The sequence below is a fragment of the Sorangiineae bacterium MSr11954 genome (assembly GCA_037157815.1).
GTDB lineage: Bacteria > Myxococcota_A > Polyangia > Polyangiales > Polyangiaceae > Pendulispora > Pendulispora albinea.
Map to the genome: position 1 here is coordinate 3,342,680 of CP089984.1, position 230,686 is coordinate 3,573,365.

General features: G+C 65.4%; 200 protein-coding genes, 11 tRNA genes and 2 pseudogenes (1 of these 213 only partly in view). 109 read left to right on the forward strand and 104 right to left on the reverse strand.

Annotation, left to right across the window (positions count from 1 at the left end; all coding sequences use genetic code 11):
• Positions 1-82: 82 nt before the first annotated feature.
• Positions 83-388: an antibiotic biosynthesis monooxygenase gene (locus LZC94_13115; protein WXB18189.1), complete on the forward strand. Its 306-nt coding sequence runs from the start codon at positions 83-85 to the stop codon at positions 386-388.
• Positions 389-447: 59 nt separating this feature from the next.
• On the opposite strand, the gene LZC94_13120 is transcribed toward LZC94_13115, so the two are convergent.
• Positions 448-1,413 carry a LysR substrate-binding domain-containing protein gene (locus LZC94_13120; GenBank protein ID WXB18190.1) on the reverse strand — a complete coding sequence of 322 codons (966 nt, stop codon included), beginning with the start codon at positions 1,411-1,413 and terminating at the stop codon, positions 448-450.
• Between the two features lie 114 nt (positions 1,414-1,527).
• Between LZC94_13120 and LZC94_13125 the strand changes: the two genes are divergently transcribed.
• Positions 1,528-2,619, forward strand: a complete 1,092-nt coding sequence (locus LZC94_13125; GenBank protein WXB18191.1) for a cyclase family protein — start codon at positions 1,528-1,530, stop codon at positions 2,617-2,619.
• Positions 2,620-2,711: 92 nt separating this feature from the next.
• Here LZC94_13125 and LZC94_13130 read toward each other — a convergent pair whose 3' ends face one another.
• Positions 2,712-3,878, reverse strand: a complete 1,167-nt coding sequence (locus tag LZC94_13130) for a hypothetical protein (GenBank protein WXB18192.1) — start codon at positions 3,876-3,878, stop codon at positions 2,712-2,714.
• On the reverse strand, positions 3,875-4,408 hold the full coding sequence (gene tsaA / locus LZC94_13135) for a tRNA (N6-threonylcarbamoyladenosine(37)-N6)-methyltransferase TrmO (protein WXB18193.1): 534 nt from the start codon (positions 4,406-4,408) through the stop codon (positions 3,875-3,877). Before tsaA ends, LZC94_13130 begins: the two co-directional genes overlap by 4 nt.
• A 253-nt stretch (positions 4,409-4,661) precedes the next feature.
• Here tsaA and LZC94_13140 point away from each other — a divergent pair, with 253 nt between their 5' ends.
• Positions 4,662-5,573: an NAD(P)-binding domain-containing protein gene (locus LZC94_13140; protein WXB18194.1), complete on the forward strand. Its 912-nt coding sequence runs from the start codon at positions 4,662-4,664 to the stop codon at positions 5,571-5,573.
• 13 nt (positions 5,574-5,586) lie between these two features.
• Positions 5,587-7,824 (forward strand): excinuclease ABC subunit UvrA, encoded by a 2,238-nt coding sequence (locus LZC94_13145; GenBank protein ID WXB18195.1) that lies wholly within the window; start codon positions 5,587-5,589, stop codon positions 7,822-7,824.
• Here LZC94_13145 and LZC94_13150 read toward each other — a convergent pair.
• Positions 7,805-11,227: a hypothetical protein gene (locus LZC94_13150; protein WXB18196.1), complete on the reverse strand. Its 3,423-nt coding sequence runs from the start codon at positions 11,225-11,227 to the stop codon at positions 7,805-7,807. The two genes, LZC94_13145 and LZC94_13150, sit on opposite strands and share 20 nt — an antisense overlap.
• A 99-nt stretch (positions 11,228-11,326) precedes the next feature.
• On the opposite strand from LZC94_13150, the gene LZC94_13155 reads away from it, so the two are divergent.
• A complete protein-coding gene (locus tag LZC94_13155; GenBank protein ID WXB18197.1) occupies positions 11,327-12,556 on the forward strand; it encodes a DinB family protein in 1,230 nt (409 codons plus the stop codon).
• A gap of 112 nt (positions 12,557-12,668) precedes the next feature.
• Positions 12,669-13,319 (forward strand): glutathione S-transferase domain-containing protein, encoded by a 651-nt coding sequence (locus LZC94_13160; protein ID WXB18198.1) that lies wholly within the window; start codon positions 12,669-12,671, stop codon positions 13,317-13,319.
• A gap of 295 nt (positions 13,320-13,614) precedes the next feature.
• Here LZC94_13160 and LZC94_13165 read toward each other — a convergent pair whose 3' ends face one another.
• Genes LZC94_13165 through LZC94_13175 form a run of 3 tightly spaced genes read right to left on the reverse strand, consistent with a single transcriptional unit; the run spans position 13,615 to position 15,117 of the window.
• Positions 13,615-14,124 carry an SRPBCC family protein gene (locus tag LZC94_13165; GenBank protein WXB18199.1) on the reverse strand — a complete coding sequence of 170 codons (510 nt, stop codon included), beginning with the start codon at positions 14,122-14,124 and terminating at the stop codon, positions 13,615-13,617.
• Complete coding sequence (locus LZC94_13170; GenBank protein ID WXB18200.1) at positions 14,121-14,462, reverse strand: metalloregulator ArsR/SmtB family transcription factor; 342 nt, start codon at positions 14,460-14,462, stop codon at positions 14,121-14,123. The genes LZC94_13165 and LZC94_13170 overlap by 4 nt, the downstream gene beginning before the upstream one ends.
• Before the next feature lie 13 nt (positions 14,463-14,475).
• On the reverse strand, positions 14,476-15,117 hold the full coding sequence (locus tag LZC94_13175) for a LysE family translocator (GenBank protein ID WXB18201.1): 642 nt from the start codon (positions 15,115-15,117) through the stop codon (positions 14,476-14,478).
• A gap of 108 nt (positions 15,118-15,225) precedes the next feature.
• On the opposite strand from LZC94_13175, the gene LZC94_13180 reads away from it, so the two are divergent.
• A complete protein-coding gene (locus LZC94_13180; GenBank protein WXB18202.1) occupies positions 15,226-16,023 on the forward strand; it encodes an AraC family transcriptional regulator in 798 nt (265 codons plus the stop codon).
• A 121-nt stretch (positions 16,024-16,144) separates the two neighbouring features.
• On the opposite strand, the gene LZC94_13185 is transcribed toward LZC94_13180, so the two are convergent.
• Together LZC94_13185 and LZC94_13190 are read right to left on the reverse strand one after the other, a co-directional pair.
• The gene (locus LZC94_13185; protein WXB18203.1) at positions 16,145-17,089 is read right to left on the reverse strand and encodes a hypothetical protein; all 945 of its coding nucleotides are present in this window, start codon (positions 17,087-17,089) and stop codon (positions 16,145-16,147) included.
• Between the two features lie 473 nt (positions 17,090-17,562).
• Positions 17,563-18,777: an MxcI gene (locus LZC94_13190; protein WXB18204.1), complete on the reverse strand. Its 1,215-nt coding sequence runs from the start codon at positions 18,775-18,777 to the stop codon at positions 17,563-17,565.
• Positions 18,778-18,828: 51 nt separating this feature from the next.
• On the opposite strand from LZC94_13190, the gene LZC94_13195 reads away from it, so the two are divergent.
• Positions 18,829-20,946, forward strand: a complete 2,118-nt coding sequence (locus LZC94_13195; protein WXB18205.1) for a TonB-dependent receptor plug domain-containing protein — start codon at positions 18,829-18,831, stop codon at positions 20,944-20,946.
• A 34-nt stretch (positions 20,947-20,980) separates the two neighbouring features.
• Here the strand turns inward: LZC94_13195 and LZC94_13200 are convergent, their stop codons facing one another.
• Positions 20,981-21,895 (reverse strand): LysR family transcriptional regulator, encoded by a 915-nt coding sequence (locus LZC94_13200; protein ID WXB18206.1) that lies wholly within the window; start codon positions 21,893-21,895, stop codon positions 20,981-20,983.
• Positions 21,896-21,996: 101 nt separating this feature from the next.
• Between LZC94_13200 and LZC94_13205 the strand changes: the two genes are divergently transcribed.
• Positions 21,997-22,599, forward strand: coding sequence for an NAD(P)H-dependent oxidoreductase (locus tag LZC94_13205; protein WXB18207.1), 603 nt, complete (start codon positions 21,997-21,999; stop codon positions 22,597-22,599).
• Between the two features lie 252 nt (positions 22,600-22,851).
• Here the strand turns inward: LZC94_13205 and LZC94_13210 are convergent, their stop codons facing one another.
• On the reverse strand, positions 22,852-23,481 hold the full coding sequence (locus LZC94_13210; protein ID WXB18208.1) for a hypothetical protein: 630 nt from the start codon (positions 23,479-23,481) through the stop codon (positions 22,852-22,854).
• Positions 23,482-23,570: 89 nt separating this feature from the next.
• Here LZC94_13210 and LZC94_13215 point away from each other — a divergent pair, with 89 nt between their 5' ends.
• The gene (locus LZC94_13215) at positions 23,571-24,836 is read left to right on the forward strand and encodes a DUF418 domain-containing protein (protein WXB18209.1); all 1,266 of its coding nucleotides are present in this window, start codon (positions 23,571-23,573) and stop codon (positions 24,834-24,836) included.
• A gap of 37 nt (positions 24,837-24,873) precedes the next feature.
• On the opposite strand, the gene LZC94_13220 is transcribed toward LZC94_13215, so the two are convergent.
• Entirely contained in the window at positions 24,874-25,821 is a 948-nt protein-coding gene (locus LZC94_13220) for a LysR family transcriptional regulator (protein ID WXB18210.1), read from the reverse strand.
• Positions 25,822-25,911: 90 nt separating this feature from the next.
• Here LZC94_13220 and LZC94_13225 point away from each other — a divergent pair, with 90 nt between their 5' ends.
• The gene (locus LZC94_13225; GenBank protein WXB18211.1) at positions 25,912-26,625 is read left to right on the forward strand and encodes an SDR family oxidoreductase; all 714 of its coding nucleotides are present in this window, start codon (positions 25,912-25,914) and stop codon (positions 26,623-26,625) included.
• 344 nt (positions 26,626-26,969) lie between these two features.
• Complete coding sequence (fusA, locus tag LZC94_13230; GenBank protein WXB18212.1) at positions 26,970-29,099, forward strand: elongation factor G; 2,130 nt, start codon at positions 26,970-26,972, stop codon at positions 29,097-29,099.
• Between the two features lie 511 nt (positions 29,100-29,610).
• On the opposite strand, the gene LZC94_13235 is transcribed toward fusA, so the two are convergent.
• Positions 29,611-30,540, reverse strand: coding sequence for a hypothetical protein (locus LZC94_13235; GenBank protein WXB18213.1), 930 nt, complete (start codon positions 30,538-30,540; stop codon positions 29,611-29,613).
• Between the two features lie 623 nt (positions 30,541-31,163).
• Here LZC94_13235 and LZC94_13240 point away from each other — a divergent pair.
• The 3 genes from LZC94_13240 to LZC94_13250 all read left to right on the forward strand — a co-directional run bounded on the left by LZC94_13240 (position 31,164) and on the right by LZC94_13250 (position 35,808).
• On the forward strand, positions 31,164-32,060 hold the full coding sequence (locus tag LZC94_13240) for a hypothetical protein (protein ID WXB18214.1): 897 nt from the start codon (positions 31,164-31,166) through the stop codon (positions 32,058-32,060).
• A gap of 17 nt (positions 32,061-32,077) precedes the next feature.
• Positions 32,078-32,518 carry an SUKH-3 domain-containing protein gene (locus LZC94_13245; protein WXB18215.1) on the forward strand — a complete coding sequence of 147 codons (441 nt, stop codon included), beginning with the start codon at positions 32,078-32,080 and terminating at the stop codon, positions 32,516-32,518.
• 509 nt (positions 32,519-33,027) lie between these two features.
• Complete coding sequence (locus LZC94_13250) at positions 33,028-35,808, forward strand: tetratricopeptide repeat protein (GenBank protein ID WXB18216.1); 2,781 nt, start codon at positions 33,028-33,030, stop codon at positions 35,806-35,808.
• Positions 35,809-35,872: 64 nt separating this feature from the next.
• Here LZC94_13250 and LZC94_13255 read toward each other — a convergent pair whose 3' ends face one another.
• Complete coding sequence (locus tag LZC94_13255; protein ID WXB18217.1) at positions 35,873-36,343, reverse strand: cupin domain-containing protein; 471 nt, start codon at positions 36,341-36,343, stop codon at positions 35,873-35,875.
• 72 nt (positions 36,344-36,415) lie between these two features.
• Entirely contained in the window at positions 36,416-37,600 is a 1,185-nt protein-coding gene (locus tag LZC94_13260) for a beta-lactamase family protein (GenBank protein ID WXB18218.1), read from the reverse strand.
• A 519-nt stretch (positions 37,601-38,119) separates the two neighbouring features.
• Between LZC94_13260 and LZC94_13265 the strand changes: the two genes are divergently transcribed.
• From LZC94_13265 to LZC94_13290, 6 genes are all read left to right on the forward strand, one after another.
• On the forward strand, positions 38,120-39,466 hold the full coding sequence (locus LZC94_13265) for a protein kinase (protein WXB18219.1): 1,347 nt from the start codon (positions 38,120-38,122) through the stop codon (positions 39,464-39,466).
• A gap of 737 nt (positions 39,467-40,203) precedes the next feature.
• Positions 40,204-40,377: a hypothetical protein gene (locus tag LZC94_13270; protein WXB18220.1), complete on the forward strand. Its 174-nt coding sequence runs from the start codon at positions 40,204-40,206 to the stop codon at positions 40,375-40,377.
• Between the two features lie 830 nt (positions 40,378-41,207).
• Entirely contained in the window at positions 41,208-41,507 is a 300-nt protein-coding gene (locus LZC94_13275) for a hypothetical protein (GenBank protein ID WXB18221.1), read from the forward strand.
• Between the two features lie 20 nt (positions 41,508-41,527).
• Positions 41,528-42,370, forward strand: a complete 843-nt coding sequence (locus tag LZC94_13280; protein ID WXB18222.1) for a hypothetical protein — start codon at positions 41,528-41,530, stop codon at positions 42,368-42,370.
• Entirely contained in the window at positions 42,367-43,242 is an 876-nt protein-coding gene (locus LZC94_13285; protein ID WXB18223.1) for a hypothetical protein, read from the forward strand. Before LZC94_13280 ends, LZC94_13285 begins: the two co-directional genes overlap by 4 nt.
• 200 nt (positions 43,243-43,442) lie before the next feature.
• Positions 43,443-43,952 carry a GNAT family N-acetyltransferase gene (locus LZC94_13290; GenBank protein ID WXB18224.1) on the forward strand — a complete coding sequence of 170 codons (510 nt, stop codon included), beginning with the start codon at positions 43,443-43,445 and terminating at the stop codon, positions 43,950-43,952.
• A 315-nt stretch (positions 43,953-44,267) separates the two neighbouring features.
• Here LZC94_13290 and LZC94_13295 read toward each other — a convergent pair whose 3' ends face one another.
• Together LZC94_13295 and LZC94_13300 are read right to left on the reverse strand one after the other, a co-directional pair.
• Positions 44,268-44,807, reverse strand: coding sequence for a GNAT family N-acetyltransferase (locus LZC94_13295; GenBank protein ID WXB18225.1), 540 nt, complete (start codon positions 44,805-44,807; stop codon positions 44,268-44,270).
• Positions 44,804-46,147: a hypothetical protein gene (locus LZC94_13300; protein WXB18226.1), complete on the reverse strand. Its 1,344-nt coding sequence runs from the start codon at positions 46,145-46,147 to the stop codon at positions 44,804-44,806. The genes LZC94_13295 and LZC94_13300 overlap by 4 nt, the downstream gene beginning before the upstream one ends.
• Before the next feature lie 70 nt (positions 46,148-46,217).
• Between LZC94_13300 and LZC94_13305 the strand changes: the two genes are divergently transcribed.
• The 3 genes from LZC94_13305 (at position 46,218) to LZC94_13315 (ending at position 49,865) form a co-directional block, all read left to right on the forward strand.
• Complete coding sequence (locus LZC94_13305; GenBank protein WXB18227.1) at positions 46,218-47,708, forward strand: PLP-dependent aminotransferase family protein; 1,491 nt, start codon at positions 46,218-46,220, stop codon at positions 47,706-47,708.
• 62 nt (positions 47,709-47,770) lie between these two features.
• Positions 47,771-48,490, forward strand: a complete 720-nt coding sequence (locus LZC94_13310) for a siderophore-interacting protein (GenBank protein ID WXB18228.1) — start codon at positions 47,771-47,773, stop codon at positions 48,488-48,490.
• A gap of 229 nt (positions 48,491-48,719) precedes the next feature.
• Positions 48,720-49,865, forward strand: a complete 1,146-nt coding sequence (locus tag LZC94_13315) for a hypothetical protein (protein WXB18229.1) — start codon at positions 48,720-48,722, stop codon at positions 49,863-49,865.
• Positions 49,866-49,913: 48 nt separating this feature from the next.
• Here LZC94_13315 and LZC94_13320 read toward each other — a convergent pair whose 3' ends face one another.
• The 3 genes from LZC94_13320 to LZC94_13330 all read right to left on the reverse strand — a co-directional run bounded on the left by LZC94_13320 (position 49,914) and on the right by LZC94_13330 (position 52,027).
• Positions 49,914-51,086 carry a chromate transporter gene (locus tag LZC94_13320; GenBank protein ID WXB18230.1) on the reverse strand — a complete coding sequence of 391 codons (1,173 nt, stop codon included), beginning with the start codon at positions 51,084-51,086 and terminating at the stop codon, positions 49,914-49,916.
• 12 nt (positions 51,087-51,098) lie between these two features.
• Positions 51,099-51,758 (reverse strand): hypothetical protein, encoded by a 660-nt coding sequence (locus LZC94_13325; GenBank protein ID WXB18231.1) that lies wholly within the window; start codon positions 51,756-51,758, stop codon positions 51,099-51,101.
• A 125-nt stretch (positions 51,759-51,883) separates the two neighbouring features.
• On the reverse strand, positions 51,884-52,027 hold the full coding sequence (locus LZC94_13330) for a hypothetical protein (protein WXB18232.1): 144 nt from the start codon (positions 52,025-52,027) through the stop codon (positions 51,884-51,886).
• A gap of 464 nt (positions 52,028-52,491) precedes the next feature.
• Here LZC94_13330 and LZC94_13335 point away from each other — a divergent pair, with 464 nt between their 5' ends.
• The 3 genes from LZC94_13335 to LZC94_13345 all read left to right on the forward strand — a co-directional run bounded on the left by LZC94_13335 (position 52,492) and on the right by LZC94_13345 (position 58,801).
• Positions 52,492-52,875, forward strand: a complete 384-nt coding sequence (locus tag LZC94_13335) for a hypothetical protein (GenBank protein ID WXB18233.1) — start codon at positions 52,492-52,494, stop codon at positions 52,873-52,875.
• Positions 52,876-53,013: 138 nt separating this feature from the next.
• Positions 53,014-58,206: a C39 family peptidase gene (locus tag LZC94_13340; GenBank protein WXB18234.1), complete on the forward strand. Its 5,193-nt coding sequence runs from the start codon at positions 53,014-53,016 to the stop codon at positions 58,204-58,206.
• 1 nt (position 58,207) lies between these two features.
• On the forward strand, positions 58,208-58,801 hold the full coding sequence (locus tag LZC94_13345) for a hypothetical protein (GenBank protein ID WXB18235.1): 594 nt from the start codon (positions 58,208-58,210) through the stop codon (positions 58,799-58,801).
• Positions 58,802-59,099: 298 nt separating this feature from the next.
• On the opposite strand, the gene LZC94_13350 is transcribed toward LZC94_13345, so the two are convergent.
• Complete coding sequence (locus tag LZC94_13350; GenBank protein WXB18236.1) at positions 59,100-59,519, reverse strand: hypothetical protein; 420 nt, start codon at positions 59,517-59,519, stop codon at positions 59,100-59,102.
• A gap of 475 nt (positions 59,520-59,994) precedes the next feature.
• Between LZC94_13350 and LZC94_13355 the strand changes: the two genes are divergently transcribed.
• Complete coding sequence (locus LZC94_13355) at positions 59,995-60,807, forward strand: DUF1963 domain-containing protein (protein ID WXB18237.1); 813 nt, start codon at positions 59,995-59,997, stop codon at positions 60,805-60,807.
• Between the two features lie 74 nt (positions 60,808-60,881).
• Here the strand turns inward: LZC94_13355 and LZC94_13360 are convergent, their stop codons facing one another.
• Complete coding sequence (locus LZC94_13360) at positions 60,882-61,547, reverse strand: TetR family transcriptional regulator (protein WXB18238.1); 666 nt, start codon at positions 61,545-61,547, stop codon at positions 60,882-60,884.
• Between the two features lie 121 nt (positions 61,548-61,668).
• On the opposite strand from LZC94_13360, the gene LZC94_13365 reads away from it, so the two are divergent.
• Both LZC94_13365 and LZC94_13370 read left to right on the forward strand, forming a co-directional pair.
• Positions 61,669-63,333 carry a GMC family oxidoreductase N-terminal domain-containing protein gene (locus tag LZC94_13365; GenBank protein ID WXB18239.1) on the forward strand — a complete coding sequence of 555 codons (1,665 nt, stop codon included), beginning with the start codon at positions 61,669-61,671 and terminating at the stop codon, positions 63,331-63,333.
• Positions 63,330-64,793, forward strand: a complete 1,464-nt coding sequence (locus LZC94_13370; protein WXB18240.1) for an aldehyde dehydrogenase family protein — start codon at positions 63,330-63,332, stop codon at positions 64,791-64,793. The genes LZC94_13365 and LZC94_13370 overlap by 4 nt, the downstream gene beginning before the upstream one ends.
• Positions 64,794-64,842: 49 nt before the next feature.
• Here LZC94_13370 and LZC94_13375 read toward each other — a convergent pair whose 3' ends face one another.
• From LZC94_13375 to LZC94_13395, 5 genes are all read right to left on the reverse strand, one after another.
• On the reverse strand, positions 64,843-65,817 hold the full coding sequence (locus LZC94_13375) for a hypothetical protein (protein WXB18241.1): 975 nt from the start codon (positions 65,815-65,817) through the stop codon (positions 64,843-64,845).
• Between the two features lie 25 nt (positions 65,818-65,842).
• Positions 65,843-67,153 (reverse strand): selenium-binding family protein, encoded by a 1,311-nt coding sequence (locus LZC94_13380; protein WXB18242.1) that lies wholly within the window; start codon positions 67,151-67,153, stop codon positions 65,843-65,845.
• A 166-nt stretch (positions 67,154-67,319) separates the two neighbouring features.
• Positions 67,320-67,754: a hypothetical protein gene (locus LZC94_13385; GenBank protein ID WXB18243.1), complete on the reverse strand. Its 435-nt coding sequence runs from the start codon at positions 67,752-67,754 to the stop codon at positions 67,320-67,322.
• Between the two features lie 212 nt (positions 67,755-67,966).
• Positions 67,967-69,091: a PEGA domain-containing protein gene (locus LZC94_13390; protein WXB18244.1), complete on the reverse strand. Its 1,125-nt coding sequence runs from the start codon at positions 69,089-69,091 to the stop codon at positions 67,967-67,969.
• 23 nt (positions 69,092-69,114) lie between these two features.
• Positions 69,115-70,719 (reverse strand): serine/threonine protein kinase, encoded by a 1,605-nt coding sequence (locus LZC94_13395; protein WXB18245.1) that lies wholly within the window; start codon positions 70,717-70,719, stop codon positions 69,115-69,117.
• A gap of 37 nt (positions 70,720-70,756) precedes the next feature.
• Between LZC94_13395 and LZC94_13400 the strand changes: the two genes are divergently transcribed.
• Complete coding sequence (locus tag LZC94_13400) at positions 70,757-71,653, forward strand: hypothetical protein (GenBank protein ID WXB18246.1); 897 nt, start codon at positions 70,757-70,759, stop codon at positions 71,651-71,653.
• 67 nt (positions 71,654-71,720) lie between these two features.
• On the opposite strand, the gene LZC94_13405 is transcribed toward LZC94_13400, so the two are convergent.
• The 9 genes from LZC94_13405 to LZC94_13445 form a co-directional block, all read right to left on the reverse strand.
• Positions 71,721-72,083 (reverse strand): hypothetical protein, encoded by a 363-nt coding sequence (locus LZC94_13405; GenBank protein WXB18247.1) that lies wholly within the window; start codon positions 72,081-72,083, stop codon positions 71,721-71,723.
• Between the two features lie 59 nt (positions 72,084-72,142).
• Entirely contained in the window at positions 72,143-72,889 is a 747-nt protein-coding gene (locus LZC94_13410) for a hypothetical protein (GenBank protein ID WXB18248.1), read from the reverse strand.
• 55 nt (positions 72,890-72,944) lie between these two features.
• Complete coding sequence (locus tag LZC94_13415) at positions 72,945-73,937, reverse strand: sugar ABC transporter substrate-binding protein (GenBank protein WXB20184.1); 993 nt, start codon at positions 73,935-73,937, stop codon at positions 72,945-72,947.
• Complete coding sequence (locus LZC94_13420) at positions 73,937-74,938, reverse strand: Gfo/Idh/MocA family oxidoreductase (GenBank protein WXB18249.1); 1,002 nt, start codon at positions 74,936-74,938, stop codon at positions 73,937-73,939. The genes LZC94_13415 and LZC94_13420 overlap by 1 nt, the downstream gene beginning before the upstream one ends.
• Before the next feature lie 95 nt (positions 74,939-75,033).
• Positions 75,034-76,302: a VWA-like domain-containing protein gene (locus tag LZC94_13425; GenBank protein WXB18250.1), complete on the reverse strand. Its 1,269-nt coding sequence runs from the start codon at positions 76,300-76,302 to the stop codon at positions 75,034-75,036.
• Entirely contained in the window at positions 76,299-77,546 is a 1,248-nt protein-coding gene (locus LZC94_13430) for a MoxR family ATPase (GenBank protein ID WXB18251.1), read from the reverse strand. The genes LZC94_13425 and LZC94_13430 overlap by 4 nt, the downstream gene beginning before the upstream one ends.
• A gap of 205 nt (positions 77,547-77,751) precedes the next feature.
• Complete coding sequence (locus tag LZC94_13435; protein ID WXB18252.1) at positions 77,752-78,672, reverse strand: hypothetical protein; 921 nt, start codon at positions 78,670-78,672, stop codon at positions 77,752-77,754.
• 57 nt (positions 78,673-78,729) lie between these two features.
• Positions 78,730-79,704: a hypothetical protein gene (locus LZC94_13440; protein ID WXB18253.1), complete on the reverse strand. Its 975-nt coding sequence runs from the start codon at positions 79,702-79,704 to the stop codon at positions 78,730-78,732.
• Positions 79,705-79,777: 73 nt separating this feature from the next.
• Complete coding sequence (locus LZC94_13445; protein ID WXB18254.1) at positions 79,778-80,419, reverse strand: class I SAM-dependent methyltransferase; 642 nt, start codon at positions 80,417-80,419, stop codon at positions 79,778-79,780.
• Positions 80,420-80,551: 132 nt separating this feature from the next.
• Between LZC94_13445 and LZC94_13450 the strand changes: the two genes are divergently transcribed.
• Positions 80,552-81,694, forward strand: a complete 1,143-nt coding sequence (locus LZC94_13450; protein ID WXB18255.1) for a nitroreductase family protein — start codon at positions 80,552-80,554, stop codon at positions 81,692-81,694.
• Between the two features lie 52 nt (positions 81,695-81,746).
• On the opposite strand, the gene LZC94_13455 is transcribed toward LZC94_13450, so the two are convergent.
• From LZC94_13455 to LZC94_13480, 6 genes are all read right to left on the reverse strand, one after another.
• Positions 81,747-82,952 carry a hypothetical protein gene (locus tag LZC94_13455; GenBank protein ID WXB18256.1) on the reverse strand — a complete coding sequence of 402 codons (1,206 nt, stop codon included), beginning with the start codon at positions 82,950-82,952 and terminating at the stop codon, positions 81,747-81,749.
• A gap of 18 nt (positions 82,953-82,970) precedes the next feature.
• Positions 82,971-84,323, reverse strand: a complete 1,353-nt coding sequence (locus LZC94_13460; protein WXB18257.1) for a hypothetical protein — start codon at positions 84,321-84,323, stop codon at positions 82,971-82,973.
• Between the two features lie 33 nt (positions 84,324-84,356).
• Positions 84,357-85,487 carry a hypothetical protein gene (locus LZC94_13465; GenBank protein ID WXB18258.1) on the reverse strand — a complete coding sequence of 377 codons (1,131 nt, stop codon included), beginning with the start codon at positions 85,485-85,487 and terminating at the stop codon, positions 84,357-84,359.
• 13 nt (positions 85,488-85,500) lie between these two features.
• Positions 85,501-86,553, reverse strand: coding sequence for a hypothetical protein (locus LZC94_13470; protein ID WXB18259.1), 1,053 nt, complete (start codon positions 86,551-86,553; stop codon positions 85,501-85,503).
• Positions 86,550-87,962: a serine/threonine protein kinase gene (locus tag LZC94_13475; protein ID WXB18260.1), complete on the reverse strand. Its 1,413-nt coding sequence runs from the start codon at positions 87,960-87,962 to the stop codon at positions 86,550-86,552. Before LZC94_13475 ends, LZC94_13470 begins: the two co-directional genes overlap by 4 nt.
• A gap of 168 nt (positions 87,963-88,130) precedes the next feature.
• Positions 88,131-89,189, reverse strand: a complete 1,059-nt coding sequence (locus LZC94_13480) for an AraC family transcriptional regulator (GenBank protein WXB18261.1) — start codon at positions 89,187-89,189, stop codon at positions 88,131-88,133.
• A 58-nt stretch (positions 89,190-89,247) separates the two neighbouring features.
• Here LZC94_13480 and LZC94_13485 point away from each other — a divergent pair, with 58 nt between their 5' ends.
• Positions 89,248-90,171, forward strand: coding sequence for a sterol desaturase family protein (locus LZC94_13485; GenBank protein WXB18262.1), 924 nt, complete (start codon positions 89,248-89,250; stop codon positions 90,169-90,171).
• Here LZC94_13485 and LZC94_13490 read toward each other — a convergent pair.
• The 10 genes from LZC94_13490 to LZC94_13535 are packed head-to-tail and all read right to left on the reverse strand — an operon-like array spanning position 90,092 to position 103,010.
• Complete coding sequence (locus LZC94_13490) at positions 90,092-92,836, reverse strand: aminotransferase class III-fold pyridoxal phosphate-dependent enzyme (GenBank protein WXB18263.1); 2,745 nt, start codon at positions 92,834-92,836, stop codon at positions 90,092-90,094. The two genes, LZC94_13485 and LZC94_13490, sit on opposite strands and share 80 nt — an antisense overlap.
• Before the next feature lie 19 nt (positions 92,837-92,855).
• Positions 92,856-93,551 (reverse strand): hypothetical protein, encoded by a 696-nt coding sequence (locus tag LZC94_13495; protein ID WXB18264.1) that lies wholly within the window; start codon positions 93,549-93,551, stop codon positions 92,856-92,858.
• Between the two features lie 10 nt (positions 93,552-93,561).
• Positions 93,562-94,686: an acyltransferase gene (locus LZC94_13500; protein WXB18265.1), complete on the reverse strand. Its 1,125-nt coding sequence runs from the start codon at positions 94,684-94,686 to the stop codon at positions 93,562-93,564.
• An 8-nt stretch (positions 94,687-94,694) separates the two neighbouring features.
• Entirely contained in the window at positions 94,695-96,590 is a 1,896-nt protein-coding gene (locus LZC94_13505; protein WXB18266.1) for an alpha/beta hydrolase, read from the reverse strand.
• Positions 96,587-99,247 (reverse strand): hypothetical protein, encoded by a 2,661-nt coding sequence (locus LZC94_13510; GenBank protein ID WXB18267.1) that lies wholly within the window; start codon positions 99,245-99,247, stop codon positions 96,587-96,589. The genes LZC94_13505 and LZC94_13510 overlap by 4 nt, the downstream gene beginning before the upstream one ends.
• Positions 99,244-99,480: an acyl carrier protein gene (locus tag LZC94_13515; protein ID WXB18268.1), complete on the reverse strand. Its 237-nt coding sequence runs from the start codon at positions 99,478-99,480 to the stop codon at positions 99,244-99,246. The genes LZC94_13510 and LZC94_13515 overlap by 4 nt, the downstream gene beginning before the upstream one ends.
• A complete protein-coding gene (acpS, locus tag LZC94_13520; GenBank protein WXB18269.1) occupies positions 99,477-99,869 on the reverse strand; it encodes a holo-ACP synthase in 393 nt (130 codons plus the stop codon). The genes LZC94_13515 and acpS overlap by 4 nt, the downstream gene beginning before the upstream one ends.
• A complete protein-coding gene (locus tag LZC94_13525; protein WXB18270.1) occupies positions 99,866-100,909 on the reverse strand; it encodes a DUF1839 family protein in 1,044 nt (347 codons plus the stop codon). The genes acpS and LZC94_13525 overlap by 4 nt, the downstream gene beginning before the upstream one ends.
• The gene (locus LZC94_13530; protein WXB18271.1) at positions 100,906-101,829 is read right to left on the reverse strand and encodes an amino acid--[acyl-carrier-protein] ligase; all 924 of its coding nucleotides are present in this window, start codon (positions 101,827-101,829) and stop codon (positions 100,906-100,908) included. Before LZC94_13530 ends, LZC94_13525 begins: the two co-directional genes overlap by 4 nt.
• 2 nt (positions 101,830-101,831) lie before the next feature.
• A complete protein-coding gene (locus tag LZC94_13535) occupies positions 101,832-103,010 on the reverse strand; it encodes an acyl-CoA/acyl-ACP dehydrogenase (GenBank protein ID WXB18272.1) in 1,179 nt (392 codons plus the stop codon).
• Between the two features lie 524 nt (positions 103,011-103,534).
• Here LZC94_13535 and LZC94_13540 point away from each other — a divergent pair.
• From LZC94_13540 to LZC94_13550, 3 genes are all read left to right on the forward strand, one after another.
• Positions 103,535-105,121: an Ig-like domain-containing protein gene (locus LZC94_13540; GenBank protein ID WXB18273.1), complete on the forward strand. Its 1,587-nt coding sequence runs from the start codon at positions 103,535-103,537 to the stop codon at positions 105,119-105,121.
• Positions 105,122-105,256: 135 nt separating this feature from the next.
• The gene (locus LZC94_13545) at positions 105,257-107,032 is read left to right on the forward strand and encodes a hypothetical protein (GenBank protein WXB18274.1); all 1,776 of its coding nucleotides are present in this window, start codon (positions 105,257-105,259) and stop codon (positions 107,030-107,032) included.
• A gap of 87 nt (positions 107,033-107,119) precedes the next feature.
• Positions 107,120-107,554: a VOC family protein gene (locus LZC94_13550; GenBank protein ID WXB18275.1), complete on the forward strand. Its 435-nt coding sequence runs from the start codon at positions 107,120-107,122 to the stop codon at positions 107,552-107,554.
• Between the two features lie 94 nt (positions 107,555-107,648).
• On the opposite strand, the gene LZC94_13555 is transcribed toward LZC94_13550, so the two are convergent.
• Together LZC94_13555 and LZC94_13560 are read right to left on the reverse strand one after the other, a co-directional pair.
• A complete protein-coding gene (locus tag LZC94_13555) occupies positions 107,649-110,528 on the reverse strand; it encodes an AbfB domain-containing protein (protein ID WXB18276.1) in 2,880 nt (959 codons plus the stop codon).
• Between the two features lie 102 nt (positions 110,529-110,630).
• Entirely contained in the window at positions 110,631-111,377 is a 747-nt protein-coding gene (locus LZC94_13560) for a YciI family protein (protein ID WXB18277.1), read from the reverse strand.
• A 224-nt stretch (positions 111,378-111,601) separates the two neighbouring features.
• On the opposite strand from LZC94_13560, the gene LZC94_13565 reads away from it, so the two are divergent.
• On the forward strand, positions 111,602-112,018 hold the full coding sequence (locus LZC94_13565; GenBank protein ID WXB18278.1) for a hypothetical protein: 417 nt from the start codon (positions 111,602-111,604) through the stop codon (positions 112,016-112,018).
• Positions 112,019-112,112: 94 nt separating this feature from the next.
• On the opposite strand, the gene LZC94_13570 is transcribed toward LZC94_13565, so the two are convergent.
• Positions 112,113-112,736, reverse strand: a complete 624-nt coding sequence (locus LZC94_13570) for a hypothetical protein (protein WXB18279.1) — start codon at positions 112,734-112,736, stop codon at positions 112,113-112,115.
• Between the two features lie 1,140 nt (positions 112,737-113,876).
• Here LZC94_13570 and LZC94_13575 point away from each other — a divergent pair.
• Positions 113,877-114,563, forward strand: a pseudogene (locus LZC94_13575) (zinc-dependent metalloprotease).
• Between the two features lie 37 nt (positions 114,564-114,600).
• Entirely contained in the window at positions 114,601-115,389 is a 789-nt protein-coding gene (locus tag LZC94_13580; GenBank protein WXB18280.1) for a serine protease, read from the forward strand.
• Positions 115,390-115,450: 61 nt separating this feature from the next.
• On the opposite strand, the gene LZC94_13585 is transcribed toward LZC94_13580, so the two are convergent.
• From LZC94_13585 to LZC94_13605, 5 genes are all read right to left on the reverse strand, one after another.
• Positions 115,451-116,620, reverse strand: coding sequence for a DUF4185 domain-containing protein (locus LZC94_13585; GenBank protein WXB18281.1), 1,170 nt, complete (start codon positions 116,618-116,620; stop codon positions 115,451-115,453).
• Positions 116,621-116,795: 175 nt separating this feature from the next.
• On the reverse strand, positions 116,796-118,019 hold the full coding sequence (locus LZC94_13590) for a hypothetical protein (GenBank protein WXB18282.1): 1,224 nt from the start codon (positions 118,017-118,019) through the stop codon (positions 116,796-116,798).
• A gap of 174 nt (positions 118,020-118,193) precedes the next feature.
• Positions 118,194-120,311 (reverse strand): GNAT family N-acetyltransferase, encoded by a 2,118-nt coding sequence (locus LZC94_13595; GenBank protein WXB18283.1) that lies wholly within the window; start codon positions 120,309-120,311, stop codon positions 118,194-118,196.
• Complete coding sequence (locus tag LZC94_13600; protein ID WXB18284.1) at positions 120,296-121,120, reverse strand: hypothetical protein; 825 nt, start codon at positions 121,118-121,120, stop codon at positions 120,296-120,298. Before LZC94_13600 ends, LZC94_13595 begins: the two co-directional genes overlap by 16 nt.
• Before the next feature lie 732 nt (positions 121,121-121,852).
• Positions 121,853-122,185: a hypothetical protein gene (locus LZC94_13605; GenBank protein WXB18285.1), complete on the reverse strand. Its 333-nt coding sequence runs from the start codon at positions 122,183-122,185 to the stop codon at positions 121,853-121,855.
• Positions 122,186-122,557: 372 nt separating this feature from the next.
• Between LZC94_13605 and LZC94_13610 the strand changes: the two genes are divergently transcribed.
• The 9 genes from LZC94_13610 to LZC94_13650 all read left to right on the forward strand — a co-directional run bounded on the left by LZC94_13610 (position 122,558) and on the right by LZC94_13650 (position 139,283).
• A complete protein-coding gene (locus LZC94_13610) occupies positions 122,558-124,114 on the forward strand; it encodes an iron-containing redox enzyme family protein (protein WXB18286.1) in 1,557 nt (518 codons plus the stop codon).
• Complete coding sequence (locus tag LZC94_13615) at positions 124,092-124,904, forward strand: iron-containing redox enzyme family protein (protein ID WXB18287.1); 813 nt, start codon at positions 124,092-124,094, stop codon at positions 124,902-124,904. Before LZC94_13610 ends, LZC94_13615 begins: the two co-directional genes overlap by 23 nt.
• A complete protein-coding gene (locus tag LZC94_13620) occupies positions 124,891-126,147 on the forward strand; it encodes a pyridoxal-phosphate dependent enzyme (protein ID WXB18288.1) in 1,257 nt (418 codons plus the stop codon). The genes LZC94_13615 and LZC94_13620 overlap by 14 nt, the downstream gene beginning before the upstream one ends.
• Entirely contained in the window at positions 126,128-127,246 is a 1,119-nt protein-coding gene (locus LZC94_13625; GenBank protein WXB18289.1) for a tryptophan 2,3-dioxygenase family protein, read from the forward strand. Before LZC94_13620 ends, LZC94_13625 begins: the two co-directional genes overlap by 20 nt.
• Positions 127,233-127,601: a cupin domain-containing protein gene (locus LZC94_13630; protein WXB18290.1), complete on the forward strand. Its 369-nt coding sequence runs from the start codon at positions 127,233-127,235 to the stop codon at positions 127,599-127,601. The genes LZC94_13625 and LZC94_13630 overlap by 14 nt, the downstream gene beginning before the upstream one ends.
• Before the next feature lie 69 nt (positions 127,602-127,670).
• Positions 127,671-135,533, forward strand: a complete 7,863-nt coding sequence (locus LZC94_13635) for an SDR family NAD(P)-dependent oxidoreductase (protein WXB18291.1) — start codon at positions 127,671-127,673, stop codon at positions 135,531-135,533.
• On the forward strand, positions 135,530-136,546 hold the full coding sequence (locus LZC94_13640) for a TauD/TfdA family dioxygenase (GenBank protein WXB18292.1): 1,017 nt from the start codon (positions 135,530-135,532) through the stop codon (positions 136,544-136,546). The genes LZC94_13635 and LZC94_13640 overlap by 4 nt, the downstream gene beginning before the upstream one ends.
• The gene (locus tag LZC94_13645; protein WXB18293.1) at positions 136,543-138,135 is read left to right on the forward strand and encodes a long-chain-fatty-acid--CoA ligase; all 1,593 of its coding nucleotides are present in this window, start codon (positions 136,543-136,545) and stop codon (positions 138,133-138,135) included. The genes LZC94_13640 and LZC94_13645 overlap by 4 nt, the downstream gene beginning before the upstream one ends.
• 188 nt (positions 138,136-138,323) lie before the next feature.
• On the forward strand, positions 138,324-139,283 hold the full coding sequence (locus LZC94_13650; protein WXB18294.1) for a hypothetical protein: 960 nt from the start codon (positions 138,324-138,326) through the stop codon (positions 139,281-139,283).
• Here LZC94_13650 and LZC94_13655 read toward each other — a convergent pair.
• The gene (locus LZC94_13655; GenBank protein ID WXB18295.1) at positions 139,273-140,199 is read right to left on the reverse strand and encodes a LysR family transcriptional regulator; all 927 of its coding nucleotides are present in this window, start codon (positions 140,197-140,199) and stop codon (positions 139,273-139,275) included. The genes LZC94_13650 and LZC94_13655 overlap by 11 nt on opposite strands.
• Positions 140,200-140,273: 74 nt before the next feature.
• Here LZC94_13655 and LZC94_13660 point away from each other — a divergent pair, with 74 nt between their 5' ends.
• Positions 140,274-140,738 (forward strand): hemerythrin domain-containing protein, encoded by a 465-nt coding sequence (locus LZC94_13660; protein WXB18296.1) that lies wholly within the window; start codon positions 140,274-140,276, stop codon positions 140,736-140,738.
• 22 nt (positions 140,739-140,760) lie between these two features.
• On the opposite strand, the gene LZC94_13665 is transcribed toward LZC94_13660, so the two are convergent.
• Together LZC94_13665 and LZC94_13670 are read right to left on the reverse strand one after the other, a co-directional pair.
• A complete protein-coding gene (locus LZC94_13665; protein WXB18297.1) occupies positions 140,761-141,849 on the reverse strand; it encodes a hypothetical protein in 1,089 nt (362 codons plus the stop codon).
• A complete protein-coding gene (locus LZC94_13670; GenBank protein WXB18298.1) occupies positions 141,839-142,792 on the reverse strand; it encodes a hypothetical protein in 954 nt (317 codons plus the stop codon). The genes LZC94_13665 and LZC94_13670 overlap by 11 nt, the downstream gene beginning before the upstream one ends.
• 693 nt (positions 142,793-143,485) lie before the next feature.
• Between LZC94_13670 and LZC94_13675 the strand changes: the two genes are divergently transcribed.
• From LZC94_13675 to LZC94_13685, 3 genes are all read left to right on the forward strand, one after another.
• The gene (locus tag LZC94_13675) at positions 143,486-144,007 is read left to right on the forward strand and encodes a MarR family winged helix-turn-helix transcriptional regulator (GenBank protein WXB18299.1); all 522 of its coding nucleotides are present in this window, start codon (positions 143,486-143,488) and stop codon (positions 144,005-144,007) included.
• On the forward strand, positions 144,004-145,020 hold the full coding sequence (gene gap / locus LZC94_13680; protein ID WXB18300.1) for a type I glyceraldehyde-3-phosphate dehydrogenase: 1,017 nt from the start codon (positions 144,004-144,006) through the stop codon (positions 145,018-145,020). The genes LZC94_13675 and gap overlap by 4 nt, the downstream gene beginning before the upstream one ends.
• Before the next feature lie 297 nt (positions 145,021-145,317).
• Positions 145,318-145,390, forward strand: a tRNA-Asn gene (locus LZC94_13685).
• A 388-nt stretch (positions 145,391-145,778) separates the two neighbouring features.
• On the opposite strand, the gene LZC94_13690 is transcribed toward LZC94_13685, so the two are convergent.
• The 3 genes and pseudogenes from LZC94_13690 to LZC94_13700 form a co-directional block, all read right to left on the reverse strand.
• Complete coding sequence (locus tag LZC94_13690; GenBank protein WXB18301.1) at positions 145,779-147,662, reverse strand: hypothetical protein; 1,884 nt, start codon at positions 147,660-147,662, stop codon at positions 145,779-145,781.
• Between the two features lie 42 nt (positions 147,663-147,704).
• Positions 147,705-148,727 (reverse strand): hypothetical protein, encoded by a 1,023-nt coding sequence (locus tag LZC94_13695; protein WXB18302.1) that lies wholly within the window; start codon positions 148,725-148,727, stop codon positions 147,705-147,707.
• Positions 148,728-149,470: 743 nt separating this feature from the next.
• A pseudogene (locus LZC94_13700) lies at positions 149,471-149,949 on the reverse strand (integrase core domain-containing protein).
• A 991-nt stretch (positions 149,950-150,940) separates the two neighbouring features.
• Between LZC94_13700 and LZC94_13705 the strand changes: the two are divergent.
• A complete protein-coding gene (locus LZC94_13705; GenBank protein WXB18303.1) occupies positions 150,941-151,828 on the forward strand; it encodes a hypothetical protein in 888 nt (295 codons plus the stop codon).
• 326 nt (positions 151,829-152,154) lie between these two features.
• On the opposite strand, the gene LZC94_13710 is transcribed toward LZC94_13705, so the two are convergent.
• On the reverse strand, positions 152,155-153,348 hold the full coding sequence (locus tag LZC94_13710; protein ID WXB18304.1) for an IS66 family transposase: 1,194 nt from the start codon (positions 153,346-153,348) through the stop codon (positions 152,155-152,157).
• Here LZC94_13710 and LZC94_13715 point away from each other — a divergent pair.
• From LZC94_13715 to LZC94_13725, 3 genes are all read left to right on the forward strand, one after another.
• Positions 153,286-153,621: a hypothetical protein gene (locus LZC94_13715; GenBank protein ID WXB20391.1), complete on the forward strand. Its 336-nt coding sequence runs from the start codon at positions 153,286-153,288 to the stop codon at positions 153,619-153,621. The two genes, LZC94_13710 and LZC94_13715, sit on opposite strands and share 63 nt — an antisense overlap.
• The gene (gene tnpB, locus LZC94_13720) at positions 153,621-153,959 is read left to right on the forward strand and encodes an IS66 family insertion sequence element accessory protein TnpB (protein WXB18305.1); all 339 of its coding nucleotides are present in this window, start codon (positions 153,621-153,623) and stop codon (positions 153,957-153,959) included. Before LZC94_13715 ends, tnpB (LZC94_13720) begins: the two co-directional genes overlap by 1 nt.
• 216 nt (positions 153,960-154,175) lie before the next feature.
• Positions 154,176-155,705: an IS66 family transposase gene (locus tag LZC94_13725; GenBank protein WXB18306.1), complete on the forward strand. Its 1,530-nt coding sequence runs from the start codon at positions 154,176-154,178 to the stop codon at positions 155,703-155,705.
• Between the two features lie 41 nt (positions 155,706-155,746).
• On the opposite strand, the gene LZC94_13730 is transcribed toward LZC94_13725, so the two are convergent.
• The 3 genes from LZC94_13730 to LZC94_13740 all read right to left on the reverse strand — a co-directional run bounded on the left by LZC94_13730 (position 155,747) and on the right by LZC94_13740 (position 156,973).
• A complete protein-coding gene (locus tag LZC94_13730; protein ID WXB18307.1) occupies positions 155,747-156,133 on the reverse strand; it encodes an IS66 family transposase zinc-finger binding domain-containing protein in 387 nt (128 codons plus the stop codon).
• Positions 156,134-156,251: 118 nt separating this feature from the next.
• Positions 156,252-156,650 (reverse strand): IS66 family insertion sequence element accessory protein TnpB, encoded by a 399-nt coding sequence (tnpB, locus tag LZC94_13735; protein WXB18308.1) that lies wholly within the window; start codon positions 156,648-156,650, stop codon positions 156,252-156,254.
• Entirely contained in the window at positions 156,644-156,973 is a 330-nt protein-coding gene (locus LZC94_13740) for a hypothetical protein (protein WXB18309.1), read from the reverse strand. The genes tnpB (LZC94_13735) and LZC94_13740 overlap by 7 nt, the downstream gene beginning before the upstream one ends.
• Positions 156,974-157,087: 114 nt before the next feature.
• On the opposite strand from LZC94_13740, the gene LZC94_13745 reads away from it, so the two are divergent.
• The 4 genes from LZC94_13745 to LZC94_13760 all read left to right on the forward strand — a co-directional run bounded on the left by LZC94_13745 (position 157,088) and on the right by LZC94_13760 (position 160,731).
• Positions 157,088-157,558 (forward strand): hypothetical protein, encoded by a 471-nt coding sequence (locus tag LZC94_13745; protein ID WXB18310.1) that lies wholly within the window; start codon positions 157,088-157,090, stop codon positions 157,556-157,558.
• A gap of 192 nt (positions 157,559-157,750) precedes the next feature.
• A complete protein-coding gene (istA, locus tag LZC94_13750; GenBank protein ID WXB18311.1) occupies positions 157,751-159,424 on the forward strand; it encodes an IS21 family transposase in 1,674 nt (557 codons plus the stop codon).
• Complete coding sequence (gene istB, locus LZC94_13755) at positions 159,387-160,073, forward strand: IS21-like element helper ATPase IstB (GenBank protein WXB20185.1); 687 nt, start codon at positions 159,387-159,389, stop codon at positions 160,071-160,073. The genes istA (LZC94_13750) and istB (LZC94_13755) overlap by 38 nt, the downstream gene beginning before the upstream one ends.
• 88 nt (positions 160,074-160,161) lie before the next feature.
• Positions 160,162-160,731 (forward strand): hypothetical protein, encoded by a 570-nt coding sequence (locus tag LZC94_13760; protein ID WXB18312.1) that lies wholly within the window; start codon positions 160,162-160,164, stop codon positions 160,729-160,731.
• Between the two features lie 926 nt (positions 160,732-161,657).
• Here LZC94_13760 and LZC94_13765 read toward each other — a convergent pair.
• Positions 161,658-161,840 carry a hypothetical protein gene (locus LZC94_13765; protein ID WXB18313.1) on the reverse strand — a complete coding sequence of 61 codons (183 nt, stop codon included), beginning with the start codon at positions 161,838-161,840 and terminating at the stop codon, positions 161,658-161,660.
• A 262-nt stretch (positions 161,841-162,102) separates the two neighbouring features.
• Between LZC94_13765 and LZC94_13770 the strand changes: the two genes are divergently transcribed.
• Positions 162,103-162,300 carry a hypothetical protein gene (locus tag LZC94_13770; GenBank protein ID WXB18314.1) on the forward strand — a complete coding sequence of 66 codons (198 nt, stop codon included), beginning with the start codon at positions 162,103-162,105 and terminating at the stop codon, positions 162,298-162,300.
• 116 nt (positions 162,301-162,416) lie between these two features.
• Positions 162,417-162,761, forward strand: a complete 345-nt coding sequence (locus LZC94_13775; GenBank protein WXB18315.1) for a hypothetical protein — start codon at positions 162,417-162,419, stop codon at positions 162,759-162,761.
• A gap of 28 nt (positions 162,762-162,789) precedes the next feature.
• On the opposite strand, the gene istB (LZC94_13780) is transcribed toward LZC94_13775, so the two are convergent.
• Genes istB (LZC94_13780) through LZC94_13790 form a run of 3 tightly spaced genes read right to left on the reverse strand, consistent with a single transcriptional unit; the run spans position 162,790 to position 165,448 of the window.
• Entirely contained in the window at positions 162,790-163,575 is a 786-nt protein-coding gene (istB, locus tag LZC94_13780; protein ID WXB18316.1) for an IS21-like element helper ATPase IstB, read from the reverse strand.
• Complete coding sequence (istA, locus tag LZC94_13785) at positions 163,572-165,077, reverse strand: IS21 family transposase (protein WXB18317.1); 1,506 nt, start codon at positions 165,075-165,077, stop codon at positions 163,572-163,574. Before istA (LZC94_13785) ends, istB (LZC94_13780) begins: the two co-directional genes overlap by 4 nt.
• Complete coding sequence (locus LZC94_13790) at positions 165,074-165,448, reverse strand: hypothetical protein (GenBank protein ID WXB18318.1); 375 nt, start codon at positions 165,446-165,448, stop codon at positions 165,074-165,076. The genes istA (LZC94_13785) and LZC94_13790 overlap by 4 nt, the downstream gene beginning before the upstream one ends.
• Positions 165,449-165,944: 496 nt before the next feature.
• Between LZC94_13790 and LZC94_13795 the strand changes: the two genes are divergently transcribed.
• Positions 165,945-166,460 (forward strand): terpene synthase family protein, encoded by a 516-nt coding sequence (locus tag LZC94_13795; GenBank protein ID WXB18319.1) that lies wholly within the window; start codon positions 165,945-165,947, stop codon positions 166,458-166,460.
• Between the two features lie 49 nt (positions 166,461-166,509).
• Here LZC94_13795 and istB (LZC94_13800) read toward each other — a convergent pair whose 3' ends face one another.
• Both istB (LZC94_13800) and istA (LZC94_13805) read right to left on the reverse strand, forming a co-directional pair.
• Positions 166,510-167,328, reverse strand: coding sequence for an IS21-like element helper ATPase IstB (gene istB / locus LZC94_13800; GenBank protein ID WXB18320.1), 819 nt, complete (start codon positions 167,326-167,328; stop codon positions 166,510-166,512).
• The gene (istA, locus tag LZC94_13805) at positions 167,325-168,791 is read right to left on the reverse strand and encodes an IS21 family transposase (GenBank protein ID WXB18321.1); all 1,467 of its coding nucleotides are present in this window, start codon (positions 168,789-168,791) and stop codon (positions 167,325-167,327) included. The genes istB (LZC94_13800) and istA (LZC94_13805) overlap by 4 nt, the downstream gene beginning before the upstream one ends.
• 189 nt (positions 168,792-168,980) lie before the next feature.
• Here istA (LZC94_13805) and LZC94_13810 point away from each other — a divergent pair, with 189 nt between their 5' ends.
• On the forward strand, positions 168,981-169,307 hold the full coding sequence (locus LZC94_13810) for a hypothetical protein (GenBank protein WXB18322.1): 327 nt from the start codon (positions 168,981-168,983) through the stop codon (positions 169,305-169,307).
• 439 nt (positions 169,308-169,746) lie between these two features.
• On the opposite strand, the gene LZC94_13815 is transcribed toward LZC94_13810, so the two are convergent.
• From LZC94_13815 to LZC94_13825, 3 genes are all read right to left on the reverse strand, one after another.
• Entirely contained in the window at positions 169,747-171,744 is a 1,998-nt protein-coding gene (locus tag LZC94_13815) for a hypothetical protein (protein ID WXB18323.1), read from the reverse strand.
• Positions 171,745-172,324: 580 nt separating this feature from the next.
• Positions 172,325-172,513, reverse strand: coding sequence for a hypothetical protein (locus tag LZC94_13820; protein WXB20186.1), 189 nt, complete (start codon positions 172,511-172,513; stop codon positions 172,325-172,327).
• A 159-nt stretch (positions 172,514-172,672) separates the two neighbouring features.
• The gene (locus LZC94_13825; protein WXB18324.1) at positions 172,673-172,813 is read right to left on the reverse strand and encodes a hypothetical protein; all 141 of its coding nucleotides are present in this window, start codon (positions 172,811-172,813) and stop codon (positions 172,673-172,675) included.
• Positions 172,814-172,946: 133 nt separating this feature from the next.
• Here LZC94_13825 and LZC94_13830 point away from each other — a divergent pair, with 133 nt between their 5' ends.
• The 8 genes from LZC94_13830 (at position 172,947) to LZC94_13865 (ending at position 176,867) form a co-directional block, all read left to right on the forward strand.
• Positions 172,947-173,585 (forward strand): alpha/beta hydrolase, encoded by a 639-nt coding sequence (locus LZC94_13830; GenBank protein WXB18325.1) that lies wholly within the window; start codon positions 172,947-172,949, stop codon positions 173,583-173,585.
• 430 nt (positions 173,586-174,015) lie between these two features.
• Positions 174,016-174,501, forward strand: a complete 486-nt coding sequence (locus tag LZC94_13835) for a hypothetical protein (GenBank protein ID WXB18326.1) — start codon at positions 174,016-174,018, stop codon at positions 174,499-174,501.
• 641 nt (positions 174,502-175,142) lie between these two features.
• A complete protein-coding gene (locus LZC94_13840; GenBank protein WXB18327.1) occupies positions 175,143-175,307 on the forward strand; it encodes a hypothetical protein in 165 nt (54 codons plus the stop codon).
• A gap of 532 nt (positions 175,308-175,839) precedes the next feature.
• Positions 175,840-175,945, forward strand: a tRNA-Glu gene (locus LZC94_13845).
• Positions 175,946-176,237: 292 nt separating this feature from the next.
• A tRNA-Gln gene (locus tag LZC94_13850) sits at positions 176,238-176,311 on the forward strand.
• Between the two features lie 195 nt (positions 176,312-176,506).
• A tRNA-Asn gene (locus LZC94_13855) sits at positions 176,507-176,581 on the forward strand.
• A 110-nt stretch (positions 176,582-176,691) separates the two neighbouring features.
• A tRNA-Ala gene (locus LZC94_13860) sits at positions 176,692-176,765 on the forward strand.
• Positions 176,766-176,796: 31 nt separating this feature from the next.
• Positions 176,797-176,867: transfer RNA gene (locus LZC94_13865), tRNA-Gly, on the forward strand.
• 102 nt (positions 176,868-176,969) lie between these two features.
• Here the strand turns inward: LZC94_13865 and LZC94_13870 are convergent.
• Entirely contained in the window at positions 176,970-177,275 is a 306-nt protein-coding gene (locus LZC94_13870) for an EthD family reductase (protein ID WXB18328.1), read from the reverse strand.
• Positions 177,276-177,443: 168 nt separating this feature from the next.
• Between LZC94_13870 and LZC94_13875 the strand changes: the two genes are divergently transcribed.
• The 7 genes from LZC94_13875 (at position 177,444) to LZC94_13905 (ending at position 179,103) form a co-directional block, all read left to right on the forward strand.
• Complete coding sequence (locus LZC94_13875) at positions 177,444-177,602, forward strand: hypothetical protein (GenBank protein WXB18329.1); 159 nt, start codon at positions 177,444-177,446, stop codon at positions 177,600-177,602.
• Between the two features lie 187 nt (positions 177,603-177,789).
• Positions 177,790-178,329 (forward strand): HNH endonuclease, encoded by a 540-nt coding sequence (locus tag LZC94_13880; protein WXB18330.1) that lies wholly within the window; start codon positions 177,790-177,792, stop codon positions 178,327-178,329.
• Positions 178,330-178,461: 132 nt separating this feature from the next.
• Positions 178,462-178,539 (forward strand) — tRNA-Pro (locus tag LZC94_13885).
• 4 nt (positions 178,540-178,543) lie between these two features.
• Positions 178,544-178,619 (forward strand) — tRNA-Val (locus LZC94_13890).
• 1 nt (position 178,620) lies between these two features.
• Positions 178,621-178,729 (forward strand) — tRNA-Leu (locus tag LZC94_13895).
• A 4-nt stretch (positions 178,730-178,733) separates the two neighbouring features.
• Positions 178,734-178,809, forward strand: a tRNA-Leu gene (locus LZC94_13900).
• A gap of 221 nt (positions 178,810-179,030) precedes the next feature.
• Positions 179,031-179,103, forward strand: a tRNA-Pro gene (locus LZC94_13905).
• A 421-nt stretch (positions 179,104-179,524) separates the two neighbouring features.
• On the opposite strand, the gene LZC94_13910 is transcribed toward LZC94_13905, so the two are convergent.
• The gene (locus LZC94_13910; protein ID WXB18331.1) at positions 179,525-180,034 is read right to left on the reverse strand and encodes an SRPBCC family protein; all 510 of its coding nucleotides are present in this window, start codon (positions 180,032-180,034) and stop codon (positions 179,525-179,527) included.
• Positions 180,031-180,378 carry a helix-turn-helix domain-containing protein gene (locus LZC94_13915; protein WXB18332.1) on the reverse strand — a complete coding sequence of 116 codons (348 nt, stop codon included), beginning with the start codon at positions 180,376-180,378 and terminating at the stop codon, positions 180,031-180,033. The genes LZC94_13910 and LZC94_13915 overlap by 4 nt, the downstream gene beginning before the upstream one ends.
• Positions 180,379-180,616: 238 nt before the next feature.
• On the opposite strand from LZC94_13915, the gene LZC94_13920 reads away from it, so the two are divergent.
• Both LZC94_13920 and LZC94_13925 read left to right on the forward strand, forming a co-directional pair.
• Positions 180,617-180,808 (forward strand): hypothetical protein, encoded by a 192-nt coding sequence (locus LZC94_13920; protein ID WXB18333.1) that lies wholly within the window; start codon positions 180,617-180,619, stop codon positions 180,806-180,808.
• 162 nt (positions 180,809-180,970) lie between these two features.
• A complete protein-coding gene (locus LZC94_13925; protein WXB18334.1) occupies positions 180,971-181,147 on the forward strand; it encodes a hypothetical protein in 177 nt (58 codons plus the stop codon).
• A 242-nt stretch (positions 181,148-181,389) separates the two neighbouring features.
• Here LZC94_13925 and LZC94_13930 read toward each other — a convergent pair whose 3' ends face one another.
• Positions 181,390-181,773, reverse strand: a complete 384-nt coding sequence (locus tag LZC94_13930; GenBank protein ID WXB18335.1) for a hypothetical protein — start codon at positions 181,771-181,773, stop codon at positions 181,390-181,392.
• 942 nt (positions 181,774-182,715) lie between these two features.
• On the opposite strand from LZC94_13930, the gene LZC94_13935 reads away from it, so the two are divergent.
• The 7 genes from LZC94_13935 to LZC94_13965 all read left to right on the forward strand — a co-directional run bounded on the left by LZC94_13935 (position 182,716) and on the right by LZC94_13965 (position 193,367).
• Positions 182,716-184,038: a hypothetical protein gene (locus LZC94_13935; protein WXB18336.1), complete on the forward strand. Its 1,323-nt coding sequence runs from the start codon at positions 182,716-182,718 to the stop codon at positions 184,036-184,038.
• A 732-nt stretch (positions 184,039-184,770) separates the two neighbouring features.
• The gene (locus tag LZC94_13940; GenBank protein ID WXB18337.1) at positions 184,771-185,622 is read left to right on the forward strand and encodes a hypothetical protein; all 852 of its coding nucleotides are present in this window, start codon (positions 184,771-184,773) and stop codon (positions 185,620-185,622) included.
• Between the two features lie 338 nt (positions 185,623-185,960).
• On the forward strand, positions 185,961-186,926 hold the full coding sequence (locus LZC94_13945) for an IS630 family transposase (protein WXB18338.1): 966 nt from the start codon (positions 185,961-185,963) through the stop codon (positions 186,924-186,926).
• A 144-nt stretch (positions 186,927-187,070) separates the two neighbouring features.
• The gene (locus LZC94_13950) at positions 187,071-188,627 is read left to right on the forward strand and encodes a M1 family metallopeptidase (GenBank protein WXB18339.1); all 1,557 of its coding nucleotides are present in this window, start codon (positions 187,071-187,073) and stop codon (positions 188,625-188,627) included.
• Positions 188,628-188,766: 139 nt separating this feature from the next.
• The gene (locus tag LZC94_13955) at positions 188,767-189,063 is read left to right on the forward strand and encodes a hypothetical protein (protein WXB18340.1); all 297 of its coding nucleotides are present in this window, start codon (positions 188,767-188,769) and stop codon (positions 189,061-189,063) included.
• A gap of 267 nt (positions 189,064-189,330) precedes the next feature.
• Complete coding sequence (locus LZC94_13960) at positions 189,331-189,816, forward strand: hypothetical protein (GenBank protein WXB18341.1); 486 nt, start codon at positions 189,331-189,333, stop codon at positions 189,814-189,816.
• 797 nt (positions 189,817-190,613) lie between these two features.
• Positions 190,614-193,367, forward strand: coding sequence for a tetratricopeptide repeat protein (locus LZC94_13965; protein ID WXB18342.1), 2,754 nt, complete (start codon positions 190,614-190,616; stop codon positions 193,365-193,367).
• A gap of 149 nt (positions 193,368-193,516) precedes the next feature.
• On the opposite strand, the gene LZC94_13970 is transcribed toward LZC94_13965, so the two are convergent.
• Positions 193,517-193,813, reverse strand: coding sequence for an SDR family oxidoreductase (locus tag LZC94_13970; protein WXB18343.1), 297 nt, complete (start codon positions 193,811-193,813; stop codon positions 193,517-193,519).
• A gap of 78 nt (positions 193,814-193,891) precedes the next feature.
• On the opposite strand from LZC94_13970, the gene LZC94_13975 reads away from it, so the two are divergent.
• The 5 genes from LZC94_13975 (at position 193,892) to LZC94_13995 (ending at position 197,666) form a co-directional block, all read left to right on the forward strand.
• Entirely contained in the window at positions 193,892-194,407 is a 516-nt protein-coding gene (locus tag LZC94_13975; GenBank protein WXB18344.1) for a hypothetical protein, read from the forward strand.
• 31 nt (positions 194,408-194,438) lie between these two features.
• A complete protein-coding gene (locus LZC94_13980; GenBank protein WXB18345.1) occupies positions 194,439-195,212 on the forward strand; it encodes an AraC family transcriptional regulator in 774 nt (257 codons plus the stop codon).
• 62 nt (positions 195,213-195,274) lie between these two features.
• Positions 195,275-196,114, forward strand: coding sequence for a peptidyl-prolyl cis-trans isomerase (locus LZC94_13985; protein WXB18346.1), 840 nt, complete (start codon positions 195,275-195,277; stop codon positions 196,112-196,114).
• Positions 196,090-197,070 carry a HupE/UreJ family protein gene (locus tag LZC94_13990; GenBank protein ID WXB18347.1) on the forward strand — a complete coding sequence of 327 codons (981 nt, stop codon included), beginning with the start codon at positions 196,090-196,092 and terminating at the stop codon, positions 197,068-197,070. Before LZC94_13985 ends, LZC94_13990 begins: the two co-directional genes overlap by 25 nt.
• 86 nt (positions 197,071-197,156) lie before the next feature.
• Positions 197,157-197,666 (forward strand): lipocalin-like domain-containing protein, encoded by a 510-nt coding sequence (locus tag LZC94_13995; protein WXB18348.1) that lies wholly within the window; start codon positions 197,157-197,159, stop codon positions 197,664-197,666.
• A gap of 182 nt (positions 197,667-197,848) precedes the next feature.
• Here LZC94_13995 and istB (LZC94_14000) read toward each other — a convergent pair whose 3' ends face one another.
• The 3 genes from istB (LZC94_14000) to LZC94_14010 are packed head-to-tail and all read right to left on the reverse strand — an operon-like array spanning position 197,849 to position 201,116.
• Positions 197,849-198,667 carry an IS21-like element helper ATPase IstB gene (istB, locus tag LZC94_14000; protein ID WXB18349.1) on the reverse strand — a complete coding sequence of 273 codons (819 nt, stop codon included), beginning with the start codon at positions 198,665-198,667 and terminating at the stop codon, positions 197,849-197,851.
• A complete protein-coding gene (gene istA / locus LZC94_14005) occupies positions 198,664-200,130 on the reverse strand; it encodes an IS21 family transposase (protein WXB18350.1) in 1,467 nt (488 codons plus the stop codon). Before istA (LZC94_14005) ends, istB (LZC94_14000) begins: the two co-directional genes overlap by 4 nt.
• Positions 200,103-201,116 (reverse strand): LysR substrate-binding domain-containing protein, encoded by a 1,014-nt coding sequence (locus tag LZC94_14010; protein WXB18351.1) that lies wholly within the window; start codon positions 201,114-201,116, stop codon positions 200,103-200,105. Before LZC94_14010 ends, istA (LZC94_14005) begins: the two co-directional genes overlap by 28 nt.
• A gap of 8 nt (positions 201,117-201,124) precedes the next feature.
• Between LZC94_14010 and LZC94_14015 the strand changes: the two genes are divergently transcribed.
• On the forward strand, positions 201,125-201,340 hold the full coding sequence (locus tag LZC94_14015) for a hypothetical protein (GenBank protein WXB18352.1): 216 nt from the start codon (positions 201,125-201,127) through the stop codon (positions 201,338-201,340).
• Positions 201,341-201,346: 6 nt separating this feature from the next.
• Here LZC94_14015 and LZC94_14020 read toward each other — a convergent pair whose 3' ends face one another.
• Positions 201,347-201,484 (reverse strand): hypothetical protein, encoded by a 138-nt coding sequence (locus LZC94_14020; GenBank protein ID WXB18353.1) that lies wholly within the window; start codon positions 201,482-201,484, stop codon positions 201,347-201,349.
• A gap of 196 nt (positions 201,485-201,680) precedes the next feature.
• Between LZC94_14020 and LZC94_14025 the strand changes: the two genes are divergently transcribed.
• The gene (locus LZC94_14025) at positions 201,681-202,325 is read left to right on the forward strand and encodes a dihydrofolate reductase family protein (GenBank protein WXB18354.1); all 645 of its coding nucleotides are present in this window, start codon (positions 201,681-201,683) and stop codon (positions 202,323-202,325) included.
• 33 nt (positions 202,326-202,358) lie between these two features.
• On the opposite strand, the gene LZC94_14030 is transcribed toward LZC94_14025, so the two are convergent.
• Both LZC94_14030 and LZC94_14035 read right to left on the reverse strand, forming a co-directional pair.
• Positions 202,359-202,703, reverse strand: coding sequence for a hypothetical protein (locus LZC94_14030; protein WXB18355.1), 345 nt, complete (start codon positions 202,701-202,703; stop codon positions 202,359-202,361).
• A gap of 85 nt (positions 202,704-202,788) precedes the next feature.
• Positions 202,789-203,739, reverse strand: a complete 951-nt coding sequence (locus LZC94_14035) for a LysR family transcriptional regulator (protein ID WXB18356.1) — start codon at positions 203,737-203,739, stop codon at positions 202,789-202,791.
• A 77-nt stretch (positions 203,740-203,816) separates the two neighbouring features.
• Here LZC94_14035 and LZC94_14040 point away from each other — a divergent pair, with 77 nt between their 5' ends.
• Complete coding sequence (locus tag LZC94_14040) at positions 203,817-204,029, forward strand: hypothetical protein (protein WXB18357.1); 213 nt, start codon at positions 203,817-203,819, stop codon at positions 204,027-204,029.
• Positions 204,017-204,544, forward strand: coding sequence for a hypothetical protein (locus LZC94_14045; GenBank protein WXB18358.1), 528 nt, complete (start codon positions 204,017-204,019; stop codon positions 204,542-204,544). The genes LZC94_14040 and LZC94_14045 overlap by 13 nt, the downstream gene beginning before the upstream one ends.
• Positions 204,545-204,622: 78 nt before the next feature.
• On the opposite strand, the gene LZC94_14050 is transcribed toward LZC94_14045, so the two are convergent.
• Positions 204,623-205,264 (reverse strand): glutathione S-transferase family protein, encoded by a 642-nt coding sequence (locus tag LZC94_14050; GenBank protein WXB18359.1) that lies wholly within the window; start codon positions 205,262-205,264, stop codon positions 204,623-204,625.
• Between the two features lie 536 nt (positions 205,265-205,800).
• Here LZC94_14050 and LZC94_14055 point away from each other — a divergent pair.
• Positions 205,801-206,301 (forward strand): hypothetical protein, encoded by a 501-nt coding sequence (locus tag LZC94_14055; GenBank protein ID WXB18360.1) that lies wholly within the window; start codon positions 205,801-205,803, stop codon positions 206,299-206,301.
• 180 nt (positions 206,302-206,481) lie between these two features.
• Here the strand turns inward: LZC94_14055 and LZC94_14060 are convergent, their stop codons facing one another.
• The 5 genes from LZC94_14060 to LZC94_14080 form a co-directional block, all read right to left on the reverse strand.
• Positions 206,482-208,005 (reverse strand): FAD-dependent monooxygenase, encoded by a 1,524-nt coding sequence (locus LZC94_14060; GenBank protein ID WXB18361.1) that lies wholly within the window; start codon positions 208,003-208,005, stop codon positions 206,482-206,484.
• Between the two features lie 994 nt (positions 208,006-208,999).
• Positions 209,000-209,413 (reverse strand): hypothetical protein, encoded by a 414-nt coding sequence (locus LZC94_14065; GenBank protein WXB18362.1) that lies wholly within the window; start codon positions 209,411-209,413, stop codon positions 209,000-209,002.
• Positions 209,414-210,095: 682 nt separating this feature from the next.
• Positions 210,096-210,602 (reverse strand): SRPBCC family protein, encoded by a 507-nt coding sequence (locus tag LZC94_14070; protein WXB18363.1) that lies wholly within the window; start codon positions 210,600-210,602, stop codon positions 210,096-210,098.
• On the reverse strand, positions 210,599-210,967 hold the full coding sequence (locus LZC94_14075) for a metalloregulator ArsR/SmtB family transcription factor (protein WXB18364.1): 369 nt from the start codon (positions 210,965-210,967) through the stop codon (positions 210,599-210,601). The genes LZC94_14070 and LZC94_14075 overlap by 4 nt, the downstream gene beginning before the upstream one ends.
• Before the next feature lie 702 nt (positions 210,968-211,669).
• On the reverse strand, positions 211,670-212,473 hold the full coding sequence (locus tag LZC94_14080; GenBank protein ID WXB18365.1) for a lytic polysaccharide monooxygenase: 804 nt from the start codon (positions 212,471-212,473) through the stop codon (positions 211,670-211,672).
• Positions 212,474-212,566: 93 nt separating this feature from the next.
• On the opposite strand from LZC94_14080, the gene LZC94_14085 reads away from it, so the two are divergent.
• Positions 212,567-212,986: a hypothetical protein gene (locus LZC94_14085; protein ID WXB18366.1), complete on the forward strand. Its 420-nt coding sequence runs from the start codon at positions 212,567-212,569 to the stop codon at positions 212,984-212,986.
• Between the two features lie 423 nt (positions 212,987-213,409).
• Here the strand turns inward: LZC94_14085 and LZC94_14090 are convergent, their stop codons facing one another.
• On the reverse strand, positions 213,410-214,375 hold the full coding sequence (locus LZC94_14090; GenBank protein WXB18367.1) for a DJ-1/PfpI family protein: 966 nt from the start codon (positions 214,373-214,375) through the stop codon (positions 213,410-213,412).
• Between the two features lie 110 nt (positions 214,376-214,485).
• On the opposite strand from LZC94_14090, the gene LZC94_14095 reads away from it, so the two are divergent.
• The 3 genes from LZC94_14095 (at position 214,486) to LZC94_14105 (ending at position 217,270) form a co-directional block, all read left to right on the forward strand.
• Positions 214,486-215,127 (forward strand): HD domain-containing protein, encoded by a 642-nt coding sequence (locus LZC94_14095; GenBank protein ID WXB18368.1) that lies wholly within the window; start codon positions 214,486-214,488, stop codon positions 215,125-215,127.
• A gap of 138 nt (positions 215,128-215,265) precedes the next feature.
• The gene (locus LZC94_14100) at positions 215,266-216,531 is read left to right on the forward strand and encodes a histidine kinase (protein WXB20187.1); all 1,266 of its coding nucleotides are present in this window, start codon (positions 215,266-215,268) and stop codon (positions 216,529-216,531) included.
• Position 216,532: 1 nt separating this feature from the next.
• Positions 216,533-217,270: a LytTR family DNA-binding domain-containing protein gene (locus LZC94_14105; GenBank protein ID WXB18369.1), complete on the forward strand. Its 738-nt coding sequence runs from the start codon at positions 216,533-216,535 to the stop codon at positions 217,268-217,270.
• Between the two features lie 107 nt (positions 217,271-217,377).
• On the opposite strand, the gene LZC94_14110 is transcribed toward LZC94_14105, so the two are convergent.
• Together LZC94_14110 and LZC94_14115 are read right to left on the reverse strand one after the other, a co-directional pair.
• On the reverse strand, positions 217,378-217,719 hold the full coding sequence (locus LZC94_14110; protein WXB18370.1) for a hypothetical protein: 342 nt from the start codon (positions 217,717-217,719) through the stop codon (positions 217,378-217,380).
• Positions 217,720-217,891: 172 nt separating this feature from the next.
• The gene (locus LZC94_14115; protein WXB18371.1) at positions 217,892-218,557 is read right to left on the reverse strand and encodes a CGNR zinc finger domain-containing protein; all 666 of its coding nucleotides are present in this window, start codon (positions 218,555-218,557) and stop codon (positions 217,892-217,894) included.
• 87 nt (positions 218,558-218,644) lie between these two features.
• On the opposite strand from LZC94_14115, the gene LZC94_14120 reads away from it, so the two are divergent.
• The 4 genes from LZC94_14120 (at position 218,645) to LZC94_14135 (ending at position 221,679) form a co-directional block, all read left to right on the forward strand.
• On the forward strand, positions 218,645-219,931 hold the full coding sequence (locus LZC94_14120; GenBank protein WXB18372.1) for a hypothetical protein: 1,287 nt from the start codon (positions 218,645-218,647) through the stop codon (positions 219,929-219,931).
• Positions 219,932-219,989: 58 nt separating this feature from the next.
• Positions 219,990-220,382: a hypothetical protein gene (locus LZC94_14125; GenBank protein WXB18373.1), complete on the forward strand. Its 393-nt coding sequence runs from the start codon at positions 219,990-219,992 to the stop codon at positions 220,380-220,382.
• 102 nt (positions 220,383-220,484) lie between these two features.
• On the forward strand, positions 220,485-221,198 hold the full coding sequence (locus LZC94_14130; GenBank protein ID WXB18374.1) for an AraC family transcriptional regulator: 714 nt from the start codon (positions 220,485-220,487) through the stop codon (positions 221,196-221,198).
• Between the two features lie 34 nt (positions 221,199-221,232).
• Positions 221,233-221,679, forward strand: coding sequence for a DMT family transporter (locus LZC94_14135; protein WXB18375.1), 447 nt, complete (start codon positions 221,233-221,235; stop codon positions 221,677-221,679).
• Between the two features lie 694 nt (positions 221,680-222,373).
• Here LZC94_14135 and LZC94_14140 read toward each other — a convergent pair.
• Positions 222,374-223,150, reverse strand: coding sequence for a methyltransferase domain-containing protein (locus LZC94_14140; GenBank protein WXB18376.1), 777 nt, complete (start codon positions 223,148-223,150; stop codon positions 222,374-222,376).
• Positions 223,151-223,495: 345 nt separating this feature from the next.
• Between LZC94_14140 and LZC94_14145 the strand changes: the two genes are divergently transcribed.
• Together LZC94_14145 and LZC94_14150 are read left to right on the forward strand one after the other, a co-directional pair.
• Positions 223,496-224,785: a formylglycine-generating enzyme family protein gene (locus tag LZC94_14145; GenBank protein WXB18377.1), complete on the forward strand. Its 1,290-nt coding sequence runs from the start codon at positions 223,496-223,498 to the stop codon at positions 224,783-224,785.
• 166 nt (positions 224,786-224,951) lie between these two features.
• Complete coding sequence (locus tag LZC94_14150; protein ID WXB18378.1) at positions 224,952-225,437, forward strand: VOC family protein; 486 nt, start codon at positions 224,952-224,954, stop codon at positions 225,435-225,437.
• A 100-nt stretch (positions 225,438-225,537) separates the two neighbouring features.
• Here the strand turns inward: LZC94_14150 and LZC94_14155 are convergent, their stop codons facing one another.
• Positions 225,538-227,046: an amidohydrolase family protein gene (locus tag LZC94_14155; protein ID WXB18379.1), complete on the reverse strand. Its 1,509-nt coding sequence runs from the start codon at positions 227,044-227,046 to the stop codon at positions 225,538-225,540.
• A gap of 16 nt (positions 227,047-227,062) precedes the next feature.
• Between LZC94_14155 and LZC94_14160 the strand changes: the two genes are divergently transcribed.
• Positions 227,063-227,230 (forward strand): hypothetical protein, encoded by a 168-nt coding sequence (locus LZC94_14160; GenBank protein WXB18380.1) that lies wholly within the window; start codon positions 227,063-227,065, stop codon positions 227,228-227,230.
• A 6-nt stretch (positions 227,231-227,236) separates the two neighbouring features.
• Here LZC94_14160 and LZC94_14165 read toward each other — a convergent pair whose 3' ends face one another.
• From LZC94_14165 to LZC94_14175, 3 genes are all read right to left on the reverse strand, one after another.
• Positions 227,237-228,508, reverse strand: coding sequence for a glycosyl hydrolase (locus LZC94_14165; protein WXB18381.1), 1,272 nt, complete (start codon positions 228,506-228,508; stop codon positions 227,237-227,239).
• A gap of 366 nt (positions 228,509-228,874) precedes the next feature.
• On the reverse strand, positions 228,875-229,378 hold the full coding sequence (locus tag LZC94_14170; GenBank protein ID WXB18382.1) for a hypothetical protein: 504 nt from the start codon (positions 229,376-229,378) through the stop codon (positions 228,875-228,877).
• A 132-nt stretch (positions 229,379-229,510) separates the two neighbouring features.
• Positions 229,511-230,686, reverse strand: the 3' portion of a protein-coding gene (locus tag LZC94_14175) for a hypothetical protein (protein WXB18383.1). 108 nt of this gene lie beyond the right edge of the window; the window shows 1,176 of its 1,284 coding nt (coding positions 109-1,284); its start codon lies off the right edge, out of view — the gene reads right to left on this strand; it ends in the stop codon at positions 229,511-229,513.

Sequence of the window (230,686 nt, forward strand, 5' to 3'; positions counted from 1 at the left end):
GCTCGATGGATGGTATGGCGACTATCCATGGGTCGCGCGGGTGGATGGACCTATCGTGAGTGCGTCAACCGAGAGAGGATCCATGATCGTCGAATACATTCGCTACACCATCGATGCGGGAAGGGCGACCGACTTCCTGATCGCCTACGAAACCGCCGCGAAGAGCCTCCGCGACTCGTCGCACTGCCTCGGCTACGAGCTCACCCGCTGCACCGAGGCCAGCGAGAGCTTCATCCTCCGCATCGAGTGGGACTCGGAGGAGGGGCACCTCAAGGGGTTTCGCACCAGCCCCGAGTTCAAGCCGTTCTTGCAGGCCATTCGGCCTTACGTGCAAGACATCGCGGAGATGCGGCATTACGAGCTGACCCCCATCCGGTGGACGCGCTGATTGGGGATCCGTAGGTTCGCGAGGTGCCGAGGTATCGGCGCGCCGACGAACGAAACGGATCACCTTTCGACGAAGAGCTTCGTCACGTGATCGGCGAAGGCCCGGACCTTGGGGACGTGCCGACGATCGGGCGGCCAGACCAGCCAGATATCGTCTTTGGGCTCGTCCGCGCGGGCGCCCTCGAGCACGACCGTCAAGCGGCGCTCGGCCACGAGGGACGCGACCATGGGCTGCGGAAGGAGGCCCACGCCCATTCCGGCTTGCACGGCGAAGAGAACGGCGCGCAGATCGTTGAAGAGGTGGGTCGTCGGAAGGAGCGCCGGCGCCGCGTCGGATGGGGCGGCGGAGAAGCCCCACGGCTCGATGCGCCCGTTGGTCGAGGTGCGGTGGCGGATGCAATCGTGCTTCGAAAGGTCGGAGATCGACTGGGGGGTGCCTCGCCGGGTGAGGTAGCTCGGCGCGGCGCAGAGGAGCGAGCCGGATCGGCCGATGCGCTTGGTCATGAGCGCGCTGTCGGCAAGGGGACCGCTGCGAAGGGCGATGTCGTAGCCTCCGCCGACGACATCGATGGGGCGATCGTCGAAGGTCATTTCCAAGTTGATCTCGGGATAGGACGCGGTGAAGGAAGGGAGGCTCGGGAGCACGACGGCGTCGCCCAGGCCGGGCGGAACGCTCACCCTCAAGCGGCCGTGCAGTCCGCCCCGCAAGGTGGTGATGGCGGATTCGGCGTCGGAGAGCGCGCCGAGCACATTTTTCGCTTGCTCTAGCACCAGCTCGCCGCAGTGGGTGAGGCTCAATGCGCGCGTGGTGCGCGCAAAGAGGGTGATGCCGAGGCGCTCCTCCAGGCGGCCCACCGCCTTGGCGATGCCCGATGGAGTTCGTCCGAGGGCGACGGCGGCGCGGGCGAAGCTGCCACTTTCGGCCGTGCGCACGAACGCCACCAGGTTGCCCACGCCCGCCGCGGTGCCTGCGCCGCCAGGAGAGGAGTCGAGGAGAAGGTTCAGCGGGGGGCTTGCTTCCTTCATTGAGGACATTCTGTCGTGAGTGTTCGGACGGCGGCACGCATTCTCGGCAAGACGGTAAGGGCCCTAGAAGATGCGGGCAAGCAACGGGGGTTCGAACTCGACATGGAGATCCGTATGAATATCAACGATGTAGGCCGCACATTCCTTCCGGCGTTCCTGGCGATCGCAGCCATGGGCGGTTGCTCGCCCGCCCAGGCGCAGCCGCCGGCGTCACCCTCGGCCACATCGGGCGCCACGGCGCCTGCCGCCGCCTCCGCCGCCAGCTCGGGTGGCGCAGCAGGCGCGGATGCCGCCGGTACCAGCCCGTGGGGCGCGAGCGACGAAATTGGGATGCTCAACATGATGACGGCGCCGTCGCGGCTGGCCATCCTGGCGCGCATCGACGGGAGCAAAGTGTACGATCTCGCGGTCGACTATTTTCAAGGGATGCCGAGCTTCGATGCGCTCGGCGATCCGCGCTATCAAATTTGGCTTACGCACACCCCGCGCGGCACGGGCGTGGATGATCCCGTCAAGGTCGGTCGCCCGCAGAACGACAAAGTCTCCTATACGGGTGATGCGATTTCCATGTACACGCATACGGGGACGCATATCGACTCACTCAATCACTTTGGATTGCACGGCCGCATCTACAATGGCTTCCGCGCCGACGAGCACCTCGGCGACCATGGGTGGCAGCGCAATGGCCCGGACAAGATGCCGCCCATCATCGCCCGCGGGGTGCTCCTGGACATCGCGGCCCTCAAAGGCGTCGCGATGCTCCCCAATGCGTATGCCATTACCTCGGCGGACTTGAAAGACGCGCTCGCGCGCCAGCATACGAACCTCGAGCCGGGCGATGTGGCGCTCATTCGCACGGGGCGCATGAGCGTATGGCCCGACCGCGACCGCTTCGTCGCCGACACCCCCGGATTGACCTTGGAGTCCGCGCGCTGGTTGGCCGAGGAGAAGCGCGTGATGGTCATCGGCAGCGATGCCCTGGCGCCGGATCAGCTGCCCTCGGGGCAAAAGGACAATTGGATCCCCGTGCACACGTATTTGCTCGCGCAGCGTGGCATTCCCCTCATCGAGGTCATCGACTTGGAGGCGCTCGCCCGCGATCGCGTTTACGAGTTTGCGTTCCTCGGTGCCCCGCTCCGCCTGCGCGGCGCATCGGGCGCGCCGTTTCGGCCGATCGCATTTCCGCTGCGCGCCGTGAAGCGCTGACCGCTGCGCGCCGTGAAGCGATGAGCCGCGCGGCGCGAAGCGCTGACCGCTGCGCGCTGCGAAGCGATGAGCCGCGCGGCGCGCGGGCGCGGTCATCGGTGGACGCATCGCAAATGGAATTGACCTCCGCCGATGTCGCGCGGGCGGCACACGAGATCGCCGCCGCAGTCGGGGTCGATGCAGCACGCATCGCTGCAGTATTTGGCGCCGGCCGGCGAGTCTTGAATGCACCGGTTGCCCGCGCACTCGGTCGCCTTTTCGCATGGCGCGCCGTTGGCTTTCGGGCCGCGCGGGCTCGCCACGTCGGTGCACGCGGTGACGATCTCGGAGTGGTCGCGCGCCCGCGTGTTGTCGCAGTAGGAGGTGCACGCCGCCGAGCCGCAGCAGGGCATCTCGCATCGGGTGGTGGTGGTGTCGCAGAGGCCTTCCTTGCAGCGGGGGCCGAAGATACCACCGCAAAGGGCTCCCGGGTCCGCGGTGCCATCGGACACGCCGCAGCCGAGCACGAACTTCTTCGCGTCGGCCTTGCCGCGCACGTCCATGGCGCGGCACACCGTGCCGTTCGTGCACTGCGTGGAGTTGCAGCACGTGTCCGCGCACTTGTTGGTGGCGGGGTCGCAGATGCCCGATCGGCAATCGGCTTGCACGGTGCACGCCTCGCCGCCTTTGCGCGCGCCGAGCGCGGGGCGCTGCAGGATCCCTTTGCTGACGCAGTAATTGCCGCCGGTGCCGGCGCCGTAGCAGACGAAATCGGCAGGACAGTCGTCCGACCTGCAACAAGGCTTGGTGCACAATCCATCGACCGTGACGACATCGGCCGTGAGGACCGGCGTGTAGCCGCAAAAGGCACCGCCGCTGCACTCCAAATCGCCTTTGCACGACTCACCGAGGCCCTTTTTGGCCGGCTCCAGACACTTCAAGGTGCCAAAGTCGCACGCCGTGCCCGCGGGGCAGTTGTCGCTGGTGCAGGCGGTGGCCGCGTCGACGCACTCGTTGTTCTTCGGCGCGCACCGCTGACCGGCCGCGCACTTGCGATCGCCGCAGTCGATGAGCGCGGGACCCGGGCCCGTGCCCTCCGGCACACAGGTCGAGCCCAGACAGTATTGTCCGGCGGGGCACACACCGGCCTCCAAGGTGGCGTCGCAACGGAAGGAGGGGACGTTGCCGTCGACGATGGCCTCGCACCCGCCCGCCGCGACCAGCACCATGCCCGCGAGCCCAAAGGCCACCGCCGCCACACCCTTTCGCCAGGACGTCATCGCGCCGTCACCCTCGCGGGGCGCCGCGCGATCTGCGGTGCGTCGTAGGGAATTGCGTCGATCCACCCCGCCTTGGAGTGGGGAAACGCGTCGGCGTAGGGGACATAGGGCTTGACGTCGAGGACGGGGGTGCCGTCGATGAGATCGACTCCGCGGATATGCAGGTTGCGATCCTCGATGCGAATCAAGGTGACCGCCGAGAGACCGATCGGATTGGGTCGATCGGGGGATCGTGTGGCGAAGAGTCCCCGCGGCGCCCCCGGGCTCCGAGGCGTTCGCACCATGGGCCCCCAACCCCCTCCGCGGTGCAGCCAGCTCAGGATCCAGATGCGCTCGATGCCCTCCAGGTCCGTGAGCGCCGAGGTGGGGATGCGCGAGCCGTCGAGCTCGAGAATGGCCTCGGCCTCCGAGCCTGCGGCCGCCGCCTGTTGCGGCGTTCCAAAGCGCCGTTGGTAGGGCGAACGCACCCATCCAATGGGTTCGATCGGAAAGGGGCCGCGCGGCCTCGGGGCATCTTCGGGGGTCGACATGGGTGGGCATTCTACCGGCGACCCTCGCCCTCGTCCTGGTGCGCGAAACCAAAACCGAAGCACGGAATCGCGCAGGCCGGTTGCATCCGATCGTGCTCGCGAATCGTCCGAACGTGTGCGACCGCCCCACACGCTGGTCGTACTCATGGGGCATGCCCGGCGCCGCTACCGCGTCGGGCGACACCTTCATCGTGCATGAATCGCGCGTGAACGGCGCCCAATCGCGCAGGGATCGCGCATCGCGGAGGATCTCGTGAGCAAAAACGAAAAGAGCAACCACGAAGCAGCACGCGCGGCCACCGAGGGCGGGCAAGCCCCCGTCACCGTGCTTGGCTTGGGCCTCATGGGCTCGGCCTTGGCGGCTGCATTTTTGAATCAAGGTCACCCGACCACCGTGTGGAATCGCTCGGCCCAAAAGGCCGACGCCCTGGTCGCGCGAGGCGCCCGGCGCGCCGATAGCGCCCGCGAGGCGGTGGCCGCGAGCCAGGTCATCGTCCTCTGCGTGCTGGATTACGAGGCGGCGCGTGACATCGTGGAGCCGTTGGGCGACGCGCTCGCGGGCCGGGTTTTGGTGAACCTCACCTCCGGCACCCCCGATCAAGTCCGACGAATGGCCGCATGGGCCGATGAACGCGGCGTTGGCTACCTCGATGGCGGCATCCTGTCGACCCCGTCCGGCATCGGCCGGCCCGAGACCCTGCTGCTCTACAGCGGCGCGCAGGCGCTGTTCGATGCGCACCGGCCGCTCTTGGCGAAGCTGGGCGGCGCCACCCTTCACGTGGGCGCCGATCCCGGGCTCGCGGTGCTCTACGACATGTCGCTGCTCGGCATCATGTATTCGACCATGATTGGCTTTCTCCATGCGCTCGCCGTCACCGGGAGGGAAAACGTCGATCCCGTGGTCTTCGCATCGTACGCCACCAAGTGGCTCACGGCCGTGACCGGTTTCCTGCCCGACATGGCACGCCAGGTGCGCGATCGCGACTACACGGGCCATGAGGCCACCTTGGACATGCAAGCCGCGGGGATCCCGCATTTCATTCGCTCCAGCGAAGACCGCGGTGTCGATCCGGCGCCCATGAAGTACGTCCTGACCCTCATGCATCGCGCCATCGCCAAAGGTCATGGCGGGCACGATGTTGCGAGCTTGATCGAGGTGATCTGATAGTAAAGCGGGGATGACGGATCGTCAGCTCATCGAAGTTCACGGTGCACGCGAGAACAATCTGAAGAACGTCTCGCTGAACATCCCCAAGCGAAAGATCACGGTGTTCACGGGGGTGTCGGGCTCCGGCAAATCCTCGCTGGTCTTCGACACCATCGCCGCCGAGGCCCAACGCCAATTGAACGAGACGTTCACGGCCTTCGTCCAGGGCTTCTTACCCCGCTACGGCCAGCCGGACGTCGATCACATCGAGCACTTGAACGCGCCGATCATCATCGATCAAAAGCGGGTCGGCGGCGGCTCGCGCTCCACCGTGGGCACCTATACGGATATCGCGGCCCTGTTGCGATTGCTCTTTTCGCGGGTGGGCCAGCCCTATGTCGGGCCGGCCTATGCCTTTTCGTTCAACACGCCGCAAGGCATGTGTCCGGAGTGCGAAGGTATCGGCAAGACCGTCCAAGTCGACTTGAGCAAGCTCCTCGATCGCAGCAAATCCCTGAATGGCGGCGCCATTTTGCATCCGGAGTTCAAGGTCGGTAAGTGGATGTGGAAGATGTACCCGCTATCGGGCCTCTTCGACAACGACAAGCCGATCGCGGACTATTCGAAGAAGGAGCTCGACGCCCTGCTTCATGGCGCCGAGGACGTCAAAGTGTCGTGGGGGGAGTTCGGCTCCAAGTACGAGGGCCTGGTCGAGCGCTTTACGCGCATGTACATCAAAAAGGACGCGGCCGCGATGTCCGAGCGCAATCGCGCCGTGTTCGAGCAGTTCACCACCTCGCAGACGTGCCCGAGCTGCAAAGGCGCGCGGCTGAATCCATCGGTCCTGGCGTGCACCATCCGCGGGCGCAACATCGCGCAATTTTCGGAGCTGGAGGCCACGGAGCTCCTGGCATTCCTGCAGGGCTTCACCGATCCGGTGGCCGCCCGGGTGGCCGCCAAGTTCACCGAGCGGCTCCGGCACCTGGTCGATATCGGCCTTGGTTATCTCAGCCTCGGACGGGAGACCGCCACCTTGTCGGGCGGCGAGTCGCAGCGGATCAAGATGGTTCGCCACCTCGGCAACAGCTTGACCGAGATGCTGTACATCCTCGACGAGCCCAGCGTGGGGCTGCACGCTCGCGACGTCGCCCGTTTGAACCAGCTCTTGAGAGAGCTTCGCGACAAGGGAAACACGGTGTTGGTGGTGGAGCACGATCCCGATGTGATCGCGGTGGCCGATCACGTGGTGGACATCGGCCCCAAGGCCGGCACCCACGGCGGGGAGGTGGTGTTCGAGGGCACCGTCGACGGGTTGAAACGGGCCGGCACATTGACGGGGACGTTCTTGAGCCATAGCCTGCCCGTCAAGACGAAGGTGCGCGCGCCGGCGGGGAAGCTCCGCATCCGAAACGCGGCTCTGCACAACCTCAAGGACGTGACGGTGGATATCCCCACTGGGGTGCTGACGGTGGTCACCGGGGTGGCCGGATCGGGCAAGAGCACCTTGATCAACGACGTCTTTCTCGAGCAGCACCCGGACGCGGTGGTCATCGACCAATCGCGGGTCACCGCCAACATCCGCTCCACGCCGAGCACGTACACCGGCATCATGGATGACGTGCGGCAGGCGTTCGCCAAGGCCAATGGGGTGAGCGCGTCGCTCTTCAGCTTCAACTCGGCGGGGAGCTGTCCAAATTGCAATGGATTGGGTGTGGTTTACACGGATTTGGCGTTCATGGAGGGCATCGCTTCGCCCTGCGAGGTGTGCGAGGGAAAGCGCTTCAAGGACGAGGTGCTGGCCTATTCGCTGCGCGGCAAGACCATCAGCGACGTCTTGAACCTGACGGTCGAGGACGCGCTGGCCTTCTTCACGGAGAAGAAGATCAAAGCGGTGCTGGCGGCCATGAACGACGTGGGGCTCGGCTACATGCGGCTCGGGCAGCCGCTCAGCACCATGTCGGGCGGGGAAGGGCAGCGCCTCAAGCTCGCCACGGAGCTTCACAAACAGGGCAGCGTTTACGTGATGGACGAGCCCACCACCGGGCTTCACCTCTCGGACATCGGGCGCTTGATGGCCATCATCGATCGTTTGGTGGACGCCAAGAACACGGTCATCCTGATCGAGCACCACCTGGACGTCATCCGGCAGGCGGATTGGATCATCGATCTCGGTCCGGAGGGGGGAAGCGGCGGCGGCGAGGTGTTGTTCGAAGGGCCGCCGGCGGAGTTGAAGGCGTGCAAACGGAGCATCACGGCGAGCTTCGTGTGACGCACTCGTCGGGCAAAAAGGTGAACTGCGCGGCCTCTGCGACCATCGGCGCCTCGTCGGCCCGATAGCGCAGGAGCCGCGCGCGGCGTTCGTCGGTCCAGCCGCGGCCGGGGCCCGCGTCCGTGCGGAGCGCTTCGAGGGCGATCCGGCGCAGGTCGGCGCTGGCCTCGCGCGCGAGCAGCGCCTCCAAGAGGTCCGGATCGCGGCACGCGCGCGCGGCCGATTGCGCGAGCACCAGGGCGTCGGCGTGCAATCCATCGCGCGCGCCGAGCGCGATCAGCGCCGCGGCGAGCTCCTGGTAGCCCAAGAGCGGCGTGGCCAGCCGTAGGTAAAGGCGCACGGCGCGGCCGTCGCGCGCGAGGTGCTCGAGCACGCCCTCGGCGACCTCTCGCGTCCGGGCCGGCGTGTGCGGATGGATCGCGTTGGCGATGGACTCGACCAGCGCGGACAGGATCGGGCGCCGCCCCGACTGCGCGGCCACGGCGGAGATCACCGCGTCGACTTCGTCCGGCAGCATGCGGACGAGCGCCGCGCGGCACGCGGCCGCGCCCTCGTCGGGGTGCGCGGCCGCGAAATGGCGAAGGCACTGGTGAAAGAGCACGCGATCGGGATCGCGCAAGGGCAAGCTGGTCATCCGCCGCAGAAGATCGAGGCGCGCCTCCGGCTCCGGGCGCCCGAGCACCAAGGCGAGCAGCGCGCAGATGCGCATCTCCGACGAGGCCGACAAGCGATCGAGCGGGATGTCGGCCAAGCGGGACGCGATGATCCAATCGGGATCGGTCGCCGCGGCCTCGAACAGGCGCCAGGTGTCGGGTCGCTCGAGGTGATCCCAGAGCGCGCGCAGGAGCGCGATGCGCACATCGCGGTGAACGCCCGGCCGGTCCATGGCGAGCAAGGCCCGATACGCGGGCTCGCCGCCCAGCTCGCCGAGCAGGCGCATGACCTCTTTGGCCACCGTGACCTTCGTCATCGGCGCATCGCGCAAGATGGCGAGGACGCGCTCCTCCGGCATGTCGCGAAGCGCCACGCGGAGCGCGTAGATGGCCCAGCGCGCCCGATCGTCGGCGAGGCACGCGAGCAGCTCCGGCACGCCTTGACCGCTATCGAGCCACGGCAGCCTGCGAACGGCGATTTCGCGCATGGGCGGGCTGGGATCGGACGCCAAGGCGATGAGGTGGTGCGCCGGCGCATAGGCCAGGCGCGCCAGCGCGTGCAGCGCGAAATATTGGGTGGAGACGTCTTGCTTGGGGACCTTGGCGAGCGCCGAGAGGGCCTCGGCGTAGCGCGCCTGCTGGCGCGAGGTCCACCTGCGGTGGGTGTTGCCAAAGTCGATCACCCAGTGCGTGCGGCCGCTGGCGAAGCGGCCCTTCATGCGCTCGTTCGAGAGAAATCGACCGAGCAAATCCTGCCGATGCCACCCCAGCCAATGCGCCACCGCCGGCACGGTCACGAAGCTCGGATCGCGCACGATCAACCGATCCATGAGCTCCCCGAAGTGCCGCGGCGCATGTTTGCGAAGGAGCTGGAGGGCGGTGGCCGCCACGTGGACGAAGGGGAGCTCGCGCGTCAAGCGAACCAGCGCCCCGATGAGCGGCCCGACGGATGACAGCTTGCGGCCGAAGCTCGAGGCCAGCCAGATGAGCGCCCCCGCGCGCTCTTGGGTCGCCCAGGCGGAGGCGAGCTCCCCGAGGGGCTCGACCATGGCCGCGATCTGCGCCTTGGTGAGCTGGTCGCCCAGCCCCGATCCCGACACGGAGCCGCGCGCCTCGAGGAGCTTCGTCAGCCATGCGCCGCCCCAGCGCGCGTCGAGGGGAAAGAGGCGCACCACCAATGTCTGCACGGCGGCGGCGGTGGCATACGACAGATCCGCGGCGTCGAGCGCATCTTGGAGGATGGCGCCGAGCATGGCGAGGTGCTCCGATCTCCACCTGGACACCGGTAGCTCCGCCAGGGCGCCCATCATCGCGCGCCGGACCGGATCCTGTTCGAACTTGCGCGCGTGGACGAGCTCCAGCGCGAGCGGCATCGCGTCCGGCTCGTGGCGCACGCACGCGATCAGCGCCGCCAGGGCGATCCCGCGCTCGTCGCCCTCGGGGTGCCCGAGCCAGGGGGCGAGCGCCGTCTTCGCGTCGGCGAAGGGAAGAAAGCGCGCGTAGCCGATGCGCTCGCGCGGCGCGGTCGCCAGCGCCGGCACGTCGGCCAGGTGCCTTTGCGCTTCGCGAACGCGAAGGTCCGTCGGAAGCGCGTCGATGCGCTCGCGGTCGATGACGCCGCGCGCATCGCGCGCCGCGTGCGACCAGCGGGTGAACGCGCGCTCGCGGAGCTCTCCTCGGGGGCCCGCCGCATCGATGCCGCGAAGCAAAAAGGCGCCCCACGCGCCGCGGCCCCGCTCGAGCCACGCATCCTGCACCGCCCGCCGCTCCTCGGGATTCAGCCGAAGGAACCAGCGCCGCGCGCGCGTGCCATCGGCGAGCGATGTCCACGCATGCTCGACCACGTACGCGAGGCGCTCGGCGCCGAGGCGATGGGCGCACGCGGTCAGCGAAAAGGGCGCGAGCTCGACATCGGGCGACCGCGGGCGCGCGCGTTCGTGCCGCGCGCGGAGCAAATCGAACGTCTCGGTGGGCCGTTCGATCGACAGCGCGCGCAAGGTGCTCCCCCCCAGGAGATAGTTCGCTTGCCCTTCGGGGATGTCGCCGGCGGCCAAGATGGCATTTGCGAGCCGCAGCGCCGCGTCGGGCGCGTACCGGGCGATTCGTTCGAGGGTGCCTCCAATCCTCCATTGAAGGCGCGGATCGACCGATCCTTGCGCGTGCAGCCGGGACGTGAGCTCGTCGGCCGTCAACGCGGGGTGCCAGCGGGCCATCCGCGACCAACCCAAGTACCCGGCCGCCTCCTGCAGGCGCGGGAGCTGCTCCCGAACGACGCGCTCCGAGGCGAAGGGGATCACGTCGATCAGGAGCTTGCCCGGCGCGCTGTCCTTGGCCAAGAGCCGCTCCATGCCGCCATCGATCGCCGCGTCCCGCCGTTTCTGTCGCAGCTTCGTGCAAAGGGAGACGAGCGCCCCGCGCGGGCCGACGAGCACCATGGCCTCCGCCACTTGCTCGTCGCTGCACGCGTAGGGGACGAGGTGCCGCGCGGCCCCGCGCACCGAGCGCGATGCATCCTGCAGCGCCAGGAGCACCGCCTGGCCATCGCGGCTGCCGAACGCGCTCTGCACGGCCAAGAACCGCGCATACGCATCGGTGCTTTGCTGGAGCTCCGCGATGGCGCGCTCGGCATCCGCCCGTCCCTCGGCGGCGAGGCGTCCAATCGCCACCATGCGCTGCATGCGCTCGTGGTGCGTCTTCGTTTCGAGCTCGGCGAGCAGCCCTTCGGCGGAGAGGGGCAGAGAGGGGATCATGCCGCAATGTTAGCGAAAATGTCCCTCCAAGCCCAATCCCGCGCCTCGGGGTGGGCCCGCCAAAGGCGGCTTTGGTCGGATTGTGCTATCCAACTTCGAATGAGCATGATCCGGCCGAGCGATCTCGAGCCCATTCTCGCAGGCGACGCGCGCGCGCGCCGCGCCTTCGTCCTGGAGTTGAGCCCCCTCGTTCGCGCGCACGTCACACGCGCGCTCCTGCGCCGCCGCGCGCGTGCCCGGCGCCATGACGTACGGCAGGAGGTGGCGGACATGGTGCAAGAGGTGTTCGCGGCGCTCTTCGAGGACGATGCCAAGAGCCTTCGCGCCTGGTCGCCCGAGCGCGGTCTCTCGTTTTCCAGCTTCGTGGGGCTGCTTTGCGAGCGCCAGGTGCACGCGATCCTGCGCAGCGGGCGACGAAGCCCGTGGAGAAACGAGGCCACCGAGCCGGCCCAGCTCGATGCGCACATGCAGCCAGGGCCAAACCTCGATCGGCGGATCGAGCAGGAGGACATGGCGCGCGCGGTGGTCCTGCGCACGGCGGGCGAGCTCTCGCCGCGGGGGCAGGAGTTCCTTCGCGTGCTTTTTCTCGAGGGGAAGGCGGTCGATGACGCGACCGCACAGCTGCAGGTATCGGCCGATGTCGTCTATGCGTGGCGGACGCGCATCATCAAGCGTGCTCGGCGCATCGGCGCGGGGCTCGAAACGAATTTCGTCCGCGCCGTCAGGTTTCGCGAGGTCGCGCACAAGAAAGGAAGAGCAGGAAAGGAAACCGCGATGATCGGACTCTCCCCGGAGCTCGAAGCCCAGCTTCGAACCTTGCCCGCGCTCTTGCGCGAGATGGCCTACAGCATCACCTCGGCACAATCGCGCTTATCAGGACCAGGACCAGCACCAAGCGACGGATTTTCCCTGCTGGAGCACGCGTGGCACCTGGCGGATCTGGAGCGCGAAGCCTTTGCCGTGCGCATTGCACGGGTGCTCGCGGAGGACACGCCCGAGCTGCCCGACTTCGACGGCGACCACGAGGCCAAGGTCCGCCGGTACCGCGAGCGCGATCTGGGCACCGCCATCGCCACCTTTGCCACCGTGCGCACGGCGAACCTCGAGCGCCTCGCCAAGGTGGCGCCCGACGCGTGGGCGCGCACGGCCATCCAAGCGGGGGTCGGTCCCATCACCCTCGCCGATTTGGTCTGCCGCATGCTCGATCACGATCGCGCGCACGCGGCCGAGCTTCTGGAGCTGCTCGTTGCCATCGGAGCATCGCACGCAAGGATCCCCGCCCTCGAGGAAATGGCGCACGCGGCCAAGCCGACCCCCTGCGCGGCCTAGCGACCGCGCATCGAGGACGCGACGGGCCGTGCGCGTCAAGCCTTGCCGTGCGGCAAGACGGGCCCAACACTCCACCGAGGCGGATATCCGCTTTCCGCATCGGAGGAACATCATGTCGGCCGCGCTCGAACCCCGTACGCCACCTACTCGACCGATTCTCTTTGGCCGTTCGAGCTCGCACTTTTCGCGGGTCGCGCGCATGCTCGCCGCGGAGCTGCAGGTCGCGTACGACTTTCGCGTGGTGCCGGATCTCCTATCGTCGAACGTCGACGACTACGGCGGCAACCCTGGGCTTCGGATGCCGACGCTCCAAACGCATCGAGGGCTCTTGTTTGGAGCCCTCAACATCGGCCGTGAGCTCGCGCGTCAATCGAGCCTGCGGCCGCGCGTCGTCTGGCCCGAAGATCTGCACGAGCCCGTGCTCGCCAATGCGCAAGAGCTCACCGTGCAGTCCATGGCGACCGAGGTCGCGCTCATCCTGGGCAAGATCTCGGGCATCGATCAGAGCAAGCACCACGCAAAAATGCGCACGAGCCTGTTGGGATCGATGGCCTGGCTGGAGGGCCATGCCCGCGATTTTTTGCGCGCGCTCCCCTCGGATCGCGATTTCAGCTTTCTCGAGATCACGCTCTTTTGCCTGATCACGCACCTGGAGTTTCGCGACGTTCTACCGCTTGGCCCCTATCCGGAGTTATCCAAGTTCAGCCGCGACTTTGCCGAGCGCCCCTCGGCGCGCGAGACCGTCTATCGTTTCGACGCGTAAAACGGAAATACGTACCTCGCGCGGCGCGCGCACCTAGATTATGTGCGCGCGCCTGCGCACCCCCAAGTTCAGCCGCGACTTTGCCGAGCGCCCCTCGGCGCGCGAGACCGTCTATCGTTTCGACGCGTAAAACGGAAATACGTACCTCGCGCGGCGCGCGCACCTAGATTATGTGCGCGCGCCTGCGCACCCCCAAGTTCAGCCGCGACTTTGCCGAGCGCCCTCGGCGCGCGAGACCGTCTATCGTATCGACGCGTAAAACGGAAATACGTACCTCGCGCGGCGCGCCTCTCGACTATGTGCGCGCGCGTGCGCGCTCGGCAAATTGGGCGAGCACGCCCTTCCATCCGTTCTCGCTCTCGAAGATGGCTCGGAGCTCGGCTTGCCGTGCGCCGTAGGCGTCGAAGTTGCGATGCTCGAGCTCGACCCTCGTGCGATCCGCCCCTTCGGCGATGAAGTGAACTTCCACCTCGGTGAGCACGTTGGGATCGGGCTGCCAGTCGGCGCTGACTTGCCACGTCAGCACCAGGCGCGCGTGCGGCTCCCAAGCGAGCACCTTGCCCCAGGTGCATGTGCTGCCATCGTCTCCGCGCTCGTACCAGCGGCCGCCTTGGCGGGGCTCGATCACGGCGTCCACCGCCTTGGTTTTCCCGATTTTGTGCGAGCCGAGCGGCCACCATGTCCCCAGTTTTTCGGTGAACACGCGGAAGGCGATCTCCTGCGGCGCTTGGACCATGACGGTCTTTCGCACGCTGTTCGCGCTCGCGTCGTCGTTCCCCTGGAGAATGGCTTGATTCGTCATCATGTTCGACCTCGTCGTTTGGTTTCTTGGTTATCCATGGCTTCACGCTCGGCCGCGCGTTTGAACGCGTCGAGCGCCTCGTCCCAGAACCCGTCCAGCCATTTGCGCAGCGCCTCGAGCCCCCGCGTATCCACCGCGTAGAGCCGCCGCGTGCCCTCGGCGCGATCCACCACGAGCTGCGCTTCCTTCAGCACCTTCAAATGCTGGGATACCGCCGGGCGGCTCACATCCATCCCCGCGGCAATTTCGCCGACCGAGCGCGCTCGCCCGCGAAGCCGTTGGAAGATCATGCGCCGGGTCGGATCGCCCAGCGCGTCGAGGGTTCGCTCTGCGTAAGTCATAGCTTACCGTTAGTTATAACTTACGGAAACTTCGTGTCAAGGCCAAGACAGTGGTCCCCACCAGGACCGCCGCCAGCGACAGATTGATGATGCGCGAGCTCACCGGATGCCGTAGCCACCGCGACAGCGAAGCCCCCAAGAGCAGCCAGCCCATGTGAATGAGCACGATCATCCCGGTCAGAAACGCCATTTTGACGATCGCGTCGAGCGCGGGATGCCCCGGCGCCACGGTGGTGCCCGCGAACACGGCGGCGATGGCCAAATACGCTTTGGGGTTGGCCACGGCCAATAAAAAACCGCCAGCCAAGCTGGGTGCGCTCGTGCGCGCAGTCTGCGCTTCGAGCGGCGGCGCCTTGGCGATGCTGTATGCCAAATAAAAGATGTATGCGGCGGAGAGGCCGCCGAGCACGCGCGGCGCGTAGGGGATCGAGGTCACCACCGCCACCACGCCAATCGCCACCATGAGCAGCACCGCCGTGGTGCCGGCGATGAGCCCGCCCGCATAGGGGAGCGATCGCCGCACGCCAAAGGACGCGCCCACGGCGGTGAGGCTGACGGTGGAGGGCCCCGGGCTCCCCATGAGGGCCGCGGACGCGAACATCAGCGCCACGAGCGGACGCGCGATCGTTTGAAAAAAAGCGAGCTGGCTTTCCATCGGACCTCCCGTAGATTTCGTCGGATGGGAAGGACCGTACGCGAGAGCGCGAGGGGCCATCTTGAACGATTGTGCAACCGGCCCACGGAAGCCCGCGGGAAGAGCCGCATGCGCATCGAGGGCGACGCGGAGGGGATCGAGCGCGCGGAGGCCTACTTTCCAGGCCAAGGGTTCTCACCACACCGCCACGACACCTACGCGATTGGCATCACCCGAAAGGGCGTGCAGACCTTCCGCTACCGCGGCGTGCAATGGCATTGCGTGCCCGGCCAGTGCCACATCCTCTATCCCGATGAAACGCACGATGGCAATCCGGCCACCGACGAGGGCTTCGGATACACCATCCTCCACATCGAGCCGCGCCTCGTCCAAGAGGCGCTCGAGGGAAAGCCGCTTCCTCGGGTTCGAAGCCCCGTGGTGGACGCGCGCGCCCTCCCCGAATCGTTCTCGTCCGAAATATGGGATCTCGACACGGAGCTCGACGATGTATCGCGCACCGAAATGGCCGTCGCCGTGGCCCATGGTTTGATGGCGGCATCGTCCCCTGCCGCCCTCTGCCTCACCTCACGGCGCGCGCCGCTCGATTTCGTCGCGCTGTCGCGCGTTCGCGAGGCCATCGCCGCGTGCCCGGCGGAGCGTCATGCGATGCGCGAGCTCGAACGGATCGCGGGGCTCGATCGTTGGACGATCGCCCGCCAATTCCGCGCGCTGTTCGGGACGAGCCCGAGTCGGTTTCGCACCTTGCGAAGGCTCGATCGGGTGCGTCGGCTCCTCGAGGGTGGCCTATCGCTCGCGGACGCCTCCATCGAGGCCGGCTTCGCCGATCAGAGTCATATGTCGCGGTGCTTCAAGAGCGCCTACGGCCTGACGCCGGCGCGGTGGGTCGCGGCGCGAGAGCTCCAGTGAACGCGGATCCTCCGCGGCGCCCGGGTGAAGCTCGAAAAGGGCGCGGAGCCATCGCAATCGCGCATGATCGAAAACACCTTTGCCAACGACACGGAGGCCCATCACGTTCTCGAGCGGATCATCATCGGCAGGGGCCGTCCGTGATCTCGCAGCCCATCTCCTCGTGGAACGGCAGCCACTGATCCTGGGGCCCTCCGCCGTTGGCCCACGCGGCCCACGTCCAAGGCCAGTGGCTCACGGCGATCTCCGCGTCGCACGCGCGGAGGGCGGCAAACATGGATACGCTCTCATGGTCGTTGAGGACCATCTTGTCGCGAATGCAATTGTCGTGTTGGAGACAGGCCGCGTGCGAGCCGCACTCCACGTGCCGAAACCGGCAACGTTTGCATTTGATGGCGTTCGACCCACACTGCGAAAAGATCTTTTGCTCGGTCGTCTCCGCCGGGGAGGCATCGCGGCAATTGGCTTGCTCCGATTTCCCGCACGCGCCAAACTCGCACCAGCGGCCGCGCGGATCGTCCTGGAGGACCTGCCCATTGACGCGAACGGGGTAATTCCGGCATCGGGGCGGATCGCGCGCCAGCAGCGCGGAGCTCGGCCCCGAGAGCAACTCCGTGCACCGGCCATCGAACGGCTGCCCGTCCACGGTGAACCGCGCGATGAGCGGCCCGCTGCCCCGCGTGAGCGATTCGCCGTCGCCGCCCACGAGCTGCGAGGGGTCGAGCGATTGCGGCGCGATTCGATTTGCGCGATCGGACACGTGAAAGGGGAGCGATGTAACGGCACCCGTCGTCGCTCGGGTCAAGGTGAGGGTCGTCAGCGCATCATCGAGCTTGTACGAGCCTTGCTCCCGGCATATCTCCTCCGCGCCACAGGGACTGCGCCATAAGAAATAGCGCCCTTCGTCGAAGGCGAGGGTGCGAATGGCGCCGGGGCCGGCTGCCTCGTAGACACCTTGAAACTTGGGATTCTCGGGAACGGCACCCTCGGGGCTGCTCGATGAACATCCGATCCCCACGGAGCCAAAGGCCGCAATCCCGGCGAAGCACGTACGCCAGAATGCCATGTGAACAACTCCTTTCACACGGCAACTTTGCAATGGCTGCACCACGTTGTGTGCGGGCGCGACCGTCCTGATCTCGGTCACCTACGGCGCAAGCGCAGCAATCTATGGCGGAAGGGATCGTTCCATCGATGGAAAGGATGCTTCCACGTGCTGGACCGCGCGTGGCGATGGCACAACGAGCCTGTTGTCGGAGCCTTCCGTTCTCAACCCATGGCGATGGACCCTCGTGGACGAATGGGATGCACGCATCTTTGTCCTGCAGCCCTCATGCCGAGGAAACGCGGTGTGGAATGGGGAAGCTGCAGGCGAATTGCGACGTAGGACGCGATCCGTGGACGCGAATGAACGGACACGCCCAGCCCAATGACTCGAAGAGGCGCTTGGCGGTGAGATCGTAGGACCAGAAGCGCCAAACGTCGCCGTACCGAACGTCCGCCTTTCGGGGCAAGACGGCGCCCGCGCCGGAACGCGGATCAGCGCACGCGAATGAACTGATACGCCCAGCCCAACGACTCGAAGAGCCGCTTGGCGGTGCCATCGGGCAGGAGCTCGTACGTCACGCTGGACGCATAGTCGGAGCGCGGAAGCAGAAGAAAGGTGCGTCCGTTGACGACGGTGGCGCGGTACCCACCGGCGAAGGTGTCGATGCCCTCGATGGGCTTGGCCTCCTTGGTCACGAGGTTGAAGGACCAGAAGCGCCAAACATTGCCATAAATGGCCGACTTCGGATCGGGGGCAGACGCCTTGTCGATCTTCTCGTCGTGGAGCACGGCAAAGAAGGCCTGCCCGCGGCCAATGACCTGAAAGGCCGCGGCCTGGCGTCCTTGCGTCACATCGGCAAAGTTGAATGTAAAGCTGGGATCGACGGTGTCCGTCCCGGCCTTGACCTTGACCACGCACGTCTTGGGCGCGCCCGCCGCGAACACGGGGGCGGCCGTGGCAAAGACCCAATTGCTGAAATAAAGATTCCCCTCGTCGTCCTTGCTCGCATAGTCGAGCCCGGGGCAGGGGGCGTCGATCAAGCGGCGGATCTGGTCGGTGCCGGTGTCGTAAACGGCAATCTGCGAGCCGCCGTCGAAGTGGTAGTAGTCACCGTCGGACCAATAGTAGGGCCAGTAGAGGCGGTCGCCCTGGGCGATCAACGCGCGGTCGTAGGACGCGCGCACCAACAGACCGTTGCGATCGCGCACCAAGTCCGCGCTGGCCGTGGTCCGGCCGTGGATGGTCAACGTGGCCGGATCCCACACCACGCGGTCGACGTTGTTGAAGGTCATGTAGCCCTTCGCGCTGCCGAACCCATTGCCCCACAGCCCCGCGCTGGAGCCGTAGTTGGCGAAGTTGACGTTCCCCTCGTCCTTCCACTTTTTGTCCTCGGTGATACCGAATCGCATGATCAACGGCGCCTCGCCGCTGGAGACGAAGAGCTTGCCGCCGACGGCGTCGATGCCGCTCGACCCCGGAAACTCGCGCGCGCCGTTGAAATTCACCGCCGTGATGTCCGGTGAATCGTAGAAGTTGACATAGGAGTGGCTGCTCTTTGTCGTGGAAACCAGGCTCAGGAACGCATAGAGCGGCTTGGTTCCATCGGGCTCCGTGGATACGGGATCGCCCGCGCCGCTGTTGCTGCTGCATGCGCCAAGCAACGCAAGGGATGACAGGACGGATGCGCGAAGAAAAGAACGGACCATGCGCCTAGTGTATTGAAAATGAGAGTCATTTGCTATAGCGAGGAACACCTCGTGAAGCCGATCCTCTTTGCACTTACATCGGTTCTTGGCTTGGCGTGGGCGGGGGGCGCGCTTGCGCAGGAAAAAACATCGGACGTCGTCGAGGTCAAGGTAAAGGGGGCGCCGACCACCGCGCAAAAAATGCAGCAATCGGCGCAGGCCGTGACCGTGGTCGATATGCGGCGTGCGCAACAGCAGAGCGCCGACTTGGGCGAGGTGCTGGCGCGCACGCAAGGCGTGGCCGTGCAGCGCCTGGGAGGGCTGGGCGCGAACACCGATGTCTCGCTCAATGGCTGCATCCAGGAGCAGCTGCGCTACTTCCTCGATGGCGTGCCCTTGGAATACGCCGGCTTCCCGTTCGGCATCGCCAATGTTCCCATCAACTTCGTCCGGCACCTGGAGATTTACCGCGGCGTGCTGCCCGCGCGCTTCGGCGCCGACGCGCTCTGCGGCGGGATCAACGCGGTCACCGACGAGCGGCGCGATACGCGCTTGCGCGCCTCTTACCAGGTCGGCTCGTTCGGCACCCAGCGCATCACCTTGGACGGGCGCTACCGCGACCGCGAATCGGGCTTCATCGCGGGCGCGTCCGTCTACTTCGATTACGCGAAGAACAATTACCCGGTGGACGTGACGGTGGCCGATCCCCGCGGGCGCACCCAAGACGTGAGCGTGCGCCGTTTTCACGATCGGTACCACTCCGTCGGCGGGTTCGCCGAGGTGGGGGTGATCGATCGGCCCTGGGCGCGCCTGCTTCTTTTGAAAGCCTTTGCGTCGACATACGACAAGGAGCTGCAGAACAACATCGTCATGACGGTGCCGTATGGCGAGACCCGCTACGGCGAGACGCTCTACGGCGCCACCGTGCGCTACGAGCAGCCGCTCGCGCGCAATCTGGAGCTAAAGGCCACGGCGAACGTCTCCCGCCGCACCATCGATTTCGTCGACGACTCGGGGTGGGTCTACGATTGGTATGGCCGCCGCACCACCCGGCGCTTCCCCGCCGGCGAGATCGAGAACGTCCCGCACGATCAGACGTTCTGGCAGAACAACGTCTACGGCAACGCCGTTCTCTCCTGGAAGGTCCATCCCTCCCATATCCTTCACCTCGCCGTCACGCCGCAGGCCACGTTCCGCACGGGCGAGGAGCGGGAACGCGACAAGGGATTGCCCATCGATCCCCAATCGGGCGATCAGCGCCTCGTTCGGATCGTCACCGGCGCGGAGTACGAGAGCCACTGGTTCGGCGATCGCGTCGAGAACATCGTGCTGGCGAAGGACTACGTCATGCAGGTCGACGGCGAGGTCGCTGCGACCACGGTCTTTCGCGACTTTTCGAAGGGCTACCACACCTTCGGCGCCGGAGACGCGCTCCGCGTTCGCTTTGCACCATGGCTCATCGCCAAGGCTTCGTACGAGTACGCGACCCGGCTGCCGAGCGCCTTCGAGGTGTTCGGCAATGGTGTGCTCGTTCGCCCGAACATGGAGCTCGAGCCCGAGCGAAGCCACAACTTCAACCTGGGCCCTCGGCTCGAGCTGCGGCGCACCCCCATCGGCGACATCACGACCGACGTGAATTTCTTCTTCCGCGAAGGCGAGAACCTCATCGCGCGGCTCATCACCGACAAATACATCACCTATCAAAACATCTACCGCGCGCGCACGATTGGCATCGAGAACGCGGCCTACTGGGAGCTCCCCGGTCGATGGCTGCGCCTCGACGGCAGCTTCACCCTCCAAGACAAACGAAACGTCTCCGACGACGGACCGTTCCGCGCGTTCAACGGCGATCGCATCCCCGATCTGCAGTGGATGTTCGGGAGCTGGGGCGCCGAGCTTCGATTTCGCAACATCGTGACCAACACGGACCGCATCGAGCCTTTTTATACCGGTCGGTACGTTCACGAGTTCTACCGCGGCTGGGAGAGCCAGGGCAATCCGGCGTACAAGCAATCGGTCCCCAAGCAGATCACGCACAACGTCGGCATCTCGTACATTCTCCGCGGCGGTCCCGCCACCGTCACCACGACCTTCGAAGTGCAGAACGTCGCCGACGAGCGCGTCTACGATGTGTTCGGGTTGCAGCGCCCCGGGCGCTCCTTCTACCTGAAGATGACGGGCGAGATTTGAGCCCCGCACGCGCGCATCACCGATCGCGCGCGCTCTACACGTGCGCGCGGCGCGACCACGGCGGATCGTCGGCAAACGCAGAGACGAGCCGGTCGATGAGCGCGCGCACGCTCGGGCTCGCGTGGCGTCCGCCGGGGTAGACGAGCTGCACGGCCCCGCGCCCGAGGCTCCACCCGGGCAGGATCCGCACCAAGCGGCCCGCGAGCAGATCGTCGGCCACGATGAATTCCGGGACGCTGGCGACGCCGAGCCCCGCCACCGCGGCGCGGCGCACGAGCGCCGCCGAGGAGACGCTGTAGCGGCCGCGCACGGGCACCGCGATCTTCTCGCCGTCGCGCTCGAACGTCCATGTGCGCTGCCCGCCCTTGCTCGAGAACGAAATGCAATCGTGCTCGCGCAGATCCAAGGGCTTCGTCACCGGGGGATGGCGCGCCAGGTAATCGGGGGCCGCGCTCACGCAGTGGGCGACGTCGCCGAGCCTGCGGGCGATCATCGAGCTGTCGGGCAGCACCCCCGGGCGGATGGCCAGATCGACGCCCTCCTCCACCAGATCGACGCGCCGGTTGGTGATCAACAGGTCCAGCGACACATGGACGTTCTCCGCCAAAAACCGCGTCATCACCGGCTCCACGATGGCCTCGAGTAGGCGCGGCGCGGTGACCCGCACGAGCCCGCGCAGCGCCCCGCTGCCCTCGGCGGCGATGCGGTCGGCCGCCTGCGCGTCCCCCACGATCTTCCGGCACTGCGCGTAGTAGGCGGCGCCGGCGGCGGTGGGCTTCACCCTTCGCGTGGTGCGGTTCAAGAGCCGCGTGCCCAGCCGGTCCTCGAGCTCCGCCACCCGCTTCGACACCGTCGATTTCGGGATGCCGAGCGCCTTGGCCGCCGCCGTGAAGCTGCCCGTGTCCAGTACGGCGGCGAAGATGACCATCTGATTCAAATCCGGGAGCATGTCCGTTTTTCCGTGTGATCTCCACGATTGTCCACCACTACGAACAGTGTGTCCATGGGCAAGCCGTTGTGGGCGAGCAGCGGGGAGCCCACCGTCGGCACATGGACAAGAAATTCGAGTTGGCGATCATCATCGGTAGCGTGAGGCAAAACCGTTTCGGCCCCGTGGTCGCGCGGTGGTTCCTCCAGCAGGTGGAAGCGTACGGCGGCTTCCATGCTTCGGTGATCGATCTGGCGGAGACACCGTTGCCGCTCGTGCTCCCGCCGGAGCCTCCGGCCATGGCTACCACCGACGCGCGCCCCGCCGAAATGGCAAGCGTGAGCAAGACCTTGGCCGCGGCCGACGCGTTCGTCATCGTGACACCGGAATACAACCGCAGCTTTCCAGCATCGCTCAAGAGCCTGATCGACTGGCACTATTCAGAGTGGAGGGCCAAGCCCATTGGTTTCGTATCGTATTCCGGCGGCTCGAGCGGTGGCCTGCGCGCCGTCGAGCAACTTCGGTTGATCTTCGCGGAGCTGCACGCGGTCACCGTACGCGACTCGGTGAGCTTCGCGCGCTATTGGAAGGAGTTCGACGAAGAAGGGCGCCTGATGGACCCCGACGATGCAAAGGAGACGGCGAGCGCGATGCTCGTGCAGCTCGGTTGGTGGGGCGACGCGCTCCGGGAGGCGCGCACCCACTGGGCGTACCCTTCACCGTAGTCCCCCGCGGGGCGCGCGCGCCGATTGGTCTCTTCGGCGGCACCAAGGGCGCCCGCTGGCACACGTTCCTGGAGTGTGCCGGCGGGCCTATGCCGTATTCGCGCGAAGACGTCGGGAGCGTGTGCCGCTTGCCTGTTCGTGCCATTCCTCGCCCGGCGAGGAACGGAGCGTTGATTCGTCGAGATTGCCGACATTCTCTCGTTCGTGCACCAAAAGAAGATCACGGGCTCGTATGGTTTTGGCGCGAGCGCCTCAGGGTTTGCAATAGCGATAAATTTTGTGGACCGTGTCGAGCCCCGTGCAGGCGGAGCCAGGGCCGCAGTCCGCGTCGCTCTGGCAGAGGTGAAACTGGCCCGTCGGGCATCGATTGAGCGCATCGCACGTGATCCGCGTAAAGCGATCTCCGTCGAGGGTGCCGCAGCAGCGTTGCGCGCCCGAGCAATCGCGATCCTCGTCGCACGCAACGCGAACATCGGTGCTCGAGCCCGGGCACTCGGTGGTCGCCGCGCACCGGTAGGTTCGAGGCCCGAGAAAGGGCGTGGTGATGCAACACACTTGCGCTCGGGGGGAGCACGATACGCCCGGCGGCGGGCCGTTGCCGTTGTCGCAACGAATGCCGGGGTTCACCCCGCTGTCGCCCGCGGAGGAGCCATCGGTCTGGGCCGCATCGGTCGGGCTTGCGTCGGTGAGCGTACCGACATCCGCTCCGACATCGAAGCCGGCGTCGTTTCCTCCATCGCCGGCAGGTGTATCGCCGCGGACATCACCGCCGACACCGCACGCGGCGCCCGAGCAAAGATCGTCGAAGGCCGGCGGACATCCGCCTACCAAAAGCAGGACCAACCCCAAACAAAAGACGGTGCTCACGCTGGCGGTGCGCATGGCTTTGCGATTCTATCACACCCTCGGGCGAGACCCGCGGGCTGGATGGGGCCCGCAGGAATCGCGAGAATCCCATTTTCGAGGAGCGCATGCGGCAGAAGGCCGACATTCTCAGCACCATGGCCGATCTCGCCCCCACCCCCGGAGATGAGCGCGAGCCCCTGCTCGATGTGCTGCGCGCGCTGGCGCTATGCGTCGTGTTGGTCGACAACACCATGGTGTCGTTCAGCGGCTCATCGTACTTGCCCGATGACTCGCCCGATTACTTCTTGAACGAATCGCTCACCGGCATGCTGTTTCGCCTTTTGGTGAACCTCCGCTCGATGACGGTCATGTCCATCTTGTTCGGCCTCGGCTTCTCCATGCAGCTGGCGCGAGCGCGCGCCCGCACCCACGAGCGCGGCGCGACGGCGACCTACCTGCGAAGGCTCGTCGTGATGTTCGGGTTTGGCATTGGCCATGTCGTTTTGCTGTGGTGGGGCGATATTCTTTGGCTCTATGCGCTCGCCGGGCTTTTGCTCCTTCCGTGCCGCAAGGCCGGCACGCGCACGCTCCTGGTCCTGGGGCTCTTGTTGGCCATTCTGCCGCGCGTGGTGGTGGCCATTCCCAGCATCGAAGCGGCGGTCCTGGCGAGCAAGGCCACGGTGCACCAAGCCAAGGCGGGCATGCTCGCCGCCATCTACGGCCAGGATTATGGCCGCGTCGTCGCGGCGCATCTGCGCATGGTCATCGCCGTTCATGTCGGCAGCGCCGCGTGGTTTCTGCCGTGGCTGGGCGGACGGTTCATCCTCGGCTTCGTGGCCGGGCGGCATCGCATCTTCGAGCGCCACGGTGAAGGGCATCTGCCGTTGTTTCGCAGGCTGGCCCTCGCCGGTCTGGCGGTCGCCGCGGTGGGCGCCGCCGTTCGCATGGCGGTCATGGGGCGCACGTTGGGGCTGCCGCTGATGGTGGCGGTGCGCTTCTTCGATCAAGCGGCGGTGTTGGCCTCGGTGGTCATGGGCATGTCGCTGGTGGTGCTGGTGATGCAACATGCCCGGTGTCGGCGCGGGCTGTCCGTGCTCGTTCCCATCGGGCGGATGCCGCTCACCACGTACCTGTCGCAAACGGTGATTTCGACGTTTCTCTTTTACGGCTGGGGGCTCGGCCTCGCGCATCATGTGCAAGGCGCCAAGACGGCGCTGATCGGGCTTTTGGTGTTCGCGTTTCAGCTGGCGATGGCCACGGCCTGGATTCGGCGGTATCGGCTGGGCCCCATGGAGTGGGTATGGCGCACCCTCACGTATGGCCGGCGGCAGCCGATGCGGCGGGATGCGGCTCCCTTTCGGAAGGAGCCGGATCCGGGGTTGAGCGCGTAGCCCGCGTCTGGGGGCCGTAAAGGCAGGGCGCCCGTCGTCACGCGCGTCGCCCTGCGATTTGGGCCAAGCTCACCACCCAGTCGACGAAGGCGCGCACGCGCGCCGGCGGCAGGTGGCGTGAGGGGTAATAGACGTACAACGGGAATCGCTCCTCGGCCCACTCGGGGAGCAGCTGCTCGACGGCGCCCTCGCGCACGAGCTTGCGCGCGCCAATTTCGAGCATTTGCGCGACGCCGTAACCAGCGATGCACGCGGCGATGGCGGTCGAGGGATGGCTGACCACGAGGCGCCCTTTGGCGTCGACGGGGACGATCTCCCGGCCGCGTTGAAAGACCCACTCGAAGGGCCGGCGCGTCGCGGGATCGCGAAAGAGGATGCACTCGTGCTCTCCGCCGCCGAGATCGCGCGGATGTTTGGGACGGCCGCGCCGCTCGATGTACGAGCGCGCCGCGCACGTGAGGACGCGGGTCTCGAGGAGACGCCGGTGCACCAGGGCCGAGGGGGCGGGCTCGCCGAAGAGGATGGCCGCGTCGAAGCCTCCGCCGACGAGATCTCCCATCTCGGCGTCCTCCACGATCTCCACGGCGAGCAGCGGGTGCATGCTCATGAAGCGATCGATGTGCGGGGCGAGCACGAGGTGCGCGGCGAGCGGGGCCACCTGCACGCGCAATCGGCCCGATACCCGCCCGCCGGCGCCGGCCGCATCGCTCGCCGCCTCCTCGATGCCCGCGAGCAAGGGGGCCACGCGCTCGTGAAACGTGCGCCCTTCGTCGGTCAAGGCGATGGTGCGCGACGTTCGATCGAAGAGCCGCACACCGAGGCGCTCCTCGAGCCGGGCGATGGCGCGGCTCACCCCCGATTGCGTCATCGCCAAGGGCTCGGCGGCCGCCATGAAGCTGCCGCACCGAACCACCGCGAGGAACGCGTCGATGCCGCTCAAGAGGCGGCCGTCCGCGGGCGACGACGAATGTTGATATTTCGTCATGGGTACTATGATTAATATGCGTTCGCGTCATATCCGATCAAGCGCCATCTTCTGCGCCGGGGAGGACACACGATGTCGAGAGGTGATGCGATGTTGAACGGAAAACGCGTGGTTCTTTTGGGCGGCACATCGGGCATTGGCTTTGCGGCGGCAGAGGCCGTGCAGCGGAGAGGCGCGCAGGTGGTGGTGGTCTCGCGCCGGAGGGAGAAGGTGGACGCGGCCGTGGCGCGACTCGGCCCTGGCGCCGAAGGGCATGCGGCGGATCTGGCGGTGGAGGATGACGTTCGCGACACCTTCGAGCGCATCGGCGCGTTCGATCACCTGGTGTACACGGCGGGCGAGCCGCTCCAGATCGGGCCGCTCGAAGCGCTGCGCTTGGCGGACGCGCGCCGCTTCTTCGAGATCCGCTTCTGGGGCGCGTACGCCGCGGCCAAGTATGGCGCGCGCGGCGTTCGCCCCGGCGGATCCATCGTCTTCACCAGCGGGATCGCGAGCCGCCGTCCTTGGCCGGGGTGGTCGACGGCCGCGAGCATCTGCGGGGCCATGGAGTCGCTGACGCGCGCCCTGGCCGTGGAGCTCGCCCCCGTTCGGGTCAACGCCATTTGCGCGGGGGTGGTGAACACGGAGCTTTGGAGCGGCGCGACCTCCGAGGCGCGCGCAGGGCTCGTGCGCATGGCGGCGTCGCTCCCCGCGCGTCGCATCGGGCAGCCCGCGGACCTGGGCGAGGCGTACGCGCATTTGATGGCGAACGGCTATGTCACGGGAGCGATCGTAACGATCGACGGCGGCGCCATGCTGGTGTGAGCGAGGTCCACCGTGGCGGAGCCTTCTACCGGGCTCCGCCACCGTCACGCCGCCGCAAGCGAGCAGCGCCCTGGGCGCGTCCCAGCGGAGTCAGCCAGCATTTGCAAGCATTTTCTCGAAAAATCGTACGTTGGAACGATGGCCCCGGTCACCCATCCGTGACCAAGGTGCTGCCTTCCTGACCCAAATCGCCCGCCAGGAACGCGATATTTCGTAACGCTCCGAGGCCGAGCTGCTTCGAACCGTCGAAGTAGAGGCTCGCAGTGCTCGCCAGATGCCCGGTGACGTGCTACCAGCGCGTAGCCGTTGGCTACCCCTAGCGAAGAGAGAGAGAGAGAAATTCCGTGGCAGCTCGCATCCCCCTAAACCGCATTCGTAACATTGGCATCTCGGCGCACATCGACTCCGGAAAGACGACTCTAACCGAGCGCGTCCTGTTCTACACGGGTCGGATTCACAAAATCCACGAGGTGCGCGGCAAGGACGGCGTCGGCGCCAAGATGGACTCGATGGATCTCGAGCGCGAAAAAGGCATCACGATCCAGTCCGCGGCGACGTACTGCGTTTGGAACGGCTCGCAGCAGCAGATCCAGCCGCACAACATCAACATCATCGACACCCCCGGCCACGTGGACTTCACCATCGAGGTGGAGCGCGCGCTGCGCGTGCTCGACGGCGCCATCCTGGTGCTCGACTCGGGCAAGGGCGTGCAGAGCCAGTCGATCACCGTCGACAAGCAGATGAAGCGCTACCGCGTTCCGCGCATCGCGTTCGTCAACAAGATGGACAACCCGGGCGCGAACTACGAGCGCGTGGCGGAGATGCTCAAGGAGAAGCTCGGCCACCACCCGGTCAAGCTCCAGGTGCCGATCGGCGCCGAGTCGGACTTCCGCGGCATCATCGACCCCATCGTGGGCAAGGCGTTCTTCTTCGACGGCCAGGACGGTGAGGTCATTCGCGAGGAGGACGTCCCCGCCGAGTTCGCGGAGGCCGCCAAGGCCGCGCGCGAAAAGATCATCCACGACGTGGCCGACGTCGACGACGAGCTCGCCGAGAAGTTCCTCGCCGAGGAGCCGATCTCGGTCGACGATCTGCGCGCCGCCATCCGCCGCGCGACCCTGGCCCTCAAGATGACCCCCGTCATGTGCGGCTCGGCCATCAAGAACAAGGGCGTGCAGCTCCTGCTCGACGGCGTCGTGCACTACCTCCCCAACCCGACCGAGGTCGTGAACGAAGGTCACGATCAGGAGAAGGGCGAGGAGAAGATCGTCATCGACTCCGATCCGACGAAGCCCTTCGTCGGCCTGGCGTTCAAGCTGCAGCAGGACAAGTACGGGCAGCTCACGTACTTCCGCGTCTACCAGGGCACGGTTACGTCCGGCGACACCATCTACAACGTGAGCAACGAGATGCGCAAAGTGCGCGTCCCCCGTATGTTCCGCATGCACTCCGACGACCGCGAGGAGATTACGTCCGCCGAAGCCGGCGACATCGTCGCGTTCTACGGCGTCGAGGCCAGCTCCGGCGAGACGTTCACCGACGGCAAACAGGCCGTGACCCTCACGTCCATGCACGTGCCGGCCGCCGTCATCTCGCTGGCGGTGGCGCCGAAGGATCGCTCCTCCGAGGCGAACTTCTCCAAGGCGCTCAACCGCTTCACGAAGGAAGACCCCACCTTCCGCGTGCACCAGGACGAGGAGTCGCAGCAGACCATCATCAGCGGCATGGGCGAGCTCCACCTGGACATCTACATGGAGCGCATGCGCCGCGAGTACAACTGCGACGTCGTTGCAGGCAAGCCGCAGGTGGCCTACCGCGAGGCGATCACCCGCCGGGCGGAGATCAACTACACGCACAAGAAGCAGACCGGCGGCTCCGGCCAGTACGCCAAGGTCATGGGCTACCTCGAGCCGCTGCCGGCCGACGCCGTCGAGACCTACGAGTTCGTCGACGACATCACCGGCGGCTCGATCCCGCGCGAGTTCATCGGGTCGTGTGACAAGGGCTTCCGCGAGGGCATCCGCAAGGGCACCACCATCGGCTTCCCCGTCGTCGGCGTCCGCGCGGTCATCAACGACGGCGCCTCGCACGCCGTCGACTCGTCCGAAATGGCGTTCAAGACCGCGGCGCTCATGGGCTTCCGCGAAGCCTATGCGAAGGCCGCGCCGACCATCCTCGAGCCCATCATGAAGGTCGAAATCGACGCCCCCACCGAGTTCCAGGGCGCCGTCGTGGGCCAAGTCAACCAGCGCCGCGGCGTCATTCTGGAGACCGTCTCCGGCGACAGCGTCAGCGTCACCTGCGAGGTGCCGCTCAACGCCATGTTCGGTTACTCGACCGATCTCCGCTCTGCCACGCAGGGCAAGGGCACCTTCACCATGGAGTTCTCCCGTTACGCGGTCGTCCCCAAGCAGGAGCAGGACGAGATGACCAAGAAGTACCGCGAGAAGCTCGCCGCCGACGCCAAGAAGTAACCGGCGCTCGCGCGCGAACGTACGAATCCCCGGAGGGAGTTCCTTCCGGGGATTTCGTGTTTTTGGATTGCCGTTTCAGGGGCGGGCAGCGGCTCGACGAGGACGACGGTCGTGTGGCGGCGCTGTGTTGAATCGGCGAGGTCGTGCGCGTTGAATCGGCGAGGTCGACGTTCATCCAGCGGGCGTTGATGCGGCGCGGTCGACGTTCGTCTGGCGTGCGCTTATTCGGCGAAGGTGTGCGCGTTGATGCGGCGAGGTCGACGTTCGTCCGGCGTGCGCGTTGAATCGGCGAAGGCGTGCGCGTTGAACCGGCGAAGGCGTGCGCGTTGAATCGGCGAAGGCGTGCGCGTTGAATCGGCGAAGGCGTGCGCGTTGAATCGGCGAAGGCGTGCGCGTTGAATCGGCGAAGGCGTGCGCGTTGAATCGGCGAAGGCGTGCGCGTTGAATCGGCGAAGGCGTGCGCGTTGAATCGGCGAAGGCGTGCGCGTTTATTCGGCGAAGGCGTGCGCGTTTATTCGGCCACGCCGTATACCTCGACGGAGCCGACTCCGTTTTCGCCCGTGGTTTGGGCCACGAGAGTCGCCGAGATGTCCCAATCGCCGACCTTGACGGCGCTTCGCGAGCGGGCGGTCATTCGGAAATAGATTTTTCCCGCCGGGATCTTGGAGAGGAGAGAGGCCGAGATGGTTCCCGCGCCGGCTTGGAGCGGGTGCTCGCAGGAGAGCGAGACCGCCGGGTCGCCATACTTCGCGTCGTTCGAAATGTACGTCAGCATGTGGCTTGGATCGGACCCCGCGGAGGTCCACGCCAGATGTAGCTCCTCGGAGCGTTTGAGCTCGGGGCGGGCATCGGGAAATGACCACTTCGGCGCCGACACCGCGACAATGGGAGGTGCGGTCAAGTTGATATCGAAGCCCGGTGCACCATTTGGATTGCCGGCTGCTTGGAATTGGACGTGCTCCCCGCCCGACCAAATCGACCCAGTTCGGCCACCCGAGTTGGCATAGGTGCCATCGGATGCGACCTTTAGATCGAGATCCGGATCCAAGGTTATGCCGCCTAGGGTGATGTCGCCCGCGTTCTTCTCCTCGAAGGATCCGTCGTCCGAGCCGGAACAAACGCGCACCTGGCAACGATCGTCGTGCGCGGTGATCGCACACGCCGATCGGCGCGTTTCGCGGATGCCAATGTGGACGGGCCACAGGAAATGAGATGCCTCTTCCTGGCCGGCCACGGTGTATTTCGCGTTCTCGAGGTAGATCCATCCCGACTTCGTCCGCATCGGGGTGGCCGCGTCCGAGGCGTCGGGGGAGGGGGGACTCCCCGAATCGGGAAGGCCTGCGTCTCCGTTCTTATCCTTCTCCTTATCTTTGTCGATGTTGTTGGGAGGAGCTCCTCCGTTTTTGTCGTCGCTGCACGCAGCGGCGCCGGAGGCGGCCACGGCGGTCAAAACGAGGGCAGCGAGTGTTTGCTTATAAAGGTTGGATCTTCGCACGCTGGAATATTCGGTCGGCGCTGGTTCGCCGTTGCGAAGAAAAGCGATTCCGCGACCCGTGATGTCAAAATATCATCTCTGGCTCGATACGGCGGGTCGATGTGCCGGATTCGCTCGCCACCGCCGTCGTCGTTTTTGCCTACGCCGCATCATGGGCACGATACGTCACAAGTCGGTCGAAGATGATTCGGGCGCGCGCCGTGTTTCTGGTGCCCCATCGAATCGATAGGTTCTTGGCGTTTCGAAATGGAACTTACATACGATTTGCGTACGTGAATGTATTTCATGAGACCCGGGTGTCCCTGATCGTGTGCGGCATGGCCGCGTGAAGTAGCAGCAGCAGATCGACGGAGCCCATCGCGAACGACCGCAAGCCATTGACGATGACGACCCGTACGCCATTGCATCGAGGGCACCTTCCTCGATTCAACCGCGTGCGCGCGCGCCGCCGTTCGATGACAGCGGACGACCGCCCCGCGCGCGCGAAGCCTCTCGATTAAGTCGCTTACAGGGCGGTCGACGCGCACGCTGCCTTGAGGGACGAAGGCCCACTTTTGGGAGCGACATCGATGAAGAAGAGCCTCTTGGCTCCCGGCCATCGCCGGGACACGGTGCAGCGCCGTACATCTTCACCCGCGTTCGGCCGCCCATTTGGTGGCGTGTTCGGGACCGCCTGCGCCCGACTGCTTCGCGATCGCCGCGGCGCTTCGGCCGTCGAGTACGTGCTCCTCCTCGTCGCCGTGTTGCTCCCGACGGTGGCCGCCTTTCGGGTCCTTGGCGAGAGGACCTCCGCGGCGGCCGATCTGTCCGGCGCTTACTTCCTGGTCGGAGGGGTCTTTCCGGCGCCTCCGATCCCGCCCACCGGACCAGGCGGCGCCGATCCCCGAGTGCCCGAGCCGGGCGGGATGAAGTGTTTCCACGAGGTTTGCGGCTCGCCTCCGAATAGCCCTCCCACGCGATCGCTGGATCCCGCGCCGGCTCCGGATCCGACGGAGGCGGACACGGTCCCGGCGACCCCGGAGATCCCCGCCGATCTTCAGAAGGTCGCAGATGACACCTTCAAGGCAGGCAGTGATAAGTATTGGCGCGAACAAGGGTACAAGTCGCGCCCGAACACCGTTTGCAAGCTGACGCTTCCGAACGGCGAGTCCTTCTTCGGTAAAGCGGGCCGAAAGCCCGAGCCGGGCCAGCCTTATCCGCCATGGCACAGCGATCTAAAGGCCAAGCTCGACGCCGCCGATAAAGGTCAGCGAGCGCCATGGCATGGAAACTGCGCAGAAAACGAAGCGATCACCGAAGCGCTCAATAAAGGTTACTCGGCCGATGATCTCAAGGGTGCAACCGCGGTATGTGTCTTGGTGCGAAAGGACGACAATCCGAAGTATGGGTCCCATCAGCCTGCCTGTGTTTCGTGCGAAGGAGTTCTTGGTGCGTATGGGATTACGCCGCCACCCTGTGCTAAATGATTCGAGGCGATGCCACCATGATTGACGATACCTTGGTTCGAGAAACATTGATGCGCGCAGGTTGGGTGCCCGGCCGGCGCGACGAGGCGCGCGCGAACGAATGGGCGCACCAATTGGACTCGCCCGGCGGTCTCCAGATCTTCGATGCCGCTCGCGCGGCCCTCGCGGAGTTCGGCGGCCTGAAGGTCGACGTGGTGGGCCCTGGTATCGATTTCGCGAAAACATCGTTCGAGCTCGATCCTCTTCTGGCGATCGGTGAAGAAGATCGTTTCGAAGATGCGGCTTCCCAGCTCGCGCGAAGAGTGTACCCGCTCGGCGACGTAGGCGGCGGCCATGCTTTTCTCGCCATCGACGATCGAGGCGCGGTTTACTTCATCAACGAGTCGGGTCCCACCCTACTTGGTCACACCATCGAGAATGCTCTGGCGGCGCTCATCCAAGGACGAAACAAGGTTTGACGTGGCCGGTGAGGATGTCCAAAAGTCATTGTTGACGGCATCGTTTATCGTATCGCGCCAAAACGTGTCTTGGCCGAGTGGAGCCCGCGGGATGCGCAACGACGAGCCCTAGGTCGTACGCCTCGGCCCGAGCCGGACCGCTCGAGCAACGAATCCAGATGTGGCGCGTCGAAGTTGCCCGCGTGCAATGTACCGTACCAAGGGTGGACCGTACCGCCGTATCAATCGGCTCGGCGGTTCTTCGGTACACCCGCGCGAACAAGGGCGGCATCACCGGCCGTTTCCTTCATGAAGGGGCAGCGCTGAAATGGCGCAGTCGTTGCTCATCCTGATGTTCGAAGGGGGAGTCAAATATGGAGTGCCCTTCGCGCGAAGAGCGCCTCGCGTTGGCCGGCGGAACGGCGGGCGAAGAAAGCGCTCCGAACGAAACGCTCACCTCCGAGTCACGACCTCGCGCGGAGCGCCCGTCGAGACATGGCCGCGCACCCGTCATCGACGTTGGTCCTGGGATGTACGTCGGCCGGTATTTCGTGCTCAATTTGATTGGCACAGGAGGGATGGGGAGCGTCTATCGTGCCTACGATCCCAAGCTCAATCGCAATGTTGCGGTAAAACTCATACGCGTCGAGCCGGGGGTCGCGGGCGAAGGGCCGTCGCGGCCGCGCCTTTTACGCGAGGCGCAGGCGCTGGCGCAGGTGGTTCACGCCAATGTCGTCAATGTATTCGACGTGGGTGAGTTTCGCGATCAGGTGTTCTTTGCCATGGAGTTGATCGAGGGCAGCACCTTGCGCGATATTTTGCGCCATACCAAGCATGACCGACGCAAGTTGTTGCGACTGCTCGATCAATCCGGCCGCGGTCTCGCCGCGGCGCATGGATCCGGCCTGGTGCACCGCGATTTCAAGCCTGAAAACGTGCTGATCGATGGAGAGCAGCGCGCCAAGGTCGTCGACTTCGGGCTGGCCCGCGCCGTCGAGGCGCACAAGGCAGAAGAGCGGCTGGCGATGCCCACCGGGGAGTCGTCGGTATTGGATCAGCGCATCACGGAGACCGGCGCGCGTCTCGGGACGCCCGCATACATGGCGCCGGAGCAGTACCTGGGCCTCCGCGCCGATGCGCGGAGCGATCAATTCAGCTTCTCCATCGTGGCCTACGAAGCGATCTTCGGGCGGCATCCGTTCGTCGACGAGAGCGGGAGGCTTTCCATGGTGGCGCTCTGCGCGGGGAAGCTCGAGGTGCCAGGCCGACGGCTCGACCCCGGGTATCTACGCGTGCTGCGTCGTGGCCTGTCTCCGGACCGCGAGAGTCGGTACCGGTCGCTGGAGCACCTGCTCGATGCATTGGCGGACGTCCCGCGCCGCCGCCGCCGGCATCGCGTGGCGATCGCTACCGCTGTATGCATCGTCACGGGGCTCATTGGGGGACAGGCGATCCAAAAGCATCGCGCGCAGCGCTGCGAAGTCGCCGCGACCCAGGCGCTCGCCGGGATCTGGGATGGTCCACGACGGGAGAAGGTCGAGGACGTGTTCGTCGGCGACGGAAGAGCATTCGGTCGCGACGTCTGGCAACGATCCGCGGCCACGCTCGACGCCTATGCCGACCAATGGAAGCGCGCGAGCGCGGAGATCTGCCGGAGCGAGGACTCGTGGCGCGCCGACGAGAAGGCGACGCGCTCGCGGGCATCCTCGTGCCTCGATGAACGGCGCCGGGAGCTTCACGCGGTGACCGACGTGCTCGCGGCCGGCGATCGGGACGTGCGCCTCCATGCGCCGGACATCCTCATCCAGCTCGACGCCCTATCGATTTGCACGAACCCGGCGGCGCTCGCGCTCACTCCATTGCCTACCTACGATCGCGCTACCGCGAGCACGGTGGAGCGTCTTCGTGATCTTCTTGCGCAGAGCCGGGCGCTCAAGGACGCGGGCAAGCTGGCCCCCAGCGAGGCGGCCGCACGGCAAGCGCTCGAGTTGGCGCGCAACCAGCGCGATCGGGCGCTCGCCGCCGAAGCGCTTTATCGACTCGGAGACGTGCAGGAGTCGAGCGGCGAGAATGACGCTTCGGAGAGGAGCCTCGTTCAGGCGCTCGCCGACGCCGAATCGAGCGGCCACGAACGGCTGCTGCCGCTCGTCTTGATCAAGATGATCTCCGTCGTGGGCGTCACCAAATCGCGTTGGGACGAGATCGAGCGTCTGATCCCGTTCACCGAGGCCATGGTCGAGCGATTCGATCCGCAAGGGCCGGCACATATCGAGCTTTTGCACACGGTCGGTCTGCTCGAGACGAGGCGCGGCCGATACGAGCGCGCCATCGGATATTTCAACGCGGCCTTGGACAAGTCGCCCGGCGTACTCCACGAGAAAGACATACGCCGTATCATCATCTATCGAAACCTCGCCAAAGCCGAGAGACCCATTCACCGGCTCGACGAGGCGACACGGCACGTGCATTTGGCTCTCGCGGAGACCGAAGCGCTGTTCGGCGACGAGCATCCGCTCGTCATGAATACGCTGTCGCTGCTCGCGCGCTTGCTGAGTGAACAAGGCGACAGCGCGGGCACGCAAAGGGCTGCGCAACGCGCCCTGCATCTCGTCGAGAAAGGGTCTTATGCCGAGGCCCCGGCTCTCGCGCACGCGCTCTTGGACCTCGGGGCGGCCTATTTGGAGGATGGTCAGCCGGCGGTCGCGCTACCGATCTTTCGCCGCTCGTATGCCATTTGGGGCACCCCCGTGACCGGGCAGGCTACCGCGCTCGCAGGTATCGCCCGTGCGGAGGAGGCACTCGGTCATTTGGAGACCGCGCGGACCACGTTCGAGCAGGCGTTGGCCATAGCTCGACAAATGAGGGGACCTGGCCATCCGGAAATGATCAAATCCGGCGTCCGGCTGGGGCGGCTCTTGCGCACCCTGCATCGCGAGCGCGAGGCGCTGCACCTCTGCACCCAGCTGCTCGAAGCCGGCGAGCGCACTCTCGGCCCACATGGTGCTTATATCGCATTGGCCCTCTCGTGCGTGGGGGAAGCCTACGAGCAACTCGGCCGGCTCCCCGAGGCGCTCGTGGCGCTCGAACGAGCCGAAATGCTCCTCGACGAGGAGACGACACCCCCTCGGGGCGAGTACCGCGCCACGACCCGCTTCGCCCTTGCGCGCGTTCTGTGGCGGACGGGCGGCGACCGAGCGCGCGCCCGACGCCTGGCCCACGAAGCACTGGACAGCTACCAGCACGAGAGCCGCGCCAACACCCCAAACGCGGTTGCCGTCCGAGCCTGGTTGACGAAGTTGCCTTTGCAGTAACCTCGGTAACCGCATGAAAGACAAATGACGAACGACGAACGACGGCGCGCGCGCCGCCGAGCGCTCAAACGAGCCCGAGCTTGACCCTCAAAGGCGGCCCCAAAATCGTAGCGCCGTATTTCTCGGCGAGCTCCTCGAAGGTGGCGGGATCGGCCGATTGCCGCCGAAGGCGGGCTTCTTCGGCGAGGAAGCCATCGAAGCCGCCGAAGGTCATCAAGTTGATGGCTTTGACGGGGGGTTGATCGTTTCGGATGTTGTCGAAGGTGTGGGCGACGCCGGGTGGGATGGTCGCGAAGTCGCCGGGCCCGAGGTCGAAGGTTTCGTCGTCGACTTGAAGGGTCAGAATGCCCTCGAGGACATAAAACGTGTCTTCTTGCTCGCGGTGGGAGTGGAGCGGCGGGCCCGTGAAGTAATCCACGGTGCCCACCAAAAAGTCGAACCGTCCTTGCGTATGGCGTGCGGTGGCCTTGAAGAGCCACGGCACGCCTTCGTGAGCTTCACCCTCGGAACTTCGGACGATATGCGCGTTGACCACGGTTCGTTCCCCTTGCACGCCGGGTATGGTGCCGAGGGCGTGATCCATCAACCCCCGAAGGTTATCGGGGGCTCAGCTCCCGCCGCGAACGACGACCTGCGCCAGCTCGGTGACGATCTTGGTGACCGCCGCGCGGTTGTTGGGCGCGGCGCTGGAGTTGATCTGCACGGCCACGGCGATGTGGGAGTCGGGGAAATACATCACCCGCGTGAGGTAGCCGGGATAGGTGCCGCCATGGCCATAGGTGATGCCCAGCGCGCCCGCCGGCTCGATCATCACACCGAGCCCATATTTCAGGTCCGCACCCAACGGAGGGGCGGGCACTCCGCGGACGAGCTCGGCCAGGCGCGATGGATCGAAGGCATGCCCTTCATAGAGCAACTTGGCCCAGCGCGCGAGATCGGTCGCCGTGGAGAGGAGGCCGCCACCGCACCACTCGAACTGCGGATTGAACGGCAGCTTGCCATCGACGAGCATGGCGTCGACCCCGCAGAAAATGTTCTCGGGCCCCGCGTAGCCCTGCACCAGGCCCGGCAGGACGGGCTTGTCGGCCAAAAACGTGCGATCCAGCTTGAGCGGCTCCAAAATCCGTTTCGTCAGCTCGTGGTTGAATGTGGAGCCGCTGACCCGCTCGAGGATCATCCCCAAGACGATGTAGTTGGTATCGGAGTACTCCCAACCTTGCCCCGCGGCAAAGGGTGCCTTGGTATCGAACAGGTAGGACACGAGCTCTTCCGGGCGCCAAACCCGATACGCGTCCTTGCAGAGATCGCGCGTGAACTCCCCCTTGTATTCATAACGCACGAGCCCGCTCGTATGCGTCATGAGCATTCGAATCGTGATGTCGCGGGCATTGGGCAGCCGTCCGAACCACGTCTCGTTCCCGAGGTACTTCTCGATCTTGTCATCCAGCGCGAATTTGCCCTCGTGCAGCAGCTGCATGGCGACCGCCGAGACATAGGTTTTGCCCACGCTGGCCTGCATCATCAAGTCGTCGGGCGACATGGGCCGTTGCGTGCTCTTGTCCGACACGCCCGCCGCGATTCCAAGCGGCGTACCGTCGGCCAACACGATGCCGGCGGTCACCCCTGGGTATTGGCCCGAGGCGTGGAGAGCTACCAGCTTTTCCTGCAGGGCTTGCCGCAGCCGCGCATTCGGATCGGGCGGCGAGTCGTTGTCGCTGCTGCACGCGAGGGGGGATAGAAAGAGCGCCAAAAGCGCCGATGCGAGAAGCCAAAAGCGTAAAGGTGTTCTCATAATGACGTGATTGTAGTCGATGCGTGCGCAAATGTCGGCTGGCTCGTCGTGCGTTCCATTCATGACTTCGAGAAATGGCGCGCCGGCAATCGTGACGCGATGCTCGAGTGGGAAGTCGCATTTCTCGGGCGAGCCGTCGCCGATGGGCGGCGACACGTTGGCGCGCGCGCGTCATCCTGGCGGAGCGAGCACATGGAGGAACACTTGGAGCACACCCTTTGGGAACGGTGATCGCTTCGAGCGGTAGTCGAGATTGACGAATCAACAGTAGCCGCGGCCCGCCAGCTGGCGGTGGAAGCCGTCTGGCGTGCATGGCGTGCACACATCGCATCTTCCCCGGGGCCGTGCGAGTCGCAACCGGCGGGCGTTATCCGCTGTCTTGTCCACGCATCTGGCCTGCGGTGTTTTGTGTCTGGATATGAGCTCGAGATGAGGTGCAATGGCTTGGCTGCGCCATTGCGCCAGCGACTCTTCGCACATGGCAGGATTGGTCCCGCGTTTCGGTGATACGCTCGATCGGTGAGCGTTTCTCCGGAGGTTGGGGTAATCCTCGCGGGCAAATACCGCGTCGAGCGGGTGCTTGGCGCAGGCGGAATGGGCGTGGTCGTAGCCGCGCGGCATCTGCAGTTGGAATCCCTGGTTGCGCTCAAACTCATGGTTCCGGCTGCCCTCGATGTCGAAGGCTCAGCCGAGCGCTTCCGTCGTGAGGCACAAGCGGTTGCGCGATTGCGTGGAGAGCACATCGCCCATGTCACGGATTTTGGCATCCTGGATACGGGGCGACCTTACATCGTCATGGAGTTCCTCGACGGCGCGGATCTCGATACGGTGCTGAACGCCCGCGGACGTCTCCCCGCGCGGGAGGCGATTGATTATGTGATCGACGTTTGCAAGGCGATGGTGGAGGCGCACGACGCCGGCATCGTTCACCGCGATCTCAAGCCACACAATCTCTTTCGAACGAATCGCCCGGACGGGACGACGCTCGTCAAAGTGCTCGATTTTGGCATATCCAAATTCATCGGCGTGGAAGGTTTCGACGCCGCATCCACGGAGACCGGTGCACTCCTGGGATCGCCTGCGTACATGTCACCCGAGCAGATTCGCAGCTCGAAACACGTCGATGCACGAACGGACATTTACGCGCTCGGGGCGATTCTCTTTCAGTTCGTCACCGGTGAGCGTGTCTTTCGCGCCGCCTCGTTGGGAGAGATGCTGGTTTCTGTCATTCACGACGCTCCGCGATCGATACGCCAGGTTCGTCCGGAGCTGCCCGCCGATCTCGATGCCGTCGTTGCGCGTTGCTTGCAGAAAGATCCAAGCAAACGTTTCGCGAGCGCTCGTGAGCTCTTGATCGCGCTCCAATCGGTGCGGAGCTCGAGGCGTAGCTCGCCTGCCGTCAGCTCCGAGATATTACCCCTGAACAGGTCGGTGGTTCTCGCGGTTGCAAGCGTGGTCATGGTGATTGCCGTCGCGAGCACTCTGCTGGTGGGAGCGGCTCGATCGAGGCGGGGGTCGTTGGCTACTCCTTCGAACGAACGTCCACCTCCCATGGCCTCGAGTCTCGCCGTGGCTTCTCGGTCGGAGATGCCCCCCACAGCGGAGGTTGATGCCAGTCCGGTCGGAGCCGGCATTCCCAAGTTGCCCACTCCCGTGTCCACGTCCTCGCCAGCCCGCTCGGCGACCCCGCTGCAGCCAGAAGGCGGGACCTCGGTCCGGTCGAAAGCCATCGCTCCCGTGCCCAGGGTGCAGGATCACGGAGCAAAAGAGGCGCCCAGGCCGACCGAAGCCCCCACTCCACGGTCAATGAAGTATCCCTCCACGGCCCCGCCATCCCCCTACACACTTCCGCCTCTTGGTTTGTGACGGGCGTCTGCCGGCTAAACGTTTCAAGCTTGGCTTTGCCGGGCCTGGCCCTCGTCACTCGCATGGGTTCGAAGATACATCGCCGTCGAGTGGACGTTCGTCTGGAAAGGTTCTTATGGCACACAGCGTCGTCGTTCTTGGACGCACCAGACGCAATCCATCGAAAGCCCTTTGGGGTGCTCCAAGGCGAGTTGTCCTCACGCGGTGCGGGGGAGTATCCAGAACGACACCGAATGGCGAGTAGACTGGTCTAAAGACTTACCAGGCACGATGTCCGTCCTTCATCATAGCGTTCGAACAGCACATTCATCGAGCCGCTCGGACAACTTTCACGATTTTGAACTGCTTAAGCGAAATTTAATCTTTGCAAAGCGCTCGCGCATGAGAAGAGTGTCAGCATCGAGCAGACTTATCGGTCACCTACGATCAAGATCTCGCTCCGTTACCATTCGTGCATTCATCGCAGAGGGGGGAGTCGATGTACGGGAGAGAGCACGGCCATGCGCGGGCCTTTGGGGTAAATGTCGTGGGGGTTGTTGCCAATACCGCCGCTTCGGGCGCGGGGTCGAGCCCGTCGAGCCTCCTTCTGTAGGTTCCGGAGCAGGCGCCAGCCGTTCGCACGTCCATGACCATCAGGCCATGGATGTTATGCCGACGCTAGCGTCGGTGCTCGCGCATCGCCATTGGTCTCGTGCCCGCGTCGAGCTCCATTGCGATATCCTCGGGGGACGGAGGCAATGACACTCCGCCGTCCCAGTTTGACCGGGCCCATCGCCATTCGGCGCTCTGTTAACGAAGTGCACGACGGTGAGTTGCACCTGGCGGGCGATCAAAGGCACGTGCAATTGAAGGTGTCGAGGCCCTCCGAGCTCCCGGCCGAAGACGGATGGTCGATGGCCAACGGCGATTGACAGGTCAGTACCTGGTGTTGGAATGCGCTGCGTCCGTGCCTACGGTGGACAGCGAGGGCAACACCGAGTAGCGAGTTTACGTATTTGATATGACAAATATCTTGATGGTGATTTCGTCACTTTGGCGCGAACATTGCACTTTTCTGAAGTCAGCCGATCAAGTAGATAGAGGCGAACTTAATCGTAAATTTGATCTCGACTTAAGTTTGCTCGAACCATAATATCGCAACGAGTGCATAACTGTTTCGCGTCGTGTTCGGCGGGGGACAAATTGTATTTGTCGTAGAGCGCTTCAGGAGCTCTAGAATTACGAGTGCGGCGGCGTGAGGTGTGGGCCGCTTCGCTACAGAAGTGTCGATCGCCTTCCATTGAACTATTTTTCGCCCACTTAACATATTTCAGTTGAAGCGTCGTGACGTTAATGGAGACGTGCGAATGAAACAAGGTCTGGAACTCGGGCCAAGTGGCCGCTTCCGGTTCTACGTTGTTGTCACCATCGTAACCGTGGCCCGTGCCGCAACACGCGTTCACGAAGACAATAGCCTGTTCTTCGCGAATTCGACGCCTGGGGAGGGAACGTGACGGCGCGCGTGCCTGGCTTTCGAGCGCGTGCGCGACGACTGGCGTTCGCGACCGGAGGGTGGCTTTTCGCCGCCTCCGCCGCGAGTTCCTCGTGCATCGGAACGCGTCCGACGACGTGTACGATGCACAGTGATTGCAATTCCGGCATCTGCAACGCGCAGGGTTTTTGCGAAACGGAGTGCACCACGCGTTCGGCGTCGAGAGATTGTCCTTGTGGGGCCATCTGCTTGCCATCGTGCGGCATCTGCATGCGTGTCGATCTCGCCGGACCCGCCACGTGCTTCGCGTTTCGGCGCGGTCTCGACACCGCGGAGGTGCGCGGGGCGTGCCGCGCCGACCTGGATGCGCTCGTCTCTGTCGATGGATCTCCCGCACCGTTGAGCGATGCGGGCACATGCGGACAGCCGGTGCCGGCGCTGCCCTCGTGCAAGCACTCCCCGCCCGCGAGCACTCCTTCGGACTCGGGGCCAGACGGCCTCCTCGAATCCGACTCCAAAGCGCCCGTCGGTGAGGACGCCCATAGCTTCGACGCGGGGGGTGACAAATGAGTCGCGTGAGGTTTCGCGCCGTGAAGATCGTGCTTGCCGTCCTCGGAGGAGTTGCTCCCCTCGTCGTCGCACGGGCCGCATCCATTCCGGCGTGGCTCCCTGGAGATGCTCCGCGAGCAGCAATTGCCGCCGCGAGCGCCGTTCCCGACGCCGCTGCAGATGCGGCGGATGCGGCGGATGCGGCAGCGGTTGCACCGGCTGCGGCGGCTGCGGCGGCTGCAGCGGTGAAGGACCCGAGCATCGACGATGCTTCGACGGGACACGACGCGCAGTCGGACGCCGAAAAGACATTGTCTCCCCCCAAGCAGGAAACGACACCGGAGCAACAGGCGGAAGTTGCGTTCAAGTCAGGCAGTACGATTCGCTATGGGTTGAGCGTTTCGCTGCTCGAGTTCAGCGTGTCGCGCGCGAGCGACGAGCCGGGACGATTGAGAAACTACGCTCCGAAGCTCGACGTGTTCCCGACCGAAGTCGGCTTCCAGTTCCTCTACCTTCACAATGGTTCGCCGTGGCGCCTACAAAGGGAGCGGGGAAAATCTTTTCAACTCATGAGCTGGGGCGGAATGCTTCTGGTTCGGATCGACAACCGAAGCCTCGCCCAAGGCGCGATTCGCCTTGGGACGACGTTGAACTTCTTCGAGAACGCCATAGGTCTGGGCATCGGATTCGATCTCTATCGCGGCATACCTATACGCGGCTCGGACGGCACGGCAGGAGGCGATACCGCGTATACTGGAATCCTATCGTGGGCATTCGCGCCGCATGGCGAGGTGACCCCCGAGAACGTTTTCATCGGAATTACATTCGGTCTCGAGCCTGTCGTGCGTCTGTTGACTGGCGAAATTGCGGAGGGCAAAAAATGAAGCTCGCATGCGTCGGATGCTTTGCCGCAATGCTTTGCTTCGGAGTCCATGCCGTCGCATCGGCCGACCCACCCGTTTCGCGAAATGAGTCGAGCCTTCGCTGCGCGGCTTCGACCGTCGAACTGGCCAAACGCGACCCGGCCGTCGACCTGGCGAACGGCGAAGCAGCCCTCACCCAAAGCGACCGTGCGCTCGCCGAAGCGCTCGAGGCACTCCGACTCGCTACGGCTAGATACGAGGCCGCGACCAAAAATGTCTCGGTGGATGGCGGCGCGGTGAGCGAGCGGGAGGCGGCTGCGGCGCACCTTCGCAAGAAAACCGATGCGGCGAACGCGGCGCAAACTGCGGCGGATTGTGCGAGGAAGGAGTTCGACTCTGCCTTGGAATCGTATCAGCTATCGATCACGTACAATCCGGCGGTCGCATTCACGGGCATGGCAGCCGGAGGTGTCGGCGGCGTGAGTCGGTACGGAGGCAGCGTTCTGCTCAATGTCCGAAATAGTCTCTATCGAGAGTACAATTTTGGTCTGCGTGCGGACAACCTGCGTGAGCTAGATCGCGAGGAGTCTTTCGCGTTCGGAGCACGCGCGCGTGTTCTCTTCGGTCGACGACCTGCCGCATTTCTGCTCGGCGTGAGCCCGCAGTTCATCTACCGCACGCCCACTCCGACGTTGAGTATGTCGTGGCAAATCGGAGTCCGCTTCGGCGTCGGACGCGCCTGCCCCGTGGGTGATATCGCTCTCTTTGCGGAGCCGCTCGTCGTCCTCGATGGCTCGTCGCCGGTCACGGTTCTATTCGGGGTCGAGCTGGGCCTCGGTTTCGGCTGGGCGACGGGTAATGCGTCGCGAATCGGTTGGCGCGTGGAGAAATGACGGTCGAGGCGGTCGATTCGACGCCGGCCGAGCGCGCCGAAGACCGAAGCATCTGCCGAACACGAGAGCGCCTGCGTTCGAGTCGCGCATAACGAGCTCTTGGAATGAGTCGGACATCATCAAAGTCGCCCGCGATATCGCTCGACCAGCTCGATGTGTCACCTCATGGCGCAACGCCGTTTCGTGCTACATCGAACGGCGTGAGCAACTATAATTCGCCCATAACGCTCCGTCCCGCAACCCCCGACGACACCAACGCCATCGCGGAGATTTGGTACCTCGGATGGCAAGACGGCCATTTGGGGCACGCGCCCGAGGCTTTGCGCGTGGCTCGGACGGAGGAGTCTTTCGGCGTGCGGGCGGCCGAGCGCGTCGGTGACACGGTGGTGGCGGTCGTGGATGGCGCCGTGGCGGGGTTTGTTATGGTCGTTGGGGACGAGGTGGAGCAGGTGTACGTGTCCGCGTTGCATCGGGGGACGCGGGTGGCGCCGGTTTTGCTCGCCGAGGCGGAGCGGCTCGTAGGGGCCAATGGCCATGAGCGCGCATGGCTCGCGGTGGCCACGGGGAATGCGCGTGCGCGCAGGTTTTACGAGCGGAATGGGTGGATCGACGGCGGCGCGTTCGAGTATTCGGCGGCCAGCGCCTCCGGCACCATTGCGGTTCCGTGTCACCGATACGAAAAGCGGGTAGCACCATCGCCGGGTGCATGAGGCGCCACGTGCGCGAAATGAGGGACACGTAGCGTTCGCGCGTCGCCGCATGGCGCGGAGAGGGAAGGACGTTGCGTCTGCGATCGCCAGCTGGCGCGAAGATTCGGGAGACGCCGCGTTCGCGCGTCGCCGCATGGCGCGGAGAGGGAAGGACGTTGCGTCTGCGCGATCGCCAGCTGGCGCGAAGATTCGGGAGACGCCGCGTTCGCGCGTCGCCGCATGGCGCGGAGAGGGAAGGACGTTGCGTCTGCGCGATCGCCAGCTGGCGCGAAGATTCGGGAGACGCCGCGTTCGCGCATCGCCGCATGGCGCAAATTACGGAGACCCCGCGTCCGCGCAATCGTCGCGAATGCGCGCAAACATGAGCACATCGCCGATGCGCCCCTCTTTTACGACCCGCCGGCGCAGGCGCCCCTCCAGCGTATATCCGGCTTTGGTCAGCACGCGCGCGGAGGCCTCGTTCCACGCGTAGACGCCGGCCTCCACCCGCTGCAGCCCGCCCCCTTCGAGCGCGTATTCGGTGACGGCAATGACGGCGGCGGTGGCGAGGCCACGGTTCCAGTAGGGTCTGCCCAGCCAATAACCGATTTCGGCGGTGTTCCGCTCGTTGTCGCTCATGGGATCGAGGGATATGCCTCCGGCCAGTTCGCCGTTGGTCTCGAGGGCGAAATGGAGGGCGCGCTGCGGGGTGCTGGCGTGCGCGATCCAGCCCTCGGCGTCGGCGTGGGTGTAGGGGTGGGGGAATCGATCGCGAAGGTTGATCCAGATGCCGTGGTCGTTGGCCAGGCGCGCGAGGGCTTCCGTGTCGCCGGTGGACCACGGACGAAGGATGAGCGCGGGAAGTCGGATCATCATCGCGGTTTTCCCCTTTCTTCGGCGCGTTCGAGGCCTGCGGCGCGTTCGAGGCCCGCGGCGCGTTCGAGGCCTGCGGCGCGTTCGAGGCCTGCGGATCGTTCGAAATCGTCGCCTGGTCCACGTTCGCCGGCGATGCTTCGATCGAACACTTTGACGAACCGTTCCGAGCCGATGCCCGAGGTAATCAACCGCTGACGCCGATCGGAGAGCCAGTCCTGCATCCACGAGAGCGCCCCGCCGTCGCCGATGGCGAGCTCTTGCCCGTCGTCCCGCTCGAAGAACACTTGAAGGAGCGGCCCCCGGTAATAGCGTAGACCCTGCAGCCGCATCGGATCGTACTGGACGATCACCTGCGGATAACGCACTTGGAGCGGTACGGTCACTTCGTCGTGCAGGGCCCGGGCGCGCGCGAGCTCCCGTTCGGGGAGCCCCAGCGATTCGGCATCATGCCAGTCGGCGAGGATATCGCATTTGGGAATACCGGCCGCCCGAAGCGCCTCGTCCGCGCTCGATGGCCGCGTAGCCCGGACGCTCCGTGCGAGCGCCGCGATATCGATGTGTGGCGCGCGGACGCGCAGGAATGCCTCCACCAGCCGGGTGTCGGAGAGGACCACGCGCATGCGCGCCACGCCGAAGCCGATGCTCGGCGAACGCCGCGCGAGCTCGCACCAGACGGTCAGGTGCTCCAGGATGATCCGGCGCTCGAGGGCATCGTCATCGGCCGCGCGGGGCGCGCGCGCGGAGGTAGCCAGCGCAAAGAGGCGAAAGTGGGGCGAGTAGCCGGGTACGTCGAAGGGTTGCAAACGCAGCACCCTCTGGCTCGCGCACGTGCGCAACGTCTCGACGGCGAGCGACGTGTCGCGTCGTTTTTCGCATGCGGCATGGAGCGCGAGACCCGCCGCCGGATCGGCGGCCACCTCGGCGAAGCGCGCTGCGGCCAGCACGTTGTTCGGGTCGATGCCGGCGCGCGCGGCGGTGCCCAAGGGATCGACGGGGGCGAGATCGAGGGCCTCGTACGCGCGGGCGCATCCGAACGCGAGCTGGTCGAAGGCCAGCATGCGGCGAGGGTCGGCGGTCGAGGGCCGCAGCATCGGTGTACGCAGCGCATGATCGCGGACATCGGCGAAGGTTCGCTGCAGCGCCCGTTGGCGAAGCCCATGAAGGAGCACCGTGCCGAACTCGTTCCCGCGCAGCTTGCTGGCCAGAAGCTCGTCGAGCCGCGCGGTCGGATGCGCTCGGGCCACCCGCGCGCCGATCTTTGCGGCCAGTCGTGAGGTCGTGTTCTCCTTGTCTTCGGTTGCCGCCTCGGGATCGGGATGGGGATCGTCCACGGAGGACATCGTTCGGCTCCTTCACCATGAATATGGCCGTGGCATGGCACCACGGGTAGGCTCAGATTTGGGTGATCCCATGGTGCCAGCAAATCGTGCACGCGCGTCGAAGCTTCGTTTGGACCACCGCGGCACCACCACCTTGACCGCGCAGCTCGTCGAGCAGATCCGGCGCGCGGTCCTCGATGGCGCCCTCTCCCCGGGCCACGCTCTGCCCTCGTCGCGCGCCCTGGCACGCGACCTCGGCATATCGCGCAATACGGTGGTCGCCGCCTACGATGCGCTGGCGGCGGATGGAACGATCCTCGTGGCATCGCGCCGCGCGCCCACCGTGGCCGACGTGATCCGGACGTCTCGCCACGACCTCTCCGAGGACGAGGAGGAGGGCGCGTCCCCTTTTCGCATTTCGGCGAGCGCCCAGCGACTCATGGCGGCCATCTCGGATGCGCGGCTCGAGCTGCTCCTGTCGGACTCCTCGCGCGCCCGGCCCTTTCGCGTCGGCGAGCCCGATCTCTCGCTTTTTCCATGGCACACCTTCGAGCGCATCCTCATTCGATGCTGGCGCGCCCAGAGCCCCCTCGACGCCATCGGCGCCGATCCGCGCGGCTACCTTCCTCTGCGCCGCGCGCTTCTTCGGCACCTGACGGTGGCGCGCGGCGTGCGGGCCAAGGTCGAGCAGGTGTTCATCACCGAGGGCGCGCAAGGGGCGTTCGATCTCTGCTGCCGCACCTTGCTCGATCCCGGCGACCGCGTGTGGATCGAAGACCCTTGCGTGCCGAGCATCCGCGCCGCGCTCCAGGCCGCGGGGGCGCGCATTTGCCCTATCGCCGGCGATGGCGACGGGCTGCGCGTGACCGAGGGCCGCCGGATCGCGCCGCGCGCCAAGCTGGCCATCGTGTCGCCCTCGTACGCCTTTCCATTGGGCGGACGGCTCGGGCTGGCGCGTCGGTTGGAGCTCCTGGCGTGGGCCAGGAGGGCAGGGGCGCTGGTGCTGGAGAACGATTACGAGGGCGAGCTGCGCTTCGAAGGGCTCCCCATCCCCGCGCTTCAGTCGCTCAGCCTCGAGCACGGCGGGCACGTGCTGCACGTGGGCTCCTTTGGCCGGGCCATGTTTCCCGCGCTTCGCCTTGGGTTTCTCGTCCTTCCGCGCCATCTGGTTCCGGCCTTTGCCCGCATGCGCGCCGTCGCCACCCGATCGTCGCCGCACCTTTTGCAGGCCGCGCTCGCCCACTTCATCGAGGAAGGCCATTACGCGCGCCACCTCCGGCGCTTGAAGCAGGCCACCCGCCGCCGTCGCGATGTGCTGGTGCGCGAGCTCGAAGCCACCCGGCGCGCGGGCGAGACCATTCACGTTCCCCATGCCGGCGCCGTGCTGACCTTGGAGCTGCCGCCGTCCGCCGACGATCGGGCCATCGTGCAGAGCTGCATGCGCCACGGGATCGAAGCCATGCCGCTCTCGGATTGTGCGCACGCGCGGCGCGCGGGGTTGGTCCTCGGCTTTGGCGCGCACTCCGAAGAGAGCTTGGTGCGCGCCGTGCGAAAGCTTCGTGCCTCTGTTTTCGGATTGTGAAGAAGTATCAACCCGCACAGACGAAATTGCAAATCGTTTTCAACAGTGGCACGTAGAGACGTATGGCATCTGCAGAATCTTGGGTCACGAAAACATTGGGCCGGCTCCTTTTTCGGGAGGCGGAGGTGACCGCGGTGCACGCGCTGTCATCTCATTTTCGGCGCGTGGAGCTACGGGGACAAGGGCTTCGCGGCGCCGGGTGGTCTGCCGGCGACAAGGTGCAAGTGTACTTGCCCGACACGGGAATGCGCACCTACACCCCGCTCCGCTGGAGCGAATCGAGCGGAACGACCGAGCTCCTCATCTATGCGCACGGCGACGGTCCCGGCAGCCGCTGGAGCCAGACCCTCTCGGCCGGCGACCGTTTTCAATTCATGGGCCCCCGCCGCTCGCTCGCCCTCCGCATGGACGAACCCCTCGTCTTCTTTGGCGACGAGACCTCGTTTGCCGTCGCCCACGCCCTGCAAACCTCGGGGCGCACCGGTGCCTTGCGCTGCACCTTCGAGGTCTCGCACCGCGCCGAGTCCGACGACGTGCTCCGTGCGCTGGGGCTCCCGCCCGAGGAGCACCCGTGCTTCGAACGCTCCCCCGGCGACACGCACTTGCTCGCCTCGTGCGAAACGCTCCGCCGGGCCATCGCGGCGCGACCGGGCGCCCGCCTGGTCCTCACCGGCCGCGCGCAATCGATCCAGCGGCTTCGCGCGCTCCTCCGAGGCGGCGACGCGCGTCCGCCCAGCACCGTCAAAGCGTATTGGTCGGTGGGGCGCAAGGGGCTCGATTAGATTCCGCTGTACCACGTTTGGTACACGCGGGCGGCGCAGTGTACCGGCTGCGGAGAGTGGACAAGGTACATGAACCGAGGCATGTTCTTGCCTGTTTTTCCTGGTATTTCGTGAGGCGTCCCGCTGCTCGGGCTGGCATTGGAGTTGTTATGTCCCCCGCATGCTATCGCTCCCACGCGCTTTACTTCGGGATTCACGCGGCGTAACGACCGTCGAATACGCTCTTCTTTTGACCGTCGTTTTGATGGTGGCGGGCGGCGCCTATCGCCTCCTCGGCAAGGAGGTTCAGACGAAGGTCGAATGCGCTGCGAGCTTCGGGGGCTCTTGCGGGGGCGGAGGCGGTTCGGCGGCAGGCAGCGACGCAACGGGTGGCTCGGGGTTGCCCCCAGGCGGGGTCGCGAGCTCCTCGGGTGGAAGCGGCTCGGGGTTGCCCCCGGGCGGGGTCGTGAGCTCCTCGGGAGGCGGAAACCCCGTGAGCTCGGCGCTCTCGTGGATCGGCGATAAGGTGGGTGAAGGCATCGCCGCGACGGGCGGGATGATGCGCGACCTCGACCAGTGGTGGCACAGCGTCGGCGAGTGGGGACCCCCCAAGAGCTGGGCCGAGCAAATGGGCGGATCGACGCCATCGTCCCTCGACAATCAAATGGCCAAACTCGCCAACGACGTTTACGAGCACGACGAGATGAACGAAAAAATTGGGCCGCCCATCGACGGCTGGACGCGAATGAGCGACGACGAGCTCGCAAAAGCAGGAATCAACCCCACCATGATGCACGGTCCAAACGGATTTCATGCCGAGGCGTATCGGAACCGTACCGGCAATGTCGTCGTCGCCATTGCAGGCACCGATAGCTTCGCGGACGCCATGGAGGACATGGGCGGGGCCGTAGGCATGAATGGTCAAGTCAACCAAGGCATCGATCTGGGACGCCAATTCAAGAAGGCCTTCGGCGACAATGTCGCGTGCACGGGCCACTCGCTCGGCGGCGGCGTATGCGGGGCCATGGCGCTCGTGAACGACATGCCCGGCGCGACGTTCAACGCCATGGCCGTGAACATGGGGCAAGTCGAGCGCGGCATGCAGTACAAAAACCTGAACGATCTCGATCGCCGCGCGGGCAACGTGCGCGCGTACGAGCTCAAAGGCGATCCCCTCACGGGAATGCAGAACGAGGGGCCGCTCGCCGTGATCCCGAACAAAACCGTCGGAACGCAAATCCCCATCAAGCCCGTGGAGAAGACCACGGGGAACAAAGCCCTCGATGGTTTCGGCGAGGTGATGGGCCTCGACAAAATCTACGATGCCACCCACAACCACTCGATGGATACGGTGGTCGAAGCCATGGATCGAAATCCGCCCTGGATCAAGCACTGACGCTCCGCCGAACACCTTCGATCGTTCATGCGCTCGGCCTCACCCATCTCACGAGAAACCCCGGAGCAGCAACCCAACGGCGCCCGCGCCGAGGATGACCAGCGGCTCAGGGGCTTTCTTTAGCTTCACCAACGCGATCCATGTCACGGCTGCCATCGCGATCGTCGGCACATCGAGGATCGCTCGGCGGCCAAGCACGAATCCCGCGCCCGCGATGGCGCCCGTCGCCGCGGCCGTGACGCCGCTCACGAACGCGCCAATGCTCGGATTGTTCGCATATCGCTTGAAGTACGGCGCTGGAATGATCACGAAGAGGTAGCTCGGCAGAAAGACACCCAGCGCAGCAACGGCCGCGCCGAGGGGGCCCGCGACGAGGTAGCCGATGAAGGCGACGGTGATGACGACCGGCCCCGGCGTGATCATCGCTACGGCCACGGCATCGAGGAATTGGCGCTCGGTCAGCCAATGATGCTCGTTGACGACGCCGCCGTGCAAAAATGGGACGATGGCGAGCCCGCTGCCGAAGACGACGGCGCCGCCCTCCGCGAAGAACAGTCCGATCCGCCAGAGCGTCTCGCTCGAGGCCGCACCCGAAAGCCCCGTGACCAACATGTCGAGCGGGAGAAACGCCGAGACTCCCGGCGCCGCCAGCGGCCCCGTGGGACGACCACGCAGGAAGAACAACAGCACACCGCTCGCGAGGAAGAGCCACACGATTTCCGATTCCGTCCACGCCGTCACCACGCCATTGACCGCGAACACCGCCCAAAGAAGGCGGTCTTTGGCCAGCGTCATCCTTCCGAGCTTGAAAACGCTGCGCGCGATGATCGCGATCACGCTGGCGCCGATTCCGTAGAAGAGCCCCTGCATCCACACCAGGCCGCCGAGCCTCGAGTACGCAGCCGAAAGGACCATCACCATGAGAAACGACGGTAGGACGAAGGCGACGCTGATGAGCGTGGCCCCGAACACGCCGCCGCGGACCCATCCGAGGTAGGTCGCGAGCTGCGCGGCGAGTGGGCCGGGGGCAAGCTGGGCGAGCGCGAGACCTTCGACGTATTCCTCTTTCGTGATCCAGCGTTGGCGCTCGACCAGATCGCGTTGCATGTATCCTGCAAGCGCGATGGGTCCCCCGAAGCCCACCGCACCGAGGCGCAAGAAATAGAGCGCGAGGGCGCGAAGCGAACAAGGTTCCGGCTCGTCGGAAGAGGGATGAGCCATGGGTCGATGTCCTTATGCGCGCAACGCGGCGGCCGCGCGGCGTGCGCGTTCGAGGCGGCGGTTTACTTCGTCCCAATGAATGTTGGCAAAGAACGCGTCGATGTATTTCGCCGCCGCGGCGCCATAATCCATTTGATAGGCGTGCTCGTACATATCCATCACCAGCAGGGTGGCCGATGCCGAGAACGCCTGCGTATGGTTCCCCGACCAGAACGTGTACGGCGCGTCGCGGTGGAGATCCCAGGTGGTCACCACCCAGCCGCTCCCACCCCCGAGGCTCGCCCCCGTGGTGCGAAACAGCTCCTCCCAGCGCCCGAAGCTGCCGTAAGCCTCGCCGAGCACCTTCTCGATGCTGCCGCTCGGGCGACCACCTCCACCAAGGTTCGCGAAATACAGCTCGTGCAGCGTGGCAGAGTTACGGAAGGTAAGCTCGCTCTGTTTCAGCCCCCCCACGACGAAGGCGGGCGTCTCTTTGGTGACCCTCGAGAGCTCTTCCTCGACGCGGTTCAAGTTCTTCACGGCGCCTGCGTAGTTGTTGTCGTGATGGGACACCATCATCTTTTCGGAGAGTCCCTCGAGCGCCGAGGCCCGGAAGGGGAGCGGCTCCACCTGGTGCTTGCCTGCGAAGGCAATGCCCGGGGAGACGGGGTTCAACGACGCAGAAGAAGGCATGGCGGTCCCCTTTGCTTGGGCGGCGGGCGCGCATCCTGGGATAACACCCGAAAAAAGCGCGGCCCCTCCGGCTGTTGCGGAAATCATCGCAGCTCGTCTCGATATCGAATCGTCTCCGGTGCGGTTCATCGCGCCTCCACGCTGAAATCGTCGAAATCCACTTGGACGTCGTGCCCCACGCCCCTTCGACGCTCCCACTCCAGCTGGCAATTGGCTTGCGGCTCCCGTTCGTGACGAAAGAAGCCAAGACTCGCGGATACCGTCTTCATCTCGCGCCCTCCTTTCGGCTCAGTTGCTTGGTAGGGATCGGGGCTGAACTCACAATTGTGATACCATGACTGCTTCGCGACACAACTGATATAGTTGCCTCAGGCGCGACGAGCCCCATGAGCCGCGATGGCTTCTCCTCATTCATCCGATCCCTCCGAAGCCGGCATACTTCCGCGCCAAGGTGGGCAGGTGGGCAGGCGCCTTGCACGACCCGGCGCGGTCGCCATCAAGAACTCGGTCTACGTCTTGCCCCTCGAGCCCATGATACGTCCGCGACACATCCCGCATGGGCCCGCCAATCGCTGGGAACGATTGCCCACCATCGGCCAAATTTTAATTTGGCGCGTTACATATTTATCTGTTTTGAATGTGTACGAAATGCGACTTCGTCTCTAAGTGGGCCGCATGCTCGAATGGTATCGTACCCGGAAGAGCGTACGCGCTCTCAACCGAGGTCGCGTTCGTGACCACGTCCCCGCGGTGCTTCGGTGCCGGCGGTGACCCCGGAGGCTCCGTATTCCTCAAGGCGGGAGCCACGGCGCTCGACCCCGCCGCGCTCCGAACCATCGTTCCCGTCGGGGATGTGCCGTATTATCGGTTCGCACCCGACAAGGGCAATCAGGGCCAGGGTGGTGCGGACGCGAGCATCATTTCCAACCTCGCCTCGGGGCGGGAGTGTCGGGACAACACGCCGGTCTTAATCCGGCGGCAGCATACGCATCCGAATCCGTTGCGGGCCCGCGACGATGGGAAGCTCACGGTGTTGGTCGGTACCGACTCCGGCTTCGAAGCGCTCACGGTCCTCGTCTACGACGAAATCAAGGTGCATCTCGAGCCAGTGCCTTGAGCCCGGCGGAGCAGTCCTTGCGGAGCAGTCCCCGCGGAGGGATAGCAAGGGTGGTGCCAGTCGCTACGAAACGGATATTTGAAAGCACCGCTTCATTCGAGGAAATAAAGCAGGTGGGATGGCCGACAAGCGATCGGCATGTCCCATGTTCCCGCAAACGAGCTCCTCGACCGCGTCTTCGCCGCGTATGAGCGCGCGCGATTCGTCGATGCTTACGATGAGCTAACCCGGTGGGGGGCGCCCGAAACCTTGCCGCCCGGGCGCGCGAGCGTCCTTGGCGCGCGCCTGGTGCGGCACCTGGGGGCGCCCAAGCGCGCGCAGCGCCTTTTTCTGGCGGCGTACCGGCGTGGGCCAAAGGATCCGTGGGCGCGCCTCGGGGTCGAGTGGGTGCGGGTGGAGCTGCGTGGACCTTGGGCCGCGCGCGAGGCTTTGGAACGGGCTCCGGTGGCCGACGAGGGGGATCCGATCCTCCGGTGCGACACCTTGGAGCTCAGGGCGCAGATAAGCCTATTTTATCGCGATTTCGCCAATGCGGAGGCGGCGATCGCCCGCTGGGCGGAGCTCGCGCCGGATGATCCGGATCTGGCCCTCACGCGCGCCGAGTGGCTTCAGCGCACGGAGCGTCTTCCGGAGGGCCTCGAGCTTGCACGGCACGCGCTCGCGGTGCACCCGCACCATCGGCGGTTGTTGCTCGAGACCAGCGAGCTTTTGGCCCTGTCCGGCAGGCCCGAGGAGGCGCTCGCGCTCTTGGGGGGCGCGCTCGATGCGATGCAGGCCTCCGATGTGGCCCGCTTCATGTTTGCGGTGGCCACATCCATCCGCGCCCACCCCGAGGCCATGCGCGCTGCGCAGCGGCTGGTCGAGCTTACGCCCTTGGCCGAGCCCGACGTTTTGGACGCGAACCTTCGCGTCAAGGTCGAAGCGCACTTTCAGCTGGGCGAGACGGAGGAAGCGCTCGCCCTCGCGCGTGCCAGCGCCGATCCGGCCATGAAGCGCATGGTGGAGCGCATTTCGCGCTTCGAGCCCTCGGCGAAGGTGTGCTGGCTCGATGTTCCGTTCGTGAAGCAGCACCACCTGACGTGCGCCCCGGCCACGCTCACCGCCCTGTGCTCCTTTTTTGCGCGGCTCGCGGAGCACGTCGAGGTGGCCGATCGCATTTGCTACGCGGGGACCCCCGCCCATGCCGAGCGCGCGTGGGCGGAAGAGCAGGGGTTTGCCGCCCGCGAGTTCACCTTGACGTGGGATTCGGCGCGCGCCCTCTTGGATCGCGGGCTACCCTTCGTGGTGTCGACCTTCGTTCCGGGCTCGGGGCACGCGCAGGCCGTCATGGGCTACGATGCGCGCGATCGAAGCTTGGTCCTGCGCGATCCGACCCTTCCACTCCCGATTCACGTGGACGCCGAGGGCTTCCTTCGCGAGTACCGCCACTCGGGCCCGCGCGCGATGGTCCTCGTACCGGAGGGCGAGCGCCAGCGGCTCGACGGGCTCGCGCTGCCCGATGTCGACCTGTATGACGAGCTTCACGTCGTGGAGCGCGCCCTCTCGAAGCACGATCGCGCGACGGCGCTCGGATCGTGCGCGCGCCTTCGGGAGGCCGCGCCGGAGCATCGCATCGCCCGGGCCGCTCGGCGGGCCATCGCGAGCTACGATGGCAACGTGGCCGACGTGATGGCGCTCGCCGAAGAGGCGCTCGGCCTCGATCCGACCAACGATCTCGCCCGGCTCGATGCGATCGCGGCCTCCAGCGCCCTCGGCGCCCGCGAAGCGCGCATCCCCCGCTTGATGGAGGCCGCCGACGCGTGCACCACCTCGCCTGCGTTTCGCCTGAGGCTCGCGGCGGAGCTCCTGGACGATGCGCGCGAGCACGGCCAGGCGCGCCGCATCTTGCGCGCCGTGCTCCGGGAGCACGCCGAGTCGGCCGAGGCGCTCTGGCTCCTCGGTCGCGTCGCGTGGTCGGCGGGGGAGATGGAGCGCGCGGTCGCACGGTTTCGTTTGGCCGCGTGCGTCGACCCCACGGACGATGGGCGCGTTCGCCATTACGTGTGGGCCGCCCGGCGAACGGGGAGGACCGACGAAGCGCTCGCGATCCTTCGCGAGCGCGTGGCACGCTTCGGGGCGCGTTCGGCCGAGCCGGCGGTGCTGCTCGCCAATTTGCACGAGGACCTGGGCGAGCCGGACGCGGCGCGCCAGGTGCTCGACGAGGTCGAGGCGCGCAGGCCCGAGGACGGCGAGCCACCGCTGGCGGCGGCGCGGCACCATGCTGCGCTGGGGCGGGGCGAGGAGGCGCGCGCGGCCCTCGAGCGGGCGCGCGGCAAAACGGATCGCACCTCGTGGCTGCGTTCGGCGGCGCTGGCGTCGGCGAGCATGGGCACCCCGGCCGAGGAGCAGCTCGCGCTCTGGCGGGAGCTCGCCCATGCCGCGCCCCTCGATGCCCAGGCGCACTTTACCGTGGCGGTGCTGCTCCGGCGCACGCGCGGGCGTGAGGCGGCGATCGAGCACCTTCGCGCGCACTTCGAGCGCTTTCCGCACCATTTGCCCTCGGCGCGCATCTACCTCGAGTGGCTTCGCGATGCCGAGCCCGACGTGCGCGAGCAGACCCTCCGCGCCTGGATCGCGGTGGAGCCCCACGATGCGTGGTCCCATCGCGAGCTCGCCCTGGCCCTGGTGGCGCGCCGCCGATGGGACGATGCGCGCGACGCCATCGAGCGGGCCGCCGCGCTCGAGCCGCGCTCGCCCGATCTGGCGTTCGTGCGCGCCGTGCTGGCCGATAAAATGGGGGGCAGCGACCACCACGACCAAGCGCGCGCCGCCCTGCACGCCTGCCTCGCGATGCACGCCGATGCCCCGCAAGCCGTGGCGCGCCTGGTGCTCTTGGCGCCCGGGGCCGAGCGCGAGAGCGTCATCCGCGATCTGTTTCGGCTGCTCGAGCGCGGCGCCATCGAGCGCGACACCTTCGACGTGCTCTACGACGTGGCCAAGCCGCACCTCGCACACGCGACCATGTCCGAGCTCCTCGCTGCACTCCGCGCGCAGCGCCCGGAGATGGCGATCGTCTGGGCGCTCTCCATCCGCCATGCGTGCGCGGGCGAGGGCATGAGCGAGCGCGAGCCGGCTTCCGCCGAGGCGCGCGAGCTCGGTGAACGCGCGCTGCTACGCTTTCCGTTCGCCGATGACGTGCACCTCGAGATGGCCAATGTCTGGCTCGCCGCCGGCGACCCCGCGCGCGCGATCGCCGCGCTCGAACGGGCCGTGGACCTGCGCCCGAAGAACGCCGCGGCCGTGATCCGGCTAACCCGCGTCCTCGAAGCCCGGGGCGAGCGCGCCAAGGTGGACGAGGTGCTGGTGCGGGCCGCCCATCGTTCGAGCTTCGACCCGGTCATAGCGCTGCACGCCGCGCGCGTGCGGGCACGGCGGGGCGACACCTCGGAGGCCGCGGGGGAGCTCGCGCGCGTCCTCGACCGCGATCCGGAGTGCGATGTCGCGTGGGACGCGGTGGACGAGTTTGCGTCCTTCTCCGAGGAGGGGAGCGCCGAGGTTCAACGGACCGTGCGCCGCATCGCCGAGCAGTACCCGTACAACGAGCGCGCGCAAATGACGCACGCCGCGCTCCTCACCTTCAAAGCGGACGAGCCCGACGAAGCGTGCGCCGTGCTGAAGGCCGCCCGCGAGCGCTTGCGTGGCCATGTGCCGGTGCGCGACCAATCCGCGTGGATCCTCGCGCTGCTCGGGCGCCACGAGGAAGCGTTGCAGCTCTGCGAGCCGCTCGAGAACGAGGGCCGCCCGCCGCCCGTTCTCCGGGCCCGCGCGGCCTGGATCCGCACCGTCTCCGGCGAACGCGCGCGGGGCATCGACGAGCTCCGCGCCGTGCTGGCCGAAGAACCTTCGCTCACCGGTGTATGGCGCTGGCTCGTCGACGCGCTCCTCGAGCAGCGCGCGCAGCGGCAGGCCCTCGATGCCGCCCAAAAGCTCGCGGCCATCGCGGCGCGCGAGCCGGGCGTGCAAGACCGGCTCGGTCGAGCCCTGCTGGGGACGGGCGATCGCCAGGCCGGCAAGGAAGCGTTGCGCCGCGGCTTGGAGGACGATCCCACGGACACCCGCATCGCCGCCGCCGTGCTCCAGATGGGGGTCGAAGACGGCGACGGCGATGCCGCGTCGTTCGCGCTCGGTGCGCTGCGCGCGCGCGTCTCCGAGGAGCAGCTCGTCCCCTACGAGATGCGCGTCGCCATCGCCCGCGGCGACGAGGCGGACGCGTGCGCACGATTCCGTCGGGCGTGCACCGATCCCCGCCCGAGCCGGGACACCCTGGAGTGGGCATACAGCGTGCTCGTCACCATGGGCTTCGGCGCCCAGGCGAACCAAACCCTCGAGGAGGCCATGGCCGAGGGCGAAAACGCCAACGCGGCCATCGGCCACCTCTGGATGCGCACCCGGAACCGGCGCCATGGCCTGCTGGCCGGCGATCGCCTGGCGACCGTTCCGGCAAAGAGCCCGGCGGGTCGGGCCGCCGCCTTGGCGTTCTGCGACATCCTCGCGACCAGCCCACGCCGGGCGGTGGAGTGGCACCTCCAAGCGCACATGGACTGGTACCGCGGCGACGATGTTTGCTGGAGCGCCGCCCTCGCACCGCTGGTCGCCCATCGCCTTCGCCTGCGCTCGCTTCGATGGGCCAAAGGCTGGCGCGCCCGCCGGCACGCGTCGCCGGTGCGTTTGCACGACCTCGTGCTCGCATTCCAGGCGCTGGGGCTTCGCCGGCGCGCCCTCGCGGTGAGCCGCGCGGTGACGGACGACGAGCAGGCTCGCGCGCCGGGTGATCTCACCAACCACCGCGCATGGCTCGCCTTCGAGGAAGCCATCTCCGGCCGCGCATCCCAGGCGAGCACCCTTTTGGAGCAGGCGGACGCGGATCGTCGAAGCGGGGTGGATGCGCCGGAGTATTCGCCGGTCGCGCAGTCGATCGCGGAGGCTGCCCGCGCGCTGGTGGAGCTCCGGCAAAGCCCGCGCGATGGCAAGCAACACGCCATGGGACGTGCACGCGACGCCCTACGAGCGCTCTGCGCCGCGCCCGAGATGCGCGCCTACACGGCCGACACGGCGTGGCGAATGCGCTTTCATCTGGTGAAGCGCGGCGAGCTTTCGGCTCTCTTCGACGGTTATGCGTTGAAGCTCCCGGTATCCAAGATGGCCTGGTTCTGGGCCCCTCTCGTTCTCGTCAACATGGCCCGGTTTTCGGGGATCACGGACGTGCTCCTCTTCGTTCTCGCGGTCATGGCCTGCGGCATCGCTCTCCTCGTCTCCTACATGGCGCTACGCGCCGTCGTTGCAAGGCTCTGACATGCCGCGCATTTTGCAGAATACACGCATCCACGTTGGCGCCCCACCGCGCTCGCCCCACCCTGGCGCGCCCTTTGCGGTGCGACCGGGATGGCTCTCGCCGTCCGATCCCCTGGATGCGGCCCACCGGGAGCTCCCCCGGCTGCTCGAGCACGGCGATATCGTCTTAGGTCATGTGGTGCTGGCCAATGAAGCCCTCTTCCGCGGTGCGGCCAGCGCGGCCGCGGGCTGCGTCGTTCACCCTCGCGATCCGGCCGTCCGATGCGAGGTCGACGAGCTTCAACGTGCGACCCGTGCCATCCTCGAGCTCCGCGGGGCGACGCCGGCCGACCCGGATCAAGCCGAGCTCGCGCGCATTCTGGACGCCGAGACGGAGCGCTGTTTTTCGATGCCCGTACCGCCGGTGCTGACCCGTGGAAAGCCCCTCTTCTTCTCCACGGTGATCTTCTACGCGCCCCATTTCCCGGAGCATCGGCTGGTCACCAACTTCTTACCCATGCTCGTTTGCGCGGATGTACCGCAAGTTGCGCAGCTCCCCGCGTTCTATTGGGCGCAGGACTTCCTCGACGCTTGGTGCGATATCGGCGCCGTTTAGCAACGTGACGTTCCAAGCGCCTCGCGCGGGATCTCCGTATCGAGGTAAGAGCCGCAAACCGTGGACCTCGGTGCTCGACATTTTCGCCTCGCGATCGAAATGTCACACCGAGGTGATATCCCTATTCCACCCTATTCCACAATGCGGCTCCGTCCCGGGTTCGGCGAGTCGGCTCCTCAGGCAATACCCGGCCGCCGTCGCCGATCACCGGGACGTTCATGAACGTGCGGCGGTTCACCCGCCGAAATGGACCGAAATCGAATAGGGTCGCGATGAAACGAAGTAGCGAAGCGCGATTCTAGGTCCCGGCCAGTCGCCTGCAGATCGGTTCGATGGTGTAGCTCTGGTAGGTTTTGCCCCCGCCATAGGTCCCGTGGATGAGCAAGGTGGTCGTCTTGCCCGCGGCAAGGTCGTTGATCGTGGGGACGACCTCTTCGTATTTCGAGCTATCGGTGGTCGTGATGATGAGTTTCAACTCGACGATCTGGTCGCCCTTTTGGACGTCGAAGTCCTTGGTAGACGTATTCTTGACATCGAACTTGACGAAGATGTTGCTATCGCCGGGGTAGACGTCGATGTTGGTCTGCGTGAACTGGAGGGAGCTTGCGAAGCATGCGCCGCCGCCCGGGGAGCCGGGGGACCCCGAGTTGTCGTCCGAGGAACAAGCTAGTGTCGCGATGGCCAGGACGGAAGCGAATGCGATGACAGCATTTTTCATTGGATATGTACTATATGAATTTGGACGCTCGACACAAGTCCGTAATGAATCGCGCGAATGAACGAATCGGTATTTGCGTACGCGCGCGGAATGAGCAAGCAGCGTACCGCGGCCGGCGGATTGTCGCTTGAAAAACGAGGGGGCCGTCGCAGTTTCAAACAAAAGCGCGCTTTTGTTTGAAACGAAGGGCGCCCTCTGTTTCAGGCAACGCGCAACCTTTGGAGATTTTGCGGCATCCATGCAGCTTGCACGGACGTGCGGCATCGATGCGGGTCGGGCCCCGGACATCGCTCGCACCACCCCGCAAAAAACGCGGCCCTCCACGCTCGCACCCCCCGTAAAACGCGCGGCTCGCCATGCTCGCACCGCCCTATGCGCGGCCAAAGAGCGCGGCTACAGTCCCGTGAGACGAATGGGCAACACACTTCATTCAAATGAGATCGCGAACGTCGCCCGCGCGCTGAAGGAGGAGGGTGTGTCGAACGCCCACGTCCTCGCCACCTTTGCGGAGCGAGCGCTGCGAATCGCAGCGACGCCGGCTGATTTGGCCACTCTTCCCATCGGGGCGTCGCGCTTCGGGGGCGCGCCCGACGTGCCGGCGATTTTCGTGTGGCCCACGTGCGCGGGGCGGCCACTCACGTTCCTCGCGCAGCTCGATCTCTCCGAGGTGAACGCGCCCGGCCTGCCGCCCCGGGGCTTTTTGCTCTTCTTCTATGACGTCATCGAGCTCCCATTCGACGTTGCCCCGGGGGATCCTGCCGCGTCTGTCTTATTTCTCGACGTCGACCGCTCCACCCTCGTCCGCCGCGCCCATCCACCCATCGACCCCGAGGGCGGCCCTTTTGCCGGATGCCGGCTCGCGTTCCGCCCCGTCGTGGATCTTCCCACCATCGGCGATGCCGTGCTCGAAGCCGCCGGCATCGCCCTCGACGAACGCGAATACGAGGCATACGAGAAGGTCGCCGTATCGCTCTCCGAGGTCGAGACGCCCAATCGGTACCACCACCTTTTGGGATACCCGCAGACCATGCAAAGCGAGATGCGCACCGCCCTGCAATCGGCGGCAAACGGCATTTCCAGCGAGGACGCACGCGCGCGCCGCGACGCGCTGCTCCGCGATGCCGTGGCCGAATGGCAGCTCCTTTTGCAGATCGATACGGACGACGACGAGGAAGACGGCCCCGGCTGGATGTGGGGCGGCTGCGGAAGGCTCTATTTTTGGATCCGCACGTCGGATCTCGAAGCCCGCGCCTTCGACCAGGTTTGGGTCATCCTTCAGTGCACCTGACCCCGTGCAACGGTATCGGGCTTGCGGACGATATCGAGCCGCCTACGGCCTAGGGCACCGAGCCGCCCTACGGCCTACGGCATCGAGCCGCCCTTGCGCACCGGCGATTTGCGGCGCGGCGACGATTTCGCGCGCGGTCGCTCGCTCGGGGCCCGCGCCATCATCAAGGTGCGGGTGGCCGCGATGATGGCCGCGGCGTTGTAGCCGTTGGGATCGCGCTGGAGCTGAAACGCCAGCCCCTGCCCGAAGGTAACGAGGGTGGCGGCGAGGGAGGATGCCGACACACCTTTTGGATGCCCGAGCTCGATGAGCGCCTGGGCGCACACGGGCTCGAAGGCGCGCTGCTGGCGCTGCAGCGCGCGCTCGATGCGGTGGCGGAAGACGGGGTTGCGGGAGCCGAACCAGAACGCGTAGAAGAGCTCGATGGCCCGGGTCTGCGCCAGAATGTTGCGGACCTCGTCCTCGATCATGGCCGAAAGACGCTCCAGCGCCGTGGGAAGCACCGCGATTTTCGGCGTTTCGCGCGCATCGAAGGCCAGGGCCAAGAGCCGATCGAGCAGCACGAGCAGCAGATCGTCCATTGTCCCGAAATGGAAATAGATGAGGCCCGGCGAGGTGCCCGCCTCGGTGGCCACCCGCCGCGCGGTCACCCGCTCCAGCCCATCGCGCAGCGCGACGATCCACGTGGCGTTCAGGATCTGCTCCCGGCGTTCGTCCTCGGCGAGCTTCTCACCAGGCATGGCCGAGGTGCTCGCGAGGGCCGCGCGTCGATGTTGACCGTATGTTCAACATGGGCCAACATGACGGATATTGACCGCATGGTCAATGCCCACGTCTTCGCGGCAAAGAGAGGTTCTTCCGATGCCCAAGCTCGAGTCGTTCGACTACATCGTCGTGGGAGCCGGGAGCGCCGGGTGCGTGCTCGCACATCGCCTCAGCGAAGACCCCTCGGTCACCGTGCTGCTGCTGGAGGCGGGGGAGCCGGCCGCCGTGGACGAGGCCAAGATCCCCGCGGCGTTCTCCTCCTTGTTCAAGACGCGCTGGGATTGGAATTACGAGACCGCGCCGCAGGAGCACCTCGGGGGCAAACGCGCGTTCTGGCCGCGGATGAAGGCGCTGGGCGGCTGCTCCGCCATGAACGCGATGATTTACATTCGCGGCCACCGCGCCGACTACGACGCATGGCGCGACGAGTTCGGCGCGAAGGGGTGGGGCTACGACGACGTGCTACCCACCTTCGTGCGCATGGAGCACAACACGCGCTTCGGGGCGCCTTACCATGGCCGCGGCGGCCCGGTTCATGTCGAGGATCGGCGCTTCACGCACGAGCTGACCCACGCATGGGTGCGCGCGGCCGTGGCCTCCGGCCTGCCCGCGAACCCGGACTTCAACGGCGCCGAGCAGCTGGGCGCCGGGCTGTACCAGGTGACGTGCAAAGAGGGCCGCCGCTGTTCCACGGCCGACGCGTACCTCGCGCCGGCCCTCCGCCGCCCCAACTTGACCGTGCGCACCGGCGCGCTCGCCACCCGCATCGTGCTCCAAGGCTTGCGCGCCATCGGCGTGGACTACGTGCAGAACGGCGCGCCGCTCCGCGCGCACGCCAACCTCGAGGTGGTGCTCGCGGGCGGCGCCATCAACAGCCCGCAGCTCTTGATGCTGTCGGGCATCGGCCCGGCGGCGCACCTCGGGGACATGGGAATCGAGGTGGCCGTCGACTTGCCCGGGGTCGGCGAGAACCTCCACGACCACCCGGTGACCCCGATGCTCTGGTGGACCAAGGGCACCACCGACATCGCGGTCGACCATGTCAACCTGCCGCGCGTGCTGCAATGGCAGCTCGCGGGGCGCGGGCCGCTCACCTCCAACATCGGCGAGGGCGGCGCCTTCTTCTCCACCCGCTCGGGGCAAGACGCGCCCAACATTCAAATCATCGTCGCCCCCACCGGCTTTTACGACCATGGATTGCGCGAGGCGCGCGGCCGCATGTTTACGGCGGGGGTCACCTTGATCGACGTGGCGAGCCGCGGCCGGTTGCGGCTTCGCTCGGCCGATCCACGCTGGCGGCCCGCCCTCGATCCGGCGTATTTTTCGGAGCCCGCGGACCGCGAGGCGGTGCTCCTCGGATTTCGCAAGGTGGCCGAGATCGCGCGCGCGCCGGAGGTGGCCCGCTTCCTCGACCGCCCTTTCATCCCCGAGCGCCTCGATGGGATCTCGGACGATGCGGCGCGCGACCACATTCGAAAATGGACGCAGACGCTCTATCACCCCGTGGGCACCTGCCGCATGGGAACGGGCGCGATGGCCGTGGTCGATCCCGAGCTGCGGGTGCGAGGCGTGGCCGGGCTGCGCGTGGCCGACGCCTCGATCATGCCCAAGATCGTGCGCGGAAATACCAATGCGCCGGCCATTCTCATTGGCGAGAAGGCGGCCGACCTTCTATTGGGCCGCACGACCGCGATCGCCGTGCCCGAGCGGGCAGGGCGCGCGGCGGCTTCACCCCGCACACACGAGGAAAAGTACGCATGAGCACCTTCGAGGTACACGATCCGGCAACCGGCGAGGTCGTGGGCACCTACCCCATTCACGAGGCGGCCGACGTCGAGGCGGCGGTGCGGCGCGCGCGGGGAGCGGCCGCCTTTTGGTCGGCGCTCTCGTTCGAGGAGCGCGCCGCGCGGCTCGATCGCTGGCGCGGTGTCATCGCGCGCCGGGCTGCGCAGCTCGCCGGCGTGATGCACGTGGAGATGGGCAAGCCGCACGCCGATGCCACCTTGGAGATCGCGCTCACCTTGGAGCACCTCGCGTGGGCCGCCAAGAATGCCAAAAAGGTGCTCGGCCCGCGCTCGGTGCCGACGGGGCTCTTCATGGCCAACCACGCGGCCACCGTCGAGTACCTTCCCTTGGGGGTCGTCGGTGTGATCGGGCCTTGGAATTACCCCGTGTTCACGCCGATGGGCTCCATCGCCTACGCGCTCGCCGCCGGCAACGCCGTGGTGTTCAAGCCCAGCGAATACACCCCGGCCACCGGCGCCTGGCTCGCCGATAGCTTTGCGCAGGTGGTCCCCGAGCACCCCGTGCTCCAAGTGGTGACCGGATTGGGCGGAACGGGCGCGGCCCTCTGCCGCGCGGGGGTCGACAAGCTGGCCTTTACCGGCTCGCCCGGCACCGGCCGCAAGGTCATGGCCGCGTGCGCCGAGAACCTGGTCCCGGTGATCATCGAGGCCGGCGGCAAGGACGCGCTGCTCGTCGACCTCGACGCCGATCTCGACGAGGCCGCGGAGGCCGCCGTCTGGGGCGGTATGGCCAACGCCGGACAGACCTGCATCGGCGTGGAGCGCGTGTACGTGCACGAGCGCGTCTATGACGCATTCGTATCGAAAGTGATCGATCGCGCCAAGCGCGTACGGGCAGGGAGCGACGCCGGCGCGCAGATTGGGCCCATCGCCATGCCCTCGCAGGTCGACATCATCCGCCGGCACATCGAGGGCGCGCTCGAACGAGGCGCCAAGGCCGTGGTCGGCGGCAAGGACGCCATCTCCGGCTCGTTCGTGCAACCCACCGTGTTGGTCGACGTGCCCGAGGACTGCGCGGCCGTGCGCGAGGAGACCTTCGGGCCCACCCTCACCGTGGCCAAGGTGCGCGACATGGACGAGGCCGTGAACCTCGCCAACGGCACCCGCTACGGCCTGGGCGCAACCGTGTTCTCCAAGCGCCGCGGGCTCGATCTGGCGCGCCGCATCCGCTCCGGCATGGCCGCGGTCAACGCCGTCATCTCCTACGCGGGCATGCCGGCGCTCCCGTTTGGTGGCGTGGCCGAATCCGGCTTTGGCCGCATCCATGGGCCGGATGGCTTGCGGGAGTTCACATACGCCAAAGCCATCGCCCGCCAGCGCTTCAAGCCGCCTTTGGCGCTCTTGACCTTCGCCCGCACCGCCAAGAGCGACGCGCTGGTGGCGAAGATCATCGCGCTGACCCACGGGGGGAAGTAGACCACCCGCGGGTGCAGCGCGTTCTCGGGGTCGAGGCCATCCAATCGAATCAATCCAATTGGAACGCCTCCACCGTGTCCTCCAGGTAGTGGGGCACCAAAAGGCGCGCGCGCTTCGAATCGTATCCGATGTCGGCGGGCGTCTTTTGGCTCGCGAGGGCCACGCGGAAGGAGCCACCGAGCTTGCCCCGGTAAATGGACGAGCCTTGCCAGCTGGTGACCAAGAGCGAATCACCCACCGCGACGATTCCGGTCAAGCCCGCGCCCGGTGTTTTGGTGATGTCGCGTTTGTTTCCTTTCTCGTCGAGCCGGTAGATCTCGTTGGTGGCAAACGTGCAAACGACGAGCCCTTTGTCGGTCCAGGCCAGGCCATTGGGGCGCGGACCGACGACGTCCTTGCCTTTGGCGACGAGCTTGGGGGCGGCGCGGCCTTTCTCGATGACATATACGGCGTCGGTCCACACGGGATCGTAGCTGCCGTCGGCGAACCCCGAGTCCGACACGTACACATTGCCGTCCGGGCTCGCGCTCAGGTCGTTGAGGAAGGTCGATCCCGGTATTGGAATGTCGCCCTTTGGCGCGCCGGTTTTGGCGTCGAAGGTGCGGATCACCGAAATATCGGTCACGTAGAGCACCCCTTTGACGAGCGCCAGCCCTTTGGGGGCGTCGAGCTTGACCCGGTTTTTGCCGCCTTCGATCCACTTCAAGTCGAGGATCCGCCCGTCGGGGGCGAGCACCGAAATGAAGCCGTTGTTGTCCTTGCCCACGGTGTCGCCGTTGACGTTGGACACCAGGTAGCGATCCGCCTCCGCATCGTAAAGCACGCTCTCCGGCGCGGCGAAGCCCGAATACCGCGCGACGGGGACGCTCGGCAAAGGCTCGGGATCGGCGGGGGCCGGGGGAGCGGTGGCGTTGGCGGCGGAGATGGTAGGTCCCTTGGCCGGGGCCGGCGAGAGCGCTTGCCCGCGGCAGGAGAGAATGAACAGCTGGATCAGGAGCGATACGACGGTCAGATGTCGTGCCATGGGATTTCCTTTGGCGCGCATCGGCTCATCGGCTCACAATCGCGATGCCGTGCGGCCGCGCGGGGCCGGTCGCGACATCGCGGTTGAAGTCCAGATCGAAGCTGCTGTCCTTCACCAGTGCGTCGTTGACGATATTGAATGTATGGATCTTGTGATCCCCGTCGACCTTGACGATGCCCGACGGGAAGAGATCTTGCACGAGGAAGTAGTCCGCGACGACCACCCGATCTTCGTTGGGGCTGAAAACGACGTAGTGCGGTCCTGAATTTTGCCCCAGCTCCACCACGCTCAAAATGGAGGGGTGCGCGCGGTCCTCGATATTGAGGTAAACGACTTTGCCGTTGAGCCCTTTGTAGTTCAAGGTGATGACCAGGCGGGTGCCGGTCTTGTTGATCTTGAACAAATGCGGCCAAGGATCGGCCGCGCCCGGGAGCGCAAATTGGTTGAAATCGACGGCGGGGGTGGCGGTTCCTTGGTTGGGCTCCACCAGATAGAGCTTTCCGTCGAACACCCCCGTGACATAGGCGCGCAGCTGGGGATCGTTGGGAATCAGCTCGATGTTGATGGTGCCGGGCGGACTATTGGGGTTGCCGACGGGGATGGTCTTGGTGATCGTGCGATCGTTGAGGTTCCAAACGCGCACGCTGCCGCGGGGGGTGATGAACCCGGGGAGCCCTGGAACGACATTGAGGGTATGAAGCGGGCAGATGAAATCGCTGGTGAGCAAAAGGTTGTGCTGCTCGTCGATGGCGATGCCATGCGGGTTGAACCCATCCAAGGGCGGAAGGACCGGCCAAATGCCGACCACGTCGTTGTTGGCGTCGTATTCCACGACCCGGCCCGGTGCCGTGCCCCCGGCGCCGCCCATGAACGTGGTGAAAAATCCGCCGGCGGTCTTTGGAACGAATTCATCCGCGATGGATGCCAGGACGGGCAGGGTATTGGCCTTCTTGAAGATAGGCGCCCGCGGGCTGGTGATGTCCCAGAAGAAATTCTGATTCTGAACCCGCAAAATGCTCAAAAGGCCGCCGCCCGCGAGCGTTTTTCCATCCGACGACACCCCGACGTGGTGGGGCTCGTTTCCAATCGCGCCCGTGCTCAGCGGAATGGCCGTGGGGAGCCAATTGGGCAATGGCGCGTAGTTGACGATTTTTCCGTACTTTTTCGAACCCTTGTCGAAGTCCACCACCGCGAAGAAGTCCGGCGACTTATGCGCCACGTCGCCCGCCCATACATAGAGCGTGTCTTGTGTTGCCGACGCCGGGGAGGGTGAGAGAAACGCCGCTGTGCTCACGGCGAGCGCAGCGAACGACTTGAGATAGGAGATGGTTTTCATGGTGCCCTCGGTTGGCAGATTGGCAGGATGCCAGGAGCCGCAAACTCCCCGAGGACTCTCGAACCTTGCCCGTGCGGGCCCGGTCACCCAAGAGCTCTCGGAGCACAACGACTACAGTGCCCGAGGACAAAGGTCTTTCGCGTCGACATGACAGCGTACTCTGTAATTAAAAGCCATCCTCGCGTCTAGAACCGTCCATGGGGAGCGGGTCGATTTGGAAATCATTTCCTCGCTGTCGAATGAACCTGCGAAGGTGCTCGACGGAGAGCCCATCCTTGACGACCATGCGCGCGAGGCGGATCCGCGTTTCGGACTTTTGCAAGCTGCCGAGAAGCTCGAAATGCGACCAGGTGAGGGGCCAGCCGCGCGCGTCCGTCAGCTCCAGCAGCTCGTCCCTTTCGGCGGGGCGAATGGCCGCGGCGGTGCGCGCGATCCGCAAAAGCCCGCTCCCATCGAGATCGAGGCGCTTGGCCAGCTGGCGCACCGTATCGGGCGCCATGGCGCCGTATCGGATGGAGTGCAGCGCATCCCCGGCCGCAAATCGCGCTTGGATGTGTGCGCGACGAGCATCCCCGAGCAAGCTCGCAATCCGATTGGCCACTTCGGTTAAGGCGCAACTCTCCATACATTCGCTGCAGGCGTTTTCGGTTTCTGTGCGACCAACCGCTCGCTCGCGATTTGTCGTGGGCCGTACTGGGGTTTCTTTGTGCCGCTGGAATGCCGTTCGTGACGCCACGAGGTCCCCCTTCGATGGGCGGGGAGTCCATAAGGACGGCCTGCTCGAAGTGCAAGGGGGCCCTTGCACGCGCGCAATTAGAATGGCTTATGGATCGTAAATTGTCCGCCGCCCTGCGCGAGCGGTGCAAACTGGATTCGCGCCGACGTTTTCGCCTCGTCATAACGCAGCGGCAAGAACAATGCGATCCCCACCCCCGTGATGCCGGTGAACAAAGTCGCGGTGCTCACCACGGCGAGGGTGCGCGCGCGCGTGGCGTCGTCGAGGCCATGGGCATTCGCGCAGAAGTGCCGTTCGGCGATGCACGTCTCCTCGGACTTGGAGCGCGCGGAGAGCGCCAGGATGCCGGTGACGGCGCTGGTCACCAAGGACGCGATCCCCACGCCGCCCACCACATAGAACGCCGTCGAGCGGCGGCCGTGACGTTTGGTTTCGGTCAGCGGTGGAAAAGGGGAGGGAGGTGGCTCGGGCGGGCCCACGGGGCCATAGGTGGGCGCCGCGAGGGCGGGTGGAGAGGCTCCGGCGGGCGATGCGGGCGGCGCGGGGTCGAGGATGACGACGGGTGCCACGGCCGGCGGCCGGAGCTCGGCGTCGATCCGTTGGGTCTCGCCAGGACGGAGGGTGATGGTGCGCGACCACGATGCAAACCCGTCGCGGCCGGTGGTGATCGCGTGCGTCCCCGGATCGAGGGGCGTGGCCACGTCCCATGCCGCGCGCGGGAGCGGCGCTCCATCGATGCGGACCTCGATGCCCTCGGGCACCGGGGTGACGGGCGAGACGACGTGCACCGCGAGGCGCGGCAAGCTCGGTGCGAGGGCTTGGATGCGATCGGTGGCCAGCTTTTCACGGTCTTTGCGGCCGTCGCGGCGCGCGACCGAGAGCGCGTCGTGAAACTCGGCCCACGCGGTGGCCGAGCGCCCCTCTTTCTCGTGGCAAACGGCGAGGTTGAGCAAGGTGCCGCCGCCGGGATCGAGGCGCTGGCTCTGCTCGAACTTGGGGCACGCTTCGCGGTAGTTGCCCGCTTGCATCGCCGTGCGGCCTTGATCGAAGAGCTCCTGCGCGGTCGCGCGCTCGGTGGCCGAGGGCTGGGCGTACGCCGGTCGGGGGGTGGTGGCCAGCGCGCCAAAGAAGGCCGCGAAGGAGAGCGTGGAGGCGAGCGCCAAAGGTCCGGTCGGGTCGAGACGTCGTGCCGCGCGCGTCATGGAGAGGTCCCTTCCGTAGGCGGTCATTGGCGATCGAGCAAGCCGCTTTGGTTGGTGTCCGTCTCGGACTGCGCCGGCGCCGTGGCTTCGCGGCGCGGCTTGGATCGGGCCGGCTTGGTGCGCGGAGGTTCGGTGGACATCTTCGGGCTTCCCGCGTCGAGGGTCGCGGCCTCGGGTGGCGCGTGAGGTGCGGGTACCGGCGCGGGGGCGGCAGGCGCGATGGGGGCCGTCGCCGCGGACGAAGATGTCGCGAGGCGCTCGGACGAAGACGTCTCGGGGCGCGCGGACGGCGCTCGGCGTTCCATCCACCAGACGCCCGCGCCGAGGACCGCCACGGTGGACGCCATGGCCATCGCGCGCAGCGGCGCGCTCGTTCTCTTTTGGGGGGCGACGGCGACCCCATGGTCGATTTGCACGGTCCCCGCGCGCGCCAAACGGACGATGCGATCGACGGAGACTCGGGCGCCGGCGAGGTGGGGGCCCGCGCGCAGCAAGCCGAAAATCGCCTCGGCAAGCTCGGCGACATCGGCAAAGCGGTGGGCGCGGTCTTTTTTCAGGCAGCGCGCGACGACGGCCTCCAGCGACGACGACATATCGGGGCGCGCCTTTCGGAGCTTGGGGGCGTCTTGGCTTACGATGCGCGCTGAGAGGCCGGCTGCCGAGTCGCTGTCGAACGGCGGATTTCCGGTCAAGAGCTCGTACAGGATCACGCCCAGCGCCCAAATGTCGGCGCGCGCATCCACGTCGCGCGGGGTGAGGATTTGCTCCGGCGACATGTAACGGGGCGAGCCGATCACCACCTCGCCCGAGGTGAGCTGGGGTGCCAAGGCGCCGCGCTCCTTGGAGATGCCGAAGTCGAGCACCTTCACCAGCGGCGAGCCATCGGGCCGGGCGCTCAAGAAGAGGTTGGCCGGCTTGAGATCGCGGTGGACGATGCCGAGCGCGTGCGCCTCCGCGATGGCCTCGCACGCTTGCAGCACGTGGTGCAGCACCTCGTCCACCGGGAGCGGGCCCCGCTGGGCGAGCAAGGCGGCGAAGTCGGCCCCTTGCAAAAACTCGATGACCAGATAGGGCGCGCCGCCCTCCAAGGTCCCCACGTCCATCACGCGGGCCACATGCTCGCCTTGCATCTTCGCGGCCGCCCGCCCCTCGCGAAGAAAGCGCACCACCCGGCCCGAGGCCTCCGCGGCCGGCGCGCCGAGGTCGCGAAGGAACTTGAGCGCGACCCGCTGGCCCAAGTGGATGTGCGTGGCCGAGACGACGATGCCCATCCCGCCCGCGCCGAGCACCCGCTCGATCCGGTATTTCCCTGCGACGAGCTCCCCCGGTGCGACCGGCGCCAGCGCGTGGCGCGTCTCGCCATCGCCGAAGCGCGCATCGGTCGGAGCGCCCGTGGCGGCGCCGTCCGGAGGGATCGCGGGCACGGTTTCGGAGAGCGCGGGATCCGAGCGCGGTGCGCGCGCGGCGCGTTGGCCGGTGGCGGTGGCGAAGACGGCCGATACGAGCTCGCGGCACGCGCTGCACCGGGCCAGGTGACCTTCGGCCTCGCGAAATCCGGAGTCGGAGAGCGAGCCACGGACGAAGTCCAGAATCGCTCCTTCGTCCAAGCACTCCGCGGTCACCGTCACGGCCTCGAGCTTATTACACTTGGTCTATACTTGGACGGTGCTCCCCGAGCGTCCTCTCTCCGCTGCGTTTTTAGGTGCGGCCGCCGAACCGCTCCGCGCCGAGCTCGGGTCGGCGCCGTGGACCCTCGAGGCGCTCGAGAAAACCCTGGGCGATCTCGTTCGCGAGGCGCAAAAAGCGTACCCAACCATCGCCCTCGGCGCGGAGTCTTTCGTCGCCTATGTCGCGCCGCGGGTGCGCTCGGAGGTCGAGCTTCGGCAGCTTCGCGCCGGCGACGTGTATCTGGCGTGCGCCTTGGTGGCCCGGGAGCGCTCGGCCTTGCAGATTTGGGAGTCGCAGCTCGTACCGAGCCTCGATCCGGCGCTGGCCAAAATGCGCCTGGCCCCCGAGCGGGTTTTGGAGGTGAAGCAGCTGCTTCGCGCGCAGCTCTTGGTGGGCGAGGGATCCTCGCCGCCGCGCATCACCTCGTTCACCGGCCACGGCGATCTGCACGGCTGGCTGCGGGTGACCGCCGTTCGCGCCGCGCTCAAGCTGCTGCGAAGAGAAAAGCGCGAGGTGCTCGTGGACGGCGACACGGTGCTCGCCGATCGCACCTCGGGGGACGATCCCGAGCTCTCCTATATCAAGGAGGTCTACCGCGCGCAGTTCAAGAGCGCCTTTCAGTTTGCGCTCGACTCCCTCTCCGATCGCGAGAAGAACCTGCTCCGCCAGAACATCGTCGACGGCCTCGGCATCGACGATCTCGCGGGCCTGTACCGCGCCCATCGCGCCACCGTCGCCCGCTGGCTCGCCGCCGCGCGCGAGACGCTCCTGCGCCGGGCGCGCGAACGATTCATGCAACATGCACGCATCGGAAGCGCCGAGTGCAACAGCATCCTGCGCATGGTGCACAGTCAGCTCGACGGCACCATCCGGCGGCGGTTGCAGAGCGCGTGACACGAGGGCATCGCTCGCCCCGGCGCGCGCATGGGTGGAAACCGTGCGCGCGACGTCGACGGGCCGCCTACTTGGTCCGCGAGCACGCCGTGCTGCACGAACCTTGGATGCAGGCGGAGACCCTCTGCCCGGGGCCCTGCGCGGCGGAGCTGCTGTTCAACGACTGAAACATGGCGCAGTCCGCCCCTTTGTCCTCGGAGCACCCGTCGAGCCACGAGAGCGTGTCGCGGCAGCGCGAATCGCCGCAACAGGCGTTGACATGGGCGCGGCAGTGCGCCGCGATGCACACGCCGCACGTCCCGCGGTCCTCGCCTTCGAAGTGGCAGGTGGGCCCGAGATCCGAGCCTTCGCCCACCATGAGCACGCACCCCGTGAGGGCGGCCAAGGCTGCGCCGATGGCGAGCGACCGAAGTCGCAAGGCTTGGCTCATTCGATCCGTCGACCAACCCGGCACGGCCCGCACGGTATTTCAGATTGCGCCGCCGCGCTCTAGAAAACGAGCCCGAGCGGCGCGAGCGAGAGTGAGGGCGCGGGCTTGTCCGGACGTGGGGCATGCCGCGCCACCTCCTGTCCCGATGCGGTGGTGACATCGGTTGCACTGGTGACGAACATGGTGATGCCAATGGCCAGGAAGGTCACCCCGGTGCCGATGCCCACGATGCCCAGATCGCGGAAGGTGGCCGCCTGGTCTTTGTCCCGTACCTCGTTGGAGACATGGCCGGTCAAGCTGCCCACGAGCAGCGACGAGCCGCCGAGCGCGACGAACGAGCAGCCAAAGAGCGTAAGCATCCAGCCCCACCACCGCTTGGTGGTGGAGCCCGCGGAGACGCGAAGGTCCATGCGCGTGCGGTCCGTCATGCGAAATTTTCCCGATGGGACGACGCCCTCGCCGGCGACTTGATAAATCCCGTTTGGGTCGACGGATACGGTGCACGGGGCCGTGCACAGCGGCTCGAAGCTCTCGTAGACCAGCGCTGCCCCGTTGCCATATCCGGTGCCGGAGCTCGAGAGGCGGAGCAAGGTCGTATTCGGGCGATCGCTCACCACGCGGACGGGGGTGGTGGGGGCGGCCGCCGCGGCGGTGGGGGCTAGGTCGGCCGCCGATGCGTTCGAGGAGGCGCAGAGCGGGAGGGCGAGGGCCGACGCGGCCAAGGCGCACGACGCGAAGGCGCGGCGGACGCGCGACGTTTTCGGGTTCGTGTCTCGAAGGAGCCGGCGGGGAGCCTTTGGTCGCATGGGCGTTTCGCCATGCTGGTTTACCGCCTTTTGGATCCGCTTGCGGGCCTTTCGACTACCGCACCCCCTGCAGCGCGAATTTTCGGACTTGCTCGACGTTGGATTGGTCGATGAACCCGGGCCCGGTCAGGATCGGCTGCCCTCCGCCCACCGTGGCGCCGTTGGTCCGATACAGTTTGAGAAAGACCACCGGCAAATAGCCTTGCAAGAAGGGCTGCTGATCGATGGCAAAGAGGATTTTGCCGCCTTCGATGCTCGCAAGAACATTGCCGTCGACATCGAAGGTGGCCAACGCCACCGTGGGGCGATTGGCGCGCACGACCGCGTTGACGGCCGCCGTGGCCAATGCGTTGTTGAGGGTCAGCATCCCCTCCACCGACGGATCGCTTTGCAGCTTCGCCGCCATGGTCGAGGTGGCGCTGGCCAGATCGCTGATGGACACTTGGAGGTTCTCGACCTGGCCATTCAGCGCCTCCTTGGCCCCCGCGCAGCGCTCCTCGAGCCCCACATTCCCCGCCTCGTGAATGACGCACACCACGCGCTTGATTCCTTTTTTCACCAGGCGCTCGCCGGCCGCGTGCCCCGCGATCTTCTCCATTTGGCCCACATGGGTGAGCGCGCCGAGCTCCGTGGATTTTTCGACGCCGGAGTCGATGGTGATCACGGGGATCCCTGCTTGAATCGCCTTTTGAATGGACGCGCGCAGGGCCTCGGGGTTCGCCATCGATACGATGAGGCCATCGACCTTTTGGCTGATGGCGAGGTCGATGAGCTGCGCCTGCTTTTGCGGATTGCCCGAGCCATGGTACGTGACCTTGACCCCTAGATCGCTCCCGGCCTGCTCCTCGCCGTTTTTGACGACGTCCCAATATTTGTCGCCCGCGTTGGCGTGGGAGACGAGCGCAAAGGTCAGCGTGCTGGCCGGCTTGGAAGCCTCGCCCACGGCGGCGGTCGGAGGATGCTCCTTGTTGCAGGCGGCGAGCGCCAGAAGAAGCCCCGCGACGGCCGCCGCGCCCAGGGCGCCTTGGAGGCGGCCTCGATGGGCCATCACGGCGCCACCTCCTCCATGCGCACCATGCGTCGCTCGCGGCGCGCGCGCTCGCACGCCTCGGCGACGAGAAACGCGGCCAAGCCATCGGCGACGGAGCACGGGCTCTCGACCTGTCGGGCCGCGACATCGAGGAACACGGCCAGCTCGCGCTGGTACGCGGGGCGAAAGCGCTCGATGAAGCCCGGATACGGTGTGCCGCTCGGAAAACGCACCCCCGGCTCGACGGAGCGCAGCGGGGTACGCTCGTCCAGGCCGGCGCAAATATCGTCCTTCGACCCCAGCGCTTCCAGCCGGACGTCGTAGCCCTTGGCGTTGTACATGGTGGCGGAGACGACCGCCAAGGTGCCATCGTCGAAGGTCAAAATGGCGGCCATCGTATCGACGTCGCCGGCCGCGCGAATGTAGTCGTCCCCTCGGTTTGCGCCGGTGGCATGGACGTGCACGATCTCGCGCCCCGTGACCCAGCGCAGAATGTCGAAATCGTGAATGCTGCAATCGCGAAAGATCCCGCCCGACGTGGGCACGTACTCGGGCGGCGGGGGTGCCTCGTCCAAGGTACAGGCGCGCAAGGTATGAACCCAGCCGAGACGCCCGCTTCGAATCGCTTCGCGCGCGGCGATGTATCCTGCATCGAACCGCCGTTGAAATCCAATTTGAACCGGGACCCGCGCGCCCTGAACGCGCTCCAGCACCGCGAGCGTTTCGTGCAGGGTAGGGGCCACGGGCTTCTCGCAAAAGACCGGGATCCCGCGCTCGATCGCGCGAACGAGGAGCTCCGGGTGCGCGGCGGTGGCCGCGGCGATCACCAGCCCATCGAGCTTCGATTCGAAGAGATCGTCCACGCGCGGCAGGGCCTTGGCCCCGAGGGCTTCGGCCACCTGGCGCGCGCGCTCCGCGTTTGCGTCGGCGATCACGAGCTCCTCGACCGCCGGGAGCTGGCGAAGGGTTTGGGCGTGAAACGAACCAATGAGACCGGCGCCTGCAAGTCCAATTCGCATTGTTTACCCCGTGCATACCGTAGTGACCGAACGGCGCGCGGCGTTCCAATTAAATGAGTACAATCGATTCGAGGCTCTTCCCTAATCGAAATAGCTCAACGGGATGCGCGAAGGCGCGCCCTTTGGCCCCAGGGGCAGGCGAAGGTGGAGGGCTTGGTCAGGACCCAGAGGGTCGGCACCGGCGGAGGTTCGGGGGCGAAAGGACCATCGCCATCGGTGAAGTACACGACCCCGTCGATGTCGTGCGCGCCCAGGATCTCGGGCTCGAAGATGGGGCGCAAATCGGTGCCGCCGCGCCCCGTGACCTTCTCGATGTGCCCCGCAAAGGGGTAAATGCGCGACACCTGCGCGTCGCACTCGGCCACGATCACCTTGGCGCGCTCGGACAGCGCGACCAGCTGGCGCGCGATGTCCTCCAGCTCGATTTTGGTCATGCTGAGCGAAGTGTCGATGGCCACCAGCAAATGCGGAATATCGGAGCTGCGCAGCGACCAGCTTCGTCCGGGCACCTCGAAGACGCGGTGGGGAAAGCGCCGGCTCGGACGCGACCATGTGTGCACCGGCGCGCGCGCCCGGGCGGCGAACATGGCCAGGGCCGAGCGCCAGTCCATGGGCTCGTCCGGCATGCGCGTGGTATCCATGAGCTCTTCGACGATGCGCTCGGGGGTTCGTCCCGCCAGCAGGAAGCGGCGCGCCGTGTCGCGTTCCTGCTCGCGCTCCTGTTCTTGCCCGGCTTCGTGCTCGCTTCGCGGCTCGTTCACGGCGCGCGAGACCAAAATGGCCGTCTGCGCCACACCGCCCGGCGCCGCGCGCCCGCGCGCCAAAAACCGATGATCGTCGACGGTGCCCGTTCCGTTCTCGCCCTGCGTCGGCCGCGGGCGGGCGCCGGTTCGCTTCGCGTGCTCGACCAAAATTTCGTAGCGCTCCCGCGTGCTCTGCCCCGGGCGGATGCCCACGGCCGAGTAGGCGCGGCAGGTGACGGCCGGCGGCAGCGGCTCCTCGATGTACTCGTTGGCCGACATCTCGACGGCCAGGTCCATCAGCTCCGGCTCCTCGACGTCGACGAACTTGGGGTGGGTCAGGTGCCCCAAGACGACGTGATGCACCTCGTGCAGCAGCACGCCGCGCAAGAACTGAGGCTCGGCCATGAACGACTCGACATTGACATGCAAGTAGAGCCGGCCGTCGTAGAGCGATATGGCCATGCGCTGCACCGAGGGATCGGCGACCGGCGTAATTTTGGCCAGGATGGACGCGTAATAGGGGTAAGCCTCGAGAAAGCTCGGATCGCGCACGAAGCCGTCGAGCCAGGTTTCGAGCTCGCTGCGGCGGGCTCCGGAGGCGCCGGAGGTGGCCGAGGTCACGTGCCGGGCCGCACGGGGGTGATGCCCACGCGCTTGAGGGTCTCGACCAGCGCCATGGCGTCGGGGTCGGGCAGCTGGGTGAGCACGTGGCCGAGGCAGGTGCGCGCCATGTTGCTTTTCTTGAGCTCCGGCAGGCGCGCGGGCTGCTCCACGAAGGTGCGCAGCGCGGTCACCGCCAAGGAGATGCGGTGGCGCTTGACGGGATCGGCGCGCCACGCGGCGAGTTTCTTCTCCGCCGCGCTGCCCGCGAAGCGCGTGAGGAAGTCGTTTGGCTCGATGTCGGCCAGCGAGGTCGCCGTCACATTGGAGCCGAGGGCTTCCTGCAGCTTCTCGCGCTGATCCCCCGGCAGATCCGCGAGCAGCGCCTCGAACGATCCGAGGACCAGCTGCTTTTGCGCCACCAAGACCCCCGCCTCGGGGCCGGCGAGCAGCGGCGCCAGGCGCGAAACGATCTCGTCCAAGCGATCCGTCTCGCCGCGCTCGCGAAAGCCCGCGATCTCACGGGCGCGCGGGGACTCGGGCGAGTACGTGGCCAAGAGCTCGCGCACGTCGAACGAGAGGCGCGAGCCCCACGAATCGCGGGAGGCGAGGAGCGCCTCGACCCAGGCGGCCGGCAAATAGCCGCCGAGCGCGTCGCGCAGGAGCATGCCGTCCGCCAGCTCGGCGGGGGAGAAGGCGCGTAGGAGCTCGGAGGCGTAGGCCCACGTTCGCGGGGGCACGTCCTCCAAGATGCGCTCGTGCGCGTGCGCCAGGGCCACGATGCCGGGGTGAAGATCGTGCGTCTGCGCCCACGCGAGCCACGCGCCGCGATCGGCGCGCACGTTCACTTGGAGGAAGCGCGCGCGCAGCGCCTTGTCGAGCGCGGTCACGTGGTACTCGGCGGTCTGCGGGTTCACGGTGGCCACGCATGTCCAGCCCGGCGGGAGCTCGTACTCGTGGAGCCGCCGCGCCGAGAGCAGTTGAAGCGCCGGCTGCTGAATGTACCGCTCGGCGCGATTGAGCTCCTCCAAGAGAAGGATGCCGGCGCCCTCGCGCGGCAAAACCGAGGGCAGGGCGTAGTGCGTGCGGTCGTCCTTCACGATCGGCAGGCCCACGAGATCCGGTGGTTCGAGCAAGCTCAAATCGAGGATGGCGGTGGCGATGCCGAGCTCCTCGGCCACATGCCGAACGATCTCGCTCTTGCCGATGCCGGTCGGGCCCTCGAGCAGCACCGCCCGCCGCGCGCGATAGGCCACCGAGAGCACGCGCTCGAGCCGCGGTCCTACGGGGACCGCGAGCGGTCGTAACGCCCCATTCGCTCCCGTCGCTGTCGCTGTTGCCTTCGCCGATGCCACGATCATTCACCGTTTGGGATCGAAGATCCGGAAACCGTTATCGAGCAGACCATTCCGTAGAGCATCTAGCAGACAAGGTGTCGGTCGCGCGAGCGGTGCGCGTCACTTCAGTCTGTCAAGGGTCGACGGCATCGTCGCGGGTCGAACGACGCATCAATGTTGCCGTCCCGGCCCAGCGTCCATCGCGGAGGGTGACGGTGGCCCTGGGGCCCGAGCGTTCGACGAAGATCTCGACGCGTCCATGCGAGGGCGATGTGAGGCGCCATGTCTCGGCTCCGTCGGGCCGCCGTTCGATCTCGGAGGCCGCGAAGAGAAGCTCGTTGCCGGGCAGCACCACCCGCACCGAGCCGCTTCGAACGTCGACGTGGATGCTGCGCGCAAGTGGCTCGGAGCCGGTCCATGCGACGACGGTCCAAAGACCTTCCATCGGGCGCAGCGCGATTCGTGTCTGCGGGTCGACGTCCGGCAAAATGGCGCGTGGGGTCAGGCGATAGGTGCCTAATACGTGCGCGGCGAGCCCACCCACGAGCAGGATTCCCAGGGCGGCGGCGGTGAGCCATCGCGCGGCCATGGTGCGGCGAAAGCGGGATACCCTCTGGCGCAGCGCCACCTCGGACGATGCGCCGCCCCGCGCGAGCTCGGCGTACGATTCTCCATCGGCCTCGCGGAGCGCAAGGTCCATCGCGCCGCGGGTCATCGGGAGGCGATTGGCGTCGGCGATGGCGTTCTTCAGGAGGACCATGGAGTCCGCGGAGGGCGCATGGGAGGGGACCGCAAGCGCGTCGGTGTCCAGGGCGATCTCACGGCAGCGCCGGCGAAAATGGTCGGTGGCCTTGTTTCGCGCGATGCCGACCAGCCACCGGCGCAGATCGTCGCGGCGCTCGGGGATGCGGCCGGCATCGAGCGCGTCGCACAAGGTGGCTTGCACCACGTCGTCCACGTCGGAGGCTGGTACGCGGCGGCTGACGGTCCGCCGAAGCAGTGCCCATACGGATCCTTCGTGAATTTCGAGGTGAAGCAAGGAGAGATCGGTCATTGGCTCTTCGTGCTATCGGGCCAGCCCCGGGTTCGTGACAGAAAAACCGACGGGGCCTCACGGTCGGAGGATATCCCAGACGGGATCGCCGGCGACCAGCCACGGTAGCTCCTGGTGCATGCGCTCGAAGGTATCTCCGCGCATGAAGTGCCCGAACGAGCCGTCGCCGAAAACGAGGTGCTTGGCCTCGATGGCCGGCGCGAGGGACTTGGCGGCGGCAAGGTGGGCGCGCGACCAACCCCCTTGTTGATTGACGATGAGCACCCGCCGTATCCCCGCCCGCACGAATGCGCTTCGAAGCGGGCGAAGATCGCGCGGCACACCCTCGAACAACAACGCATATCGGAATTCCATTCCGGGTTTCGCCAGCGCGTCGGCCGAGAGTATCCCACTCTGCGAGTACGACGCCCACACGGCGCCCGCCCGCTCGATGCGCTGCGGGAATCGAGCCTCGGCCGCGGCCACCGCGCGATCGATGCTGGCGCGAAGCTTTGCCGGATCACCCCACACGTACGACGTGGCGTTGAGCCGCTCGCCGTACGGGCACACGATGAACGGCTCCGGACCGAACATGGCCCGCCACTCCGAGCACGTCATGCTGGGGTGATCGAGCGCCGCGTGAAGCGCCACCACGAGGGGGCGCTTCGTCGTGGTTCCAATGGGCACGGCGACGAACCCCACGTCGCCGCGCGCATCGGACAAAGGCTCGCGCCACACGCCCGCGAGCGGCGGAAGGGCGTCCGAACGGCGCTCCCCCGCGGAAGTAGCGGCTCCTGGTGGAGCGTCCGAGGTCCGCGTCGGAGCTTCTGAGGCCCGTGTCGGAGCCTCCGGAGCATCGGGCGGCGCGGGGGAGGTCGGCTGCCCGTCGTCGCGGGAGCGCTCCTCTCCGCGAGAGCGCCCCGCGTCGCTGGAGTGCCCTTCGCCGCGCGGGTGCCCGTCACGGCGCGGGTGCCCCTCGCCGAGCGAACAAGCTGCGAGCCACGAGCCGAGGACGAGCTGCGCAGCGCGATGGTATTGGGTCGAGCCCTTCACACCTCGTTATCGGGCTGGCGCGCCGATTGTGACATCGGTGGGCGACGTTTGCTCGTGCGCCCTGGACGCATCGTCAGGCCGGCTTGCGGGCGAGCACGTAACCTCGCTGCGTGGGGTGCTCCACTTCGGGGTAGGGGGCGCGCTCGAGGAACGCCTCGATCCGAAATCCGGCGGCCAGGAAGGCCTCCTCCACGATGCCGCGCTCGAAGAAGACGAAGTCCAAGCTCACCCGCTGACCAAAGAGCTCGTCGCGATGCACGATGTCGCCGCCCAGGTGAAACGAGGCCAGGGCGAGCCCTTGCGGCTGCAGCACGCGATGAAACTCGCGGCAAGCCTGCGCGAGCTCCTCCCGGTCGAAGTGGACGATGGCGTAGAAGGCCGTCAACCCCGCATAGGTCGCGTCGGCGTCCTCGAGGGCCAGCATGGAGCCGGTGCGGAATGCGATGTCGGGTGAACGCCGGGCGGCTTCCGCGATCATCTCCGGCGCGAGATCGAGCCCGGTGACGGGGAGCCCGCGTTCGACCAGGGCCCGCGAGGTCTGTCCCGGGCCGCATCCTACATCGAGCACCGGTCCTCGGCCCCGCACTTGGTCGGCGAAGACGTCGAGGAGCGCCCGATCGAGCGGCTTGTGTCGCAGCTCGTCGAAGAAATGGTCGGCGTACGATTGCGCGATGCGGCTGTAGCTCTCCTCGATGGCGCGCAGCTTGCTCGTCATGCCGCGATGATAGGGCCGAATGTGGCCATGGCGAGGCCGTTGGATGGATGGCGGCAAACGCGCTCGGCCACGAGGCCGTCGCGCGCGTCCATCTCGCGCGATACGCCTTTCGGTCGTATCGTGGCGCGCGTCATGACATCCGCTCTACTCGACGAGGTCGTGCGCGCCGCCGTGCGCGATGCGCGGCATGCCCCGTCGTCGCACAACGCCCAGCCGTGGCAAGCCGTGATCGCCGGATCCCCCGAGGCGCGCGCGGCGCTCATGACGCTCGGCGATGACGTCCTCGTCGAGAAGAATACGGCCTTCATCGTGGTCGCGCTCGATCCCGCGCGGTGCTTGTCCGCGCTCCCCGCGCACCGGATCGAGATGCTCGTGAGCGCCGGCGCCTACTTGGAGAGCCTCTTCGTCGCGCTCGACGCGGGCGGCCTCGCCGTCTCGGTGGTGTGGCGCTCCGGCGACGAAGGGGCGGAGAAGCTTTCGGCGCTCACGCCGGGTTGGGAGCCCGTGGCCCTGGTGGCCGCGCGCCGCGGGTCGGGGCCGGTGACCGAGGCCTCCCTCCGGCGCCGCACGTTGCTGGCGATGCGCCGCACGCACCGGGGGGCGTACCGCAGGGATCCGATTGCCCCGAGCGCGCTCGCGTCCTTGTCGGACGCCGCCTCCCTTGCATTTCCGGGTTCGCGCGATCTCTGCGAGTTGGTGTTGCTCACCGATGCCGGTGTGCGCGCCACCGTGGGCCATCTTCTCCGGGAGCACGGGGCCATCGAGTTCACCCACGCCGCGGCCTGGGCCGAGACCTACGCGCATATCCGATTCGATGATTCGGTTTTGGCGGGCGACGGGCTGCCCATCGAAGCCCTCCTCGCCAAACCGCTGCCGCACTGGCAAAAACGGCTCCTCGCCACCGCGCTCTCCCCCGGTGCGATGCGCGCCCTCGCGCCGCTCGGCCTCGCGCGGGCCATCACCGCGGCCACGGCGCAAAACATCGCCGCGTCCCCGCTGCTCGTCTACCTGCGCTTCCGCGCCAACGATCCGCCGCCCTCCGCGTGCCTCGCCGGCGGCGCCCTCGTCCAATCCGTGTGGCTCGCCCTGGCCGAGCATGGGCTGGTGCTGCATCCGGTCAGCGTGCTGCTCCAGCACGATACGCTTCGCGCCACCCTGGATGGTCGCATCGGTCAAAACGGGGGGCGCGGCTTCTTTTTGGCGCGCGCGGGCAGCCCGGTGGACACGTCGTGCCCCTTTGCACCGCGCCGGGTGCTCGAGCCTCGGCGGGCCTAGCTTTGGGGACCTCGCTTCTCGCTCGCACGCCGGGTGATGGCGCCTCCGGCCGTCATTTCGCCAGGCGCATCAGCCCCCCGTCTTCGCCCGCGCTGACCCAATATACGAAGCGGTCGTCGACGGCGATCCCCACGAGGCGGCCCTGGCCGCGGGCCATCGTTTCCGGACCGCCGTCCAGAGCGGGGATCGAGCCCCCATCGGCGTTCGTCGCCGGGATCGGAATGCGATGCACGCTGCCTCCCTTCCCGTCGGTGTAATAGATATGCGAGGGATCGACAGCCAGCCGCGAGTCGCCGAGTGACTGACTCCGAATCGGGGTTACGGACCCTCCGTCTCCGCGCATGGGCGCACGGTAGATCCCTCCGATCTCGCTCGCGTCGGGGCCTTCGTAGCCGTCGATGCTGACATAAGCGACGTCCCGTGCGACGGCGAGATCGCGGATCCAGCGTGTACCCAGCGCTGCGGCCTCGCGGAGGTTCTCCACGGCGCCGCCATCGAAGGTCGCTTCGAAGACGACGTTGCTGTCCGGAGAGGACCGATACGTAAGCCAGAAGAATCGATCGCCGTCGCGAAGGAGGGCGGTCGAATTGCTATAAAAATCGAGGGTGACGAGCGTCGTCGTGGAAGCATCTCCCGACAAGCTGGCTCGTCGCAGCCACGTGCTCTTGAAGTTTGCCAACCAATAGACGTAGCCGTCGTGGACGAGAATCGACTGTAGAAATTCCATCTCGTCGATCGTGGCCATGGGCGATCCCCCATCGAGCAAGCTGCACGAAATTTGACGCCACCCGAGGATCCAGCAAGCGTGGACACCATCGGTCGAGGGCGCGGAAGCACGGTCGCTCGAGAGTCGAACGATTCCACCGTCCGCGTCGGGCGGTACGTAGTAAACGCCGTCCCGGCCCGAATAGATGTCTGCGGTCACGACCACGCCACCCTTCGCGAGCGCGAGCCCCGTTGCGCCGGGGAAGTCCGCCACTCGGACGGGAAGGCACGCGCCGCCGGCGCACGCGCCGCCAAAACACGAATGGCCGCAGGTCCCGCAGTTGTTCGGATCGGCGCCGAGGTCTTCGCAGCGCGCGCGCGGGCCTGCATCCGTGCTCGTGTCGGCCCCGGTATCCGCCGGTCCCGGTGGTGGCCATTCCGGGCACGTCGCGTTGTCGGTGCACGTCCCGGTGAGCTGGTTGGTGACGCACGCGGCCACGATGGCGGATCCCGAAAGCACCAACGCCCACTGCTTCGTTCGTGACATGCTCATGGGTCATTCCTCCGGCCATCACTTCGCCATGCGCATCAGATAATCGCGTCTCTCCTCGCCCTGTCTGCCCGAGGTCGCGATGCTGAGCCAATACACGAAGCGGTCGTCGACGCGAATGTCTCGAAGATCGTCCTGGCCGTGGACAATGGCTTCTTGACCGCCGTCCATTCCGGGGACGAAGCCCCCATCGGGGATCGATGTCGGGATTGGAATGCGATAAAGGATGCCTCGCGATCCGTCGGTGTAATAGATATGCGATTTGTCGATGGCGAGTCGTGAGGAGCCCAATGACTGACGCAGGAGCGGTGTCGCGGCCCCCCCGTCCGCGTCCATGGGTATGCGGTAGATACCGCCTTTGGTCTTGTCGTTTTGATTGTCTCCGGCGGCGACGTAACCGACGTTCCCGGCGACGGCGAACGCCCAGATCATGGGGATTTCGAGGCGCGCTACATCGCGTGCCTCCGTCACGGAGCCGTCGTCCAGCGACGCCGTGGCGAGCATGGCTCCGTCCCGCGGGTAAGCGAGCCAGAAGAGCCGATCTCCGTCCAGGACGACGTTGTACACGGCGCGATCGTCGATGACGCCGAGGGTCGTCGTGGAAGCGTCTCCCGACAAGCTGGCTCGCTGAAGGGTACCCTTGTCGCGGTTGGTAAACCAATAGACGTATCCGTCGTGGATGAGAGGCGATCCGGGGTGAGGATACGGAGACGCGTCGTCGTACATGGATACGCGTGATCCTCCATCGAGTAAGCTACAAGAGATATGCTGGGCGATGACACAGCAGGTTTGCCCGCCATCGGGCAAGCTGTAAGGGACACCATGCTCGGCGACCCAGCAGGCGTGCACACCGTCGCTCGAGGGGCTGTAAGCGCGATCGGTCCCGAGTTGAACGATCCCACCGTCCAGGTCGGGCGGTACGTAGAAGACACCGCGGCCTTGTTCGACAAAGTCCATGACCGTCACCACGACGCCGCCATGGGCGAGCGCAAGGCCGTTTGCGCCTGGGATGGCCGCCATCTTCACGGGAAGGCAGGTGCCGCCGGCGCACGGGCCGCCAAAGCACGAATGACCACACGTTCCGCAGTTGTTCGGATCGGCGCGGAGGTCGATGCCCGGGCAGTCCCGAGGCGGGCCTTCGGGGTCCCTCGCGACGACGTCGCCATCGGCATCGGCCGGCCCCGGTGGCGCCCGATCCGGACAGGTCGCATTGTCGAAGCACGTTCCGGTGAGCTGGTTGGTGACACACGCCGCCACCATGGCCGATCCGGCGAACGCGCACACCCACTGCCTTGCTCGTGACCTGGTCATCACCGTCATCCCCTCGCGCTGATCGCCCGTTCCATCGAGGCGGTGCGATCTCGGAGATCGCATCGATCTCGAAGATCGCACCAGGCCCTCCGCTCATCATTTCGCCAAGCGCATCAGGCCGCCGTTCATTCCGCCCGTGGTCCAGTACACGAAACGCTCGGTGACGCGAATTCCCCCGAGCTCCCCCTGCCCGACAGCGACCACCTCGGGATCACGCGGGCGCCCGTCGGAGGTCCCTGTCGGGATCGGAAGGCGGTACACGACACCGTTGAAGGAATCTGTGTAATATACATGATATCGATCGACGGCCAGCCGTGGCGGATAGCTGAATCGCTGCCGCTGAAGGACCGTCGGCGGGCCTCCGCTCGCGTTCGTCGGGGCGAAATACAGCCCTGGGACGTCGGGCCCGGCGTCGGGGGGCCAGACGATGTGGTTGCTCTCAATGGCCGTATAGCTGACCTCTTTCGCCACGGCCAGCGAGCGAACCCACTGGGATTCGATGGTGGCGACTGGGCTGATCGCGCCAATGGTCCCGTCGTCCATCAAGGACGCCTTGACCGTCGTGGTGGTGCGATCCACGACCGTGAGCCAGAAGAAGCGACCCTTGTCCAAGAGGAGCTGATAGGAATAAGGGCCGATCGCGGCCACCGTCTCGGTCCTGCCATCGTGCAGGTTGGTTCGTTTGAGCAGGCTGTTTTGATAAACGTCCGAAAACCAATACAGATACTCGCCATGAATGAGCGGTGATGTGGGCGAGCTGTCCGTCTCGCTGGTCGATACGGAGGGGGTACCATCGAGCAAGCTGCATAGAATGCGACTTCCGTTGACCCACTTTACCCAGCAGGCGCGCGTACCGTCGGTCGTCGGGCTCATCCCCGGATCTTTTCCAATCTGGACGACGCTGCCCCCGCTCGGTGGTACGTAAAAGACGCCCTCGCGGGCGTTGGGCCCTTTGGCCAAGCCAGCTGTCACCACGGCGCCGCCGGCATGGTCGAGCGCAAGATCGCTCGCGCCAGGAATGGTCGCGATTCGTACGGGCGTACCGAGCGGGCCTGCGTCCTTCGCAGATTCGAACGTTCTGGGATCCGCGGCGAGCTTTCCGGGCGGAGGATTCTCCGTGCACGCGGCATCGGTGCACGGCTCGGTGAGTTGGTTGGTGACGCACGCCATGGCGGCGGCTGTCATGCAAAGCAGCAATCCCCACTGCATCGTTCGCGAAATGTTCATGAGCGCAATCTCCTCAAAACCCCACCGTGCTCGTAAGACCGGCGGCATGGGGGGTAAGGACCGGCGCAATTTGCAAAACACGTGCTCGGGGCGTGTCGGAGGGCGATGTTTTCGGCCACACGAGCCACGCCACGCCGCCAACGAGGACCAACCCGATCCCCGCGCCGAGAAACACGTTCGCAAAGGTGGTGTTTCGATGGATCGCGTCCACTTCGTCATTCATCTTCGTACACGATTCAGGCTGCGCTTCATGGCTGCAAGCGGATGGACCGCTGGAAGCACGAAGCGCATCGAGTCGTTCTTCCGCGTTCGCCTTGGCGATGGCAAAGCCAATCCCCGCCCCGAACGAAGCCAATGCCGCGGCACCGATGGTCGCCACGGTGACGATCTTGGCCGGCCCGTGGCTCGTACGCACCTCCCGATGCTCGGGCGGCGGTGCGATCGGCGCGCGCGCCGTCGCCACGGCGGGCGCCGGTGGAAGCACCTCTGCGAGGGGCGCTGGAGCATCGAACACCAAGCGCGCCGTTACGAGCTGACCCGCCCCGGCGCGTACCGCCACGGTCTTGCTCTTCCCATCGCGCCGGCCTTCGATCTCGTGCTGCCCTGGTCGGACATCGAGCGGCTCGTCGAGCGGGGTCTCCATGCCGTTGTCGACGCCATCGACGACGAGGTGCGTTCCCGTGGGCGCCTCCACGGCGATATGCCCCGTTTTGGCCGCGAGCTCGTGCAGGTACGCTCGCGCGTCATCGCGATCTTTGTCGCTCGCGTCGGAGCTCTTCAAATACGTTTTGAAATGGTGGAGCGCATCGACGAAGGCGCCACTTTGATTTTCGACGATCGCCAGGTTCCACAGATATTTGGGCTTTGGGTCGGACGCATAGAGCTCCTCGTAGAGCCGCCTGGCGCGATCGAACTCCTTGTGCGCATAGGCTCGTTTGGCCTCCCGCTCGCGGAACTCCGGGGTCTCCGTTTGCGCGTGCGCGGCCTGCGCGGCCGAAACGCCCGCCACCATCACGACGGCAAACAGGAGCTTTTCAAAGGACCGTGTCGCGATCGGGGCGTTCATTTGAGGAGATCCAAGTCGGGGGGGAGGTCGTCGGGCCGCGGCTTGGGAGGCGGCCGTCTGCTGCGGGCCGGTGGTGCCGCGGCGGCGCTCGATGCCGCATGGGCGGGGGGGCCTGCATCGATCCGTTCATTCGTCGTCTCGGCGTTGGCGAGTCGCGCCATCATCGCCGGTTCGGCTTCGCCGGCGGGTGGGGTTCGCTCCGGGGCCATTCCGGGCGCGGGCGCGGACGCGCGCTCGGCCATGGGGGCGGCATCGCGAAGGCGCTGCCCTCGCTCGTGCAGGACGAAATCGCACAAGGCGAGCATCGCGAGGATCCCCAGGATGGAGATCCCTCCGATGGGGCCCCGGAACGACGATTTCGAAGGAGGATGAATCTCCGTGTGCATCGGCACGGCGGCGTCGCCAATGGTTTGTCCCGCGAGTCGTGGCGGGGAAAGGAGCGCATCCACGTAGGTCGTCTCCCCCGTTGCCTCGTCGCTCACCGGCCGAGGCATCACCGTGGATTGCGCGGAATCGATCGTTTCGCTCGGTTGTGCAGGGCGCAAACGGTCCGCGATCGACTGGAGGACCGTCATCAGCTCGTCCATGCTGGAATAGCGGCCGTTCGGCTCCTTTTGCAAGCAACATGCGATCAATGCTTCGAGCTCGCTGGGGATCTCGGGACGGAGCGCGCGGACCCGGCGCGGATGTTTGTAAAGTACGGCTGCGACCATTTCGGCGAACGAGCCCTCCTGAAAAGGCAGCTCGCCCGTCAAGAGCCGAAAGGCGATACCGCCCAGCGCATAGATGTCCGCGCGCGCATCGACGTCCTTCGAGTTGCACATTTGTTCTGGCGCCATGAACCCCGGCGAGCCAAGAAGTGAGCCGGTCGTCGTCGACAACATGTCTTGGCCATCGGCCTCGTTCGTGAACTTGGATATGCCGAAATCGAGCACTTTGATCAGCGGTGTGCCGTCGAAGCGGTGCGTGAGTAGCAAATTTTGCGGCTTCAAATCGCGGTGAACGATCCCGAGAGCGTGCGCCTCGGTCATCGCTTTGCACACATCGATCAGGTAGGCCACGGCTTCGTGAATGGGGAGGCGGCCGCGGGCCTTCATCACGGCATGGAGATCGGCGCCTTCGAGAAATTCCATGACGATGTACGGCGCGCCGGTGTCGAGCACGCCGTAATCGCTCACGCGTGCAATATGCTCACTTCGAAGGCGGGCCGCCGCGCGCGCCTCGCGGACGAAACGGCCGGCCGCGTCGTGCACATCGAACTTCGATGGGATCATGAACTTGAGCGCAACCAAGGACCCGAGCTGCATGTGGCGTGCCGCCACCACCATCCCCATGCCACCCCTGCCGAGCACGCGCTCCACGCGATATTTCGACGCCAGGATATCGCCGATCTTGACGGGTGCGCCCACGTGTTTCGAGGATACACGGGAACACGACGCGAGGGTCGGCGTTGGAGTGGCTCAGACACGTCTGCTGTCGTTTGTACACCTGCGAATGAATGTTGCGTTGTGTCGATGTGCGCAGCCATACGGTGTGCGTGGGGGATGATCCGAACGCCTTTGTCGAAGAGAGGCCGATCACATACCGCGCCCGCGCACCCGTTTGCGGTAGGAGCCGGGGGCTTCGCCGGTCCATCGTTTGAAGGCGCGTTGAAAGGCGCTTTGCTCCGAAAAGCCGAGGAGGAACGCCAGATCGTCGAGGTCGAAATCACCGTTGGCGAGATGGCGCGTGGCGAGCTCGCTCCGGACGTCGTCGACGATGGAGGAGAAGCTCTGTCCGCGCTCTTTGAGCTTTCGCTGCAAGGTGCGCGGGCTCAGCGAGAGCGCCGAGGCGACGCGGGCGAGGGCCGCGTTGCCCTCGGGGAGGCTCTTGGCGACCAGCTCGCGCAGCGCGCCGAGATCGTCGTCCCCTTGCGACAGCTGCGACTCGTCGCTTTGCGACAGCTGCGACGGCGGCGAACGAGAGAGTAGCTGCTTTTCGGCCAGATCGAGCATCAGCGCCCGCACGGTGGGATCGGGGCGGATCAGCGGGGCCTCGAGCCACGACGCGGCGAGCACGATGCGGTAGACGGGCTCGTCCCAGCGCAGCGGACAGCGGAAGATGCGTTGGTGCTCGCCGGTGTCGGCGGGGGCGGGGAAGGTGAAGTCCGCGCGGAGCGGTGATTCGTCTCGGCCCGATACCCATCGGGCGAACGCGATCATGGCGGAGAGGTTGAACTCCGCCAAACGCCGCAGCGGCCGCTCGAGCCGAGGGTTCCAGCTCACCGTGAGCTCGGCGCCGTCGCGCACCACCTCCGGCGGGCCGATGTCGATGACCAGCGCCTGATAGCGCTGCAACTGCGCCAGCGCGTCGCCCAGGGTCGCGCAGTTCATGACCACATAGCCGAAGACGCCGTAGTGGCCGGGCCGGATGTGTTCCCCCGCGTGCAGACCCACGGCATCGTCGCCCAAGAGCTCGGCCGCCCGATCGAAGAGGGCCGCGCAGGCGCTCTCCGAGAAGCGCGCGTCGCCGTCGCTCGGATCCATCCCCGAGCCCGCGAGCAAGGTCGCCTCGGCCGTGCCCCGGCTGGCCGCGTAGTCGATCAAGGTTCGCAGGTAGGCTGCGGAGGCCGTGTTCGTCTTGGCGTGTTGGGTCATGGCATCTGGCGGGCTGGGTCAAGATTCTACACCCGGATTGCGTTTCCATGACCGTGCCGTGCTCTTCGCGTCCTTTTCCGACACCGATCCCTCGAAGCTCGTGCTCCTGATGGCCACCCCCGCGTACCTCGCGTGCATCGGCTGGGAGGCTTGGACCCTCGCCCGCGCGCGGCGCTCGAACTACACCAAGGCCGAGACCTTGAACAATGTGGCCCTGGCGGCCTCGTTCCAGGTGGTCGAGCTCTTCGCCCTGGTGGTGGTGCTCGGCATCCATGCCCGCGTCTACGAGCACCGCCTCTTCACCGTGCCGCGCACCTGGTGGACCTTTTTGATCCTATGGGTCCTCCAAGACGGCCTTTACTACGCGGCGCACCGGGCGTCGCATCGGGTTCGATGGCTTTGGGCGTCGCACGTGGTGCATCACTCGCAAGAGGCGATGAACTTCTCGACCGCCTTTCGTCAGAGCCTGCTCTCGCCCTTCTTCGGAATGTGGCCCTTCTATTTGCCGCTCACGTGGCTGGGGTTCGCGCCCACGTTCGTGCTCCTCGCCGTCAACGTGAACCTGGTTTATCAATTTTTCGTCCACACGGAGCTGGTTCGCAAGCTCGGGGTGCTGGAGCGCGTGCTCAATACGCCCTCCCATCATCGCGTGCATCATGCACGTAATAGTCAGTATATCGATAAGAATTATGCTGGGACGCTGATTGTATGGGATAAGCTCTTTGGCACGTTCGAGGAGGAGCGGGAGCGGCCCCAATATGGGATTGTTCACCCCCTTCGCACGGCCAATCCGTTGATCACGATCTTTCACGAGCCGGTGGCCATGATCCGCGACGCGCTCCGCCCGGGGCGGCTCGCGGATCGTTTGAAGCACCTTTGGGCGCCGCCGGGCTGGGAGCGCGCTACGAGCCCGAAAGCGCACGATCCAGGACCGCCACCGCGTGACGGGCTTCCTCGTGGCCGAGCACCAAAGGCGGTTTGATCTTCAAGACGTTGTCGTGCGGGCCGTCCAGCGATAGGAGCACGCCGTCCCGCTTGGCCGCCTCGATGACCCGCTTGGCGGCCGCCGTCGCCGGGGCCTTGGTGGCGCGGTCCTCGACCAAGTCGACGCCGAGAAAGAGGCCGCGGCCGCGGACGTCGCCGATCAAGCGATGGCGCTCGGCGAGGGCGCGAAGGCCCCGCCCGAGCTCGGCGCCGACGGCGGCGGCGTGGGCCATCAGGCGCTCGTCGCGGAGCACGTCGAGGACGGCGAGGCCGACCGCGCACGAGACGGGGTTTCCGCCGTACGTGTTGAAGTACTCCATGCCCGTGACGAAGCGGCGCGCGATGGCCGGGGTGGTGACGACGGCGCCGATGGGGTGGCCGTTGCCGATGGGCTTTCCCAAGGTGACGATGTCGGGCACCACGCCGTGCTCCTCGAAGGCCCACATGTGGCTTCCCACCCGACCGAACCCGCACTGGACTTCGTCCGCGATGCAAAGGGCGCCGGCGCTGCGCGCGAACGCATAGGCCGTGCGGAGGTAGCCGGGCGCCAGCTCGACTTGCCCGGCGCAGCCCGGGATCGATTCGTGGATGAACGCGGCCGGCGGGGTTCCCGCCTCGGAGAGCGCCGCGCAGTGCGCCGCAATGTCGGCGGCATAGCGCGGTCCGTCGGAGCCGAAACGGCCTCGGTACGGATCGGGTACTTCGCAGACGCGCACGCGCGGCCCCGGACCTGCGCCGCCGCGGCGGTTGAACTTGTAGGGGCTGATCTCGATGAGCGACGTCAGGTTGCCATGGTAGGCCCAGTCGAGGACCAGCACATGCTCGCGCCGGGTGGCGGTGCGGGCCAGGCGCAGCGCCAGATCGTTGGCCTCGCTGCCGGAGTTGGTGAGCAGCACCACCGACAGCGGATCGGGGAAGGTGGCGGAGAGCCGGCGCGCGTACTCGACGATGTTCGGGTGGAGGTAGCGGGTGTTGGTGTTGAGGGCCTGCGCTTGGAGGGCGAGGGCCGCCACCACCCGCGGATGGCCGTGGCCGACGTGGCAAACGTTGTTGACCAAATCGATGTACCGCCGTCCATCGGCGTCCACCAGGTAGGCGCCTTGGCCGGCCACGATGTGGAGCGGCTCCGTGTAGCTGGTCGACAAGGCCGACGAGAGGTTCGTGCGGCGGCGGCGGGCGAGCTCCTGGCGGGTGCGCTCGGGCGCGGCCGGCGAGGGCAACGATGCGAGGGGCAGCCGCAGGAGCAGGTTGGGATCGGGGCAGATGCTCTGCCAAAGCTCGGTCTCCACGGGCGCAGGAAGACGCCCGAGACGCGCGGTGAACACATGGATGCGAAGGCCCGCTTTGGCCGCCGCCCCCAGCAGGGCGCCGCGGCGCACGGGTTGGCCCGGCGCGATGCCCAGCGCGGTCTCCGTGCGCAGCGGCCCGACCACGAGCCAGAAGGGCGTGCCGTCCGCCGTGCGATGCTCGAGCGCGAGCTCGCGGTGGGCCTTGTCGTCGCCGGGCGAGACGCCATGGATCACGCCATCGAGCGGCGCGTGGACCGGCTCGCCGATGGGGACGGCCAGATCGACCGCGGGCCCCGATCGAACGGCCTCGAGGGGCGGGTTTCGAACGAGCGGCGCCGGCTGGCACGCGGCCGACTCGAGCCAGGCCACCACCTTTCGCTCGTTGGCGACGGGGCGGTAGCCGCAAATGTCGCGGTAGCGCAGCTCGCGCAGCGCCCTCGGCTCGCGCGCGAGCTGCTCGATGAGGCGCCGGACACCGGGCTGGCTGGTCGCGAGGTACGCGTTGTTCGGATCGGCACGGCGTTGCTCGGCGGCGTTGGCGACGCTCATCGCGAGCCGGATCTCCACGAGCTCCGGCAAGAGCGCCAGCTCGTCGGGGGTGAGCGGCCGCTCGGCGTGGTAGCCCGCCACCACGGGGAGGGTCGCGACCACCGGATCGATCTCCGTGATCTGCGCGTAGGCCAGGGCCACGGCGAGCCCGCAGATGCGCGGCGCGCGCACCACGTCGCCGAAGTCGATGATGCCGGCGATGGAGCCATCGGGCGCGACCAGCACATTGTGCTCGTTGGCGTCGTTGTGGATGGCCTGTTGCGGGAGCGCCTGGAGGGCCGGCAGGAGCTCGGCGAGCAGGGGGCCGATGGCGCGGGCGACGAAGGGCTGCACGGCGGGATCGACCCACGCGAGTGCCGGCGCGAGGGCCCCGGCCTGCAGCATGTTCCAGCGGTAGGCGCGGTCGAGGCGCGGGTCGTCGATGGCGGCGAGCGCATCGTCGAGCCGGGCCACGGTGGCGCCAAGTGCTTCGAAGCGGGCGCGATCGGGCGGTCCGGCTTCGGCCCACACCTGTCCGTCGATCCAGTCGAGCAGCCGCGCGTGGCGCAGCCGTCCTTCGATGACGGCGGTGGCCTCGCCCGCGAGGCGCGGTGTAAAGCTCGCGACGTCCGTTCGGCTCAGATGGCGCAGCACCGCGTCGTACAGCCCGACCTCGGAGTCCGCGATGTCGGCCGCGTGCAGCTTGAGCACGTACCGAGGCTTGCCGCGCACGTCGAGCCGGAAGTTCCAGTCGCGCTCACCGGCGAGCGGCACCGCCGTCGCGTCGATGCCGAACGCCTCGTGAGCCAGAGCCGCCGCCGTCACCGCCAACGCCGGAGAGGTCATGCCTCGAAGATACCGGCGCTCAGCGCACCCGAGCGAGGAGAAACTTCCGGAGCTGGCGCCACACGGGGAGCGGGATCGCGTGGCCCTCGTCGAAGGCGACCCAGGTGACGTCGGCGCCGGCGTTCACCATGCTGTCGCGCAGCGCAAGGCCGGCCTCGAAGGCAAGATCCGGATCGCTCGTACCGTGGCTGATCAACATCGGGACGTCCTGAAAGGGACGCGATGGCAGCCGCGCTGCCCACTCGGAGTACGCGATCCGCGAGGCCGAGAGGAGCGCCACCCCATCCACCCGGCGCGCGGTGCGGAGCAAGGTGTCGCACGTGAGCATTCCGCCTTGCGAGAAGCCGCCCACGATCAGCGGGCGATCGCCGATGGCGGGGCCGAGCGCGTCCAGAAAGGTCGCGAGCGCCGCCCGTGCGGCCGGCAGATCCGGCGGGTGGATGGTGGCAAAGTCGCGGGGCCCGCGGGCGATGGCCTCTGCGCGCTGGACCGGATCGATGTGCCACCATGCGCGGCCTCGCGAGGCGGCGGCGAGCGGCGCCTCGGGGAAGAGGAACCACGCCGGCACGCCCAGCGAGTGGGCAAAGGGCGCGAGATCCCGAGGCGTCATCTCGAAGCCGTGAAGGAGCGCCACGACGGCCCGCGCCTCCTCGGCGAGGTCTGGAGCGACGGAGATGGCGCGCAGGCCGCCGAAGGTCACGAGCTCTTCGCGCATCGGCCGTACGTTATGCCGTGCGCGGTTCGAAGGCTCGTTTCATCTGCAGGAAGTGCTTCTCCAAGAAGTGAAACGAGAGGAACGCCGCCACGTACGTGGCCACGGTGGCCGCGGTAAAGTAGGCCAGGCCGAGCACGGGTCCGATGGCGCCGGCCGTGATGCGCGCGAGCAGCGGCAGGCCCACCAGCCGATGCAGCGGCGTGTGAAAGACGTACATGGCGTAGCTGTACTTGCCGACGGAGCGGAGCGGCGCCAGCCGAAGGACCCGGCCGAGCGCGTCCGGCTCGTCGTGCGACGAGAGCGCGGCGTCGAGCACCAGCGCGGCAAAGGTCACGGCGAAGGCGCTGTAGCCGACGGTTTGCATCAGGAGGCCCGTGCGCGGGGCGCCGTGGCTCATCAAGACGGTGACGAGGATCAGGCCCAAGGTGAGCCCGCGAAAGAGGCCCCGGCGCGCGGAGAGAACGGCGACCACGTGCGGCGAGCGAAAGAGGATCGCCGCGATGGCCCCGAGGGCGAGCGCGTCGACCCGGCAGATGGTGAACATGTAAGGGCCCGCCGAGCCCAACCCGGCCGCGCGCAGGGCGATGCGGCTCAGCAGCGCCGCCACCGCGAGGCCGACGCAGAAGCGCATGAGCGATCGCGGGGAGAGCACGCGCACGATGAACGGCCACGCCAAGTAGAACTGCTCCTCGATGGCGAGCGACCAAAAATGCGGAAAGAGCGGGACCTCGCGGCCGAACGGCTCCGCCCAGTTCGAGGTGTACGTCCAGAGCCACGCCTGGTGCTCGTGGCCGGCCACCGCGTGGCCCGTCACCAAGGGCACGACGACGAAGGTGGCGCACAAGACGGCGTAGTAGAGCGGGAAGATGCGGAGCACCCGCCGCACCATGAAGGAGCGGTAGTAGTGCGCCTCGCGGCGGCCGTCGAGCAGGATGCCGGTGATGAGGAACCCGGACAGGACGAAGAAGATCTGGACGCCCAGCCAGCCGCCATCCATCAGCCGGTCGAGCAAGGTCCCGACGCGGGAGAGCGGCCCGCCGAGGACATCGAAATTGTGGGCCAGCACCAGCAGCACCGCGATGCCGCGAATGCCGTCGAGGGCCAGCATACGTCTGCGCGCTTCGAGCTCGGTCATGACTGTACTCAGCGTTGCGGGCGGCGCGCGGGGGCCTCGAGGGCGGCCGTGAGGACCGTGCCGAGGGCCGCGTGCGACCAAAGAGGCGTAAAGGTGTGATCGGGGCCATCGATGACCGCGATCGAAAGGGCCCCGCGGGAGCGGAGCTTGCGGACGACCGCGCCGCCCTGCATCCGCAGGAGCGACAGCCCGGGATCGCCCGTGGCGAGCACGAACCTCATATCGACACCGCGCCGGGCCACGCTCTCGAGCTCGGCCCCGAGATCGCCCGGCAAAGGCAGCCCCATCTGCCTCGAGAGGTGCCGGGCGCGATCGACCATGCGCGCGGTGGTGTGGCGCGCGATGGTGCGCACGGCGGCGCGGATGTTCACCTCGCCGCGCGCGAGCTTGCGCCACTTGCGCGCGTCGGACAGGGCTTGCGAGTAGCGCGCGATGCTCTCGACCGTCTTGTGGAGCGTGTCGTCGGGGGTCTCGCCGTCCTTCCAGAAGAACGTGAGCGGGTTGATGGCGATGACGCCGTCGACGGGCTGCCCGGCCACCGCCGACTTGAAGGCATGGTAGGCGCCCGAGCACAGACCGATGGCGCGGCACTCGCGCACGCCCTCCGCGCGGCGCAAGAACGCGAGCGCGGCGGCGACGTCTTCGAGGGCGCGCCCGCTGTACACCACGTTCTCCGCCTCACCGGGCCGCGCGCGGCTGTCGCCGATGCCCGATTGATCGAGGCGGAGCACGATATGACCGAGGGCGGCCCACCGGCGCGCCAGCTCGGTGTAGAGGCGGTTTGGGCCGATGTGATGCACGGCGCCGGCGTTGAGCAGCAGGATGCCGACCCCGGTGGAGGTGGCCGTCCCGGGGGCGGCGGAGGTCACGATGCCGAAGAGCGTGCGCGCATCGTCGGCGTAGATGGCGCGCTCGATGACGCTCCCGTCGGCCATGGTCGCGGTGGTCGCGCTGGTCGCGCGGGTCGCGGCGGTCGCAAGGGACGGCGCGCTCGCGGGGGCATCCTGCAGGGGGCGGGATGGTGCGGAGACGGCGGCGGCGCGCTCCTTCAACCACGTCGTGGACGTGTGGATCATCTTCAGCGGCGGCTCGGCGCGGTGCGGATCGAGCATCATCTCGACATAGCCGGGCAGGCGCCGCACATCGACCTTGGCGCCGCTGGCCGCGAGCCGCTCGGCCCATTTGTCGGCGCCGGGAAGATCGACGCGATCGAGGACGAGCACCGACGGGGGCGGACGCCGCTCCTGGCGCAGAAGATCGATCGCCGCCAGCGACGTCTTCGTCACCGCGGTGAGCGCAAAGCCCACCGCTTCGTGCACTTCGTCGCCCGCCAACGGCGGCGCCGCCTTCGATGCCGGTGCGGTTGGCGCGTCCGGCCTGGCGGGCGCGGTCGACATCGATCCGGGCGCGGGGCCCGTGGACAACGCGAGCGCGCTTTGAAGCATGCGCAGCTCGCGGACATACATCTTGCCCGAGAGAACGGGGGCGACGGCGATGAGCCCCGACACATCGTCGCGCTCGGACGCCGCCACCGCGGCCAAAAGGGCTCCCAGGCGCAGGCCCAAGAGGCACACGGAGGCGACCCCGGTGCTCGCGCGCAAGGTTTCGATGGCGTGGTGGATGCTGTCGAGCCACGCCTTCACGCGATTCGGATCGAGATCGTTCCCGTCCGAGTTTCCCGTGCCGTCGTAGTCGAAGCGCATGGCGGGCACGCCCGCCGCCGCCGCCGACACCGCAAAGTGGCGCAGGCTTCGGTGGGCGCAGACGGCCTCGTAGCCAAAGGGGTTGCACACGACCAGCCCGAGCTTGGCGTGTGGCACCGAGGCCGAAGGTCGATGGATCCAGCCGAAGAGGGCGCGGTCGGCGGGACCGAAGAACAATGGAGTAGGTAATTTATGATTCACGTGGCGACCGTCACTTTGGTGGCCGATTCGGCGTTGAGTGGTTGCAACGTGCCACGCAGAGGTTTTGCGCTGCCGTTGGAGGCGAGGCGGTGCAGCCGCACCGTCCGAGTGCCCCCCGGAGCGAGATGAAAGTGGTTGTCGGTGGCGCGAAAATGTTCGACATCGACGTGGATGGCGCGCGCAAAGCGTCGGGTGGCGATGACCAAGTCGACATCGCCGTCGTCGCGCGGCCGCGCGCTGGCCGTGAGGCCCAAATCGAGCTCGCGCAACGCCCCGCTTGCGCCGGCATGGGCAAAGGACGCTCCGAGCAAGACGTGAAACGCTTGCGCGAACGGCTCACCACCGTCGCGCGTCAGCGACGCCACCACCAGATCCGCCGGGGGCGGCCCAAATCGGTACGCGTGGTTGAGATCCAGGAAGCCCTCGAAGAAGGCCGCCGCCGGGATCTCGAGGGCGCCGTGCGGAGGCGCCTCCACCGGGCGGCGCGCGCGCCCGACCACGATCTCGCCCGCGCGAAAGAGCGCGATCTCCAGCTCGGCCACCAGCGGCGCGGGGCCATCGTGGACGACGTGCACGGCGAGGCCATTGCCGCCCTCGTCGCTGATGTGCACCGCCGTCGGCTGCAAGGCGCGGCGCAAAAAGTGGTACGCCGCCTTGGGCTCCCCGCCGGCGTCGACGATCCCCCAACCGGCGCCGGGCCAGAGATCGCGAAGGAACCACACCAACCCGCCGCGGCAGGTGGAGCGCTTTCGCCGCCACTCGCCAAACACGGCGGCCATGATCTCCCCGGTGGCGACGCGCCCGAGGGCGAGGTAGCGCTCGTGATCGGCGTACCGCAAGGTCGCGGGATCGACGTGGAAGAGGCGCGCCACGTAGTGATCGCGCACATCGTCGAAGTCCCAGCCGGCCCCCAGATCGCGCGGCGCGCGCTCCTTCCAGGCGGGGTGGTGCACGCGCAGGGACTCACCGCCCGGCATGCGATCGAGCGCGCGCGCATCGGGGACATTGGCGAACGCCAGGCACTCGCTGGCGAAGCGGACCTCGGCGCGGCGCGCGTCGTCGAGCGCGCGTTGGTACGCGCCGACGCCGTAGTACGAGGACGTCCCCACGTCGGCTTGGTGCGGAAATGCGCCGCCGTGCGCGCTCGACGGCCAATACGGCACATCGGGGCAGACCTCGGCGGCGCGCGCGGCCAAGGTCTCGCGGAACAGCGGCGGCTCCCATCGATCGCGGCTCGCGCCCCACATGGCGGCCTGCTGTTCGACCTCGCTGTTGCCGCATAGCACCGCCAACGAGGGCCGCGCCGCGAGGCGCTTCAGCACCTGGCGCGCCTCTTCGTCGACCGAGCGCGCAAACGCCGGATCGTCCTCGGGGTAATCCATGTTGGCGAACATGAAGTCCTGCCAGATCAGGATCCCTTTGGCGTCCGCCGCATCGTAAAAGTCGTCGCTCTCGTAGACCATGGTGCCCGAGACGCGCAGCATGTTCATGCCAGAATCGCGCACTTGATCGAGCGCGGCCTCGAGCTCGCGCGGATCGGCGGCGAGGCTCACGGGATCGAGCGGGGTCCAACACGCGCCGCGACAGAACACCGGCACACCGTTGATGCGAAGCCCGAAGCCCCGATGATCCGGCCCCGTGTCGAGCGCCACCTCGCGAAAGCCCACGGCGCCCAGGTCCACCTCCACGGGCGGCGCGCGGCCGTCACGTTCCAGGGAGACGCTCAGGTGCGCGCGGTAGAGCGCAGGCTCGCCGTGCGTATGCGGCCACCATCGCTCCACGCGCGGAACGACGATGCGCCCCGCGTACGTCGCGCCGGGCCGGCCGGGATCGTCGCTCGCAGGGGCGCGATCGAGCGTCGCGCGGTGGACGGTGCCGCCGCGCTCGAGCGCGAGGGTTACGCGCCCTCGTCCGCTTTCCTCGGCCGGCAGGCTGCGGATCTGGCAGGCGACATGGAGAACGCCGGCATCGCCGTCGAACGATGTTCGCAAGGTGACGTCGTCGACCACGATGCCGCGCGAGCGCTCCAGGCGAATCGGGCGCCACGGGCCCACGACGGCCGCGGGCGGCGACCATCCCGGCGTTCGCCCCAGCAAGGTGGCGCGAAACCAACGCAGCTGTTGATGCTCGACCATGGGCGCACGCCAGCGCGGGCGGGGACGTCGCGCGGCGAGGAGCGCATCGAGCGCGCGGCATCGGATGACGAGCTCGTTGTCCGCCGCCAGATCCACCACCACCCGGTGCGCAACGAACATGTTCGTGCTCGATACGAGGAGCACGCCGTTCAACCAGACATCGGCGATGGTGGCGAGCCCGTCGAAGCACAGCGCCGTTTCTTCTTCTTCGCCAAGGATGTTGCTCGGTTCTGCGCGATCCGCGCGATTTGCACCAGGAAAGCGCTTACGCCACCACCAGTCCTCGCCGTCGAAGCGACGCCGCGGGCCGTCCAGGCTCCACACCTTCGCCGCGCGCAAGGCCGCGGCCGCCGTCGATGGCGCACCTGCCTGGGGCGATGGCGCGACGGGCAACCAGGTGACGTCGGCGCGCGCGAGCGCCTCGGGGTCCGCGATCTGGCCCGGCGGCGTGGAGGCGAGCTGCCACCCTTCGGTGAGCGGCTCGTCCACGCGGCCGAGGACAGCGCGGACCCGCCCGTTCACGGCGTAAGCTCCTCGAGGGCGGTCCGCATGGAGGCGATGCTCTCGAACACGCTTCGTTTGAGCATGCGGTCGGGGAACTCGATGTCGAACTCGGCCTCCAGGGCCAGCATGACATTGACGCTCGCGTGGGAGGTCATTCCCGCCTGATAAAGATCCGTGTCGTCGCCGATTTGTTCGACGTCGGTGACCAGGCGTGCGTGTTCTTTGAGAATGCGGCGAATTTTTTCGTTCATGGGGGTTTGGGAGGTCCGTGCACAATCACAATGGCCGTGGCGTAGTCTCCCTCGTGGCTAAGACTCACGGCCATCTCGGTCACCCCGGAGGCCCGCGCGTGTGCGAGGGCGTCTCCGTGGAGCAAAAGGGAGCAGTCGCCCGAGGGCGAGCGTTGCACTTCGATCTGGCGCCAGCCAATGCCGCCGTCGGCGAGGGCGAGGGCCTTCATCGCCGCTTCTTTGGCGGCAAAGCGGGCGGCGAGGCGCTCGGGTGTGTGCGCGGGTGCCGCGGTGGCATAGGCGACCTCGGCGTCGGTAAAGATCCGGTGCAAAAAGCGCTCGCCAAAGTGCTCGAGCGACTCGGCGATGCGGCTTACCCGCACCAGATCGATCCCGACGCGCAGGCTCATGGCGCGCTCACGCTCACATGGCGGGCGTACCTTTCGAGCACGTCCATCCCCCGCTGCCACGCGTCCGCCATCTCCGCCATGGGGGTGGCCGCATCGAACGCGCGCTTGCCGTTCACCGCGCGCGCGGCCTTGAGGATGAACGCCTTCGCGGCCACGCTGATGGAGTCGAACGCCTCCGCGGCCGCGCCCAGCGCCGGCGCGCCCGGGGCATCGTTCGGCGGGTCATCGCCTGCGCGCGACCCATCGCCCTCGAGCCAGCGCACATACGCGGCGGCGAGCTCGAAGGCCGCGCCCAGCTGGCGCACGGTCGCGAAGGCCCACGCGTGGTAAAAAGCCAGGCCCTCGCTCTGCATCCGCGGCAGCTCGCGCTCGAACGCCTGGCCGAAACGGATCACGGGGTTGTCGCTGGGCCGTCGCGCCAGGTGCTTGGCGAGCAGTGCGCGCGACATGGCCACGAGCTCGGCCCTCGGCCGCCGCACCATCCGGTCGATGCGAACGAGCTCGACGAAGAGCGGCATGAACGTGGGGTCGGGGGCTGCGCCGATTCGGAAAAGGCGCGCGAAGTCCTCGCCCTCGAGCGCGTGGTAGCCCGCGTTGTGAAAATAGCCGAGCTTGCCGCGCTCCACGTCGATGTCGGCGAGGATGATCGTCGTCTTGGTGTGCTGGCGGCGGTAGTCGGTGCCGGAGGTGTCGGGCAGCCAAAAGGCGTCGGCCTCCATGCTGATCAACTTTCCGGCGCCAAGCTGGGTGACGGCGTGCTCGACCAGCGGCCGCCAAGGATTGAGCTCCTGCACGTCGACGCCATACAGATCGAACAGCTCCCCGTGCGGGGGCTTGAAGAACGTCCATTGATCGCCCTCGAAATCGATGGCGAGCGCAAACGGCAGGACGGCGCGCGGCTCCAAGCCCAGTGCATGGAGCAGCTCGACCCATATGTCAACGTAGCAATTTTTCTCGATCCACACGCGGTCGTCGGCGTGCAGCGTGTGCTTTTGGTACGTCGCGGGGTCGAGATGTGGAAGGACCGCCGCGCGGCTCATGGCCAGAGCCTCGCGCGCACCGCCGCGGGCCAGTCCGCGGGCACGAAGCCATGGTGCCGGAAGAGCGCCATCACGCAGCGCTCGAGGCCAAAGCCGAGGCACGCGGTGTGGGCGGCCTCGTTCGCGGGCGTGTGGATCTCGAACACGCGCCCGAAGTGGTCGTGGTGGTAATTGAACGAGCACACGGCGGTGGGGTTCTCCTCCGAGATCACCGGCACCAGCACTTCGAATTTGAGCTTTTGCGCCCTCTGCCCCTCGGCGAGCATCCGGCCTTTGCGCCCGAAGAAGGGATCGGACGCCACGTCCGAGCGGGCGGGCAAGCCCAGCTCCTTCAGCAAACCAAGCCCGCGCTCGAGCCACTGGTCGCGCCAGGCGACCACCGCGTCGGGGTGGCCCGCGCGGACGAACTCGCGGACCCGAAACGACTGCATGCGCGTCGGCTCGGGGGAGGGCTCGTGCCGGTAGACCCAGTTGGTCATGGTGATGAGGCGCCCGCGCTCCGGGAGCGTTCCGCGGATGACCGGATACACCGGGTAGCAGGCGGCCGGGTTGAGGCAAACATCGGTGATGCCTTGAAGATCGCCCCAAGGCTCCCCGGCGTGAACGCGGTCCGAGAGCTGTTTGGCCTCGCGGTCCTTGCCCATGAAGCTGAACACCGTGCCCGCCAGGTGCGGGAACGAGTCGAGGTAGTCGGTGCGCTCGATGATGGTGCGATCGATGACCGGCGGAAACGTGTACAGCTCCGCGCCATCGTCTCTGGAAATCTGCGTGATCAACGCGTTGAAGCGCTCCAGCACGTCCTCGAAGACCGCGCCGCGCCCGAACGCCCCCTGGACGCGAACCGGTACGATGAGGCCATGGCGGACCAGGCCCTCGTAAAACTCCGTCGTGTCGTATGTGCCGCTGCTCGCGCTGCTCATGTTCATTCGTCCTTGTAGACCAGGAGCATCGACGCGTTCTTGGAGAGGACGCGGTCGTTGCTGATCATGAGCGCCGCGGAGAGGGCGTCGCGGTATTGGCGACCGACGGAGTACTTGGAGTCGTTCTTGTATCCGTTGATGCCCACGATCTGGAGCGCCTGGTGGACGATGGCCGGCGCCATCTCGGAGGCGCTCACCTTCAAGTTGTTCATCTTGAGCGCCCAGCCGATGGTGAGCAGCTGCTCCATTCCATCGGGCCTGGCGGTGATGGCGTCGAACTCGGCGGCCATGGCCGCCGTGTTGTTGCGCATCGTTTGCAGCATGACCGACACCTCCGCCAAGCGGCTCGCGTGCGGCGGCACGGTGCCCGGCTTCTTCCGCGCTTCGGCGCGCACATAGGCGCTGGCGCGTGCCACGGCATCGGCCGCGATCCCGACCCAGACGCCCGACCAGAGGATGTGCGAATAGGAGACCATGGTCTGCGCGGACGCATCCGCGAACGATCCCGGCACCACCTGCTCCTCGGGCAGGTCGGAGGCGACCTTGAACCCGGGGCTGCACGTGCCGCGCATGCCGAGGGTGTCCCAAGTGGTGGTCTTGGTGAGGGCGAGGGCGGGCTTGCGGAGCAGCACCAAGATCTGATCGCTCGCCGCCGCCTCCGGTCCGCGCCGGCACGTGACCAGGAGATCGTCGGCGTGCTCGGCATACGAGGCGGTGGTCGCGTCCTTCTCGAGGCGGCAGCGATCGCCATGGCGCACGAGCGCGCAGATGCTGGAGCGCGTATCGCCCCAGACGCCAACCTCCGACGTCACCGAGCCGATCAGGAGCTGCCGCTCACAGACCTCCTCCAGGTACCGCCGGAAGAACGGCGACGCCAATCCATGCCGCGCGATGCACGCGACTTGAATATGGTGCATCGCCAGCACCATGCCGCTCGCCCCGCATCCCTGCGCGAGCTCGCTGCACATCGTCGTGAGCTCGCGAAGATCGGCGCCGGCGCCGCCCAGCTCGCGCGGGACGGCGGCGGACAGGAGCTTGGCTTGCTTCGCGGCCTCGAAGGTTTCAGTTGGAAATCGAGCTTGGAGGTCGACATCGGCGGCGTGCCGCGCGGCAACCTCGTGGGCAATGGTTCTCGTTTTGGCAGCGAGCTCGCTTCGCGCCGCGGGCGTGGGGTCGGTCACGCTACAACTCTATTCGAGATCGCATCGCGAATGTAAAGTTCGCGCGTGTTCGGATCGTCGATCCGCGGCGCAGGCGGTCGCGTCATCGTGACGCCTCTCGCAAAGGCAACCTGCACGGTCGGGTGCAAGGAGACCGCCACACCCTTCTTCTCGTGTTCTTCTCGTGTCTTCTCGCGTTTCCTGCTCGTCTTGCTCGTCTCGCTGGATTTTGTCCTGGACGTCCCGTGTGTCAGATGTGAGCTAAACATCGGATCACAGGGCCATTCCAGTGCTCGTGAACGCGATCGGTTGCCCGGACTCGTCCACGAAACGCCACCTTACATTTGCATCAATCGCCAAATGCAATTTGCAATTCGATATGGCATGTGATGCAGCGCCGACGGCGGGAGCGGTCGCATGTGACTCCGCTACCACACGGAGACGCGAGACCGCGCATCCACGGTGCATCCGCGGACCTCGGAAAAAGCGCGGCAAGACATCGTGCCAAGGCTGGCTTGGCCCTTGCTGGGCGCTGGATCTCCCCTATGCGCAAATGGCTTATGGGGTTTGGACTTCTGCTCGTCTTTTGGCTGGTGATACCGCGCGCGGAGGCGTCGTCCAACGACGCGCGGGCGATCGTGGCGAATGCCAATCACCTCGATAACGCCGGCGAGGAGGGCGGCTCGCCCGACGATGCGGGCGCGCCGGCGGATGCGGGGGCGCCCGCGGCCACCGCCATCGAGCTCCATATGATCCCGGAGAGGTCGCGTTACGGAGAACGCGTGCAGGTTCGGGCGCGCGTCGTATCGGCGGCGGGTGCGCCCGCTCCCACCGGGAATGTTCGATTCGTCGCCAGTGAGGCGGGCGGCAACGACATGGAGATCCTCGCGCCCCTCGACGCCGCGGGCTATGCCGGCGCGACCTTCACGCCCGTCAGCACCAAGGTGAATAACCTCGTCGCCCACTACGATGGAGACCCGCTGCACGCGCCCTCGATGTGGGGGGTCCCCTTGTACGTCGACCGGGCACCGTCGGCGATGCTCCTCACGTCTTCGGCCAACCCGGCGAAGGTGGGGGCCTTGCGCGTCGTCGCCACGGTGGCGGCAGCATCGTCCGCGCCGCGGGTGCCGTCGGGCAAAGTTCACTTCGACCAGGGCGGCAAAGAGATCGCCGCGGCGATGCTGGACGAGAACGGTCAGGCGGTGTTCGACGCCACCAGCTATGGTGTGGGCCGCTACACCTTTTCGGCGCGGTATGACGGTGATGGGAACTTCTTCGAGAGCGTGCCGCGCGCGCCGCTGGAGCAGAGGGTCGAACGCCACACGACGACGGTGACCATCGAGGTATCGCCCAAATCACCCGTTTATGGGGTGCCCGTCACGTTTTCGGCCACCCTCCGCGGGCGCGATGGCAGCATTCCCCGAGGCGCGTACCTGATCGTCTCCGACGATATCGACGGGAAGCACGATTGGAGGCGCGATCAGTATATTTTTCTGGATGCCGAGGGCAAAGGCTCGCTGACGACGACCAGCTCCCGCAGGCCGGAGGGCGGCGTGCACGCCATCTCGGTCGATTTCAGTGGCGATGCGAAGTACGATTCGGCCTCCGCCTCGACGACGTTGGTCGTCTCCAAGGCGCCCACGAAGACGTCGCTCGTCGGGAACGACGCCCGGCTCCGGATCGTGGTCTCCTCGGACTTGACGGGCGCCGAGCTGGAAGGGCCGGTGGAGATCTTCGAAGGCTCCACGCGCGTAGGGTCGGCGTCGCTGGGCGAGAACCATCGTGAGGTATACATCGCGCTCCAAGGGCTCACCTGGGGGCCGCACCAGGTCTTCGCCGTGTACGGCGGGAATCGCCACTTTCATGCGAGCCAATCGGAGCCGGTTGCGATTCGGATCGAATCCCCGTGGCGAGGGGATGCTGGCGCCGGAGGCTACGACGCGGGCCGGCCACCGCCACCACCACCGCCGTGGTATCCCAAGTACGACGCGGGATCGAACCCGAGCAACCAACGACTATCCAGCGGCCAATCGGATTGCTCCATGTCCGGCGATGCGGGCCTCTCCGGCGGTAGCGCGCTGCTCTCCGCGTTCGCCGCCACCATGCTCTTCGTCCGCCGCCGCCGGCGCTGAAGCGCGAACGGCGCGGCCGGCGCTGAAGCGCGAACGGCGCCGACAACGATCCCGCGCAGCGCGAATGCCGGTGTCACCCGAGCGGAGGACACCGGCATACGAAACGCTTCATGACGGCGGACCGTAAACCCCTTCATGAGCACCCCGTCCATTCCCTTCGCGATACGAACCCCGATCGTCCTTGCACCCGCCATGGCGGCCATGGCCTGCTCGGGCTCCCCGGCCGCCGAACCCAAGCGCGATTTGAGCGAGGTCGTCATCGCCGATCCCTCCACCTGCGTGGATCCGCGCGATCACGGCGCCGTCCCGAACGACGGATTGGACGATCGCGCGGCGCTGCAAGCCGCCATCGATCTCGCCAAGGTCTCGGGGAGACCCGTCTGCCTCGCGCCCGGCCGATTCGATATTCAAATGAACCCCGGCGCCGGAAATCAAAACATCGAATCGCTTCGCATCTGGAACACCGACGGCTTCACCATGGTCGGCGCGGGCTCACGCTCGGTGCTCGCCTTCAAGGGATCCGGCATTTCCCCCGGGACCACCGTGCCGCGCGATTGGTGGCTCCTCGGCCTGCGCGGCGCCCGAAACACGCACCTCGGCCACTTCGAAATCGACGGGGCCGCCCGCTTCGACACCGACGAGCAAACGCACGCCATCCAGCTCACCCACTTGCCCGCGGGCTTCGACGGCAATCCATCGCCCATCTCGACCCGAGGAACGACCCTCGAACACGTGGACTTCTTCGACCCGCACCTGCCGAGGCCCGCCGGCTCGGTGCCCTGCGGCGAGGCGCCCGCCGGCCAAATGTGCCAGCGCCCAAACCATGGCGGCACGCCCATTCTCTGCGCGCAGATCCCGGGGTATTCGCGCTGCTCCGTCACGAACGGCCCCGCGGCCAGCACCTGGACCTTGCTCGGCTTCTTTGGCGGCGGCGACTGCGTCCGGCTCGCGGCCGAGGAGACCCTGGGCGTCCGCGTGGCCGACACCACGGTGGAGGGCAGCCGCGCCACCTGCGATCGCTCCTTCGTGGCCTTGCAGCGCGGCGTCGACGGGTATCGGGTGGTGAACAACACGGTCGATGCCGTGGACGACACCGCCGTGGACGAAGAGCCCACCGGCGAGGGCACCGCCCGTCGCGCGTACATCGTTGGAAATACCTTTCATCGCGGCGGCGGACGCAAGGCCGGCATCCTGCTCACCATGTCCGGCAACACCGAAGACAGCACCGAGAACGTGATCAGCGGCAACCTGCTCGACGGATCCATCTCCGCCTACAATACCTCCAATACCATCTTCGCGTTCAATACCATCACCATCGCCGAGGACAATACGACCAACATCCAGCTGATCAAGCGCGGCTCGGGAAATCGCATTTTTGGCAACACCCTCGTTCGCGAGGCCACGGCTGCAGCGGGCAATGCCATCTTGGTGCGCCTCCACAACAGCGGATTCCCCAGCGACGTGATCATCTCGGACAACGTGATCCGGATGCGGTCCGACGGAAACGCCATTCAGGCCGAGCCCGCCGTGGGGCTGGTGGTCGACGGCAATATCATCGAGGGCTCGGGCCCCACGGCCGACACCTTCAGCGCCTTCGTCACGCGCGGCAGCGAATCGGTGGGCACCGGGTCGCAGCGGATCACATTTACGGGCAATCAGGTGCGGGGCCGATTTCGAAGGATGTTCATCGAGGGGCAGTTCATGACGCAGGTCAATCACGCGACCGTCATCACGGGGAACATCTTCGAGCCGGCGACCACGGGGAGCACCATCTCCGGCGTGGTGTTCGAGAGCGGCTGCCCCACGCCGGCCCCCATCGTCGACGGCAACGTCTTTCGCGGATTGCCCGCGGCCCGCCATGTCGAAGGCGCCTGCGGGGCGGGCTGGATCGGTCAAAATAGCGGCCCGTAGCGGGCGAAAGCGGCCGCCGAGGCTTCTCTCGACCCTCGCGCCGCCCTACCATGGTCGGTTCCCACCGTTCCGATTGGAGGAGGCGTCATGAAATTGGAGTTCCACCGCGGCCGATTGTTCGATCACGTCCACCTGCGGGTCAAAGACCTCGACGCGAGCGTGCGCTTCTATCGCGCGGTGCTGGCCTCCCTCGGGCGCGAGCTGCACGAGATCGCGCCGGGGGCCTTTGCCTCCGACGAGCTGTTCATCACGGCGGCCGATGGGGCCTCGTCGAACATTCATTTGGCGTTTCAGACCAACGGCCGCGATGACGTGGACCGCTTCTACCAAGCGGCCATCGCGGCCGGCGGGCGTGACAATGGAAAGCCGGGCGAGCGTTTTTACCACCCGGGCTACTATGGCGCGTTCGTCCTCGATCCCGACGGCTGCAACATCGAAGCCGTCTACCACGGCCCCGCCGAGCGCTCCGTGCCCTCCGTGGTCTTAACGGCCGAGGTCCCTGCGCCCGCAAAAAAGCCGTAGCGCGCCGGCCGCTTTGCGTGCAGGCCTGACCATTCCGTGGCGCGCGCGGCCCGTGCAGCACCTCGGCAGCACGCGCCGCGTCTCCTCGACGTGATTATGGCGCCCATGGAGGCGCCACGTTCCAGAAGATATCGACGTCGAAGAGGTCCGGATTGTCCCAAGCATTGGGACCGCCGTAGCGCGCGGCCCAGAGCTCGGAGTCGAAGTGGCGAATGAAATGCCCCTTCATGTTGTACGACTCCAGGGTGACCCCCGGCCCGGCGACGGAGGCCTGCGCGCAGAATGTCGCGTCGAGGTCGAAGAGTACCGTGCCGTCGCGCGCGTCCTTGAAGATGCGAAAGTTCTTGTGCCGCAGGTAGTGGCCTGGAAAATTTCGCGACTCGAGCGAATAACACGTTGGATTGGCCAGCCCGCGAACGATGCGGAACGTCGCATCGCCCTTGAGCAGCGCGCTGCTTCCGGGGTCGACCACCTCGGTCAATCCGAGCCCATTCTGATGGCGCGCATACCGATTCGTAAATCCCGTGGTCATGACGCGAAGCGATTGGAGCGCGCCGGCCGGGAGATCGGCCGAGCTCCGCCACCAGGGATCGGCCACGTTCCAGCTCGCGTCGGGCGCGAAGCTCGCGGGTGCGTCCCACGGGTTCGGGCCTCCGCTCTTGGCGATGAAGAGCTCCGCGTTGAAATGGCGAAGGAAGTGCCCCGCTCGATTGTACGACTCGAGCGATACCCCCGCGCCCGATAGCCCGGGCACGGCGCAGAACGTCGCGTCGGCATCGAACAGCGCGGTGCCGTCGCGAGCTTCCTCGTACGTGCGGAAATCGCGGTGGCGCAAATAGTGGCCTGGATAATTGCGTGATTCGAACGAGTAACAGCCGGCCCGCCCTTGGCCGGCATCGTTGCTCGCCCGTTGGGCGAGCCCGCGCACGACCTCGAAGGTCGCGTCCTTCTTCGCGAGGTCGTCGCTCGCCGCGGAGACGATCTCCGTCACGAGCCGTCCCTCCCGGTGGCGAATGTACCGATCGGTCAACCCCGATGTCGTCACCTGGAACGACTGGTGTTGGCCGAGCCGGAGCCCGCCCGGGCCAACGGGCTCGTTGCGCTCCCGCGAGGACTCGATCAGCGCCTCGTGCGCGCCGCGCATGCGCGCCGCGTCGACCTTCACCACGCGCCGATCGTACGTAACCGCGCCGTTGACCTCATTTTCGACGTCGGTGATCTCCGTATAGATGGCCGCCGAGAGCCCGGCGGTCTTCATCAACGATTCGGTCATTTGAACGAGCCCCGCGTAGCGCGCGTCGAGCGCCGCGGCGGTGGGCTGCATTTCGTAGCTGAAACCGTTGCCGGGGCTCCACTCGTGATCGGGGACGCGCAGCCCCAGGCCGCCGAACTCGCCCAGCACCGCCGCGCGCGTGGGCGAGGGCCGCGGCGAGGAGGGGCCGACGTACGTATGCCAATCGGCCAGATCGCCATTGCCGCCGTCGACCGAGCCGCAGCAGTTGATGCCGCTCATATTGTCCACCAGCCGGCTCGGATCCCACGCTTTGACCAGGTTCGCGAGGCGCGCTTGGTCGTATTGTCCCCAGCCTTCGTTTTGGAGCACCCAGACGACCACCGCCGGCGAGCTGCGATGCTCGTCCACCAGCTCCCGCAGCTCCGCCTCGAACTGGCGCTTGGCCGGATCGGAGGGCGGCCTCGTATCCATGGATGGCATGTCTTGCCAGACCAAGAGGCCCAATTTGTCGGCCCAATAGAACCAGCGCGGGGGCTCCACTTTGATGTGTTTGCGGATGACGTTGTAGCCGAGATCCTTGTGCATCTGAATGTCGAACTTCATCGCCTCGTCGGTCGGCGCCGTATAGATCCCATCGGGCCAATAGCCTTGATCGAGCGTGCCGATTTGAAAGACGAACCTCCCGTTGAGCACCGGGCGCAGCGCGCCCCCCACCGAGGCGAGGGCGATGGTCCTCATTCCGAAGTAGCTCGTCACCCGATCGACGGGCGTCTCGCCGTCCATCAACGATACCGTCACATCGTAGAGAAAGGGGCGCTCGGGCGACCACGATTTGGCGTTGGCGATGGGAATGCGGAGCTCCGTATCCACGGTACCGCGTGCGCGCGCGACCTCGGCGCCGCCGTCGCGGACGACCGCCTCCACGGTGCTCGCGCCGGAGCCGGCCCCGCGCACGGTGAGCCGGAGCGCCTGCCGGTTGGACTCGGGGACCATATCGAGCCGGGTGATGTGCGCCGCGGCGGTGGGCTCCAGCCACACCGTTTGCCAGATGCCCGACGACGCGGTGTAGAAGATCCCGTTGGGGGCGTTGCGCTGTTTGCCAATCGGCTGCCCGCCCGCGTCCGTGGGATCGTACACGCCGACGATCAGCTCGTTTTCGCCCGCGCGCAGCCGGTCCGTGATATCGAACGAGAAAGCGTCATAGCCACCCTCGTGCGCGCCGGCCTGCACGCCATTGACGTACACGGTGGCTTGCCAGTCGACCGCATCGAAATTCAGCTGGACCCGCCGCCCGCTCCAATTCGATGGAACGGTGAAGGTGCGCCGGTACCACATTCGGTCCTCGTGCCGCGCAATCCCCGACAGCGCCGACTCGATGGGGTAGGGGACCAACACGCGCTCGCTCAAATCGCGCCCGAACGGGGGCGCCTCGCCCGAGCTCGCGCGCGCAAATTGCCATTCGCCGTTCAGGTTCTGCCAATCGCTGCGGACCAATTGCGGGCGGGGGTACTCGGGCCGCGCGTTGTCGGGCGAGACCTCCGAGGTCCACGGCGTCGTCAAGGGAGGTGCCTTCGCCACCACGCTCCCAGCCCCGAGCCGGCTCTCTTGGCCGCCCTGCGGAGAAGACGGAGAAGACGGAGAAGACGCGCCGTCGTCGGCGCAGCTTGCGGCGCCGACGAGCGCCAGAACGACGGGGACCCACGGGCGAGCTGCAATGGAGCGACGATGAAATCGGATCATGTACATCCTCCCGAGCGGCGCGGAGACCCATCGCACCGCGCGATGGGCCGATTCGTAGCCCATCACGGAGCGTGATGGGTCACGTTCAAAGAAACACGGCAATCAGGGAACGTCGCCCGGCTCGTAGAGCGGGCGAATATCCAATTCGAGCGTGCCGCCCAGGATGGCGGCGTAGCGTTTGCTCTGGACGACGACGTCGTCGATCGACGGTAGCCGCAGGATGGAGAAGCCGCCAATGAGCTCCTTCGACTCGGAGAAGGGCCCATCCATCACGTGCAGCTCGTTGCGGGCGAAGAGGAGCCGCTTGCCCTTGGCGCTGGGCTGCAACGTCTCCGACGAGAGCAGCACGCCCGCCTCCGTCATTTCCTTCGCGAGCTTCGTCAGACCCGCTCTGCGCGCGGCGCTGGGGCTCTCGCCCGCCTCCGACGTCCCGTCGGCCTTGTGGAGCATCAGCACGCGCAGCGGCGCGTTCTCCGGCTTGGGGATGAGGCCGAGATCCCACGGTTCGTTCACCGGGCCGAGCTCGATCTCGCCGTCGCCGAGCACCTCGGCGTAGCGTCGGGCCCACGCGAGGGCCTCGTCGCGCGAGCGCACCTTGAGCACGGAGAACGACGCAATCAGCTCGTTCACCCCCGCGTAGGGACCGTGCTTCACCGTGCACGCGCCCCCGCGAAAGGTGACCCGCGTGCGCGTGGCGCTGCCGCCGAGACCCGCGCCATCGACGAACGCGCCGGCCTTGACGTGCTCGCCGATGAACTTGCCCATGCTCTCGATGAGCTCTCGGCTCGGGCGTCCTCCGGCCTCGGTGTGCGGATCGTTCTTGTGCATCATCATGAAGCGCATCGTCATTTCTCCCATCGTTGCGGCAGTCGCATGCGAATCGAGGTTTCGTTGCCCATTCCCGAGTTCGCTCCCGCAGCTTATCCAAACTCGGAAGAGGTTTGCAGAAAAGTGAGCAGGCCGCGCCCGGCAGGCGCTTCGCGCGATGTCCGAACGAAGGCGCAACGAAATACCATTGCGAGTATCACACACACGCCGTTTGCACGACGCGCCTCCCCGATGAAAGCTTCGGGATGGATCCTTTTCGGAACGAGCACGAAGCCTCCCGCGAGCGCATTGCGCAACTGGAGCGAGAAAAGGAAGAACTCGAGCTTCGCAATCGCGAGCTCGAACGCCAGCTGCATCAAAAGCGCGCGGCTTCCCATCCGCTCCGCCCTGCGCGGCTCGCGATCTTCCTCGCCATCGGGTCGGGCGTCCTCGCCATGGCGGCCATCGTCCTCGGCGTCGGGCGCCGCGCGTGCATCGACTTGGGCGACGATCTCTCCGCCATCCGCGGGGTCATGATCGCGCCGCGCCCCGGGCAGGCGCCCGCCAACCGCGCACCCAGCCCCTACCTCGACAAAGTTCCGGTCCCGTTCGAGCCGCCGAAGCTCCCCGACGCCTCCACCTGCGTCTGCGCCCAAGGCGATCCGCTGTGCGGCTGCCTGTAGCCGCGCATCGGGTACATGATTCCGTGACGACCTGATTGGGTCATGACGTTTTGCAGGGGGCCCAGCTCGGCTCGCGCCGGGGTGGGGTCATCGGTTACGGCTTGGGATCCCGCCGATCACGGGGCTCGAGCTTCGGCGGGCGGGTGCCTTGCCGGGTGGCGCCTCGAACGGGAATGTAGGAGAGCTCGGTCCCCGACTCCACGCATCGGAGCATCAAGCCGCCGCGGCTCATGTCCCCGCGCCCAATGAAGTCCTTGGGAAAGAAGAGGCGATCGCCGAGCACCTCCAGCAGCGGCTCGACGTACTTCACGTTGGCGACGCTCCCCAAGAGGACGATCTCGTCGTCGGGACCGACGGCGTCGGCCATCATCTTCGCGTCGCGCATCAGGGGTCTGCGGAAGGCCTCGCGCCGGTGGTGAATGTCGATTTGCGAGAACTCGTCGAGGTGCTCGAGGCACACGCGCATGTCCGCCGGAACGAGCCCCCGGCTGGGGGTGATGACCAAGACGCCTGTCCCGAGGGTCGGGTTCGGATTGGGCGGACGCGCGAAGCGCTGCGCGTAGGCGAGCTTGCCGCGAAAGTAGAGGCTCGACACGAAGCGGTAGACGTGCCCGATCGGGATCCCTTCGGAGGTGCGCAGGCCCGCGGCGATGGGGGAGGAGGCGCGGGGATCGAAGAGCAGCGCGCCGCGCTTCCCGTCGAGCCGGGCGGGGGACAAGAGAAAGATCCGCGACGGAGCCATGCGTCCAAAGAATGACGCCTGTACCAGCGGAAAACCAGCCTCGAAATCGTAGCTACGGGATTGGCGATGGCGCTCATCGGACGTTCGCCGCATGACCCGTACGACACGGGCGTGAGTCGAGGTGGCATCGAAACCCGAAAACCAATTCGGATGCACGAGAGGCGGAGGCGCTGGTCGTACGGACCACGCGCGGGTTGGTTCGTGGCAAATACGATCGAGGGGCCCTGCCTATTTGGGTATCCCCTTCGCCAAACCGCCGATGACATCATCGTCCGAGCAGCTTCTGGGCACCCGCACGCGCTCGTACTGGACGCACCGGGTTCCAATGGCCCCATCGAGCGGTTTACGGTGACGCGGTAAGTTTCTTCAGTCTATCGAACGATCGGATTTGTGCGAGGCACACGCCGCGACGATCGTCTACCGCAGGACTGCACGGAGATGGCATGGAGAAGCGCCCATGCCAAGCGGTCCAAATGTGACACGCGCATTGTGCGCGCGCATTGGGGGTACGTGGGGGGATACGTCTCCGGCGATACCCCAATGTGACGCGCGAGCGCGGCCACGTGAAAGAGTCGGCGCGGCACGAAGCATGCGAAAAGGCAGACGCCCGCGTAGCGTCCCCGTTTCGTCTTCGCCCGCCTTCGCCGCCTTCGCCTTCTTCGCCGCGCGCATACGACGCATTGCGTGCTCGAATGCCGCAGACGCATGCGCAGATGTATGTGCCTACATAAATGTCGTTGGGTCGACAATCATCGTTGATTGTTTAAGAGTTATGCAATAGTCAGAGTGTCCCTTCCTTTGAGGGAAGCCACCTGCGGTATGGGCATGGCGTGCGTCCGCGAAAAGCGCGGCCGGAGCGCGGGCTGCGGGTCCATTTGCACGAGTAAGTGCGTCGCAAAACAACCTGTCGGTGAATCCGAGAGGCTACGCGTGTCTCCTCGTCGGATCGCCGCACACATCGCATCGGGAAACTGGAAAGGGGCTTGAATCATGAACCTCAGCAAAGCGAACTACGCAAAGAGCTTCATTGGTTTGGTGGCGATGATCGCGATCGGTGCAGGCTGCAGTGCAGAGTCCGAGGCCACGGAGTCGGCCAGCCCGGAGGCCGTGAACCAAGAGATCGTGAGCAACCTCGTCAAGGCGGGGTTCCCGGCCGACGACATCATGGAGGTCGACGGCAAGGTCTATGTCGGACGTGACGCAGAGGTCAGCCTCGCGGCGTCGCGCGAGATGTTGCAATCCGACAGCTCCGAGTCCAAGGAGCAGTATCGGACGACGAACCTCGTCGGTAGCAATGTGCGCGTGATCTGCGTGAACGGCTCGGCGTTCACCGGCTCGTTCAGCACGGCGCTCGACAACTCCATCGCAAACTACAACAACCTGGGCCTCACCTTCAGCCTGAGGCGCACCACGGGCAGCACCAGCGGCTGCAACGCGACCATCACCGGCCGGCTCACCTCCGGCTCGGCGGGCGGCAGCTCCGGGTTCCCGTCGGGCGGCTTGCCGTTCAACACGATCAACATCGCCTCGTCCACGTCCCAGTACGGGACGGCCGTGCTCACGCACGTCATCACGCACGAGATCGGTCACACGATCGGCTTCCGCCACACCGACTACTTCAATCGCAGCATCAGCTGCGGCAGCGGTGGCAACGAGGGCTCCTCGGGCGTCGGCGCCATCCACATCTCCGGCACGCCGACCGGCGCCACCGCGGGCGGCTCGCTCATGAACTCGTGTTTCCGCAGCAGCGAGTCGGGCCGCTTCTTGGGCGCCGACGTCACCGCGCTGCAGACGATCTACTGATCAGGGCTCGGCCGTACCATCGCCATCGCGTGACCCCATGCCCCTCAGGGTCTCCATTCTCGCAGCCGCGGCGTGTCTGAGCGCCGCGGCGTGCGGGAGCACGTCGGCCTCCTCGGAGCCCATCGCCGAATCGCGTTGCGCCCAACTCCGAAGCTCCGCGCTCGCGTCCCTGGCGACGTCGTCGTCAGGCGAGCCCGGTCTTCGCACGCAATCGCAGTGCGGTTCGACGCTCGATCTCACCCCGATCAACGCGTATCGGGGTGAGATGGCCGCCGTGCAGGAGCGCGAAGACGCCGTGGTCTTGTTCAACGGCTGCACGGGGACGTTGATCGCCGCGCAAGCCGGCCCGGTGGTCATCACCGCGGGCCACTGCGTCCGTCTCGGCGATCGGCTGGTCCTGGCCTTCAACGTCGAAGCCAACGCCGACGGCGACACGCTCGTCACCGAAGGCACCGTCCTCGAGCGCTCCGACAAGCCGGACTATGCGCTCATCAAGCCCGATAACCTCCCGGCCATCACGCCGAACCGACTGACGCGAGCTCCCACCGATCGGCTCGCGATCATCCAGCATGCCCGCGGCGGTCCCAAGACCGTGGCCGAGGGGCAGCTCGCGGGCGAATGCCATGGGATGCTCTTCTACACCGATCTCGACACCCTGGCGGGGAGCTCGGGCGCCGGTGTGCTCACGCGTTCCGGTTACGTGTTTGGTGTGCACACAGACGGCGATTGTGCCCAGGACGGCAGCGGCTCCAATTATGGTTGGACGGCGGCGAGCATCGTCCAAGCTTCGGACTATTTGCAAGACGCCGACATCGCCGACCGCTGATCGCGGGTCGCCGCATGGCCCAGCCGCCGCATTTGCCGAGCCGCCGATCGCGAGCGCGCGGCTACAAGCTGCCCACCCATTGCGTGACGTCGTAGCGATCGGTGGTCCACTTCGAGACCATGATGTGGAGGTTGCCGAAGCCGGCCCGCGAGCGAGGGTGGATGAACCCTCCATAGAGATATGGCTCCTGGGACCAGTGCACTTGAAGGGACTCGCCCGACCATGGTTTGTCGGGCCCCGTCGCGGTTCGGGTGACGATGGAAGGGCCGCCTGGAAAGTCCACATTCAAGTAGGCCATGGCCCACGTCCGGTCGTCGAGCCGCCGCACGGAGGGCTCGCCGAATCGGCCCTCGAGGATGGGGGTGCAAGGGCGTCCCCAAGCCCAAGTCTTCCGATCGAAATCGTACCCCCAGCCGATGTACGCGTCGCGATCGAGGATCTGCGTCCAGTGGACCTTCTGCAGCATCATCGGCCCGAACTGCCTTCCCGCGCGGACGCTGAAGACATAGATCCAATCGCCGTCGCGCGCGAACGTTTGCATTTGGAACGGATCGTCGTTCGCGCCGTTGTTCTCCCAGTGGGTGCCGGTGCGGACGAAGTCGTTGCCGTTGTCGGAGAACGCGAGCCCGGCGTAGTTCGTTTTCCAGCCTTGCCCCGGCGGGCCCGGGTGCTCGTTGTCGTACCAGGTGTTGATCGACATGTACGAGATGATCTGCCGGTTGTCCGGCAGGCTCACGCCATCGTTTGGAATGACGGTGAACTCGGCGCCCAGGGCGCGGCTCGTATCGTGCGCGTTGAAGACGACTTCCGGAGCGCGCCCATCGCCCCAAACCTTGGCCGCGCTGTCGAACCGGATGCCATCGGGGGCCCAGGGATCGTCGTTCGACCGGAGCATGACCGGCGAGCGCCACGCGGTGTCGCCGGGCGAGCTCGGGAAAGGCGTCCGAAACGTGTCGCCGAAGAGATAACCAATCGAGCCATTCTCGAGCCGATAGGGGATCCCCAGATCGGTGCCCGCCACCTCCCACCGCCGCGCCGTGTCCAAGTCGGCGCCGGTCACCCGCTTCTTGACGATGGCCGGGAGGTTCAGGGCGTCCGCCGAAACGCTCTCTTCGACGGTGCGCTCGGTCGTGCAGCTCACCAGCGCCGCCCCGCCGAGCAAGACCGATACGGCGATGCCCCCGAGCCTGCCGCTGCGAGGGTTCGATATCCAATTCACGGGGTCCTTCATCGTGCCCTCCTTTCCGTGAGGAAGAAGTGAAGCGATCGCTCGATCGTCTTCGATGGGTCGTTCGTTCTACCATGCCGCCGGCTGGCGCCAGGCGACATATACATTATGTATACCTGTTGGAGCGACGGCGCAAGCCGCACGTCCGAGGTCATCGACCTTCTGAGCCGCCCATGAATCAGCGTCCCGGCCCCACGACGAAGGCGAGCGCCGAGGGGATGCGCTTCGCCCAATGTTTTCCGTTGTGCTCTTTGCCCGGCTCGCGCACGGGGGTGACCAAGGCCATGAGCGTCTTGCCCTCGACATAGCCGGCGTCGGCGTACGCTTGGAAGAGGTCCTCGTTGGTCACCACCATCATGTCCTTGATGTCGGTGTCGGGGTAAACCTCGCCGCCGCCGATGTCGGCGTACACTTTCAACGTTTGATTGGGGCCGGTCTTCGCGCTTCGAACCATGCGCGCGGCCACGCGCTCGTCCCAGAACGCCGACGCCGACAGGGACACGATTCCCCCGAAAACATCGCCGCGCGTGACACCCGCGTAGACGGACATGAGCCCTCCGAGCGAGGCACCGCCGATGAACGTGCTCTCGCGCGCGGGGCGCGTTCGAAGCTCGCGGTCGACCAGCGGCTTGAGCTCGTTCACCAGCATCGAAACGAACTTGGGGCCATCGCCGCTCTTGCGCACGCTGCCCGTGGGGTCGACCGCTTTGGTGGGGGTGAGCTCCAAATTGCGATCTTCCATGGGATCCAGGATGCACGGCGAGATGGGGCTCACGATGCCCACGACGATGGACTCCGCGATGGCGCCGGATTCGGCGGCCGCGTCCATGGCTTCGTCGACCAACATATCGCCCATCACGGTCGTGCCCAGGATCGAATTGCCGAAGACAATCTGGCTATCCATCATATAAATGACGGGAAAGCGCGCGGTGGGGTTCTCCTCGTAGCTCGGGGGTAGGTAAACCTCGATCGGCCGCCCCATCCCGCCGGGCTGCGGGTGCACCTTCGATTTGAAATGGGGCCAGCGGGTGCTCACCCGCCCGCGCTTCTCGAAAAAGTGCGGATAGATATCGAGCGTCTGCCCGGCCCGAACCGTGTAATGCGGGCCGCGCGCCGGTACGTCGCCCAGCATGGGTTTGACGCTCAGCGCACCGGAGACGTCCGCGAACGAAAATTCCCGGGTATCGTTATCGCGATCGGTGGTCGCGACCGGCGCTCGATCGGTTGTGAGGGTGAGGGTGTGCGCGGCGGCCGGGTAGTGCACACGAACGGTCGTCCGAGCTGCCTGCAATGGGTTGGAAGCGGCTTGGGTATCGGCCGGCGATGCCGCGTCGTCGGCCGCCGAGGAGCAGCCGACGAGCATCGTGAGCAGCGCGGCCGGGAGCAGTCGCATGAAACGCATGTTTGGAATTTCCTTCGCGCAATGGATTTCGTGGTCCACCCGCGGCGACGCGCGCAAGACCGCGGGCACATCTCCTATGGCCGGCCGCCGTGCCGATTGAAGTATGAAATGATTGAAATCGGGAGATCTCCTCCCGCATGAGCAGGAATGAATTGGTATACAACGTGTTTACAATTATCCGATGCGATGGATGCGCGCGATATCCTCGGCGCCCCAGCCGTACTTGTACGGCTCGTTGCCGCGCAGGAAGTCGAAGAGGGTATGGCCGCCTTCGATGGCGCGCTCCAGCGCATGCGCAAAGGCGAGGGTCCCCGGTCCGAGGTGCGCGCGCGCCGGATCGAAGCCGGTCGCATAGCATCGCGACGCGGTCCGATCGTGAAACGTGTAAAGGACGCCCGAGAGCGCACCGCCGATGTGCACGCCCGAGAGAACGAGCGCGCCGCGGCGGAGGAGCTCGGGGCCCGCCTCCCGATGGAAGGCGCGGATCCGCGGATCGCGGAGCATCCCGCCGCCGTGCTCGCGCCACCGCTCGCCATGGAGCTCGGCGAGCCTCTGGAACCATGTGTCGAACGTCCCCGGTGTGGCATCGATGATGTCCAGCCCGCCCTCGCGCGCGGCTCGGTTTCGCGCATTGCGCACGCTGGCCCATTTGCGCGACGAGAGCGTATCGCGGAGACTCTTCGCCTGAAGGCGTATTCCGGGGCAAACGTCTTGCTCGTCGATGCGAAGGCGCCGCTCCGGCGCGTTTGGCGCGCGTGCGATCTCGAGCAGCAGCGAGCCCGAAGGCACCTCGCTCCACGCGCATCGATCCCACCCCTGCGCATCGTCGAGCCAAGCCGCCAGCGCGCGCGCCACCGTGTCCCGCTCGCCCGAGGCCGCGAGCACGTCGGCGTAATCGGATATCCCGGCGCCCATGAGCGAGAGCACGCGGGCCCCGCCCTCGTTCCACACGAAGAACGGCGCGAGGCCCACGAGCCGCCCGCCCTGTCGGATCGCAAGGACGCGGGGCTCCCCCTGGAGCAAGTGCTTGCACCAAGGCAGAAGCCACTCGGGCCGCTGGAAGACGGTTGCATCCGGCGCGCGCGCCCAGAGATCCTCCCACTCCGCCTTCAATGCGTGAAGCTCGGCCATTTCAGCGAGCACGGTCGTTCGGACCGAATGCCGTTGACGCGATGTGCGCGGTGCGCGCGTGCCATGCCGCGATCGCACGGGCGCGCCGTCCCGCGCGAGCCTTCGATAGAGCGCGAGGTAGCGCGAGCACGTGGTGGCGAGCGCAAATCGTTCGGCGGCCCGGCGGCAGTCGGCGGGCTGGAGGCTTGGCGCGCGGCCCATCGCGTCCACCATCTCGGGTAGATTGCGCACCAGGAATCCCGTTTGGCCGTGCGCAATGATCTCCGGCAGCGCGCCGTTGGGAAACGCGATCACGGGGGTGCCGCACGCCAGCGCTTCCATGGTCACCAGCGAGCTCGTCTCGGGGACCATGCTGGGCACCAGCAGGCACGAGGCGCCCGCCAGCAGCTCGCGCTTGCCATCCATCGCCACGGGGCCGATGAACTGCCGCTGTCCATCGAGCCGGGGACGAATCTCGTCTTCGAAATAGCGCACATGCTCCGGAAACGGGAATACATCGCCCGCGACGAGCAAGCTCGCACCGGCGCGATGGGCGGCGTCGAGCGCCACATGCGTGCCCTTTTCGGGGCAGATGCGGCCGAGCATCAGGGCGTATCCGTCGGATGGGAGCGGCGGGGCGTGGAGGCTTCGCGGGGATCGTGCGTCTTGCTCGTCCCCGTCGGGATGAAAGCGCAGGAGGTCCACGCCGTTGGGCACGTCGTCGAGCAGGGTGGAGCAGGGCGGACACCTTCGACGCTGCGAGCGCGAGACGCAGTTCAGATACGTGTGCGGCCGCCTTCCCGCAAAGACCTCCGGTGGATACCACTCCGGCGGAAGGTGCAACGTGGCCAGGACCGGCGCCGGCTCCCGCGGCAAATACGTGTGGAAGTCCACCCCGTGCATATGCACCACGTCGACGCGCTCCTCGGCCACGATGCGATCGATCGCGGCGCGATAACGCGCCTGAATCTCGGCCTGCCGCTCCGGGATCAGCGCGCCGTGCACCCGCGGCACCTCGAAGAGCTGCCCCTCCGTCTTCGAGCCCTCGCACGCCAGCACCAACGATCGATACCCGGCGCGCGCGGCCGCTTTTTCGACCGCGCTGGCGATCTGCTCGGCGCCGCCCACGGCGTCGGGCGTGACCGGCGCAAACGGATAGGCCACGTTCAATACGGTGAGCATGCGGGGTGAGCGCGTGTCGCGCGCGCAGCAACGGCGCCGCGCAGGGCGGCCCAGTGATCGTGGAGAACGCGTTCGGCGGAGCGTCCGTCGACCGTCCACCCGAGCTTCTTGGTGTTCACGCCGCAAAAGTGTGCACCGCATGCGCCGAGGCGCGGCAGATGCGGCGGAAAAGGTGAGCAGATGGTCACGTCGCGAAGCGGAACGACGTGCGTGGGCGCGCCGGAGCCGATGGCGGCGACCTGCAGCCCTTGCTCATCGAGCTCCGATGCGAGCTTGCCCGGCCATTGCGCCAGCACACGCTGCATCGCCTGCTCCAAATCGAACCCCGGCGGCAAGCCCCGGATCCCGAGGTTGCGAGGCTCGTTGCCACACTGCGGCGCGAAGCGACCGAAGCATGCGCGCACGTCCTCCGCGAGCAAGCACGATCCCTCGTCACGAAGCCAGCTGGCGATGGCCGCGGGCAAGCTCCACAAGATGACGTCGTTGTCGAGCGAGAGCTCGTGCCGATCGGGAAAGGCCCGAACGGGGGCCAGCTTCCATGCGACCCCTTCGGCGAACCCGTCGTCCAGATGCGCCGCGAGCCACCTTGGAACCTCGTGGGTCGCCGAGCGCCATGCAACGAGCCCCGTCACGGGACCGCATCGTCTGCGCGCCTCCGCCGTGGCGAGGGTATTGACGTACACCACGCGCTCCGCATCGGGAAAAACACGATGCGCGCCCTCGATGGACCAGCGCAACGCCTCGAACCCCGCGTCGCTGACGTCGCCGATCGTCCATCGTATGCCAAGCCTCCGCGTCGATCGTTCCATCGGGCCGTCCGACTGCAAAGCGCGATCCGCCGCCAGCGCACACGAGCCTGCCCTCGGCCGATCCCGGCGAACGCCGCCGCGCGGGCGCCCTGGTTCCACGCCCCATTTCGTAGGCGACGAGCCTTCGAGGACCGTCCTTGTACGATGATGCTGCGCAGGCGGAGAAGGCCATGGCGGGATTTCTTTCCGCACGAAACCAAATGGCGTCGTCCGGCCGAGACAGCAGTTTGGCAATCACGATAAGGGGCTGTCCTCCCCGGAGCCTTACGGATGTGCCTTCACGAGCTGGCACGAGCTGGAAGGGGCTCGCGCGTCATCTCGGTCCTCGCAATAACGCATTGCACGGAACACGATGGCCAAACGATGTCAATCCTGCACCGTCTTTGGCATTTGCACGTCACGCACAAATCGTGTCGCGATTGGCGCCATGACCGCACGCGGGTTTGAATACCCGCGCACCGGCCTCGGCACGTCTCCATCTCCATCTCCATCTCCATCTTCGCACGTCGCACGCACGTCGCCGTCGCTCCACGCGTCAATCGCGCCAGACGCGGCCATGACCCCGGAGGAACAATCCCTTCCATGACGGAACCATACGTTCCGCGTGCATCGTTCCAAATAAATCGAAAATATTCAATTCGTCGATGGATCGATCCCCTGTCCGAGACGTCCAGATACCGGCATGTGCGTTGCTCGCTGAGCTACCCATCGCACGCAACGTCAAACCCGATGTCACGGGGTGACAAAGCGCCACGCGTCTCCTTCGATCGACGTCTGCGCAGCCAAATCCAGGCTGAGGATGAGCGCGATGGCGACCCTGATCGAATGGATCATGGTGCGGAAAAACGCGAAAAATACGACCAACGCGAAGAACGCGAAGAGCACGACCAGCGCGAAGAGCACGACCAGCGCGAACGCGAAAAACATGAACAGCGTGAAGAGCCCAAAGAACACGAAGTACACGAAGAACATGGGATTCGACTGCGGATTGTAGCCGCCGTGTGTGTTGTCAAATAGATAACAATTGGTGCCGTTTCGATGTTCGCACTGATGTGCAAAGACCATTTTTGTACGAACGATTGAGGTGCTGGAGCATCGGTCGCAGATGCTTTCGAACATAGTATTTGGGGGGGATGTAACGTTAATTTTAATGGGCCGTCGAATTAAAGATTTTAAATGGCGGCAACCCTTGCCTTAAAAGATGCGTGTGATACCAGAGTGCACGTCAGAAATGTGCTCACCGCAGCGTGACGCACGGCGGGCCTGCATGCGCCCGATGACAACCGCGTCCGATAACAAACCAAAAATCGGCGAAATCCACGCGATTTCGATAAATGGGAGACTTCGTGCAATGCATACGGACCTGAAGTTCGTGCAAAAGACGATGACCGCACCCCGACGCGTAGGTCGAGGCCAATTCCACGGGGTGGATGCCCCATGACACACTTCGAACGTCGCCTTCGTGAGCAGGTCGACTCGAAGTACCGAAGAGAGCCGACCGCGGACAATCCACTCTGGCGCCTGGTGAACGATCGTCTTCCGATCGAAGAGTGCCGAATATTTTACGTAGGACTTCGGGACAGCCTCGCGGTGTTCAATCGCGTGCTTTTGGGCAGGCTGCTCGAGGAGAGCCCGAGCGAAGGGGCGCGAAGCAAGCTGCTTCCCGTCATTTCCGTGGAGTTTGGGCCCCCGGTGGAGGCTGCACATCCCGCCATTTTCAATCGCTTCTTGCGCGCGCTGGGGGTATCCGCGTCCGATACGCACGAGAGCTCCGATCTTCTCGCGCTGTCCAGCGCATGCGCGCCCGAGATTGCAGCCCTTCGCAAGATGTCGTGGTGCGAGCTTCTGGCGCGGCTCCTCGTCGGCGAGACCCAAGGACCCGTGGTATTTCCCGTGATCCTCGAGGCATTGAGGCGCAATTACGGTCTCCGTTCGTCCGATGTTTCCTACTTCTCGATCCATGCAACCCACGACAAGAAGGACACCGAGATCCTCTTCGACCTTCTTGCCACCTCGGTGAAATCGCAGGCCGACGAGGACGCGGTCGCTCGAATCGTCGATACGGCATTCGACAGCGGCCGCTACGCCGTCACCGGGTGCCTCCTGGAGGCGAAGCCGCGCTATCGCTTCGCGGACTATTCCTCGAGCACGACCCGTACGAAGGGCACGGATTGGGCATCGCCCGTCTCGCTCGTCACATCGGCGTCTCTTGTCTCGCTTGCCTCGCTTGCCTCGCCCGCAAAGGACGACGAGCAGGATCCGGAGCTCGACGCGGCCCTCGAACGTATGGCCGACGATGCGAGCCAGGCCCCTATCCGCAGGGTTTTGCATCTCCTGCGAACGACCTTGCGGCAGCGGTTGTCGGAGGATTCGTTCCACGTTCGCTTTACGCAAATCGGGTTCGCACGCGAGATGCTCGAACGGATGCGCCGTGCGGTGCACGCGTGGGAGTTCGTCATGGCACCGCGCCTTCTGCAAATATGCCCCGATCTCGACGCGCGCGTGCTCGTTTGGCAGGCCGCGCACGCGAGCTATGGCTCCAAACGAACCGAGGGCCCTGCGGCCAATCTGCTCGACGATCTGCTGTCGACCCTGGGCAGTGAATCCAGCCGCGTTCAACGCGAGCCGGTCTCCAGGTCGGAGCTTCTCCAGTGGTCGCTCCCGGAGCTCATTGCGCGGGGTCTGGTGGCGGACAATCTCATTGCGCTCGAGTGCCTGCCGGTGATTCGTCGGGCGCTCCTTGCGGCGCCGTTCGGTCCTGGCGAATCCGATTTGCACGGGAGCTACTTCCACCGAGCCCTGCGCGACGCGGCCTTGGGTCTCGAGATTGGCATCGACCTGCTCGCACGCTATGCGCCTGCGGGCATGGCCGACGAACTGGTGGTGGGCGCCTTCCAACGCGCGCTCGATGCATCGCCCTACACCGCGCTCGTCGAGCGAGCGCACCCCCCTCACACTTGGAGCAAGTTGGATGTCACGACAACTACCGCATGAGTTCGAGCTCGACCTGCGTCGTGCATGCGATGACGCGTACCTGCGCCCCAGCCCCCTCGAAAACCCCATGCGCAAGCTGGTCGAGGGCCGACTTCCCTTGGCGGAGGCCCGCCAGTTTTGGCTCGGGCGATGGAATCGCGTGTTGGTCTTGAATCAACACATCCTCCCCGCGCTGCTTCGAACCTGCCCGGATCTTCGGAGTCGCGCCAATTTGTGGCGCAGCGTCTCCGTGGAGTACGGTGAAGGATCGTACGAGCGCTCGCACCCCGTCCTCTATGCCCGATTCCTCGAAGCCTTGGGCTTGCCCGAGGACGCGCACCCTTCGGTGCTCCCGAGCGATGCCGAGACGCACAGGCTGGTGCTCGCCGCGGAGACGGCGAGCTGGCTCGAGCTGCTCGGCGCCTTTCTTGCGCGCGAGACGGTCGGACCAAAGGTCTTTGGCGTCATCTCCCAGGCGCTGCGCGCATCGTACGGTCTGACGGACGCCGATGTGGAATGGTTCTCCGTTCACGCCGAAGGGGATGTGGACGACGCCAACGACATCTTCGATCTGGCAAGGCACTTTGGCACGAGCGTCGATGCTCGGGAGCGCATTCGAGGGGCGATGCACGCATGGTTCGATGCCAATCGCGAATACTGCTGCGCGCTCGGGCCGGTCTCCCTTCGCTACGCGGATTCCCTTCGCTGCGCGGATTCCCTTCGCTGCGCGGATTCCCTTCGCTGCGCGGGCTCGGGCGGAGACCTCCCGGCAAAGGTAAGCGGGAAAGGAGGAGCCAATGCCCTCCAGTGACCGGTTTTACGAGTACTGCATGCGATGCCAAAGGCGGTATCCTTCCGAGGGTTTTCGCACGCGATGCGATGCCTGCTCGGGCGCCATCGATGTGGCGTACGATCTTCGAAAGGTCGCCATCTACGCGAATGAATCGAGCCCGATCCTTCGCTACCGGGATCTCATCCCGGTTGCGGACCCATCGCACTGCATCTCGGTGGGAGCGGGCAACACGCCGTGCGTTCATGCCCGCCAACTCGGGAAACAGCTCGGGCTGCCCAATTTGTTCCTCAAGGACGAGACGAAGAACCCCACGGGCACCGTCAAGGATCGGCCTGCGGAGGTGGTGCTCTCGTACTTGAAAGAGCGAAACGTTTGGCACTTCACCTCGTCGGCCACCGGAAACAGCTCGACGGCCTTCGCCCGGGCGTGCATCTTGAACCCACCTTTCGAGCATAGCATTTTCATCGGTGAGCGCTGGCTCGATCGCCTCACATTCGATTCGAACCGGCGCATTCACGTTTGGGTCCTCGAGGGAAACGACGTAACCACCAAGGAGGCCATTGCCTTCTCCCGCAAGTGGGAGTGCGAAAACAACGTGCCGTCCGAGGGCGGGTTCTTCAACATCGGGCGCCGCGAGGGCCTGAAGCTCACCTACCTCGAGGCCGTCGATCAGCTCGAGACCCCATTCGACTGGTATGTCCAAGGCGTGTCCACGGCCATGGGCGCGTACGGCACGTACAAAGGGGCTTTGCAGTACCGCGAGCTCGGCAGGGTCGATCGCATTCCCAAGATGGCGCTCGTGCAGGAATCGACGTGCGCTCCGCAAGTCCACGCATGGCTCGAGGGCTCGAACACCATCTTGCCGCGCCATATCATCAAGAACCCCGACGGCATCGCCGACGCGCTGCTCAAAGGCGATCACTCCGATACGTATCCGTACGTGTACGAAATGTTGTCGCGCACGGGTGGAAGCTTCGTATCCGTCACGGCGGAGGAAATCCGCGCTGCGCGCCGGGCCATCTTCGAGTGCGAGAACATCTCGGTATGCCACGCGGCCTCGACCACCATCGCGGGCATCCGCAAGCTGGTGGAGCGCGGCGAGATGTCACGCGACGATCGCATTTTGGTGGCGCTCACCGGCAGCGACCGAAATCCCGAGCACCACGTCACCACGTACACGCGGGTCGTTCGCACCAAGGATGGATGGGCGCCCGCCTCCCCGAGCACCAATGGAGGGATGCATGCGAGCAGTTTGGTCTGACACGGACGACGTGATCCCCGAGACCCGCGTTCGAGCCGAAGGGATCCACTTCCAGAAGGTGGATACCGTACCGGAAATATGGCGCCCCTTCATGGAGGCGCTGGACTACCCGAAGTTCCACGAGAGCACGCTCTCGCCCGAGGTGCCCGACTTCGAGGCGCGCACGCAAAAGGTCATCCGGGAGCACTGCCATGAGCAGCCCGAGGTGCGTTTTTGCTTGGAGGGCGAGGGCGTCTTCGAGATTCGCTCCACCGACGATCGCTTCATGAAATGCACGGTGGAGCCCGGCGATCTTTTGATCATCCCGGCCCGTCGCTACCATCGCTTCTACCTGACCGAACGCGCCTACATTCGCCATTTGATGTTCAGCAAAGTACGCGGCGCCGACGGTCAGGTGGTCCCACAGTACCGCGCACCCAAGGATCCGATCCCTCCGACCCGCTACGAAGAATACACCCGCTACGCCGAGCTCCTGGCGCTGCTGCCACCGGCCGACGAGCGCATCGTCCCCGATCAGCTCCTCTTCTTCGTTCCGCACCTGACCACCGCCTTGTGGCTCGAGGTGCTGCTCGACGATGTCGCGCGCGCGGTCGCGGCCATGCATGGCGACCGGCTCGCCGAAGCCGGCGATCGGGTGGCCCGCGCGGTGATGGTCGAGAAGCTCCTGGTCGCCCAATTGGAGCTCAGCGAGCGAATCACACCGAAGGATTTTGCGGTGCTGCGCCAAAAAGCCTATGCCGGAAACGGCGCCGACTCCCCCGGCTTCCGTCGCCTGTTGGAGGTGGGAAAGAGCCTTGCGCCCGCGGTCGAGAGGATCTGCGCGCGGCGAGGGGTGGATATCGTCACCGTCTTACGGGAGCCGTCCGCGCATTACGACGTGCACGTATTGTTGCGGAGCATCTTCGAGCTCGACGGCTGGATACGAACATGGCGCTATGCGCACTTTCGCTTGGCCGAGCGGCAATTGGGCCCCGAGGCCCTATCCAAGCAGGGCCGGCCCGTCGCTGCGCTGCTCGAGGGGGCGGAGTTTCGCATCGTGCCCGAGCTTTGGTCGGCCGTGACCAAGTTTACCGAGGAGATGAGCTATGGCCTGGATTGATTGGGAGAACGTGCCCGAGGAGATCATCGTGGAGGGGGTTCGCCGGAAGATGGTCAGCTCCGAGAACATGACCATCGTGCTTTGGTTCTGGGACAAGGGCGTCGATCTGCCGGCGCATACGCATCCGCACGAACAATTTTACTATCTGGTCTCGGGCAAGGCGATCTTCGAGTCGGCGGGGCATAAGCGCCTCCTCGACCAGCCGGGGTCGTCGTGGATGGTGCACGGCAACGTCCCCCATTCCACGACGTACTTGGAAGACTCCGTCACCATGGACATCTTCAGCCCTCCGCGCAAGGACATGATGGCCGGCGTCGATCCCTACATCCGCAAGGCGACGAAGAAGCCGCTTTAGGTCCTTCATCGGTTCCATCTGATTCAATCGATTCAATCGGTTCACATAGCCCGAGTTGGGAGATTCGACATGATCGAGCGTGAAGCAACGGGCGTCCCGCGCCTGATCGATGCGCTGCGCGCAGCGCGTCGGGAGCAATGGACGACCGTGTTGACGGCGTTTCTTCGCAGGGAGGTCGCGCGCCGGGTCGGTTTGGAACCGGACGATATCGGCCCGCGGGATGGCTTCATGGCTGCGGGCATCGACTCCTTGAGGGCCACGGAAATCCGGGTCCTCTTGGACGCGGAGCTCGATCTGTCGCTGCCGAGCTCCATGCTCTTCGATTTCCCAAATGTGGAGGCTTTGGCGGAGAAGCTGGCGCTCGTGCTCGGAGCGGCACATGCCAGCGATCCTGCATCGGACGATCCTGCATCGGACGATCCTAGGTCGGACCATGGGGCCGCGCAGCCTGCATCCGCGTCCTCGCGGGACGAGCCCATGGACGGGCCGATTGCCATCGTGGGCATGGGTTGTCGCTTCCCGGGCGGCGTGCGCAGCCCCGATGACTATTGGCGCTTGTTGATCGAGGGCGTCGATGCCACCACCGAGATCCCGGGCGACCGATGGGACAAGGACGCGTACGACGGCCGAAACCCGGAAGCCCTCGGGACGATCACCACCCGGCGCGGCGGTTTCCTCTCGGAGAAAGATCGGTTCGACCCTGCATTCTTCAACGTGGCACCGCGGGAGGCGCCCTACATCGATCCCCAGCATCGGGTGCTTCTGGAGGTGGTTTGGGAGGCGTTCGAGGGTGCCGGGGTATCTGCCGAGAAGCTCTATGGCAGCGAAACGGGGGTGTTCATTGGTGTGACCACCCACGACTACTTTGCGCATCTTGCAAAGCATATGTCGGAAGACGAGATAGATATCGCGTGTGCTACAGGGGTGTCCGCGGCCGTAGCCTCGGGTCGCATCTCGTACGTATGGGGGCTCCGCGGTCCCTCGGTCACCCTGGACACGGCGTGCTCGTCCGCGTTGGTGGCCGTGCACCTGGCATGCGAGAGCTTGCGTCGCGGCGAATGCCGCTCCGCCATTGCGGGCGCGGCGGCCATGATCCTGTCGCCGCTTCAGCATTTGTTTTGTTCACGCGCCCAGATGCTGGCCCCGGACGGCCGCTGCAAATCGTTCGACGAGGCGGCCGATGGTTATGGACGAAGCGAAGGCGTGGGCGTCGTTCTATTGAAACGCGTATCGGATGCCATCCGCGACGGCGATTCGATTTTGGCCATCATCGCCGGGAGCGCCGTCAATCAAGACGGTGCCAGCGGAGGCTTGACCGTCCCCAACGGCCCCGCGCAGCAACGGGTCATCCGAAGCGCGATCGCGCGCGCGGGTCGCTCGGAGGCCGATATCGACTACGTCGAGGCGCACGGCTCCGGAACGCCGTTGGGCGATCCCGTGGAGATGCATGCCCTGGGCGAGGTTTTCTCCGCGGGCCGCGATGCATCGCGCCCCTTGTGGGTGGGCAGCGCGAAATCGAACCTGGGGCACATGGAGGCGGCGGCCGGGGTAGGGGGGCTGATCAAGACCGTCCTTCAAATCAAGAACGCGACGATTGCACCGAATCTGCATTTTACGAATCCAAGCTCCAAGATCCAATGGGCCAAGCTGCCGGTGAAGGTGCCAACGCGCGCGATCCCATGGCCCGCGGGGCGGCCCCGGCGCGCGGGGGTCAGCAGCTTTGGTATGAGCGGGACCAATGCCCATGTCGTTTTGGAGGAAGCGCCGGGCACACAGACGGACCATGGCGCCGGCGCGCGCGCTTCGTCGGCGGACATCGCGCTACCGGCGCTCCTTTCCGGCCGCACGGAGGGGGCGCTGCGCGCGCAGGCACGGCAGCTGCGGGAGCATCTCGAGCGCCACCCGGATATGGCGCTGGTGGACGTGGCGCATTCGCTCGCCCTGGCGCGCACGCATTTCGAGCACCGCGCGGGCATCGTGGCGCACCATCGGCAGGAGCTGTTGGAATCGTTGGACGCGTTGGCGCGTGGTGAGCTCTCCGTCGCGAGCCCCACCGCGCACGCCGTGCGGGGTGTCTCCGCCGCTCCGCGCGGTGGTGGCAAGGTGGTCTTCGTTTTTCCCGGACAAGGCTCGCAATGGGCGGGGATGGCGCGCCCTCTTCTTCGAACATCCGAGGTGTTCCGCGCGCAAATCGAAGCATGCGAAAGGGCCTTTTCGCCGTATGTCGATTGGTCGCTCTCGGCGGTGCTCGAGGGGCGCGAGGCCAACGAGGGAGGCGCCTCGTTGGAGCGCGTGGACGTGGTGCAGCCCGTGCTTTTTGCGGTGATGGTATCCCTCGCGGCCGTGTGGCAGACCCTGGGCGTCGCGCCCGATGCGGTCATCGGGCATAGTCAGGGCGAGATTGCGGCCGCGTTCGTGGCGGGCGCATTATCGCTCGAGGACGCGGCCCGGGTGGTGACCCTGCGCAGCCGCGCGCTCTTGCAACTCGCCGGCAAAGGGGCCATGGCCGCCGTGCAGCTCTCCGCCCCCGAGCTCCAGGTGCACCTCGATCGGTTGGGGGCGCGCGAGCGGCTCTCGATCGCCAGCATCAACGGCCCGCGCGCGACGGTGATCTCGGGCGATCCCTCGGCCGTCGATGCGCTGCTCGAGCGGCTCACGGCGGAGCAAGTCTTCGCCCGCAAGGTCCGGGTCGATTACGCGTCGCATGGCGCGTCGATCGAGGCGGTCGAGGGCGAGCTCTTGGCGCAGCTCGGGAGCATCCGACCGCGTCCAGCATCGATTCCCTTTTATTCGACCGTAACGTCCACCGTCCTGGCGGGCACCGCGCTCGGCGCGTCGTATTGGTATCGCAATTTGCGGCAGACCGTTCGATTCGCCGATACCGCGCAAACCTCGTTCGACGATGGGCATCGCTTCTTCGTGGAGGTGAGCCCGCACCCGGTGCTTTCGCTCGCGCTGCTCGAAATGTTCGAGTCTGCACCCGCGCCGAGCTCGGGCGCTGTCACCGTTACGGTCGCTGGCTCGCTTCGCCGAGACGAAGGCGATTTCGCGCGGCTCGTAGGGTCCTTGGCCGAGCTGCACGTGCGCGGCCTGCGGGTCGATTGGGATCGCTTTTTTCGTACGCGGGGCGGTCGCAAGGTGCAGCTGCCGACCTACCCGTTTCAGCGCGAAGCATTTTGGTTCGAGTTTCGGAGTCTCCGAAAGCCGGATCTTACGTCTTCCGGATTGATGGCAGCCAAGCATCCTCTGCTCCGCGCGGTGGTCGCGCGGGCCGATGGCGATGGCGTTCTCTTTACGGGGATCCTATCGCTTCGCGAGCAGCCGTGGCTTTCGGGTCACGTGGTCTTTGGCACCGTGATCGTTCCGGGGACCGCCTTTGTCGAGCTCGCGCTCACGGCGGCGCATCATCTGGGGCTCGACCGGGTCGACGAGCTGACATTGGAGGCGCCGCTCGCCCTTCCACCCGAGGGCACCCTGCGCTTGCAGCTGTCGGTGAGCGCACCCGATGAAACGGGCCGAAGGTCGTTTGCGCTGCATGTGCAACCGGCGGGCGACCTCCAAGGAGCTTTGCAGGACGGCTCGTGGACCCGGCACGCCACGGGTTTTTTGGGGGGCGCGGCACCGGGCGAAGCGCCGTTCGAGCTGCACACGTGGCCTCCGCCGGGGGGCATCCCGCTCCCGATCGAGGGGCTCTACGCGCGTCTCGCCGGGGCGGGGCTCGTCTATGGCGCCGCCTTTCAGGGGCTGCGCGCCGTTTGGAAAGATGGGGATACGCTCTTTGCCGAGGTCGAGCTGCCGCATGCGGCCGCCAAGGAGGCCGATCGCTTTGCCCTGCACCCTGCGTTGCTGGACGCGGCGTTGCATGCGCTCGCGGCGGAGCGCATCGACGGTGCGGCCGATGTCGCGCTTCCCTTTGCGTGGAGTGGTGTGTCGCTGCGCGCGGTGGGCGCGTCCACCTTGCGTGTGCGCTTCGAGCGGGTGAGTGAGCCGGCCGACGCGGTCGCGCTCTTCGTGGCCGATGCCGCGGGGGAGCCGGTGGCGCGCATCGAATCGCTCACCCGTCGCACAGCTTCCGCCGAGCATGTGCGCGGAGCACGCGGGTCCGCCGCGCAGGTCGTCCATCGCGATGCCCTCTGGCGGCTGGAGTGGATTCCCTTGCCGAATGCGACGCCGCCGGTGCAATCACGCCATTGGGCTTTGGTGGACGCGGCTTGGGTGGACGCTGCCGCCGACGCCGGCGCGCCTGGACCCGCCGACGCGGTGTTCGAAGCGCTCACCGCGGCCGGTGCCGTTCGATGCCATCGCTATTCGCATTTCGCCGCACTTCAGCGCGCGCTCGCCGGGGGCGCTGCCACGCCCGACGCTGTGGTCCTTCCATTTCTTTCGCTTCTTCCGCTTCGTCCGCTTCCAACGCCCCAGGACATCGCCGCCGCCGCACACGAGGCCACGCGGCGCGCGCTCGATGGGGTCCAACGGTGGCTCGCCGACGAGCGGCTCGCTTCGTGCTCGCTCGTGGTCATCACCCGCGGCACCCTCGCGACCCATGCTTACGAGGACATCGCCGATCTCGTGCACGCCCCACTGTGGGGTCTTTTGCGCTCGGCGCAAACCGAGAATCCCGATCGCCGCATCGTCCTCGTCGACATGGACGACAGTGCGGACTCGTGGCGCAGCTTGCTCACCGGTTTTGATCCGACCGAAACGCAGCTTGCCCTGCGCGCCGGGCATCGCCTGGCGCCGCGCATGGTGCACCGGGCATACCGGCCACACCAGGCACACCGGGCACCTAGGGCCGCGCCCGATGCCTTGCCGGTTCCGGCCGATGCGGCGTGGCATCTCGAGGCGCAGACCAAAGGTACCCTCGAGAGCCTCGCGCTCGTCCCGTACCCCCCGGCGCAGGCGCCCGTTGGCCCGGGGCAGGTGCGCGTCGCGGTCCACGCCGCAGGGCTCAACTTCCGCGACGTACTCGACGCACTCGGCATGTATCCGGGTGAAGCGCGTCCGCTGGGCGGGGAGGGGGCCGGCGTCGTTCTCGAGGTGGGCGAAGGGGTCACCAACGTGGCCGCCGGCGATCGCGTCTTGGGGCTGCTTCCTGCTGCCTTTGGCCCCATCGCCATCACCGATCATCGCCTGATCGCGCGCATGCCCGAGGGCTGGTCGTTCGTGGAGGCCGCGGGCGTATCCGTGGTCTTTCTTACGGCCTATTACGCGTTGGTCGATCTGGCACGGCTTCGAGCGGGCGAGTCCGTCCTCGTTCATGCCGCGGCGGGCGGTGTCGGCATGGCCGCCACGCAGCTTGCGCGCCACCTGGGGGCGGAGGTCTTTGCGACCGCGAGCCCCGGCAAATGGGAGACCTTGCGCGAGCTGGGCTTCGATGAAGCGCATCGGGCATCGTCGCGCACCACGGCATTCGAGGATCACTTCCGGCGCGTCACCGATGGGCGCGGGGTCGACGTCGTCCTCGATTCGCTCGCGCGGGAGCTCGTCGATGCATCGCTGCGCCTTTTGCCGCGGGGCGGTCGTTTCATCGAAATGGGAAAAACGGATCTTCGCGATGCGCATACCGTCGGCATCGAGCACCCCGGTGTCGCGTATCGGGCCTTCGATCTCGCCGAGGCCGGAGCCGATCGCATTCAAGAAATGCTGGGCGAGTTGATGGCCCTGTTCGCGCGTGGCGTGCTGCGCCCTCTGCCCACCACCGTGCGCGATATACGCCATGCGCCCCATGCCTTTCGCTCCTTCGGACAAGCGCGGCACGTGGGAAAAATGGTCTTCACCTTGCCGCGGCCCATCGACCCCGAGGGCACCGTGCTCATCACGGGAGGTACCGGGACCTTGGGGGCTCTTCTGGCGCGGCATCTGGTGCAGAGGCACGGGGCCAAGCATCTTCTTTTGACGTCGCGGCAGGGTCTTCGAGCGGAGGGCGCGACGGCGCTCGTGGCGGAGCTGGAAGAGCTGGGGGCGCGCGTGAGCGTGGCGGCATGCGATGTGGCCGACCGCGGCGCGCTGGAAGCGCTTCTCAATGCGATCGCGCCCGAGCACCCGCTCGGCGCCGTCGTGCATGCGGCTGGCATCCTCGACGACGGCGTGGTCACCTCCCTTACGCACGCAAAACTCGAATCCGTCCTGCGCGCCAAGATCGATGGCGCGACCCATTTGCACGAGCTCACCCAATCGAGGGATCTATCGGCGTTCATCCTCTTTTCCTCGCTCTCCGGCGTGCTCGGAACCCCGGGCCAAGCCAATTACGCGGCGGCCAATGCGTTTCTCGATGCGCTCGCGCACCACCGCCGGGCGCGCGGGCTGCCGGCGCTTGCCCTCGATTGGGGTTACTGGGCGGAGAAGAGCCAAATGACCGCGCACCTCTCCCACGTCGATGTGCAGCGCATGGCACGCGGCGGCGTGCTGGGGCTCTCGTCGCGCGAGGGGTTGGCCCTCTTCGATGCCGCGCTCGCGTGCCCCGATTCGGTCCTCGCCCCCGCGCGCTTCGACATGGCGGCGCTCGCCGAGCTCGAGGCTCGTCCGGATACCTTGCCGCCCGTGCTCCGAGGCATGGCCGGAGCGCGCGCTTCGAGGCCGCTCGCCCGCAACGCGGCACGCGCTTCGTCGCGCGAGCGAGGCTTGCGCGCCATGCCGGCCGCGGAACGTGAAGAGGCCTTGCGCGACCTCGTTCGCACGGAGGCGGCCACCGTTCTCGGCATGACGGGACCAGGCTCGCTCGATCTCGAGCGTCCGCTCCAAGGCATCGGCCTCGACTCGCTCATGGCCGTCGAGCTGCGGAATCGGCTGATGGCCGTCACGGGTCTGCGATTGCCCGCGACGCTCTTCTTCGAAGCGCCGACCGTTCACAAGGCGGCCACACGGCTCGCGCGGATGATGCACGACGCGCCGGCCCCGGGGGAGAGCGCCGCCAAAGATGTTGCGAACGAGCGCGGCGCGAACGAGCACGACGCGAACGAGGGCGGCGCGAACGAGCGCGGCGCGCTCGACGAACGAGCGATGATCGCCAATGTCCGACGCCTCTGGCAACACAACGAGATGGATATCGGCGACGAGCTCCTCGCGGCATCCGCACGCATCCGCCGCGCCCGCGAGGTGGGCGAGGCGCGCGCGGCCAAAGCTCCGCCGCCTTGCGAGGCGCGCCCTTCGAAGACCCTGCAACTCGCCCGCGGCGCGGCATCGCCACCTTTGTTCTGCATCTCCGCCTTGGTTCCCATCCCGGCCGCCATGACCTATGCCCGACTCGCCTCGGCGCTCGACGGATCGCGCGACATACGGGTGCTCCCCCATCCCGGCTACGGCGCCGGCGAGCCCTTGCCCTCCGATGGCGCGGCCATCGCGCGCGCCGAGGCCGACGAAATTCTTCGGTCCGCCCCCGATGGAAACGTCGCCATTCTAGGCTACTCCGCGGGCGGGTGGATTGCCCACGACGTGGTTCGGCACTTGGAGAGCGCCGGCGTCTTCCCGACCGCGCTGGTGCTGATCGACACGTACACGATGCACGGCATCTCTCCGCGCATGCGATCCATGTTCCGAAGCAACTGGCTAAACGCCTTTCCTTCCGCGAGCTGGACCGACGGCGAGCTCACCGCATATGCGTGGTACCGCCATCTTTACGACTCGTGGAGGCCATCGCCCATCGCGGCGCGCACCTTGTTCGTGCGCGCCACCGAGCCCATGCCCGGAATGGACGATACCGTGCTTTCGCCCGGTCACGATTGGCGCTCGAGCTGGGCCGAGCCCCACGACGCCGTCGACGTGCCGGGCCATCACTTCAATGTCTTATCCGATCATGCCGCCGCCGTTGCCCGGGCCATCGATGATTGGCTCACCCGTTCTCTCGCGGCCGCCCCCCGAGCCGTGCCCCGTCGACGCGCCCAACCCGAGCCCCCGCGCGACGGCACGCTCCGCGAACCGAAGGAGATCCGATGATGATCACGATACGCGACGCGAGGCTGCCCGCCATCGTGCAGCCTCGCCCCAACGACGGTGCACGGCACGTGGATACGCTGCTCGCGTGGTGCCACTCGCACCAGGTCGACATCGAGCGCCTGATCCATCGGCGCGGGGCGATTCTCTTCCGAGGCTTCGAGATCGAGGGCCCCGAGGACTTTGCGCTGGTTGCGCGCGCGACCTCGCGCCATGCGCTCATCGAGTACGTCGCGGGTGTGGCGCGCCGGAAGAAGGTTACCGATGGCATCTACACCTCCACGGAATATCCACCCCACGTGGAGATGCCTTGCCACAACGAGCTTTCCCATACCAAGAACTGGACGGCGCTCATCTTCTTTTTCTGCCAAACCCCGCCCCAAAATCGCGGTGAAACGCCGCTCGTCGACGGGCGCGACGTCGTCCGACGCATGAAGCCGGAGACGGCCGCGCTCTTTCGAGAGAAAGGGGTCATGTACGTGCGCTACCTTCACTGCGGGGACGGTTCGGGCCTCCTCGATAACAACATTCGGGTGCTGGACGAGAGCGGCTATCCCTACAGCGTCTCGTGGCAACGCACCTACGGGACGACCGACAAATCGGTCATCGAACGAGCCGCGGCCCGCGCGGGGGCCGACATCACCTGGACGAAGTCGGATGATTTAATCTGGAAAGAGCGGGTCCCCGCCATTCGCCGGCACCCGCAGACCCGCGAAGAGTGTTGGTTCAGCCACGTCGTCAACTTTCATCCTTCACGAATGCCGCCCCGGGTCCGCGCGCGCCTGCCCGAGATCGAATACCCCAGGAATGTGCTCTTTGGCGATGGCACCCCCATCCACGACACCCTCGTCGAAGAGGTGCGAGGCTTGGTGGAGGCGGGCGAAGTGCTCTTTCCATGGCAGCGCGGCGACGTCTTGATGATCGACAATGTGCTCGTCGGACATGGACGAAGATCATTCGACGGCCCTCGCGCCATTCTGACCGCGATGGCAGGCTCACCGGAGGAATCACGATGAAGCTCTTGAACGGCGTCGACACCTTGGCCGAGCTGCCCAAGGTCGTGAGCCAGCTCTACGGCGACAAAGTCGCGCTCATCGTCGACGATGCGACCCTCACGTACGGTGAGCTCGAGCTCGGGTCGAATCAAGCCGCGCACGCCCTGGCAAGCGACTCCGTGGAGCCTGGCGACCGCGTTTGCATGCTTGGAAAAGGGTCGCTGCAGTCGGTGGCTTTGATGTTCGGAGCCGCCAAAGCGCGCGCCGTTTACGTGCCGATCAATGCGCGATTGGCGCCCAAGGAAATGGCGTACATCCTCGCCCATGCGGATCCAAAGCTCCTCCTGGTGGACGTCGAATGCCTCGATTTTCTGCCCGCCATCGCGGCCGAGATCGGGAAGCTCCCCAAGGTCCTTGCGACGGCGCCCAACGGGGTAGGGATACCCGTGTTCGACGAATGGCAGCGCGGAGCGTCGTCTTCCTCGTCGTCGTTGCCGTCCTGGTCGTCCCACCCTTACGATCCCGAGGCCGTGGTGGTGACCCTCTACACCAGCGGTACCACGGGCCACCCCAAAGGCGTCCGTCTGTCGAGCCGCTCCCTTTTGGGTGTCGCACGGAGCCTGCGCGATTCGCGCGATCCGTGGTTTGGTTGGGACCATCGAACGGTGAGCATGGTCTCGCAGCCGGCATTTCACATTGGCGGCGTGTGGTGGCTCGTCCAAGGATTGAGCCAAGGTAGCACCAATGTCCTTTTGCGCGGCTTCGATCCCAAGCAGGTATTGCGGATCATTCCAACGTATCGCGTGGCCACCACGTGCATGGCGCCCGCCATGATCCAGCTCCTTCTGGTCGAGCCCGGGTGCCGCTCCGTCGACTTCTCCTCCCTGCAGGTCATTGCGTACGGCGGATCGACGTGCCCGACCGCGCTTTTGCAAGAGGCGATGAACGTCTTCAAGTGCGGCTTCTGCAACGCGTATGGAAGCACCGAAACGGGAAATGTGGTGGTGTCCTTGCGGCCCGAAGAGCACCTTGGTGCGAGCGATTCCCGTCTGCGCGCCGTTGGAAAGCCGCTCCCGGGGGTGGAGGTGCGCGTCCTCGACGAGAACGGTCGCGACGTCCGCCCGGGGGTGACCGGTCATATCGCGATCCGCTCGCCCTCGAACATGGTCGACTATTGGAAGAACGAGGAGGCCACGCGCACCACCTTGGTGGATGGCTGGCTCATGACCGGAGACGCGGGCTTCCGCGACGAAGAGGGTTACCTCTACGTATCCGATCGCATCCGCGATATGATCATCAGCGCCGGCGAAAAGATCTTCCCAGCCGAGGTCGAAAATGTCATTCGCACCCACCCGGACGTGGCCGATGTCGCGGTTATCGGTGTCCCCGACCCACTTTGGGGCGAGGCCGTTCGCGCGCTGGTCGTCCCCGTCGAAGGTGCCACCCTGCGTCCGGGCGACATCATTCGATACGTTCGGGGGCGGGTAGGGGAATTCAAAGTACCGCGGGCGGTCGAGTTCGTGCCATCGCTCCCGCGAAATCCATCCGGCAAGATCCTGAAACGCGAGCTGCGCGAACCTTATTGGCGGGGTGAAGATCGTCGCATTTGACATCATTTCGTGGATGATGTGCAAAACCCGCGGAACAACCCCTTCCGGCCACGGAACGAAGACTTCCGTACGCCCGCTTCGAGCGCCTCTTACGGTTTGGCAAATACCAAACGATCATGCGCCCTCGTTCGTTTGGATGCGTTTGGATTCCGCCTTGCATGAGATTGTACCGTAGAGAGGTAAACATCATGAGGCGTTGGCATAAGCTTACAGGGGCTCTGGCATTTGCAGCGGTGGGGATCGCGGCATCATCGTGTTCCTCGTCGCCCGAGGACGCGCCGGCCAAGCCCAAGCTCGATGGCATTTACGAGGCGGCAGGCCCTGGGTCGATCACGTCGCTCGCGTTCGAAGACGCGTCGTCCACGTATTTTCTGACCCGACCCTGCGACGAAAAAGGGACGTGCCAAGAGCGCGGCACGTACACGCTCGACGAAGCCCAAACCGAGCTTCGTCTGAAGAATGCGCAGACCGGCTCCGTTCGATCCGTACCCATTCGGGTGACCGATGTCGCGGGGGCGTCGGCCAAGCAGGGGCTCGGCACGCAGGGGTTGGTGGGCGGCGCGGGCAATTTGGTGTCGAAGAGCAGCCCGATCGTCAAGGCCGCCTTCATCGACAATACCCCATTGTATCATGCGTGCGCGCAGCTCGTGGGGACCGATCATCCCTTGGGCGAGCACGATCCCCCGCGCTGCCAAAACTACCCGGTGCGGGTCAAAGGCCAATTGGTCTACGACGACACCCGCGGCCGTTGGTGCGAATATGGCTCGTGTGGGAAATCGGGCCAGGCCACGTGCCGGGACCGAAGCCCCGCATACGCCATCCGCATGAGGAGCATGAGCAACTGCCCCAACAGCGGCTTCCGATGCGAGCGTTGCACCTATCGTCTCATCGAATGTGGCTCCCACGAGGGATGCCGCTTCGACGATGCATGCGTCCTCGAGCGCATGGCGCAAAACGAGCACGCGAGCTTCGACGAGTGGGCGGCCGATATCAATATATGCAAAGACAAGGTCGCGGGCCGGTACAGCTACGAGGAGTGGTTCTACTGGATGCAAGGCAAACCCGGAAAGTCGGGCTACGACAAATGGCTGCCCTACGAGGAAGTCGTCTCCTGCGACCCCGTCCCCTGCAGCGACGTCAAGCTGTAATCGATGATGCGCCCCGTTTGATCTGCTCGTACATGCGCGGAAGCCGCTCGACGAGGTAGTCCACGAAGGCGCGCATGGCCGCGGAGAGCGCGCGGCGCGATGGATAGACGATCCATACGGGGATGGGGCCGCTGTCCGCGTTTGGCAGCACGCGCACGAGGTGGCCCTCGCGCACATAGCCGCTTGCCATGGCGAGGGGCAGCCGTCCGATCCCATAACCGTCCAGGGTCGCCTGGCGGGCGAGCCCGATTTCGTTGACGTGGATTCGCCCGCGGACCGCGACGCGGACGGTGCGCCGCCTTTGCCGCACGATCCAGCGATCGCGCTTCGAGCGATCGCCGGAGAGGACGCAGTCGTGCTGCCCGAGCTCGCGAACGGTCCGCGGCCGTCCGCGCCGTGCGATGTAGTCGGGGCTGGCGAAGAAGCCGTAGACGCCCTCGAGGACTTTGCGCGCGATCATGCTGGAGTCGTCCAGCTCGCCGGTGCGGACGGCCAGGTCGTAGCGTTCCTCGACGAGGTTCACGCGGCGCTCGTGCGCATCGAGGGTGATGCTCACGTCGCCGAAGCGCTGGAGAAACTCGGAGATGGTGGGCCACAGCAGGACCGCGACGCTGTAGGTGGCGGCGAGGCGAATGCGCCCCTTGGGTCTCGCGCCCAGATCCTGCACCAGCTTCTCGCCCCGATCGAGCTCCGCGACCGCGCGCACCGCGTGGTCGTGGTACACGCGCCCCGCTTCGGTGAGCGCGAGCTGGCGCGTCGTTCGCGTGAGCAGCGCCACACCGAGGCGCGCCTCGAGCCGTGCAATGCGCCGGCTCACCGTCGACACCGGAAGACCGGCGCTGCGCGCCGCGGCCGAGAAGCTCCCGCGGCCGACCACCTCGGCAAAGAAGCGTGCGTCGTTGAGATCGTGGTCCATCCTTGCACCTATGGCAACAGTCTTTCCTATTTCATGCAAGTGGCGCAACGGGCGCGCGCACCTACGCTCACGGCATGGACGATCCTTACGTTGCCCACGAAACCCAGCTTCGCCAGGTACACGCATACCTGCTCGGCCTGTTCGCCGAGCTCCCGCGAGCTCCCGCGGAGGAGCTCGCGGCGAAGACGGCGTTCGCTTGCCGCGCGATGCTTTGGCACCATCAGGCCGAGAGCACCGGGCTCTTTCCGTTTTTGCGCCGCGCGGGGCGGCTGCGGAGCACCGACGTGAGCTTCCTCGACGCGTGCGATCGCGAGCACGACGCGTTGCACGCGCTTTGCCAGCGGCTCCTCGCGAAAGGGGAGGCGCCGCACCTCGATCCGAAGGGCGTGTTCGCGCTGGCGTCGGAGCTCGGGGCGCAGTTCGAGCTTCACGCGCGGGAGGAGGAAATGGGCCTCGCGCCGCCGCGTTTGCGGACGATGGTCACCTACGAGGAGCTGGTGGCGTTTGGGCGCGAGATGGAGGCGAAGAGGCCGCGGTAGTGGCAAATGGCGACGACGGCGTTCACTGGGCCCGCTTGACGATGTAGCTGTCCTTCCCGCGGCTCGCCACGAAGTAGACGGCGCCATCATCGATGGCAAGGTGCGAGGCCATGGTGTTGGCGCTGCTCCACTGCGCCGTCTTACCCGCCTCGCACGCGGCGAGATCGGTGCATCGCCACACCACGGCGGTGCCGTTTTCGTTCGCGGTCCAATAAACGATGCCGTTCCGCACGGCGAACGCCGCGAACCCGTTGGGTTGCATCACGATCGGTTTGACCTCGCACCCCTTGGGGCACTTGGACTCGATGGTCGCGCCGGTGGTTCCCACCGTGACCCAGTGCAGGGCACCGCGATCGTAGGCGAGCAGGGAACGCTGCGCGGGCGAGCGCGCCACGAAATCGACGTTGAGCACGTCACCTTGGCGGGGCGCGGTCGAGATGGCACCGGTATCGCGATCGGACCAATAGAGGTGCGTTTCGGAGACGGCGATGCTGGCGGGATCTCCGATGTTGGGGATAGCCTCCCCGGTGGGGTTCCCGGTCTCCGGCGAAGTGCTATGGATGATGCCCACGCGGGTGCCCGTGTAGAGCATTCCATTGGCGAAGTGGATGGGCCCCGGGTGATTGACTTTGAGGAAGACCGGCTGCCCCTGATCGCCGGCAGGTGCGCCCGCGTCATCTGCCTTGCTCGCGCGAAAGACGCCGCCGGAGCTCTCGAGCGGCTCGTCGATGCTCCAAAAGACGTGTCGTTCCGAGAGCGCGATCGCCGCGGGCTTGCGCGCTACGATCGCGACGCGTTGGGGCGCGCCGCCGCCTTTCGGGCACACCTCCACGGCAAACTGGGGTTTCTCGTCCGAAGTCGTCGCACGCAGCCAGAAGATGCTGGTCGCATCGATCGCGAGCCCGAGGATCTCGGCATTTGGAACGAAGCAGATCGCTCCCTCGGGCGCCTCGGCGGGTACCGGCACGTCACCATCGCCCCCGGTGCTCAGTTTTCCGTCCGGGAAGTCTCCGAGGATCATCCCGCAGGCCGCACTTCCCATCGCGAGCGCGGTCAAGGAGGCCCATCGCGCGATGGTGCGCCACCGGGGGCGGGAGGCGTTAGAGCTCACGGCCAAGGAGGAACGATAGAGCGACCGGGGCGCGTTTGTTCCACGACGCGCCATGGTGTTTGCCAGCCGGGTCCACGACCGCCATCAGGGTCCGATCCTCGACGTACCCCATTCGAACCAGCGCGGCCTCGAGCCGCTCTTGCTGCGCCGCGGTCGGCATCGATTCGTTCAATTTGGGATCGCCGCCGCTCTCGCGCTCGTCCTGGCCGACATCGATGTAGATCCGCGAGGCCGTGGTCGAGCCCATCGTAAGGGTTTGGGCGCGGGCCACGACGACCTCTTTGTCCCAATACGAGGCCGTCGAAAGACTGGCGATCGCGCCAAACGTATCCCCATGATAGAGGCCGGCCCAAACGTTCATGAGCCCGCCGAGCGAGGAGCCGAGCAAGAACGTGTGCTCGCGATCGTCGCGCGTGCGAAGGCGCGCGTTCACCGCAGGTCGCAGCTCCTCGAGGATCATGCGAAGGTACTGCGTTCCCTGTCCGGTGCCGCCGAACCCTACGAACGCATCGTCCGGGGTGGGTGTCAGCTCTCGGGTGCGCTGCCGGGTGGGATCGCTCGGATGGAGCTCCAAGACGATGTCGATTCCAATCACGATGGCCTCCGGGATCCGGCCTGCCGCGATCTCCGTGTCCATCACGTTTTCGAGCTTCCAGCTGCCGTATCCGTTCTTCGCGAGCCCGTCCTCGATCGCCATGTCGGCATCGAAGAGGATTTGGCCGTCATGCATGTAGATGACGGGATATCGCTTGAGCGTATTCTCACGGTAGCTCGGCGGAACGTACATGCGAATCCCGCGGGTGTTGTTTAGAATGCGCGACGCGAAGCGCGCATCGAAGCGGGCGATCGTCCCCGTGTCGCGCTCGAACCAGGGGTAAACGTCGAGGGTCTGACCGGGCCGTACGCGGTAGGGACCTCCTTTCGCCGGCATACGATCGCGCATGGGGCGGAAGGATAGAGGCTCGGTGAGGTTCTCGATAGTGACCTCCCAGGTGTCGTTCGTCGTTTTCGTCAGCGGAGAAAGTTGCGTACCGGACGAATTCTCGGCCGCCAAGGTGAGGGGGAGGGGGCGCGCTCCAGCGGGGTAGTGGACTCGAATGTGCGCATCTTGCGCTTTCGGGGGGGCGTCGGCGGTTGCGGCGTCTCGTTGGGGGAGGGGATTGTTCGTGGGTGGGATTGGGTCGGAGGCGGTCCCGCCGCATTGGAGTTGCGCCGTTGGGAGCGTGAAGAGGGCGCACGACGCGAGGAATGCGCAAAGGGCGCGGAGTGCGTGGAGGAAGCGCGCACGAAGGCGCGCCCGTGATCGAAGCCGCATGAGTGACCTCCGGGCATCACCACGTGCCCACCGTGCCGGCGAGCAACGCGTATGCCACGCTGCGCCGGGACGCATGGTTGCCGATGTTCGAGCCCGCATCGTATCGGGCTTGCTCGATCGCGCGGCCGGGCTCGCCGTATCTTTGCGACGGGGAGGCAGCATCCGTTCCGGCCGCGGAACGTGGAGTGCCGTCGATCCGCGGGACGCACGATGTGCCGTGCCCGTTCGCGTCGATGGAATCGCACACGCTGGCAGACCCGTGCACTCCAGCAGCTTCGATTCATATACTAGGTGCATTAAATATCGTATACTAGGTGCACTATGTCGGCCCGCGGCAAAGCCCCTGCTCCGAGCGACCCCATCGCCTTCATCGAGACCTTCGGCGCCCTTTGGCGGTGCCTCATGTCCGTCTCCGACGAGACGTACGAGGCGGAGAAGCTCTGGAGCTTGCAGGCCTACTTCCTGCGCTACATCGGCGGGCATCGCGGAATCTCGCAAGCCGACCTCGCCCGCGCGACCGGCACCGCACCGACATTGACGGGCCGCCTCCTCCAGACGCTCCTCGAGCGCGGACTGGTACGGAGGACGCGCAGCAAAGAGGACCGCCGCGAGTACGTCCTCGGGCTCAGCGTCAGCGGCCAGCGCACGCGCGTTCGGGTGGATGCGGCGCGCGCACGGTTCGCATCGCGCGTCGTCGGGGTGCTCGACGAGCGCGATCTCCGCGATTTTTATCGCATCGCGAAGAAGCTCTTCGACGCCTTCGGCGGCCACTCTGCCGAGCAAACGGGCGCCGGCGAGCCATCGACCCCATCCCGCCACCCCTCGGAGGATCCCTGCTCATGACGACGCGAATTGCAATCAACGGATTCGGCCGCATCGGCCGCTGCATCGTGCGCGCGATGTTCGAGCGAAGCATCTCGGACATCGAAATCGTCGCCCTCAACGATCTCACCAACGCCGAGACGCTCGCACATTTATATAACTACGACACGGTCCACGGCCGAGCGTCCCACCTTGCGACCGCGCGGAGCGACGAGCTGGTCATCGGCGACCACCCCATCCGGGTCACAGCCGAGAAGGACCCGAGCAAGCTCCCATGGAAGGAGCTCCGCGTCGACGTCGTGCTCGAGTGCACGGGCCTCTTCACCGACGGCGCCAAGGCCGGCGCCCACCTCACCGCCGGCGCGAGCAAGGTGATCATCGGCGCACCGGCCAAAGGCCACGACGCAACCATCGTCCTCGGCGTCAACCCCGAAGCCTACGACGCCACCCATCACACGATCCTCTCGTGCGGCTCATGCACGACCAACTGCCTCGCCCCGGTCGCGAAGGTCCTACTCGACCAATTCGGCCTCGAGCGCGGCCTCATGACCACGACCCACTCGTACACCAACGACCAGGCGCTCCTCGACATGCCCCACCGCAAAGGCGACCTACGCCGAGCCCGCGCCGCCGCCCAAAACATCGTCCCCGCATCCTCGGGCGCCGCCAAAGCCCTCAGCGAGGTCATCCCCTCCCTGGCAGGAAAATTCGACGGCCAAGCGATGCGCGTCCCCACCATGGACGTCTCGCTGGTCGATCTTACCTTCGAGAGCACGCGCCCCATGTCGAAGGACGCCATCCACGCCGCCATGAAAGCCGCGAGTGAGGGCTCGATGCGAAACATCCTCGGCTACACCGACGAGCCCTTGGTCTCGAGCGACTACCTCGGCGATCCGCGCTCATCCATCTTCGACGCCACCCTCACCCAAGTGCTCGGCGACCACTTCGCCAAGGTCTTCGCCTGGTACGACAACGAGTGGGGCTTCTCGAACCGCATGATCGAGCTTGCGCAGCTCGTCGCGTCGGGCCTTTGAGTCGCCGTTGTCGCCGCCGCTGTCGTCGTCGTCGTTGCCGCGCGCTTGCTCCTTCGCGACCGGCGTGGCCGCAAGAGGCGAGGCGCTCGGAAGCGCGGCGGCGCTAGCGGGGGCGGCGGTAGATGCCGCCCCATGGCCGTTCGACACCAAGGGACGCCTGAAGGGTGGAACGGGCGCCATTCTGCGGCCATTTCGAGGCACCGGGCGAACCACGCACCCCTGCCGTTCATTTTTTTCAACGCACGCATCGCGTTAGCTTGACGAACCCCCGCGGTCCCAATATACGTGTTCGTCAATTCCGGCTTAGCTCAGTTGGTAGAGCAGGCGGCTGTTAACCGCCGGGTCGTAGGTTCGAGTCCTACAGCCGGAGCTTCTTTCGTAGCGACTTACGAACTTGGTGACCCGCTGGTGAACAGGCGGGTCGCCGTTGTAAGGAGAAATGCGGGCTTCGAGGGAGCTTTGTCGAGAGCCACGAAGCCCTCCCATGGTCTCGGCCATGGCGGAGAGTGCTGGCCCAAGCGCTCGACCTGAGCTTTGTCTCGAGGTTTGGGTCACAGCGAAACAAAGCTCGGTTAACAGCGGCTGTTAACCAGGTTAACTCAGGGCTCCACAACAAAGCTCTGGACGAACCCGCGCACTTGCCGCTCTTGACTGCCGGGCTCGGGTGTCCATTGTAAGAACTCGGATCATCACGCGGCCCTGTCGACGATGACCGTTCGTGACTCCTCTTGTTTTGGTGATCGGACGTTTCTGGAGATTCACGGGGTCCCTGGAGTTTCCGCAGGCGGTAGACGGAGGGCCGCCGCGAGTGCGTCGACGGCTCTTCGATCGCACTGGAGTTTCGTTGCCACCGCCCACTCCAGTGAGCGACTCTGGAGAATGAGCAGGTTTCCGTAGGTCGCTTCGACGGCTCTCTCGAGCCGGTGGCGCGGTACGCTGCTTAGGAGGGCCGCTAAAACCTCGGCCGCGTGGCCCGGGTCCGTCAACACCGGACCGAGGCACTCCTCAAGCATTGCTTGATTGGCGCGAACGCATACTTGAATAGTAAACGTGAGCGCGGCACGGGCGCTCAGGGTCGGCTCGAAGGCCGGCGACGAGACCAGGTAAAGTCGAAGAGCACGCCGGAAAAGACGCGAGGACGTCTCGACAATGTCCTCGCCATTTCGAACGACGCGTTTGTCCAAGACAGCCGCCAGGAGGACGATGAGCACGACGCTGGCGAGGTCGGCATCGTTTTCAGTGTGCGTCCGTCCAAACTCGCCACGCCGCCGACTTGGTTCGAGTGATGCGTACAACGCTTCGAATTTCGGAATGGGGTCATTGTTCTTCGCGAGGAGGCTGACCATGCGATCGAGTAGCTCAGGGAGGGCACCGCAGTTTGCGAAGTACCGCCAGTCAGACGGATCGCCGCGCAGTAGCTCACCAAGCCAGTCGAAGAGCTCCGGGTCGAGTGGCTCATCGCTTGCCGTGATCGCCACCATACAGGCGAATGCACGTAGTCCCGAGACGTGCCTTCCTCGGCCTGCACGCTCCTGAGCCTCACGACGAAGTCGCCACAGCGTCCTGAATTGCGCTGCTCTCGGACGGATCGCAGTGAGGCATCCCGAAAGGGTTCGCAGCGCGATGGACGGAACGTCGACACGATAGACCCCCGGCCTGGGCCGTGGGTCCGCCAGGCGAACGTGAAGCGCGGCGGCAAGCGCCAAGCCGTCGCTTCGAGTCAGCAGCACGCGCCACGCGTGGGCGAAGTAGGCGGGGAGCTCTTCGTTGATCAATTGAGCGACAGCTGCATCGGGCTCTGCGTCAGTTACGTTGCGCTGCCAAGAAATCGCATTCGCGAGTGCGGAGGCGTGCTCGATAATGCTTTTAGCGAGGATGAGTCCTGCAGTGCGACCAGTCCACTCGCCAGATTCACCGAACACCGGGGCCGCATCGGTGAGGTATCGTAGAAGAGTCTCACGATCGTGGAGAACATGACTCCCGAAGAGAGCCGCAAAAACCAATCGTCCATCTTCCCAGGCGTCGACTGCGCGAAACCATCGTCGGTCATCGAAGCGCCGGAGCAAATTCAACGGCTCGTACGCGGCCACAAGGGGAATCGCTGCGCCACCTTCGTCCCAGAGCTCGAAGGGATCCGACACTTGCCACGACGCCTCGCGGCGCGTCACCTCGATCGGCGCCGACGACACTCGTGCATCAGCAATCGGTACCGTCGGCGCCGCGCTCGAGAGTGCGAGCCATGCTTCGAGGGTCGGCTCGTCGAGATCCCGGAGCAGTGCGAAAGCCTCTTCGTGGAACGTGTGATGAACCCATTGCGGAGCGCGCTCAAGTCGACTTGCCGATTCCATCAGACGAAGCAGCGATGGTGCTCCTATGATACCAAGAGAGGCGAGCCCCTTAGCGATCGCGAACCAGGCGCTATCGGTGCGAACATCGAGGCGGTTCACGAATCGCGTCACCTCCTCGGCGAGGGTCTCAGGGAGCACCTTAACCATGTCGCGATTGTTGGAAAGAACGGCGAGAACTCCAGCCATAAGCACGGTGGGGTCTCCAAGTTCGCCCAGAAGGGCCTCGCCGTGAGCTTTCCCACGCTCATTAGCCACGATCCACCTTGCTTCATCGACGAATCTCGCGTCCTTCAAGATGTCACCTGTGCGCCATGGTCACTGAACCGACAGCGAGCCTCATTTATCTAGCCCCGCAATAATCACCGGACGTTTCGGTGGGTGGTCGGCAAGCCATTGGGCGAGTGTCGGCGACTCCATCCAGACTCGCTCGAGGTCTTGCATCACTGGCTCATGGTCAGGGACGACAACCATCAATGTTCCTCGGCCGCCAAAGCGGTTTACCGACGAACCAAGCATCCAAAGCCGATCTCCGAGCCAGAGGAATCGGTCGTGGATGGCAGCCTTCGCCCCTGTCATTACACGCACTTCCGTAGGATTCATCGGTGGCGCACGCATCGCCTCGACGAGGCGTTCGTCGAGGTACTGCCCCTCTGTAGTCCCATTATCTCGCTCCCGATGGAGGTGCATCGCGCTCGCAAGGATGCGCACTCTAGCGTCTGGTTTGGCAATGGCGAGCACCAGCCTTTGGACGTCATCGCCGCCAAAGTACGGGTCACAGACAAGCAGCTCATTCTCCACCTTGCCGATCAACTCGCGCAGTGCACTAATGCCATCGGCGGATTGATTGCGGAACCAGCGCTGCCGCTCCGCCCCGTACTGCCGACGTGCTCGATCCACTGATGCCTGATGAAGAACCGTGGCTGCCGGAAGCGGTGCTCTGCCCTCAACGCGAGTCTCATTGCGTAGGTCGCCCACGAGGGCAACGGAGTACCCTTCTTCATCAGGACGTGCAGCTGCAACCGTCCTTACCGTCGAGGACAAGTTCGCAGAGAGCGAGAAACCGAGCTCATACACGGCAAATAGTCCAGCATCCCACAGGACGCCTCGCACCGGATCGGCGACGCGCTCTCGGATGCTACCGGGCGCAGTCGGCAGGGGAATACGGGTGACTGCGTCGTTGAGCGGGACACTCGTGAAGACGCCCAGGCCGGAAGTTCGCTCCTCCTCGATGATGAGGTGAAGCCCTGCAAGCGTCTGACCGCTACGGGGAGTAATCACAGCAACGAGGGACGATTGGCCTTGCTCATCCCGCTCATGATGAAGACGCAACGATCGGAAGACCGGGTTCGGCGCGATCAAGTGAACGGAGCCCCAAAACTCCGGCAGGAGCTCGAGATTAACGTGGAGCTCCGCCTCGAGCCAGTCGGCTATCGCCGGGCGCTCCTCGACCGCAAATCGTCCCCGGACGTCCGAAGTCGCAACGAGGTGCCGCACTCGGGGCGTGCAGTGCCAGTCAGCCGCGAACGGAACCTGAATCGTCGGGGCTACGGTGGCAGGACCTGGGGGCTCGGGCGCTAGAGCGACCTTCGTGAACTGTAGGGCTGCGGGATCCTGGCTGTCCGGGAGCTCACCGCTTTTTCCGATCCGGATGCATACTCCCCTTTCGGCCTCGTCGAACCACTCCAAGCCGCGGTGGGCGGAAACAACGACCTCATGAGCGTAGATAAAGTATCGCCCACCTGCGAGCTTCAAGTGTCGCTCCAGCGTCGGCTCCGGCGGCGGCACCTCTCGTGGTATGAGCTCCACCCCTCCACAGAGGAGTATCCGCTCTCCGCTTCTCCGATCGACCGCCCACGCGAGACGGACGACGGCTCCTCCGTAGTCCTGGTTTAGCGTCGCGGAATCGCTAGGCGAACGCAGCATCGTGACCGCCCATTCGAAAACCTATACGTGTGGGGCTACTGCGATAGCAGCAGAACCACGTGAGAGGATAAACGTGTGCACGTCATTTGGATTTTGGAAGTTGTCGAGGCGAGATCTTGTTGGCGAACAATCATCGACGCCTCGCTCGGTGAGCGTCAAGGGAGTTGTCCAACGAACATTCAGTGTATAGCGCACGAAAGATTCCCCGCCTTGGCGGGGTTAAGCACAACGGTTCCGACTGGAGTCCAGTCGCGGGTGTTACGAGTCCATCGTCGAGGGGTTCCACGTCGCGCGCCTTGGTACAGCGCGTGGCGGGCGGCCAAGAGTTCGACGTCGTGTCCCTCATGGCGGGCTGCGGGGGTCACGTAGCGAATCGCACTATGTATGTGTTCGTGGTTGTACCGGTGCACGAACTGGTCGACCCACTGGCGCCCAGCCTCGAGTGATGGGAAGGGCCTGCGCGGATATCCGGGTCGAAATTTGAGGGTGCGGAACACGGCCTCGACGTACGGTTGTCGTCACTGACGGACGGCCTGCTGAAGGAGGCGACCACACCGAGTCGTTGCAACGTGGCGAGCATGGTCGAGCCTTTCATCGGTCCACCGTTATCAGCATGTAGAACGAGGGCACGAGGATCAACGCCTTCCTTTTCACACGCCCATTCAACAATCCGTCCGGCAATTGCTGCGCTCTCCTCCGCATGCACATCGGGCTCACTTTTGCTTCACGCAGCCACCTCGACAAAGCACTTTGTGAAACGCCGGTTTCGCTCGAGAGGCTCAGGGCGCTGCGACCCTGCGGTCCCGCCATCCGTTGCACCATTTTCGACTTGAACGATTCGCTGTACGTCGGCACTGTCCACCTGCCAATGCCCCCTTGACCAGAGGGCCCGCTCGACGCTCGCTGGCTGCCGAACCGGGTGGACAACTACTCTGAGTGCGCCAGGTAAAGCCTGGAGAAGGAGAAAGCGAGATGAAATAAGCGGAAACCTTCTTCTCGAACCCAGCGGGTGAAAGTCCCGTCCGGAAAGGCAGGGCCGCCATCCGGAAACGAGTCTTGCGTGGCCGTAACGAGGAATACGGGTAACCGTGGCTGCCAAGCGTAGACAGTGAGCATGCAGGCCGTGTCATAGAGCCCCGAAAGGTTGACATCGTGGAGCCGACGCTTTTCAGAGTGCGGAAGGCAATACCGAGACGCCGAAAAGTCGGGCACGCCCGAAGGCCTGGCGAGGTAGGTCCACCGGGGTCGGAGAGCAGGGCATGTACGCAAGGGTTTGCCAGGAACCTAGGGAGATCCTGACGTCTCCGACCGCTGAATGGCGGCGGTAGCGCAGCGCGAAGGCAACGAAGCAATGCGCGATGGGCGGCAGGAAGTCGGAGTGCTCGATACGACCTGTGAAGCGGGGGAACCCTTCCCAAAGGGGACCCTGCAGAGGAAAGGCGGGCACCGGGCTACGGAACCGTTGAAAGGAAAGATGATGGAGACATCGGGCTCTATACCCATCTCAACGAAACTTGAACGGATAGCGAAACTGGCGCGCGAAGCGCCCGGCATGGCGTTCACCACGCTTGCCCATCACATCGACATTGACTGGCTACGCGAAGCATACCGGCGTACGCGAAAAGGACGGCGCACCGGGGGTTGACCGAATGACCGCGGGAGAATATGAAGCGAATCTGGAAGAAAATCTCCGGGCGCTCCTCGAACGCGCGAAGTCTGGCACATACCGGGCGCCGCCCGTGCGGCGGGTCCATATCCCGAAGGGAAGCGGGTCTGAAACTAGGCCGATTGGCATTCCGTCCTTCGAAGATAAAGTCCTGCAGCGCGCGGTTGCGATGGTGCTGGAAGCTGTCTACGAGCAGGATTTTCTCGGCTGCTCGTATGGATTCCGTCCTGGTCGTTCTGCGCATCAAGCGCTGGAGGCGACGTGGAGGCAAGCGATGAAGATGGGTAGCACGTGGGTCCTCGAGATCGATGTTTGCAAGTTTTTCGATAACTTGGACCACGAACACCTCCGAGCGATTCTGCGCCAACGGGTACTCGACGGAGTGCTGCTGCGGTTGATCGGCAAGTGGCTCAATGCGGGCGTACTTGAGGACGGGAGCATCATGTACCCGGAATCGGGAAGCCCACAGGGTGGTGTAGTTTCGCCAATCTTGGCGAATATCTACCTGCACGAAGCGCTCGATGTGTGGTTTGAGAAGATCGTCAAACCGCGCCTCTCGGGCGAGGCGCACCTCGTCCGCTATGCGGACGATGCAGTGCTTTTGTTCGCGAATGAAATGGATGCACGCAAGGTGATGGACGCGCTGCCGAAACGATTCGGCAAGTACGCCCTGACCCTGCATCCAGAAAAGACCCGGCTAATCGAGTTTCGGCGTCCGCCCAAGTCCCCACGAAGTGGTCTGGGCATTGATCGGAAGTTGGTTTTCTTCGGGAATTTTGACGGGCGATGGTCCCTTTTGGAAGCATGGACGATTCAAGTGGTCGGGATGCGCGGGAGTGGGCATATGAGGAATTTGGCCACGCGGAACTAGGCGATGCGCGGAGAACGGCTCGTTTGGTCCGTATGACGGCGTCGCTTGCGGCGCGGCCGGGGGGCCGAGTACTCGAAGTTTTTCGCAGCAGTGCCGAGCAACAAGCCGCCTACGATTTCCTGAGTAACGAGAAGGTCCGCAGCGAAGATCTGCTAGCAGCCGTGCGTAGTGCGACGGTTCGCCGATGCGCGGACGAGTCGTGGGTTCATGTCGTTGTTGATGGGACAAGCCTGCGGCTGACAGACTGGAAGAGAGAAAAAGGGTTTGGCGGCGTCGTAACCGTACGGCGAACGGCCTGAACGGGGTTCCGTTCGATCCGCGATGGTCTAAGGGTCGAAGAACGTCGAGGGTGATGCGATCGCGTGTGGTTTCCAGCGATCGGGCAGGAGGTTCGAGAGATTGTCGTCGGCGGTCTTGTCGATGCGTTCGAGAACGTCCGCGATGTACTCAACGGGATTGATGGCAACGCGTGTGCACGAGACGACCAGTGAGTAGAGCAGTGCGAGTTCCTTACCGGCGTCCTCGCTGTGGACAAATAGAAAATTTTTCCGGCCAAGAGCGACGAGCCTAAGGGCATTTTCTGCCAAGTTATTGTCCAGGCGGATGCGCGGATCGCGGAGAAAACGGCCGAGCGGGCGCAGGTTGCGCCATACATAGTGCGCGGCACGACCGAGCAACGTCTTCGGTCCGTGTGCACGACGAAGTTCGCGAGAAAGCAGAAGTAATCGCACAAATAGAGGCCGTGCATAGGTGCGCCGCAGCGCGAGATGCTCGGCCGTGCCAAGAAACGCGCGATGCTCTGCCTCGTGCTCGACACCGTACATTCCGGCGATGAGGTCGAGTGCTTCCTTCGCTTCGGGCACCTCCCCGGCCTCGAAAAATTTCCGACGAACGTGAGCGAGACAGCCACATCGCTGACGGAGTCCTCGCTTCTCGAGCGGGTCATATCCACGATAATCGTCGCACAGAAATGCGCCAGGCGAATCACCGAGGACCTCGAGTGGAGCATCGCCACCACGCGTGAGCTCAAAGCGATATCCCGTGAGGCGCTTGCCAACAAAGGCCCAGATAAACGCCTTCGAGGTTTGCTTCGTCAGCGTAAACGACGTCTCGTCGACATGGACGAGGAAGTCCTTCTTGATGACGTCGAAGAGCGGGGCTCGGAGGGGCTCGAGCTTTTGCGCCGCACGCCGGAACAAGTCATTCATCGTGCTTCGTGCGATGGGCATACCGAGCCGCGCGAACGACTGCTCGAGACGATAAAGCGGCGTGACGACAAGGCACTTCGAGACGACGAGGTGCGCAACGAAGCTCGAATCGTACCGCGTCTTGTCCGACCAACGCTCCGGCGGCGGCGCGGTAATGACGTATCCGTCCTGCGGAGCGCGTCGTGACGAGGGGCCGAAGCGGCAGCAAACTCGCGATGCATGAGGAAGCGAGCGAAGAGGCCGGAGTGGGTGAGGCGAATCGCGGCGTGGGAGGCCAGCGGGGAGAGCGCGGGCGAATATGCGAAGAAGCACGGGTGGAATCCACGGACGTTGGTGTGGTGGAAGAGGAAGATCGCGCGGCCCGAAGCGAGCACCGAAGTCGGCAAGGGATTTGTCGAGGTTGTGCCGTCGCGCAAGGCCTCCGCACCCGAGGTGCCTATTGCGACGACCGCTGTAGCGCGCGGGACATCCTCGCCTTATGACAGCATCGAAGTGGTTCTTCGCTCGGGTCGGATACTTCGTGTGCAGACGGGGGCCAACGTCACCGTACTTCGCGCGTTGATCGGCGTATTGGAGGAGAGCTGATGTTCTCGGCGAATGTCCGCATCTTTGTGAGTGTCGAGCGGGTCGACCTTCGCATCAGTTTCGATCGGCTCGCGGGGATTGTGCGCGAGCGTTTCGGTGACGATCCGCGAGGAGGTTCGCTCTTCGTGTTTCTCAACAAGGCGACCGACAGGTGCAAAGTCTTATTCTACGACCGCACCGGATATGCGCTTCTATACAAGCGCCTCGATCAGGGGGTATTCGTCGCGCCGCCGCGCACCGAGGGCGCCTCGCGTATGGAAATGAGTCCCGAGGCGTTTGCCCGATTTCTCGAAGGACTCGCCGTCGAAGGTAAGAAAAAGAATAGCAGCGTACACTGAATACATATCGCATGATGCGATATCGTGATATGCACGACGTTCTCGATGCATCGAGCCGTGTCGCCCGTCACGCCCCCCAATGCCAGCATCGCGGCCGCTCTCGTTGCGGCGCTGGCCCAAGGAGCGTCCTCGGATGCGGTGTCGAGGCTTGTGGCTGAGGATAGAGAGCTTCGCGAGCAAAACGCACGGTTACGTGCCGAAAGTGAATCGCAACGCGTGCGCATCGATGCCCTCGAGGCGCAGGTGGCATGGCTCTCGAAGCAGCTTTTCGGCGTCAAACGCGAGCGCTTGCCGGCAAGCACGTTGCAGGTGCTGCTCGATGCGACGATTCTCGGCAGTGAGCCATCGCCGGCCCCGGCCGAGCCCGAAAAGCCCAACGCGGCGCAGCCACTGGCCGGCCCCGATCGCGTGCCCCCGTCGCCTCCGAGCGGTGTCCGAAAGCGCCGTACTCCACATGGGCGCGGGCAGCTTCCCGAGCACCTGCCCGTGGAAACCGTGGACATTTCGCCCGGCGAAACTCCTGAGGGAGCCCGCTACATCGGTGAGGAGGTCTCTTACCGATTGGCGTTCCGTAAGTCCGGGTATACACGATTGCGTGTGGTCCGGAAAAAGTTCGCCCAAGACAATGACGATGCCTCGGTCGCCGTGCACATCGAGCCCGTGCCCGACGAGATGATTCCGCGCGCGTTGCCCGATCCTGCGATGCTCGCCCACACGATTCACTCGAAATGGGGCGATCAGATCCCGTACACGCGCCTGTCGAAGATCATCGCCCGGCATGGTGTGCGTGTGCCCGTTTCCACGTTGAGCGCGTGGGAAAAGCTCGCCGAGCCGGTGGCGCGCCTCGTCGTCGATGCGGCTTGGGAACACGCGTTGGCTCAGTGCCAGGTCATCGGCATCGATGCGACGGGGGTGCGCGTGATGGCAAGCCCCCACGATCGAAGAGCTCACATCTGGGTGCTCCTTGCCGATCGGGCGCAGGTCTTTTTTCGCTATTCCGCGCTGCACACGAGCGACATGCCGAAAAGCTGGCTCGAAGAATTTGGCGGTATCGTCGTCGCAGACGCCTCCAGTGTGTACGACGAATTGTTTCGCGCTCCCGGCGCGCCGAAAGAGGCCGGCTGTATGGCACACTGCCGGCGCAAGTATTTCTTTGCTTTGCCCACCGACACGCGGGCGCGCGGTTTCGTCGAGCTTGCCGACGAGCTGTTCACCATCGAGAGGGACATCGCGCACCTTTCGCCCGACGCACGCCTTTTGATTCGAAAAGAGCGCTCTGCACCGCTGGTCGAGATTTTCGCCAGGGCCCGCGATTGCCTGCTCGACGACCCCAGCGTGGATCCACGCGGGCCTTTCTCCCGCGCCCTTCGGTACAGCCACAATCATTGGGAGGCGCTCACGCGATTTTTGGTGAACGGGAGCATTCCACTTTCCAACAATGACGTTGAACGCGAAATTCGACATGTGGCGATCGGACGGAAAAATTGGATGCACCTGGGCTCCGACGACGCCGCGGAAGTGGCCTGCACATGGCTTTCGCTCATCGCATCCGCGCGCCACGCCGGACTCGATTCCGAGGAATACTTGCGCGACCTGTTTCGTGTCCTGCCGAGTTGGCCCAAACGACGCGTCGTCGAACTTGCCCCCATGAACTGGCTCGCCACGCGCGCCCGCCTCCTCCCCCACGAGCTCGAGGCTCCTCTCGGGAAGATCACCATCCCCCCGCAGCTCGGCGAGTCCCCATAGTAGCGCTGCGCTCGATAGCTCCGTCATTCGCACCGCCAAATCTAGGCCGCCTGCTCGACGGAATCACGACGCGGTTGGCAGGAGGGATACGTAATGACGCATCCACCGCATCGACACGCGACGACCTCGCGCGTGTGCACAACACGTCGGAAGTAGCCCGGGACGTACGAGTAAACCTCGGATGGCTTGCCGGTGCCGACGCTGCGAAAATTCGTGCCGCCGCAAAGATGACACTTCTTCAGCGTCTCGGGCACGGGCTCCGTCTTCTCTTCTGTGACGATGTGTTCCGCGCGAAGCAAAGCCTGCTCCGTGCGGCGCTCGGCGATCTCCGCTGGCGTCCTCGGTGGCCGCGCGATCTTGGGCATCTTGCCCATCTTCTCGGTACGCCTGGCGAAGGCGCGTTTGAGCACCTCGAGCTCGGCCTGCATGATATCCATTCGAGCTTGCGCCCGCGCACCCTCCTGTTCGAGGTACTGCGCGTACTCGCGCCAAGCGCAGGAACCGTGTTCGTCGTTGTCGGGAGGAGGGACCAATAAACAGCTTTGATCATGCACTCCGCCGAATGTCGATCCCCTTTTTCGCTTCGGCGGTCGTCTTCGCGGGTTTCCACATCGGTGTGCGTCGAACGAGACGAAGATCGACACCATCGAGCAGCATGGTGAGCGACGTCGCGTCGAGGTCGATGCATGAGGCCCCTTCAGGGATCCGCGGCAGCGTGAAGCGCCCAGATTCGAGCCTTTTGTAATAGACAACGAAGCCGCCCGCGCTGAAGAAGAGGATCTTCACGCGATCCATGCGGCGACCAAGAAACACGAAGAGGGTGCCACTGTACGGGTCGGCCTTCCACAAAGACTGCACGAGCGTCACGAGGCCATCGTGTCCGCGCCGAAGGTCGACGGGCGCACTCGCGAGGACGATCTCGATGCCGGGCCCGAGACTCAACACGCGCGCGCCGCGGCGGCCACCAGCGCCGCAAGATGCTCGGCCGTAATCGCTCCACGCATCGTGATGCGTGCCGGCCCGGCTTCGACGACAAGCTCGATATCGCGCTCCACCGTCGCAGGTCGTGTCACGACGACGGGCAGCAGGCGCGTGGGGCCTGCTGTGCGCGCGCGCCGCTCAAGCTCGGATCGCCACCAGATCAACGTCCGCTCCCTGACGCTATGTCGGCGGGCGATCCCCGCCGCGTCGCCGCTTTGCGCCAGCTCCTTGATCCGCTCAGCCCACCAGTTCGCATCATGTCTCGCCATGCGCGCAATGAACATCAAACGCGACCGCCCCGCACGGCGTCTTTGCCCGTACGGTTACGCGGCGTCGGATCCACGCAACTCGGAGCGAGTGGCCTCAAGGTAATACACGCCTATGCGGTATCCCCGCAGGGAGTGCCCCTCGGAGTCCTGAATCAACAGTGGTGGATACGAGCGCGGCGGAAGAAACGTATCGATTGCCAAAGCCGGCCGCTGGAGGATAAGGAGACTCGTCATTGGGTAGATGCGATCCGCGACGCAACGTTGGCACTGACCGCTGGTGGCTCGAAAGCGTGGTTTCAAGTCGATCGCGAGGGCGACCGGTACTGGACACTCAAGGCTTTGCGTGACTCGGGCGAATGGTTCACGGTTCGTTCTACGTATGCGCATCGATTTGTCTACGCTGGAAATCTACGTCGACTTCAACGATTGCGCGATGTCGCGCGCAAGGGGAAGGTTCGCGGAACGGTGGAGCTCGAACTGCGCGAGCGCGTGCACCGGACGGCACGCACGGCACGGGTCGTCATTCGCACGACGTCCGTGGTCTTGTACACAAAAGAATCCTACTCGGACGAGCGCATGGCCGTACTGCGTATTCCGACGTGACTCGGGGATCGATTCCAACGACACCCGGGGCCTCATTCCAACGTGACCCGGGGGCCGATTCCTGGGCACCCGGGGACGCATTCCAACGACACCCGGGGGCCGATTCCTAGGCACCCGGGGACGCATTCCAAAGGGGGCGGTCCCCCCCGCAGCGGCGAGCAGGGTCACAGCTTCATCGCGTAGACAGGCGCGATGTCGGAGCGAGTGTCCATGCGGAAGGTCCGAGAAGTTCTCAGATTGAAGTTCGAGTGCGGGCGCAGCCACGCCGAGATCGCGGCGTCGGTGGCAATCGGTGAGACGACCGTCGGCGATTACCTGGCGCGCGCACGTGCCGCGGGGCTCGCGTGGGCGGAGGCCCGGTTGCTGAGCGACGCCGAGGTGGAGGGGCGGTTGTTCCACGATGGTGGCCGTAACGAGCCGCCGTCGCGCGTGCCGATCGATTTCGCGTGGGTGCATCGAGAGCTGTCGCGTCCGGCGGTCACGTTGCAAACGTTGTGGGTCGAGTACCGCGATGGGGCGATGGGTCAGGCACCGCTCAAAGCCTACGAATACAGCCGCTTTTGCGCCTTGTATGCCCAGTGGAAGAAGAAGCTGAGCGTCGTCATGCGCCAGGTGCATCGTGCCGGCGAAAAGATGTTCATCGATTACTCAGGGAGAAAGCCACACGTCGTCCATCCATCGACCGGAGAGGTTTACGAAGTCGAGCTGTTCGTCGCGGTGCTCGGCGCGAGCAACTATACGTACGCCGAGGCGACGCGCACGCAGAAGGTCGCCGACTTCGTCGGCTCGACGATCCGCGCCTTCGAGTACTTCGGCTGCGTCCCCGAGGTCGTCGTGCCCGATCAACTTCGCAGCGCCGTTTCGGGGCCGGATCGGTACGAGCCGGACATCAACCCGACCTACCTCGAGATGGCGCAGCACTACGGCGTAACGGTGATTCCGGCGCGGCCGAGAAAGCCGAGGGACAAAGCGAAGGTCGAGGGAGGCGTTTTGATCGCGCAGCGGTGGATCCTCGCGGCGCTCCGGAATCGGACTTTCTTCTCACCCGGTGAGCTCAATGTGGCGGTCCGCGAGCTGCTCGAGCAGCTCAACAAGCGCCCGTTTCAAAAGCTCGAAGGATGCCGGCACTCGGCCTTCGAGACGATCGACAAGCCCGCCATGCGCCCTCTGCCCGCTCACCGCTACCAGATCGCGAAGTGGCGAAAGGTGAAGGTCAATATTGATTACTGCGTCGACTACGAGCACCGACTGTACAGCGTGCCGTACACGATGGTGGGGGCCGAGGTGGAGATTCGTGCAACCGCGACGAGTGTCGAGATCCTGCACCAGAGCGAGCGCGTGGCGTCCCACGTGCGCAGTTATGGTCCGAAGGGCACGGCGGTGATCTGCGACGAACACCGGCCACGCGAGCACCGCGACTATGGCAAGTGGCCGCCCGAGCGCGTGGTCGCGTGGGCCGAGAGCATTGGCGATCAGGTCGGTGAATTCGCGCGTCGGGCTCTCGGGCAGCGTACGCACCCAGAGACCGGATACCGTACCTGCCTCGGGGTGATTCGGCTCGCCGACCGATACGGCAAGGCTCGCGTGAATGCGGCGTGTGCTCGTGCGCTGAGCATCGGCAGCCCCACGTGCAAGAGCGTGACGGCGATTCTCAAAAATGGCCTCGACCGCGCGCCGCGGGTCGAGCCCCCAACTCGAGCGCCCATCGCGCACGAGCACATTCGCGGCGCAAGCTACTTCGATACGGAGGATGAACGTGATCCTGGAAGAAACGATTCAGAAGCTCGTCGAGATGAAGCTGCACGTGATGGCACAGACGGTGCGCGAGATGCACGCGTCTCCCCCGACGGAACCCCTCTCCACTGACGAGGTGATCGGGATGATGATCGACCGCGAATGGGTGGCACGGGAAAACAAGCGACTCGAACGTTTGCTCAAAGACGCCCGAATACCCAATGGCGTGAGCCTCGAAGAGCTATCGTGCGAAGCAGGCCGCGGTGTCGACCGCTCCTTCGCGCGTACGCTCGGGGCTTGCCACTGGGTCCGAGCGAAACAGAACGTGATCGTGGTCGGAGCAACGGGAGGCGGAAAGAGCTTTCTCGGTGCAGCCCTCGCCCAAGCGGCGTGCCGGCAAGGCTTTCGGGCGCTCTGCATTCGCACGTCGCGCCTGCTGGAGCAGCTCGCCGTCGCGCGTGCCGCGGGCACCTACGCCCAGGCGCTCGCGCGCATCGCGAAGATGTCGGTCCTCGTGCTCGACGATTTTCTGTTGTCGCCGATGACGGAGATCGAGCGGCGCGATCTGCTCGAAGTGCTGGAGGATCGGTACGACCAATCGTCGACGGTGATCACGTCGCAACTTCCGACGAAAACTTGGCATCAAGCCATCGGCGAAGCGACAATGGCGGACGCCATCTGCGACCGCCTCGTGCACAACGCCCACGTGGTGACCCTTCGGGGCGGCTCGATGCGGAAGAAGAAGGCGATTGCCCCCGAGGTGACCGAAACGAAAACCTGACCACGCTCGTCGCTACGCTCCGGGCCCCGCGTCATGTCGGATTGAGCCCCCGCGTCGGCTTGGAACAGCTCCCCGGGTCCTTCGGAATATGCACGTACCGCTCAACGTGGTGGACGTGAAGGAGGTGGGGACGCCACCACGAGGCGAAAAGGCGTTGCACTGGCGCTTGCTCACGAACCACGGCATCGTGACTCGCGAAGACGTTGATGGCATTCTTCACGGATATGTACAGCGCTGGAAGATTGAGGAACTACATCGAGTTTGGAAGTCCGGTGCGTGCTGCGTCGAGCAGTCGCAGCTGCGTTCGGCGGAGCGCGTTATCAAGTGGGCGATTCTAGCCGTGGTGACTGCCGCTCGAATCGAACGGTTACGCATGCTCGCCCGGGCGAAGCCTGACGCTCCGGCGTCGCTCGAATTCAACGACTATGAGCTTCGTGCGCTCGTCCTCATGAAACGAAAGTACGCGAAGAAAACCGAATCAATTCCCGACGACATTCCCACAATTGCCGACGCGATCCGCTGGATCGCGCAACTGGGCGGGCACGCCGGTCACGCTTCAAGTGGCCGACCTGGCTCAGTGACACTGCGGCGCGGCCTCGAATTCATTACGCCCGTCGCGATCGCGCTCGAACTCCTTGAAAACGAGAATAAATTGTGACGAATGCCCAGACGAAGTGGTGGGAAACGAGACCCGAAACCGCCGACATTCGACTTGCTTGGCTTCACCCACTATTGGGGAATGTCACGCAAAGCAAACTGGGTCATCTATCGCCGAACGGCTTCGGACCGCTTCCGCCGAGCTCTCAAGCGGGTCGCGAACTGGTGCCGGGAGCACCTTCACGACGAAGTCCGCGCACAGCAGCAGGCCCTCGTGAGAAAACTGCGCGGACATTACCAGTACTTTGGTATCACTGGGAACTTCGCGGCACTCAGTCGTTTTCTCCACGAGGTGAAGGGGGTCTGGCGGCGGTGGCTGGATCGCCGTTCGCAGAAGGCACGCATGTCCTGGGATCGCATGCAGCGGCTACTGGGGCGATACCCGCTCCCGACACCGCGCATTGCGTACCCACTCCTCCCAAGAGCAGCGAATCCGTGACCTGACGAGCCGGATGCCTTAATTGGGCACGTCCGGATCCGTGGGAGCCCTGGGAGGGACGACCTCCCAGGGCCACCCGACCGCAGGGGAGGTTCAACCGACGAATCGCTCGCCCGACGCATCCGCGAGCTCGAAGCGCAACTCGCCGACGCCCTTCGCCAGCGGGATCAGCTCGCCCGCGAGAGGGACAAGCTCCGGCGCGCCTATGACGGGCTGCTCGTCGAGCTCGAACGACTTCGCCGCCGCATCTATCTGGCGAAGGCCGAGCGGGGGTCGACGCGCAACAGTTGGAGCTGGAGTTCGCGGCGAAACGCAAGGAGCTCGAAAAGCTAGCCGAGCTCCTGCAGAGCGCCTCGGACGTCGAGGTCAACGCCAAGACAGACGAGCTGGTGTCGCCAGCAGACGAGCCAGCGTCTTCGCCTGCAAACCCGCCCAACTTCGCACCCCACTCGGGTTTCGGAAGAACGGTGCTTCACGCAGCGCGTACCCTAGCGGATGTACTCGCGCTGGAGTGCAGCGTTTGGCGGCGGCGAGCGCGTCTTCGAAGACGCCACGCGCCGCAACATCGTTCCCGGCGTCGCCAGGTGCTTGGAGAGGTTGCGTCGGAACGCCTCGAGCTCCTTCGGCGCCGGCGGCGGGCTCGTGCTGCACTTCTTCGTTTGTCGCTCCATGAAGTCCTCGGTTCGGCGCGGGAATGTGCGCGCCATCACAGCGGCGGCCTCGCCGCTCGTGGGGTCCGAAGAGCGAGCACCGTGCCGGTCGACTCGATCGAGAATTTCGGTGGCTCGCCTCCGCCCGCGGGTGTCGGGCCAGATCTGGGCCTGTCCCGGACATCACCTGTCCGAGGTGCCAACGAAGCGCGCTCTCCGAGCACAGCCCTGAGCTCGGACAAGTTTCTCGCGCGTGTTGCCGTCGATTCGAGGCACCCATCGCATGGCCACCTACGAAATCGAACTTGCTCCACCCCCCCCGACCGATACCCGACAGCGCGAGCTTTGGCTCCAGCATGCCGCGGGCGTGATCCGTTTCGCGGACGTGCGCAAGTACGCGCTTGAGCGCCTCGACCCGACATTGGACGAGGGCGCGGTGATGGTGGCGACCAAGGCCATCGACGACACGCTGTACGGCTGATGATGATCGTCGATGGCGTCACCGGGAGCGTCGAGGGACCGGCAGGTTCGCTTCTGCGCACGGGGTGCCCTATGCTACGCCCGAATAAACCCACGCCAGGCGAAAGTGAGGCTCGGATGACGAGGATCGAGCAGGTGCCCTCGGACACCGTCAAAGACGATTCCGCCCAACCAGCAGGATCGCACGCGAGCCGCCTACGCATCCCGAGATTCATCTTCCCCTGGCCACCGGCGATCCACCCGGACGTGGACAGCGTCGAACTCGGCGCACGGGCTTTCGCCGAGCGTTTCGGCCTCGTCCCCAACGACACCTACCGCGCCCGTCTGGCCAGAGCGCAGTACGGCCGCTTTGCGGCGCGCTGCTATCCCAAGGCCGACCGCGAACTGGTGCAGATCCTCGCCGACTACGTGTTGCCGAGCGTGTCGATGCGCAGAATTCGGTGCAGCCCGGTCGCCGCGTGAACGCGGATGATCCGGGCTGCCCATTCCGTCACGAGTCGGCCGGCGGGTCCTTCTTCGCCTTGCGGGCTGCCCGCCTGTCCTTCGCGGTGGCTTCGGATTCGCGCATTCGGTAGCTCTCTCCTTCGATGGTGACCACGTCGGCGTGATGAATCACTCGCTCGACGAGGGCCGTTGCGCAGGTGGCCGATGGGAAGATCGTGTGCCAGTCCTTGAAAGCGAGGTTCGTGGTGAGCACGAGGCTCTTCTTTTCGTACCTTCGACTGACGACTTGAAAGAGGAGATCGGCATTGCGATTGTCGAAGGCGAGAAACCCCACCTCGTCGATCACGAGAAGGCCGATCTTGGAGAAGTAGTGCAGCCGGCGCTCGAGCGCCCGCGCCGACTCTTGAGCTCCGAGATCGAGCAAGAGCTTTGCGGCCGAAAGAAAGAGCACGGAATGCCCGGCGAGCACCGCGCGATGTACGATGTTTTGCGCGATCATCGTTTTTCCAAGCCCGCTCGGCGACACGAGCACGACGTTGCGATGCGCCGCGACGAAGTCGACAGAGAGGACGGATTCGACCAGAGGTCGGTCGATCTTGGTCGGCCAGTCCCATTCGAAGTCGCTCATCGGCTTGAATTTCTCCAGCCGGCTGCGCGACATCCGCCGCTCGAGACCGCGCCTGGCCCGGTCCTTCTCTTCCAGGTCGGCGATGTACTCGAGGATCTCGGTCAATCCCCAACGCTTTTTCGTCGCGAGCGCGACCAGATCGTCGAAGGCGCTCGCGGTGGAGAGCAGTCCGAGGGCGCGAAGGCGCTCGCGAAGCTCGGTCATGGCTCGTCCTCCCCGTCGTGGCTCTTGGCGAGTTTGTCGTAGACGGCGAGTGAGCGCGGTGCGACGACGATGTCGCGCACGCGCGGATCGTTGGGCAGTACGGGGGGCACTTGCAGCGGAGCGCCGCGGGCGCGTCGGCGCTGGTCGAGGATGTGAGCAACCGATTGCGCGGTGAACGCGCCACGCCGATGGGCGTCGGAAAGGGCGGCTTGGAGCTCGCTTTCGCCGTGCTCCTCGAGCAGGTGCAACAATCGGGTCGTGGTCCCTCCGAGGTGTCCGCCGTGGCGCGCGACCTCGTGGAGGAAGGGCTCGGCGCTCGTGCACACGGCAAAGAGTCGATTCCGACCGCGATGCTCGCGCGCACGTCGTTTTTCGTCGGCGAGCGCCGTGAGGTGCTGCGGCGTCTCGATCTGCCGTCCTTTCTCCCATGACCTCGGGTAGCGCGCGACCTCGGTGTCGCCATCCAGGATGCGAAGCAGGGCGTCGGATGCGACGAGTGTCAGTGGCTTGCGCACGAGGGTATGAGGAATCGAATAATCGTTGCCGTCGAAACGGATGTAGGGTGATTTGCCGGAGGCGGTAGCTCGAACGTAGTCGCAGAGAAAAGGGTGCTCGGGCAAAGCGAGCAGACGTCCGCGCTCCTGCTCGAGGGCGTCATGGATGGTGCGCTTGTGCAGATCGCCAGGGACGATGCGCGCATGTGCGACGCTGCCAATCCAGTCGTCCAGTTTGCGATTGAGCTCTTCGACGGAGCGAAACGCGCGGGCGGCGAAGAACGATTCGCGTAGGTACCGAATGGCGCGCTCCACACGACCCTTTTGATTGCCGCGCGCCGGCGCGACGGGCTGGGGGGAGAAGTGGTAGTGCCCGGCGAGATCGAGCAATCGAGGGTGGAATCGGATGACATCGCCCACGCGCTCGAGCACCGCCGTCTTGAGATTATCGTAAAGGAGGGCACGCGGGACACCGCCATACGTATGGAAAGCCGCCACGTGGCAGCGCAGAAAGCTCTCGAGCGTTTGATCGAGAACGAAACGGGCGAAGATGGCCCGCGAATACGAGAGCACCATCACGAAGCACGAGAGCGGTCTCCGTGTCTCGCCGATGGTGATGGAACCGAACGAGCCCCAATCGACTTGAGCCTGCTCCCCTGGGAGCGTCGTGAGACGGAAAAAGGCTTCGTGCCGAGAGATGGGCCGGACGCGCCGAACATATCGCCGAAGCGGCCACACGGAGCCTTCGTAACCACGCTGCGCGATCATTTCCAGCACGCGGGTGGCGCGCAGTCGCGGGTGGGTCTCGAGGGTCGCGCGGATGAAGGCTTTGTACGGATCGAGCATCGAAGCGCTCGCGCGATAGGCGACATTGGCGAATCGCTGTGGCTCGATCGCGTGCTCGACGGTGTCGCGGTGGAGCCGGAGCTCGGCCGCGATGGTGCCGATCTTCCAGTGCTCGGCGAAGAAGAGGCGGCGAATGCGCGAGCGAAGCTCGGGCGCGATCATCGAGCCACCTCGAAGAGGAGCAACTGTCGCAAGTCGTTGAAATCGCCAACGCCCGCGAGATCACGATGGCGCCGTCGTCTCGGGGGGAGCGCGGGCAACCAATCGAGCGAATAGAGCAATCCGCCCTCGTCCCCGAATGCCGCGCGATAGAGGGTGGAGTCGGATGCCCCATCCCGGTCTTTGGCACAAAGTGCAGCGCGGACCTTCTGCCCCTGCCAGAGGGCCACGGCCTCGAGCAGCGTCGCGAGGGCGCGCGGGTGCGCAGGGTCCGCGCGCAGATTGGCCTTTACGATCGTCTCGCGGGCGCCGGCCATCGCGAGTACGCGGGTGGTGAGCGGTCCGGGGGAGATCCCCATCCAAATGTCGGTCATCGAGCGTCTCCATCGCCGAGGGCTGCGCCATCTCCGTGACGGCGGGCGGCTCGGGCGAAACGAGGGTTGCTGGAGGGCCAACTTCTGGGCGACCGGTGTCCGTTACATTTCGCCCGCGATCGCGGAGGCGAGCGACCCGACGGGCGGTGGCCCACCGACCTTCGAAGCTCTGCCAATGCCTTCGCTTCGATAAGGCTCGAGCCTCGGCGCGTTGCAAATCGCGACAGGTCTCACTGCAATAGAGATGACCCCGATCGCAAGACGAGCAAAGCAGGATGAGCCGACGACAGGTGTCGCGAATGCACTGAATTTGTCGAAGATCGAGAGCGTCGTGCACACGGCGCCGCCAGGAATTGGGCCGGCGCTGGGCACTCGTGCGACAACGTCATCGTCGAACGCGTGCACACCGCGGGCGACCTGGGCTCGAAGTGGTCAGACTTCGGGCCCTTCTCTTTTTTCAGGCGGTCATCCCAAATCGTCCCAGAACCGGCGCGCGGTGGCCAACTACGTCACGAGACCGGCCTGCCCGAAATTCCCCGCTTCGAGGCGCCCGCCAACAGACTACGCGATCTGGTACTTCCCCGCCGACGACCTGTTCGTGGACCGCGTGCATACGGTCAGCCCTCGCACACTCCCGAACCTCACCGCGATGATCGACGTTCTGGACTATCACCGCGTCGGCGCGCAGCCGGTCTGGGGCGAGCACGCGTGGCTGGACATCTGCACCAGGCTCCGCCGCCGCCTATCCGATGAACACTTCCAGCGCTTCGCCCACGGCATGCGCATGTGGGCCTCCACCGCGAGCCTGCAGATCCTCAACCACATCCAAGACACGCCGGTGGGCATCTCACAGTACGAGACCATCCGCCGACACACCAGCGGCATGAACCCGTGCCTAGACGTCGCCGACGCCACCAACCTCGGGCCAGCCACCCCGGCTGAATTCAACCAGCCCGCGGTCCAGAAGCTGCGCATGCACGCGAACAACGTGTCAACGGCCACCGAAAACTGACCCATCTCGGCCATCAAAAACTGACCCACCCCGCCGCGATGGGGGGCACTCACCGCGTGAGCGCCGGCACCTCCTGGGTCGCTTTGGGTTTGCTCTCGTCAGATCTTGAATCTGTCTTTTTGGTGGCCGCGGCCGGGACACGGTCTCCCGGACCGCGAGTGACGAGGACCTCCGCATGCTGGGCCAGACGGTCCAGGAGTGCGGCCGTCAGCTTGTCGTCGACGAAGACCCGGTTCCATTCACTAAAAGCCAGATTCGATGTGATCACCGTTGCGCACCGTTCGTGCCGGGTGGACAAGACGTCGAAGAGCAGCTCTCCGCCGGCTTTTTCAAACGGTACAAAGCCAAGTTCGTCCACCACCAAGAGTGAAACCCTTCGCAGTCGCTCTTGCAGGCGAGAAAGAGCGCGTGCATCCCGGGCCTCGGTCAGTGCCCGGACCAAGTCGGAGGCGCGGTAAAAGAGCACGTGGTGGCCGCGCTTGATGGCCTCGATGGCGAGCGCGATGGCCAAGTGCGTTTTTCCGGTGCCCACGGGGCCCAAGATCACGATGTTGCGCGCCGTCGGAATCCAGGCACCACGAGCCAAGTCTTCGACGCGGGCGCGTTCGAGACCGTGTGGCCTCCGCCAATCGAATTGCGACATCGTTTTGTGCACGGGCAGACGAGCCGCTCGCATGCGGCGCCCAATCGCGTGCTCGGCGCGGACTGCGAGCTCGGCGTCGAGCAACGCCCGCAAGTACTGCAACGGTGACCAGCCTTCGGCCAGCGATTGACGTCCCAGCGTTTCGCACTCTCGTGCGACGGTCGGCAGCTTGAGTACGCGCGTATGGGCGCGTACGGCGGCCAAGAGCACGTTGTCGGTGCTCATGCCGATGCCCTCTCGAGAAGCACGTCGTAGCGCGATAGGTCGGGCGTCTCGACCGCGTATTCCGATAATGCCAGCGGGACAGCGGCGAGGGTTTCGGTGCGCCTTGTGCGTTGCAGAAAGGGCACCAGCGTACCGCACGCAAGGGCGGTGATGATGGCTCGCTTGACCCGACCGACTCCCTCGCGGTCAGCGCGCTCCAACCACGGAGCCAGTCTTCGTGCAGCTTCGATCAGGTCGGGCGAATACCGATTGCAAAGCGTCTCCCAGAGCTCGGGCCATGGTGAGCCGAATTGTGCCACCAACTCGTGAGCGACCTGGCGCAGAGCTTGTGGCTTGCGCGATAGTGGCAGTAACAAATGCCGATAGTCGATACTTCGGCCACCGAAGGCCACGCGAGGATGGCAGATGGTCTCGTCGCCTTTGGCGAAGGTGACGGTGTCGATGCCTAGGAATAGGTCGACCATCTGACCGCACCACCGACTGGGCACCGAGTAGTGAGCGCCCGCGACGAGGTAGCTGGCGTGGTGGCGAAGCTGCACGGTGCGCACCTGGCGGCCGTCAAAAGGCGCTGGGAGAGGCCGCAGCGCGCTGCGCTCGCGGGCCCAGGCCTCGACGTACATCGGATTGCGCGAATGCTGAGCATCGAGGCGTGCTTGCAAAGCCGTGGTCATGGCGGCAAGTGATTCACCGCGCGGAATGGGCACCAAATGCTGGCGACGTACGTGTCCTCCGCGGCGCTCGACTCCTCCCTTGTCGTGGCCTTCGCCGGGGCGGCAAAAACGTGGCTCGAAGGCGTAGTGGGCGCAAAGCGCGGCAAATCGGGGCCGAAGCAGCCGTGGCGCCCCAACGAGGATCTTGGCCACGGCAGCGCTCAAGTTGTCATAGGCCACGGCGGCCACCACCCCCGCGAAGTAGGTAAACGCCGCAACGTGAGCCGCTAAGAACCAAGTGGCGTCTTGTTGCGCGCAGAGCATGGCGAAGTCGCGCCCTGAGTGCATCAAGCGCATCACGAACATCCACGCCTTCTGGCGAATCCCCGAGGGCTCGACCCACACCTCGAAAAAATCCACCTGTGCGAGCTCGCCCGGCGTGTACACCAGGGGAACAGTCACCTCACGCTCACCGCTCCGGAATTCGGCCACCAATCGCCGCACGGTGCGCTCGCTCGCCGTGTGCCCGTTTTCACGCAATAGCTCCCACAGCCGCTTGGCCGTCAGCCGCTGTTTGCCCGCCGTAAAGGATCGGCGCGCTCGCCAGATAGCCGCGGCCGCCGTGGCCACCTCGTCGCGCACCGGGCTTGGTCGGACCTGTTTTTCTGGCCTTGGAACCGGAATCTTGTTGGCCCTCACGTATCGCCGAATCGTGTTTCGCGACAATCCGAGCTCCCGCGCCACTTCTCGAATCGGAACCCCTTCGCTCGCCACCTTGTGTCGAATCACTGCCACCACGTCCATCGGCACCATCCCCGGACGACGACTCCATCGCCCGCTCGCCTGTCCACCCCTTTCAGGGGTGGGTCAATTTTCCCTGGCCGAAACTGCTCCCCCCCGCGCTTCGCTCCGCCGGGTGGGTCAATTTCTGGTGGCCGTCGTGGGTCAATTTAACGTGGCCGCGTACACAACGTCGTCTGCTGGAGCAACGATGTGCAGAGCGTGAAAATCGAGATGGCTCAGCCAGGCCAATACTGGAATATGGTCACCATCTACGCCTTCCAGGGCATGACGCTCCAGCAGGCCGTGGATCTCGTCGCGGCCCGCGTCAACGCCGAGATCGCCGCTTTCCAGCTCGTCGCACGCACCGTCGAACCGGCGGCCAGCTCGCAACTGCGCGGCTTCATCGATGGCCTGCGGTACTGGATGCACGGATATCAGGACTGGGTCGACTACGACACGCGACGGTACTCCGACGAGTTCATCGCACGGGACGCTGACGACACCGCGATCCAACTCGAAACGTCAGCTCCTACCGGGCAGCCATGATCCTCGGCGTGGGTGGGGGCCCGCTCTTAGACGAATCCATCCGATGTCTCTTCCCGTCGAGCCCGCTGCCGTCCTGCGACCCCGACAAACTATTTTACGGCTTCATGCGGTCCACGAATCGAATGAAGCTCCGCATTCGGATCGAAAAGCTTTGTCTATTAACCGGATGCGGCGGCTGCTGGCGACGCTTTCGCTCGCCAGCTTTCGGTACACCGAACGAAGTGCGGCCGAGCGATGTCGCCATCCTGATTCGCTGGTGTGTCGACGATGGGGCGCCGTCGATAGAGGTCGACTACAAGGGAAACCCGAGCTAGCGCTTTGGTCGGATTTCTCACTCGGTCGATGCCAACCAAGCGTGCCGACTGGGATCAAGGATCGAGAGCAGGCAGTGCTCGCCGAGCTAGGCATAACCTGTAATCCTCGTCCCCCAAAAATCCGATTACGACCATTGGGACCCCTTGATGCGCACGAGGTCTGCCAGCTGGTGCGCATGCGGCTCATGCCCTTCGCTGATGAGCTCATGGAAGAAGTAGTGCTCCTCTCGTGAGGAGGTGGCGGCCGACAGAAAGGCCCGCGCTTCCGCCATCAGCTCCTCGGTCAGCAACTCCGCGGACCACATGGCGCGCAGCAGGCGCATCGCGCGACCTGCTTGCATCGGCTCCGCCCACAGGTAGGTGATCAGCTCGGCCCATAGTTGCTGCATTTCGGGACGTTGCAGCACACTGCGATGGGCTGCGCGGGCACCGGCCGGAGATCCCGCGCGACCGGGCACTTCGCGCTCGCCGCGGCCCTCATTGGGTTCCTTCCCCATCACGCGCGCGAGCATTTCGTTCCGGGCGTCCTCCGCGGGACGAACACGTCCACCGGGGGTATCTTCCGCATAGAGCCTTTGCAGCTTTCTCGCCACCAGGCGTGCACGGCCCTGCGAAGATGGCAACCAGTGGTCGAGCACCTCTGGGAAGCTGGGCAGCGCGCGCAACCAGCGTTGCCAGTGACCGTGTAGCTGATCGAGGAGCCTGCGGCCGTCATCCTCCTCGAGTGACATCCCCTTGGCCACCAGCTTGTCGAGGCGAGCGATCTCGCCCTGCACCTCGAACGCAAACTCTGGGCTGGGCCTTGGATCATCGAAGAAGAGGACCTCGCGCCACAGACGCTGCATCTCCGGTAGCGCGGCGACGTTCGAAGGGACGTCGATGAACAGCTTTTCGAGCCTGCCGAGCAGCTCCTGACTCTCCTCGTAGGGATCATCGAGCTGCGGCAGCTGCTCGATCCACTGCCGCAGACGCTCATGCAGCAGATCGACGAGCTTGCGCCCCTCGCCATGCTCGAGGGGCAGCCCCGTTTTCTCGAGCTCGTCGAGGGCCTCGAGCACGTGGGGAAAGTTGAAGGCGAACTCCCGTTTCAGGTCGAGCGTCTCGGCGCGATAGATGCACGCCGGAAGCGCCACTTTGGCCCTCTGTGCGGGCTCGAGCTTGAATTTATTGGCAACGAAGTGCGCCAGTCGGGGAGGAAGGTCAGGGTGCGCGACCGCGGCCTCGATGAACGCTCGCTCCACCTGCTTCTGCAGGTCCGAGCGCAAGAGCAAGCTTGCGAGCTGAAGGTGGCAACGCGGTACCAGGCCGCGACTCCGGCAGCGTTGCACGCCCTCCAGCAGATCGGTCTCCGCCTTCCATTGGCGCGCCTGCCCAAGCTCGCGCACGAAGTCGGGCAATTGCTCGAGCGATGCGAAGGACTTCTTCCCGCTCTCGAGCCGCACCAGCGCCTCCAGCACAGTCTCGCGATCGAAGCGCTCGACGAGCGCGCGCACGGCGGTCGTCGCCGACGGTACTTTGCCGCGCTCGGCACGCTCGAGGAGAAGCTCACGCAAGGACGCATCGGGCGCGCGTTTTCGTAGCGCGATCAACACGCGATCCGCTGGCCCAGGCAAGGAGCGTCTGCGCAAGTCGAGCCGATCGAGCGCCTCCAGTGCCACCAGCGCCTCGTCGCCGGCCACGACCGGGGGTGCAGGACGCATCATGCGGCCCCCTGTGGGAGGGCGCGTCTTCTTCCGCCCCTCCGCTATCCATGCGGCATGTCGCCCGTCGAGCATCTGCACGACCATGTCGAAGTGCTCCCAGGAGCCCTCGCGGATGGCCTCATCGTCGAGCGTATCGCCGTAGTCCTCGAGGTACAGGTCGTAGTAAGCGCGCGCGAACGCGTTGCCGAGATCATTGAGGTGGATCGTCGCCAGCTTGTGGTCATCGAGTAGCCGCCCGGAACGAAGCTCCCGCGCCCGCTCCTTCACTCGGTCGGCGAGTTGCCGTGCCGCTTCGTTCCACTCGCTCGCAGCGAGGTTCCGCAGCAGCGCCCAGGCGAAGAAGAGCCCGATGTGCTCTCCCCCATTGACGCTGTCGTAGTAATCTTGGTCGTCGTAGATCCGCGGGCGGCGAGCCGTCATGTCGAGAATCCTTTCGAAGAACCTCATGGATCGAGCGTTTCAGCAGCTTGGCGGCCATGTGCGCTTCGTGAAAACGAAATAGCTTGAAATGAGGCATCAACGAAAATCATGTACGCTCGCGTGAGCGCGCACGTTGTCTTGCATATATTGTCATATAACACATCATGCGCTGGTTTAAGTTCGAGTCGCATGGCGTTCGAGATGGTCGAAGATCATCGAGTAGACGTCGCGCGCCACGTGATTCCCGACGAGGCAATCGAGGTGCCCGTAATCGGCGAGCGCCGTGCGCTCGTAGAGCGCCGGATCGCCCGGAGATCATCGTCGTCGACGAGGAAAGCTCGTCCAGCAGCAGCAGCAGCGAGGAAATTGTTATTATCGAGGAATAGTAACTCCGTACCATAAACAGACTACGACGACCTGCGCGGGACTGACGCTCGCGGCGCCGGGTCAGGTCGCGGTCTTCGCGGTGCGCTGATGCGGTCATGAGGCTGCAACGGCGGATTTACCAGTTGTTTTACAACTCCACGGGCATCATCCTTCCAGAGGCCGTTCAAGGATTGCAGCAGATCGAGCCCACCAACTATGCGAGCTTCTTTCCGCAGGAGCGGGAAAACCACGGTGCTCGCCTCGCGCTCGACCCGAAGCCCGGACTTGACGGGAGGCTCCGAGGCCAACCTGTCTCGTCCTTCTGGGAAGCTTGCGGAATCGCCCGCTCGAGGTCGGAAAATCTCATGGTCTCTTTCCCAGAGAGATGGGCAAGGATAGGCATCTTCCAGCGCCCGTCGATGCAGCGGAGCGCGTCGGTCAACCGTGAGGCGCAGACGACGCGGTCGCTCACGTCCCGCGGCGTTTTCTCTCTTGTTTCCATGCTTACCTTTTTGTGGGTGCACCACTTAAAAGTGCGTACTTCTATCTTCGTGGCAGAGGGCTACAGTCGTTGGGCCGCGTTCTGCAGCGGCCTGGAGAGGACCATGAGATCCATACTGACGATATTGCCATTGTGCGCCTTGATCGGATGTGCGTCGATCGGGCCACGCGCGATTGCCCAGCCTACGAAGAGCAGCTTCATCAAGACCTCCGATGGCATCCATATCCATTACATCGAGGCTGGGGAAGGCAGGCCGATTGTCTTCATTCCGGGATGGAGGATGCCGGGCTGAATCTGGCAGAAGCAAATCGACGGGCTGTCGAAGCAGTACAGGGTGATTGCGGTCGACCCGCGATCGCAAGGCGAGAGCGGCAAAACGACCTATGGACATCTGCCCGAGTCTCGCGCCCGGGACTACAAACAGCTCGTGGATCGACTCGGGTTGGAGCAGCCGGTGCTGATCGGTTGGTCGATGGGATGTGGTGAGCTCCTGAGCTATGTCGAGCAATTTGGGGAAGACGGAGTCGGCGGTTTGGTGCTGGTGGACGGATTGATTCCGGCCCAAAGTCCAGCGATCGTTTCGGTTCTGGAAGGATGGGCGACCCTGCTTCAACAGGATCGCCGGAAAGAAGCCGACATCTTTGTGCGAAGTATGTACAAGACACCGAAGCCGGAAGAATACCTACAAAGGGTTATCCGTGCAACCATGGAGGTCCCGACGGACACGGCGGTCACGCTGATTCACAACATGGACGCGGTCTCGGATTTCACCAAGGCTTTCGCCCGGATCCATCGCCCGATGCTCTATGTTTATGAGCCAGCGCTGCAGCCGAGCGCGGACTACATGAAGGCAAAGCTTGGCGACAAGGTTCGGTTGGTGCGGTTCGATGGAGAAGGACACGCGCTGTTCGTCGATGATCCGATAAAGTTCAATCGCGTGGTGTACGAGTTCGTAGAGAGCTTGCCGAAGTAGATCCCGCGCTCGCTGATGGGGAAGGAATTCTCTATCGAACGCCGTTCTATACGAACATCGATCACGGCGTGCCCCTCCCGTCAGAATGTCGCATGCGACTGACGGACTCCGCGCCGAACATTCCCGAAATCGTCGAATGCAGCATCCCAGCGGCGCTTCAGGCGGGCGAGGAGCGAACCTTGGGGATCCCGTTGACATTGGTTCCGCGGGGGACCACGGGGATGCAAATCGGGTTTGGCCTCGCTGCCGGTACACAGGGAGGCGCTGACATTGATCCCATTATGGCGGACAATGCTCGTACGACCATTTGCTCATGCTGACTGGTCCCCACGCTGGATCCCTCGGGCCCGACACCCCGGCTGCCAGCCTGGGTGGGCAGCCTGCCCGATTGGGTACGCCTCCGCCGCCACCGCCTGCCAATGCCGTCGACTTGGCGGTCGCCAGCGACAGCGTGGCGGTCAGCCCAGGCACAACCCATACGTTCAGTTTTCGCGTGACCAATCGCGGCAATCTCACGACGCGCTCGCCCGCTCGATTGATGGTCGCTCCGCCATTTTACTTCAATATCAATCGCGAGGAACTTCCCGCCGCATGCAAGGTGGCGGTGAGCAACCCGGAGCCAAACATTCCGGAGGTGGCCGAGTGCAGCATCCCCGCCGGCATTGCACCCGGGGAGCAGCGCACCATCGATTTACCGCTCGACGTGCTCGCCGACGGCCCCTCCGGGCTCAGCACCGCGCGGGTGTTCGTCGGCACGGGCGAAGACGACGTTGAAGCTTATCTTGGCGACAGAGCATCGGCTCACCATACCAATTACACTGGAGCCTGGTCCCGCAGGGATGCTCACGGGGAATGTGAGCGTCGTGCCCGATCCTCACTCGAACGAGGTGGATTCAGAGGTCCACTACGAAGATAATTTGCATCTCTCCTCCGCGGTCGCAAAGCGAAATTGATCGGGATTGCTCGCGTCTCGATCAATGCGTAAAAGGGGCCGCGGCGGTAGTCGTTCGTCGCTTGTGCACGCCTTTCACGGCGAACCACGGGGCTGCGGCAGAGGGGACACCCTCGGGGAGAGGCGCTCGTGGGCCGTTATCGGCATTCGTATCGGAGGTCGCGCGGGTCTCAGCGTCCGGTGACGGCAGTGGGAGAGCTGGCCAAGGGTGGGGGAGGCCGCCCAGGCCAGACGAAACTGGGTGTGGAAGGCGGGAGGCGCATCGTTGCGTGGTGCGGGGTGGACGAACGCCGGCGTCGCGGGCGGTGGAACGTGGTCGCGGCACGGCCGCATGCGCCATGACGCACATCCTTCATCCTCTCCAGCCGAAGGTCCGCTGGGAGCGACGAGCTCCCGCTGCATGGCCTCCGCGGAAGGGGGATTGACCCGTCGCCCTCATGGAAGCGCATCCCGGAATCTTTTTTGATTGATCGTCAGATTCATTCTTGACCGCTCACTGAAAGAGCCTCATAAGAACCAAAGATCTGAATGGTAGCCGCGCTCGTCGCGTCTATCCCCTGCACCGAGGAAGAAAGCTCAGCCAACCGGCCGCCCTTCGAACCGCCATGATGACCCGACGCCCCCATCAATCTTCTGACCGCGTGTCGCCCAAGGCGACGTGGCAGGGGTGCGCCTATCGCATCGTGCGGCCACTCGAAGGCAAAAATAGCCAGATTGGCCTCCAGGATCGCGCCGCGATCCTGTTTGCGAACCCGGAGGTCGATCCCTAGGCGGAATTCCAGAGTCGTGTCCGCGCACTCTTGGAAGGCCGCCTAGGGAAACCTAGGCGGCCTTCGGCGTTTGTACCCTACGCAAGCAGGGGGAGAGCCGGTGAGATTACCGTGCCCAACGCCGAACCGAAGGCTCAGAGAGGCCATGCCGCTTGCCCGCCCGCCGTGCCGGTGGCGGGCAGCAGCCAAGGGTGCGTCGATCCGCTTCTAGCAGAATCCGAGGGGTGACCCCCCTCGCCGAGCCACACCCCGCAGAGGAGAACAAACGCATAATCAAACGATGTAGTTGTTCATGAATCAATCGATATACACACGCTTCAAATCGACAAATCCGTCCTTCGATCGCACGAAGATGACGGGAGACGTGCGCCCAGTTTGCGGGCGCGTGTCGGGTCTCGCGAAGCGCGAGCAGTAGCTCGAAGCAGGACGTTCTCCGCGCAACCTGAAGGCCGCCGAGGAACGCACCTCGGTGGCCTTCAACTTTTGGAGAATGGAGAGCGCGATGAAACGGAAGCGGCAGCAGAAAATCGGAGGGACGTTATCTCAATGGTAGAGGGCCGGCCTTTCAAACCGAGAGATGAGGGTACACTCCGGCCTTTGGCCTCCGTGGGCCTTCGGCTCGAGTCCCTTGCGTCCCACTTCGTCGTCGCATGCGACGGCGAACCATGGGGCCGTAGCGTAACGGGAGCGCACCCGGCCCTTACCCGGTGAAGCTTCGCGAATATGGAGTCACGCCCGACACCTAAGAGGATTCTGGCGAGACATATCTATGAATAGTATCGTGGAGCGCGGCCGAGGAATCTTCTATGAATTTTATGCATTTTAGTGTAGGTGAGAAATAGCGGACCTCTCGGTTTCAGATAGCGAGGTGCACTCCGGCATTCGGTCTCCGTGGACCTTCGGCTCGAATCCCTCCGGACCCACCATCGATTCGGGATCGTCTAGCGGTAGGACGCCGCGCTTTGAACGCGGAAACGCAGGTTCGAATCCTGCGCCCGAAACCAAGCCTCGAAGTTCAAGGCTTCCTTTGTCGCAGGAGATCCGCGTTCGGAACGAGCGCGACGGAGGGTGACGTGCGCCCGCAAAGGGCACTGCTCATTGAAAACTTGGCGCCAATCAATATCGCGACTCCGCGCGTTGCGAGCGTCGACACGGTCGAAGACCTCGTCGACATTCATGGCGTGCGGCGTCGCGCTCATTCCAGCGTCGCCTAATGGCAAGGCACCCGGCTGTTAACCGGACATATGAAGGTTCAATTCCTTCCGCTGGAGCCATCCCCCCTCGCAGATCCATCGGCCGAGCACCCGTTTCGTACTCGGGAGGGGCCGGTGCACTCCGGCCTTCGGCCTCCGTGGGCCTTCGGCTCGATTCCGTCCTGACCTGCGGGGCTGTATCTCAACGGCAGAGTGCCCGGTTTGCACCCGGGCGATGGGAGTTCGAGTCTCCCCAGCTCCACCACCCCGATGCGCGCGCAGCGCGCCAGGGGATCGCGGACATCGTTCAACGGTAGGACCGCAGCCTTCCAAGCTGCCGATGCGGGTTCGAGTCCCGCTGCCCGCTCTGTTTTCATTCGAGCCGATCCTGGAGCGAGGATCGCCGGCTGCAACCCGGCGCGAGGGCGCGGCTCCCTCTCGGCTCAACGGGGGCGCGCAGCCGTAACGCTCAAGATACGATTTCGCTGATCTGAATCACGGGCTCGATGTTCGTGTAGTTGGCGATATCGGCCCGCAGCTCCGGCCCGTGCACGGTGGTGCGCTCGGCGAAGTGCTCCACTGTTTCGAAGTAGAAGTGACAGGCGGCGACGAACGGCGCGGGTCGGCCGGGTTCGCCGCCGGAGATGCCTTTGTCGACTTCGTAGCGCACGGGCGCGAGGAGCTCGCCGGCCCGTGGCATGTGCTTCTTCGTGTAGTAGTGGTGGTCGAAAGTCTTCCCTTCGGCGGCGGGATACAAAACGGATACGCGGATCATGTTCGCGCGTGATCGTAGGGTCGACCCTACACGTGCGCAAGAGTAGCGCCGCGCAAAAATAGCGGTGGGCACATCACGTGCACCGATCCCTGCGTTCCACACCACCCCGACGTCACGAAAGGAGATTGCGATGGCAACCAGGGTCGGACGCAGAAGGACCTTCTGTCCTTGCTCAACCAGCTTCTCGAGCTCTCCATGCCCCACTCGTCCAATGGAAGGGCCATCGTCTTCGAAACGATTGCATCCGGGTGCACTCCGGCCTGCGGCCTCCGCGGGCCTTCGGCTCGAATCCTGGGTGGGGTGCTCGTCAACGTTCCCATCGTCTAAATGGTCAGGAAGCCGGGCTCTCAATCCGGAAATGCGGGTTCAAGTCCCGCTATACACGGTATCAGCGCGCCCATGGCGCATGGGGGTTCGAGTCCCTCCGGTGACACCGTTTTTTAATCCGCGCTCGCTCGAGCGCACGAGGAGAAGTGCCATGCGAATCCGCAAGAGACGAAAGAGGTAAAGGCCCATGTCGACACGAACCCTGATGCTGACCCCCTGGATGACCCCGCACCGAGTGATCTCTTGGCAACGCGCCGTCGCGCTCTTCTTCCTCGGCAAGGTCGAGGTGCTCGAAGAGTACGATGATCGCATCACCGCGCCGTCGATCACCATCCGCACGCCAGCCGTCGTCCGCCTGACCAAGGGGAGCGTGTCGAAGAAGCATAAGGTCCGATTCTCGCGCGTGAACGTCTTCACGCGCGACGGGTTCCGTTGCCAGTACTGCGGCGTGCGCAAAGAGATGAACGCCCTGAACTACGACCACGTCGTGCCCCGCGTCCGCGGCGGCAAGACGGTCTGGGAGAACATCGCGACCTCGTGCTACGCATGCAACGATCGAAAGGGGGGCCGCTTGCCGGAGGAGGCGGGGATGGTGCTTCTGCGGAAGCCGTTCAAACCTTCTTCGCTGCCGTTCGCGCCCGTGCTCGACACCGGTAGGGACGTACCTTCGATGTGGAGGCACTACTATCCCCTCGCCGCCGCCGAGCCCCGTGCGGACGTAGCGTGACGACGCAGCCCGAAGGGACGCGGGCGACGCTCGTGCGCAAAGCTGCACCCGACGTCTTGGAGCTCGCCGCACGCGCCGTTCTCACGCGCCGCGTGCGCGAGCTCTGGGCCCAGACGCAAAACAGGGCCATCTCAGCGCGTAGTTTAGCCAGGCCAAAACCTCGGCTCGGGGAGCCGAAGAGCGCAGGTTCAAATCCTGCCGCGCTGACCATCCTGCGGGGCTCGCGCTCTGGTGAGCACACCTGCCTTACAAGCAGTCCGAGGAGAGTTCGATCCTCTCGCCCCGTACCACGCGAACGTAGCCCAATTGGCAGGAGGCACCTGCTTCAAATCCAGGTCAGTGCGGGTGCACTCCGGCCAACGGCTACCGTGGGCCTTCGCCTCGAATCCCGCCGTTCGCACGACGCCGACGTAGCCCAATCGGAAGGAGGCAGCGGACTTAAACCCCCGCGCCGTGTCCGTTCGAATCGGATCGTCGGCACCGCGGGCCGTGACGGGTTGGTTACCCTGGGCTCTCTGATAAGGAGCTCGCACTGCGTTCGATTCGCAGACGGCCCACCAGCGCGACGAAATCATCGCCGCGCTCATCGATCCGCGCGTGATCTCGGTCAGCCAGGACGTCTCATGAGCGTCCAACCCGGGTGCACTCCGGCCAACGGCCACCGTGGGCCTTCGGCTCAACTCCCGACGCGCGGACATCATCTGGGTGTAGCTCAATGGCTAGAGCACTCGGTCCGGAACCGAGGTGATGCAAGTTCGAGTCTTGCTGCCCAGACCCATGGACGCGGAATTCGTCAGAGACGAAGCTCGCTTGGAAGGCGATGCGCGCCGCACGCGCGGCGTGAGGTGCGCTCCGGCCAATGCCTTCCTCCATGGAAGTTGAATCGCGAATGGTCGCGAGCCCGGCCGCTACCCGGTGCGTGCTCTTCGGGGCATGAGGTTCGAGCCCTCCGACTTCCGCCCAGATTGGCGCCAGGTTTTCTCCGGCGCGGCGTTGCGGTCCGGCGTTGCTGCTCTCGATCGAGAAGCTGCGTCGAGCGCGCAGCCATACTTTCGCGGCGCGACGTGCGAGGTGAGCGCAATGAACCCCTTCGAGTGGCTCGCCGTCGCACGCTCGCAAGATCGCCCGGTGCGGAGCATCGACATCCTGCTCCGGCACCTCGGTCCCTGGGCGCCACGACCTCACGAAGCTTCTGCTACGCGCGCAAGGTGACGAGCACCTCGTCCAGTTGTTCGAACGTCTCGCCCATTCCGTCGTATGCCCCGGAGGCGAGGGCCGCATCGCGAACTTCCTTGGAGCGATAGAGCTCGTGCAGCACCATCAGGGTCTTGTCGCCTGCTTCCTCGAGGGTCACCGTCGTGACGGCCCCATCCTCGCCGCTCTCGTCATTCGTCCAGACGATTCGCGAGTGGGGAGTCACTTCGATGTACTTGCCGAAGAACGCCATCGTCTTCGTGCCGTCGACGTCGAACACGAGCCGGTAGCCGCCTCCTGTACGGATATCCGCCTCGTAGGAGAGCAGGGCCAGCGGCATCGACTTCGGTACCCACCACCGCTTGAACAGCGCGGGAGTCGTCCACGCCTGAAAGACGATGCGAGCCGGGGCGTCGAAGGTTCGCCTGACGACGATTTCGCGCTCGGACTTCGGTTCCACCGTCGTGCGGTTCTTCGTGGGGTTGGGCTCACTGTCTTTTCTTGCGTTCATCGAACGTTCTCCTTCCGTTTCAGTTCCTCGATGATCTTGTCCAACTCTTCGAAGCGTGAGCTCCAGAGCTGGCGGTACCCTTCGATCCATGCCGTCTCAGCCGAAAGGCGGCTCGGGCCGAGCTTGCACGTCCGCACGCGCCCGACCTTTTCCGTGGCGACGAGCCCCGCTCGCTCCAAGACGCCGACGTGCTTCTTCATGCCCGTGAGGGTCATGTGGAATTTCTCGGCAAGCTCCGTGATCGACGCGTCTGCGCGCCCGAGCTGCTCCAGAACGCCGCGCCGGGTTGCGTCCGAGAGAGCGGCGAACGAGGCGTCCAAGCGGGCACTCGAATGGTGAACCATATGGTTCAGTGTCTAGCGCACCGCTTCGCCGCACGCAAGTGAGATCGTGCAGGTGGCTGCAACGACCGCGACGAGCTCCGCGATCGCGTGACCATCCCATTCGACGAGCAGAAGACGCGCTTCGACGATCATGCTCCGCACCCTGTCGCCCCGGTCTGGGATCGCGCGCCGTCGGCGACGATCCGGGGACTCGGCTCGGCTGACGGGGGAGGGGCGCGCCCAGGATCACAGTCCATGCATGGGTCGCGTTCATCCCGCGGTGCACGGCCTGACGCGCGATCGACGCGTCGCGTGGGCTCTCGAGGAGCTCGAGGTGCCGTATTGCGTGCACGGCTTCGATCACACCGGTGGTGGGACGAGCCGCGACCAATTCCGCCGCATGAATCCGTTCAAGCCGCTCCCGGTCCTCTCGCGGGCCTCACCGGGTTGACGGATGGTGATTCGGCGGTCGCCCGAGGGGGCGTCAAGAACGTCCGAAGCCCCGTCGCCAAAAAGATCGTCGGGGCGCGATAGTACCAGCTTCGTCGGGGCGTACGCTTCGCCTCTCGAACACCGGGCCTGCGCAATTGTCAATGTGACCACGGAAGCTGCGATGCGCCGCAGCCTTTCGATTCAGGTGCGCGCCGGCTTCGTCGTTGCTCTTATATTTTTGCAATTCCGCTTCGACCGCCGCTCGGCGGCTTCCGGACTTGGCGCATTTCTCCTCTGCGGCGACACGCGAGCGATCCGGTCTGCCGACTTTGGATTCATCATCGGACAGGACGCGTAGCTCCACGTTTCGTTGACTGCAGGAAGCCAAGAAAGAAAAAAGGCATCATGCAGGGCAGGCCCGGGGGGGGAGAGCCATCCTTGCCTGATGCCGCCTCGCACCAGAGCGAACGCCGTGCCAAGAAGGCTTGGTCCACGCGCCGAGCCTCGAAGCTCAATCCCACTGCGATTTACCGCGAATCGGGCCCACACGCGTTCAATCGGGAGTGTGGCATTTCTGCCCTGTGCGGCGCCATTGCTCGATCAACTCGTCGCCCCCGCGCGCGTCAAGTGCGCAATCAATGCTCGAACGGCTGAATCGACGACGGCCTCGAGCCTGCGATGTTCCACCGCAAAGGCGCGCCTTGCCTGCCAGGGAACGCCCTTTGCCATCGCATCGGGACGTGGAGCGCCGATCGACAGACTCAAAATGGCATGCGCCGAAGCGGCTACCCACGGGTCTTTGCATTGAATTTTCCCGCCTCCCGCCTGCTGCACGAGGTCGTGCACTTCCTCGGCAATGCCACGCTTCTCGGCGTCATCCCGAAGGGCATCGAGCGCGGCATGAAGGGCCCGATCGGTCACACCGGCGGGCGCGCAACCATTCGGCCAGCAGGCGCCGTCGATGAGTGCAACGATGTCCTGCATCCTTCGGCTCATTGTCCGTTACTCCGTCCCCTACGTTGTCTTCGCGATCACTTTACAAGGACCATGCGGTAAAGTCTCCGTTGGTTTGGTCATGTCTCCGGTTGGGCCAACGTGGGATGACGCAGGTCGGTCTTTTACTCCGTCATCACGGATGATGCTCGCGAAGAGGACTTGCGGGTGCTGGCCGGCAACTCGAAACCTGGTAGACGGCCTTGCTCGCGAGGGCTTCCCGCAGATGCTGGGCGCTCAACGCGAGGTCGCCGATCGGGTCGTCGGTCTACAGCCCGATGATTGAACCAAGGTCCTTCCCGATGATTGAACCAAGGTCCTTGTCGACGCGTGTGAGCCGGATGCGCGTGCGGTCATCGAGAGGGACGTGCGCCCATCGAGCGCCGGGCAGCCAGTCGGGGTGAAGTCGTCCTGCACCTTGGCCCTTTCGTAGGAGTCACCGGCCTGCACGCCGTTCATGAACATCGTTGCAGTTCCTGCGACACCGGCGGATTGCACCCCATGTGGACCAAGTCGGCGAGGATGGTGGCCGTCGCTTGCTGCCTCCAGTCATAAGATGTGACCGAGGCACCACGATGGAAAGCAACCGGGCAGCGCGGCGCGAGAGGCAAAAGCCGCTGACGTGAAGGCCGTGAGCCTCGCGAGCGTTCCAATGGTGTGCTCGAGTCCCTGCTCGTGCGCATCGCTCATCGACCCCGGCTCGCAACGATGAAGACGAGGGCAGGGCATCGCATGGCGCCAATGTAAGTCGCGGTTTGGGATCTTCGAAATGCGCCAAAATTGAAGACGATTCTGCCGCGGGGGGAGCAACTCGGCGAGCGCAGCGTAAAGCGAGGTGTCGCGAAAAGCTGCAACGGCATTCCATCGACGGAGGACATTTTGAGCTTACGACTGCGTTCCATCCTGCCCGGTTCTGCAAAGATGGCGTTCCTCATGACTGTTGCCGGCACATCGACGTTCGCCTGTGCGGACAGCGGCGGTGATGTGCAGGACATCGAGCACCTCTCGGTGGCGCACGATGCGGTGAACGCGGCGGCCGTCGATCCATGTGCATTGCATCCTTGGTCGAGCGAGCATGCATGTTCGGATGGCTTGCGCCGCGCTGCCACCAACGGCCCGTCGACCAAGCCCGTGAAGCAATGGGCCACCACGACGTGCACGAAGAATTGTGGGCCTTGGTCGAATCGCTTGCGGGTCGACGCGCGCGGCCGGCTTTTTGGTCATTTCGCATATGGCCTCGGCGGAATGGGGCCGGCGGTTTTCGACCAGACCACCGGCGAGCCAACATGGCTTTTTTCGGCGTCCGCGAAAGCCGAGGCGAACCAGATGGCGACGTATTATCCCATCGGGCTGCCTGCGAACGTGGCATTGGGGGCGAACGACACTGCGTACGCGTGCATCACGCCGCAGGATGAAACCACCGGCGATGTATCCCCACCGACGATTACCGCGTTCGACGTGCGGCCGGGAAGGGCACCTCGAAAAAAATGGGCGACGACCCTTCCTGAGCCGGCCTTCGGACCCTGCGAAGACTTCTTCGTTACCGCCGATGGTCTCGTCGTCGTCGGGATGCCCAGCGATGTCGCCGTGCTCGACACGAGTGGGCACGTTCGCTTCGTCAAACGTTATCAGCACGCATTCAAAGTGGTCACCGAGAAGGCGGGGCCCCTCTACGTCGAGGTGACACGCGAACCCGAGCCGCCATACGGGACCGCGCCCGCGTACCTCGTCGGCCTCGATCGAACGACGGGCGCCGAGCTATGGTCGGCCGACATTCCGCGGATCGACGAGTCGATCCTCGGTGCCATTCGCGGCGGCGTCCTGGCGCGCTACTACTCCACGGGCCCGCGCGCCACGAGCATTTTCTTCCAGTCCAGTCAGGGATCCCGCGATTGGACGATCGACGTCACGGGCCTTCTTCGTCCCGTGGCCGCGACGACCCCCACGAACGTCTTTCTGGCAGGCGTGCATGAACAGGCGACGCTCGACCTGGATACGCATTCGGTTTCGCCGCCAACGACGCGCGACGAGCCTTGGTACCTGGAAACGAAACGCGTCGTCATCGACCAACGTGGCAATCGCTACATCACGCGAACCGAAAAGGTGGGAATGGCCCTGGAGGCTTTCGATCCGAGCGGGAACCTGCTCTGGGAAATGAGCCCCATGAGCGGCGCCAACGACTTCGTCCTCGGCAAAGATGGTTGGATGTACGTGGCGAATCGGAACGAAGTCGTGGCCTATCGAGGCACACCCTGACTCCATAGCATTCCGTCGCGGCCCGCGTTCCATACGCGGGTCGCTCGACCTTGTCGTCGCGCCGCCAAGTCGGGGTGGGCTCCGCGCCAACCGTGCGATGATCCAGGCGCGTCCATCGCGGGACGACCCATTCACGCCGGACTTCGCCGACCAGGTGAAGCTTGGTGATGGGCGCGTCCTTGGTCGTGCCCGTGAAACCTCGAACGTGGAACCCACCGATATCGGCACGGTAAATGCGTTGCACGCTGCGAGGTCCGGGAATGCGCAGCCATGTCTTCTTCGCATGCGCCACGGCGTTCGGCGCCGCCGCCGTCTCCATCGTGCTCGCATAACCCCGGAGGGACGACGGACGAATGCGTATGCGTCTCGGCAAAAGTCTCCATGTTGACGTGCGCTCATCCCCCGCATGACGCGTCGAGTGATCGACCGCGACGATGTACGCACGCTCCTTCCATGCATCGCTATCAATCGCACCTCTCGCGTAAAAGCATGGCCAAGCTCTACACGTAGAGCAGCCGGACGCGCCCGGCGCGCCGGACAAAGGCAACGAAGAGCACCAGCGCCTCGATGCGGCCGTCGTTCGGTTCATCATGGGTGTTGGCGCGACCCGTCGCGCATGATCCGTTGTACCGCTCAGGAGAATGCTACAACTCCACGGCATCCTCGTCGTGAAGGCTCTCCGGAGGCTGTAAATATGCCGTGGCGTTCCGTGCAAGAGGGTGAAAAGATCCCATGATGCGACAACGCGTCTCGTCAATCGCCAGGTTGCGGCGATTCATCTTCTCCGCCGTCGCCGTCCTCCTCTGCGGCGCGTACTCGCTCTATGGCGCGTACTCGAGCCCGCGCGCCGGCATGCGCAGCGGCTCCGTTGCCCTTTTTGGCGCCAGTCTCGCCTTCGGCGATCTCGATCTCACGATTGGTGCCAGCAAGATGAGCGAGCCGCAGCCAATGCAGCTCACAGTGCAACTGAGCAGGCACGAGCGGTGGACCGACAGAGATCCCGATTGTTTCGTCGCACCGGATGACATGCACGTCACCGTAGATGGCCAGGTCCTCGAGCTTAGCGACAAGGGAGGAAAAGCGCGACCAATGATGATCTCTGGGGTCGAGATGCAACTCATAAATTGCGCCCCGGCCATCTTCCGCTCTCGTATGAATTCTATTTTTGAAGATCGAGTGGAAAGTACCGTCGTCGTCGAGGGCTCTGGTCGACGGGCGGATGCGAGGATAAGGCACCTGCTGGCTCGACGACAGGTCCAGATCGAGCCATCCAACCAACTTCGCCCTGGCGATCGCGTCACTCTCGTATGGACGCCCGCCGAGGACGAGTGGTCCGGGTCCACCGAGTCCACGGACGTTCACATCTACTACCCGAACGATTTCTCGGTGGTCGTGAAGCCCGATGTTGCTCCTCCCCGTTTCATTTTCGTAGTGCCAAGCGTTCGGCCTGGACCCGCCAAGATGGGGCTGAACACCATCTACCTCCAGGCCCACCCCAACGTCCTTGCCTGCACGGGGTTGAACAGCTGCTACGCCGTGGCCGACAGTCCCGCTGAAGTCGAGGTTACAGTTGCACCGCGCTGAGGACATCCACTCATGGAGTCCTAGTGCCTTCGAGGAGAAGATGACTCGTGGCGTGATGTCGGACCGATAGGGCAACCTATTTGGTTTGCAATCGAATAAAGGCGAATGCGGTAGGTTGAATTTCACTGGCGTCACCCCCACGCTCGCCCGCCTTGGATGCGCTGATGAATACATCGCGGTGCACGTGGACAACGCCGGCAAAGGGTGGTGGCTCGAGCCAGGGTGGTCGTGGCGGTGGGAATGCACAAGCACGGCGCCGAGTGGACAGGCCGGTGGAGCGGCAATCGATGGTGTCGCCGAGGACTAACACTAAGACCAGTTGACGCGATCCCACAGGCATGATCTCTGCTGGATATGATCACCCCGTTGAAACTGCGCGAGGCTGTTCTTCGTGCTCGTGCCGAAGGGCGTTCCTACGACGAAACCGCGAGGCTGCTCGGGATCGGTCGGGCGACGGTGAACCGAATCCTGCGGCTGCACCGCGAAACGAGCTCGCTCGAGCCGAGGCCTCGCGGAGGTGGCAACACCTCTCCGATTCACGGCGAAATGGCGCGGATGCTTGCCGCCATCGTGGCCGAGATGCCCGACGCGACGGTCGCCGAACTCGCGTCGGAGCTCGTAAAGCGCTCACGCACGCAAACGAGTCGCTCCGCTGTGCAGCGGGCGCTCACTCGCCTGGGGTTCTCTCGAAAAAAAAGTCGTTTCTTGCCGCCGAACGCAACACACTCGAGCACCGCGAACTCCGAGAAGCGTTCTGCGCGCTCTTGAAGAACGCGGACCTAAATAGCCTCGTTTTTATCGACGAATCTTTCGTAAAAACCGGCATGCGTCGCGAGTATGCACGCTCGTTGCGAGGTCACCGCGTCACCGGAAGCAGGCCCTTTCGTTCGTGGAAGACGCTCTCCCTCATCGGTGCGATCCGACTCGGCGAGAAGCCGAAGATCATGACGAGCAAAGCTGCGGTGAACGGGACGACCTTCCTTCGCTTCATCAAACACCGGCTCAGTTCGTGGCTGTATCCAGGCGACATCGTCATCATGGACAACCTCAGCATCCACAAGATGCTGCTCGTTCGCGAAGCCATCCTCGATGCAGGCGGCTTTCCGGTCTACCTCCCGACCTACAGCCCGGAGCTAAACCCAATTGAGCGCCTCTGGGCAGACATGAAACGACGTCTTCGAACGCTCGCCCTCGACGCTCAGGATGAACTCCTTCGGACCGTCCGTCGACTTCGCGCTTCAACACCGATCACCAAGATCGCCGCGTGGTTCCGCCATTCTTTATCAGAGGCTCGCTTCAACTGATCGCGGTGTTAGCCAAACTCGGCGATTGAAAGCTGCAATCGATGCCAAAAGATGCGACAGACGACGCCGAGCGCAAAACGCGCTTGCACCGAATCGCATGTTGCGCGAGATGCTAGCGAAAACACTCCCTACGAGGTCGTGATCATGAAATATTCTTGTCGGGTTTTCTGCGCCCTGTCCCTCGGAATGGCGGCGGCCGGCGCCTCGGGTTGCAGCAGCGATGACGGTGCAGGGGGCTCGGAAATGGGCCAGTGGGAATCGAGCCTGCTCCGCGACGGTGCGGGATCGCCCGGTATCGGCGATCCGTATTATCCCGAGCTCGGCAATGGCGGTTACGATGTTTCACATTACAGCATCCGACTCACCTACGAGCCGGTGAGCGATCGACTCTCCGGGTCGACCACCATCTTGGCCAAGGCGACCCAGGACCTGACCAGCTTTCATCTCGATTTTTTGCTCGCGGTCAAGTCGGTCCGGGTGAACAATGCGACGGCACGGTTCACGTCGTCGGGCGACGAATTGATCATCGAGCTGCCCGGAAAAATAGGCAAAGGCAGCAACATGAACGTCGTCGTGCAATATGACGACATTCCGTCGCAGGCTACGTCGAAAACGGCATGGATCCACGCTTGGCGAAGGACCGCGGGCGGCGCGGCCTCGGTGGGCGAGCCGTTCAGCGCGGAGTGGTGGTATCCGTGCAACAACCATCCCGCGGACAAAGCCACCTACGACGTATCGGTCGCGGTTCCCGAAGGCTACGAGGTGCTCTCCAACGGCGTGCTGGCCGGCAAGACGCAGCAAACGGACGGCTGGGTGAGGTGGTATTGGCGCAGCACCAAACCACAAATCACGTATGCTTCGTTCATCGCGATGGGGCAATACGACATTCAAACGTCGACCACCGCCAGCGGATTGCCGATCATCAACGCCTTCGCCGACGATCTGGGCGAATACGCGGAGCTCGGACGAAGGGTCGTGAACCGCACCGGAGAGGTCATCGACTTTTTCGAGAGCAAGCTCGGTCCGTATCCCTTCGAGGCCGCCGGCGGGGTCGTGGCGCGCGGGGCGTTCGGGCTGGAGACGCAAACGCGGCCAATGTACGGCACGGCGGGGTTCGATTCGGGATATCACGATTATTTCGTCGTTCACGAGCTCGCGCATCAATGGTTCGGCGACTCGGTGTCGCTCCAGCGATGGCGCGATCTCTGGCTCAACGAGGGATTCGCGATATATGCCGAGTATATTTGGTCGGAGAACCACGGTGAGGGCACCGCGCAGGAGCTGGCGGTTCGCGAATACAATTCGCACCCGGCCAAGGATCCCTTCTGGGAGGTTCTCCCTGGCGATCCCGGTGGGGGGCGCGGGAAGAATTTTCATCTTGCCGTGTACTACCGGGGGGCCATCGGGATCCAAGCGCTGCGCAATGCCGTTGGAGACGATACCTTCTTCCGCATCGTGCGTACTTGGCTCCAACAGAAGCAGTACGGTCACGGCACCGCCGAAGAGTTCATCGCGCTGTCCGAGCGCATTTCGGGCAAATCGCTGCGCGCGCTGTTCGACACGTGGTTTTATACGGCGGGGAGGCCAGCGTTCGAAGCCGCGGCGAGTGACGTCGTGCCGCCGGCGTTCGAGAAGATCCATGGCGCACTCGATCGGCTCGAGGCGACCGGGCACGGTAGCAGGCATGAATTCGTTCGATAGGTGAACGTCGCGAATCGAAACGTGGTGCGAGGCGTGGTTCGCTCGCACCATGCTCGTCGAAATCGTCCCGAGGTTATGAACCCTACGAATGGGAGCTATCTGAAGCAGCATTCGAAGACGTTTTCCTCGATGGATACCGATGTCCAGGCTTTGTCGATATCCTGTTTCCGCCAACGATGCGTCGCTCGAAGACATCGACCGGATGAGCGGCGGGGTGTTCTGCAACGAGTTCGTCCCGTCAACGCGCTGCGACCACGTAGAAATCATCGCCGTAGAGCGCGACCCCTCTTCCGTCCGGGAGATGGCGGCGCTGCGGTTCACGACCGAGTCCAAATCCTTTGCGGACGCGCGCGTCGTCGAGCCTCCCGCGCCGCGGCGCCACTGCCCGCGTTCCCAGCTGACGGCGGAACGTGGTCGCGACCCGCCGCCCGGGTGAGAACTCCCCGTGCACAGGGCACGATCTCGGTGCCTCCGCGGGGTCTGCCCCGCTCCCGGCGTACTGCCCGCGTGACCGAAGTACGCGAGGTACGCGAGGTGGCGGGGGCTCGGACGGTGGCTTCTCGCCAACCTCTGCGAAGGGCCGGACGAGGAGCTGTCGACGTCGCGTCCCCGCAACCAACCTTGGCGGATTGGGCACGTTTCTTTCGGGGCCGCGTGCGCGCCTATGAGGAATGATGCGAGGCCGTCGGCGGTAGTATCGGAGATGGAATCGCATGACCCGTACCGCGGGGACATCCAGGCCGCGCTTGCAGAAATCGATGCGCTCACCCGGCAGGTTGATGCGCTCACCCGGCAGAATGAGCAGCTCGTCTCGCGATGGTGGCGCACCGTGGTGATTGCGGGCCCGGTGATTGCGCTGGCGGGCTGGCTGACGTCGGCCTGTATTGCCGAGCTGCGGCGCCCGATGTTGAGTCCCACCCGGAGCTCGGCGCGGCAGCTCCGCAGGGTAGCGCAGCTTTTCCGCGCGTCGAATCCTACCGCCTGCCCGTCAATGTTGGATCTGCAATGTGAGCGTCAATTCGAGCCGTCTACTCACATCGTCGACGAGTGGAAGAATCCCTTCCGAATCGAGTGCGTGGGTGACGAAATCTTTGTCAGGAGCGCGGGACCGGATAGGAAATGGGACACTGCCGACGACATTCGTGTTCCCGCTCCCGTGGGTGAGGATGTGATTCACGATGCGCTTTAACGGTCCTGTTCGCGAATGAAACGAAGGCTCTCGAGGTGATGGCCGCTCTTCCGAAGCGATTCGGCAGATACGGACTGACCCTGCATCCGGAAAGACCCGGTCGATCGAGTTTCGGTGTCCGCCAAAGTCACGAAGTCGTGGAAACGAGGACCGAAGCCGCCGACGTTCGACCTGCTCGGCGTCACCCATCATTGAGTCAGCAGGACATCGTCACCGGTCTGGTTCGGCCGCTTCATCGAGCGAGGCATTTCAGATTGGACATCTCAAGCGCGGCACCAAAGCTGGGTCCAGTTTTGTAGCCCCCTGTCTCCCGGTGCGGGAGCGACAACCCCACGCAGCTGATGTAGCCTGCCGGCGGTTAGCCAGAGCGCTGCCGTCTGTTGACCGCCCAAGTCGCGTTCCGCCGCGACAAAGAGAAACGGGAGAATCGGGTTGCCTCGAGTCGCCTAAAGGCGACCGTCTTTGGTTCATCGACGAAGTCATGGTCTGTCAGCCTGGGTGTTGGTTGGAGGAGGGGACCGAACATGCAATGCCCTTCGCACGAAGAATTCCTTGCATTGGCAGAAAGAAAGCTGGCGGCCGTGTCGCGGGCTTCCATCGAAACGCACATCGCCCAATGCGCCACATGTAACCGCATATGGGCCGTGCTTATTCAGGATCGCACCCCCAGGCAAGCACCAACATCACACGTGGTGTCGACAACGGATTTCCAGGCGCGGCGCGGGCGCCTACCCTCGGTCCAACCCGGCACGTATGTTGGCCGTTATCTGGTCGTTGGACGGATCGGCGAAGGAGGTATGGGCTGCGTTTACCAGGCCTACGATCCCAAGCTCAATCGCAACGTGGCCATCAAGCTCATTGGCGACCTGTCGCGCTTCGCCGCCGATCCGACCTTGCGACCGCGGCTCTTGCGGGAGGCGCAGGCGCTGGCGCAAGTGGTCCACCCGCATGTCGTCAGCGTCTTCGACGTTGGTGAGTTTCGCGAACACATGTTCTTTGCCATGGAGTTGATCGAGGGGACGACGTTGCGGGACGAGCTGGCTCGCGGTAGGCATGATCTGCGGACGATGCTGCAATGGCTCGACCAGGCGGGCCGCGGGCTCGCTGCAGCGCATCGCGCCGGTCTGGTGCATCGCGATTTCAAACCCGATAACGTGTTGATCGATCGCGAGAGGCGCGCAAAGGTCGTCGACTTCGGCCTGGCGCGTGCCGTCGATGCCCTCCGACATGATCCGGTTGCGACCGCGATGCTTGAGGAACATGCAACGATGTGGAATCGGCGCATCACGGAGACAGGCGCATTTCTCGGGACGCCCGCCTACATGGCGCCGGAGCAGTTTTCGGGCTCGCTCACCGACGCGCGCAGCGATCAATTCAGCTTTTCTATCGTCGCGTACGAAGCTCTGTTCGGGTCACATCCATTTTCGGGAAAAGATGGAAAGCTCTCGGTGGCGGCGCTGTGCAACGCGACGATCGAGGTGAAGGGCCCGCGGCGAGATCCCGGTTATGTGCGTGTGCTGAGCCGCGGCTTATCGCGCGATCCTGCGGATCGTTATCCATCGCTGCAGCACCTGCTGGACGACTTGGTCAATGTTCCGCGGCGGCGTCTGCGGCGCGCCGTTGCCATCGCAACGGTCGTGTGCGCCGCTGCAGCATGCTTCGGGGGCCGCGCCATCCAAGTGCACAGGGCACACCGCTGCGAAGCTGCTGCCGAGCAGGCCCTCGCCGGGATCTGGGATGCACCGCGACGGGGGAAGCTCGAGAATGTGCTCGCGGGCGACGGAAAGGCGTTCGGTCGCGATGTCTGGGAGAGGGTCGCGGCCGCGCTCGATGGCTACGGTGCCCAGTGGAAGCGCACGAGCACGGAGCTTTGTGGGCGCGCGGGGTGGTGGTGGTCCGACGGCGATGCGATGCACGCCCGCTCATCGATGTGCCTCGACGAGCGGCGCCGGCAGCTTCGTGCGGTGACCGACGTGCTCACGAACGGCGATCAGAACGTGCGCCTTCGTGCGCCCGACGTTCTCGTTCAACTCGACGCGCTATCGGCATGCACGAATCCGGCGGTGCTCGCGTCGACCTCGGTTCCCGCCCACCATCCGGGGAGCTCACGGAACGTCGACCGCATTCGTGACCTTCTCGCGCAGAGCCAGGCGCTCGACGAAGCACTCCAAGCTTCCCCCGCCAAGGAAGCGGCACGGCGAGCACTCGAGCTGGCGCGCGAAGAGCACGATCGAGCGCTTGCCGCCGAAGCGCTCTATCGTCTCAGCGTCGTGCAGGAAACCGACGACGAGTATGACGCGGCGGAGTCGAGCGTCGTTCAGGCACTCGCCGAGGCCGAATCGAGTGGTCACGAACGGTTGCTGCCGCGCATCTGGCTCCAGATGCTCACGATCGTGGGGCACGAGAAAGATCGTTACAGCGAGGTCGAGCGTCTGGTCCCGTTCATCGAGACCCATGTGCAGCGCTTCGATCCGCAAGGACCGACGCACGTCGAGCTCTTGTTCGTCCTTGGTGTCATCGAGGCCGATCGCGGCAACTACGAGCGCGCCATCGAACAGCTCCGCATGGTCTTGGATATGACGCGAACCGTATTCGCGGAGAATGATCTGCGCCGTATTCAGATCTACCAGCACCTCATCGACGTCGAACGAGCCGTAAGTCAATTCGACAAGGCGATCGCGCACGCGCGTTTGGCGTTGGCGGAGACCGAGGCACTGTTCGGCAAGGAGCATCCGCGGCTTGCGGGCACGCTATCCCTGTTGGCGCGTATGCTCACCGAACAAGGCGACCTCGCCGGTGCGCGAGCGGCACGAGAACATGCCTCGCGCATGGTCGAACAGGTATTTCCCTCCGAGAACACCTATCTGAGCAAATCACTCTTCGACCTGGGATATGCCTATTTGGAGGCCGCCGAGCCCGAGGCAGCCCTCTCGCTATTTCGTCGAGCGCATACCATTACCGTCGCGGAGAGCTGGAACGGAGCGTCCGAGCTTGCGGCTATGGCCCGTGCCGAGATGGAGCTGGGGCATCTCGAGACGGCGCGCGCGATGTGTGAGCAGGCTCTCGCAATCTTTACGAACGTGGTGGGGGCGAGCCATCCGGAATCGCTCAAGGTCGGCGCCCGGCTCGGGAAGATCTTGCGCGCGTTGCGGCGCGAGCGCGATGCGCTCCAGCTCTGTACTCAGCTCCTCCGTACCGCCGAGCAGGCGCCCGGACCACATGCCATGGTGGGTTGGGTACTTTTGTGCATCGGCGAGTCCTACGAGCAGCTCGGTCAGCTCCCCGAGGCGCTGGCGGCGCTCGAACGAGCCGAGAAGCTGCTCGAAGAGACAACCACGATGCTCCCCTTCGGCCGGGGCCCGGAGATCCGCTTCGCGCTTGCACGCGTGCTGTGGCGGGTCGGCGGCGATCGCGAGCGCGCCCGACGCCTGGCCAACGAAGCGCTCGACAGTTACCAGTACGAGCCCCCCCTTTATGCCAAGGACGGTATCGCCATTCGGACATGGCTATCGAAGCTCTCCGAGCCGCACCGCCAAATTCGCGGTCGATGAGCGCGACTCCCTCGGTCTTTCCATGCTCGATATGCGGCGAGCTCCGACGGGCATTTGCATGCGAGGCGCCACCCCATGCCAATCTCTGCGCGAGCCGCACCTCGGCGACTGCCGCCGGCTCGCTCGTCGTCCGAATCGAACCGTCCTCCTCAGACCTGCGCCGAGCCGCCGTCGACGAACACCTCGCTCCCCGTCATGAAGCTACTCTCGTCCGAAGCGAGAATCAGCGCCACGGCCGCGGTCTCGGCGGGATCGGCGAGCCGACCGAGCACCGTCTGCGCTTTGAGCGTATCGATCAGCGCGTCGCGCGTGTCATCCGTCGCCAGCCCCTCGAGGCCCGGCGTCACCGTCGGCCCCGGACAGAGGTCGCTTTGAAAACACTTTTCGAGCGGCGCGTCGCCGGTCGCACCGCGGGCGAGCAGGCGTGCTCCGACGTTCGGCGACATGCACTCGGGTTTCCTTGCACGCGTGATACCTGATCGGCTCGTCGGTGCCGACGTGAAGCTGGACGAAACACTCACGCGATGGTCATCGCGGAGGCCGCGAAGCTGCGGTGCCTCGCGCCATTTGGATACGGTGCTACACTTCGTCTCGTGAAGGTGCGCGCGTTGGTGTTGGTTCTCGCGGTGCTCACGATGGCGTGCGCGCGGGGCCATGTCTCCGCGCGGGCACCGGGATGGTACGTGCACAGCGTTCGCACGAGCCTTCCGCCCGATGTCGCGTACGCCTATGATTTGCGCTTCGTGGACGACGTCGCCCACTGGCGCGAGTGCGTTTCCGACTCAGCCTGCAGCGACCGAGAGAGGCAGCGGCCCGCTTCCGAGGTGCTCGGTGTGAAGCGCGTGGGGCGCGCCATCGTCAACGACAGCGCGGGACGCGACGAGATCGATGTCTTGCAATTGACCTTGCTCGCGCGAGCGCGAACCGGTGGAGCCCTGCGCGATCCGCGCGATCCCGGTCCGGTGAACCCACAAGCCACCACGCGCAGCGCCGGCGCCATCCATCCGTTCACGGATCCCTTGCCGGTCACCGCTCCGTAGCGCTGACCCCGGACGAGGTGACCGGGAGGTCTTGCTCGGCGATCGCACGTACGACATTGGTGCGAACGAGTACCTGATTGCCACCGCGGATCTGCCGGTCGCGGCCCGCGTGGCGAAGGCCAGCACCGGCTCGCCGCACCTCGCCATCACCTTGGACTTGGACCGCGCGCGCATGGCCGAGCTGCTGCTCGCGATGCCGGAGCCGCCGTCGTCCGCGGGCCCTTCGTCGGGGTTGGCCGTCGCCCGGCACACGGGCGATCTGCTCGAGGCCGTGGCCCGGTTGATGGCGCTGCTCGATCGGCCGAACGACATTGCGGTCATGGCGCCGCTGATCGAGCGGGAGATCCATTACCGATTGCTGCAGGGCGAATGGGGCGCGCTGCTCGCACAATTCTCCACGGCGGGGACGCACCTGTCGCAAATCGGTCGGGTGACCGATTGGATCAAATCGCATTACGCGGAGCCGATGAGTATCGACCATCTAGCCAAACGCGTGGGCATGAGCCCGGCCTCGTTTCATCGGCATTTCAAAATCGTGACCACGATGTCGCCCTTGCAGTACCGATCGCGGATTCGGTTGGAGGAGGCGCGGCGGCGGCTGCTCGTGGAGGGACGGGACGCGGGCGCCATCGGATTCGAGGTGGGCTACGAGAGCTCGTCGCAATTCAGCCGCGAATACCGGAAGATGTTCGGCGTGCCGCCGGCGACGGACGCGGCGCGTCGGCGCCTCGTCCTGCACCATGGCCGAGGCAGCTCATCGCCGAGTCACCACGCTCGGCGCCGTAGCGGCGCATACCAAAGCTGATACGACATCGTCACGAATCGTCATTGGAGAACGTACTAGGCTGCGCCGCCTTCCGGTATGCCATGATCGTCCATCGATTCTTGCGCGAGCCTCTCGTTCATTTCGCCCTCATCGGTGCTGCCCTTTTTGCCACGGAGAGGCGCTGGCGGCCCGCGGAGCGCGCCGCCGTCGAGCAGAGCCGAACGATGCCGGCGCGCATCGAGGCCACCGATGACGTGCGGCGAGGGCTCACCGAGGAGCACATTCGCACGCACGGCCGCCCGCCCACACCGTCGGAGACGAATGCGCTCGTTGCGGCGTGGATCGACGACGAGGTGCTCTTTCGCGAAGGGCTCGTGCGCGGCTTGGACAAAGACGATCCCCGCGTGCACCAGCGCGTCGTGGAAAAAATGTCATTTGTGCTGGAGCAAGGAATTACCCCTGCGGCGCCGACCGAAGAGGAGCTCTCCGCCTGGTTCAATGCGCATTCCAGCAAATGGGCGCAGCCGGAGCTCGTCGATTTCACGCAGGTGTTCGTCCAAGGCGACGGCGCCCCGGCGCAGGAACGCGCGCGCGGGATGCTCGCGGAGCTGGAGAAGGGCGCCAATCCCGCGGGCTTGGGGGATACCTTTTCCGGAGGGCGGCGCTATCGGCGGCGCAAAATTGCAGATTTGGGCGAGAGCTTCGGGCCGGACTTTTCGGCGGGCCTCGCGGAGCAGAAGGAGGGCAGGTGGGCGCTGCGTCGATCGCGTTTCGGGTTTCACCTCGTTCGCGTGGACCGACGCACGCCGGCGGAGAGACCGTCGCTATCGCAGGTGCGGGAGGAGGTCGCGTTGGACTTTCAGCAGGCCCATCGCGCCGAGAAAATGAACCGTGCCATCGCCGAGCTTCGAAAGCGATGGCCGGTCGAAAAAGCACCGTGATGTGCCGGTGGCGCCTTCTCGCCGTGGCCACATGGGCCACGACGCCGGCGCTCGCCCGCGCTCACGACTTCAATCCGGGGGTGCTCGCGCTGACCGAAATCGGCAATGGACGTTTCGACGTCGCCTGGACGGAGCCCATCGACAGCCGCGGCAGCACCGGGGAGGTCCGCGTCGTCTACCCTCCGCATTGCCAGCTCTCGGGGCGGCAACTCGAATGCGGCGCGAAAGGCCTGCGGGGCGAAATCGCATTCGCGGGCGCGCTGCGGCGCACGCAAATCGCCGTCAGCGTGCGTTATCGCGATGGCGATGCCCTCGATACCATCGTGACCGGCGCCGATCCCCGCGTGCGCTTCGACAAGGCGTCGCGCTCCGAAACGGTCGGACGATGGATTCGGGTGGGGGCCGAGCACGTCGTCACCGGGCTCGATCATGTGGCCTTCGTCGTCGGGCTCTTTCTGGTCACGGGCATCCGGCGGCGACGCCTCGTCGCGACCATCACGGCCTTTACGCTCGCGCATTCGCTCACGCTGGCCCCGGCGGCGCTGCACATCGTCGAGCTTCCGCGCGCGCCGGTGGAAGCCACCATCGCGGCGAGCGTGATGCTCGTGGCCCGGGAGTCCATGCACCGCGAACAGACGCTGACACGAATGCATCCTTGGCTCGTCGCCTTTGCGTTCGGGCTGATTCACGGCCTCGGCTTCGCGGGGGCGCTGGGCGAATTGGAATTGCCGCGCGGAGCTCTTGGCTTGGCACTCCTGTCGTTCAACGTCGGCGTGGAGCTCGCGCAGCTCGCCATCGTCGGCTCACTTTTCGCCGTCGCGAACGTCGTGCGAGCCCTCCTCGAGCGCGGTGCAAGCATACCGATCGCGCCGGCGGCGAGGAGCATGGCACTCGTCCTCGGCGCCTTCGGGGCCTATTGGTTCATCGATCGCGTCTACTTCGTTTTGAATCGATAGAGCGAGCTCCACCTCGTGGCCGCTCAACGATTCGTGAAGAACAATCAAATTGTGGAGCCGTGCGGCTTGTCGCTACGTTCGGCACCATGAAATTTCGCATGCTCGCCCTCGGGGGTTTCGCGCTCATGCTCACGGCTTCGACGCCCCTTCGCGCCGACGATCGCGCCACCGCCGTGACGCCTTCGCTCGTTGGGACTTGGACGCTCAGCGCCGCCGACGACCTGCGCGCGGACGGCACGCGCGTTCCCGCGTATGGTACGGGCCCCAAGGGGATCCTCTTCCTCGGGGCCGACGGTCGCTATTCGGTCCAGATCTACCGCGCCACACGCCCTCGCTTCGCGTCCGGCGACAAGCGTCGCGGCACCGCCGACGAATACCGCGACGCCACGATCGGTGTGAGCGCCCACTTCGGCCGCTACGCCGTCGATCCCGTTGCGAAGACCATCACCTTTCGCATCGAATGCGCTTCCTTTCCCAACTGGGACGGCGCCGAGCAGAAACGGCCCTACACCGTCGACGGGGATGAGCTCAGTTGGCGCGTCCCCGCCACGCCCGACGGGACCATCCCGATCTCCGTGTGGCGCCGCGCACGTTAGCGGTCTCGCATCGCACCTATCGCATCGCGCGCCCGCGGCGCCGGCACGCTCTGCGCGAGCACCTCGCCCACGATCCGTCGCAGGCGCTCGAACCCTGTCGTCCGCGCCTGTGTCAACGGCCACCGAAAACTGACCCATCTCGGCCATCAAAAACTGACCCACCCCGCCGCGATGGGGGGCACTCACCGCGTGAGCGCCGGCACCTCCTGGGTCGCTTTGGGTTTGCTCTCGTCAGATCTTGAATCTGTCTTTTTGGTGGCCGCGGCCGGGACACGGTCTCCCGGACCGCGAGTGACGAGGACCTCCGCATGCTGGGCCAGACGGTCCAGGAGTGCGGCCGTCAGCTTGTCGTCGACGAAGACCCGGTTCCATTCACTAAAAGCCAGATTCGATGTGATCACCGTTGCGCACCGTTCGTGCCGGGTGGACAAGACGTCGAAGAGCAGCTCTCCGCCGGCTTTTTCAAACGGTACAAAGCCAAGTTCGTCCACCACCAAGAGTGAAACCCTTCGCAGTCGCTCTTGCAGGCGAGAAAGAGCCCGTGCATCCCGGGCCTCGGTCAGTGCCCGGACCAAGTCGGAGGCGCGGTAAAAGAGCACGTGGTGACCGCGCTTGATGGCCTCGATGGCGAGCGCGATGGCCAAGTGCGTTTTTCCGGTGCCCACGGGGCCCAAGATCACGATGTTGCGCGCCGTCGGAATCCAGGCACCACGAGCCAAGTCTTCGACGCGGGCGCGTTCGAGACCGTGTGGCCTCCGCCAATCGAATTGCGACATCGTTTTTTGTACGGGCAGACGAGCCGCTCGCATGCGGCGCCCAATCGCGTGCTCGGCGCGGACCGCGAGCTCGGCGTCGAGCAACGCCCGCAAGTACTGCAACGGTGACCAGCCTTCGGCCAGCGATTGACGTCCCAGCGTTTCGCACTCTCGTGCGACGGTCGGTAGCTTGAGTACGCGCGTATGGGCGCGTACGGCGGCCAAGAGCACGTCGTCGGTGCTCATGCCGACGCCCTCTCGAGAAGCACGTCGTAGCGCGATAGGTCGGGCGTCTCGACCGCGTATTCCGATAATGCCAGCGGGACAGCGGCGAGGGTTTCGGTGCGCCTTGTGCGTTGCAGAAAGGGCACCAGCGTACCGCACGCAAGGGCGGTGATGATGGCTTGCTTGACCCGACCGACTCCCTCGCGGTCAGCGCGCTCCAACCACGGAGCCAGTCTTCGTGCAGCTTCGATCAGGTCGGGCGAATACCGATTGCAAAGCGTCTCCCAGAGCTCGGGCCATGGTGAGCCGAATTGTACCACCAACTCGTGAGCGACCTGGCGCAGAGCTTGTGGCTTGCGCGATAGTGGCAGTAGCAAATGCCGATAGTCGATACTTCGGCCACCGAAGGCGACGCGAGGATGGCAGATGGTCTCGTCGCCTTTGGCAAAGGTGACGGTGTCGATGCCCAGGAACAGGTCGACCATCTGACCGCACCACCGACTGGGCACCGAGTAGTGAGCGCCCGCGACGAGGTAGCTGGCGTGGTGGCGAAGCTGCACGGTGCGTACCTGGCGGCCGTCAAAAGGCGCTGGGAGAGGCCGCAGCGCGCTGCGCTCACGGGCCCAGGCCTCGACGTACATCGGATTGCGTGAATGCTGGGCATCGAGGCGTGCTTGCAAAGCCGAGGTCATGGCCGCAAGTGATTTACCGCGCGGAATGGGCACCAAATGCTGGCGACGTATGTGTCCTCCGCGGCGCTCGACTCCTCCCTTGTCGTGGCCTTCGCCGGGGCGGCAAAAACGCGGCTCGAAGGCGTAGTGGGCGCAAAGCGCGGCGAATCGGGGCCGAAGCAGCCGTGGCGCCCCGACGAGGATCTTGGCCACGGCCGCGCTCAAGTTGTCATAGGCCACGGCGGCCACCACCCCCGCGAAGTAGGTAAACGCCGCAACGTGAGCCGCTAAGAACCAAGTGGCGTCTTGTTGCGCGCAGAGCATGGCGAAGTCGCGCCCTGAGTGCATCAAGCGCATCACGAACATCCACGCCTTCTGGCGAATCCCCGAGGGCTCGACCCACACTTCGAAAAAATCCACCTGTGCGAGCTCGCCGGGCGTGTACACCAGAGGAACAGTCACCTCACGCTCACCGCTCCGGAATTCGGCCACCAATCGCCGCACGGTGCGCTCGCTCGCCGTGTGCCCGTTTTCACGCAATAGCTCCCACAGCCGCTTGGCCGTCAGCCGCTGTTTGCCCGCCGTAAAGGATCGGCGCGCTCGCCAGATAGCCGCGGCCGCCGTGGCCACCTCGTCGCGCACCGGGCTTGGTCGGACCTGTTTTTCTGGCCTTGGAACCGGAATCTTGTTGGCCCTCACGTATCGCCGAATCGTGTTTCGCGACAATCCGAGCTCCCGCGCCACTTCTCGAATCGGAACCCCTTCGCTCGCCACCTTGTGTCGAATCACTGCCACCACGTCCATCGGCACCATCCCCGGACGACGACTCCATCGCCCGCTCGCCTGTCCACCCCTTTCAGGGGTGGGTCAATTTTCCCTGGCCGAAACTGCTCCCCCCCGCGCTCCGCCGGGTGGGTCAATTTCTGGTGGCCGTCGTGGGTCAATTTAACGTGGCCGCGTACAGCCTGCGTCCGGCCGTGCAAGGTCACCGGGAACGTCCCCAATCGCGGCAGCCCGAACAGCCTCTTGCTTGCCACGAGCTCCGGCGGCAAACCAATCGGCGCCCGCAACGTCACGCCGAGACCTGCGCGCGCCGCCGCCCATAGCCCGCTCGGGCTCGGGCTGACCGCGGCCAGCCGCCATGCCACGCCGGCGGCATCGAGCGCATCGATCGCCGCTTTGCGAAATGCGCACTGCGGGCCGAGGAGCACCAGCGGCAGCGGCTCGCCCTTTCGCCGCACGAAGTCTCGCCCCGCGATCCACGCCAGCTCCACCTCTGCGAGCGTCTGCGCCGTCGCACGCTCGGCATGCCCGATCGCGATCGCCAAATCGAGCTGCCCCTTGCCGACGGCGTCGGCGAGCACGGCGCTTCCCTCGATGCGCACCTCCAACTGGGCCCGCGGATACAGCTCACCAAAGCGCGCCAATGCCGCGGGCAACACCGCGTCCGCGAAGTCCTGGCAGCATCCGAGGCCGATGCTCCCCGCCGTCGCCGTACCTCCGACGGCATCGAGGAGCTCGTCGTTCAACTCGAGCATGCGCCGCGCATAACGCAGTACGAGCTCGCCGGCTTCGGTCAGCGCCAAGCCGCGTCCGCGCTTGCGAAACAGCGTCACCCCCATGTCGGCTTGGAGCCGCTTCATCTGCAAGCTGATCGCCGACGGCGTCCTCCCCAATTGCGCCGCCGCCTGTCCGTATCCACCGAGCGCATCCGCGGTGACCAGCGTACGCAACGTATCGAGATCGAGGGTCACGCGCGGATTCGGGTGCGCGAGCCGATCGCGGGCAGCATGGTTCATAGCGCGGTTTGACTACGAAGCGCGCGCCGGCAAAAGACCGATCGCTGCATGGCCCGCGCCTTTCGCAGCATTTCTATCGCCGTGCCGCTTCGGTGCCGCGCGATACACCGCAAAAATTTCAAACTGTGCGCGACAAACTCCGCGGACGCGGTGACAGCCAGCCCCCGCTCGACAAAATCATGGGCGGCAACGTCACCCGCCTCTTTTTTGAGGTGTGCGGGTGACCTTTCTCATGGCGCGATGAGCGCTTCGAGCGACTTCCAGAGCTCGGGCGACGCACCTCCAAGCCAGGAGCGGTCCACCTTGATGCACTCTTGAGAAATCGTGACTCCGTTTTCTCGCAAGAAGCCCGCCTTGACGAGCTCCACGTTGTCGTTCTCCTCCGGCGCCTTGCGGGCTGCGTCACGAACGTCCGTTCACACCGATGCACCCGGCGCGGCGCGCCCGTCGAAGTCGGCGGTTTCTCGTCGGGAGACCTCCTCCCGCACGAGGGTGAAAGAAATAAGTCAGCGTCTTTGTCGAAGTTGGGCTGCCTCGTTCGTCGTCCCGCCAAGAGGTGCAGTCATGAGAAAGCTAATCTTGAAGATGTCGATCTCCCTTGACGGTTTCGTCGCAGGGCCGAATGGCGAAACGGACTGGATGATTCGGAGCATGAGCGACGAGGGAAAGGCTTGGATCGTGGAAGCATTGGGGAACGTGGGGCTTCTCGCGGTGGGCAGCCGCACCTTTCAAGCCATGGCGACGTACTGGCCAAGGTCCACCGACGTGCTGGCGCCTCCCATGAACCAGATCCCCAAGGCGGTCTTTTCGAGAACGGGGACGAACATCGAGGTAGCGACGACACGCGCTCTCGAGGACGCTCGGGCTCGGGCCCTGCCCGAGTCGAAGCCGGATCCGCAGGCGCTCGAGGGCTGGAGGAGCGCGCGAATCGTCACCGGGGATCTGTTCGACGCGATCACGCGTCTCAAGCAAGAGCCCGGGAAGGACATCGTCGCGTTCGGGGGGGTGGAGCTCGCGCAAAACCTCGCGAGCCTCGGCGTCATCGACGAGTACCGACTGGTGGTTCACCCGGTGGCCGTGGGAAAGGGCCTTCCGCTCTTTTCGCGTCTGACGGCCCCCGTGGATCTCGAGCTCGTCGAGCTCAAGGCCTTCAAAACCGGCACCGTCGCACACGTCTACAGGGCTCGCCCCACCAGCCGGGCCGCATGAGCGCTCGTCGGGGTCATTCGTTCGGGGCAACCATCAAGAAGACCGAATGGCATCGGAGAGGTCGATGGCATGGTCGACATGACGAAGATCGAGCTGCTCTCCCTCGCGACGCGGGTCGTAATCGAACTGCCGAACCGCGTACTCGATCACGCGTCGCACGATGCGGTTGGTGATCACGATTTGCTCGGTCAGCGCAGTGACCCCATTTCCCATCGGGGTTTTGGTGTGATGGTAGCCGAGCGAGCAGGTGATCGTTGGTCCGGCAGGGCCGTCTGGCCACACCACCAACGAAATCCAACCGTCGTTGCCGGTGGCCCGCCAACGGTACTTCACGTCGTGCACGACGATGTTTCGTGCGCCCTTCGTCGACTTTGCCATCCTCGCACCGAGGATAGCACCGTTGGAACCACGGGCGCCCGGTCCCGCTGGGCTCCAGCGCCGTCCGTCCGTGTTGCCCGAAGTTTCACGAGGCATTCCCGCGCGGAGCTCGGGATTCGCGGGCGGCGGCCGAGCGGCTCTTTACGTGATCGATGAAGGCGCGCAGCTTCGGCATGATTTGCCGGTGGCCGGGATAATAGAGAAATACGCCGGGCGCCATCGGCGCGAACGGCTCCAGCACGCGCACGAGCTTTCCCGCTCTCACCGCCTCGGCGGCGATGGGCTCGGGCACTTGTGCGAGACCAATGCCTTCGAGCGCCGCGCCGAGCATGGTGGGAAAGTCGCTGGCGATCAGGGGGCCCGATACCGCCATCTCGATCGCGCGGCCTTGGTCGTCGAGCGACCATAGCGCGAGCCCGCCGTTGGAGCGCCGCCATCTCAAACATGCATGCCGGCGCAAATCGTCGGGGCGCTCGGGCCGGTCCTTGCGGGCGAAATAGGCGGGGCTGCCGACGATGACGAACCGAAACGGCGGCGTCAAACGCACGGTGACCATATCGGCGGCGATGAACTGGCCCATTCGGACGCCCGCGTCGAAACCTTTGGCCGCCAGGTCGACCAGCTCCGCGCTCGCGGCGATTTCCACCTCGACCTCGGGATAGGCCTCGCAGAAGGATGCCACCAGCGGCTCCAGCAGGATCGGCACCACCGCGCGCGGCACGGAGAGGCGGAGCAGGCCGGACGGCCGCTGTCCGAGCTCGCTCGCGACATGGCTCGCGGCGACCAGCTCCTCGAACGCGGGCTTTGCGCGCGAGAGGAATCTTTCGCCCGCTTCCGTCAGGCCGACGCTGCGCGTCGTGCGGATGAAGAGCGCCGCGCCGATGCGCGTCTCGAGCGCACGCACCGCCTGGCTGATCGCCGAGGGCGTCACCCCGAGCTCGGCGGCTGCTTTGCGAAAGCTGCGGTGCTGGGCCACGCTCAGAAACGCCTCCACGCCGTCGAGCGCACCCTGCCTGACTGTGAAGTGCTGCTTCATGCCCTGTCGACATTATCGCGGATAGTCGCTCACGGAAAGCGACCGTACATCCGACGTGCACATCCGGAGGACCCCCCATGACCGATGCACGCGATGGCGTACGCCATCCCTACGATGCGACCGGCCTCACCGAGCGGCTGAAGGTGGCGTTTTCTCCTCTCGAACCGGGCTCTCCGCAGCTCGCCACCAACACGAGGCGAACTTTCATGGAAGGCCGAATCGGCATCCCGAGCGCGGCGCTCGAGGCCGCGGGATCATCACTCGAACGGAGGCTAAAATGTCGCCGGTAGTCATCTTCGATATTCAACTCATTTCGGGTTACGTCGCGTGGCTGCTCTGCTTCGGCGCGTACGCCCTCCCCAAGCTCGAATCGATGGACCATGTCGCCGCGCAACGCGCCATCGCCACCTTGCACAGCTTTCGCTTCATCGGGCTCGTCTTCCTCGTTCCAGGCGTCGTCGGCCCTCATTTGCCCGAGAGCTTCGCGGCGTTCGCGGCCTACGGCGACTTTGCAACCGGGGTGCTGGCCCTGCTGGCGCTTCTCACCGTGAGGGTACGCCCGGTTTTTTGGCTGTTCATCGTCGCCTTCAATGTCGTGGGCGCGGGCGACCTCGTCCTCGACTATTATCATGCCGTTCGGGCCGGCCTTCCTGAACGGGCGGGGGAGTTGGGCGCGGCATATGCGATCCCGAGCATCTACGTACCCCTGCTGATGATCACGCACGTGGTCGCGTTCTCGTTGCTCGTACGTGCTCGGTCCAAGCCGGCTCCCGTCCTCGCAGCGCCCGATCCCATATCGGACTAAGACAATGCGCGCCCGGTGCTTGCCGGTCAGCGACTCAAAATGGCCACGGCATGTCATTTGGTCGCACGCGCCGATGGGCTAGGCGGTTTCGACGCGCTCGCAGTAGGCGTCGAACGTGCGCTTCCACGCGGGCCGATCCATACAGCGCGTCTGGTACGTGCGAACGTGCTGGTACGGCTTCAACAGGCTCGGATCGGTGCTCCGCGCGCTCAGCACGTGCGTCATCAGAATGTCCGCGACCGTGAACTCGTCCGTCGCGATGAACGTGCGGTGCGCGAGCCATCCATCGAGCTGCTCCAGGCGCATATCGGACCACTGGTGGAGTGCCTCGTGCGGCTCGGTGCCTTTGCCACCGGTCATGTCGACGAACCACAGCGCCAACACGGGGACCTCGATCGTGCTCAGCGCGGCGATGGTCCAGCGAAGAACCTGCGCTTCCCCCGCGAGGTCGTGCGGCATCAGTTTGCCGCTCTTGCGCGCGAGGTAAAGCAGGATCGCTCCCGACTCCGTCACCACGACGCCGTCGTCGTCGATCACCGGAATCTGGCCGAACGGGTTCTTCGCGCGGAACTCGTCGCTGTCGAGGGCGTGGTTCGGATGATCCATCCCGACGATCTCGTACGGTAGTCCCATCTCTTCGAGGGCCCACAGCACGCGCAAATCGCGCGTGTTGCCGCGCGCGAACTCGTTCACTCGGGAGAATCCGTAAACCTTGAGCATGGGTAGTTCCTACTTTCCTTACCGCCGTCCGGCGGCCGTTGGACGAGAGCCCAGTCTACGTGGATCGCGCAAGACGCCTGCATCGTCGCCGGCCGATCCATCGCCACCATCGGTTCCATTCGGGTTCGCGCTGGCCACCCGCGTTCGAGTCCCCGCCGCAGCCTCCGCCGAGCATCTACGCAAACGCGGTGCCCGCCGCGAGGATCGCGCTGCGTTGAACGAAAGCTCGATTCAATGGATCCACGTTCATGCGGACGACGGTACGCCCCATGGCGCGCGCGCACAAATCGTATCCCAGGATTGGCGCCATACGCTGAATCTAGGCCAAGTCAATAACGCCGCCGCCACGACATTGCGTGCTCGGGAATCGCCCCCCGATCCCGTTGGAACGACCCCCTTGGAGTCGCTCTCCGGATCACGTTGGGATACGCAGGTTGGCGCTTGTCGACGGCGGAATGATTCGGCGCGCTCGCCCGTTGGACCGGCGACCTGAAGGTGGCCCAAATCGGTCCTTCGACCGGAAAGGATAAGGCGTCATGAATTCGAGATGGACGGGGGGCGCGCTCGCCCTGATGCTCGCGGCTGCGGTGGCATGCGGGTCCAATGCGCAGAGTCAGCGACCGGTCGGAGGTGCGCCATCGCTCACGCAAGGCTCGACGGTTGCGTCGGTGAATGTCGAGCTTCGCTTGGTCGCCACCGCAGGAGGCGAAGAGGTGAAGACGGTGGAGGGGGCCGTCGTGCACCTGGAAAAAGAGGTTGTCTTATCGCAGGCCGATATCGTGGAGGCACACGCGAGCGGCTCGAATGTCGAGCTCCGCTTGACTCCCGGAGGGGCGCGCGCGCTGCACGATGTGACGAGCGCAAATGTCGGTCGCAAGCTCGCGGCCGTGGTCGATGGCACGGTGCAGGCAACCCCCGTCATCCGGGAGGCCATCCAGGGTGAGCACCTGGTGATCTCGCTTCGTTCGTCCCAGGAGGCCGGCGCGCTGGCGCAGCGTCTCGCGTCTTCCGGCCGCGCGGGCCCGCCGGCGAAATAGTTTCGAGCACGGATCACGGTCCGGGCGCCCGTTTGCAACGGCGCGAGAGCCCGGTCCCCGCGGAAACGCGTTGGTGCGGGAGCGTCCGTGGGGCCAGGGATCGCGATCGACCTCGAAGATTGAGCACGATGCTCCCCGAATGATGCGACCATTCGTTGCGACGCAGACCCATATCCGCCATTACGCTCCGCCGAACCAAGAGAGTACGGCCGTGCGGAGGCCCACGATGTCCAGGGATTGGCCGGGGCTCGCGGCCCACGCGACCACGCCGTCGGGGCGGATCAGCGCCGCGGCAAGCTCGTCGTGATCGATCGAGAGCACCGCGACGCGCTCGAGCCGATCCGACAATGGTGCGGTGAGATCGTCGATGGCGGAGTCGGCGGAGGAGCAGAGTAGTATTCCGCGTCCGGAGCGGGTGAATTGGAACAAGCTGCTTTTCGAGGTACCACCGCCCGATGTGGCGATGGTGAGCGCCACGTCGGGGCAATGGTAGCCGATCAGGGGATGACCGTCGGAGCTCGCGGCGGCGAACGCGTACCTGGTATCGAGGCCGGACATCATCCGGCCGAAGTATTGGTTGACCGCCTTGATGTCCATCAGCTCGGAAAGGATGTCGCGGAGCGAATCGACGTGCGGACCGGGCCGTAGCAAGGCAGATTGCGCGCGCGTGTTGTGCAGTACGGTCGCGCCTGCGGGGTGCCGTTCGGCGGTATAGGTGTCGAGCAGGCCTTCCGGTGCCCAACCCCGGGTGGTCGCCGCCAGCTTCCAGCCGAGGTTGACCGCGTCCATGATGCCCAGGTTCAGACCCTGACCGCCATTCGGCGAGTGGACATGGGCCGCGTCGCCGGCCAGCAGGACACGTCCCTCGCGGTAGCTCGTGACCTGGCGCGCGTTGTCGCTGAACCGCCGCGCGTCTTGCATGGCCGTGATGGTCACGTCGGTTCCGGATACCCGCCGGACGCTTGCCTGGAGCTCTTCGAGGGTCATGGGCTCGCCGCGATCCGATATGTCGTCGAAGTCGAAGGTAGCCAGGACCGTATCGCTGTACATCAACGTTCCCGTGGAGGTTCGGCCGGGTGGCGGTAGCTTCTCCCGATCGGCGATGTCCGCCCGTCGCGCAATACGGGTCACCATGATGGGTGCAGTCCCCGGGAAATCGAAGTCCGCGAGCTTGCGTATGGTACTGCGACCACCATCGCAGCCGACCAGATAGCGCGTTCGGATCCGGTATTCGCCGTCGGGGCCGAGCACGGTGGAGGTGACGGCGTGGTTATCCTGGGTCAGCGCGGTCACGGCATGTCCGCGACGCACCGCCACGCCGAGCTCGGAGATGAATTCGGTGAGCAGCTGCACCAGGGCCGGCTGCCAGATGAGCGCGCCCTGGCGATGGGGCTCCTCCTGCAATGCCGGATCGATCTTGTGAATCCAGGCGAAATGCTTTTTGTCGCTGCCGTGGTCACGTCGGAAGTCGGCTCGGCCTGCGATATCGTGTGCGGCGATTCGCTCTCCCAGCCCCCGGCGCGCGAGAGCCTCGGCCGCGAGCGGCCCGACACCGCGCGCTTTTCGATCGGGATCGGGGATCGCCAGCCGCTCGAGAACCAACGGCTGCACGCCACCAAGTCGCAATTCGGCCGCAAGCATCAGGCCCACCGGGCCCGCACCGACGATGACCACGTCGGCGTCCAACACCTCGTTCTTCGACATAGCCGACCTCTCCCGCCCTCGCCACGGCATCCATGACGAGCGCTCGATGCGCACACCTCACGTGATCTCCCCGTTGCGGGGCTGGACGACGTGCTTGGAGCCGGGAGACCGTAGCGCTGCGATCGGTGCCGATATTGAACAAATGCGACATGCACCCGTTTTATTTACGTTTACGAAATGGCAGCGCGGACGACCTCGCCCACCCGGTGACCCACCGCGGGTAGCAACCTTGGCTGGCGCCGCACCTCGTCGCGACTGGGACGAGCTGCGCGGAACGTGCCGCTCTCCGTGGCTGCCCGATGCAGCGACTCCATCGCTGGCTCGGCAGCCCCGGGTGCGGTCATCCACGAGTGTCCTGCAAGGGCGCTGCTCGCCAAAGAAGGAAATCAACGAAACGCAAAGGCCAAATCGTGGGTCGTCAATCGCTCCGAGCGCATGGATAGGAGTTGGAGGAGAGTCCAGTTCGCATTGGCGTTACGTGCTCGACGTGATTCTTCAAGAACGACGTCGATGGCAAATCATTCCGTATGAGCATCGCTCGAAGGTGGCGTTCGAGCACCGACGGCGAGACATTCTTTGCCCAAGTGCGCATCGGAGGCTCGTTCGCATGGTCCGGCGAACTGCCGGCGCTGCACGAAACCAAGCGGAGAGCCCCAGGGACCATCGCGGGGGTGCAGCGTACCAAGAATGCACCCTTGCGATGGCGCAGCGCTGGCCGAAGGTCACTCGACTGGCTTCGCCGGATAAGGCAGACGTGTACCTCGACGGCTTCGCCGGATAAGGCAGACGTGTACCTCGACGGCCTCGCCGGACAACGCAGAAGTGCACCAGGCCGTCGCTCCCATTGGCGAGGGCGAGCCGCGGGCGCGGCGCTCGAAATTGTCACCTCGACCACTATCGCGACGCCTGCCTCTACCCGATCGGTGGTGGCGGCAGGCGCGCGATCATGAACGAGGTCATCGCGAGGGTTGAAGGCTGTTGAGCCGATGCAAGCTCACGAAGGCTGTATGATGGTGCCGTCGCGAGCTGGGCCAACCACCTGCACGACGGCGCGACCGGTCACCTGCCGAACGTCTTCGCCCGTGCGGTCGAACGTGCTCACCGCCGTGAGCGTGCCGCGCTCGATGCGGGAGAGACCGTCGCGCACCAGAAAGTCTCCCGCGTCGAACACCGAGCGCGCCACGTTGAATGCGCCTCGGGGGAATCCCTCGGCCCACGCGATGGTCGAACGAGTCCGTTCGCCTACTTCGCGCACCGTGTCTTGAAAAACAGAGTGTGAGACGCGCACCACGTTTTCGGCGAACCCCAGGCTCAGGCCGAACCACGTGCCCAAGAGCCCTCCCTCGCGTATCTCATCTGCGCGTCGCGTCCCGTTGAAGTTGCGTACTTTGTCATCCAGATCGGCCATGGCTTCTCCTCGTCTTTCTTGGGGCGAATGAAAACCTACGCCGCGTGCAGCAACGAACTAGTGACAGAACGCCAACGTCTCGTACACAGACCAAGCGTCCGCGTGCCAGAGGCCGCGACAGACGCCGCACGCGAGCGAACGATGCACGGCGTACGCCATGCCAGAATGGGGCCGCACAACCGTGCAATGACTCGATAGCATTCAACCACGTTTTGTTTTGGCATCCAAACAAGATAAAGCTGAAGCGGTTGTATGTCGCGTTGAGAAATGAATTTATCTGAAGCGTTGCTCCAACTCGGGAGTGATCCGCTGGCTCATCGAGCGGGTCCCCGCGACGCGAGGGGAAGATGGTCGAGAGCGGCTCGCGACCGACGGTCCCGCCCATACCTGCTCGATGTTCTACGCCGCCGCATGGCGCGCATGCAGAGCGCCGCGATGCGCGCGATGGATCACGGATGCGTTGCCCGAACTCGAAGAGAAGGGAAGGGAACGCCGCTGCGGGCCGCGTGGACGAACGGTGGCGGGCTGGTGACGGACGCTTGGTTGAGCCGTTCCTGCTCGCGCCAGTTCTCATCCTCGCGAGCCGAGGGGCGATGGAAGCGGCGCGTCTCCACTGCAGTGCCCAAGAGACGGCGGCCGGAGGATGGCGTGCGGCCGGCGTCGAGTATGCGCGCGTTCGCGCTCACACGTTCGCGGTGCGCGCTTGGTCTAGATAATAATCGCGTTGCGCGGGATAGTATTCCGCAAAATCAGGGATTGGCTGGCCGTTTCGTGAAGCAACCAGCATATCCAAGTAGTACTCCCAGCCCGGGCCGACTTCACCCGCCGATGCAGGGTCGCTCAGGTGTTGCACGAATGTCAGCACCGTCGTGTCGGCGTGCACGGCCAGTGAAAGCTCGAGCCGCCATTGGCCGTGCTCGTCCTTGGTCGAAATGGAGAGGTGGTTCGGGGGATCGCATACGTCGATGGTCACGGGGCACCAAGGCGCCCCTTTTTCGAAGGCCATCTGCAGGCGAATCGTTTTGCCGGGGCCCGGCTCGCCTTCCCACGGTCCGATCCAACGAGCGGTGCTCTCGGCCGCGGTGACGCTCTGCCAGACGTCCTCGATGGGGGCGTGGAAGGTCCGGGTGATGACGAGATCGGTCCCAAGAGCGCTGGTCCGAACGTGGCCGGTGGGGCGAGGCTTCATGCGGTTTCCTTTCTGCGCTGCGGCTCTTCGTGTGGGTTCGCGTTGCGCCGGCGACGGCCCACCCGGTGAACTTCGGTTTCGAGCGCTTCGAACCGACGATGCCACGGGCTCGTCGCGTGAAGCTCGCGTAAAAATGCCTCGAGCTCGGCGAGCGCCGAGAGCTCGAGATGGTATTCACGCTGGCGGCCGTTCAAGACGTCGCGCACGAGCCCAGCCTCGCGCAGGACGCGGAGGTGACGGCTGACGGCAGGCCGGCTCACGGAGAACGCCGCGGCGAGATCGCCGGCGGAGATCGTGCGGCCGCGCAGCATGCGGAGGATTTCCCGGCGGGTGGCATCGGCCAGGGCTTGCGCGACAGCATCCATGCCGAAAGCGTAACCATTTTGTTACGCGTTGTCGAGCCCCGTGACGAAGCCGGCGAGCACCGGCATGTCTATCGCCCTGGCGCTCGTACTCGAAGGCAAAAATAGCCCGACCGGCCCCGGATGGCGCGGCGATCCCGTTTGCGAACGCAGAGGTCGATCCCGAGGCAAAAATCTCGGGCGCCGTATCTACGGACTCTCGGAAAGGCCGCCTAGGAGAACCTAGGCGGCCTTCGGCGTCCGTAGCCGACGAATCCGAGAGCAACGCCGGGACCGGGAGGCCCCGTGAGACGTTCACCGCCTCATCGGGGCGACCGCAGTTCGAGGAGCGCTTCGCGCGAGAACAAACGCAAAATCAAATGCAATAGATGCCCATGAATCAATCGATGCTGTGGCGGCGCGTGCGTCCGGTCACAAGGGGAGGACGAGCTCGTAGACCCTTCGAGGGACTCGGTGCGCGGAGGTGCGGTCGTCCCGGTGACCGAGCGCTCCTTGCCGCAGATGTCCATGAATCAATCGATGCTGTGGCGGCGCGTGCGTCCGGTCACAAGGGGAGGACGAGCTCGTAGACCCTTCGAGGGACTCGGTGCGCGGAGGTGCGGTCGTCCCGGTGACCGAGCGCTCCTCGCCGCATGCGCGCTGCGCACATCGATGCCTGCGCGGTCATCGGACTACGTGCCGAGCGACCGGCCGTCCTTTTTTGGATTATTCATAAAAAATAGCGAAGCGCGGCGCCGGGTGTGCGGGACTTATAAATGCCGTTGCCGACTTCCACGTACGATCGGTGGTGGTCATATGGTTGCCGTACCAATCGCCGATCTTCCCGAAGATGTCGGAGTAGGGACCTGCGGTGCTCGAGCTCGTGAATACGACATCCGAACACGAGTAGAAGGCCTCGCCCGAGTCAGGCCAGTGGCGCTGCCAGATGGCGTAGATAAGGTGCCGTCCGGTGCGCCCGCCGGGCAGGGTGGCGTTGAGCTGGTAGGCGTTTCCCACGATGGGCGGGTTCAACTGCTTGTAGAACGGGAGATCCTCGAGGTCGGACCACTTGAGCGGTTTGGTCGGGTCGTAGCCGTTCTTGGTGACATACAGCTCGAAGGTGCCCGGGTGCGCGGCGGTCAGCAGGTATTGGAAGGTGTACCGGCCGCTTGCCGGCATGGTGGTCGCCGGCCAGTCGCTCCGCGGGAGATCCAGCCCCTTGTACTTGGCCCTGCCTGCGCTGCACAGCTTGCCGTCCGGGATGATTTGGCGGCTATGGCCGTCCGCGTTGCCGAGGTTCACCTCGTCCCAGTCGTAGATCGGCCAGCTATCCCCGGCCGCGATGGCCGCCTTGCAGGCGGCGGATTTGGGATTCTCGGGCCCCTCTTGAAAGCATCGGTAGATCCGGCTGGTCGGGCCGCTCATCGAGCCGTGCGCGAAGGCGGGGGCCGCGGTGAACGCGGCAGCCAGCAGGGTGAGTCCGGCCAGGGAAATCCGCTTAGGATGGCTGAACGGCGTCTTGATCATCATGGGACTACCTCCCGAAAAAGACAACACAACTCCCAATCCGGAAATCGCCCGCATGGCGACAACCGGCACCCACCCCCCGATGCACCATGAACAATGAACCAACTCGGCATCGGACCCGATGGCCTCGAGAAAGCCCGTCGCAGGCGTGCTGTATCCTATTTGCACGTACAATCATTGCGGTGGGGGCGACGCTTCGACGGCGCGCGTTTCGTATACGACGTCACCCGCGTCGATCCCGCCTCGAACGGATTTCACGAGCAGACCTCCACGACTTTCGGTCGGATGCCGGAAGCTCACCCGACAAAGGAACAGAGGATCACATCCCGAGCTCGTTTCGAGCTCCGGCTGGTCCGCGTGCCGCTCTGGCGCGAAATCGACGCGCGCATGGAGATACGCACGGGGGACTGCATATCACGATGGTCGATCGTTATCATCCATAAATCGTCATTCGAACAAATTAAGACGACACGAATTGTCCGTCGGCAATTCGACATCCGTCGTCCACTTCAATGAGAGAGGATTGCGCACCCCACGGTACAATGGCCGTCCGTCAGAGCACATTTACAATCTCATGCTCTGGCCGTGTCCAATGCGTCGTCGCTCGAAAGGTCGGCGTGCGTGTGGCGCGGGTCGCCCCATTGGAAGTATACGGATGCGCCAGACGGTCGCTGCGCATGTCCGGATCTTCGTGGAATGGGCTTCGGGCGGGGAAAAAATGGTGAACCATTGGGTTGAGCGTGGCGCTTGCCGGTCCTGGTTTCTCGTGCACGGTCCCGCAGCCGCGCCGGAGGCCCGCACCCGACTCTGGGCCGCGCGCCGCCCCCGAAGATCGTTTGAAGCGCAAGGATTTGCGACGTTGAATCGCATGACTCGCATGATGAAGGAGCACCCCGGCCTGCGGCTCCGTGGGCGTTCGCTCCGGCCTGCGGACTCGGGTCACGCTCCGGGCGGTGTTGCCGCGTAGCGTTTTCGGTACTCCGCGGGCGTGATCCCCACGCACCGCAAAAATGCGCGGCGCAGTCCATTGACATTGGTGAACCCGCAGCGATCGGCCACTTGTTTGGGCGGGTGGGCGCCTTCTTCGAGGAGCCGGCGCGCGGCATCGACCCGCACCGATTCGACGTAGTCGGCCGGGGTGACGCCAAGCTCGCTGCGGAACATGCGCGCAAAATGGCGCGGGCTCACGCCGGCGCGATGGGCCAATGCTGCCACCGAGAGATCGGCGTGGAGGTGCCCCGCGATCCATCGTTGCGATTCCTGAAGCGCGGAGCGGCCCGACACCTCCGCGTGACCGCGCCGGCTGAATGGCATTTGCCCGCCTGGCCGTTTGAAGAACATGACCAGCTCTCGGGCGACGTTCATGGCCACCTCGCGGCCCAAGTCTTCCTCGACCAGGGCGAGCGCCAGGTCCATCCCCGCGGTGACCCCGGCGGCCGTGCACACGCGGCCATCGCGTATGTAAATGGCGTCGGGCTCGACATGCAACTTGGGGAAGGTCTTTTGCAATTGATCGGCCACCGCCCAGTGCGTGGTGACGCGCCGCCCGTCGAGCGCGCCGGTTTGCGCCAGCAGGAAGGCGCCGCTGCAGACGGATCCGTAACGGCGCGCCGTCTTCGAGCTCGCCGTGAGCCATGCCACGGCCGCCCCATCGAGCCGTGTCTCCACCGCGTGTGGGGCGCCTGCCACGAGGAGTGTGTCCACCTTCTCGCCGCGCGCCTCGAGCGTGGCGTCGGGCAGCAAGCGCGCGCCGGAGGAGCACGTCAGCGGGCGCGGCGACGCGGACACGACGCGAAATCGATACATCGGTTTGCGCCCGGCGCGCTGCCGATTGGCCTCCGCGAACACGTCGAGCGGACCGGCCACGTCGAGCAACTGCACGCCGGGCACGGCGAAGATCGACACCAACCGTGTCCGCTTCTGGAGCGACGTGTCCGTTTTTGGCATAAAATAGCAATAGCGGACGTGGTGACCGAAGGCTAGCTTCCCTTTGGAACGAAAGGAGAGTTCATCCAATGAGCTCGTCGATAGCAGGTATTTCCATTCCAGATAGCAAGCTCGCACGGGAAGCGACCGAGCTGGTCCGAGATTGTTCAACGCCGCTTCTATTTCATCATTCCACGCGCGTGTACTTCTTTGGTGCGCTGACGGGGGCGAACAAGGGCCTGACCTTCGACCCGGAGCTGCTCTACGTCGGGGCCATGTTTCACGATCTCGGGCTCACCAAAAGGTACGCCAGCACGAGCGAACGGTTCGAGGTCGACGGTGCGAACGCGGCGGCCAACTTTTTGCGCGCCCACGGCCTGGCCGATGGGGCCATCGAGGTCGTTTGGGACGCCATCGCCTTGCACACCACACCGGGAATCCCGCAGCATAAAAAGCCGGAGGTGGCGCTGGTCACCGCCGGCGTCGAGATGGACGTGTTGGGCCTCGGCTTCCCCAACGTGTCCCCCGAAGCGCGCGCGCGCGTCGTCGAGGCGCACCCGCGCGGGGCGTCCTTCAAAGAAGATATCTTGCGCGCCTTCTTCGAAGGTATTCACCGCAAACCGAATACCACGTTTGGCAATGTCAAGGCCGATGTCCTGGCGCGGATGGATCCAAATTACGCGCGCGTCGATTTCTGCGAGGTGATCCTGAGCTCGGCCTGGCCGTCCTAGCTCGAGGGCGGTGTCACGCTCGGCGAGCGGCCCCGATCGTCGGACGCAAGGCGTGATCGGCCGTCACTCCGTGCCGTCTGACGGGGCGCGCGGTGCCGGCTCATCGTCCCGATGTGCGTGGAGGAGGAGCCTTTGGCGGTGGTCGCCGCGTCGAACGCGGCCAAGAGCGCGCGACTGTTCGGCGGCGTGCCGAGCCGATCGTTCGCGACATTTCGTGTCGGGCCCGGAGACGTGTACGATGGTCGCTTGCCTCCCGCACTTCGCCTCGACGTCCCCGCCGTGGGAGAGCATCGGCTGACCGGCGTGCGCCGAACCCGCGCGCGGCGCGCCTACTGGCTCGCCCAGCTCGGCGGCTGGTTCGCGTATGCGTTGGTGCATTATCTCAGTTACATGCCGGCGCTCGCACCCGGCGAGTACCTCGAGTACCTCGGCTACTCCGGGCTCGTCGCGACCGAGGTGCTCTACATCCCGCTTGGCATCGCGGCGAGCACGGTGCTGGGGCTGCTCTATGGCCGTCTGCTCGCGCGGCAGACGCCATGGTTCGCGATCGCGCTCGGGGCGGTGTTCGGATGCGCGGTGCTCGGCATGGGCTTCTTCCTGGGGTACCGGGTGCTCCTGCTGTGGTTCGATCTCCTGGCACCGGGCGAGGCGTTCTTGCGTTGGCCGACCGCGGCGCGCTCGGTGCTGGCGTTCACCTTCGCGCTCCTGGCGTGGAGCGGCGCGTGGTTCGGCGTGGTCTTGTGGCAGGCGTCGCAAGCATCGCAACTCCTGGCCCAGGAGGCGAAGCTCCAGATGCTGGCGTACCAGCTGAATCCGCACTTCCTCTTCAACGCCCTGAACTCGCTCCGAGCGATGATCGATGAAGACCGGGTCCGCGCCCGCCGCATGGTGACCGAGCTGGCGGAGTTCCTGCGCTACACCCTGGTCCATCGCCCGCTCGAGCACACGACCTTGGCCGAGGAGATCGAGGCGATCGAGAACTACCTCGCCATCGAAAAGATCCGCTTCGAAGATCGTCTCGCGGCGGCGATCGAGATCGATCGCGCGGTCGCCGGCGCCGGGGTGCCCGCGTTTCTCCTGCACCCGCTGGTCGAGAACGCCCTGCGGCATGGCAGCGGCGGATCACCGGGGCGCCCGCTCCATGTGCGCGTGGGCGCGCGGACCGAGGCCGACCGTCTCGTGCTCGAGGTCTGGAACTCGGGGACCTTGAGGCCCGCGTCGGTGGATGGTCACGGCGGCGCCCTCGTGCCTTCCGACGGCCACCCGGCGGGCGGTACCCGCATCGGCCTCGCGAATGTGCGCGCTCGCCTGGACGCGCTCTTCCCTGGACAACACCGGTTTACACTGGCCGAGGTGGGCGGTGGCGTGCTCGCTCGGATTGAGCTGCCATTGGCCCGAACCTGACATGTACACCGCGATCGTGGTCGACGACGAGCGGCTCGCCCGCCGGGAGCTCAAACAGCTGCTGGAAGAGGGGCATGGCGACCAAATCCGGATCGTGGGCGAGGCGGCGACGGTGCAGGAGGCCGCCTCGCTGGCGCGGCTGCACGATCCCGACGTCGTCTTCCTCGACGTCCACCTCGCCGGGGAATCGGGCTTCGATCTGCTACCGCTGCTCGATCGCACGGTCACCGTGGTCTTCGTCACCGCGTTCGATCGCTATGCCATTCGCGCCTTCGAGGTGAACGCGCTCGACTACCTCCTCAAGCCGGTGGCACCGCAGCGTCTCGCGACCACGCTCGCCCGTCTGAGCCGGCCCGCGCCGGCCGAATCGGCGACCGCCGAATCGACGACGTCCGACGCGCTGACCTATGAAGACCGGCTATTTCTCCGGTTGGACGATCGCATGGTCTTCCTTCGCGTGCGGGATATCGTGGCCGTCCTCGCCGCCGGGGACAACTCGGTCTTGCATCTGGCGGGCGGCAAACAGGCGCGCGCCCGCAAGTCGCTCCGCGAATGGGCGGACCGCCTCCCCGAACGCGACTTCGTCCGCATCCACCGCTCGACCATGGTGAACCTGGAGTTCGTCGAGCGGCTGGAGGAGTGGTCCCACTTCACCTACCGCGTGTACCTACGCGGTCTGGCCGAGCCGCTGCAAATGAGCCGCCGCTGGGCCTCGCGGGTGCGCTCCCGGCTCGGCTGAGTCGCCGCGCCGGCGAGGGCGCGCACCGATTGGCGGGCAAACTCACCAATTCGCTTTGCCCAATCGCCTTCCCACGCTCCCATCGGATATGCGCTCCTCTCCCCGAGCTAATATGCGAACTTTTCTCTCCGTACAACGGTTCCACGTACGCGATGCGCGCCATGAACCCGACTGTGAAAGGCCATATCTTCATCTTTGCCCTCATTCGAAATGAACTGGCGTGTGATATCGACGTTGAGCTCTCGGATGTTCGTCCCATACACGTCGTAGCTGCCCCATTGGAATAGGAGCATGTCCCCATCGTTCTCGCGGTCGCACCCCTCTGCGTGAACATCTCGAAAGAAGGCGATCATCGCAGCGACACCATCAGCCGGGGGAAGATGGGCCAGGTGTTCCTTTCGGCCAGCGAGGAATGCTTCGACATTTGGACGGGCAGCGCGCACGAGCATCGTGGTCTCCGTCTACCCGAGTGGGCACCGGGGGCTCTTTCCTTCGGCGTGGCGGTGGGAGAACGTCCAGCGGCCCGTGACGCCACCGCGCCACCGGTGTGGCGCTGCTGAAGGAAGACATGGCGCGCGACCGGAGCGAGATGCCTCGGGCCGGAGCCGATGGGCGAGGTGCCTAGGCGCTTCCTCGAGCGCGCGTGGATTCGTCCGCCTCGCGGATCGCTTCGGTGGATCGGGCGTCGCTGCCCCGGACACCGTGATAGTGCCGCCGCGCTTTTGCGCGGTTTCCGCAGTCGCGCATGCTGCACCAGCGCCGGCGCCCCGCGGGGGAGCGATCGAGGAAGAGCCAACCGCAGCCGGAACCGTCGCAGAACCGGATCGCCGCGCGCGGCGCCGATGCCAGCAGATCCACGGCCTGGCTCAGGATTTCATGAAGCACCCGATCGCAGACGGAGGTGCCGTCGCTCCAGCCCCAGACCACCGCGCCGCGGTCCATTTGCAGGCGTTGTCGGTGGCGGCAAGCGCGCAGCGCGCGATCGGTGGCCACGAGCGCGCTCTCCGGGATCGCGCTCCGGGTCGCCGCGGCATTGAACAGACCATAGAGATGCTCACGCGCCGCACGCAGCCGCGCCGGCGCGCGCGACTCGGAGCGCAGTCGCCCTTGCCAGCGGGGGCCTAGGACCGCCGACAGGCCGCTGGTTTCGATCCAGACCGCCACGTCGTGGGGGGTCCGCAGCAGCTCGCGCGCGCGCTCCGCGTCGTGCCGGTTGGCCACGGTGTTGACGAAGTCGAGCGCGATGTGTCCGCCCACGAGCTCGAAGGAGGGTGAGGTCTCTGCCATGCCACCGATGGATTTGCATGGTGGGGCGACCGCGTCTACTCTAACCTCATGCATGCCATTCATCAGGTTATACGCGCCGCGCTCGCGATGGTGCTGCTCGTATCGGGCTCGCTGCCGGCGTCGGTCGTCATGGCGGAGCCTGCGACGGCTGGCCAAGCCGTCGCGCTGGGCGCATCGGTGGTGCCTTTGAATGGGCCCTGGAAATTCCACACGGGCGACGATCCGCGATGGGCCGATCCGAGCTTCGACGACTCCGATTGGGAGAGCGTCGACCTCACGCCGGCGGCGGGCGCGCACGACGGCGACGTGGGGCTCATGGGGTACGTGCCTGGATGGCTCGCGCGAGGGCACCCCCATTACTGGGGATATGCGTGGTATCGCATTCGAATATCGGTGACCGCGCCGCCGGCATACCAACTTGCGTTGACGGGGCCCCTGCTGGTCGACGACGCGTATCAAGTCTTCCTCGACGGCCGGCTGCTCGGGGCCTCCAGCCCATTTTCGGGGCCCGAGCCCGTCGTTTACGGCGTTCAACCGAGCTTGTTTCCGTTGCCGCCCCTTCATACCCGCGAGGGCGGCTCGGCCCTCTTGGCGTTTCGCGTGTGGATGGGAGAGGACACCATGCGCAGCTTGGACGACACCGGCGGCATTCACATCGCGCCCGCGATCGGGGAGGCGAGAGACGCCGACGCGCGGCACCGCTTGGAGTGGTGGGACTTCTTCACCGGGTACGTCGCCGACGCGCTGGAGCCCGTCCTGCTCGTCGCGCTGGCGGCGGTGTCGCTGGTCGTGTTCGCGTTCGAGCGGAAGAACCGCGCGTATCCATGGCTTTGCGCGGCATTGGTGGCGAACGCGCTCCTGCGCGTCAATCAAGTCGTCATCTATTGGACGCACTGGGCGAGCATCGACACCGTCGAGCACCTGCGCGCCGTCCTGGGCCCCTCGATGTTGGCCGCTTGGGTCATGACGTGGCGGGAGTGGTTCGACGTGCGCCAGCCCCCGTGGATCCCCCGCGCGACCGCCGCGCTCGCGGTGCTGCTCGCGGCATTGCTGATGGCGGGCCGCACGATGTCCATCGCGCAAACGGGGGTGCGCTGCGCGTTTTTCGCGCTCATTGCCTTTATCACCTTCGCAGGGATCCGCCGCATGGGACGCCGCGCGTGGCCCGTGCTCCCCGTGGTGCTCCTCGGCCTGGTGGTGCAGTTCGCCCCCGAGTTGAACGCGCTCCACGTGCCCGGCATATGGTTTCCTTTCGGGGTGGGGGTGTCGCGCACCCAATTTGGGTTCGCGGGGTTGATCGTGGTGCTCACGGCCTTGCTGTTCGGCCGCCTCCTTTCGATCGCGCGCGCCCATCGACGGGCCGGCGCGCTGTAGACCTCCGCAGATGTGGGCGACTTCAGCATTCCGTCTGCTCGTGGTAGGTTTCGCTGGGATGAGTGACGCGGCCCATATCGATCCATGGCGCATTGTGCTGCGGACCATCACGTGTTTCGAAGATGCTCACGCTCTCTGCGCGCTCTTCCGCGCATCGCCGACCGAGCTCCTCGCGAACGGCCGCCCCGCCAACGACATCGTCGGAGGCATCCTCGTGGGCGACAGGGCCTTCGAGGGTCGCGTCATCGAGCACCTGTGTGAACGATTCGGTGGTGTCGACGCCGATTGGTCTTCGTTGGGGGACGATATCTCTCTGACCGAAGACGAAATTCTTCGTTTTCGCCATGCGTGCGCCGGCGCCGGCGTGGAGCTCCGAGACGCGACCGAAGAGCAGCTCGCCGCGATGACCCAAGAGCGCGAGGCGCTCCTGGAGGAACAGGCGCCCGCATGAATTTCGAGTCGACGGTGCCTGGGACGCCGCCCCCTGCCCGGGACCTCGTCCCGGGGCTCGTTCCCATTGGCCGTGATCTTGCGGCAACGGCAGGTGCGTCGCATGCCGCTGCGTAGCGCGTTTCGATACTGGCGTCCGGCCGGCATGGGGCTCATCGAGGCCGGCCTCGTGCAGGGGCGAGACGTGGCGCTTCCGTCCCACTTCCACGAAGAGGATCAGATCACGTTCGTGCTCGCCGGCCGGCGGCTGCTCGTGATCGGGGAGGAGCTCACCGTGCTCGAGCCCGGCCATGGTGTCGTCATCCTGGCCGGAACGCCGCATCACTCCCTTTTCGAGCCGGAGGAGGTGCTCTGTATCAACCTGTACGCCGCGCCCGGGAGCTTCGCAGGCGGCGAGCTGGTCTCCGATCTGGGCCGGTCGTGGCGAAAAAAACGGGATCTGCGCTGGGCCGATCTGGCGGACATCGTGGAGGGCCATCGGCGCCTCGTGGGCGCGGTGAGATCGCCCGTACCCAGCCCGCTCGCGCGGGGTGAGGCGTGGCCGTCCGTCGGTGAAGCCGCCGCCCATGCCGGAATGAGCCGCGAGGGCTTCTCGCGAAAGTTCAGGAGGCTTTATGGCATCCCGCCGCACGCCCTCTGGCATCTGGCGAAGCTGAATGACGCCCGCAGGTTGCTCCGGGCCGGGCATTCCATCGCGACGGTCGCGGCGGAAGCCGGCTTCGCCGACCAGAGCCACCTCGGTCGCTGCTTTCGGCGCGCCTTCGGGGTGACTCCTGGGCGCTACAAGGCCGGGCTGCCAGGGTCACATCCGTTCTAGCCCGTTCCGTTCTGGGCCTGTTAGTCGTGGCCCCATGCCTTCGATTTTCGCCTACCTCCTCGTGGTCGTCGCCGGTTGCAGCGTCGCGTTGCAGCAGGTCCTGAACGCGAATCTCCGAGCCCAGCTCGGGTCACCGTGGTGGGCGGGATTCGTCAGCTACTTCGTTGGCCTCGTATCCATGCTGGCAGTTGCATTGACTGCCCCGGGGCCGCGTTTCTCGTTCCCGCCTCCGGGCGCCGGCACCTCCTGGGCCTCATGGACCGGCGGCGTGTTCGGCGCCATCTTCGTCGGCATCGCGGTCCTCATGATCCCGCGCCTGGGCGCCGCGACGACCTTGGCCCTCATCGTCGTTGGTCAGATGCTCGGCTCGCTCGTCTTCGATCATTTCGGCCTGCTGGGATTACCGCAGCACAGTGTGGGCTTGGTCCGGCTCACCGGCGCCGCATGCCTCATCGTGGGCGTCGTCCTCATTCGAAGGTAGCTTCGAAAAACTCCCTCGAATGAACCTGCACGACCGTCGTCGAACGAGGCGCGTGCGAAGGGCTCATCGAGGCGGAACAGGAGCCGAATGGTTCTGCCGGCAGCACGCGCCCCGGGAGCCAGGCCCGCAGGGGCAGTAGGTTGGTCGCACAACCACAGCCGCTCGGCGAAGGGCGCGGGGGCGAAGGGCGCGCGCGCGGATCACGCGTTCGGCATTGCGTCGATGACGTGCTGATTTGCCCTTCGAAGCGCAGCAGCTACGCGGCCGGATACATCACGCAGCCACCCAAAAACGGCGATAAACGTCACTCACGGGGCGCTTTGCCGCGGACTCGAGAGCGCGCATCGATGTCTTTTTGCGGACAGCGCGCAAATGGCTACGAAGCACGCTTATTGCTGGGATCCTATTATCCGTTTTCGTATGGGGAAGCGGACAAAAGGGGGGAATACCATGGACCTGATTGGCGCAATTCTGGATCTTGTTAAGCAACTTCTCGGAGGGCTTCTGGGGTAAGCTGCTAAGCAAAGCTGATCCGAACAATCGCCGGGCGAGCTGATGAAAGTCGGTCAGGCCAGCGAAGACGTAAAACGTTGAAAACGTAAATGAATCGAGCTGGCGGCGACCCTCGTTCGTGGGTCGCCGCCATGCTTCTACGTGGTCACGTGATCACGAATCGCCCATTGCGCGCACCGATTCATCGCGCGGCTGCATCATCGTCGATTTGCGCCGTGATGAGCCACGCCCGCGAGTCGAACCACACGCCGTCGCCGGTATCGTGCGCGGTCAACACGGCGCGCAGACGCTCCAGGGCACGGGCCCGCTCGGGATCGGCCTGGGGAAGGAGGTCCGCGGTCGTGTACAGCTCGAGCACCGAATCGAAGGCGCCGGCCGCATTCGGCCCGTAGAACACGGGCTCGTGCAGGTCGGTCCAGCTGACCGTGCCGAAGCCCGCTGCGCCGAGGATGCTGCCCGCGGTGGCGCGATCGGCGAGCGAGAACGCGCCGCCACGGGTTGGGGCATTCGCCCGCCCCGAGCCGAGGGCCTGCCGGAGAGCACCGGTCCACTCCTGGAGATCGCTGCCCTGCCACACCAGCATCACCAGGCGCCCTCCGGGCCGCAGCGCCCGCCCGATGTTGGTGAACGCCCGCACCGGTTCGGCGAAGAACATCGTGCCGAACCGGCTGATCGCGACGTCGAAATGGTTGTCGGCAAACGGATGCTGCTGCGCGTCGCCCTGCTCGAACGTCACGTTGTCCAGCCCCTCCGCGAGGGCCCGCTCCCGGGCGATCTCCAGCGCCTTCGCGGACACGTCGAGGCCCAGCGCGCTCCCGGCCACGGCCGCGCGTGCCGCGTCCCGAGTGGACTGTCCGGCCCCGCAACCGATGTCCAGCACGCGATCCCGTGGCCCGATCCCCGTGGCCGCCCGGAAATGCTCGTAGTACCGACGAAGCTCGGCATCGTAGTCGAACATGATCGGTGACGCTATCGAACCGATATCGACCCGTCCAGTGCTACCTGCGCCGAACGCCGGTCGCGAACAAACGGCGTTCGTTCAAGGACATGGCGCGGATCGCGGCAGCATGCACCGCCCATCGCATTGGGAGTGACGCGCGGCGAAGATGGAGGCGACCTTCGTATGCGGAGTTGCCGACATGGTGTCGTTGCGGCGCCCGTTCGTCGCAGGGTGCACCCGAGGCAGGGGCGAACGCGCATCGACGTTCATCTCGAAAGGCGTGCGGTCGGGTGGGGGAACGCGGGACCGGAGGCTGGTCGATCCTGGGGTCTCCGCCCGCGATAACCAAATACGAGGGATGGATTGCGAGATAGGCGCCGCGTCGAACCGTTCTCGACCGTCTGCGACGAAGACCCCGAGCGCTTCGATTCGCGCAACGCGAAAGGTGCGCTGGCATCTAAGCACCGCATGCGGACCGGGCCGAGGATCATGTTCGCGGCGATACCCCTGGCGGGTGCCGTGGCACTGGTGTGCTGCGGGCAAGATTCCTCGGCGCCGAGCGTTGCGGACGCCGCGCCCCAGCCTCGACCGCCGGCGGAGCTCGACGCGGCGCCCATCGATGCTGCGCCCGTCGACGCGGCGCCCATCGGCGACGCATCGCTCGATGCCGCGAACGCTTCCGACGCCGGTCACGATGCCGCGGATGCGGCCGATGCCGCGCAGACTCCTCCTATCTCCAGCAGCTGCGCCGGAGCACACCCGGGTGCGGCCCACGACTGCGGTCCCAATGGCGATGATGATTGTTGCGGCAGCCCGGCGCTCCCGGGCGGCACGTTCAAACGCTCGTACGATAACGTATCGCTGACGGATCCGAGCTTTCCCGCGACGGTGAGCCCATTCGATTTGGACACGTACGAGATCACCGTGGGCCGCTACCGGGCCTTCGTGGAAGCGGGGAAGGGGACCCGGGCAAACCCTCCGGCGGCGGGCGCGGGCGCGCATCCCAAGATCCCGGGCAGCGGATGGAATCCCGACTGGAATGCCAACTTGCCCCAGGACACCGCGTCGCTGCGCACATTGGTCGCGTGCAATTCGATCTACCAAACGTGGACGGACGCGCCGGGGGCCAACGAAGCGCGCGCGATGAACTGCCTCAATTGGTACGACGTCTTCGCTTTTTGTGCTTGGGACGGTAAACGCTTACCGACCGAAGCCGAATGGAACTACGCGGCCGCCGGCGGCGACGAGCAGCGCGTCTATCCATGGTCCTCGCCGGCCACCTCCACGAGCGTCGAGCGCGTCAACGCGAGCTACAATGAAGGCGCGCCGAACGAATGCATGGGCGACGGTATCGCAGGCTGCTCGGTCACCGACATTCTTCCCGTCGGCACGAAGCGCGAGGGGCGTGGACGCTGGGGCCACTCCGATCTCGGAGGCAATATTTGGGAGTGGGCGCTCGACGTCTACGCCGATCCCTATCCGAGCGCCTCCTGCGCCGACTGCGCGAACCTGACGGCGTCCGGCTCTCAGCGTGTCATCCGCGGCGGCGGCTACTTCTCGGGGCCGACCTATATGCGCGCCGGCTACCGCGAAGGGTACCTCGCGACCGCCCGTGATGGCGGCTTCGGCGGCCGCTGCGCGCGAACGCCATAGCACCGCCGTCCTCCCCGCCGCGGACGCGCCAACGAAATGGCGGTCGCCTTTGCCTGCGCCGTCGGGAAGATTCGGCATGATGGCGGCGTAACAACTCAGCGACTCCGGCCTACCGCCGCCACATCGACCACGGTTCGACCGACCCAAAACGCCAAGGAGAATGACCATGTCCGCAAAGCAAAAGATCGTGACGTTCTTGTGGTTCGATTCCAACGCCGAGGAGGCGGTGAACCATTACACGTCCATCTTCAAGGACTCGGCGATCGTCGATGTAACCCGGTATCCCGACACGGGGCCTGGGCCGAACGGCAAGGTCATGACCGTGACATTCGAGCTGGAGGGCCAGCGGTTCATCGCGCTGAACGGCGGTCCGCAGTACGAGTTCACCGAGGCTGTTTCGTTGTTCGTGAATTGTGAAACGCAGGCAGAAGTCGACACTTTGTGGAGCAAGCTCTCGGCGGGCGGCGAGCCAGGCCCCTGTGGCTGGCTCAAAGACAAATACGGCTTATCCTGGCAGATCGTCCCGTCGCGCCTCATGGAAATGGTGCAGAACAAAAAAGACCCCGCCAAAGCGAAACGCGCGTTCGAGGCCATGCTCCAAATGAAGAAACTGGATCTGGCCGCCCTGCAGCGCGCGTACGACGAAGGCTGAAGCCTCTTCGACGCACGCCTCGCCGATCGCATCCGCCGCACGGTGGGGTCAGCTCCGGGTACTTTTCGAACCGGCCCTCCGCGAGCCGCATTCGGCGCCGTCAGTAGAGCCCGACGGTGCCGCGCATTTGTTCGAAGATGACGCGGGTGAGATAGCCCGTTCCTCCTTTGAAGACGAGGGGCATGCGCTCGAGCGCCATGACGTCGGCGAGCGGATCGCCGTCGATGAGGACGAGGTCGGCGCGCTTGCCGGCTTCGATGGAGCCGATTTCGCGGTCGCGCCCCATGAAGCGCGCGCCGTTCAAGGTCGAGATGCGGATGGCTTGCTCGAAGGGAAAGCCTGCCTCCACCAGGAGCTCGATTTGCCGTTTGGACGCATATCCGGGGACGACGCCCCCGTAGCCGGTGGGATCGGTGCCGGCCATGAGCACCCCGCCCGCGTCGACGAACATGCGCTCCAGGCGCATCGCGTTCGCGAGCGTCCTGGGCCAAAACGAGTCCGTCTGCTTTTGAATGGACGCCCACGTGGTCTCGTATTGCGTACGCACCTCGGGGATCAACAAGGCGCGCGCGCCCTCCGGCGCCTCCGGACGGCCGGGGGTGAAGGTCTCGAAGACGGTGAGGGTCGAGGTGAGGGCCACGTGGTGCTTCGCGATGAAGGCGACGAGATCCTTTACAGGTAAAGATTCGACGTCGAGATCGGCCAGGGTCCTCCAGGTCACGTTTTGATCGGGGCAAACGTCGGGCTGCTTGCCAGGCACGAAATCGGTGGCCACCGCGAAGGCGTGCTCGAGGTTGTCGATCCCCATCTCCACCGCCTCGCGGTGGGTGATCGAGCACAGATGCGCGGTGATCTTGATCCGCCGCAGGTGCGCGGCGGCGATGCTGGCCCGCAGGGTCGCCCGCGAGAGGTGCATGTACCCCTTGAACGACGTCACCCCTTCATCCGCCCAGTAATTCACGGTGCGAATGGCGTCTTTGGGGCCCGACAGCGGGTGCACCTTCAGGATGGGCAACCCGGGGCCGTTGAGGTAGGGGCCCGTGACGTCCAAATCCGGGCCCAGGATATTTCCTTTTTCAATCTCCGTGCGCAAATTTAAATCCGCGTAAGGAGACATCGAGCCCGCGGTGCGCATGGTGGTGGTGCCGCCGGCGAGGTAGAGCCTCGGAAATGTCGAGAGCATCTCGGTGTAATTGCGCTTTCCGGTGGGATAGAACATATGCTCGTGCATCATCACGAAGCCAGGCAAGACCGTCTTGCCCGCGCCGTCGATGACGGTGGCGCCTGCGGGGATGGGCGTCTCGGCGGCCGGGCCCACGCGGACGATGCGCCCTTGGTGGACCACCACCGTCCTATCGGTTTTTGCGCGCGCGCCCGTGCCGTCCACCACCTGGACATGCGTCAACGCGAGGGTCGGTTGATCGTAGGCGATGGCCGCGCGATCGCCGGGATCGGTCACCTTGGCGCCTGCGCCGACGCCTTCCGTCGACGGCTCCGTGCTGCGCGCCCCTGGGCTCTCGCCCTCGAGCGCGCTCTCCGCGTCGCCGAAATCGGCGTCGCCGCGTGAGCCAAAGCAGCCGCCCATGACGGCGACGAAAGCGACTGCCACGTACGATCGAGCGCTCATGCCGTTCAAGGTGGCGGCCGTCACCTGCTTTTATTGGAACTTTACGATTTATTTGCGCCTGGGGTGCCCTCCGGCCCAGCGTTCGAACGCACGGCTCGGGCGCGAGAACGCTTGCGGCGCCCCCGTCGAGAGCCCGGCAGATGGTGTGTCTGCCGGGTTCGCGTGAATCAACTCACTTTCCCAAACCGCTCAAGAAGCGATTCGTATAGGCCAGCGACGGGTTCGACGTGGAGCTGCAAGACGACGATGTCGCGCCGCCCGGGCAAGGCTTGTCGCGATCGAGCGACCAGAAGTGGAGGCCGACCAGACCTTGCTGCTTTGCAAACGTGGTCATGGTGTCGATATCGGCCAGCGAGGTCACCTCGTTGACGACGTCGTTCTGCCCGATCATCGGCGTCAGCTCGATTTGGCTGGCGGGAATGCCATAGGTGAACTGAAGGTTTTTAACCGCCTGGATGGCCGACTGCCCCATGTTGCACAGCCCGCCGGCGACCACGCACACCCCAGGCGACGGGCTGCCGTAGTCCATCACCATCAAATTGATGGTAAATTTGGTCAGCCCCTGCCGCTTGATCGACTTCATGACCATGTCGCCCAGCGAATTGAGGCCGCCGTGGCTGCTGTCGGTCGCGGCCAAGGTCGCGAGGGTGAACGAGAATCGCAGGTTCGGAAACTGCGACTGGGCTATTTTGGTCTGCGCGACCAGGTTGTCGACATCGGCCGGCGACTGGCCTCCCTCGATATCGTAGTCGACGCCCACCATATGCGATGACATGTACTGATTGATGAAGCTGGTCATACCCGACTGCGACGCGCAGGAGAACACGCCGGCCGCACCGCCGGTGGAGACGATGTAGCTTACGCCGTTGGTGACGAGGCCTGGGACGTTGGCGCTGGCAAACTGTGTCCTCGTGACGCCGGCCCAGTTTTCATTTCCGCATTGGCCGGTGGCAAAGGCCAAGGTGACCGCGCGCAGGCCGGATTTCCCGGGTATCAGGCCGCTGCTGCCCACCAGCGGAATGACCGAGCCGGTGACGGCGGTCCGCATGGCGTAGGTGTTGAAATCCATATTGATGGTAATGTCTTTGTACGGGCTAAACAGCAGCCCTCCCGGAGGGGGAGGAGGGGGCGGAGGCGGTGGCTGTCCCGCGTCGGGGTTTCCCGTCCCGCCGCAATCGACGGGGCTCCACAAGGCGGGCACCGCCGTCGGAGTCCAATCGGCTTGGCTGGTGTGGGCCTGAACGCATTGATAGCCACTGCCATTGAAGCGGACGATCTGTCCCGCGGTATAACGAACACCCGCGGCCCAATCGGTGGCCTGAGTGCAATCGGCGATTAAGGTTCCCTGATTTTCACCGATTGTCGAGCCAACCGTGTGTTCACAGCCGAAGGCGAGGGATGCGACGACGGTCGTACCGAGTAGAGCCGAAAACAGACGCAACATTGCGCGCTCCTTTGTGGGCAGTCGGGAGATATCCGGGGACGAGCCTCCGGATGGACCGCGCCGGCGAAGAGCAACGGGAGTACCAAAGCAATCGTAGGTCCGATTCGCGCGAATTCTACGATTCGTCACGTCCTACCCAGGCGTCCGCACCCTGATCGTCACGATCACGAAGACTGATCGATGCGATCGGGATCGTGCCTCCCAGGGATGGGGTGGATCCGGGCCGAGGATCCGATGGTGCGGCGGATGAGGAGTCGCCGCGCGTCGAAGGTGTACCGCTTGGTGAATGCCAGCTCGAGCAAGCACCATCTACCCGGCGAACCTGCGGCCGAGCGGCGCTTTCGGCGCATCGCTCGGCGATGGCCTTCAAATGACGTCGAACGCTCTTCGGATATAGGGGCCGCGGAGCAATGAAATGCGATCGGGACTCCACCTCGCGTCCGTTTCATCGGTGGTGTTGATGGCGAGGACGCCCTCGCGACGCACGAAATAGACGATTTCGCCGTCGAAGAGGAGCGCGGCGTCGCCCGCCTGGCGTTCGAGTAGCCGCAGGGTCGCGTCGAGAATGGCGAGTATCTGTTGCGACATGGAAGAGCGCTTGTGGAGCCGGAATCGAAGACCGCACGTTGCCTCGAAGCCGAGCGCCTCCCTCCGGATTTCATTGCCCAACGCGCCGATATGCGCCTCGCACGCGTCGACCCCCGCGCGCGAATCGAGGCCCGAGCCCGAGCCCGAGCCCGAATTGGAGTCCAAGTCCGAATCGAGGCCCGAGCCCGAGCCCGCATGGGACGCGAGCACCTCGCGGGCGCCGGCGAGAAGCTCGGACGAGCTCACGGGGGCATTCATGTAAAACGTGAGCTCGATCGCCATGATGGATCATACTCGGTGTGGCATACGGCGAGCGCGATGGCCAGCGGTGGCCGACATTTCCATCGCGCTCCTCGCCGATCCTTCCGTCTCACTCCGCGCGAGCAGGACGGCGTGGGCGCGATTCACCGGCGATTACGGATTGGTCAGCGGTGTCGTGCCGCTGCACACGAGCTGGATCCCGGATCCGAACGTGCAGCAGCCGGACTGCGCTTTTCCGAACGACCCCACTTTGTCCTCGAACAACGTGGCTTCGATCTTCGCCACGGCGACGATGGGCGTCTTCGCCTTGAGCTTCCCCGTCACGTACAAACCCGGTTCGAGGCTCAACTCGACGCCCTCCCCGGTATTGCCTTGGTTGTTGCTGGTCGGTGCCGTCGTGCAATTGTTCGCCGTGATCGTGATCTTTGGCCCCATGGCGAGCGAGATCCCAACGGAACCCAGCGCCCAGAGCGTCGCGTCGACCTTGATGCCGCAGCTCACGCTGATGCCGCTCGGGGCGAATTTGTCGGCGGAGAGCGAAAATTCTGGTTTTAGGCCCATCTCCGCGATCGGTTTTGCATTGGTTCCGTCGAAGTCGAAGCCTGCTTTCAGCTTGCCCGTGAGCGTCCCCGTCGCCTTGACATTGAACTTTCCCGCTCCTTTGAAATAGTCACAATAAAGTTGAGGCTTCACCTCCAGCACGAGGCCGGTTTCGCCGATTGGAATATCGGGCCAGTCGATGAGGTCGATGCTCTGGGTCGGCGTTTCGGACATGGTCCCGGAGACGGCGATCGACGCGCTCGCGATGGCCTCTGCCTCGAAGAGCGCGTGCCCTTTGACGCCCGTGGGGATGATCCACTCTTTTTGGACCTCGAAGTCCGCCTCGAAGTGGGGGTTGATTTGAAAGTCACCATCGGTGTCGACCTTGATGTCTTTGAACTCGAGCTTCCCCACGGTGGGGTTCTTCGGGCCGGTCTTGCCGCCGCTCGTCCCGAGCAACCGCATATTTTGGGCTTGGGTCGCGGGCGCCCTCGGTGCGTCGGGAAAGATGGGCAGGCCGGCCTTGTCATCCATGTGAACGCGTCCTTGGATCAGGTCGTAGAGTTGCGCGGGCTCCGTGGTGATGACGATGTCGTCGCCCATTTCGACGGACACCACCTTTCGCAGGAAGCCTCGACGGTTCTTCGATTTGGCGAGATTGGCGCGCGCGCGTGTATCGTAATTGCCAGCGATGGTATTTCCGGGGGAGAGCTCCTTGGCCCAATCCTCGTTTTCCTTGGTCCTCGCGAGGACGATCGCGTTCTCCTCGACGTCGGCGACGTCCGATAC

Excerpts from the sequence above, each read along its gene's own strand:
- LZC94_13325 (WXB18231.1), bottom strand. The coding sequence starts at position 51,758 with ATGCCTTCTTCTGCGTCGTTGAACCCCGTCTCCCCGGGCATTGCCTTC.
- istB (WXB20185.1), top strand. The coding sequence starts at position 159,387 with ATGCACGCGTCTCCCCCGACGGAACCCCTCTCCACTGACGAGGTGATC.
- LZC94_13880 (WXB18330.1), top strand. The coding sequence starts at position 177,790 with ATGTCGACACGAACCCTGATGCTGACCCCCTGGATGACCCCGCACCGA.
- LZC94_14170 (WXB18382.1), bottom strand. The coding sequence starts at position 229,378 with ATGGCGATCGAGCTCACGTTTTACATGAATGCCCCCGTGAGCTCGTCC.
- LZC94_14050 (WXB18359.1), bottom strand. The coding sequence starts at position 205,264 with ATGCTCAAGGTTTACGGATTCTCCCGAGTGAACGAGTTCGCGCGCGGC.
- LZC94_13730 (WXB18307.1), bottom strand. The coding sequence starts at position 156,133 with ATGCAGGCCGAGCTCGAGGTGCTCAAACGCGCCTTCGCCAGGCGTACC.
- LZC94_13260 (WXB18218.1), bottom strand. The coding sequence starts at position 37,600 with ATGAGAACACCTTTACGCTTTTGGCTTCTCGCATCGGCGCTTTTGGCG.
- LZC94_13655 (WXB18295.1), bottom strand. The coding sequence starts at position 140,199 with ATGGACCACGATCTCAACGACGCACGCTTCTTTGCCGAGGTGGTCGGC.
- LZC94_14115 (WXB18371.1), bottom strand. The coding sequence starts at position 218,557 with ATGGCAGAGACCTCACCCTCCTTCGAGCTCGTGGGCGGACACATCGCG.
- LZC94_13545 (WXB18274.1), top strand. The coding sequence starts at position 105,257 with ATGAGCACCCCGTCCATTCCCTTCGCGATACGAACCCCGATCGTCCTT.
- LZC94_13840 (WXB18327.1), top strand. The coding sequence starts at position 175,143 with ATGATGACCCGACGCCCCCATCAATCTTCTGACCGCGTGTCGCCCAAG.
- LZC94_14025 (WXB18354.1), top strand. The coding sequence starts at position 201,681 with ATGAGAAAGCTAATCTTGAAGATGTCGATCTCCCTTGACGGTTTCGTC.
- LZC94_13295 (WXB18225.1), bottom strand. The coding sequence starts at position 44,807 with ATGATGATCCGACTTCCCGCGCTCATCCTTCGTCCGTGGTCCACCGGC.
- LZC94_13185 (WXB18203.1), bottom strand. The coding sequence starts at position 17,089 with ATGGCATTCTGGCGTACGTGCTTCGCCGGGATTGCGGCCTTTGGCTCC.
- LZC94_13815 (WXB18323.1), bottom strand. The coding sequence starts at position 171,744 with ATGACGGCTCGCCGCCCGCGGATCTACGACGACCAAGATTACTACGAC.
- LZC94_13530 (WXB18271.1), bottom strand. The coding sequence starts at position 101,829 with ATGAGCAGCGCGAGCAGCGGCACATACGACACGACGGAGTTTTACGAG.
- LZC94_13390 (WXB18244.1), bottom strand. The coding sequence starts at position 69,091 with ATGACGCGCGCGGCACGACGTCTCGACCCGACCGGACCTTTGGCGCTC.
- LZC94_13200 (WXB18206.1), bottom strand. The coding sequence starts at position 21,895 with ATGCTCCCGGATTTGAATCAGATGGTCATCTTCGCCGCCGTACTGGAC.
- LZC94_13495 (WXB18264.1), bottom strand. The coding sequence starts at position 93,551 with ATGCGCGAAGAGCTCGTGACCTTCGGCGGCCTGCGCGCCATCTCCGTC.
- istA (WXB18317.1), bottom strand. The coding sequence starts at position 165,077 with ATGATCGCGCCCGAGCTTCGCTCGCGCATTCGCCGCCTCTTCTTCGCC.
- LZC94_13500 (WXB18265.1), bottom strand. The coding sequence starts at position 94,686 with ATGACCGAGCTCGAAGCGCGCAGACGTATGCTGGCCCTCGACGGCATT.
- istA (WXB18350.1), bottom strand. The coding sequence starts at position 200,130 with ATGGTGCCGATGGACGTGGTGGCAGTGATTCGACACAAGGTGGCGAGC.
- LZC94_13165 (WXB18199.1), bottom strand. The coding sequence starts at position 14,124 with ATGATGACGAATCAAGCCATTCTCCAGGGGAACGACGACGCGAGCGCG.
- LZC94_13410 (WXB18248.1), bottom strand. The coding sequence starts at position 72,889 with ATGCGACCAAAGGCTCCCCGCCGGCTCCTTCGAGACACGAACCCGAAA.
- LZC94_13630 (WXB18290.1), top strand. The coding sequence starts at position 127,233 with ATGGCCTGGATTGATTGGGAGAACGTGCCCGAGGAGATCATCGTGGAG.
- LZC94_13130 (WXB18192.1), bottom strand. The coding sequence starts at position 3,878 with ATGACGTCCTGGCGAAAGGGTGTGGCGGCGGTGGCCTTTGGGCTCGCG.
- LZC94_13590 (WXB18282.1), bottom strand. The coding sequence starts at position 118,019 with ATGCGTTTCATGCGACTGCTCCCGGCCGCGCTGCTCACGATGCTCGTC.
- LZC94_13660 (WXB18296.1), top strand. The coding sequence starts at position 140,274 with ATGGACGATCCTTACGTTGCCCACGAAACCCAGCTTCGCCAGGTACAC.
- acpS (WXB18269.1), bottom strand. The coding sequence starts at position 99,869 with ATGAGCCTGCGCGTCGGGATCGATCTGGTGCGGGTAAGCCGCATCGCC.
- LZC94_13775 (WXB18315.1), top strand. The coding sequence starts at position 162,417 with ATGACGAGGATCGAGCAGGTGCCCTCGGACACCGTCAAAGACGATTCC.
- LZC94_13965 (WXB18342.1), top strand. The coding sequence starts at position 190,614 with ATGGGCTGCGTTTACCAGGCCTACGATCCCAAGCTCAATCGCAACGTG.
- LZC94_13300 (WXB18226.1), bottom strand. The coding sequence starts at position 46,147 with ATGTCCTCCGTGGACGATCCCCATCCCGATCCCGAGGCGGCAACCGAA.
- istA (WXB18311.1), top strand. The coding sequence starts at position 157,751 with ATGTCGGAGCGAGTGTCCATGCGGAAGGTCCGAGAAGTTCTCAGATTG.
- LZC94_13960 (WXB18341.1), top strand. The coding sequence starts at position 189,331 with ATGGAATCGCATGACCCGTACCGCGGGGACATCCAGGCCGCGCTTGCA.
- LZC94_13525 (WXB18270.1), bottom strand. The coding sequence starts at position 100,909 with ATGAGCCGCGCGGCGGTCCTTCCACATCTCGACCCCGCGACGTACCAA.
- LZC94_13580 (WXB18280.1), top strand. The coding sequence starts at position 114,601 with ATGCCCCTCAGGGTCTCCATTCTCGCAGCCGCGGCGTGTCTGAGCGCC.
- LZC94_13220 (WXB18210.1), bottom strand. The coding sequence starts at position 25,821 with ATGACGAAATATCAACATTCGTCGTCGCCCGCGGACGGCCGCCTCTTG.
- LZC94_13375 (WXB18241.1), bottom strand. The coding sequence starts at position 65,817 with ATGGCACGACATCTGACCGTCGTATCGCTCCTGATCCAGCTGTTCATT.
- LZC94_14030 (WXB18355.1), bottom strand. The coding sequence starts at position 202,703 with ATGGCAAAGTCGACGAAGGGCGCACGAAACATCGTCGTGCACGACGTG.
- LZC94_14120 (WXB18372.1), top strand. The coding sequence starts at position 218,645 with ATGGTGCTGCTCGTATCGGGCTCGCTGCCGGCGTCGGTCGTCATGGCG.
- LZC94_13790 (WXB18318.1), bottom strand. The coding sequence starts at position 165,448 with ATGACCGACATTTGGATGGGGATCTCCCCCGGACCGCTCACCACCCGC.
- LZC94_13605 (WXB18285.1), bottom strand. The coding sequence starts at position 122,185 with ATGGTCTTTGCACATCAGTGCGAACATCGAAACGGCACCAATTGTTAT.
- LZC94_13455 (WXB18256.1), bottom strand. The coding sequence starts at position 82,952 with ATGAGCATGTCACGAACGAAGCAGTGGGCGTTGGTGCTTTCGGGATCC.
- LZC94_13215 (WXB18209.1), top strand. The coding sequence starts at position 23,571 with ATGCGGCAGAAGGCCGACATTCTCAGCACCATGGCCGATCTCGCCCCC.
- LZC94_13620 (WXB18288.1), top strand. The coding sequence starts at position 124,891 with ATGCCCTCCAGTGACCGGTTTTACGAGTACTGCATGCGATGCCAAAGG.
- LZC94_13945 (WXB18338.1), top strand. The coding sequence starts at position 185,961 with ATGATCTCTGCTGGATATGATCACCCCGTTGAAACTGCGCGAGGCTGT.
- gap (WXB18300.1), top strand. The coding sequence starts at position 144,004 with ATGACGACGCGAATTGCAATCAACGGATTCGGCCGCATCGGCCGCTGC.
- LZC94_13210 (WXB18208.1), bottom strand. The coding sequence starts at position 23,481 with ATGCGCACCGCCAGCGTGAGCACCGTCTTTTGTTTGGGGTTGGTCCTG.
- LZC94_14035 (WXB18356.1), bottom strand. The coding sequence starts at position 203,739 with ATGAAGCAGCACTTCACAGTCAGGCAGGGTGCGCTCGACGGCGTGGAG.
- LZC94_13305 (WXB18227.1), top strand. The coding sequence starts at position 46,218 with ATGGTGCCAGCAAATCGTGCACGCGCGTCGAAGCTTCGTTTGGACCAC.
- tnpB (WXB18305.1), top strand. The coding sequence starts at position 153,621 with ATGTTCTCGGCGAATGTCCGCATCTTTGTGAGTGTCGAGCGGGTCGAC.
- LZC94_13820 (WXB20186.1), bottom strand. The coding sequence starts at position 172,513 with ATGCCTATCCTTGCCCATCTCTCTGGGAAAGAGACCATGAGATTTTCC.
- LZC94_14055 (WXB18360.1), top strand. The coding sequence starts at position 205,801 with ATGAATTCGAGATGGACGGGGGGCGCGCTCGCCCTGATGCTCGCGGCT.
- LZC94_13920 (WXB18333.1), top strand. The coding sequence starts at position 180,617 with ATGGGTCGCGTTCATCCCGCGGTGCACGGCCTGACGCGCGATCGACGC.
- LZC94_13995 (WXB18348.1), top strand. The coding sequence starts at position 197,157 with ATGAAATTTCGCATGCTCGCCCTCGGGGGTTTCGCGCTCATGCTCACG.
- LZC94_13540 (WXB18273.1), top strand. The coding sequence starts at position 103,535 with ATGCGCAAATGGCTTATGGGGTTTGGACTTCTGCTCGTCTTTTGGCTG.
- LZC94_14085 (WXB18366.1), top strand. The coding sequence starts at position 212,567 with ATGAACCAACTCGGCATCGGACCCGATGGCCTCGAGAAAGCCCGTCGC.
- LZC94_14095 (WXB18368.1), top strand. The coding sequence starts at position 214,486 with ATGAGCTCGTCGATAGCAGGTATTTCCATTCCAGATAGCAAGCTCGCA.
- LZC94_13450 (WXB18255.1), top strand. The coding sequence starts at position 80,552 with ATGACATCCGCTCTACTCGACGAGGTCGTGCGCGCCGCCGTGCGCGAT.
- LZC94_13310 (WXB18228.1), top strand. The coding sequence starts at position 47,771 with ATGGCATCTGCAGAATCTTGGGTCACGAAAACATTGGGCCGGCTCCTT.
- LZC94_13340 (WXB18234.1), top strand. The coding sequence starts at position 53,014 with ATGTCCCATGTTCCCGCAAACGAGCTCCTCGACCGCGTCTTCGCCGCG.
- LZC94_14125 (WXB18373.1), top strand. The coding sequence starts at position 219,990 with ATGAGTGACGCGGCCCATATCGATCCATGGCGCATTGTGCTGCGGACC.
- LZC94_14010 (WXB18351.1), bottom strand. The coding sequence starts at position 201,116 with ATGAACCATGCTGCCCGCGATCGGCTCGCGCACCCGAATCCGCGCGTG.
- istA (WXB18321.1), bottom strand. The coding sequence starts at position 168,791 with ATGGTGCCGATGGACGTGGTGGCAGTGATTCGACACAAGGTGGCGAGC.
- LZC94_13420 (WXB18249.1), bottom strand. The coding sequence starts at position 74,938 with ATGCGAATTGGACTTGCAGGCGCCGGTCTCATTGGTTCGTTTCACGCC.
- LZC94_13275 (WXB18221.1), top strand. The coding sequence starts at position 41,208 with ATGCGTGTCGATCTCGCCGGACCCGCCACGTGCTTCGCGTTTCGGCGC.
- LZC94_13770 (WXB18314.1), top strand. The coding sequence starts at position 162,103 with ATGGCCACCTACGAAATCGAACTTGCTCCACCCCCCCCGACCGATACC.
- istB (WXB18349.1), bottom strand. The coding sequence starts at position 198,667 with ATGAGCACCGACGACGTGCTCTTGGCCGCCGTACGCGCCCATACGCGC.
- LZC94_14110 (WXB18370.1), bottom strand. The coding sequence starts at position 217,719 with ATGCTCGTGCGCGCTGCCCGTCCAAATGTCGAAGCATTCCTCGCTGGC.
- LZC94_14135 (WXB18375.1), top strand. The coding sequence starts at position 221,233 with ATGCCTTCGATTTTCGCCTACCTCCTCGTGGTCGTCGCCGGTTGCAGC.
- LZC94_14040 (WXB18357.1), top strand. The coding sequence starts at position 203,817 with ATGACCGATGCACGCGATGGCGTACGCCATCCCTACGATGCGACCGGC.
- LZC94_13175 (WXB18201.1), bottom strand. The coding sequence starts at position 15,117 with ATGGAAAGCCAGCTCGCTTTTTTTCAAACGATCGCGCGTCCGCTCGTG.
- LZC94_13350 (WXB18236.1), bottom strand. The coding sequence starts at position 59,519 with ATGAAAAATGCTGTCATCGCATTCGCTTCCGTCCTGGCCATCGCGACA.
- LZC94_13595 (WXB18283.1), bottom strand. The coding sequence starts at position 120,311 with ATGCTCACCGTATTGAACGTGGCCTATCCGTTTGCGCCGGTCACGCCC.
- LZC94_13915 (WXB18332.1), bottom strand. The coding sequence starts at position 180,378 with ATGGTTCACCATTCGAGTGCCCGCTTGGACGCCTCGTTCGCCGCTCTC.
- LZC94_13940 (WXB18337.1), top strand. The coding sequence starts at position 184,771 with ATGATGCGACAACGCGTCTCGTCAATCGCCAGGTTGCGGCGATTCATC.
- LZC94_14140 (WXB18376.1), bottom strand. The coding sequence starts at position 223,150 with ATGTTCGACTACGATGCCGAGCTTCGTCGGTACTACGAGCATTTCCGG.
- LZC94_13910 (WXB18331.1), bottom strand. The coding sequence starts at position 180,034 with ATGAACGCAAGAAAAGACAGTGAGCCCAACCCCACGAAGAACCGCACG.
- LZC94_13670 (WXB18298.1), bottom strand. The coding sequence starts at position 142,792 with ATGCGCGATCGTATGCCGGCGAAAGGAGGTCCCTACCGCGTACGGCCC.
- LZC94_13365 (WXB18239.1), top strand. The coding sequence starts at position 61,669 with ATGCCCAAGCTCGAGTCGTTCGACTACATCGTCGTGGGAGCCGGGAGC.
- LZC94_13975 (WXB18344.1), top strand. The coding sequence starts at position 193,892 with ATGGTCATCGCGGAGGCCGCGAAGCTGCGGTGCCTCGCGCCATTTGGA.
- LZC94_13925 (WXB18334.1), top strand. The coding sequence starts at position 180,971 with ATGCGCCGCAGCCTTTCGATTCAGGTGCGCGCCGGCTTCGTCGTTGCT.
- LZC94_13270 (WXB18220.1), top strand. The coding sequence starts at position 40,204 with ATGACACTCCGCCGTCCCAGTTTGACCGGGCCCATCGCCATTCGGCGC.
- LZC94_13115 (WXB18189.1), top strand. The coding sequence starts at position 83 with ATGATCGTCGAATACATTCGCTACACCATCGATGCGGGAAGGGCGACC.
- LZC94_13645 (WXB18293.1), top strand. The coding sequence starts at position 136,543 with ATGAAGCTCTTGAACGGCGTCGACACCTTGGCCGAGCTGCCCAAGGTC.
- LZC94_13415 (WXB20184.1), bottom strand. The coding sequence starts at position 73,937 with ATGGCCCATCGAGGCCGCCTCCAAGGCGCCCTGGGCGCGGCGGCCGTC.
- LZC94_13955 (WXB18340.1), top strand. The coding sequence starts at position 188,767 with ATGTCCAGGCTTTGTCGATATCCTGTTTCCGCCAACGATGCGTCGCTC.
- LZC94_13240 (WXB18214.1), top strand. The coding sequence starts at position 31,164 with ATGAAGAAGAGCCTCTTGGCTCCCGGCCATCGCCGGGACACGGTGCAG.
- LZC94_13480 (WXB18261.1), bottom strand. The coding sequence starts at position 89,189 with ATGACCCAACACGCCAAGACGAACACGGCCTCCGCAGCCTACCTGCGA.
- LZC94_13470 (WXB18259.1), bottom strand. The coding sequence starts at position 86,553 with ATGAACGCCCCGATCGCGACACGGTCCTTTGAAAAGCTCCTGTTTGCC.
- LZC94_13180 (WXB18202.1), top strand. The coding sequence starts at position 15,226 with ATGCGCATCGAGGGCGACGCGGAGGGGATCGAGCGCGCGGAGGCCTAC.
- LZC94_14045 (WXB18358.1), top strand. The coding sequence starts at position 204,017 with ATGTCGCCGGTAGTCATCTTCGATATTCAACTCATTTCGGGTTACGTC.
- LZC94_13190 (WXB18204.1), bottom strand. The coding sequence starts at position 18,777 with ATGGTCCGTTCTTTTCTTCGCGCATCCGTCCTGTCATCCCTTGCGTTG.
- LZC94_13490 (WXB18263.1), bottom strand. The coding sequence starts at position 92,836 with ATGACCTCTCCGGCGTTGGCGGTGACGGCGGCGGCTCTGGCTCACGAG.
- LZC94_13610 (WXB18286.1), top strand. The coding sequence starts at position 122,558 with ATGACACACTTCGAACGTCGCCTTCGTGAGCAGGTCGACTCGAAGTAC.
- LZC94_13370 (WXB18240.1), top strand. The coding sequence starts at position 63,330 with ATGAGCACCTTCGAGGTACACGATCCGGCAACCGGCGAGGTCGTGGGC.
- LZC94_13765 (WXB18313.1), bottom strand. The coding sequence starts at position 161,840 with ATGGAGCGACAAACGAAGAAGTGCAGCACGAGCCCGCCGCCGGCGCCG.
- LZC94_13125 (WXB18191.1), top strand. The coding sequence starts at position 1,528 with ATGAATATCAACGATGTAGGCCGCACATTCCTTCCGGCGTTCCTGGCG.
- LZC94_13565 (WXB18278.1), top strand. The coding sequence starts at position 111,602 with ATGGATCCTTTTCGGAACGAGCACGAAGCCTCCCGCGAGCGCATTGCG.
- LZC94_14065 (WXB18362.1), bottom strand. The coding sequence starts at position 209,413 with ATGGCCGATCTGGATGACAAAGTACGCAACTTCAACGGGACGCGACGC.
- LZC94_13625 (WXB18289.1), top strand. The coding sequence starts at position 126,128 with ATGCGAGCAGTTTGGTCTGACACGGACGACGTGATCCCCGAGACCCGC.
- LZC94_13560 (WXB18277.1), bottom strand. The coding sequence starts at position 111,377 with ATGACGATGCGCTTCATGATGATGCACAAGAACGATCCGCACACCGAG.
- LZC94_13145 (WXB18195.1), top strand. The coding sequence starts at position 5,587 with ATGACGGATCGTCAGCTCATCGAAGTTCACGGTGCACGCGAGAACAAT.
- LZC94_13170 (WXB18200.1), bottom strand. The coding sequence starts at position 14,462 with ATGACTTACGCAGAGCGAACCCTCGACGCGCTGGGCGATCCGACCCGG.
- LZC94_14060 (WXB18361.1), bottom strand. The coding sequence starts at position 208,005 with ATGTCGAAGAACGAGGTGTTGGACGCCGACGTGGTCATCGTCGGTGCG.
- LZC94_13330 (WXB18232.1), bottom strand. The coding sequence starts at position 52,027 with ATGAAGACGGTATCCGCGAGTCTTGGCTTCTTTCGTCACGAACGGGAG.
- LZC94_13250 (WXB18216.1), top strand. The coding sequence starts at position 33,028 with ATGTACGTCGGCCGGTATTTCGTGCTCAATTTGATTGGCACAGGAGGG.
- LZC94_13225 (WXB18211.1), top strand. The coding sequence starts at position 25,912 with ATGTTGAACGGAAAACGCGTGGTTCTTTTGGGCGGCACATCGGGCATT.
- LZC94_13640 (WXB18292.1), top strand. The coding sequence starts at position 135,530 with ATGATGATCACGATACGCGACGCGAGGCTGCCCGCCATCGTGCAGCCT.
- LZC94_13950 (WXB18339.1), top strand. The coding sequence starts at position 187,071 with ATGAAATATTCTTGTCGGGTTTTCTGCGCCCTGTCCCTCGGAATGGCG.
- LZC94_13405 (WXB18247.1), bottom strand. The coding sequence starts at position 72,083 with ATGAGCCAAGCCTTGCGACTTCGGTCGCTCGCCATCGGCGCAGCCTTG.
- istB (WXB18316.1), bottom strand. The coding sequence starts at position 163,575 with ATGACCGAGCTTCGCGAGCGCCTTCGCGCCCTCGGACTGCTCTCCACC.
- LZC94_13345 (WXB18235.1), top strand. The coding sequence starts at position 58,208 with ATGCCGCGCATTTTGCAGAATACACGCATCCACGTTGGCGCCCCACCG.
- LZC94_14105 (WXB18369.1), top strand. The coding sequence starts at position 216,533 with ATGTACACCGCGATCGTGGTCGACGACGAGCGGCTCGCCCGCCGGGAG.
- LZC94_14080 (WXB18365.1), bottom strand. The coding sequence starts at position 212,473 with ATGATGATCAAGACGCCGTTCAGCCATCCTAAGCGGATTTCCCTGGCC.
- LZC94_13635 (WXB18291.1), top strand. The coding sequence starts at position 127,671 with ATGATCGAGCGTGAAGCAACGGGCGTCCCGCGCCTGATCGATGCGCTG.
- LZC94_13460 (WXB18257.1), bottom strand. The coding sequence starts at position 84,323 with ATGCGATCTCCGAGATCGCACCGCCTCGATGGAACGGGCGATCAGCGC.
- LZC94_13650 (WXB18294.1), top strand. The coding sequence starts at position 138,324 with ATGAGGCGTTGGCATAAGCTTACAGGGGCTCTGGCATTTGCAGCGGTG.
- LZC94_13515 (WXB18268.1), bottom strand. The coding sequence starts at position 99,480 with ATGAACGAAAAAATTCGCCGCATTCTCAAAGAACACGCACGCCTGGTC.
- LZC94_13705 (WXB18303.1), top strand. The coding sequence starts at position 150,941 with ATGACCGCGGGAGAATATGAAGCGAATCTGGAAGAAAATCTCCGGGCG.
- LZC94_14160 (WXB18380.1), top strand. The coding sequence starts at position 227,063 with ATGCCGTTCAAGGTGGCGGCCGTCACCTGCTTTTATTGGAACTTTACG.
- LZC94_14150 (WXB18378.1), top strand. The coding sequence starts at position 224,952 with ATGTCCGCAAAGCAAAAGATCGTGACGTTCTTGTGGTTCGATTCCAAC.
- LZC94_13550 (WXB18275.1), top strand. The coding sequence starts at position 107,120 with ATGAAATTGGAGTTCCACCGCGGCCGATTGTTCGATCACGTCCACCTG.
- LZC94_13380 (WXB18242.1), bottom strand. The coding sequence starts at position 67,153 with ATGAAAACCATCTCCTATCTCAAGTCGTTCGCTGCGCTCGCCGTGAGC.
- LZC94_13600 (WXB18284.1), bottom strand. The coding sequence starts at position 121,120 with ATGGAACGATCGACGCGGAGGCTTGGCATACGATGGACGATCGGCGAC.
- istB (WXB18320.1), bottom strand. The coding sequence starts at position 167,328 with ATGAGCACCGACAACGTGCTCTTGGCCGCCGTACGCGCCCATACGCGC.
- LZC94_13935 (WXB18336.1), top strand. The coding sequence starts at position 182,716 with ATGACTGTTGCCGGCACATCGACGTTCGCCTGTGCGGACAGCGGCGGT.
- LZC94_13245 (WXB18215.1), top strand. The coding sequence starts at position 32,078 with ATGATTGACGATACCTTGGTTCGAGAAACATTGATGCGCGCAGGTTGG.
- LZC94_13825 (WXB18324.1), bottom strand. The coding sequence starts at position 172,813 with ATGAAGCTGCTCTTCGTAGGCTGGGCAATCGCGCGTGGCCCGATCGAC.
- LZC94_13320 (WXB18230.1), bottom strand. The coding sequence starts at position 51,086 with ATGGCTCATCCCTCTTCCGACGAGCCGGAACCTTGTTCGCTTCGCGCC.
- LZC94_13585 (WXB18281.1), bottom strand. The coding sequence starts at position 116,620 with ATGAAGGACCCCGTGAATTGGATATCGAACCCTCGCAGCGGCAGGCTC.
- tsaA (WXB18193.1), bottom strand. The coding sequence starts at position 4,408 with ATGTCGACCCCCGAAGATGCCCCGAGGCCGCGCGGCCCCTTTCCGATC.
- LZC94_13360 (WXB18238.1), bottom strand. The coding sequence starts at position 61,547 with ATGCCTGGTGAGAAGCTCGCCGAGGACGAACGCCGGGAGCAGATCCTG.
- LZC94_13160 (WXB18198.1), top strand. The coding sequence starts at position 12,669 with ATGTCGGCCGCGCTCGAACCCCGTACGCCACCTACTCGACCGATTCTC.
- LZC94_14075 (WXB18364.1), bottom strand. The coding sequence starts at position 210,967 with ATGGATGCTGTCGCGCAAGCCCTGGCCGATGCCACCCGCCGGGAAATC.
- LZC94_14165 (WXB18381.1), bottom strand. The coding sequence starts at position 228,508 with ATGTTGCGTCTGTTTTCGGCTCTACTCGGTACGACCGTCGTCGCATCC.
- LZC94_13445 (WXB18254.1), bottom strand. The coding sequence starts at position 80,419 with ATGACGAGCAAGCTGCGCGCCATCGAGGAGAGCTACAGCCGCATCGCG.
- LZC94_13155 (WXB18197.1), top strand. The coding sequence starts at position 11,327 with ATGAGCATGATCCGGCCGAGCGATCTCGAGCCCATTCTCGCAGGCGAC.
- LZC94_13870 (WXB18328.1), bottom strand. The coding sequence starts at position 177,275 with ATGATCCGCGTATCCGTTTTGTATCCCGCCGCCGAAGGGAAGACTTTC.
- LZC94_13760 (WXB18312.1), top strand. The coding sequence starts at position 160,162 with ATGCACGTACCGCTCAACGTGGTGGACGTGAAGGAGGTGGGGACGCCA.
- LZC94_13615 (WXB18287.1), top strand. The coding sequence starts at position 124,092 with ATGTCACGACAACTACCGCATGAGTTCGAGCTCGACCTGCGTCGTGCA.
- LZC94_13205 (WXB18207.1), top strand. The coding sequence starts at position 21,997 with ATGGACAAGAAATTCGAGTTGGCGATCATCATCGGTAGCGTGAGGCAA.
- LZC94_13970 (WXB18343.1), bottom strand. The coding sequence starts at position 193,813 with ATGTCGCCGAACGTCGGAGCACGCCTGCTCGCCCGCGGTGCGACCGGC.
- LZC94_13150 (WXB18196.1), bottom strand. The coding sequence starts at position 11,227 with ATGATCCCCTCTCTGCCCCTCTCCGCCGAAGGGCTGCTCGCCGAGCTC.
- LZC94_13985 (WXB18346.1), top strand. The coding sequence starts at position 195,275 with ATGATCGTCCATCGATTCTTGCGCGAGCCTCTCGTTCATTTCGCCCTC.
- LZC94_13930 (WXB18335.1), bottom strand. The coding sequence starts at position 181,773 with ATGCAGGACATCGTTGCACTCATCGACGGCGCCTGCTGGCCGAATGGT.
- LZC94_13990 (WXB18347.1), top strand. The coding sequence starts at position 196,090 with ATGGCCGGTCGAAAAAGCACCGTGATGTGCCGGTGGCGCCTTCTCGCC.
- LZC94_14070 (WXB18363.1), bottom strand. The coding sequence starts at position 210,602 with ATGAAGCCTCGCCCCACCGGCCACGTTCGGACCAGCGCTCTTGGGACC.
- LZC94_14130 (WXB18374.1), top strand. The coding sequence starts at position 220,485 with ATGCCGCTGCGTAGCGCGTTTCGATACTGGCGTCCGGCCGGCATGGGG.
- LZC94_13675 (WXB18299.1), top strand. The coding sequence starts at position 143,486 with ATGTCGGCCCGCGGCAAAGCCCCTGCTCCGAGCGACCCCATCGCCTTC.
- LZC94_13435 (WXB18252.1), bottom strand. The coding sequence starts at position 78,672 with ATGACCGATCTCTCCTTGCTTCACCTCGAAATTCACGAAGGATCCGTA.
- LZC94_13465 (WXB18258.1), bottom strand. The coding sequence starts at position 85,487 with ATGAACATTTCGCGAACGATGCAGTGGGGATTGCTGCTTTGCATGACA.
- LZC94_13120 (WXB18190.1), bottom strand. The coding sequence starts at position 1,413 with ATGAAGGAAGCAAGCCCCCCGCTGAACCTTCTCCTCGACTCCTCTCCT.
- LZC94_13555 (WXB18276.1), bottom strand. The coding sequence starts at position 110,528 with ATGATCCGATTTCATCGTCGCTCCATTGCAGCTCGCCCGTGGGTCCCC.
- LZC94_13285 (WXB18223.1), top strand. The coding sequence starts at position 42,367 with ATGAAGCTCGCATGCGTCGGATGCTTTGCCGCAATGCTTTGCTTCGGA.